Source organism: Serratia sp. TSA_198.1, from assembly GCF_052686505.1.
The window spans coordinates 1,657,386-1,886,071 of record NZ_JBQZFP010000001.1 but is presented as its reverse complement, the minus strand read 5'-3'; the positions used below and the strand labels follow the sequence as shown (position 1 = coordinate 1,886,071).

Here is a 228,686-nt window from a genome sequence, read left to right as displayed (position 1 = left end):
TTGTCCCTGGTGCTGGCTGGGGTGATCCTCAGCGGTTTTTTCTCCGCCTGCGTCAGCCTGCTGCAATATTTGGCCGATACCGAAGAGAAACTGCCGAGCATCGTGTTCTGGCTGCTGGGCAGCTTCGCCACCGCCGACGCTCAGAAACTGCGGATGTTGTTCCTGCCGCTGCTGCTGGCCGGTGGTTTGTTGTTGGCATTGCGCTGGCGTATCAATCTGTTATCGCTGGGAGATGAAGACGCCGCCGCGCTGGGCATCAACGTCGAGCGCACCCGCTGGCTGATTCTGACCTTATGCGCCGCGATTGTCGCCGCGCAGGTCGCCGTCAGCGGCAGCATCGGTTGGGTGGGATTGGTGATCCCGCATGTTGCCCGGCTGCTGGTCGGCCCGGATCATCGTCGCTTACTGCCCGCCTCAATGTGCCTGGGCGCTCTGTATATGGTGTTGATCGACGATCTGGCACGCACCCTGAGCAGCAGCGAAATTCCGTTGGGCATACTGACCGCGCTGATCGGCGCGCCGCTGTTTGCTTTGATGCTGCGTCGTTCGCAATTGAGGGGCTGGCATGGCTGAGTCCTTACTGAGGGTTAATGACCTGAGCTTTGGCTGGCCCGGCCAAGCGCCTTTGTTTGACCAACTGAATTTACGGTTGCAGCGCGGCGAAGTGCTGGCGGTATTGGGCCCTAACGGATGCGGAAAAAGTACCTTGATGCAATTGCTGCTCGGTAGCTTGCCGTTGCAGCAGGGCACCGTTGAATGCCGTGGCGGCATCGGTTTTGTGCCGCAGCATTTCACGGCTCCCTTTGCTTACCGGGTACTGGATATCGTGTTGATGGGGCGAGCACACTACGTGGGCCTGTTCCGCTCACCTTCGGCGCAGGATCACCGGCTGGCAAAAGAGGCATTGCAGTCGCTGGATATGCTGAGCTTTGCCGATCGTGAATTCGGCAGCTTGTCCGGTGGTCAGCGGCAATTGGTGCTGATTGCCCGCGCATTGGCGATGTGCTGCGAGGTGCTGATGCTGGATGAACCGACGTCCGCGTTGGATCTCCACCATCAGGATCGGGTGCTGAGCCTGATCTCGCACCTGGCGCGCGAGAGACAGATGGCGGTGATGTTTTCTACCCATCAACCCAACCATGCTCATGCGGTGGCCGATCGCGCCTTGCTGTTGGGGATTGCGGGGCAGCAGCGAATCGGCACCTGTGCCGGGGTATTGACGGCAGAGAGCCTGTCGCCCCTGTTTGATGTCGCCATTGAGCGGGTGGCGTTGCAGGTCAACGGCCGACGGTTTGAAACGCTGGTACCGCTCTTTCGCAGCCAAGGGGAACATCGAAATGAATAACATTTTGCTGTTTGCCGCCGGCAGTCTGAAGGGGGCATTTGGCCCTTTGCTGACGGCGTTTCAGGCGCAGAGCGATTGCAGGGTGGAAACGGTATTCGGCCCGGCGGGGCTGCTACGCCAGCGTATCGAGAAGGGAGAATCGCCGCATATTTTTGCCTCCGCCAATCTGGCGCATCCGCAGCGCCTGGTGGACTTGCGGCTGGCGCAACGGGTAGAGCCTTTCGCCGGTAATCGGTTGTGTGCCACGGTGCGCAACGTAGCCGGGCTAACCGAACCGCCGTTACTCGAGGTACTGCTGGACTCGCGTTGGCGAGTCGCCACTTCGACGCCGGGGGCCGATCCTTCCGGCGACTATGCGCAGCAGCTGTTTGATCGCCTTGAAGGGGCAATGCCGGGACAAGGAGAAGCCCTGCGAAGCAGAGCGTTGGCGCTGGTGGGCGGTGCAGATTCGGTGCCTATTCCACAGGATCGGTTAGCGGCGGAGTATCTGATTAACAGCGGGCAGGCGGATATCTTTCTCGGTTACGCCAGCTATGGCACCGCATTGGCGCGCTATCCCGAGTTAGCGGTGCGGCAGTTGCCGCCGCCTCTGGTAATTGAAGCCGATTACGGCCTGTGCCTGTTGGCTCCGCAGGCGCAACCCTTGGCCGAGTTTATTCTGGCGGAGCAGGGGCAGGCGATACTGCGGGAGCAGGGGTTTCTTTCCGTGCGACAAGGTTGAGGCGCAGCAGGAGTTTGCATCAGTGTGCGGTTGCCGGTAATGGGTTGTAACTCCCCATTGTTAGCCTGCCAGCTTATTAAGCTGGCAGGCTATGAGGCTAATTACAGCTTTTTCAGCAACTGCAGCAGATGTTCTTCGCTCTTTTCGGCCAGCCCGTCAATGGCCAGCTTGATGATGTCGGAACGGGTAATGCGTACCACGCCATTACGTGCCGCCTGCACAATGATTTCATCGATGGCGTCGACGTGGTTGTCGGTCAGACTGACCGAAATCGCCTTGTAGGTGCGTTTACGGCCCTGGGGTTTGGCTTCGGCAACGGGGGCAATCAGGGTGTGGGAGGTGGCGCTATTGATAAACTCGTCTTCCGACATGCGGTGGGTAGGGGTGCGCTTTTTCACAGGATCACCTCTTTCACCAGGTTTTCGATTTCCGCCTGCGCCTTGGCGTTGTGCGCCTCGTGCACGGTGATCGCCTCACCCCAGGCATCGCGATAAATCTTGCGATCGCACAGGCGGTTGCTGACCAGCGTAAATTCCGGGTATTCGCTCAGCACCTGCGCTGCTTCGTTGGCTTCGTTAATAAAGATATTGGTCGGGCACATGTTCAGCACGATGTAGCCTTTCACCTTCTCGTTATATTCCTGCGCGGTAGAAAACATTTCCGACAGATAACCTATGGTGTCGAGATCCATTTGCGACGGGCGCAGCGGAGAGAGGAACAGATCGGCCGCCAGCAGGCCGGAGCGCAGTTCGGCGCTGTCGCGGCCGGCGGTATCGACAATCACGTAATCGTAATGACGATCCAATTCCAGCAGGGTCTCTTTGATTTTACCCGAGGCGGCGACCACCGGGATATGCGGCAGGCCCTCCACATTCTGGCGATCGTTATACCAGGTCATGATTGATTTCTGATCGTCAGCATCGACGATGATGGCAGTTTTCCCCTGTTTGAGGATCAGATATCCGGCGATATTGACCGCCTTGGTCGATTTTCCTACGCCACCTTTTTGCGAGCCAATCAAAACAATCATGCTGCCATCTCTCAAGTTATCAAGCTACTAACTTATTAAGCTAATTGCTTATTAGGTTAGTAGCTTATTAGGTTGATAATTAAACAGGTTAACAAGAACGACTTGTGGACAATATGCACCAACGGTGGCCGCTTGCCAAGCCAGTATGCTGTTAACTTTGCAGCTTATTTTGCTGGTAACTTATCAAGTGGGTAAGTAGGAATGCTCTGGGAAATGGAGGAAGGGACGGTTTTTCGTTTTTTTATTAGCTTAATAAGTTGCTAGCTTGATGGCTTTTTGCGGATGCGACAGTGCGCATCCGCAGCGGCGGCATTACTTTTTCAACATCGATTTCAGGTTGGCGAACGGATTATGGGTCGCTACGCCGACGTCTTTTTGCGCGTCTTCACCGGCGATCACCGTTGAGCCATATTGGTCTGCTTCGGTGTACTTGGAGTGTTCGTGGTCGTGGCAGTACAGGCACAACATTTCCCAGTTGCTGCCATCTTCCGGGTTGTTGCTGTGGTCGTGATCGATATGGTGAACCGTCAGCTCGCGCAGGTTGGAGTAAACGAATTCGCGTGAGCAGCGCCCACAGACCCACGGGAAAATTTTCAGCGCTTTTTCGCGGTAGCCGGTCTCCAGCCTTGCGTAGTTTTTGGGAATATATGCCATGGTCAGTGCCTGTAGAATGATAACAATATTACGTTCAATACTATCACAAAGCGCCGGGTTACAGCGTGCGACACATCACCGTCACTTCTTCGCCGGAAACCTGGCGTTGCTCTACCGGTTGCCAGCCCAGCTTTTGATACAGCGGCTGTTGGTCCGGCGTGTAGAGATACAGTTCGGCGATATTTTTCTGTTTGCAGTGGGTAATGCACTGGTCGATCAGGCGGCGTGCGATGCCCAGACCGCGATATTGCGGATGGGTGAAAACTTCGCCCAGCCAGAATTTGCGCTCTGGCTTATCCGCCAGATCGTAAATGACCAGGCTGGCCGTGCCGAGGATGTGTTGTTGCGGTGACAACGCCAGCAGCGTCATGCCGGAATGCTGCGGTTCACAGCGTTGTTCAAAGCGTTGGCTGATTTTCTCGTGGCTGCTCCAGGGTGAGAAATCACACCACTCCTGATGCAGCAAAGCAGCCAGTTCGCCAATGCGCTGGCGGTGTGCGGAAAGTCGTTCGATACGCATGATTTAAGTTCTTGTCGCCCAGAGAATGCACAACTATAGCCGCAGTTGTCGGCTATTTAAAGGCCTCCACCGCCCAGTCGATGAACACCCGCAGCTTGGCGCTGAGATGGCGGTTAGAGGGATACACCACGTACATTTGCTCCGATGGCGGTTGCCAGTCGTGCAGCAGGCTGACCAGTTCGCCGTTGTCCAGATGCGGTTGCGCCATAAAGCGGAAGGTCTGGATGATGCCCAGGCCGGCCAGTGCGGCGGCCAGCAGCGCATTGCCTTCGTTGACGCTGACATGATAGCGGTGCTGGATGTCGATCTCTTTGCCCCGATCAACGAAGTGCAGCGGCTGGATGCGATCGTTCAGCGCATGGCGGTAGTGCGCCAACGGGTAGCCCAGCTCCAGATCGCAGGGGTGTTTCGGCGTGCCGTAGCGCGCCAGATAGGCTGGCGTGGCGCAGGTGACCCATTCCAGCTCGAACAGGCGGCGGGCAATCAGGCTGGAATCGGCCAGCGGGCCGCTGCGGATCACGCAGTCGGCGCTGTCGTTGATCAGATCGATCAAGCGGTCGCCGACGCCCAAATCAATCTGAATCTGCGGATAACGCTCGATAAAGTCCGGCAGCGCCGGTACCAGCAGCTGGCGCGCTGTCGAACCACCGGCATCAATGCGCAGCACGCCCTGCGGCGCGCTCTGGGATTCGGTCATGCAGCCTTCCATCTGCTCCAGTTCCGCCAGCCACTTAACCGTGCGCTGGTAATAACACTCGCCCTCAGGGGTAACAGACACGCTACGGGTGGTGCGCTGGAACAGCTTGGTCTGCAGGTGATCTTCCAGATTCTGGATCAGCTTGGTGACGGTGGCCTTGGGCATCCGCAGCGAGTCTGCCGCGCGGGTGAATCCGCCGGTTTCCACCACGCGGTTAAACACCCGGATGGCGAGTAAATGATGATCCATAACGCTCTCAGTGCAAAACCCCGGTCGGAGGACCGGGGTGTTTCTGTGGATAGACAATGATTATGACTGTTTAGCGCCAATCATGCCGGAACGCAAGGTCAAGCCGAACACCAGCGCAGCGGAAAGGGTGAGGGCGCCGCCGAACAGCATGGCGCTGCTGACGCCCTGCCAGTCGACCACTTCCCCGCCCAGCAGCGCGCCTGAGGCCAGCGCAATCTGGATCACGCAGACCAGCAGCGCCTGGCCGGCCTCCGGCGCCTGTGGCACCGCGGCAAACATCCAGTTGGTGGCGCAAACCGGCACGGCGCCGAACGCCAACCCCCAAACCATCACCATCAGCGTGGCACCGGCAATGCCGCTGAGGAACGGCGAAACGATCAGGATGGCGGCCAGCATGGCGGCGATCAGAATAAAGGTGGCGCGCAGACTGCGCTCCGCCAGCCGTTCACCAAGGAAGGTGCCGAGCAGGCCGATGGCGCCGTAGGCCAGAAGTTGCAATGAAATCGCCGATGGGCTGAGGACAAACACCTGTTGCAGCAGCGGTTTCAGGTAGGTGTAGGCGGCAAAATGGCCGATAAACAGCAAAACGATGGCAATCAACCCGGTACGCGCCATCGGTAAACGCAGCGGCAGCAGCAGATCGCGCGGTGTAACCGGCCGGGTGGGCGGCACCGACGTCAGCAAGCGCAGCTGCGCCAACAGCACACCCACCGCCAGCACTGCGCTGCCAAAGAAAGCGGCGCGCCAGCCGAACAGGTCGCCAATCAGCGCGCCCGCGGGCACACCACATACCGCACCGACCGAAATGCCGCTCAGGATCAGCGCGGTGGCGCGGCCCTGACTGGCTTCCGGCACCAGATGGCGGCCGTAGTTGGCGGCGAAGGCCCAGAAACCGCCGACGCAGACACCCAGCAGCACGCGGCCCAGCAGCATCATCGGGAAGTTAACCGCCAGCGCCGAAACCAGATTGGACACCACCAGCAACAAACTCAACGCCAGCATCAGCAGGCGACGATCGAGCCGGCCGGCCGCCAGGCTCAGCGCGGGTGCGGCTATCGCTGCCACGATGCCGGGCACGGTAACCATCAGGCCGGCCTTGCCGGTGCTGACGTCCAGCGACGGCGCGATATTGGTCAGCAGGCCGATCGGCAGAAACTCGGTGGTGACCATCACAAAGCAGGCAACCGTCAGCGAGAAGATCGCCAGCCAGGGTGATGATGCAGGTTTATCTTTATTATTCAGCATAGTACCGCTCGTCTCAGGTGAGTGCGTACGCCGCGCGGTAAGGCGCGGAGTGACAGAGATCACAATTTACGCAGGCCTTGGCGACGGATAAATCCGTTTACCGTAGTTACACTGTTTCTGAGGGGGAATAATCACGCGGAGCAAGCAAAGCGGCGGGTTGCGGCAGAACGGCAGGTTAAAGGCTCAATGGGCATAAGCTTATGCGGCGGGCGCAGCAGACTGCGCCCAGAGGCATCACAACCCCGGCGCTTTCCACATTGAGGTGGTCAGGCCGTGGTCCACCAGCGTGAGCTGATCGGCATAGATCTGCTGCCAGGTGTGTTTTTGCTGTCGATAGAGTTCATGATTGGCGCTATCCGGCTGATATTCACGCTCCCAGCGCACCAGTTTTTCACCGGTGGCCGCCAGCGACTCATACAACCCGGCGCCGACGCCGGCGGCAATCGCGCAGCCCAGCGCGGTGGCTTCTTTCACCACCGGCACGCGAACGGTCAGGCCGGTGACATCGCTCAGGATCTGGCTCCACAATTTGCCCTTAGAACCGCCGCCGGCGAACACCAGCGAGTGCGCCTGCACGCCCGAGAAGCTGGCGATCTGCTCCAGATTGCAGGCGGAGACAATGGCGGCGTTCTCTTCCAGCGCGCGGAACAGGGTTTGCTTATTGCAGCGTTCCGGGTCGAGCGACATATTGATAAACGACGGCGCGGCGTGATACCAGGTTTTGAAGTGCATGGCGTCGGAAAATATCGGCATCACCCCGTAGGCACCCGGCGGCACCCGCGCCGCCATCTCTTCCAACAGGCTGTAAGCATCTACACCCAGCCGTTCCGCCATCAGCTTTTCCTCGGCGCAGAAGGCGTCGCGGAACCAGCGCATGGTCAACCCAGTGAAGAAGCTGATGGATTCCGCCTGTGCCATACCGGGGATCACGTGCGGGTTAATGCGGATGTTCATGTCCGGATCGGTGGCCGGTTCCGGCAGGTTGACGATTTGCTGCCAGAAGGTGCCGCCCAATACCGCCGTTTGCCCGGCATGCACCACCCCCAGCCCCAGGCTACCCAGTTGAACGTCGCCGCCGCCCATCACCACCGGCGTGCCACGCAGCAGGCCGCTTTGCTCTGCCGCCGCTGCGGTAACCTGCCCCAGCAGGCTGCCGGTCTCTTTCACCGGCGACAGAATATCGGCGCGTAGCCCGGCCATATCGAGCAGCGCCGGTCGCCAGTCGCGGCTGACCAAATCCAGCATGCCGGTAGTGCCTGCATTGGAAGGATCCACCGCCAGTTCGCCGCTCAGCATATTCGCCAGCCAGTCGCTGATCATGGTCAGCGTCGCCGCCTGCCGATAGATGTCCGGCCGGTGGTGGGCCAGCCACAGCAGGCGCGGCATGGCGCTCAACGCCAGCGTTTGGCCGGAATATTGGTACACCTCGCTTTCGAAATGATGGTTATGCAGCTCTTTGAGCTCGCTGACTTCATGGCTGGCACGCGCATCCACATTGGCGCAGGCCCAAATCGGTACGCCGTTACGATCGTACAGCACTATGCCTTCGCGCATTGAGCAGCAGGCTACCGAGCGGATAGCCTGGCCAGTCAGTCCTGCGTTTTGCAACGCCTGCCGGATGCACTGGCAGGTCAATTGCCAGTTGTGGGTTAAATCAAATTCCATTGAGCCGGGCACCCCAGACACCGCCAGATGCCGCCACTCAGCCTGGCCCTGCGCGATCTGATTGCCCGCCAGATCGAAGATTACCGCGCGAACGCTGCCGGTGCCTGCATCCAGCGCCATCAAATAGTTATCCATAGCTCACACTCTCTGGGGTTGGGATCTTAACTATAGATGCCGGGTTCGTGCCTTCGCGTGAGCAAAACCTGGGGGCGGTGGGATTTGTGAGCTGTGCTGCAAAATTGCCGCCGCGCAGGGTAAATCAGAGGGAATAAACCTATGGTTTGAAAGAACAGTGATTTCAAGGTTAAACAAGGAGCCGCCATGCACGTCACTTTGGTCGAAATTAACGTTAAGCAGGACAAAATCGACGAGTTTATTGAGGTGTTCCGCGCCAACCATCTGGGGGCGATCGAAGAGCCGGGTAACCTGCGCTTTGACGTGCTGCAGGATGAAAACATCCCGACGCGGTTTTATATCTATGAAGCCTATAAGGATGAGCAGGCGGTTGCCGCCCATAAAAAGACCCCGCACTATCTGCAATGCGTGGAAAAACTGGAGGCGCTGATGACCGGCCCGCGCAAGAAAACCACCTTTATCGGCCTGATGCCGGCTTAGTGAGCGGCATCAGGGTAATTTTGTTCAATACTTTGCCGCCCCTGGGCGGCAATCTGGCATCTGTGAAATTTTTCTCAGGTGCTAGTAATCATGAATATTTACTTTTCCATGGCCGCGTTTGCATTGGCCGCTTCCATCACCCCTGGCCCGGTCAATATCCTTGCCCTGAGCGCCGGGGCGCAATTCGGTTTTAACGCTACCCTGCGGCATGTGCTTGGCGCCACGTTGGGGTTTACCCTGTTACTGATCCTGATTGGTCTGGGATTGCACCAACTGCTGACCCAGTGGCCGGTGCTGACGAAGATCATCCAGTGGGGGGGCGTCGCATTCTTGCTGTTTATGGCTTATCAACTGGCCTTTGATGACGGGCGGCTGGGCAACGACCAGCAGCGTCAGGCGCCGTCATTCTGGTACGGCGCGCTAATGCAGTGGTTGAATCCCAAAGCCTGGCTGGCGTCGGTGGCTAGCCTGGGGGCGTTTGTCGCCGACGGTGATCGGCTGCTGCTATGGCAGTTCGCGGTGATTTATGGCGTTATCTGTTACGCCTCGGTGGCCTGCTGGGCCTACGCCGGCGCGATGCTGACCGGTTTGTTGCAGCGAGCCCGCAACGTGCAGCGTTTTAATCGGCTGATGGCGCTGCTGCTGGCGGCCAGTGCCTGTTATCTGTTGGCCGACGGTGCTTAACGCGGGTTTTGATACTGGCCGGGGGTAGCGGCCAGCAACTGTTTGAACGTGCGCTGGAAGTGCGCCTGATCGGCAAAGCCACTTTCGCTGGCGACTGCGGCGATAGGGTAGCCGCGTTTTAGCAATCGGTGGCCGAACTGGATACGGCGATTCACCAGATAGGCGTGCGGCGTCATGCCGTAATGCTGCTTGAAGGCGCGGATCAGGTAGGAGGGCGACAGCGCCGCCGCCTGGCAGATCGCCTCCAGCGTCAGCGGTTGTGTACAATGTTGGCTGATAAAGGCGGCCGCGGCTTCCAGTCTGGGGTGGGCGACAATGGCGGAGGGGTGCGCTTCGCCCAACCGGATTTGCAGATCGGTAAAATATTCCACCAGGGCAATGTGTTTTTCCAGATTGCCGCATTGCGGGTCAGTCAAGAGTCCATAAAGCCGGTTCAGGCCGCTGAACAGCTGCGGATCGCGGCTGAGCACTTCTTTGAATGGGATAAAATCGCCGTCGCCGCCGGCTATCTCCCGTTGCAGCTCACCCAGCCAGGCGGTATCGATATAAAACATGATGTATGACCAACTCTGGTCGCCGATCGGGTTGCAGGCGTGGGCCTGCTGCGGGTTGATAATCACCACGTCGCCGGCGCTGACCTGCCACTGCCGGCGGCCGTTAATATAAATGCTGGTGCCGTCGGTGATGGCGCCGATGGAAAAGATTTCATGGCTGTGCAGGGCATAACAGACCTTGCGGCCATCCGCGATGGCGCGGGCCTCCACAAAGGGTAACTGCGGGTCGCGCCAGAACTGCGGTGCATTAGCGGTCATTGGTTTTCCTTTTGGGTGCGAGGAGGCTAGCTTGTTATAGCGTAAAACGCGTGAAGGAGGGAATGCGGATGATGATTTTTAATGTGTTCGGCCGCCTGATGGGCGTTAAAAGGGTGGGGGAAGAGTGGCTACTGTTCCGCGTGACGCTGCCGGAGCGCAAATATGTGCGCAGTTACGATATCGTGCTGCCGGAGGAGTTGACCGAGGCCGATATTGCCGGCTATCTGGGGGATATTTATCATGAAGCGGCGACCGAAAGGGACCCCGACGTTTTCAAAATAGAATAAGGCCCCGGCAGAATGACCGGGGCGCAGATTAATCTTCTTCGTTGCGGGCCATCAGCTGGCGCTGGTGTTCTTCGCTGGCCGCCTGGATTTCTTCCAGTACTGAACCGACATCGGCGCGCTTGCTGCTTTCCACGAACTTCCCGGTCAGCACGCTTTCCGGCGTCAGATTGCCTTCCTGATACAGCGCCCAGATCTCTTTGGCATATTTACTGTTGAGCAGTTCCGGCGCGTATTGACCGTAAAAATTCGACATATTGTTGATATCGCGCTCGAACATGCTTTTGGCGTGATTATTGGCGGCGGCGTCCACCACCTGCGGCAGATCGATAATCACCGGCCCATTTTTGTCCATCAGCACGTTGAACTCCGACAGATCGCCATGCACCAGCCCGGCGCACAGCATACGCACCGCGTAGTTCATCATCACCGCGTGATCGGCCAACGCCTGTTCCTGCGTCAGGCTCACATCGCTCAGGCGCGGCGCAACCAGGCCTTCTTCGTCGGTAATCAGCTCCATCAACAGCACGCCATCCAGGCAAATATCCGGCTGAGGCACGCGCACGCCCGCTTTGGCGAGCAGGTACAGCGCATCGACCTCGGTGTTTTGCCAGGCTTCTTCCTGTTGCTGGCGACCGAATTTGGAGCCTTTGCTCATGGCGCGGGCGTCGCGGCTGTTGCGCACTTTACGGCCTTCCTGATAATTGACGGCCTGCTTGAAGTTACGTTTGTCTGCTTCTTTGTAGACTTTGGCGCAGCGGATCTCTTCGCCGCAACGCACGATAAAGACGTCGGCTTCTTTGCCACTCTTTAAACGGCGGATGACGTCGTCGATTAAACCATCATCTACCAATGGCTGGAGTCGTTTTGGAATTTTCATGCAGCCTTGTACCCTATTTAGGCTCCTGTGTGAATGGTTTGCTTAGGTGATACCGCAATTTAGACCTGAAAGGCAAAAATTAGTTTTGCCGCCGGGGTGACTCATCGCCGCGACGGCGGTCTTGCTACAGGTTTTCGGCCAGCACCCAGACGCTGACGCTGCCGCCGTTTACCGGGAAAGTGGCGTTCCCCTGATCGTCGGTGGTGACTTCATCCTGACGGTTGCCGAGCAGGTCGCGCCAGGTTTTATGCGCCAACTCCGCGCCCAGAGAAACCGCTTTGCCGTTTTCGGCGCCATTGGTGAGCACCACTACGCAGCCGGGGGTATCAGCGGTGCCGCTGCGGCTGAAGGCCACACAGTTTCTATCGTTAAAATAATCGGTTTGCACGCCGTTGGCAAAGCGTTGACGCGCCTGGATCAATTTTTCCAGCTCGGGGATCACCGGCATATCGATCTGGTATTCATTGCCGTCGCCGCCTTTGTCTTTATAACTGGCACCGTACAGGTCAGGATAAAACACGCAGGGCACACCCTGTTCGCGCAGCAGGATCAGGGCGTAAGCCAGAGGTTTAAACCAAGGCTCGACCGGGGCTTCCAGCGACTGCAGCGGCTGCGTATCGTGGTTGGCGACCAGCGTGACCGAGTGTGCCGGATCGGCGGCAGTCAGGGTATCGGTAAAAATCTGCGCCATGTCGAATCCGTCGCCCTGCTTCGAGGCCTGATGAAACTTCAGGTGCAACGCCACGTCGAACAGCATCACTTTGCCGTCCACCAGGTCAATATACTGCCGTAACGCCGCCAGATCGTGTGACCAGTATTCCGCGACGATAAACAGATCGCGCTGTGCGGCGTCGCGCACATGGTCCGCCCATTCCTTAAAGAACCAGGCTGGAATGTGTTTGGCGGCATCGAGCCGGAACCCGTCGCACGGCAGGGTGTCCATCAGCCAGCGCGCCCAGAACTTCAGCTCTTCCGCCACCGCCGTGTTGCGAAACTCCACGTCGGCGCCCATCAGGTAATCGTAATTGCCTTTCTCGCCGCCGACCTGATCGTTCCAGCCGTCGTCGCCGTAGTCATTGTCGATTTTGAACACGCCTTTTTCATCCGGCTGTTCAATGTAATCGACCCCGCCAAAACATTTATAATCCCAAATAAATTGGGAGTGGGTACCCTGGCGGCCGGGGAAAGTAAAACGCGTATAAGCCAGCGCGTCGAAACCCTGATCGTTGATATTGTTGCGGTTGTTGACGTCCGCTCGGTACACGTGGACCTGTTCTTTCTCGTCGGCGCCGAGCTTATGGTTGAACACCACGTCGTAAATCACCCGCACGCCGTTGTCGCGCAGCGTGGCGGAGGCATGGGTCAGCGCCTCTTTATCACCGTATTTGGTGGCGCGGCTGCCTTTTTGATCGAACTCGCCCAGATCGAACAGATCATAACTGTCGTAACCCACCGAATAACCGCCGGAAGCGCCCTTATAGGCGGGAGGCAGCCACAGATCGGTGATGCCCAGTCCGGCAATGTGCGGTGCGCGTTCCGCGGCTTCCTGCCATAGCTTACCCCCATCGGGGTAATACCAATGGAAAAATTGCAGCAACGTGGTTTTTTTCGTCATGAACCAGCATCCCGGTTAGCCAGAAAGAGGTGAGGGATTGGCCTTGTTCCCGCCATATCCTCTTTTAGCATGGGCTATTTTTGGCAAAAGGGAAAATTCAATGCAGGCAGCCGCGTGGCGGTGGCAAGCAGGGTATTCCTGGCCTTGACATACTGTTAAAGATTCACCGGCGGCAGCACCGGCAAGGATTCATTATTTTTATTCGCTGGCCGCCCTATTTGAATATCAGTGTTTTCCACCCTGACGCAGGGCTTCTTCACCGCCAATAAAGCAGTCTTCGTCCAGCGTCAGGCTGGCGATTTTATGCACCGGTCCGCGCATGCGGACGTGAAAATCCCCGCTGAAGCTAATCTGCAACTGGCCGCCCGGCATCTGAACGCTGACGTTGTCATCGACCCGATTCAGCTTGCGCATGACGCTGGCGGCCGCGCAGCTGCTGCTGCCGGAAGCCAGGGTAAAACCGGCGCCACGTTCCCAAATGCCGATGCGTAGCGTCTGGCGATCTATCACTTCCACCAGCTGCACGTTGGTTCGTTTGGGAAACAGCGGGTGATTTTCTATCTGTGACCCCAACCGGTGGACCTGCGCCAGATCAAGCCGAGTCACCGGCACCACGCAGTGCGGGTTACCCATCGATACCAGCGATACGCTGAGGGTTTCCTCCGCCAGCGCCAGCGGATAGTTGAGCGCCTCGGGCAAGTCGATAAGCGCCGGCAGCGCTGCCGGATTGAAATTGGCACGCCCCATATCCACGCGGACCTGGTGTTTATCTTCATCGACCTGGCACTGCACGTCGTCACCAGCGGTGTGTACCAGAAACGGCAGGTGGCCGACGCGGCCGATATCAAACAGGTAACGGGCATAAATGCGCAGGCCGTTACCGCTTTTCTCGGCCTCCGAACCGTCGGGGTTAATGATGCGCAGCGTGGGATTGATATTGTCGCCGCTGTCGATCAGCAACCCGTCTGAACCTATGCCGTAATGGGGATGACACAGTATGCGGATTTGCTCGTTGCTCAGCCGCGCAGCGACCGAATGGTGGCACACCAGGTAATCATTACCCAGCCCGTGATATTTATGAAACAGCAGAGGTGTCATGGCGTTTGTCAGGTTCGCTGTAAGAGGAAACCACAGCTTACAACAGATTTTTGGCGGGGGAATAAAACAAAAGGCGGCACAAGCCGCCTCTTTGCTCAACTGCCGATTCAGCAATTAATTGTAGATGATCGCAGTACCGTGCAGCTTGTTGTCGCCGGCGGTTGAGATGATCTGGAAGGATTTGGCGCCGGCTTCATCCGCTTTGGCAGCCAGTTTGTTTTCCAGGCTGGTCAGGTCGGAAGCCCCGCTGACGGTGATCACGCCGGTTTTTTGCAGGTCTGCCGGTTGAGTATTAACCAGTTCGGCGGCGAAGCTACCGAAAGAAACAGAAGCCAGTGCGATAGCGGCGAGGGTCATTTTCAGGTTTTTCATGGTCTTATTTCCTATCTCTATTCTGTACGATGTTTGTTTGGTAAGGTCGTTAAATTGATTAACGATCGATAATTTAATGTTAGACGCCGGTTCGGCGTATTGCAACTATTTTTTTAATGTTCGTTAATTAATTTTATTTTCATCGTCGCCTCCGGGGGCGTAAACTGCTGTCATCGGCCCTGTGGATAACGATTAACTTATTGTTACTTATAGATTACTGCGGTGCCGTGCAGTTGATTTTCGCCACCGGCGCCGATGATGCGGAATGATTTCGCACCGGCTGCGTCCGCTTTTTCCGCCAAACTGGCTTCCAGTGAGGTAATATCGGAAGCGCCGCTGACGGTGATCACACCGGATTTTTGCTGGTCTGTCGGCTGGCTGTTAACCAGATCGGCAGCGAAGCTCCCGAAGGAAGCAGAGGCCAGAGTGAGAGCAGCAAGAGTAATTTTTAAGTTTTTCATAATATTAGTTCCTATCCGAGAAGCATGAATTGGGTTTTCAATGTCTGTCGTCAAGATTACTTAACGATCGATAACTAAATGCTAATCCCTTCTCGACGAGAGCGCAATATTTTTTTATAATGATCGTTAATTTAATTGTGAAGCCCTGCTGCGGGGCGGGATAAGAGAGGGTCTATGAGTATCAATGAAGAAGTCTGCGCCAAAAAAACGCGTGGCAGACCGAAGCAGTTTGATCGCGACCGTGCGTTGGAAAGCGCACTCGATCTGTTCTGGCGGCACGGTTATGAGTCAACGTCGCTGGCCGATCTGGTCGAGGTGACCGGTGCCAAGGCGCCAACGCTGTACGCCGAGTTCGGCAACAAGGAAGGGCTGTTCCGCGCTGCGGTGGAACGTTACCTGCAAAAATACACCACCTGCACCAATCAACTGTTGGAGCAGGACCTGCCGATTGCGGAAATCGTAGAAGCTTACGTCCGCTCTTCAGCGCAGGTGTTTACCGATCCGGACACGCCGTCCGGTTGCTTTATGGTGTGTGCGTCCGCCGCGCTGTCATCTTCTTCTGACGAAGTCGCCATGATGCTGCGTAAAAAACACCACTCGCAGGAAACCAGCCTGAAGGCCTGTTTCGACCGTAAAGTGCAGCAGGGCGAGTTGCTGGCAAAAACCGACACCGGGTTACTGGCGAAGTACATTATTTGCACCATTGAAGGCATGTCGGTGCAGGCGCGCGAAGGGGCAAGCCGCGAGGATTTGTTCCGTCTGCTTGATGCGCTGATGCTGGTTTGGCCGCGTCTCAGCCAGGTGGGGAATAAGGTCTAGGGAAGGCGTCAGGATAAGGCCGCATCGTTGCGGCCTTGATCTGAATTACTGGTTAACCGGGATCACCGCGCCTTTGTATTTTTCGCGGATAAAGTCCTGAATTTCCTTGGAGTGCAGCACTTTTACCAAGGCCACAATCTCCGGCTTGTTCACGTCTGCCTTATGCACGGTGATGATGTTGGCATACGGGTTATTTTCACCGCTTTCGATAGCGATCGGATCCTTCGTCGGGTTCAGCCCGGCGTCAATGGCGTAGTTGGCGTTAATCACTACCGCGTCGCCCTCGTCATTGTTGTACATTTGCGGCAGCAGCGCGCCTTCAACGTTAGCCAGGAATTTCAGGTGTTTCGGGTTTTCCACCACGTCGGTGATGCGCGCATCCACCTTGCTCACGCCCGGCTTCAGCTTAATCACGCCTTCTTTCTCAAAGATGGACAGAATGCGGCCTTCTTCCGCCACCGCGTCACGCATGATGATTTTGCCGTTGTCCGGCAGATCTTTCAGGCTTTTATACTTCTTGGAATAAATACCGATCGGTTCGATATGGATGGCGCCGGCGCTGACGAAGTCATAGGTCTTATCGCCGGCATGATCCTTCAATACCGAATTCAGGTAGGGCACGTGCTGGAAATAGTTGGCGTCAATATCGTGGCTGGCCAGCGCAGTGTTCGGCAGAATGTAATCCTGGAAAGGCTTGATCACCAGATCGATGCCTTCCTTTGCCAGAATCGGTTTGGCCTGCTCGAGGATCTCGGCATGGGGTACGTTGGACGCGCCGACCACCAGCTTGGTTTCCGCCGCCGCACCAAAGGACGCCAACGCGGTCAGAGAGGCGAAGGCCAGCATCATTATTTGCTTTTTCATCATCATTATTCCTGAGTTATTTATCGTTTATCGAGCGTTGTTGTAATGGTGTCGCCAATGAACTGGATAACGAAAACGATCAATAAAATCGTCAGCGTCGCTACCAGCGTCACGTCACCGTGGTTGCGTTGAAACCCTTCCAGATAGGCCAGGTTACCCAGCCCGCCAGCACCTATCACCCCGGCCATCGCGGTGTAGCTCACCAGTGCGATCAGGGTGACGGTAATGCCGGAAACCAGCGCCGGAGAAGACTCCGGCAGCAGCACGCGGAAGATGATGGTGCCGGTTTTGGCGCCCATGGAGCGCGCCGCTTCAATCACGCCTTTGTCCACCTCGCGCAAGCCAATCTCCACCAACCGGGCATAGAAAGGCGCAGCGCCGACAATCAGCGCCGGCAGGGCGGCGTCGGCCCCCAAAATAGTGCCGATCAGCGCCTTGGTGAACGGAATCAGCAGCACAATCAGAATGATGAAGGGGATGGAGCGGAACACGTTGACCAGTACCGAAATCAGCGAATAGACCGCGCGGTTCTGCAACAGTTGGCCGCGGGAGGTCAGAAACAGGATCACTCCCAACAACATGCCGAGCACCAGCGTTGCCAGCCCGGCGATGCCGGTCATATACAGGGTTTCCCAGGTGGCGTTCAGCAACTGATCAATACGCAGGTGAGGGAACAGTGACTCAATCATGTTTGATGACCTCAACGGCGATATCTCGTTCTTTCAATAATTTCAGCATGTTGTCGATTTGCAGGTCGTTGCCTTCCGCGTGGATATACAGCTCGCCGAACGACCCGTTAAGGGTGTGGCTGATTTTGCCGTGCAGGATGTTGATGGTCACCCGGTAGCGCTGGATCACATCGGAAATCACCGCCTGATGGGTTTGCATGCCGACAAAGGTCAGCTTGAAAATGGCCCCAGGCAGATGTTGAGCCAGCAACGGATTGAAGTTCTCTTCGGTTTCCTGATACTGCGAAACCTGTTTAACGAACTGCCGGGTAATCGGCTGCTGCGGCTGGGTAAAGACGTCAATCACCGGGCCTTCCTCGACGATACGGCCGTTTTCCATCACCGCCACGCGGTGGCAGATTTTGCGCACCACGTGCATTTCATGGGTGATCAGCACAATCGTCAGGTTCAGCTTACGGTTGATATCCAGCAGCAGCTCGAGAATCGAATCGGTGGTCTGGGGATCGAGCGCCGAGGTGGCTTCATCGCACAACAGCACGCCAGGGTTGTTGGCCAAAGCGCGGGCAATGCCGACGCGTTGTTTCTGCCCGCCGCTGAGCTGCGAAGGATAGGCATCCTCGCGGCCCTGCAGGCCAACCAGCGCGACCAGCTCCGCCACCCGCTGCTTGATTTGCGCTTTGGGCACACCGGCGATTTGCATGGAGAAGGCAATATTTTGGCTGACGGTGCGTGACCACAGCAGGTTGAAGTGTTGAAACACCATACTGATTTTCAACCGCGCCTGGCGCAGTTGCTGGCCTTTGGCGCGGGCGATATCGAAACCATCGACTTCAATACTGCCGCTGGTAGGGGTTTCCAACCCGTTAAGCAGGCGGATCAGGGTGCTTTTACCGGCACCGCTGTAGCCGATGATGCCGTAGATTTGCCCAGCCGCCACGGCCAGGTTGACATCATCAACCGCGACGACGCGGCCCTGCGCGCTGTCAAAAGTTTTGCAAACGTTCGAAAGAACGATCATAGAGCAGCCAATCCTTATTAATACATCACAGTATTCCGCCCGGAGCGAGTCACGCCGGACAGGGGGCGGCTTCTGGGGGCAAAAGGCAGGCGGAACCCCTGTTTCTGGTGAATACGGGCCAATCCTACCGGGGGTTTATAGTGACAGGAAGAATGTAAAATCTATTAGTTATTCTGATTTGGTATATCAAATCATGAGAGGAAGTGATGGCAAAAAATCGACCAAGGTAAACCTTGGCCGATTTGTTTTATTTAACGCTTGTCGAGCTTCATATGAAGCAGCGGGAAGGGATTGCCCTGGCCGTCGAGCGCGGAACGGCCGGTGATCTCAAAACCGTAGTGACGGTAAAATCCGCTGGCCTGCGGGTTTTGCTCATTAACGTCCAGCAACAGCTCATCGTGCAGCGTTTCAGCATGCGCCAGCAGCGCTTTGCCGACCCCTTTGCCGCGCTGTTCCGCATCGATAAACAGCATTTCCACCTTGTTGCCGCTCAGCCCGATAAAACCGCAAGGGTGGCCGGGGCGATCTTCCGCCACCCAAACGTTGACCGCCGGAAGGTAATCGTGCAACACCAGCGGGAACAGTTGGGCAATGTTATCTTCGGTCAGAAAGTGGTGGGTGGCGCGCACCGAACGCTGCCAAATATCTGCCAGTTGCGCGTTGTCTTCCGCCGCGCGTGCTCTGAGGGTAATCATCGAAGTCTCTGCTATCTAAGTTGAAGAAAAACAAAAATTAGATAGAGGTTTTGTGGGGTTAATGCCGAATTAACGTGGGTTAACGCCCTGCAAAAACGCCTCTGCAGTGAGTCGGACAGAAAATGTAATTCAGTGCGGTGTCCGTTTCAACCGCCGCATTGCGCATTTATGCGCGCCCCCACAGTCTGGCGACGGTCAGGGCGATAAAGGCTTCCAGCTTGGGCGATTGCCGCCGTTCGGGCAGATAGACCAGATGCATCGGCCGCGGCAGCGGCGAATAGTCCGGCAGCACGCGCACCAGTCGGCCGGCGGCGATATCTTCATCCAGCAGCATGGCGGCATGCAGCGCGATGCCGAAACCGGCCAGCGCCGCACGGCGTACCCCTTCGCCTGAGTCCATGCGCAGTCTTGGCCTGACCGGCACGCTGATTTCCCCCTGCGCGCCTTGCAGCCGCCAAAAATGATTGCCGTCCCACTGACTAAAGCCAAAGCAACTGTGTTCGCTGAGCTGCTCCGGCCGTGTTGGGACGCCATGCTGCGCCAGATAGCCGGGAGAGGCCGCCAGCGTCATGCGGTAATCGGGCAGGGCGCGTGCTACCAGGCCGTCATCCGCGACTGGCCCGATACGAAACGCGGCTTCGTATCTTTCCTCAATCAAATCCACCTTGCGGTCCGATAGTACCACCTCCGCTTCTACGTCCGGGTGTTGTTGCAGGAACTCGGTGAGGATCGGCGTCAAAACGCGGTTACCGAAGGTGACCGGCGCGCTGATGCGCAACAGCCCGCTGGGCGAGCTTAACAGCGCCCTTGCGCTGGCTTCGGCGGCGTCGGCATCGGCCAGCAGGCGGCGGCAGCGTTCATAGAAGACCCGACCGGCCTCGGTCAACCCTTGCCTGCGGGTGGTGCGGTTCAGCAACGGCGCGTTCAGCCGCTGTTCCAGATAGCGAATATGCTTGCCGACCATCGTGGGGGAAATCGCCATCTCGTCGGCGGCGGCGACAAAGCTGCCTTTTTCCACCACCCGCACAAACACCGCCATGCTGGTTAAACGATCCATTATAAACCTCTGGTGTTTTCTGAATGCCCCGTGGGCCACTTTTCGGCAGTATAGCGCTCTGGGATACTGGAGGGTAACGACCGTCAGTGCGTTATTGACGAAAAATTCCCGGAGTAACACCATGCAGGCATTAACCTTTGAACGATTTGGCGGGCCAGATGTGCTCGAATACCTTGAGCTGCCGACGCCACCGCTACCGGCAGGCGCGGTGCAGGTACGGATGGGGGCCGCCGGGCTTAACTTCGCCGATATCTACCGCCGCAAAGGCAATTATGTGCTGCACGGCAAGCCGCCGCATATCGGCGGTTACGAAGGCGTCGGCACCATTATCGCCGTGGGCGAGGGCGTTGAGGGTTGGCAGGTGGGAGAGCGGGTTGGCTTTGCCGACGTGCCTTTCTGCCATGCCACGCGCATCAACGTGCCGGTGGATCATGCGCTGCGGCTGCCGCAGGCGCTGAGTGACGTCGAGGCCGCCTCGATTTTGTTGCAGGGGTTGACGGCGCAGTACCTGATTAATGACAGCGTGCAGGTGCGGGCGGGCGATCGTGCGCTGGTGCATGCGGCAGCCGGCGGTGTCGGGCAAATATTGACCCGGATGCTGGTGGCGCGCGGCGCGCAGGTTTATGCGCTGGTGTCTTCGGCGCACAAACAGCAGATTGCACTGAAGAATGGCGCGACGGCGGCCTTTACCTACCAGCAGGACTGGGTGGCGCAAATCGCCGCGTTGACCGACGGCGGTGTCGAGTACGGTTTTGATTCGGTCGGCATCACGCTACAGCAAAGCATTGACGCGCTGCGCCCCGGCGGCCGGGTAGTGACTTTCGGCATGGCGGGGGGCGAGGCACCGGCGATCTCGGCTTATCACCTGATGATGGATTCCAAAGGCGTGGTGGGCGGCGATCTCTGGACCTACCTCAATAGCGGCGCCGCGCGCCGCGCGCGGGCAGAACGGCTGTTCGCCAGTTGGCAGAATGGCGAATTTGCTCTGCCGCATATCGAGACTTTCCCGCTGAGCGAAGGCGCGGCTGCCCACCGCCGGCTGGAGGATCGCAGCTTTGCCGGCAAGATTGTTTTGCTCAACGAGCAGGACTAAAACCGCCGCGTGATACACTGGCCACCGGATAATAAAGGGGCCAGGCAGGATGGAAGCACTACGCGCAGCGATAGAAAAACAGGTGATCGGCCTGACCGGGCTGGCGCTCGGCGGTATAGATTTCGAAAACCCGGCGGGTGACCCCGGCCTGTTTGGCCCGCAGTCGGTCATCTGGCGGGTTCACTGCGATTTCACCTCAATGCTGTGCGGCGGCGTCAGTGCCTTGTTGCTGCAAATGCTGCACCCGTTGGCGTTGGCCGGGGTGTGGGATCACTCCAATTTTCGCGAAGACATGCTTGGCCGCCTGCGCCGAACCAGCCAGTTTGTCTCCGTCACCACCTTTGGCCCCACCGCAGAAGCCGAACGGCTGATCGCCAAGGTGCGGGCCATTCATCTGCAAGTGACCGGCGTCAGCAACGACGGCAGGCCCTATGCCGCCAGTGACCCCGATTTGCTGACCTGGGTACACGTGGTGGAAAGCAGCTGCTTCCTGGCGAGCCACCTGCGTTACCGCAACCCGCATCTTTCTCACGAATTGCAAGATCGCTATTACCTGGAGACGGCGCGCGTTGCCGCCGCTCTGGGTGCACGCGATATTCCCACTTCCCGCGCGGCGGTGGCCGACTATCTGCAACGGATGCGGTCGCAACTGGTGTGCGATGAACGCACGCGTGAAGTGGCGCGCATTCTGCTGGCCGCCCCGGCGCCGAGCGCATTGGCACGGCCCTTGGGTTGGCTGGTGATGCAGGCGGGCATCGAACTGCTGCCCGATTGGGCGCAGCAGCAGTTTGATTTTTATCCCGGCACGCTGCGGCGGCGCCTGGTGAGAGTGGGCGTAGGCGGCGTCGGTAAGGTGCTGCGCGCCTCGATGCGCAACGGGTCCTATCAGCGCGCCGTACGGCGCATTAACAAACCGGCGTAAGCCCCGCCGCCATAAGCGCTATACCCAAAATAATTGGAGTTGCATCTCGGCGGCAAGGCCGTTCATCCCCGGGAGCTTAGTAAACTAAGTGACTGGGGGGCGCGGGTGCAGCCAACACAGATGCAGCTTCAAGTATGGCGGGTCTATAGTTATTACCAATAACCCAATGTTTTATCCCCGTTTATGGTCATTTTTGAGACTTTTACGGGTGATTCGGCCACGGATGCGCTTTACACTTGGGAAAAGCCGAATTCCAATTTATTAGTGCGCAGCATTATTCTGCGCCGTGACCCCATTGTTGAGGTGATATGAACGAGTCATACGTACTTGCTGAAGTCAGTAATGAGAATCAGACGCTGGTGGCGGTGGTTCAGCAAGATCACCGGGCAGCCTATTTTTACATTTACCCTGCGGAAGAAAACGGCGAGCGTTTTCAGGTACGCGCCTGCTGGTTGCGTAATCTGGCGGCTGCGCCCTTGCAGGAAGATCGCGCCGCGCTTGAACGGGGCCAACCGCCCATGCTGGCGGCTGAGTTTTGTCGCAATCTGGAAGGGGAAGCGCCGCTGAACCCGGAAGGGCTGACGGTGGTCTGGAGCGAAAGCGACGACGGCGCGGCGCTGTGGTATTACGGCCAACTGCTGGCGGTGATTCCCGGCTGGAGCCTGTATATCGACCATTCGGTGTGTTATTCCGCCAGTTGCATCAAAGAGAGCCCGCTGGTTTATCCGCTCGGTTCGGCCTCCACCAACACCCAGTATGCGCTGGCGGAAAACACCCGCCAGTTCTGGCGCACTTGGCAGCGCGAGGAGGGCAACCCGTGGCCCAAAATGCAGAGCGATTATCAGGCGCGTTATGAGCAGCATTTTGGCCCTTCGGTAAAATACTACGCCATCGATCAAGGCAAATGGCCGCCGATGGCGATTACTCAGCACGAACGCGACGGCATTTATTATTTTCTCACCATGGGCGTCAGCATTCGGCCGATGCCGTGGGTAGACATTCTGTTTAACGACGATGCCAGCCGTTATCGCCGCATGGAAATGGGCATCGCCATCGACGGCCAGTACATGACCGAAGAGAACGCGGTGCAGATGGCCAGCGCGCTGGCCGGGTTCGCGCACGTCCCTTGGGCGAAAATCACCTGGTTTGGCGAAGGTCATACGCTGGAGTCGGAGGTGGCGCCGCTGGGTTATGAGGGCTACGTACTGTCCTCGGCGTTTTATCCCTACAACGACCATCTGAGGCTGCCGGAGCAGTATGGCGATCCGGTGAACATTTTCTGGGCCAGCCCGGTATTTGAAGCCGAGCGTCTGCTGGCGCACGCCACGCCGAACGGCGGCCATGACCTGGTGAACAAGCTGCGCGAGCTGGGCGTTGATCATATCTTCCGCCCACGCCAACCGGTATGCTGAGAGGGAATTTTTCTCAGGGGATCCATCATGAAGTCAGCGTTGTTGATTATCGATGTGCAGAAAGGGTTGTTTACGCCACCGCCGGCGGATGCCGAAGCGACGCTTGGCCGGATTAATGCACTGAGCGATCGCGCCCGCCTGGCCGGCGTGCCGGTGATTTTTATCCAGCATCGCACGGCTGACGAAGAGCTGGCGCACGGCAGCGATGCCTGGCAGATTGACCCCGCATTGCAGGTGAAAGCCGGCGATCACCGGGTAGAAAAAACCACGCCGGATTCGTTCCTGCGCACCGGGCTGGGGCCGCTGCTGATCGCCAACGGCGTAACGCACCTGGTGATTTGCGGCTATTCCACCGAGTTCTGCGTGGACACCACCACCCGTCGCGCCGCCGGGCTTGGCTACCCGGTCACGCTGGCGGCGGATGCCCACACCAGCCACGACAAACCGCACGCGACGGGTCTGCAAATCCGTGCCCACCACAACGCCACGCTGTCGAATATCGAGAGCTTTGGCGTACTTATCGACGCGCTGCCGGCGGAAGAGATCCTCTTCTGATCGCCAGATAAAAACAGGCCCGGAATCTGCGTTCCGGGCCGTACGTTTTTTCCGCTTCAGCGGGTTCGCCGCATAGGATTTAGGCATGCGGCGCTTTATCTTGATCGACCGGTTTGCCTCTCTTCAAGATTTAGCATAACGAACCAAATTCCATGCTCTGTGGTTCAATCATGTCCAAAAAGGCGTCACAGACAGCCTGTCCCTGCCAGGATGCGCAAATCGCTTCTGCATGCTGCCGGTCGTCGGCAAAGGCGAGATCGACAAATACCCCATCGCCCAGACTGACCAGATGCTGGCTTTTCCATCCAGGCTGAAGCGCAAGATGATTTTCTACCATTCGATGATAAACGTTACGCATGTCACTCTCGCGAATACCCGGTTTCAAGCGAAATCTCCCTATTTCGATGCCATGTCCTGTTTTCATCGACGGGGTTTGTTCGGTGTCAGCGGCATAGTGCCCCATGCTGTGCAAATCGCTGACAGAAGATCTGAAACTGGAGAATTCAGGTTGATTGCCAACGGCTTTTGCTGCCGCCAGCGCGTCTTCTGGGCTATCCCAAACGACGAGGTCAACGCGTTCGTCAGCCATATCCCTCCCTGAAAATGCAATCCAGTCGACAAATCCAGGAAAATGTTTCAGCAGGCTCTGTGCAAGCGCTCTGGCCGAATCCGCAGCCTGTGGGTTTTTCACCTTATAGGTGACTATTTCGTAACAAGGGGTCGTCATGATGAACTCCGTTATCAGGGTGATATGAAGTCTTGATCCTATGACACCCCCCTGACAGTTCTTGTCAGGGTGATGTAAGCTCTTGCGATGAAAACTATTCGGCTCTTCACTTTACTTGAGCATCTTCGCTGTCGCGTACACCCGGTATCGGCTGAAGTATTGGCTCAGGCTTTAGATGTGTCTGTAAGAACTGTCTACAGGGACATGGCAACGCTGCAGGCGATCGGGGCTCCCGTGCGTGGCGAATCGGGTTTGGGCTATTTGCTTGAAAAAGATTACTTTCTCCCGCCGCTTAATTTTGATCCCGACGAATTGGACGCGATTATGCTCGGAATGCGGCTGATAGGGGCGAGGGGCGATGACGTACTTTCCGCGGCGGCAGCCCGGGTTTCAGCAAAGATCGGTTCAGTCATCGATGTCAAAAAAATAGACATTTATAAGCGACTCCCTCTCAGAGCCGTCTCTCGGCCTACGGAGGAAAGTGAGAAAGCGATGAAACACCTCGCGTTTCTCCGCCAGGCGATTCGTAAGAAACTTCAACTGAACATCAATTATGTCGATCTGCAAGGAAGAGAGAGTGACCGGATAGTCCGTCCGCTGGGTTTGACGGTATTCGACTCTGTGTGGTTATTGACGGTCTGGTGCGAAAAACGCTCCGATTTTCGTAATCTGCGGGTAGATAACATAACGTCTGTCGTGGGGACGGGCCTAAGTTTCAGGCCCGAGAATGGAAAGCTGTTTGAAGATTATCTCAAAACGCTTTAGGCGGAAGAAAAAACCTGTCCGAAGGCTGCTTGCAATGCCGCCGGTACCGGCGGCATTTTCAGGACGCAGGTCAGGCCGCGTTGTCGACAATCGGGTGTTTGACCACGAAGAGATACGATAGCGCGCCGATGACGGTGAAGCAGGCGCAAAGGATAAGCGCCAGTTTAAAGGAGTGGGTGGTATCCAGAATAAAGCCGGTGATCACCGGGGCGAACGAGGCGAAAATAAAACTGGCGAAGTTCTGAATGCTGCCGACCGAGGCGGTCATGCGCGAGGTCACCGCCACGTGGATCAAGCCCCAGCAGGAGGTGCCGGCAAAGTGGATGCAAAACAGCGCCATGCCGATCAGGACTACGGCGCTGTAGGTGGTGGTGGCCTGCGGCACAATGGCGGTGAAGGACGCGGACAGCAACATGCCGGCCACGATGCAGATTTTGCGGCTTTTCAGCGGCGCCATGCCACGACGAACCAGGAAGTCGGTGACAAAGCCGTTCGACAGCATGCCGGCAGCGCCGAACAGGAACGGAATGGCGCTCATCAGCCCGGTGCTTTTCAGATCCAGATGGTAGGTGGTTTGCAGGTAGCCCGGCAGCCAGGCCAGATACAGCCACGCGGTGTAGTTGATGCCGCTAAAGCCGATCATCATGCCCCACATGGTGCGGTTCCTGAATAACGAGCGCCACTCGCGGAAGTTCATCGGTTCGCGCCGCGCGCTGACGCTGCCGGCATTCAGATAGGCCTGTTCCTGGGCGCTCAGGTCGATGTCCTGGCGGTTGCGATACAGCATATACCACCCGATCGACAGCGCGATCCCCAGCACGCCGATGGTGATGAACATCCCGCGCCAGCCGAAGGCCAGCATCATGGCGGTGAGGATCGGCGGGCTGATCGCCAGGCCAATGGTGGACGCCGAGTTGAAAACCCCCATCGGCATACCGCGATGTTTGATGTTAAACCAGTCGTTGATCACCTTCACGCCGCACGGGTTCATCGGCGCTTCGCCGATCCCCAGCCCGATGCGTACCCAGATAAACTGGGTGAAATTGTGGATCATGCCGGACAGCGTCTGGAACACCGACCAGACAAACATTCCCACCCCCAGCATAATGCGCGGGCCCTTGCGATCCAGCAGCAAGCCGCAGGGCAGTTGGGCGATGCCGTAAGCCAATGAGAACGCCGAAAGCAGCAGGCCGATTTCGGTACCGCTCAGGCCCATTTCCTCCCGGATGGTGGAGTTCGCGACCGACAGCGAACTGCGGTCAAGGAAGTTGATGATGGCGGCGAAAAACAACAGCAACATGGCGGTGGTCTGGATTTTTTTAATTCTCGCCGAACGTACCAGCAGGCCGTTTGGCGGCATCGGAATGATGTGATCTGAATAAGGGTCAATCTGTTCTTTTCCGCTGTCAACGGTGGTGGTTCTTTCCATCTTTGCCTCCAGAATTTCGCATTAATAATATTTATTATTCCGGGTATTCCCCTGGGTGGTGCATGAGCAGGCGATCGGCAGTAAGCCTAGATGGGGGGATATTTTAGCGATGCGTTTTTGTCGCGGTTCCGTGCGGCAGTTACTATTTTGCTGCTCTTTATCGGTTTTAAATGCCGCCTTCGGTGTTTTTTATCGATAAAAAGCGATCAGGCGACGTCCTGATTGATGGAGCGGATCATCGATTGCTTGGCCGTGTCCAAGTGGCGATGCAGCGCGTTGATCGCTTCCTGGTCATTGCGGCAGATCAACGCGCTGAGGATGATCATATGTTCTTCGATGGCAATGATATTGCGCTGTTTCAGGTCGGTTTCATCCCACTGGTAGTGGAAGTGGAAAATCACCGAAATGATCTCCAGCGACTGATTGAAAAACGGGTTGTTGGCGGCGGAGAGGATAAGCCCGTGGAAGTCGCGATCCAACTGGGAGAACAGGCGGTAGCTGTCGCTGATGCTTTCCCGCAGCTGGCGGTGGCGGCTCAACAGCTCCCTGGCCTGCAACCAGCGTTCGTCGTCGGCGGGCAAGTTGATAAAGCGCGACAGGGCGTGAGTTTCCAGCATCTGGCGCAGTTCAAACAGCTGCTCGGCATAGTTTTGATCAAACTTTTTCATGCGCCATTGGCCGCGCTTGACGGTTTCGATCAGGTTATAACGGCTAAAGTGCAACAGGAATTCCCGCACCACCAGCGGGCTGACGTTGGCGATGCGCGACAGTTGCAGCTCGCTGAAGCTATCGCCGGCGCGCAGCTGCTTCTGGTTAATCATCTGATAGAAGCTTTTCTTGAACTGCTTGTCCTGATCTTCCAGCGAAGGGTTCACGCACTCGAAGCCGTCCTCCGCCTGCGGCGGCCGAACAATCACATAGTCGTCGCCGACCTTTTCCAATACCCCGCGCTGGTCGAGGTGGGCCAGCGTGTGGCGCACCGTGGTGCGGCTGATGTTATACATTTCGGCCAGCGCCGCCTGAGACGGCAGCGGCGAACGAAGATGGCCGCCGTGAATACCCTCAATCATCTGGTTAACCACGTTGTGCCGCAGGTTCTGGGTTCTGCTCATGGGCTGTCTCTGGTGTTTTTTATGCATTTAAAACCAATTTAAATCGGTTTATTTAGTGCTGCCTCACAGATCTGCTCAATGGCATAACCGGTCGCCGCGTTTTTATTGAATAACCTTCTCACCTGACTGGAGGAAAGACGATGACGACAATGAAAACATTAGTGTGCGAGCAGCCGACGAAATTGGTTTATCAACAGCGCCCGGTGCCTTTGCCCGCAGACCAGGAGGCGGTGATCAAAATAATCACCGTCGGCATTTGCGGAACGGATATTCACGCCTGGTCCGGTCATCAGCCTTTCTTTAGTTATCCCCGCGTATTGGGCCATGAAATATGCGGCGAGATTGTCAGCATCGGCAATAATGTCAGCGGCTGGCGGGTGGGCCAGCGCGTGACGGTAATGCCGTATCTTTCTTGCCGGCGCTGCGGTGCCTGCCAGAGCGGAAAAACCAACTGCTGCGAGAATATTTCGGTGATTGGCGTTCATCAGGATGGCGGTTTCTGCGAGTTCCTGAGCGTGCCGGCCAGCAACCTGCTGGCGGTGGACGACCTGCCGCCGGAAACGGCGGCGCTGATTGAACCCTTCGCCATCAGCGCCCACGCGGTGCGCCGGGCGGCAATAGCACCGGACGATCACCTGCTGGTAGTGGGGGCCGGGCCGATCGGGCTGGGCGTGGCGGCGATAGCCTGCGCCGACGGCGCGCAGGTGGTGGTCGCCGATACCAGCGCCGAGCGGCGGGCGCATGTTGAAAAAGCCTTGGGGCTGCCGACGCTCAACCCGGCGGATGAGCAATTTGACGCGGCGCTGCGCGATCGGTTCAGCGGCATGCTGGCGGCCAAGGTGATTGACGCCACCGGCAACCCGCACGCGATGAATAATAGTCTGAACCTGATCCGCCATGGCGGCAGCATCGTCTTCGTCGGGTTGTTCAAGGGCGATATTCAGTTCTCCGATCCGGAGTTCCATAAAAAAGAAACCACCCTGATGGGCAGCCGCAATGCGACTCAGGAGGATTTCGCCAAGGTGGGCCGTTTGATGGCGGCAGGGAAAATTACCGCGCAGATGATGCTCTCGCACCATTTTGATTTCGACACCCTGGCAGAACATTACGAACAGCAGGTGATTAACAATAAGCAGCTGATCAAAGGCGTAATCCATTTCAATTAGCCCGACGCCGCTCCTCAATGCGTTATGTTGAGCGGGCGGCATACGTCACTTCCCAGCCATAAAACCATCATCCCGCTGTCATAAATTTATTCGTTAATAGGTGCCCATAATGATTAGCCACTGAAACCAGAGAAATCATATGGCTCAGGCACTGTTAAAACTTGCACCAACCGATTTTCCAGGGCAGCAACCGATCTCCTCACGTAAGGTGCTGTCGGTGAAAGGCTTGGGCAAAGCCTATAAATCCCAGCAGCGCGTGCTGGACGACATCAACTTCGATCTGCACGCAGGCGAGTTCGTGGCGGTGATTGGGCGCTCGGGCGCAGGCAAATCCACCTTGCTGCATACCCTGAACGGCACCATTCCTTCGAGCTGCGGCGAGATGCTGCATTTTGAAGATGACGGCGTGGCGCAGGACATCGCCCAACTTTCCGCCCGTCAGATGCGCCAGTGGCGTTCCCGCTGCGGCATGATCTTCCAGGACTTCTGCCTGGTGCCGCGCCTGGACGTCATGACCAACGTACTGTTGGGCCGCCTGAGCCACACCTCTACCCTGAAGTCCTTCTTCAAACTGTTTGACGACGCCGACCGCGGGCGCGCCATCGAGCTGCTGCAATGGCTCAATATGCTGCCGCACGCCCTGCAGCGCGCCGAAAACCTGTCGGGTGGCCAAATGCAGCGGGTGGCGATCTGCCGTGCGCTGATGCAAAACCCTAAAATTCTGCTGGCCGACGAGCCGGTAGCGTCCCTCGATCCGAAAAACACCCGCCGCATTATGGATGCGCTGCAAAAAGTCAGCGAAAACGACATCGCGGTGATGGTGAACCTGCACTCGGTTGAACTGGTGAAAGAATATTGCACCCGGGTCATCGGCATCGCCCAGGGCAAAATCGTGTTTGACGGGCACCCGTCGCAACTGAACGAACGGATACTGCACCAGCTGTATGGCGAAGAAGCCAATCAAATCCATTGATTCACTTTTACCTTTACACACACAAGGCACCCGTAATGAAAAAAGTATTGAGTCTGACCACCCTGATGGCCGGCGCGATGATGGTATTTAATGCTGCCGCAGCGGACGCACCTAAAGAACTGAACCTGGGCATTCTCGGCGGCCAAAACGCCACCCAGCAGATCGGCGATAACCAGTGCGTGAAGCAGTTCCTGGACAAAGAACTGAACGTGGACACCAAGCTGCGCAACTCTTCCGACTATTCCGGGGTGATCCAGGGCCTGCTGGGCGGCAAAATCGATCTGGTGCTGAGCATGTCGCCATCGTCGTTCGCCTCGGTGTACATCAAGGATCCGAAAGCGGTGGACATCGTCGGTATCGCCGTCGATGACGTTGACCAATCTCGCGGCTACCACTCTGTGGTGGTGGTCAAAGCCGGTAGCCCGTATAAAAAGCTGGAAGATCTTAAGGGCAAAGCTATCGGTTTCGCCGATCCTGATTCCACCTCCGGCTTCCTGATCCCGAATCAGGCGTTCAAGAAACTGTTCGGCGGCACGGTGGACAATAAATACAACAACGCCTTCTCCAGCGTCACCTTCTCCGGTGGCCATGAGCAGGACATTCTCGGCGTGCTGAACGGCCAATTCGAAGGCGCGGTGACCTGGGCTTCGATGATCGGCGACTACAACACCGGCTACACCAGCGGCGCGTTCACCCGCATGATCCGCATGGATCACCCGGACCTGATGAAACAGATCCGCATTATCTGGCAGTCGCCGCTGATCCCGAATGGCCCAATCCTGGTGAGCAACTCGCTGCCGGCCGATTTCAAAGCCAAAGTCGTGACCGCCATCAAAAAGCTGGACAAGGACGATCACCAGTGCTTTATCAAGGCGATGGGCGGCAAACAGCACATCGGCGACACCACTCTGGCGGAATACCAGAACATCATCGATATGAAGCGTGAGCTGACCAAAGGCGACCGTTAATGCTGCCGGGGCTTGGCCAGGCTGAGCCCCGCTGATTTCCTCACGTCGGAAGCCTATACCCAATAGATTTCACATCGCAGGTAGGCGGCAACTGAGTGAGCCCTCAGGAGCTTGGCTTCACCAAGTGACTGGGGTGAGTGAAGGCAGTCAACACCCCTGCGGTTTGAAAGATGAAGGGTATATTTTGAATACAGATTTTGCGCACTACTACCAACAGATCCGCAGCAAACAAAAGCGCGAGACGCTGTTCTGGTCGCTCGGTCTGGTGGCGCTCTACCTGGGCGCCGGCAACATCGCCGAGTTCAACCTGCATACTGTGTGGGTGTCCATTCCCCACTTCTTCGATTACCTGGCGGAAACCGTCCCGACGCTGCACTGGAAGCTGCTGTTCGCCGATGGCCATACCGAAGGCTCATTGGCCTACTGGGGTTATCGGCTCAACATTCAGCTGCCGCTGATCTGGGAAACGCTGCAACTGGCGCTGGCGGCGACCCTTCTTTCGGTGCTGGTGGCGGGGGGGCTGGCGTTTCTGGCGGCTAACAATACCCACAGCCCGGCGTCGCTGCGCCTGGCGATCCGCACGTTAGTGGCATTTTTGCGCACCATGCCCGAGCTGGCGTGGGCGGTGATGTTCGTGATGGCATTCGGCATTGGCGCCATCCCCGGCTTTTTGGCGCTGGCGCTGCACACTATCGGCAGCCTGACAAAACTGTTTTATGAGTCGATCGAAACCGCGTCCAACAAGCCGGTGCGCGGGCTGGCGGCCTGCGGCGCGACGCCGTTGCAACGCATGCGTTTCGGTCTGTGGCCCCAGGTGAAGCCGGTGTTTCTGTCGTACAGCTTTATGCGGCTGGAAATCAACTTCCGTCAGTCGACCATTCTGGGGCTGGTGGGGGCGGGCGGCATCGGCCAGGAGCTGATGACCAATATCAAGCTCGATCGCTACGATCAGGTCAGCATGACGCTGTTACTGATTATCCTGGTGGTCTCGCTGCTGGATTACACCTCCGGCGAGCTGCGCAAACGGGTCGTGGAGGGGAAAAAATGATCACCGCACCAACGCTCTCGGCACAAGAGCTGCAAACGCTCAAACAGCAGCACCCGGAAATATTCTCGCAGCAGCGCCGCTATCTGCGCACCCTCGGTATTATCGCCGTGGCGATCGCGCTGTATTATCTGTTCTTCTTCCAGTTCTTCGGCATCTCCTGGCCGCAGTTCGTTAACGGCTGCCAACAACTGGGCCGTTACTTTGTGCGCATGTTCGTCTGGCACGATTTCGTCAACTGGCCGTTTATGTATTACTTCCAGCAGATCTTCATCACCATCGGCATAGTGTTTGCCGGCACCATCACCGCTTCGCTTATCGCCTTGCCGCTGTCGTTCTTCGCGGCGCGCAACGTGATGTCGACGCCGCTGCTGCGGCCGATCTCGGTGGTGGTGCGGCGGTTGCTGGATATTTTACGCGGCATCGATATGGCGATCTGGGGGCTGATCTTCGTGCGCGCCGTCGGCATGGGGCCGTTGGCCGGGGTACTGGCGATTGTGATGCAAGACGTCGGGCTGCTCGGCAAGCTGTATGCCGAAGGGCACGAAGCGGTGGATAAATCCCCCAGCCGCGGCTTGACGGCGGTGGGTGCCAACGGTTTGCAGAAGCACCGTTACGGTATTTTCACCCAATCGTTTCCCACCTTCCTGGCGCTAAGCCTGTACCAGATTGAATCCAACACCCGCTCTGCGGCGGTGCTGGGCTTCGTCGGCGCCGGCGGTATCGGCCTGGTGTATGCGGAGAACATGCGGTTGTGGAACTGGGACGTGGTGATGTTCATCACCCTGATCCTGGTGGTGGTAGTGATGGCGATGGATAAGGTGTCGTCGCTCCTGCGCAACAAATACATTATTGGCGAAGACATCCCGCTGTATCGGCAAAAAAGCCAAATCGATTGAGAAACCCTTCACCGATCCCTATACTGCCGCACATATTCAAGGTGTGCGGCCATACCCGTCGTCTTTCAAGCCGCAGCGTTGTTACCTGCACTCGCTCACCCCAGTGACTTACCTGAGTAAGCGTCTGGGATGAGCGAGCTGGGCGCCTAGCTGCAACTTGAAAGCCATGGGGGATATATCAAATGCGCACCTCCCCGGTTTACAAGCTAAAGGCAATTTAACTCCATGATCAACAACGATGTGCTGCGCAGCGTGCGCTACATGCTGAGTATTAACGACGCTAAAATGACCGAGATTATCAAGCTGGATAATTTCGACGTTGAGGTCTCTGCGATGCGCGCTTACGTCATCAAAGAAGGCGAGCCGGGTTTCGAAAACTGCCCGGACGAAGTGATGGCGCACTTCCTGAACGGCCTGGTGTTCCTCAAGCGCGGTAAGGACGACAAGTTCCCGGCACCGGAAGTGGAGTTGCCGATCACCAACAATCTGGTGTTGAAAAAGCTGCGCGTGGCGTTCGAACTGAAAGACACCGACATGCACCAGATCTTCACCGCCGTGGAGTTCCGCATCTCCAAGCCGGAGCTGAGCGCGCTGTTCCGCAAAGAAGGCACCAAAAACTTCCGCCCGTGCGGCGATCAGATGCTGCGTTATTTCCTCAAAGGGTTGGCGCAACGCATTCGCGGCGAGTAATTGTGCTGTTCACGTAACTAGAGGCGTAATCGAAAGATTGCGCCTTTTTTCTTTCTGTCCCCGCAGTATTCTGTTGTATGGGCCGCCAGCCATCCGCATCAGATGTAGTTGTGTCAGTACACCCGTTTTAGTTCCACACACACATTTTGAGATTTCAGGGGGATTCAGCCATCAGCCGATTACGGTAGTTTCTCAGGTCGACGAGTCGGTTCTGTAGTATCTGACGAGCATCGTCACCGCTTCGTGAAAACGTAGCATAGTTCTTGAAACACAGACTGAACGATACGGGTCATAAGTAATCCTGGTGATTACCCATGTTTCGCCGTGGTAGTGCGGTAAATTTATCCTTCAGAATGAAATGCCAAGCGATGAAATCGGTGGCGGCAATGATCTGATCATGCGACCAGGCAGGGGGCCAGGATTTCGGATGCCCTTCAGACGCTGCTCCTGTTGCCAGTCCGAGTTCAGCTTGTCAATGTCCTGTGTTATTTTGTTGTGGAAATTTGTGCCTTGTTTACGGTTCCGGCAGTGTAAGACCGGATTGTCCCACCACTTTTGCCCAAACCGGCGCGTGGTTTCCCGGTCTATACTGTTGCATAACGTGATAAAAGCCCAATCAGGCAACAGGATGAAGTGGAGTGAAGCACAGAGAATGTGATGTGCGATAAACGATAATAACCCTCGCACCATGACTGGACACTGATTCACAGATAGCCAATAATGAATTCATAGGAAACAATCAGGGACTTATCATGAGTAACGACTTGTATGCATGGAAGAAATTCATCAAGATTGGCTTAATCGGCATATTACCATTAATACTAATATTTGTTTTTTTCAAGGCTGTGCCAGAGAGTTCTACTTTATATTATTTCCTGGAGCTGACTAAAAATATCAGTACCAATATCTCATCAACCAATCTGGCACTTACAAAACCATTGGGTATGTATTGCAAACTGGCACCCTTGTTCTCGATCTATTTTGCAGTAAAGTACTTAAAATATGTAAAATCAAACCCTAAAACCGAAGACAAGGCATCATTGATATTTTACTTACTCGGGTTTCTGGCGGTTTATGCAGTGATTTTTTATATATTTGTGATAAGTGCATTCGACATAAATAACGGAGGTAGATTGTTGAAGACGACTGCCTCCAATGATTTTTATATCTTATTCTATTATTTTGTAGTGTTCTCTGGATTGTACGCATTGACCTTTTTGCTCGCCATGTTGGTTAAAGTTATCTATTCATTGCTTATTAAAGAAAAATAACATAAACAGAGCCTAAAAAAGAGGCTCTTAAAATCTATCCCATCCTAATACGACCAGGATAAAATGATGGGATTAATTGGCTGGGCGAACAACCTCGTTATTAAACCGTTCGGCAAGAGCCGCATCAATATAAGAGGTCGCATAGGCAATCAAGGCGGCAGCAGCAATCGTTATTGCTGCTGTGAAGAGCGCCGACAATGTAAGCAGAGACAAAATCCCAGTGACCAACCCTAATGCTACAGCGCCTACGATACCGCTAAGTACCATCGCCTCAACCTCATATGCCAAGGGTGCCCAGTTACCTGTATTATACCCCTCAATAGCCTTATCACGGATCTTGTCAGCCTTGATGGCGAGGTCTGCTGCCTTGAAGAATTTTCCAAAGTGACCAAACCGATTTGCCAAATCACTAGCCTTAACGCTTTTCATCGCGCTAATAAGTGCTTGTTTGTCACCTTGCTTTACCTTCATCGAGGGGTTTGACATGATATTATTCAATGAGGCTAAGGCATCTTTATAATTTCTGATCGTCTTCCCCTGGAAATTACGAAGGTTATTCGCAATTTCGCCAGCATAACGCTTATACTGACCACTGATATGATTACTGATTTTCTCACCCGCATCAGCGATAATACCGCTGGCTTCCATGAGCGCATTTTTCTCATCATTCAGATAATTCCTTACCTGCTCCCGAGCCACACTTTTTCGGTATTCCTCACCTTTTGCCCATGATGTGCGGGTATCACTCTCATTCGTCTTTGGTCTTGAGACTTGAAACGTTCCCTTTTCATTACCGTTTCGGTCAATACTCACGGAATAAACAAAATCTTCTGTGCGAGAATAGTACAGGTGTTTATCCCTGTTATCACCCGTGAGTTGTCCGCCATCGACAACGTTAGGGTGTCCAGGTATGGACCTAAGGGCTTTCCTGCCAGAGGCACCACTCTTCGACCCGCCATTGTTGCCCTTGCCTGAGTCACCACCGCCCCATTGAATGCCGCTACCAGAATCAAGAGCATGAACCCCCTCAAAGGTCATCGTCACACCGTTGATTGTGTCTGTTAGCGTACCACCGTGGCCGACATTAGGCCCGCCACCAAGACCAGTTGGTCCCCCATTCACGCCACCGGTTGGGCCACGAGCGTCTTTCCCATCTCCACCACTCATATTCTCTCTCCTTGATAAGAAATATTACAGATGACTGTATTTATATACAGTTCTTTCACTCTATCGAGCAAACATGTTGGCGTCAATAGATGATAATTATTCTCATTTTGTATTGTGTATGGCACAACATCAATTCACTGGGTATTGTGCATTCACGAGGATGAGAATTATTTTTTCGTGTAATGCTCTATTTTATAGGTAGCGTGATCTCAACCAAAGAACAGGAATTGATAGTGATTGGCGCAGCAGAGGCGGGCCGCTGGCGTAAAGCTCTCTGCGCCAGCGGTAAATTTGAGCGAGCATGATGTGACAATATTATTCTGCGTTTACAAGCGGCGATCGCTGCTTTCTCCCGTTTTTTGCACCTTTTTTGTCCGATGATTGCGCGCCACTGGTGCAGGTTTTTTACTCTCCCGTCATAAGTTTTAATTATAATTTATTGAAATCAGTGGATTAAAAATTGGCACGCCGGTTGCTCTATTGAATCCCATCTTGTGTACTAGATGGAATTCAGACGATGACCCAGCCAGTTAAACAACGCGGTTTCACCCTCAGTGAATGGCAGCACCATTATCACACCAGGCCGGCCGGCGAGCGCATGGCCTGCGTGCGCGCCACGCTGGAGGCGCTGACGTCGGACCTGAGCCTGGACGACAACGCCTGGCTTTACCTTGCCACCGCCGCGCAGCGGGAAGCGCAGTACCAGCAGCTGGCGCAGCAACTGGACGCGGTCGCCGGGGATATCAGCCGTCTGCCGCTGTTCGGCGTGCCCTTTGCGGTGAAAGACAATATCGACGTCGGCGGCTGGCCGACCAGCGCCGCCTGCCCGGAATTCACCTACCAGGCCGCAGAGGATGCCAGGGTCGTCGCCAATCTGCGCGCCGCCGGTGCCATCGTTATCGGTAAAACCAACCTCGATCAGTTCGCCACCGGCCTGGTCGGCACCCGCTCACCGCACGGTGCGGTGGTCAACAGCTTTGACAGCCGCTACGTCAGCGGTGGCTCCAGTTCCGGTTCGGCCTCGGTGGTGGCGCGCGGCCTGACGCCGTTCTCGCTGGGGACCGATACCGCAGGTTCAGGGCGCGTTCCGGCGGGGTTCAATAATATCGTCGGTCTGAAACCGACCAAAGGCTGGCTGTCGAACCGTGGCGTGGTGCCCGCGTGTCGCCTGAATGACACTGTCTCGGTATTTGCCCTGACGGTGGCGGATGCCGCTCTGGTGGCCGAGATGGCCGGCGGTTATGACGCAGCCGACGCCTATTCGCGCATTAATCCCCGCACCGCCCCGGCGGATTTGCCCGCCACGCCGCGTTTTGCGGTCCCCGCGCAGCCCGAGTTTTTCGGCGACACGCAGGCCGAGCAGGCGTTTCAACGGGCGCTGGCGCAGTTGCAACGCTGTGGCGTAGCGCTTGAACCCATAGATTTCACCTCCTTTCACCAACTGGCCGAGCAGCTCTATTACGGCCCCTGGGTCGCGGAGCGTACCGTGGCGGTCGAGGCGATGCTGAACAGCAATCCTCAGGCCATCAACCCGGTGGTGCGCGGCATCCTCAATAACGGCCTTAAGTACAGCGCCTGCGACGCCTACAAGGCGGAATACCTGCGTGCCGAGCTGGCGCGGGAAATTGGCCAACAACTGGCGCAGTACGACGCGCTGGTGGTGCCGACTTCACCGACGCTGCGCACCTTGGCGGAAATGGAGCAGGAGCCGGTGTTGTTCAATTCGCAATTCGGTACCTACACCAACTTTACCAACCTGGCCGATCTGAGTGCGCTGGCCTTGCCTGGACCGATGCGCGACGACGGCCTGCCTGCCGGCATCACGCTGATTGCGCCGGCCTGGCACGATCGTGCGTTGGCGGCCTTCGGCCTGCGCTGGCAACAGGCTCAGAACCTGCCGCTCGGCGCCACCGGCCGCGCGCTGCCGCCGCCATTGCCACTGACGCCATCGGTGGAACATGTGCGGGTGGCGGTGGTGGGCGCTCACCTCAGCGGTATGCCGCTGAATACCCAGCTTACCCAGCGCGACGCGGTATGGGTGGAGCAAACCGCCACCGCGCCGTGCTACCGGCTCTACGCCCTGGCCAATACTCAGCCGCCCAAACCGGGGCTGGTCAAAACCGGGCAGGGGGCCGCCATCAGCGTTGAGCTGTGGGACATCCCGTTGGCGCGTTTCGGCGAATTTGTCGCGGAGATCCCGGCGCCGCTGGGCATCGGCACGCTGCTGCTGGCGGATGGCCGCCGGGTAAAAGGTTTTATCTGCGAACCCTGGGCGCTGGAAGGCGCATTGGATATCACTGAATTTGGCGGCTGGCGCAACTATACCCGTCATCTTTCCGACCCTGGCGTTGTTGGCAGCGTTGACTCACCCCAGTCACTGACCTGAGTGATGTGCCTGCTTGCCGCCTGGCCACAGCCTGAAAGCTATTGGGTATCGTTCTATGAGGATTGCATATGTTTACCACTGTATTAATCGCTAACCGCGGCGAAATTGCCTGTCGCGCGATCCGTACCCTGAAACGCCTGGGCGTGACCAGCGTGGCGGTCTATTCCGATGCCGACCGCAATGCGCCACATGTCACCGAGGCCGATCTGGCGGTGGTGCTCGGCGGCGAAAAGGCCGCCGACAGCTACCTGTGCATTGATAAAATCCTCGCCGCCGCAGTGGAAACCGGCGCGCAGGCGATCTATCCCGGCTATGGTTTTCTCTCCGAGAGCGCCGAATTCGCCGATGCCTGCGAAGCGGCGGGCATCGCCTTTATCGGGCCGACGGCGGCGCAGATCCGTGAATTCGGCCTGAAGCACCGGGCGCGTGAGTTGGCGGCGGTGGCGCAGGTGCCGATGACGCCGGGCACCGGCCTGCTGGACAGCATTGAGGAAGCGGTCACTGCCGCCGCGCGGATTGGCTACCCGGTCATGTTGAAAAGCACCGCCGGCGGTGGCGGCATTGGTCTGACGCGCTGCGACGACGAAGCGGCGCTGCGCGAAGCTTACGACAGCGTAAAGCGGCTGGGTGAGCAGTTCTTCCGCGACTCCGGGGCTTTTATCGAGCGCTTTGTCGATCAGGCGCGCCATGTGGAAGTGCAAATCTTTGGCGACGGCCAGGGCCGGGTGGTGGCGCTCGGCGAACGCGATTGCTCGTTGCAGCGCCGTAACCAGAAGGTGGTGGAAGAAACCCCGGCGCCGAACCTGCCGGCGGCGACCCGTCAGGCGCTGCATCAGGCGGCGGTAGCGCTGGGTGAATCGGTGAATTACCGCAGCGCCGGTACCGTGGAATTTATTTACGACGGCGCGCGCGACGAGTTCTATTTCCTCGAGGTAAACACCCGCTTGCAGGTGGAACATCCGGTGACCGAAATGGTGACCGGGCTGGATCTGATCGAATGCATGTTGCAGGTGGCGGCGGGCGATGCGCTGGACTGGGCGGCGCTGCAACGTGCACCGCAAGGGGCCTCGATCGAGGTGCGCATCTATGCCGAAGATCCGCTGAAGAATTTCCAGCCCAGCCCCGGCGTGCTGACCGAGGTGCATTTCCCGGAAAACGTGCGCGTCGACGGCTGGGTGGCGACCGGCAGTGAAGTGTCGGCATTTTACGACCCGATGATCGCCAAACTGATCGTCCACGGCGAAGATCGCCAACAGGCGCTGGAGAAAATGCGCGCGGTGCTCGGTGCTACCCGTTTGCACGGCATCGCCACCAACCTCGATTACCTGCGTCAGGTGATCGCCACGACGCAATTCCAGAGCGGTAAAGTCTGGACCCGCATGCTGGACAGCTTCCGTTTCCAGCCCAGCAGCATTGAAGTGCTGCAACCGGGCACCTACAGCAGCGTGCAGGATTACCCAGGTCGTCTTGGCTATTGGGATATCGGCGTGCCGCCTTCCGGGCCGATGGACGATTTCGCTTTCCGGCTGGCCAACCGCATTGTCGGCAACCACCCGAGCGCCGCCGGGCTGGAGTTTACTTTGCAGGGGCCGACCTTGCGCTTCCACTGCGACGCGATCATCGCCCTGACCGGCGCCGACTGCCCGGCGAACCTGGATGGGGAAGCGGTAGCCTATTGGCAGCCGGTGGCGGTTCGCGCCGGGCAGGTCCTGAGCTTGGGCCGCGCCGCGCACGGTTGCCGCACCTATTTGGCGGTGCGTAATGGGTTCGACGTGCCGGTGTATCTGGGCAGTCGTTCGACCTTCGCCCTCGGGCAGTTTGGCGGCCACGCCGGGCGCACCCTGCGGGTCGCCGATATGCTGGCGGTATCCCAGCCTGCGCTGGCGGCCAGCACCACCCCGGCCCCCATCGCGGCGCCGCAGGCGATGGACGACAGCCTGATCCCGCAATACGGCAGCCTGTGGAACATCGGCGTGCTCTATGGCCCGCACGGCGCGCCGGACTTCTTTACCCCGGAGTCGATCGACACCTTTTTTGCCGCCGAATGGCAGGTGCACTACAACTCCAACCGGCTGGGCGTGCGCTTGTCGGGGCCGAAACCCGGCTGGGCGCGGCAGGACGGTGGGGAGGCCGGGCTGCACCCTTCTAACGTACATGATTGCGAGTACGCCATCGGCTCGATTAATTTCACCGGCGATTTCCCGGTGATCCTCACCCGTGACGGGCCGAGCCTCGGCGGTTTTGTCTGCCCGGTGACCATCGCCAAAGCCGAGCTGTGGAAGGTGGGCCAGGTGAAGCCGGGCGACCGCATCCGCTTCCATCCTATCGGTTTCAAACAGGCTCAATCGCTGGAGCAGGCGCAGCTTGGCAGTATCGAAGCGCTGGCGGCGGTGAAGGCGATAACCCTGCCGACGCCGGATCTGACGCCGGGCGCCACGGCTTCTGCGGCTATCGTCGCCGCGTTGCCGGCCGGGGAGGGCCGCCCCTCGGTCGTCTATCGCCAGGCCGGGGACGGCTACATTTTGATGGAGTACGGCGACAACCTGCTCGATCTGGCGTTGCGGCTGCGTATTCATCTGCTGATGCAATCGCTCAAACAGGACGCGATCCCCGGCGTTGAGGAACTGGCACCTGGTGTGCGTTCGCTGCAGATCCGTTACGACAGCCGCACTATCGGCCAGGCCGATTTGCTCCAGCGCCTGCTGGCGCGTGAACAGGCGCTGGGCGACGTCAGCCGCCTGAAGGTGCCGACGCGCACGGTTTATCTGCCGATGGCGTTTGAAGACTCCGCCACCCTGGGCGCGGTGGAACGCTATAGCCAAACGGTACGCAGCTCTGCGCCCTGGCTGCCGAACAACGTCGATTTTATTCAGCGCATCAATGGCCTCAGCCACCGCGAACAGGTACGCGACATTATCTTCGACGCCAGCTATTTGATCCTCGGGTTGGGCGATGTCTATCTCGGTGCGCCCTGCGCGGTGCCGATTGATCCGCGCCACCGGCTGCTCAGCTCCAAATACAACCCGGCGCGCACCCACACCGCCGAAGGCACGGTCGGTATCGGCGGCATGTACATGTGCATTTATGGCATGGACTCGCCGGGCGGCTATCAGCTGGTCGGGCGTACGCTGCCGATCTGGAACAAATTCCTCAAAAACCCGCAGTTCAACGCCGGTGAGCCCTGGTTGCTGCACTTCTTCGATCAAGTGCGTTTCTACCCGGTCAGCGAGCAGGAGCTGGATGAGCAGCGCGAGGCATTCCGTGAAGGGCGTGCGCAGGTCCGCATCGAAAACAGCGAATTCGACTTTGCCGAGTACACCCGTTTTCTGGCGGACAACGCCGAAGACATCGCCGCATTCCAGCAGCGCCAGCAGCAGGCATTCAGCCATGAAGTGACGCTCTGGCAGGCGCAAGAGAGCGAGGCCGAGGCGCAATTGCTGCCGCCGCAGAGCGATGAGGAAGAGGTCGACGGCTATCTGGTCAGCGCCGATCTGAACGGCAACGTGTGGAAGATCCTGGTGGAGCCGGGGCAGACGGTAGAAGCCGGCCAGCCGCTGATTGTGGTTGAGGCGATGAAAATGGAACTGGCGGTCACCGCGCCGCGCGCCGGGATCATCAAACGCATCAGTTGCCAGCAAGGGCGGCCGGTGGGGCCAGGCGATGCTTTGCTGTGGCTGGAACACGCCAGCTGAGCATCGTGGCTTCAGCCTGTTTCAGGATTTAACGCAGGGGCGCCGCATGCTGCGCCCGGCAAGAGGAAAACTATGCAAATCACCAATAACCGCAGCAAGGCGCGGCCGGAGGGGCTGGCGGAGCGTATCTACCTCCAGCTCAAGGATGACATCTTTGATTTTCATCTGCTGCCGGGCGATCGCTTCAGTGAAAACGAAGTGGCGTTGCGCATGGACGTCAGCCGTACGCCGGTACGTCAGGCGCTGTTCTGGCTCGAGCGCGAGGGCTACGTCGAAGTGCATTTTCGCAGCGGCTGGCAGGTGCGCCCCTTCGATTTCGACTACTTCGAGCAACTCTACGATCTGCGCATCGTGCTGGAGTGCGAAGCGGTTAAACGGCTGTGCGCGCGCCCGGCGGGAGACGTGCCGCTGCCACTGGCGGCGCTCAACGGCTTCTGGATCGACGAGCCGCGGCTGGAGGACGGCAAAACCGTCTCGCTGCACGACGAGCAGTTCCATATGACGCTGGTGGAGGCGGCGGGCAATGGGGAAATGGCGCGCATTCATCGCGACCTGACCGAGAAGATCCGCATCATCCGCCGGCTGGACTTCACCCAGGGAACCCGGGTCGAGGCCACCTACAACGAACACGCCGCCATTCTGCGGGCGATCTTGCAACACCAGACCGAGGAGGCGCAAACGCTGCTCAGCAACCACATTGCCGTCAGTAAGGCGGAAGTACGGAAAATAACCTTGCATATGCTGCACCAGGCAAGGCTTTAGCAATAACCGTCGTCTTTCGAGCTGCAGCGTTGTTGGCTGCGGGCGCTCACCCCGGTCACTTACGTGAGTAAGCTCCCGGGGACTCCCGCCCTTGCCGCCTAGCTGCAACTCGAAATCCATAGGGTTAGTTTTTCTTAAAGAAGGTTGGTTTCCTAACATTCACCGGGAGTTTTAATTATGCAACGTCGTCACTTTATAAAAGCTTTTGCGTTGTCCGCCACCGTGATCGGCATGGGCATGGCCTGGAGCGCACAGGCGGCCGATACCATTAAAGTCGGCATTCTGAGCTCGCTGTCGGGCACCATGGCCATCTCTGAAACGCCGCTGAAAGACGTGGCGCTGATGACCATTGATGACATCAACGCCAAGGGCGGCGTGCTGGGCAAAAAACTCGAGCCGGTGGTGGTGGACCCCGCTTCCAACTGGCCGCTGTTCGCCGAAAAGGCGCGCCAGTTGCTGACCCAGGACAAAGTGGCGGCGGTGTTCGGTTGCTGGACGTCGGTCTCGCGCAAATCGGTGTTGCCGGTGTTTGAAGAACTGAACGGGTTGCTGTTCTACCCGGTGCAATACGAAGGGGAAGAGATGTCGCCAAACGTGTTCTACACCGGCGCCGCCCCTAACCAGCAGGCTATCCCGGCGGTGGAATACCTGTTGAGCGAAGACGGCGGCTCGGCCAAGCGCTTCTTCCTGCTGGGTACCGACTATGTGTATCCGCGCACCACCAACAAGATCCTGCGCGCCTTCCTGCACACCAAAGGGATCCAGGACAAGGACATCGAAGAGGTCTATACGCCGTTCGGCTACAGCGATTATCAGACTATCGTCGCCAACATCAAGAAATTCTCCGCCGGCGGCAAAACCGCAGTGATCTCCACCATCAACGGCGACTCCAACGTGCCGTTCTACAAAGAGCTGGCCAATCAGGGCATCAAGGCGACCGACGTGCCGGTGATCGCCTTCTCGGTGGGTGAAGAAGAACTGCGCGGCATCGACACCAAACCGCTGGTGGGCAACCTGGCGGCCTGGAACTACTTCGAGTCGGTGGATAACCCAACCAACAAGCAGTTCGTCAGCGAATGGAAAGCCTACGCCAAGGCGCACAACCTGCCGAACTACGCCACTGCCGTAACCAACGACCCGATGGAAGCCACCTATGTCGGCATCCACATGTGGGCGCAGGCGGTCGAGAAAGCCGGCACCACCGACGTCGACAAGGTACGCGCGGCGATGGCAGGGCAGACCTTTGCCGCACCGTCGGGCTTCACCCTGACTATGGACGCCACCAACCACCACCTGCACAAACCGGTGATGATCGGTGAGATTGAAGGCAACGGCCAGTTCAACGTGGTGTGGCAGACCGACGCCCCGGTGCGCGCGCAGCCGTGGAGCCCGTTCATCGCCGGCAACGACAAAAAGCCGGATCACCCGGTAAAAGGCGGCAAGTAACCGTCGCATTCCCGTAGGGGCGCCGCAGGCTGCGCCCGTCGTAACGGTAGGGGCCGGGCATACCCGGCCCCTACAGAGGAGGCCGCTGATGCAATCCCCATTCTTGTTCCATTTCCGCTCCTGGTTTTGGTTGCTGTGCTGCCTGCCGATGTTCGCGCAGGCGGGGCCGGCCGATGACTTTGCCGCGGCCAACCGCACGCAGCAGGCCAGGTTGTTGCAGGCGTGGGCGACCGCGCCGGACGCTGCGCGCCTGCCGTTATTGCAGGGGCTGAAGCAGGAAAACGTGGTGATCGACGAGGCCAAACATGCCTTTATCCAGCAGGGCGAAGCTTATCGCCCGCTGGATGGCGTTGCCCCGCCGGTCGGTACACCGAAAAAAGTGTGGTTGAACAACCGGCTGCGCATTCTGATCGCCAACGCACTGTCGGCGCATCGGCTGGTTAGCGACGATCCTGCGGTGCGTTTACAGGCGGCGCAGGCCCTGCAACGCGAGGCGCAAAGCGATCAACTGCCGCTGCTGGCCCAGCGGCTGGCGCAGGAAAAAAACACCCAGGTGCATGATGCGTTGAGCATTGCGCTGGCGAATCTGCAATTGGCCGACGCCAACCCGCAGGTGCGCCTCAACGCCGTGCGGCTGCTGGGCAGCTCGGGCTCGCCAGAGACGCAGCCAAGGTTACAGGCATTGACCGACGCCGCCCACGAACCGGACGCCGCAGTGCGTGCCGAAGCCTTGAAAAGCCTGACCAGCGTGAAACACCGGCTGATGATTGGCGATCTGATTGGCCAGGCGTTTACCGGCCTTTCGCTCGGTTCGATCCTGCTGCTGGCGGCGCTCGGGTTGGCGATTACCTATGGGTTGCTGGGGGTGATTAACATGGCGCACGGCGAAATGCTGATGCTGGGCGCCTACTCGGCCTACCTGGTTCAGGGGCTGTTTCAACAGTTTGCGCCGCAGTGGCTGGCGCTGTATCCGTTGGTGGCGCTGCCGGTGGCGTTCGCCATTACCGCCTGCATCGGCATGGCGCTGGAGCGCATGGTGATCCGTCACCTGTACGGTCGGCCGCTGGAAACCCTGCTGGCGACCTGGGGCATCAGCCTGGTGCTGATCCAGGGGGTGCGGGTGCTGTTCGGCGCGCAAAACCTGGAGGTTGCCAACCCGGCCTGGCTGTCGGGCGGCATTCAACTGCTGCCTAACCTGGTGCTGCCGTGGAACCGCATCGCGGTGATTGTGCTTGTGGTGCTGGTGCTGGCGCTCACCTGGTTGCTGCTGAACAAAACCCGGCTTGGCATGAACGTGCGCGCCGTGACGCAGAACCGTGCGATGGCCGCCTGCTGCGGCGTGCCCACCGGGCGTGTCGACATGCTGGCGTTCGGTCTGGGATCCGGCATCGCCGGGTTGGGCGGGGTGGCGTTGTCGCAACTGGGCAATGTGGGGCCGGAGCTGGGCCAGGGCTATATCATCGACTCGTTCCTGGTGGTGGTGCTCGGCGGCGTGGGGCAACTGGCCGGCACCGTGGTGGCGGCCTTTGGCCTCGGCATCGTCAACAAAATTCTTGAACCGCAGATTGGCGCCGTACTGGGTAAAATCCTGATCCTGGCGCTGATTGTTCTGTTTATTCAAAAACGTCCTCAGGGGCTGTTCGCCTTCAAGGGCAGGGTGATCGACTGATGAGCCAACCATTAACTCTCACCGGCGTGCAGAAGGCACCCCGACTGGCGCTGGGCATCGGCGGGCTGGCGTTGCTGGCGCTGTTAATCATGCCGTTTCTCGCACTGTTGCCGGCGGACCATCCGTTGGCGATCTCTACCTATACCCTGACGCTGGCGGGCAAAATCCTGTGCTACGCCGTGGTGGCGGTGGCGCTCGATTTGGTGTGGGGCTATGCCGGGCTGCTGTCGCTGGGGCACGGGCTGTTTTTCGCTCTCGGCGGCTATGCGATGGGCATGTATCTGATGCGCCAGGCGGCGGGAGACGGCCTGCCGGCGTTCATGTCATTTCTGTCGTGGAGCGAGCTGCCCTGGTTCTGGAGCGGCACCCAGTATTTTGCCTGGGCGCTGTGCCTGATGATATTGGTGCCCGGCGTGTTGGCCTTTGTCTTTGGCTACTTCGCCTTCCGTTCAAAAATCAAGGGCGTCTATTTCTCGATCATGACCCAGGCGCTGACCTACGCCGGCATGCTGCTGTTCTTCCGTAACGAAACCGGCTTTGGCGGCAATAACGGCTTCACCGGTTTCACCACGCTCCTGGGGTTCCCGATTACCGCCACCGGCACGCGGGTGGCGCTGTTTCTGGCGACGGTATTGCTGCTGGCCGCCAGCCTGGCTATCGGCTTCGCCCTGGCGCGCAGCAAGTTCGGCCGGGTGCTGACCGCCGTGCGAGATGCGGAAAACCGCCTGACGTTCTGCGGTTACGATCCCAAAGGCTTCAAGCTGTTTGTCTGGACGCTGTCGGCGGTGCTGTGCGGGCTGGCCGGGGCGCTGTATGTGCCGCAGGTGGGCATTATCAACCCGGGCGAGATGTCGCCGACCAACTCGATCGAGGCCGCTATCTGGGTGGCGCTGGGCGGCCGCGGCACGCTGGTGGGCCCGCTGCTCGGCGCCGGTATCGTTAACGGCGCCAAGAGCTGGTTCACCGTGGCGATCCCGGAATACTGGCAATTCTTCCTTGGCCTGATGTTTATCATCGTCACGCTGTTCCTGCCGAAAGGGGTTATCGGCCTGTTGCGCAAGGGGAAACCGCAATGAATTCGCTGCAAATGACCGACGATCTGTTTACCCAGCCGCTGCCTGCCGACAAGCACCGCCAACAAACCGACCCGGTGCTGGTGCTCGATAACATCAACGTCAGCTTCGACGGCTTTCGCGCGCTGAGCGATCTTTCACTGCAGATCGGCGTGGGTGAGCTGCGCTGCGTGATCGGGCCCAATGGCGCGGGCAAAACCACCTTGATGGATGTGATCACCGGCAAAACCCGGCCGGACAGCGGCAGCGTGTTTTACGATCAAACCGTCGATCTGACCGCGCTGGACCCGATGCAGATAGCCCAGGCCGGCATTGGCCGCAAGTTCCAGAAACCGACGGTGTTCGAAGCGCTGACGGTGTTCGAGAATCTGGAGATCGCGCAGAAAACCCAGAAGTCGGTGTGGGCCTGCCTGCGCGCCAGGCTGAGCAGCGAACAGCGCGATCGTATCGATGAAATGTTGCAAACCCTGCGGCTGAGCCACGAACGGCACCGGCCTGCCGGGCTGCTGTCCCACGGGCAGAAGCAGTTTCTCGAGATCGGCATGCTGCTGGTGCAGGAGCCGCATTTGCTGCTGCTCGACGAGCCGGCGGCGGGCATGACCGATGCGGAAACCGAGTACACCGCCGAGCTGTTTCGCTCGCTGGCGGGCAAGCATTCGCTGATGGTGGTGGAGCACGATATGGGGTTTGTCGAAACCATCGCCGACCACGTCACCGTGCTGCATCAGGGCCAGGTGCTGGCGGAAGGTTCACTGGCGCAGGTGCAGGCCAATGAGCAGGTGATCGACGTGTATCTGGGACGCTGAGGAGTCGCTATGTTGCAAGTAAACGAACTGAATCAATACTACGGTGGCAGCCACATTCTGCGCGGCCTGTCGTTTGAGGCCAATATCGGCGAAGTGACCTGCCTGCTGGGGCGCAACGGCGTGGGCAAGACTACGCTGCTGAAATGCCTGATGGGGCTGATCCCGGCCAAGAGCGGCACCATCCATTGGCAGGGCAGCGTGATCAACGGCAGAAAACCGCATCAGCGGGTGCAGGCGGGCATGGCCTATGTGCCGCAGGGGCGGGAGATCTTTCCACGCCTGACGGTGGAGGAGAATCTGCTGATGGGATTGGCGCGCTTTTCCGGCACCGAAGCACGCAGCGTGCCGGAGAACATCTATGAGCTGTTCCCGGTACTGCGGCAGATGAAGGATCGGCGCGGCGGCGATCTCTCCGGCGGGCAGCAACAGCAATTGGCGATTGGCCGCGCATTGGCCTGCCGGCCGCAGTTGTTGATCCTCGATGAGCCGACGGAGGGGATCCAACCTTCGGTGATCAAAGAGATTGGCTCGGTGATCAAACAGCTGGCGGCGCGTGGCGATATGGCGATCCTGCTGGTGGAGCAATTCTATGACTTCGCCGCCGAGCTGGCGGACAGCTATCTGGTGATGTCGCGCGGCAGCATCGTGCAGCGCGGCGCCGGCAGCGCAATGGAGCAGGACGGGGTGCGCGGGCTGGTGGCGATCTGAGTTTTGTTAACGGGTTGGGGGTTTATTTTGAGGCTGGACGTTGAGAGTAACCTTTCAATTTATCCATGAACACATCACGATCCCATTCTACGGCATCACCGCTATTTTCACCTTCGGCGATCAAGCGGCGTAGCTCTTCCAGCTTCGATGCTGCCGTACGTTCACGCAGGGTACGTACCGATTCGCGGATGACTTCGCTGGGGGTGCGGTAGTCGCCGCTGGCTACCAGGCCTTCGACAAAACTACGCAGCTCTTCACCCAGATCTACCGTTAGTGTTCTGCCCATTGTGAGCCTCCGTCAAAGGTGTCTACTGTTGTAAGATTAATTCTTACAATATGTTCGTTAAGATACTCCAGCAAGTTACCGACTGTAAACCGCAGTCATCTCGGGGAATCGGGTATACACATAAAATAATTAAGGATAATTATGAACGAAGTCACGGTATCACGCCTGTCTTGCATCGTCCTGTCGCTGTTCCCGGCCCTGTGGGGCATCTTCAGCCTGTTGAACAATACGGCGGATTTTGCCGGAACCGCCCGCCATGCCGTAGCGCCGCTGCTCAGTATGCAGGATACCTATCAGGTGCCTGGGTTGATGTGGCGCGCCGTTACCGCGCCCTGGGCCGGGATGGTCGGGTTGGCGCTGATTACCCTGCTGGAATCCCTGGCCGGCATAACGGCAGCTTTTGGCATGGTATTGATGGTGAAACACCTGGGCCACCCTTATGCGGCGTTTGCCAAAGGCAAGGCCTGGGCGATGCTGGGCGCGCTTTGCGCGATCGCGGTGTGGGGCCTCGGTTTTATGGTGGTGGCCGGCGACTGGTTCATGGCCTGGCAGGCCAGGGACAACCCGCTGGCGGTGCAGCTGGGCGCGCTGCTGTATATGCTGCCCAACGCGCTGACGTTGATGTTGTTGATGGTGCAACGGGACGCGCGCTGAGCCGGCAGCCAGGCGGGCGAGTGATTAAACTGCGGCAATCCTCGCGAAAGTGTTGCCAAATGCTAACCTGCCGCCCACTGTCACATTTCGTTCATAACTGTGTCCTAGCATAATGTCTCTTAAATAAATTTATAACAAATCAACAAGTTAAAATTTTATAGGGAAGGCACATGAGCGATAAACCGCATAACGATCTGCCGCCGGCTGCGGGCGACAACGAGCAACAACCTGCTAACCCGGCGCGCCGCCGTTTTCTGGCGGGGGCGACGGCGTTGAGCGTCGGCGCCACCCTTGCGCCGCTGGCCAATGCTGCCGGTGAAGGCAATAAGAAACTGCTGTTGAGCGGCCTGCCGGAAGGTGCGCAAAACCCGCTGCTGCGCCGCCATGTGAAAAACGTGGTGGTGATCTATGCCGAGAATCGCAGCTTCAATAACCTGTTCGCCAATTTCCCCGGCGTGGAAAAACCGCTGTCGGCGCTCAAGCCCGAAGAGTACCAGCAGCGTGACCGCGACGATCGGCTGCTGGATACGCTGCCGCCAATCTGGAAAGGGTTGGTGCCGAAGGCGCAGGAAGTCGGGCACGTTAATTACAGCATTGGCGAGGAGGCGGTATTCACCAATCAGTTGCCGAATCAGCCGTTTGTCTTGACCGGGCCGCAAGGGGAGAACCTGCCGCACGGCGTGGTGACGCGTGACTTGTGGCACGTGTTCTATCAAAACCAGATGCAGATCAACGGCGGTAAAAACGACAAGTTTGTCGCCTGGGCGGATTCCGGCGCGCTGACCATGGGCTACTACGGTGACGGCGCCTATAACCTGCGGCTGTGGACGCTGGCGCAGGAATTTACCCTGTGCGACAACTTTTTCCAGGGCGCCTTTGGTGGCTCCTTTCTCAATCATCAGTATCTGGTCTGCGCCCGCCCGCCGTTTTACCCCGACGTACAAAACTCTATCGCCAAAGAGGGCATTGCCCAGCTTGAAAGCGATGACGCGGCCGACCCGCGCCTGAAGCCGCTGGGCGATTCGCCGGTCAGTGCGTCGTTCGGCATCCCGCTGTTTGGCAAGAGCCTGCTGACGCCGGACGGCTATGCGGTAAACACCATGGCGCCGCCGTATTGGCCGTCGTGGACCCGGGATGAAAAAGACCCTACGCTGGCGGATGCCGCCCAGCCCAATGTGTTGCCGCCGCAAAAGCACCTGCACATCGGCGACTTGCTCAATCAGAAGGGCGTCGACTGGGCGTGGTACGCCGGCGGTTGGCAGTATGCGCTGGACAACCGCAAGGATCAGGGCGATTTCCCCGGCGCGCCGGACTTCCAGTATCACCATCAGCCGTTAAATTACTTCGAAAATCTGGGGCCGGGCAACCCACAGGCACGAGAAGCCCATTTGCGCGACGGCGGCATTGGCGACTCACCTGCCACCAACGCCTTTTTGGCGGCGGTAGAGGCAGGTACGCTGCCGCCGGTGACTTTCTACAAGCCGCAAGGCAACCTCAATATGCATGCCGGCTATTCCGATGTGGAAGCCGGCGATCGTCATATCGCCCACATCATCAACAGCCTGCGTAACGGCCCGCAGTGGAACAACAGCGTGGTGGTGATCACCTTCGACGAAAACGGTGGCTGGTGGGATCACGTTGCGCCGCCGCAGGGCGATCGTTGGGGGCCGGGATCGCGCATTCCGGCGTTGATCATCTCGCCGTTCGCCCGTAAAGGCTATGTCGATCACAAGGTATACGATACCGGCTCGATCCTGCGCTTGATCAGCCGGGTATTCGATCTGCCGACGCTGGAAGGATTGGTTGAACGCGATAAAGCGATGGTGGCACGCGGCCAAAAACCGCTGGGGGATTTGACCGACGCGCTGGAGTTTCCGACCTGATAGGGCGGGGCAAGCGCTGTGTTTACAGCGCTTTGTTCATATACCAGATGCCGATGGAACCTTGCGCGCTGGTGTAGCAGGTCTCGCCGCACAGGCTCAGCCCCTGGCGCTGATAAAAACGCTGGGCGCTGGTATTGCGTTGCAACACCTCCAGCCACAGCATGGGTTGTTGCCGTTCAACAGCCCGTAGCTGTACCTGCTCAAAGAAAAGTTGGCCGTAACCCCGGCCGGCGTATTCCGGCAGAAAATAGATTTTCTGCAGCTCTGCACCGGTGGTTTGCGTCGGCGCCAGCAGGCTGTTGAAATTCAGCCGCGCATAGCCCACCAGATCCTCGCCTTCATAACCCAGCAGCCAGCAAACTTCCGGATCCTGCAGCGTTTTTTCTAACGCCTCGACCGCAAAATCCTGCGCCAAGAAAGCGTCCATTTCTTCTTTATAGTGCCAAAGTTCGCCGAAATGCGCCTGATAGGTACGAATGCCGACATCGCGAACCAGCAACAAATCACCGATCAAAGCCTGGCGGATAGTGAACATAGGGGCCTCATTGTGGGTTATGGCCAGAATACTGGCGATAGGTTGGTGGTGAAAATTTAGACACTCAATTCCATACTCAATATACTCAATATACTCAATATCTGTATATGGAGGCAGTATGACGACTAAAGAACAGACTCATCGCCGTTCAGGCCATGGCATTTCAATGCAAATGCTGACTGCCGATCAGTTACAGCATCTTAAACCGGGTAAGCACACGACTCGGTATTTGGTTATTGAAGTCGATGCCGGGAACAATAAAGCAAAACGCGGTGATAAGGATACTGCCAGGAATGCGGCGTTGCGGGAAAAATTAGTAGCCATTGTAAACGACCCTACCCTGGATCCCCGTGCGGCAATGCAAATGTTGGAGATTGCTAGGGAGGTGGGGATGAAACGGCCAGTAGCAGAAGAGCCTGCTGAGACGTCTCCTATTGGTGGGGGATCAAAAGCCAGTATTTTTGATGGTTTTGAAGCATTCCGTGGCAGAAATGAAGTCAGAAAACAGGATCTTCGTCAGTACATACTGGCAGATTCCACCTGGCTGACCTCATCCGATCTTTCCGATAAGGCTGGGTTCAGCAACCGTAATCGCAGTGCCGGCCCGAACGGGTGGAAGCAGCGCGGAAAAATTTTCGCGATCAACGTTGAGGGCCATGATCGTTATCCTGCTTACGCTCTTGATGAGGCTTATCAGCCACTAAAAGTCCTTAAAGAGATATTGAGCGTTTTTGAGGGAACAAAAAGCCCATGGTCAATGGCAAGTTGGATGGGGACGGCAAACGGCTGGCTTGACGGGAAAAAACCTAGAGAACTCTTGCAGAAAGATCCCGCTGCCGTTTTGCATGCTGCTCGTAAAGAGAAAGAGGGGGCACAGCATGGCTGATGATTTGGTGCCACCGGCTGCAAAGATCAATATCAATAAGCGTATTTTAGAGGCAGGGACGCCGCTTTATCGTATTCATAGGGAAAAATATGCCGGTGACGCCTTTAATGCCAGCAGACAAGGAGACGCGTGATTCAGCCCGATAGTTAATGAGGACAGCCGAGTCATTGCCACGGCTTATGCCGGTGACAGCACCAAGGTAGCCTTTTGTGAAGTCCCGTTACACGATGTTGATTTTTCTCAAGTAAAAGTTGAGTTCGCTACTGCACGGCTTGCAGGGCTGGTTCACACCGAACTGGTGGTCAATAAGGCATTGGAATTGGCCGAACTGGATCAACCCGGTTTAGCCAAGATGCGGGCATCAAAAAAGGTAACCCATTGCGATGCTGCACAGTATGGTGTTACCCGCCAATGGGCTGAGGCTATTCACAAACAGTATAAAGAAGTTCAGGGGCTGGTCTGGCCATCAAAACAGCATCCTGGCAATGCATACGTGTTTTTTGGCGATCGCTTGAGCGAAAATGCATTATCTATTGTGGGGGAAACCCTGCCTGTAACGGATAGAAAAGTGGTAAGACATCTCCTGCAACTGGCGGATCAAATGGGGATTACCCTCCTGGAAGAGGAGTGATTTAACGCAGACTTTGCACAGCCTACCGGATCTGTAGAGTAATGCCTTCTGTCGTCCATTTTCGTCACGTTTTCCAGACCGCAGTAGTGATTCACCCGTCAAGATGCTTCGGTGTTTCCCGACGAAACCCCAGCCCGATAATACGGCCGAACAGGTGCGGCAGCCAGCGGCTGTTGCCGACGCGGGTCATCAGGCTGGAACTGCCGCCGGTGCGGCGTTTTTTCGGCCTGCGTTGGCTCATCTTGATCTGTAGGAATTGGGTGGCTTTGGTGGGGAAATTGCGCCGGCGCTGTACCTGCTGCAGGTGTTTCAGTTGCAGGCTGTGGCTGCGCAGCGGAGGAATGATGCTGTTGGCGGTGGCGACCGCATCCTGAATCGCCAGATTCACCCCGACACCGCCAATCGGCGACATGGCGTGTGCGGCGTCACCGATGCACAGCACGCCGGGTTTGGCCCAGCTGTCGAGCCTGTCGATGCGAATGCTCAACAGCTTCACCTGTTGCCAGCTTTGGATGTCCTGCAGGCGATCGTCCTGAAACGGCGCCACTTCGGCGATGTGCAGCAAAAACCTCTCCAGGCCGTCTTGCTGAATCGCCTCGAAACTGCCTTTATCGATGGAATATCCGCACTGCCAATATTCGCCCCGGTCGATCATGATGAAGTTCTGCTTCGGGCCGGTGTGGCCCATGGACCAGGCTGGATCGCCGGGTTTTTTATCGATCTTCAGCCACAGCACATCGCGCGGCGTGCCAAACGCGCGGCTGTCGAGCGCCGCCTGTTCGCGCACCACCGAGTTGCGCCCGTCGGTACCGACCACCAACTGGCTGCGCACGCGGATCGGGCCTTCGGGCGTATCCGCCAGCACGCCGCATACCTGACCGCGATCGTACAGCAACCGGTGCGCCTGCGCCGATTTGATCAGCGTGAATTCAGGAAAGGCCGCCGCCTTTTCCGCCAGAAAATTGAGAAACTCCCACTGCGGCATGAACGCGATAAATTTGCAGCGCGTCGGCAGCCGGGTGAAGTTTGCCAGCGTGATATCGCGCCCGGCGATCTCGGCCTGCAGCGTCTCCGCGCGTTGGTGCGGCAACGCCAGCAGCTCATCGAGCAGGCCAAGCTGATGCATGATTTCCAGCGTGGAAGGGTGAAGGGTATCGCCGCGAAAATCTCGCAGGAAATCGGCGTGTTTTTCCAGCACCGTTACGTTAATCCCCGCCCGCGCCAGCAGGTAGCCGAGCATCAGCCCGGCGGGGCCACCACCGACAATGCAGCAAGAGGTGGCGTAAGGTGTGATAGGCGACTGTGACATAGCGGTTGGCCCTGGCGATCCGCATCCTGCGGATCCTGATTGAATGACTTTATTTGATAATGATTATCAATATCAAGTCTGGATGTCAACCCGCGGTGCTGTGTGGTCAAAGGGGGCGGAAAGGTGGCCAACCCGGTAGCATTGGGTGCCGGGTTCCTGCGCCGGCGGCAGTTCCCGCCACAGATGCAGCCGCACCAGCTGCCAGGCAGCGGGATCAAACGCCACTATACTGGCCAGGGCGGCGGGATCGGCCTGCTGCTGGCGGCGCAACGCAGCCAGATCGCTGTAAGGCGCAATCGGCAGCGTTTGACGCGTGGCGCAGGTGGCTTCGGCGAGCCTTTGGCGGTCAAAATGTGCCAGCCACGGTAACCAATGGGTCACCTGCGGCCAGCCAAAGGCCTGGCTTACGCCCCTGAAGCCGTCGCCGGTCAGAAAATCGCTCATGCCGGCGCTGCTGTTCCACAGATAAAACGGTGCATAGAGATTTTCGCCGCTGTGCTCACCTTTCTGCGCATAGAGATAGGCTTTAATCAATAACTGCGGGCAGTTATCCAGCAGGTGGCCAAAACGGCCGATGCGCTCGCGGATAATCGCCATATCGTAATCGGCGGGCAGAGCGAAGTTGTATTGCATGGCAAGCATGATGATTCTCCTGAAAGGCATTGACCCGGCGAGCATGACACGCCATCTTTATCAGTAAAATCGGCATTATTTTGATTAATGGTTCTTGAAAACGGGATGGTCAGCATGGGGCGAGTCACCTTCGATCTCGACGATCTGCGCAGTTACGTTACCGGCATTGAGTTGGGCAGCTTCGCCAGGGCGGCGGAACGGTTGGGGCGATCGACCTCGGCGGTTAGCGCACACCTGAAAAAACTGGAGCAGCAGATCGGCGCGCCGATCTTGCGAAAATCCGGGCGGGGTATGGTGATGACCGAGGCCGGTGAAACGCTGCTGGGCTACGCCCGTCGGCTGCTGGAACTGAACGACGAGGCTGCCGCTGCGGTGCGCGGGCTGGATTTGCAAGGAACCGTGCGGCTTGGGTTGCAGGAAGACTTCGGTGAAACCTTTTTGCCCCAGGTGCTGGGCAGTTTTACCCGTGCCCATCCGAAGGTGCGCATAGAGGCGCGTATTGCCCGCAACGCCGAATTGATTGACTGGGTGCTAAAAGGGCAACTGGATTTGTCACTGGCGTGGGACGGCGGCATCAGCACGCCGTTTCAGCAGGATTTAGGCCAGCGCAAGATGCACTGGATCGCCTCGCCGAACTTTGATCTGAGCCAGTGGCAGGGTGGCGATGAACCCTTGCCGCTGGTGATGTTCGACGCCCCCTGCCTGATGCGCAGTGCGGCCACCAACGCGCTGGATCGCGCCGGTATCGCGTGGCGTATCGCCTTCACCAGCCGCAGCCTGAACGGCGTCTGGGCGGCGGTCAGCGCCGGGCTGGGGGTCACGGTGCGTACCGACGCCGGGCTGCCTTCGGGATTACTCTGCCTCGCCCCCGGCGCTTTGCCGGCGCTCAGTCACATCGGCGTGGTATTGCACCGCGCCGAAGAAAACCCCTCTGCGGCTATTGGACGGCTGGCGCAGATCGTGGCCGAACGGATCGACGGCTAGTCCTGTTCGATCGGTTGGTTGCCGCTCAGCGCACCCCATTCGGTCCAGGCGCCGTCATACAGCTTCACCTGCGGGGCATCGAGCGACAGCAGGCCAAACGCCAGCACCGCGGCGGTGACGCCGGAGCCGCAGCTGGTGACGATCGGCCCGTTGATGTCCACCCCTTTATCGCTGAAGGTTTTCTTCAGCGCTTCCAGCGATTTGAAGCGGCCGTTTTCCAGCAGCTCGCCATAAGGAATATTGATGCTGCCGGGGATATGGCCGCGGTGCAGTCCTGGGCGCGGTTCTGGCGCTTGGGCGTAAAAACGCGGCGCGGCGCGGGCGTCCAAAATCTGTACTTCCGTGTTCAGCGCCTGCTCCACCTGTTGCATATTCACGACTGCGTCGGCGTTGAAGCGGGCGTTAAAGGTTTGAGGTTCAGGCTGTGCCGGGCCGGTTTCCAGTGCCTGGCCCAATGCGCTCCAGCCGTTCAGGCCTTCGTCCAGCACGTAAACCCGCTGCGCGCCAAAGTTGCGGAAGGTCCACCAGCCGCGCGGTGCGGAAAACTGATTGCCCTCGTCATAAAACACGATGGTGTGCTTATCGTTGATGCCCAGCTTGCCTGCCGCCGCGCTGAATGCTTCCGCCGTCGGCAACATGTGCGGCAGGGCGGTGTTTTTGTCGGCTACGTCGTCGATATCAAAATACACCGCCCCCGGGATATGGCCGCGTTCGAACTCGGCGATCATATCCTTTTTCGGCACCAGGCCGACCGGGGACATCCTGACATCAACCACCACCAGATCTTCATCGTTGATATGCTGCGCAAGCCATTGTGGAGTAACCAGAAACGGAGAGTTCATCGCTATTGTTCGCCTGTTGTGAAAACGGATTTTCACTATACACCAGCGGGCAGAAGGATGAGGTAAGATGATTGGCAAACGGGGCGGATAATCATGAGGCCTAATGGACAACGACAGCTTCGGCGGCGCCAAAATCGCGCTGCTGTGCGGCGATAGCCTGCTGACCTATCGGCGTGACGACAAAACCGATATCCCCTGGCCCGGCTGCTGGGATCTGCCCGGCGGCGGGCGTGAGGGCGATGAAACGCCGCTGCAATGCGTGCAACGTGAAACCTTCGAGGAATTTGGCCTGCGCATTGACGCCCGGCAGGTGAACTGGCAACAGCGCTATGACGGCATTCTGGCCGGCTATCCGCCCACCTGGTTTATGGTGGGCGAAATCACGCAGGCGCAAATTGCCGCCATCCGCTTTGGCGATGAGGGGCAATGCTGGCAGATGATGGCCATCGACCGCTTTATCGCCCATCCGCAGGGCATTTCGCACCTGCAGCTGCGGTTGGCGGCGTATCTGCGCCGCTAGGTCTGCTCCACCGTCTCAACCCGGGCGATCAGCGCCGCGAGCTGGCGATCGGAAAACACTTCAATGCCATGCCGGCGCAGCAACTCGGCGGTAACGCCGCTGCCGGGTTTGGTCTGGCCGCTGAAAGAACCGTCGTAGATGAACTGGCTGCCGCAGGACGGGCTGCCGTCGGTGAGCAGCGCAAAGCGACAGCCGTGCCGCCGTGCGGTTTCCAGCGCCAGATGGGCGCCAAGCAGATAGCTGTCGGTGACGTCGCCGCCGCCGGCCTCCATCACTCGCGCCTGCTGGGCGAGCACGGTGGCGCCATTGGCGGCCGGGGTAATTTCTGCGTTGGGGCGCGGGGTGGAAAAACCGGCGGCCAACTCCGGGCAGCAAACCACCAGGCGGCCTTCGCGCTGCCAGCGTTGCAGGGTCGCGTTGACCAGCGGTTTGTCGGAGCCGTTATAGCGAACTTTAAAACCGGCCAGGCAGGCGCTGAACAAAATCTTTGACGGCATGATCTCTGTCTTCTGTCACAGGGGCGAAAGCGCGGGCAAACAGCCCGCACGCGCGGCTTTAACATAGCAGAATCATACCGCCGATGGCAGCGCCAACCGGTTAATCTCTGCCGGTTCGATGATTAGCAGCGGCGTCGTATGCCTCGCAACCGCCAGCATCGCCAGCCCGATCCTTTCGGTCGTGGTGACCTGCTTGGGGAACAGCCGCAAGGCACCCAGCCACAGCGGTTTAAATAGCGTATACAGCAAATGATAAGCACGGGTTTTGGAACGGATGCCGTGTAGCGGAATGATAGCGCCAGGGCGGAACATCACCGCATGGAACGGCAGCGCCAGCAGGGCGTTTTCGGTCGCCCCCTTGACCCTGGCCCACATGCTGCGGCCCTGTTCGCTGCTGTCGGTTCCGGCGCCGGAAACGTAGATAAAAGTCATGGCCGGGTTCAGCCGCGCCAGTGGACGGGCGGCGGCCAGCGTCAGATCGTAGGTCACCGCACGATAGTCGGCTTCGCTCATGCCGAAGGACGAAATACCGAGGCAAAACAAACAGGCGTCATAGCCGGCGAACTGCGGTTCCAGCGCCGACAGGTCGTTGAGGGCGGGCGTCGTCAACTGCCTGAGTTTGGCGTGGCTTTGCGCCAGCGGGCTGCGGCCGACGCTGAGCACTTCTGTGACCTGCGGGTCGAGCAGGCATTCGCGCAACGCACCCTGGCCGACCATACCGCTGGCACCGAAAATTATCACTCTCATTATCTGTTCTCCTGACGGGCGGTCACGCGCCGGCTGCGCCAACGGTTAGGCGTTTGCGATTCCCACTGCATAAAGGCGCGGCTGAACGAATTCAACTCTTCAAATCCCAGCACGAAGGCAATCTCGCCCGGCTCCAGATCGGTGTCTGACAGCAGGTGGCAGGCGGTGCGGTGGCGGGTTTTATCCAGCAATTGCTGATAGCTGTAGCCCTGTTGCTGCAGGCGCCGTTGCAGGGTACGCGGGCTGACGTACAGTTCGGCGGCCACGCTGTTCACGCTGGGCCGTTGCCCGCGCATGCTGCGGGCGAGGATCGCCATCACCTGTGCAGGCAGGCTGTCATCCTGCCGCGCCCTGGCAAGCTCGGCTTCCAGACCGGGCAGCAAAACGGCCAGACTGTCCTGGTTATAGGTAATAAACGGCTGCTTCATCAGCGCGCGGTCGAACACCAGCACGTCCAGCGGCGCGTTGAAATGGATCGGGCAGGAAAAATAGCGCAACAGCGGGGAAGCGGGATCCTGGCGGCGCGTCAGCTCGATCGCCCGGGGTTGGATCGCCATGCCGGTACCACGGCGGCACAGGGTAGTGATGTAGGCAAACATGGTGTCAATCAGCAGGTCGGGGGCGTGACCTTCGGCCATAAGCCAGCGGGTATGCAGCCGCACGCCGTGGCCGTGTTCCGTCAGCACCAGCTCCTCCGGGCACACCAGCCGCTTATAGCGGGCCACCTTCTGCAAGGCTTCCCCCAAGGTGGCGGAATGCAGCGCCGCGACCGAGGCGATATCGTAGTGCTCCGGGGCCACGTCGCCGCCGAGGCGTAAACCGAATGCGGCATCATTGGTCAGTCTGGCGAGCGCACGCCAGATTTCAAAATACTGGTGGGTGGAAAGCCTGGCTTTTTCGCGTCCGTCGCTGAGCAACCCGCCGGGAAGGCCGGCCAGTTGGCTAACCTGTTCAATATCCACCCCCAGCGCCGCGAAGCGAACCGCCAGCGCGCCGGAAACCGGAATTTGATCGCTGCTCATGATGATTCCTTTGGCTGCCTGTTGAGAAAGATTCCAGTGTAAAAGGTTAGGGCAGGCACGGATAATCCGATTGCGACAAGCTTTAACCCCGCTGCGCCAGGGCGCTTTCGATGTCGGCTACCGGCGCCAACAGTAGCCTCTGGATGGTCTTGCCGACCCGGCTAACCGCCTGTTCAATCTCTGGCGTCAGTTTCGGGGCGTAGTTGATGCGCAGGCAGTTACGGTATTTACCGGAGGCGGAAAAAATGCTGCCGACGGCGATCTGCACGCCCTGTTGCTCCAGATAGCGGTTCAGCCGCAGGGTATCAAATTCGTCGTCCAGCTCAATCCACAGCATAAAACCGCCGCGCGGCTGGCTGACGCGGGTGCCGGGCGGGAAATATTTCATGATCCAACCGGTCATCCGATCGCGGTTTTGCTGATAGCGGGTACGCATGCGCCGCAGATGCTGCAGGTAATGGCCGTGGCGGATAAAGTCGGCAATCGCCAACTGCGGTTGGGTGGCGGTGGATCCGGTGCCGATATATTTCATGTGCAGCACGCGCTCCAGATAGCGGCCGGGGGCAATCCAGCCGATACGCAGGCCGGGCGCCAGCGTTTTGGAAAAGGAACTGCACAACAGCACGCGGCCATCGTCGTCGAAGGACTTGATGGTGCGCGGCCGAGGATACTGGTAAGCGATGTCACCGTAGACGTCATCTTCGATGATCGCCACATCATGGCGCTGCGCCAGCGTCAGCAACCGCTGCTTGCGCGCCTCGGGCATGATGTAGCCCAGCGGGTTGTTGCAGTTGGGCGTCAGCAGAATTGCCTTGATCGGCCACTGGTCCAGCGCCATTTCCAACGCTTCCAGGCTGATGCCGGTCAGCGGATCGGTAGGGACTTCCAGCGCTTTCATGCCCAGCCCTTTCAGCGTTTGCATGGTGCCGTGAAAACAGGGGGAGTCCACCGCCACAATGTCCCCCGGCTGGCACACGGCGCGCAGCCCGGCGGACAACGCCTCATGGCAACCAGTGGTGATCACCAACTGATCGGCGCTTATCTGGCAGCCGGAATCCAGCAGCAGGCGGGCGATTTGCTCACGCAATCCCATCACGCCCTGAATATTGTCGTAATACAGGCTGCGCAGATCGCCGTGGCGGCCCATATGCCCCAGCGCCTTCACCAGCGGTTTCAGCGTCGGTTCGCTGATATCCGGCATGCCCCGCCCCAGCTGTACCAAGTCTTCACGCGGTTTGGTGCGGATCAGTTCCAGCACCTGTTCCCACTGCGAAATGTCCACCGGCCGCTGCACCGGGCGGGTGACGGCAGGCAGTTCGGCTAAGGTGCGCAAGCCCCGCACGAAGTAGCCCGATTTCGGCCGCGCTTCCACCAGTTGGCTCTCTTCCAACAGGCGATAAGCCTGCTGCACCGTGCTGATGCTGACGCCGTGTTCCTGGCTCAGCATGCGTACCGATGGCAGGCGATCGCCGGCGGGATAAAGTCCCTGTTCGATGCGTTGGCTGAGGATGGCGGCCAGCGTGGCATAGCGTGTCATACAGATACCCAAAATGAGAGTGAATGAGAAAAATACCGGCACAGATGGGATTAAATTAGACCATTCAGATACGCAGAGACAGCTTTTGTATGGAAAAAATACCGCCGTCTTGAATCTGTACCGCTTTACCCCCGCGCCGCATCATGAACGTCGAGGCTAAACCGAAGGAGAACGTAATGATGACCCTGTTTGCAGATGGCACGCCGGCGCGGAGCCGGTTACTCTTTTTCCGTTGGCGTTTGTACCTGCAACGCCACCGTACGCGTAAATCGCTGTTGCTGCTGGACGATGCGCAGTTGGCGGATGTCGGTCTGACGCGCGCCGATGCGCGGCGGGAAGGGCGCAAACCTTTTTGGCTGGAATAATAAGGGAACGGCATGCTGAAGTTATTGGGTAAGGCGTCATCGATTAACGTGCGCAAGGTGCTGTGGACCTGCCATGAACTGGATGTGGCATTGCAGCGGGAGGATTGGGGCAGCGGTTTTCGCTCCACCCAGGAAGCGGCGTTTTTGGCGCTGAATCCCAACGGGCTGGTGCCGGTACTGATCGACGGCGAGCGGGTGCTGTGGGAATCCAATACGATTTGCCGCTACCTGGTGGGCCGCGAAGGGCGCGACGACCTGTTGCCGCTGGAGCCGGGGGCGCGGGCCGGGGTCGAGATGTGGATGGACTGGCAGGCTACCGATCTGAACAACGCCTGGCGTTATGTGTTCATGTCGCGGGTGCGCCAGGATGCCGCTTATCAGGATCAGGCCCGATTGGCGGACGCCGAAAGGGAGTGGAACCGGCTGATGGGCATACTGGAGCAGCACCTGGCGCAGGGCCAGGCTTATATGGCCGGTGCGGCTTTTAGCCTGGCGGATGTGGTGATAGGGCTGTCGTTGAACCGCTGGTTGATGACGCCGTTCTCGCGCCCGGATTACCCGGGGCTGAATGCGTATCTGCAACGGCTTAAGCAACGGCCGGGGTTCTTGCTGTATGGCGCCAACGGTTTGCCGTGATATGAAATAAAATATCCATTTTATTCGTGCGTTCTTCACTGCCGGGTGCAGCGTAACGCGATCATCGCGCCGTTGCATCATGGCCTGCAGGGTTTCATGAACGGCATCACGGATATGAGTTTTATTTTTCTCCTGACTTGTTATTGAAATTTATATTCCATATAACTTTGTATCAGATGGCGCGTTTCATTAAGCGGCGCGCCGGTCATATTATGGATATCGGCAGGGGAGAAGGTGATGAAACAGGTACGCGTTGGGTTAATCGGCACCGGCTACATTGGGCGGTGCCACGCTATTGCTTATGCGCAGGCGGCCACGGTATTTCCACTGAAAGGCGAACTGGTGCTGGAAATGCTGGCGGAAGTGACGCCGGAGTTGGCGCAACAGCGCGCCGCCGAATTTGGTTTCTCACGCTCTACTGGCGACTGGCGGCAGTTGGTGACGGATCCGGCTATTGATGTGGTGGATATCTGCGCGCCAAACTTCCTGCACAAGGAGATGGCGCTGGAGGCGATCCGCCACGGCAAGCATGTTTATTCCGAAAAACCGCTGGCGCTGGACGCCAACGATGCCGCCGAAATGGTGCAGGCCGCCCGCGCCAAAGGGGTTAAAACGCTGGTGGGTTTCAACTACATGAAGAATCCGACCAGCCAACTGGCGCGCGAAATTATCGCCAACGGCGAGATTGGCGAGGTGGTGCATTTCTACGGCACCCACAATGAGGACTATCTCGCCGATCCGCGCACCCCGATAGACTGGCACTGCCGCAAGGCCAGCGCCGGATTGGGCGCGCTGGGGGATCTGGCGGCGCACATCGTCAACATGGCGCATTACCTGGTGGGCGATATCGTGGCGGTCTCCGGCGACATGCAGACCATCATCAAACGGCGGCCGGATGCCAAAGACCCGGCGGTGATGCACGACGTGGAAAACGAAGATCAGGCCAGTGCGCTGGTGCGTTTTGCCGGCGGCGCCATGGGCACTATCGAAACCTCGCGCATTGCCTGCGGGCGCAAGATGGGGCTGACCTATGTGGTGACCGGCACCAAAGGCACGCTCAGCTACACCCAGGAGCGGATGGCGGAACTGAAGCTGTATCGTCATGACGAACCGGCAGAGCGGCAGGGCTTCAAAACGCTGCTGGTGGGGCCGAAGCACCCGGACTACGCGGCATTTTGCATCAGCGCCGGGCACGGCATCGGTTTTAACGATCAGAAAACGGTGGAGATCCGCGATCTGGTCAACGGCATTGCCGCCGGTGACCGCATGTGGCCGGATTTCGAGGAAGGCTGGAAAGTGTCCTGCGTGCTGGATGCGATAGCCGCCTCCGCCGAGCAGCGCCGCTGGCTCGATATCAATCGCGACTAGGCGGCGGGTTATGGCGCACTCAGGCTGAAAGCGCCATAGTTTAGGATGTTAATCAGCTACCAACTTCATAAGCTGCCAGCTTAATAAGCTGTTAAGTTGGTGGCTTGATATGATTAAAACGCCAGGTATGAACAACCGAACGCGCCCCAAGCCGCCGGCGGCGTAATCCCCCCCTCAATGTCAATCCGGGCTAATGCCTATTCGCTGCTCTCTTGCCGGACGGCCTAATGGCGGATGAGCCATTGATGAAAGACGCGGGTCGCGATCGGCATCCAGAGGAAAACCACCAGGGCGACCACGGTAGCGTCATTGAGAAAATGGCCGGGCAACGTTCCCCCCAATTGCGGCAGCAGCTTGCCCCAGAACCAGGGCACCAGATTGGTGGAGGGGAAGATCACCAGCAGGGTGATCAAAAACTGTTTCCACTTGGCGGGTGGCCGTGTCGTGGCGCTCGGCGGTGTGAACCAGAATTCCGCGCCGGGGCGAATATCTACGTGGTCGTCTTCCAGCAACAGCGGCGTCACTTCTTCGATGTATTTCTTGCGCAGCGGCGAGTTGTTCCACTGGTTCAAATTGTCGATGTTGTCGAAACGCACCAATATCGTATAGACCTGCTCGCTGCCGGTCGGGCGGATCACGTTAACGCCCAGGTGGCCGGCGAAGCCGGCGGCTTCCGGCATAATGCGTTTCAGCCAAGCCTCGTAGGCCTGCTCTTGACCCGGTGCCAGACGATGAGTGATCACTAACGTGACGTGCTGCTGATGAACCATTAAGTCGACTCCAAAAAAGACCCCGGCGCGGCCGGGGCGGGCAATTATTTCATCACTCGCAGCGGTGTAAGGGGCGTCAGAGGGGCAGCGTCGTCAACGCCCATGCCGTAAGTGCCGCCGTGCTCACGCACCAGCGTCATCACCGCGTCGTATGTTTCTTTGTGCGCCCAGTTACGTTGATATTCCAACAGTACCTGCTGCCAGGTCACCGGGGTGGCACCGGCCTGGACCATGGGGTCGATAGCGCGATCATGCACATTGACCACACTGCCGCCGGAAGTGTCGGTCACCACATAAACTTCGTAACCGGCTTCCAGTGCCATCAATGCCGGACAGGTCAGAGAGACCTCGTTCCACAGCGCGGAAATCACCAGCTTCTTGCGGCCGATGGCCTCGACGGCCCTGACAAAAGCGGCATCTTCCCAGACATTCATCGTGGTGCGCTTAACGGGGGCGATCTCAGGGCGAACCGCCAGCAGTTCCGGCCAAATAGCGCCGCTGAAACGCTCGGTTTCGACCGCGCTGAACAGCGTCGGAACGTTAAAGATCTTGCCGGCTTTGGCTAAACCGACAACGTTGTTTTTCAGTAGCCGACGATCAATATTAGCCTCGCCAAAGGTCATCTGCGGCTGGTGGTCGATAAAAATCAGCGCGGAGTTATCTTTATCAAGTAATTGAAATTCAGACATGATTTACTTTCCCAATCCTACTGCGAATTAACCGCTGTAATGCAAAGCCGATAAAATGCAGGGTAGACAGGGGCCAATTTCAAAGATAGCGCAGAATTTTTGCCATCTTGTTGAGTTTTTTTATACACGGGGGGAATGCGGTGAGACTAAACCTGGAAGCGTTACTGATTTTGGATGCGTTGGATCGACACGGCTCTTTCGCCGCGGCGGCTTCGGCGCTGTTCAAAACGCCCTCGGCGCTGAGCTATATGGTGCAAAAACTGGAGAGTGACCTCGAGGTTACCCTGCTCGACCGTTCCGGCCACCGGGCGAAATTCACCGATACCGGCAAACTGATGCTGGAAAAGGGCCGGGTGCTGCTGCGGGCGGCGCAGGATCTGGAACAGCAGGCGCGCTATGTGGAAAACGGTTGGGAAAGCGAGATCACGCTGGGCATTGACGCATCCTTCCCGTTCGAACGGCTGTTGCCGCTGATTGAAGAGTTTTATCAGCGCCATCATCATACCCGCCTGACCTTTAGTCATGAGGTGCTGGCCGGTTCCTGGGAATCGCTGGTTTATGGCTGCGCGGACATTATCATCGGCGCTATTTGTGAACCGCCGTCGCGCGTTGGCTATGCTTTCAGTCAATTGGGCCGGCTGGATTACGTGTTTGCCGTGGCACCGCAGCACCCGCTGGCGGCGCTGGCAGAGCCCTTGCAGAAGGCCGATATCCGGCAGCACCGGGCCGTGGTGGTACGGGATACCTCGCGGGTGAACGCACCGCAGAACCTCAATATCCTCGAGGAGCAAGACCAACTGACGGTCTTTGGCTTCGACGCCAAACTGCGGGCGCAGCTTAGCGGCCTTGGCTGCGGTTATCTACCGCGCTACCTGGCCGAGCCTTACCTTAAAAGCGGCGAATTGGTGGCAAAGACCGTCGAAGCGGAACGTTGCAGCGATGTCGCCTATTTTGGCTGGCGTGAAAGCGCCACCGGCCTGGCGGCGAAATGGTGGCGCGAACGGTTGCAGCAGTATGCCGATGCCGGGGATGCGTACCCCGCAGAGTGAAATCGAGTACGCCTTATTGCCCGCAGATACTCGGCTTTGCCGAGGGTGAGGTTTGCACCGGCGTTAGTCAGGCAGGTTGATTTCCGCTTTCATAAAGGTGACGGCCTGGCCCTCGATCGTGACTCTGGGTTCCTTTAATTCGCACACCAAATGGCCTCCCCGTACGGAGGCCTGATAGGCAGAAAGTTGGGTCTTGCCGAGGCGGGCGGCCCAGAAGGGAACCAAGGTGGCATGTATCGACCCCGTGACCGGATCTTCAGGAATACCGGCACCGGGGACAAAATAGCGCGACACGAAATCATAGTCTTTGCCTTCTGCCGTGATCACCACGCCGACCGGCCCGAGTTCCGCCAGCTTATTGAGGTCGGGTTGGTAACCTCTGACCGCCTCTTCGTCTGCCAATACCACGAAAATATTCTCGAAACTGCGGAAGTGGCTGACGGCCAACTCACTGAACAGCGGGGCGATAGCGGCCGGAAGCTGGGAGAGAGGTTCCGGGGGAATACAGGGTAAATCCAGCAGATAGCCGTTTTCCATTACGTTCACTTTCAACTGGCCGACGCGGGCTGAAAACGACAATGTCCCTGCGATACCGTATTCCGTTACCAGTATATGCGCAGCGGCCAGCGTAGCATGGCCGCAGAAATCGACTTCCAGGGTCGGCGTAAACCATCGGAGATCCCAACCTTCCTTGCCGGGTTTAACAAAAGCCGTTTCCGCAAGATTGTTTTCTGCGGCGATGGCCTGCATGAGGCTATCCGACAACCAATCATCAAGAACCAGCACCGCAGCAGGATTGCCGCCGAACACCCGTTCAGAAAAGGCGTCAACCTGGTACATTTTGTGGAGCATCGGTCATCCTCTCATTATGTTTTTTGGGTCATTATATTGTAATTTTACGCTCATCATCAGAGATGATAAGGGATGGTACGTGCATAAAAAATGCGGCGATCGTGAGAAAGCGTCGCTATCGTGCTGCCGGATAAAAACGTCGCTTGCCCCTTGGCCTTTTTCCACCAATAGTTGTCGCGGGTCTTTCTTTGATTAGCGTTTTTTGATGCATGGCAAAAGGAAAATCGGGTAATGAAAGGTGAACATCAGTACGACGTGGAAGTGAACTGGGAAGGCAATCTGGGCGCCGGTACGCCGGATTACAAATCTTACGGCCGCGATCATCGCATCAGCGCCGCGGGCAAGGCGGATATTGCCGGTTCCGCCGACCCGGCCTTTCGCGGCGACGCCGCCCGCTGGAACCCGGAGGATCTGCTGGTGGCGTCAGTCAGCGCCTGCCACAAACTTTGGTATCTGCACCTGTGCGCCACGTCGGGGATTTCGGTGCTGGCCTATCAGGACAACGCCGTCGGCATCATGCGAGAAGACGCCCAGCGCGGCGGGTTTTTTACTTCGGTTACGCTACGCCCGCGGGTAACGGTGCGGGACGGCGACGATCTGCAACTGGCGCAACAACTGCATGAAAAAGCGCACCACCTGTGCTTTATCGCCAACTCGGTCAATTTCCCTATTGAATGTCAGCCGCAGGCCGTTTACGCAAATAGCTGATTTTTAACTTTGCTTTACCGCTTTCGTTATTTTGAGCGCCACAGCGGCTCGCAGATACTGAGGAAAATTTCCTACAGCGAGCCGCAGCATGTCCTCAACCCAACGCCACAGCCACTATCTGCATTCTGCCCAGCGCAACTGGATCCGGCAGCTTAACCGGCGCTGGTACTGGCGGCTGGAGCTGCCGACCTGGGGCATTATGGCTGCGGTCTACGGCGGTTGGTTTGGCGTGGTGCAGTACTGGCAGACGCTGGGGCCGTGGCTTGGCACACCGCTGCTGATCCTGCTGACCACCTGGTATATGTCGCTGCAACATGAACTTATCCACGGCCACCCAACGCGCTGGCCGCGAGTCAATCAGCTGTTTGGCCTGTTGCCGCTGGCGGTCTGGTATCCCTACGGTCTGTATCGCGATTCGCATATTCAGCACCACCGCAACGAACACCTGACCGATCCGCATGAAGATCCCGAAAGCTATTATTTCAGCCAGGCCCAATGGCGGCGTTTCCCACGGCTGTTTCCGCTGTTGGCGAAGGTACGCAATACGCTGGTCGGGCGCATTGCGCTTGGCCCGGCGCTGGATATTGCCGCTACGTTGGTCAACGCACTGAAGGCTATCGTCGCCGGCGAACTGCGCACGCTGGCGATGTGGCTGGTGCACCTGCTGCTGTTGGTGGCGGTGCTGGGTTGGCTGCAACGGCAGGGCATTGGCGCGGCGTTCTACCTGTTGGCCGTCAGTTACCCGGCGCTGGCGCTGACCAAGGTGAGATCGTTTTTTGAGCATCGCGCCGTTGAAGCTCCGCAGGCACGTTCTATTATTAATGAGGCGGCGTGGCCGTGGCGGCTGCTGTTTCTCAATCTGAACTATCATTTAGTTCACCATGATCTGCCCGGCTTGCCGTGGTACGGTTTACGGGAAGTGTATCTGGCGGAGCGCGGCGCGTACCGGCAGCGCAGCCAGGGATTTGTGGTGCAGGGCTATGGCCAATGGATGAGTGACTACGCGTTTACCCCGGTTGCCGTTGAGGTTCACCCTTTCAGCGGCGGTGAAACGCCGGCGGTGCACCAGCGCGAATATGACGCCTGGCCGGCAGAGACATTGATTGCGCGATGGAAGCGCGTTTCTCAGGATTTTCCAATCGATCTGGCCAAATAGCCGGAAAACACATTACAAGAGGAAAAAGTATGGCTATCACTCCATCACGTGGACGTTTCTTTGCTCTGGCGTTGACCTTGCTCGCCGCGAGCGTCGGCGTGGCGCAGGCGGCCGATACGGTGCGCGTCGGGTCTAAAATCGACACCGAAGGTTCGCTGCTCGGCAACATCATCGTGCAGGTGCTGGAATCCAACGGCATCAAAACCACCAACAAATTGCAGCTCGGCACCACCAAGGTGCTGCGCGGGGCGATCACCTCCGGCGAGATTGACGTCTACCCGGAATACACCGGCAACGGCGCATTTTTCTTCTCCGATGAAAAAGATCCGGCGTGGAAAAACGCTCAGGCCGGTTTCGAGAAGGTGAAGAAGCTCGATTATGACAAGAACAAAATCGTCTGGCTGGCGGCATCGCCGGCCAACAACACCTGGACCATCGCCATCCGTCAGGACGTGGCGGACGCCAACCACCTGAAAACCCTGGCCGACCTGAGCAAGTGGATCAACGGCGGCGGCAAGTTCAAGCTGGCGGCTTCGGCGGAGTTTATCGAGCGCCCGGATGCTTTGCCGGCGTTCCAAAATGCCTACGGCTTTAAACTGAATCAGGATCAACTGCTGTCGTTGGCCGGCGGCGATACCGCCGTGACCATCAAGGCGGCGGCGGAGCAAACCTCCGGCGTGAATGCGGCGATGGCCTACGGCACCGACGGCCCGGTGGCGGCGCTGGGGCTGCAAACGCTGGAAGATCCAAAAGGGGTGCAGCCGATTTACGCGCCGGCGCCGATTATTCGCGAGGCGGCGCTGAAACAGCACGCCAATATCGCCGAACTGCTGCAGCCGGTATTTGCCTCTCTGGATGGCCCGACGCTGCAGAAACTCAACGCGCAGATCGCGGTAGAAGGCCAGGATGCCAAACAGGTTGCGGCCGCTTATCTGAAAGAGAAAGGATTTGTTAAGGGATAATGCCGATATTCCCCCTCTCCCCTTGGGAGAGGGGCGGGATACGGCCCACCAGACATGGAGCCGGAGAGTTTCTTTGATTATTGCCGTAAAAAACCGCGTTTTACTGACATTGCTTATCCTGTTGCTGCTGGCCGCATTTGGCCTGCCGTTTCTCAGTTATGCCCCCAATCGCCTGCTGTCGGGCAAGCCCATTTCCCTGATCTCCCTGCTGCATGGCCCGGCGTTGTGGCTGTTGGCACCGATGCTGGTGCTGGCGGCGCTCAGCCTGTTGGCGCCGAGCAGGCGCAACGCATTGCTCACCGCACTGGCCGCTTCGGCGTTGCTGACGCTGGCCTTCTGGCTGAGCGGCCATGCCGCGCAACAACTGGCGCAGGAAGGCTCCAAACTGGCGCGTACCTCCTGGGGCAGCGGTTGCTGGTTGATGTTGGCGCTGAGCCTGCTGATGGCCGCGGACGCCATGACCCGTCTTGCTGCCTCGCACCTGTGGCGTATCCTCGGCAATCTGCTGGTGGTGCTGCCTGCGTTAGCGTTGCTGTTTGGGCATCAGTTGGATCAGCTTTCGTTGCTGAAGGAGTACTACAACCGGCAGGACGTATTCGACGCCGCGCTGTTGCAGCACCTGACCATTCTGCTGGCGACGCTGGTGCCGGCGCTGCTGATTGGCGTGCCGCTCGGGGTGCTGTGTTTTCGTTCCCGTCGCTGGCAAACGCCGATCTTCTCGACCCTGAACATTATCCAGACCGTGCCCTCGATTGCGCTGTTTGGTCTGCTGATAGCGCCATTGGCCGGATTGGCGACGGCGGTACCCTGGCTGGCGGAGCACGGCGTGAGCGGTATCGGCATGGCGCCGGCGATCGTTGCGCTGGTGCTGTACGCCCTGTTGCCGCTGGTGCGCAGCGTGGTAGCCGGGCTGCAAAGCGTGCCGGCCAGCGTGATCGAGTCTGCCCGCGGCATGGGCCTGACGCGCGGGCAGATTTTCTTGCGCGTGCAGTTGCCGCTGGCGTTACCGCTGTTTCTGACCGGCGTGCGCATTCTGGCGGTGCAAACCGTCGGCATGGCGGTGGTGGCGGCGCTGATCGGTGCCGGGGGGTTTGGTGCCATCGTCTTCCAGGGTCTGCTCAGCAGCGCGCTGGATTTGGTGCTGCTGGGGGTGATCCCGGTGATCGTGATGGCGGTAATCGTCGATTCGCTGTTTAAATTTATGGTTTCATTATTGGAAGTGTCACGCCGATGATTCACTTTAACCAGGTCAGCAAGATTTTTCAGGGTAAGCCGGCGGTGGACGACCTTACGCTGCAGATTGCCGAGGGCGAGTTTGCCGTACTGATCGGCACCTCGGGTTCCGGTAAATCCACGACGTTAAAAATGATCAACCGGCTGATCGAGCACGATCAGGGCAAGATTTATTTTGCCGGCGAGGAGATCCAGAAATTCAAACCGCAGGATCTGCGCCGTCGGATGGGCTATGCCATCCAGTCGATTGGCCTGTTCCCGCACTGGACGGTGGAGGAGAACATCGCCACCGTGCCGCAACTGCTGAAATGGCCGCGGGCGCGCATCCGTGACCGGGTGACCGAACTGCTGGAGCTGTTGCACCTGGAGCCGGATCTGTTCCGCCGCCGCTACCCGCACCAGCTTTCCGGCGGGCAGCAGCAGCGGGTTGGAGTAGCGCGGGCGCTGGCCGCCGACCCCGAGGTGCTGCTGATGGATGAGCCTTTCGGTGCGCTGGATCCGGTGACGCGGGCGGCGCTGCAAACGGAGATTGCGCGCATTCATCATCTTTCCGGGCGCACCATAGTGCTGGTGACGCACGACATCGACGAAGCGCTGGCGCTGGCGGACCGCATCGTATTGCTCGATCAGGGGCGTATTGTGCAGCAGGGTACGCCGCTGGAACTGCTGACCGCGCCGGCCAACGATTTTGTCCGCGATTTCTTCGGCCGCAGCGATCGCGGCATCAAGCTGCTGTCGCTGGGAACGGTAGCGGAGCGCGTGCGTCCCGGCAGTGCCGACGGTGAGCCGATCGCTGCCGCCATGAGCCTGCGGGAAGCCCTGTCGGTGTTTGTGGCGCGCGGCAGCGAACGTTTACCGGTGGTGGGTGAACAGGGCGAAGCGCTCGGCGTGCTGCATTTCAACGATCTGATTAGCCAAAAGGCGCTGTCATGAGTGCGCAGCGTTTCACGCGCTGGCTGCGCGATCCGCTGCCCTGGACCTTTGCTTTGCTGCTGGCGCTGGTGTTTGGCATGAATCATTTGCACGGGCTGTTCGCCGCCTGGTTCCCCGATCTGGACCGGCCGGTCTATCAGCAAGACAGCTTTATCTCGCTGGTGTGGGCGCATCTGTTGCTGGTGGCGGTTTCCAGCCTGATCGCCGTGGCGATTGGCGTGGCGGCCGGGATCGGCGTGACCCGCCGGGCCGGCAAGGAGTTCCGCTCGCTGGTGGAAACCCTGGTGGCGGTCGGTCAGACCTTCCCGCCGGTGGCGGTGCTGGCGGTTGCCGTGCCGGTGATGGGCTTTAGCGAGCAGCCGGCGATTATTGCCCTGGTGCTGTACGGCCTGCTGCCCATCTTGCAGGGGACGCTGGCGGGGATCGAATCGGTGCCCAGCGCCACGCGCGAGATTGCGCAGGGGGTGGGGATGAACGCCAGGCAGATCCTGTGGCGCGTCGAGCTGCCGCTGGCGGCGCCGGTGATTGTCGCCGGTATCCGCACGTCGGTCATCATTAACATCGGCACGGCGGCGATCGCCTCCACCGTCGGCACCAAAACGCTGGGTTCGCCGATCATCATCGGCCTGAGCGGTTTCAATACCGCCTATGTGATCCAGGGCGCAGCGGTGGTGGCCTTGCTGGCGATCATCACCGATATGCTGTTTGAGCGCTGGGTGCGCTATCTCACCGCCTGGCGTCAGCAGACGCCGGCGGATCCTTCTGTGGGGTAAGGGACATGAAGCAGGTATCTTTGCCGATGTACGGCGTTACGCATCAACCGGCCGAGGCCTTTTGGCAGGTGCTGCGCGAAAAACTTCAAGATTTGGGGCTGGCGGATCTGCCGCCGCAACTGAGTTGGCCGCAGGATTTGGCGCGGCACTGGCAGCAGGACGATGTCTTGCTCAGCCAGACCTGCGGTTATCCGCTGGTCAGCAGCCTGCCGCAGGTACAACTGGTCGGCACTTATCACTATCGCGTCGAGGGTTGTGAGGGGCCGGAGTACAGTAGCTGGTTGGTGGTCCGCGATGATGAGCCGGGCGAAAGTCTGGCGGATTTTCGCGGCCGGGTAGCGGCCTATAACAGCACCGATTCGCAGTCTGGCCATAACAGCCTGCGCGCCCTGATCGCGCCTTTGGCGCAAGACGGAAAATTCTTCCGCGCCGCCATTGCCTCCGGCGCGCATTATCAATCGCTCAAACTGATCCAAAACCGCGAAGCGGACATTGCGGCCATTGACTGCGTCAGCCTGGAATTGCTCAAACGGGCGCAACCGCAGGCGCTGGCGGGGGTGAAAATTATTGGCCGGACGGCCGTCGTTCCAGGGTTGCCGCTGATTACCTCAGCGCATACGCCGCCGGAACAACTGGAAATATTGCGCGCCGGAGCGAAGGCGATGGTGGGGGAAGCGGTGAGCGACAGCCTGCTGATCGGCGATTTCACGCTGGTCCCCCGTTCGGCGTACCAAAAAATCACCGCACTGGAACGACAGGCCGCCGCGCTGGGGGTGACGGCGTTGTAGGCTTTCCCCCAGGCGGCGCTTGCCAAACTTACAGCAGGCCACCGCCGTCGATATCAATCACGCTGCCGGTGATAAAGCCGTTTTCCATTGCCAGCAGATACCCTGCCGCCACGTCCGCCGCCTGGCCGACGCGCCCGACCGGCAGCCCGGCGCCGATTTTGGCGAACATCGCCTGACGCTGTTCGGCACCTAGGGCATCGTAGGCTTCGGTGACGGTAACGCCGGGGCTGACCACGTTGACCCGTCGCGGCGCCAGCTCTTTCGCCAACTGTTTGCCCATCGCCTCCAGCGCCGCATTGATGCCGGTTTTAATCAACTGCCCGCTGAGGTATTTGCGCGACAGCTGGCCGGAGGTCAGGGTGATAGAGCCTTGCGGTGACAAGGTGGGCAGCGCAGCCTGAATGGCGCGTAATGCACCCCACAGTTTGACGTCAAAATTGGCCTGTGCCTCGTCAAAATCCGTATCCGCCAGCAGTTTGGCCTGGACGACCGGCCCGGCGGTGAACACCAGATGATCGAACTCGCCGACCTCGGCGAACAGCGCACGCAACGAACTTTCGTCGGTGACGTCCGCCAGCATTACCCGCAGGTTGCCGCCGTCGGCGGGCTGGTAGTGTTGCATGCACCCGGAACGGCGTGAGGCCAGCACTACGCTGGCACCGTTTGCCACGGCGGCGTAAGCGACCGCCGCGCCGATACCGCTGTTACCGCCAAGGATCACCAGCTTTTGCCGGTTCAGGGAAGAAGAAGAGATGGTCATGATAGCGCCTCGATTGCCATGAATGTCGATGTTATCTATCATCAGGCATTGAAAATCCGTGAACAATCAGCCTAAATGGCAAACACTTATAAATTATTTTTAATAATAGGCATGACGCCAGGATCTCCATGACATCCTTTATCGATCTCGACGTGTTCGTTCGTACGGTTGACGGCGGCAGTTTTTCAGAGGCGGCACGCGCGCTGGATATCACCCCGGCGGCGGCCAGCATCGCGGTTAAAAGGCTGGAGCAGCGGCTGGGGGTACGGCTGTTGGTGCGTTCCACCCGCAGCCTGCGGTTGACGGAGGAAGGGCGGCGTTATCTTGATAGCGCCCGGCTGGCGTTAGGCGCGTTGGCGGAAGGGGAGCAGGCGATACGCGAGAAACACCAGGGGCTTTCCGGCGTGCTGCAAATTTCTGCGCCGTCGGATTTTGGCCGCAACCTGTTGTTGGGGTGGCTGGACGAATTCAAGCTACAGCACCCGCATATTCAGCTGCAATTGCTGATTAACGATCGCCAGGCCGATCTGTTTCGCGAGCCGGTAGACATTGCGCTGCGCTTTGGCCAACTGGCGGATTCTTCGCTGGTGGCGCTGCCCATTTTGCCGCAGCACCGGCGCTTAATCTGCGCCAGCCCGGCTTATCTGCAACGGTATGGCGCGCCGCAGACGCCGGCAGAACTGGCGCAACACGGTATTCTGATTTATCAGCCCAGCGGGCGCAGGCAGGCCGAATGGCGCTTGTGGCGTGGGGATGAGTGCATTGAAGTGCCGGTGAACGGCCATTATTTTACCGACGACGGCGAGGTGGCGCGGCGTTGGGCGCTGGCCGGGCACGGTATTGTCCGTAAATCGGCTATCGATGTGGTGGCGGATATTCACGCGGGGCGTTTGGTGCAGCTATTGCCGGAATGGCAAAGCGACGCGGTGCCCATCAGCCTGGTGTGTCCGCACCGTTCGCAGGTGTCGGAGCGCGTCAGGCTGTTGCAACGCTTTTTACAGCAACGTTGCCAGGGCTGGATGGAACATCACTTGGCCTGAATGCTGTCCGCCGGAGCCGTGCTGACGGCGGCATCGCTGGTGGTAGTGCTCTCTTCGAGCGGCGTGGTGGAACGGGTGTACATATTCAGCCCCGCCAGGAATACGCCACCCAACGAACCAAAGGCGGCCAGGGCGATAACGATGATAAAGGCTTTTTTCAGCATAGGAATAATTTCGCAGGTTGTTTGGAACAGCGGGAATTATAGACCCTTTGTCGGGTGAAACAAGACGCATTTTTATACCCGTGGGCTTTCCTGCCGCCGCTTTGTTGACGGCGGCATAAGGGCGAATATCTTCGCCCCGAGTCAGGCTATTTTCTGTTTATACGGCTTGCCGGGCGGGTGAACAGGTATTTTCCCAGCGTCACCAGCACCACCGCCGCGACGATAATCACCAGCGCGGCCCATTCACGCGGTGCCAGCGTCTCGCCGGCGAAACCGATGCCGAGCAACACGGCCACCACCGGGTTAACGTAGGCATAGCTGGTCGCCACCGCCGGGCGCACGTTTTTCAGCAAAAACATGTAGGCGCTGATCGCCAGCATGGAACCGAAGACGATCAGGTAACCCAGCGCGAAGAAGCCTTTGGCGCTGGGCATCTGCGTGAGGCGTTCGCCGCTCAATTGGCTGACCGCCAGCAACACCACGCCGGCGACCAGCATTTCCGCCGCGCCGGCCATCGGCCCGGCGGGGAGTGAGATGCGTGACCCCAGCACCGATCCAAACGCCCAACTGGCGGAGGCCAGCAGGATGAGCAGCGCGCCGGTCGGGTTGCCGACCAGGTTATTGCCGGTATTCAGCAGCACGATCCCCACCAGGCCCAGCGCAATGCCCGCCCATTCCAGTTTGGTATTGCGCATGCCCCACAGCAGGCTGAAACACAGGGTAAACAGCGGTACCGTCGCCACCATCACCGCGGCAATGCCGGAAGGCACGTTCTGATGCTCCGCCACGGTTACCAGGCCGTTGCCCACCGCCAACAGCAAAATGCCGATGGTGCCGGCGGCCAGCCACTGCTTTGGCGTTGGCAGGGCATGGCCGCGCAGCGCCAGAAAACTGAACAGCACGATCCCGGCGACCAGAAAGCGGATACCGGCCATCATCAACGGCGGCCAGCTCTCTACGCCCAGACGAATCACGAAGTAGGTCGACCCCCAAACAATATATAACGTGAACAGCGCCCCGATTAACGGCAGGACGTTACGGCTATTTTGGCTAAGCATGGGTTTTTATTCTGCAGGGAAGGTTATTATTAGAGGACTCAGTAAACCCGATCGGGTGGAGGATAAGCAACGCTTTTCAGTAGTTTTTTAATGGAGAAAGGGCCAGTGAAAAAGCGATATTCCACCGAATGGCAGGCAACCCGCGCGGTTACGGGGCTGGCTTGTTCAGACGCGGCCAACTTACGGCGGGCAGAAAGACGGACCAACCGACAGAAAGCAGCAACAGCATGATTTCCGGCGCGGTGCCCGGCTGTATTGCACCCAACTTCCAGCCGATAATGCCTGCCAGCGGCCCGGCGATGGAACCCAGGACCGCCAGCGGCAAAGGGGCGGCTTTGATCAGATCCAGCAACCAAAACCACCAGCAGCCAAAGGCCAGCCACAGGGCAACCATCCATAACGGCAACAGGCTGTGGCCGCTGAAATGCAGCACGCCGGCGTAGTTCCACAGGCTGTCCATCAGGATACCTGTCAGGGCGGTCAACAGCGCCCATCGCCGCCGGTGCGCCGGGGTAAAGATGAGCGCCAGCACCGCGCCGGCCAGCAGTACGGCATTGACCCTATCGCGGCCCAGGACCGCCAGCAGCCAAGCGGCGTTGATCCCCAGCGTCGCCAGCCAGAATCCGGCGTGCGGTTTCATTGCAGGTTTGCCCAGTACATGGGGGAGGGCCAGCTTACAGCAGCGAGATGCGATAAGCGCAACGGCGCGCGCCGGCCAGGATATGCTCGGATCGCTCAACCTGCGCCTGCAACACCTCGGTGAAAATGCTCAGTTCAGCGCGGCAGAATCCCTGACAGACGGTGGCGGCAGCGCAGATCGGGCAGTGATTTTCCACCAACAGAAATGTGCCGTCTTCCTGGGTGCGCCATTCGGCCATGTAGCCTTCGCGGGTACGGATGGCCGTCAGGCGCGCGACGCGCTCTTGCAAATCGGTCGCGCCGATCATCGCCTGTTTGTAGTTAATGCGCGTTTCCTGTTCACGGGTGTCGATCAGCAAGTCAATCGCCTGTTCGCCCAGTTTGTCGCGCACGGTGCGCAGCAGTTGCACCGTCAATTCGGAATGGGTATCCGGAAAACGCGCATTGCCGGCGACGGTCAGGTGCCACAGCTGCACCGGGCGGCCGACGCCGCGCGTTTCCGCCACCGCTTCAACCAAGCCCTCTTTCGCCAGCTTGACGAACTGCTGGCGTGCGGCTTCACCGGTGGTGCCAAGGACTTTCCCTGCATCAGACGCCTGTTGTGGGCCGCGGGTTTTCAATAGCGTCAGCAAACGGTCACTGACCGACTGTGCGGTGTTACCGCTATTTTCCAAGTTTATTCTTGACATATTTCTCCGCCTCGCCCTACCATTATTCCAAGTTAATACTTGTTAAATTTAACGCAATATCATCCGCAACTCAATGCCATTACTCTGAAAACAGGACGACAACCGTGATAACTAACGATGATAGTCGCTGGAGCGATCTTTTCTCCGGTAAAAATGGCGCCAGCGCGATTGCGCTCTCACTCGGCGTAGCGCTGCACGCCATCAATATTCTGGTCGCCACCACCATTTTGCCCTCAGTGGTGCAGGATATCGGCGGCCTGAATCTCTATGCCTGGAACACCACGCTGTTTGTGGTGGCGTCCATTCTCGGTTCTGCGTTATCTGCGCGGTTGCTCAGCGGCTATGGCGCACGCAGCGCCTATCTGGTGGCGTCGCTGTTCTTTATCGCCGGAGCCATGCTGTGCGCGCTGGCGCCGTCGATGCCGGTGATGCTGATCGGCCGAACGGTGCAGGGGTTTGGCGGCGGTCTGATCTTTGCGCTGTCCTACGCCATGATCAATCTGGTATTCGAGCAAAAGCTGTGGCCGCGCGCGATGGCATTGGTGTCGGCGATGTGGGGCATTGCGACGCTGGTGGGGCCGGCGGTGGGCGGGATTTTTGCCGAACTGAACGCCTGGCGCTGGGCATTCGGCATTCTGTTGCCGATCATGGTGCTGTACGCCGGTTTCACTTTCCTGATCCTGCCCAAGGGTAAACCGCAGCAACGGGCGGCGCCGTTGCCGGTGGCTCAGTTGCTGCTGTTGGCGACGGCGGTGCTGGTGGTATCTGCCGGTAGCCTGGCGGACAGCGCGTGGATCAATCTAGGCGGCATTGCTCTGGCGCTGCTGTTGATGGCCTGGCTGATACAGCGCGAAGCGCACTCTCGCGCACGGCTGTTGCCGCATGGCGCTCTGCGTCGCGGCTCCCAACTGGCCTCGCTGTATATCACCGTCTCCCTGCTGGTGGTAGGCATGACCAGCGAAATCTTCGTGCCTTACTTCCTGCAAACCCTGCATGGTCAATCGCCGCTGATCTCCGGCTACATTGCGGCCACCATGGCGGCGGGGTGGACGCTGTCGGAGATCCTCAGTTCCGGCTGGCGCAGTGCGGGCATCCGCCGGGCGATCGTCAGCGGGCCGCTGTTCGTGCTGGTGGGGTTGTTGGCGCTGGGTATTTTGATGCCGACCCCTTCCGGCGGCCACTGGCTGGCGCTGACGCCGATCGTTATCGCGCTGACGCTGGTGGGATTCGGCATCGGTTTCGGCTGGCCGCATCTGTTGACGCGTATCCTGCAGGTCGCCCCTGAAGCGGATAAGGATATCGCCGGCGCATCCATCACCACGGTGCAACTGTTTGCCACCGCCTTTGGCGCGGCGCTGGCCGGGATGATCGCGAATCTGGCCGGGCTCAATGAGCCGGGCGGGGCAGTGGGGGCGGCCAATGCCGCACGCTGGCTGTTCCTGTTGTTTGCCCTGGCGCCATTGCTGGCGATGTTCAGCGCCTGGCGCTGTGCGGCAATCGCGCCGCCGGCCGACGAGACGGGCAATTTTGTACAAAACCATCCGTCCACTGAATGATAGAATAAACTTCATTCAGCGGAGGCGGATATTATGGTGGACAGCGCAGGGCGTAACGCTCGTCGGGAGCAGGCGAGCTTCATGCACGTCGACGAACTCGGCGGGTTGGGGGTGCTGCAGGCTACCTATCGCCGACAGACTTTCTCGCGCCACAGCCACGAAGGCTTCTGCGTAGGGGTGATCGACGACGGCGCCCAGCGTTTTTACCGGACCGGCGGTGAGCACGTGGCGCCGCTGGGCAGCATCATTCTGGTCAACGCCGACGATATCCATACCGGCAGCGCCGCCAGTGAAGACGGCTGGTCCTATCAGGCGATGTATCCCACCCCGGAGTTGCTGGCGTTTCTCTCGCGAGATTTGAAAACCGGCGCCGGGGCAACGCCTTATTTCCCTCGTCCGGTGATTCACGATGTTGGCCTTGCCGGCCAACTGCGGCTGGCGTTCAGCCTGCTGCGCAGCGATGAAAACCGTCTGCTGAAAGAAACCATGGTGTTTTCTGCGCTCACCTGGCTGATGCTGCGGCACGGTAAAAGCCGCATCGAACCCGCGCCGCAGAGTAAAGCGCAGCGCCAGGTCACGCAGGTAAAGGCTTTTCTGGATGATTTCCCCGAGGCGGACATTTCGTTGCTGGAGCTGGCGGAACGGGTGGCGCTCAGCCCTTACTATCTGCTGCGTCAGTTTCAATTGGCCACCGGTTTGCCGCCGCATGCTTACCAAATCCAGGCCCGGCTGCGCAAGGCGCGCCAAATGCTGAAGGCCGGCCATGGCGTGCTGGACAGTGCGCTGAGCAGCGGTTTTCACGATCAAAGCCATTTCCACCGCCATTTCCGCAAATCGATGGGCATCACGCCCGGCGACTATGTTAAATCGCTGAAATAGCCGCGCAATCCTGTGCAATACCCCGGAAGCATCCTGCCGTAGGCTGTGCCTTCAAACGAAGGAGAACAGCATGACGCACTTATCAATCCTCACCGAGCCGCCGGTGTCCCGGCTGCGCCCGGCGCTGCAAGGGGCGGCGGCGATTCTGCCGCTGTGTCTGGCGGTATTGCCCTGGGGCATCCTGGCGGGGTCGATGGCCATCCAGAGTGGCCTGACGGCGGCGCAGGGGCTGGGCATGTCGGCCATTGTCTTTGCCGGCGCCTCGCAACTGGTGGCGATGGGCATGATCAAAGGCGGAGCGGGGTTGCTGGCCATTTTGGTCTCGACCTTTTTTGTCACCGCCCAACATTTTTTGTATGGCCTGCGGCTGCGGGAAAGCGTAGCGCCGCTCCCCTTGCGCTGGCGTTTGCTGTTGGGGTTCCTGTTGACCGATGAGCTGTTTGCCCTCACCGGCAACCAGGCGCCGGCGCGCTTTAACCGCTGGTACGCGCTGGGTGCCGGGCTGACCTTTTACCTGAGCTGGATTTTTTTCACGCTGTTGGGCGTGCTGGCCGCCGGCAGCGCCGAGGATCTGGACCGTTATGGCCTGGATTTCTCCATTGCCGCCACGTTTATCGCCATCGTGGTACCGATGATCCGCAGCCTGCCGGTGCTGGCGTGCGTATTGACTGCGTTGCCGCTGTCGGTAGCGCTGCATTATTTTCAGGTGCCGGGCGCGTTGATTATCACCACCGTCGCGGCGATGGGCGCCGGCATGCTGTGCAGCAAGGGGCGCCCATGATTTGGCTGACGATAGTACTGATGGGCCTGGTGGTGTTTTTCAACCGTTACTGTTTTCTGGCACCGGGCCTGCCGGTGCGGCTGTCGCCACGCTTCAGGCGCCTGCTCAGTTTTTCCGTGCCGGCGGTGCTGACGGCGATCTGCGGGCCGATCCTGGCTTTCAGCGGCGAGACCCTGCGCGCGATGCCGGATAATCCTTACCTGTGGGGCGCGCTGTTTGCGGTGATACTGGCATTTTTCTTGCGCAATATGTTGGCGGTGGTGCTGCTGAGCATGCTGATTTTTATCGCCCTGTGCGGCCTGTTTTAAAATCCGATTGACGAATCCCTTATTTGAGATTATTTCTCTTATATGGGATTTATCATCAGGAGCACGAGAATGGATAACGGAATGGAAAGCGCCGATCTCCGTTTGGCGCAGCGGCTGTCTGACCTGCGTCAGCGGCAGAGTTGGTCGCTGGAGGAGTTGGCGCAGCAAACCGGCATCAGCCGGGCGACGTTGTCGCGGGTGGAACGCGCGGAAACCAGCCCGACCGCTTCGCTGTTGAACAAGCTGTGCTCGGCGTATGGGCTGACCATGTCACGCCTGCTGAGCGAGGTCGAGGATGAACCGCCGGAACTGTTGCGTCGTGAGCAGCAACCGGTGTGGGTCGACCGCGCCAGCGGCTTTCACCGCCGTTCGGTATCGCCGCCCGCCGCGCTGTTCAAGGCGGAGTTTATCGAAGGCCGGCTTGAAGCCGGGGCTGAAATTGCCTATGACGCGCCTTCGGTACATGCGCTCGAGCACCATCTTTGGCTGTTGGAAGGCCGGCTTGAGCTGACGCTTGAGGACCGCACCTTCCAGCTTGAGCCGGGCGACTGCCTGCGTTACCGGCTGTTCGGCGCTTCTAAGTTTGCTGTGCCCGGCACCGTGCCGGCCCATTATACCCTTGTTATCTGCAGGCCCTAATCATGATTGAGATACAGCAACTGAACGCCGACGAGGTACAAAACGCTCTTCCCGAGCTGGCCGAGATGCTGCAAGCCAGCGTATCGCAAGGCGCGAGCATTGGTTTTGTCATGCCTTTCACCCTGGAACAGGCGCAGGCGTTCTGGCACCGTCTGCTGCCGGCGATTGAGCGTGAAGACAGGATCCTGCTGGTCGCCCGGCAAGCGGGGCGAGTGGTCGGCACGGTGCAACTGCTGCTGGACATGCCTGACAACGGCCGCCACCGCGCCGAGGTAGTGAAATTGATGGTGCATCCGCAGGCTCGCCGCCAGGGCATCGCTCGTGAGCTGATGCTGCAAATTCAGCAAAGGGCGATTCAGCATCAGCGGCATTTATTGGTGCTGGATACCCTGACCGGCGACACGGCCGAGGGCATGTATCGTCAACTGGGGTTTCAACTGGCGGGAAGCATTCCGCAGTACGCCCGAGCCAGCAACGGCGGCACGCTGGATGCCACCAGTTATATGTACAAATTATTGTGACGCTCAGAATTGTACCCGCCGAGGCCGACAGCCCGGAGGCGCTGGCGCTGATGGCCGAGTTGTCGGCACGGCTGGCGGAAATTACAGGTGACAGCGGTTCGGCGTCGTTCGACGTGAACGAAATGCGGGCGGCTAACGCCTGTTTTTTACTGGCGCGCAATGCGGCCGGTGTGGCCGTGGGCTGCGGCGCCTTCCGTTGGTTGGCGCCGGGGATTGCCGAGGTGAAGCGCATGTACATGCGTGAGGCCGGTGCTGGCACGGGCGGCCGTTTGCTTCGAGAGCTTGAACGGCAGGCTCGGCAACGGGGTTATCGGCAATTGTGGCTGGAGACTCGTCGGGTTAACCAGCGTGCCGTGAGGTTTTATCTGGCACAGGGTTATCAGCTGCGTGAAAATTATGGCCGTTATCGCGGCAATCCGCTGGCAGTGTGTTTCGAAAAAACATTGTGACTATGCCGCAGGCGCAACATCCCTGCGGCAATGCCACAAACGCGATTACTGCCCGTTCCAGGCCTTGATGGCCCGTTGGCGGATTTGCAACTTCTGCTCCGGCGTCAGCTTGTTGTAATCGCGGGCCATACCACTTTCCCAGTCGCCGTACAGCGGGTTAGGCAGCACGATAAACTCGGTGCCGAACTTGCTTTGATTATCGCTGACGAAGGCCCGACGTTGCGCGTTATCCTTGTGATAGGTCGCCGCGCCGAAGTCGTTCAGGTTGTCGCCGGCGTACACCACGATGTCATAGCCTGCCTGTTTGATGGCGTCAAAGCGCGCCTGCTTGTTGGACGTGTCGCTGCTGAGCAGCACGGTTTTTTCCGACATGCCGGTAAAGCCCAGTTTCTGCATATTGGCGACCGTAGCGGCGTATTCGGACACTTTGCGGTTGGAGACGTAGAACATCGTGCCCTGGTGGCTGTTGACGTAACGGGCAAACTGCACCGCGCCCGGCACGGCCCCCGCCTGTTCGGCCTGTGACCATTTCGCCCAGGTGGCGGCGGCGAACGGCTTGCCTTGCTGCGCCTGCCAGCCGGAATACGGGCTATTGTCCAGCAGGGTTTCGTCCAGATCGACCACCACGGCCTTCTTCTTGCCCGGCGTGGTCTTGGCCTGATCGAAGGCGCGTTTTCCGCTGTTGAACGCCTGGTGCGCCAACGCCTGATATTCACCGGACTGTTGGAACCAGTTCAGCGCCAGCACCGACTGGTCCGCCAGCCGCTGCTGGGCCTGCAGATCGGTTTTCGGTGGCTGCGCGCAGCCGGTCAGCGTCAATAGAGCAATGCCGATCGCCGCGCCAAGGGTCATTTTCTGCATGTTTTCTCCTGCCCTACATAGAGGGATAACTGTCGGGTTGTTATTGTGCGGTATTCAACGTCATCGCCATCTCGAACTGGCGTAACGCGTCTTGTCGCCAGCCGAGCCGGTCAAAGAAGGGCGCTGCTACCTCGGGAACGTAAACGTTGGCCGCCAGCGGCAGCGGCGAAAAGTGTGCCTGCAACGCAGCCAGCAGCGCCCGGGCATGCCCTTTGCCGCGGTGCTGCGGCGGCACGTAGATCATGCGCAGGAAACACTTCTCGGCCCCGGCCTGCACCACCGCATAGGCCTCGCGGTCAAGGGTGAAGGCGTGCGGTTTGCCGGGCAGTTTGTAGAGCGATTCCGGTGCGATCAGCCAGGGTTGGTCGGTGGCGCCTTCGGCCGTCAGGCGGTGCGAGACGGTCAATGGATCAATCTCTTGCAGCATCGCTACGTCGGCGGTTGTCGGCTCATCGGCCTGGTGGCCAGTCAGGGTGCGGACGATACGCAGGCCAGCCTGGTGGTAGAGCGCCAGTGCGGCGTCATTGCCTTCGATCACCTCCAGCGACAGCCGACGATCGCCACGCTTATGCGCGTCGGCGACGATACGCCGCATCAGCGCTTTCCCCAGCCCTTTGCCGCGCATTTCCGGGCGGATGGACAGCGCCGCTACCCGGCTGTGCAGGCCACGGCGGCTTATCAGCGCCAGCGCCACCGGCTGTTGTTGGTGGGTGACGATAAGGCTGTCGTTCAGGCTGAGGTCTTCGGCGCCAAAGCGGCTGGCGAAGGTGGCGCCATCAATGACAAAACGCACAATGTAGTTTTCAAAACAGTGGCAGAGGATCTGCGCCAATTGGTCGCTGCTGTAGCGCAAGGCACTTTGATACTCGAACCGTCCATCGTTGTGCATGGCTTATTCCTGTGGGAAAGAGAGGCGATACCCGTCATCTTTCAGGCTGCAACCTTGTGGTCTGCAACGTGAAAGTCGTAGGGTATTACATCTAGACCCGATTGTTTTACAAGGCAAGTTTATGCGTGCGGTTACGGGATGCAGAGCGGGAATCGGGCAGGGGCCTGGGGGCAGAAAGCGCAAATGAAAAAAACCGGGCGCAGCCGCCCGGCGAAATAAATCTTTTCAAGTAGCCGAAGCTAAAGATTGCAGTGGTGGTTATTCGTCACATCAGAACTGGTAAGTCAGGGCGACGGCGACAACGTCGTCGGTTTTCAGGCCCAGCTTATTGTTGTCGTCGAGTTGGTTGATTTTATAATCGATATAGGTCGACATGTTCTTGTTGAAATAGTAGTAAGCGCCAACGTCAAAATATTTCACCAGGTCGGCATCGCCGACGCCTTCGATATTTTTCCCTTTAGACTGAACATAACCCAGCGATGGGCGCAGGCCGAAGTCGAACAGATATTGCGCAACCAATTCCACGCCTTCCGCCTTGTTGGCGAAGCCGCTAACGGAGGTGGAGTTGTTATTGATGGTTGCGGTGCCGGAAATAGGCACGATGTTATGGCTCTGCGAATAGGTCGCGGCCAGGTAAACACTGTTGTTGTCGTATTTCAGACCGCCGGCCCAGATATCGGCTTTATCGCCTTTACCGAAGGTGCCTGCTTTTTGGTCTGCAGTACGGTTGGAAGAGGCATAGGCACCGCCCAAGCTCAGACCGTCGATGATTTCGTAGCTGGAAGACAGGCCCCAACCGTCGCCGTTCGCCTTGCTGCCGGCGCGGCCATCGTTTTCGTTTTTGCCCTGGTACTGTACCGCGAATTTCAGGCCGTCGACCAGACCGAAGAAATCGTTGTTACGGTAGGTTGCCACGCCGTTGGCGCGGCCGTTCATGAAGTTGTCGGTTTTGACGTAAGCGTCATCGCCGAACTCAGGCAGCATATCGGTCCAGGCGCCCACGTCATAAATAACGCCGTAGTTGCGGCCGTAGTCGAATGAGCCGAGATCTTTGTATTTCAGACCGGCGAAGCCCAGACGGGTCTTGGTGTCTTTCGCACTGTCGGATTCGGCATGGTTAGCCGAAATCTGATATTCCCACTGGCCGTAGCCGGTCAGCATATCGTTAATTTGAGTCGCGCCTTTAAAACCGATACGCACGTAGGTTTTATCGCCATCATTGCCGGTATCGTCAGAGAAATAGTGCAGTGCTTTTACGCGGCCGTAAAAATCGAGCTTGTTGCCGTCTTTATTGTAGATTTCTGCTGCCTGTGCTGTCTGCGCAATTAAAAGTGCCGGAATAATAACGGCCAGAAGATTACGTTTCATGATTTACCCTGCTTTATTCGATTGAAAGACGCTTATCATCAGTTGTACTGCTGTTTCACTGTGCCGCCTCTTTGTTTGCGGCGAGGATTTTTTACCTCAGTTATGTGATCTATTTATGACAAAATATTCATTTCCATATCGAACGATTGAAAAAGTTGCATAAAGAGTGAATTTCTTCAACGGACAGGTGTCTGCGGCCAATTTACCGCTAACAATCTCTCTCCAGGTTTCCGGAAGAATCATGCGCGAGATTTATGCACCGCGCAGTTCCGAGCGCCGTTCCATGATCTAACTGTTCTGATTTTGTGGATTAAGACTGTCAAAAATCCCGATTTTCACCTGCCATGACGGCGAGTAGCTTAAGGCTATCCGTTAAACAGCAGGAGAAAATGATGCAACCTTCCCAACAGGCCGGCCAACAGGCGTTCGGCGATATAGCCCCCAAGCTGGCGCAGCTCAGCGACAGCGTATTATTCGACGACGTGTGGCAGCGGCCGGAGCTTGGCCCGCGTGAACGCAGCCTGATTACCGTCGCCGCGTTGGTGGCGCTGAACCGCGTAGAGCAACTGCCGTTTCACTTGCAACTGGCGCAACGCAACGGCGTGAGCCGCGAGCAACTTGCCGAATTGATCACCCATCTGGCGTTCTATGCCGGCTGGCCGGCGGCGGCTAGCGCCGTGGCGCGCCTGCGTGAATTGGAACAGGAGTAACGTTATGCCTTTCAGCCGTATTGCCTTGCATCAGGGAAAATCAGCGGAATATCTGCAAACCCTGTCCGACAGCCTGCATCAGGCGCTGGTCGACACCTTCAACGTGCCGCCGGCCGACAAATTTCAGGCCATCGATCAATACCGCCCCGGCGAGTTGATATACGACCGCGATTACCTTGGCGGGCCGCGTTCGGCGGATTATGTGCTGTTTTACATCACCATCGGCCGCCCGCGCGATACCGCCACCAAACAGCGTTTTTATCAACGGCTGGCGGCGCTGCTGGAGGAGAACCTGCAACTGCGTCCGGAAGATGTGATGATCGTCATCACCACGACTCAACTGGATGAGTGGTCGTTCAGTGCGGGCCGTGCCTCAATGATTGAAACCCAGCCATAACTCGGGCTGACTCGGCCGGCGGTCTGTGGGACAATAGCGCCATCATTTCGTTTAGATATAGAGTTGAATGGCGCTCTCCCCCGCAGTAAAAGATCAGATTGGCCAGTGGTACAAAGCCCTGCAGCAACAAATACCGGATTTTATTTCCCGTGCGCCGCAACGGCAGATGATCGCCGAAGTCGCCAAGACGCTGGCCGGCGATTACCCGCGCCACCTGGCGATTGAGGCGCCGACCGGCGTCGGTAAAACGCTGTCGTATTTGATCCCGGGGATCGCCGTCGGCCGTGCGGAGAGTAAACCGCTGGTGGTCAGCACCGCCAACGTGGCGTTGCAGGATCAGATCTACAGCAAAGACTTGCCGCTGCTGAAAAAGATCATCCCCGATCTGAAATTCACCGGTGCCTTTGGCCGTGGGCGCTACGTGTGCCCGCGCAATCTGGCGGCGCTGAGCACCGACGTCAGCGAGCAGGGTGACCTTACGCTGTTTCTCGATGACGAACTGGCGCCGTCCAGCGGCGAAGAGCAGGCGCTGTGCCAAAAGTTGACCAAGGCGCTCAACCGCCATGAGTGGGATGGGCTGCGCGACCATTATCAGCTGTCGATCGACGATCCGCTGTGGGGCAAACTGAGCACCGACAAAGCCAACTGCCTGGGGCGCAACTGCCATTACATCCGCGAATGCCCGTTTTATATCGCCCGCAAAGAGATTGAAACCGCCGACGTGGTGGTGGCCAACCATGCGTTGGTGATGGCGGCACTGGAAACCGAATCGGTGCTGCCGAACCCGAAAGAGCTGTTGCTGGTGCTGGACGAAGGCCATCATTTACCGGAGGTGGCGCGCGACGCGCTGGAGATTGACGGCGAAATCACCGCGCTGTCGACCAACCTGCAATTGGATATGATCGTGCGCCACGTCGAACAGTGCATGACGCAATACCGGCCGAAAAACCCGCCGGGGCTGGCAAATGACGAGCGGCTGAAAAATCACTGCGAAGAGTTGCGTGAGCTGATCCAGATCTTCGAACATCAGGTCAGCGCCTATCTGCCTACCGACAGCGTCATCGCCGAACACCGGTTTGAAATGGGCGAGCTGCCGGCGGAGATGGTGGAGACCAGTGCAGGGTTGTTTAAGCTGACCGACGCCTTGCGCGGGGTGGCGGAGTTCATCTTGAACGATCTCACCGAACAGACCGGCAAGCACGATATCGTGCGCCTGCACCGTTCGATCATTCAGATGAGCCGCACGCTCGGCTATCTGGAGGCGATGAGCAAACTGTGGCGGCTGGCGGCGCTGGACAAATCCTCCAACGCGCCGATCTCCAAATGGGTCACGCGCGACCTGCGCGATAACGTGACGCACCTGTATCTGCACTGCGTCGGCATTCGCGTCAGCGATCAGCTGGAAAAGTTGCTGTGGCGCAAAGTGCCGCACGTGGTGATCACCTCGGCGACGCTGCGTTCGCTAAACAGCTTTGCGCGCCTGCAGGAAATGAGCGGGCTGAGCGAAAAGGCCGGTGACCGCTTCGAAACCCTGTCCTCGCCGTTCAATCACGTTGAACAGGGCAAAATTGTCATTCCGAACATGCGCTTTGAACCGGCGATGGCCAACGAAGCGGAGCACCTGGAAGAAATGGCGCGTTTCTTCCGTGCCGAGCAGGCCAGCGGTAAACACAAGGGCATGCTGATCCTGTTCAGCAGCCACCGGGCTATGCAAACCTTCCTCAGCTACGTTACCGATCTGCGCCTGATGCTGCTGGTGCAGGGGGATCAGCCGCGCTACCGGCTGGTTGAAGAACACCGCAAACGAGTTGAAAAGGGCACGGCCAGCGTGTTGATTGGCCTGCAGTCGTTTGCCGAAGGGCTGGATCTGAAAGGTGAAATGCTGACCCAGGTGCATATTCACAAAATCGCGTTCCCGCCGATCGACAGCCCGGTGATCCTCACCGAGGGCGAGTGGCTAAAATCGCTCAAACGTTATCCGTTTGAAGTGCAGAGCCTGCCCAGCGCGTCGTTCAACCTGATCCAACAGGTTGGCCGGTTGATTCGCAGCAATGAGTGCCACGGCGAGATCGTGATTTACGATCGCCGTCTGCTGACCAAAAGCTACGGGTCGCGGCTGCTGGCGGCGTTGCCGGTGTTTCCGATTGAGCAGCGCGAGGTGCCGGAAGCGGACAAGGCCCACAAGGCTGCGCTCAAGTCTGCCGCTGAAGCGGAGAAAAAAGACAAAAAGCGCAAGAACCCCTTTACCCGCCGACGCACGCGTTAGTCACAACAGCGGCGGCAAGCGGCGTTTCACCGGTGTGGTTTTGACGATCGAGGTGTTGCTTTGCGCCCGCTCGGCCAGCCGGTCGAGGATCTGGTCGAGCTGCTCCATCGAATGCGCCACCAGGCGCACGATAAAACAGTCCTCGCCGGTCACCTTGTCGCACTCGATCACTTCGGGGATATCCTGAATCATCTGCTCGACCTTCTTCAGCATGCCCGGCAGCGGCTTGATGCGCACCAGCGACTGAAAAGCGTAACCCAACGCCTGTAGATTGACGTTCAGGGTGTAGCCCTGGATCACTCCGCTTTCCTCCAGCCGCCGCAGCCGCTCTGAGGTGCTGGGCGACGACAGCCCAGCCCTGGCGCTCAGGGTTTTCAGCGACGCTCGCGCGTCCTCCGCCAGAATGGTCAGGATCTGGCGATCGATATCATCCATAAGCTCTCCATTAGGTATTTTGTTTATTATGCCTGCGATAAAAAGGCAGTTAAGCATATTGGCCTTTTTTATGCGATGGAAACCTGTGTGGAAAAACCTCAAGCTAAGGGCATAGGCTTAACCTTGAGGAAATAACCATGAATGCAGAGATAAAGCGCGGTTCGCTGGAGATGATCGCCGCAATGCTGATTTCCGGCACCATTGGCTGGTTCGTACTGATGTCCGGCCAGCCGGTGATCAATGTGGTGTTCTGGCGCTGTGCGGTGGGTGCGCTGGTGTTGCTGGCTATTTGCGGAGTGCTGGGCCAATTGCGGCGCGATTGCCTCACGCGCGTGACTTTGTTGTTGGCGGTAGCCGGCGGCGTGGCGCTGGTGATCAACTGGTTGCTGCTGTTTGCCGCCTACTCTTATGCGTCTATTTCCATTGCCACCGCGGTGTACAACACCCAGCCGTTTATGTTGGTCGCGTTGGGAGCGCTGTTTCTCGGCGAGAAACTCACCGCCCGCAAGCTGCTGTGGCTGGTCTTGGCGTTTGTCGGCATGATGCTGGTGGTGCTGGCTCAGCCCAAACAGGCCGGTGAGCAGAGCAACTACCTGATGGGTATTTTTTTGTCGCTCGGAGCGGCATTTTTCTATGCGCTGATGGCGTTAGCGGCCAAACGGCTGAAAGGCACGCCGCCGCATCTGATTGCACTGATTCAGGTGACGGTCGGCGTGGTGATGCTGTTGCCGCTGGTGGATTTCCACGCGCCGGCGACGGCCGGGCAATGGGGCATGCTGGCTACGCTTGGCGTGCTGCATACCGGGTTGATGTATGTGCTGCTGTACGGCGCGATCCAAAAACTGCCGACCAACCTGATCGGATCGCTGTCGTTTATTTATCCGATCGCCGCCATGCTGGTGGACCGGCTGGCGTTCGGTCATCGGCTGGTCGCGCTGCAGTTTGCCGGTGCCGCCATTATCCTGTTGGCGGCTGCGGGCATGAACCTGCTGGGAGAACGCAAGGTGAAATTAACGGCTACGCCAGGCGGCAAGCAGGCATCCGAACAGTGACAACGTCAGTAGTAACAGCATTACCGCCCGGTAGCCGTAGGCCGGGTAAATCAACGCAGCCAGTGCCAGACCTACCGCGCCGCCCAGGTTGTGCAGCGTCCAGGTGATGCCCAGCGCGCCGCCGCTTTGCGCTTCGTTGACGCTGCCGAGCGTCGCCATCACCAGCGGGCCGAGAATGCAACCCCAACCCAGTCCCATCAGAGCGAAGGCGCTGAGGAGCAGCGGCAACGGGCTGGCGGCGGTAAACAGACTTTGCAGCGCGGCGGAGGCGGCCAGCGCCGTAAAGCCGAGGATCAACGCCGGTCGTGGGCCGGATTTATCCACCCATCGACCTACCCAGGGCGAGATGAACGCCATCACGGCCGTGGTGGGCAACAGCAATAAACCCAGCATTACGCCCCCGTAGTGGCGGGTGCTTTCCAGATAGATCGGCATCAGGAAAAAAGCGGCGCAGTAGAAGAAGGCCAGCAGCGCGCTCAGCAGGCAGACGCGCAGTAAGGCTGGGCTTCGCAGCAATTCCAGCGGCACCAACGGTGAATGCGCCCGGCGCTCGACCGGCAACAACAGGCCCAGCGCGGCCATCGCCAACGCGGTTGTCAGCAGGGTCTTGGCATTCAGCCAACCCCACTGGCCGCCCTGGCTGATGGCCAGCAACAACCCGGCGACGCCGACGATCAACAGCAACAGACCGGGAATATCCAGCCGTGCGCCTTGCTGTGCACGTGACTCCCGCACCGTTCCCAGACAGAACGCGAAACTCAGCGCGATCAACGGCACGTTCAACAGAAACACCCAGCGCCAGCCCAGCGAGCCGACCAACAGGCCACCGGCAACCGGGCCGATCGCCAGGCCCAGTCCGTTCACCGCCAGTAAAATACCGATGGCACGACCGCGCTGCTGCGGCGGCCAGGCATCGGCGACGATCGAGGTGGTAGCGGTGTACAACACGGCGCAGGCCGCACCCTGCACGAAGCGCCAGACATTGAGCAGCTCAATGCTGCCCGCCAGCCCGGCGCCCAGCGATGCGCCGGCGAACACCAACATCCCGCTGTACAGCACCCGACGGCGCCCGTACAAATCTGCCAGCCGCCCTGCGCTGACCATAAAGGCGCACAGCGCCATCACGAACAGCGCCATTACCCACTGCACGCGGCTCAGGCTGGCCGCCAGCTCGCGCTGAATGGCCGGGATTGTGGTATTGACGATAGTGAAATCGATACAGCCCAAAAAGCTGGCGATGCTGATGCCGATCAGCAATCGCCACAGACGGGGTGTGCCGGCTTCGGTCAGGACTTCGCTGCGTTCGCTCATGGGTTTTCCTCGGCTGAAAATAATGTGTTCAGTTTACTCAGCGCAGAGAGTAGCCAGTGGCGGCGTTTCATCGTTTAATAAGCGAATTAATATCGCCAATAGGGCAGCGCTCATGATCTCCAGCGAACGATTACATGCGATCCGCGCTTTTGTGCAGGCGGTGCAGGCCGGCGGTTTTAGCCGCGCGGCGGAACAGCTCGGGCTTTCCCGTTCAACCGTGGGTAAAGCGGTGGCGCGGTTGGAGCAGCGGTTGCAGGTGCGATTGTTTCAACGCACCACGCGCAGTTTGTCGCTGACTGACGAAGGGCAGCTGTTTTATGACGATTGCCTTAAAGCGCTGGCGGCGCTGGAAGCGGCGGAAAGCCAACTGGCAGCCCGAGCCCGCACGCCGGAAGGACGGTTGCGGGTATCGCTGCCGGTGCTGTTTGGCCAAAAATGGGTGTTGCCGCCGCTGTTGGCGCTGACGGACCGCTACCCGCAGTTGCATCTCGAAGCATTGTTTTCCAATCGGGCGTCAGATCTGGCGGAAGAGGGCATCGATCTGGCCGTGCGCATCGGTTCGCCCGGCGATGCGGCGGCCATCACTGCGCGCCAGTTGGGGGAGCAGAAGCAGATACTTTGCGCCGCACCGGCCTATCTGGCGCGGCAGGAGGAGCCTGGCGCGGTGGCTGAGCTGTTGCAGCATCAGGCGATCGGCATGCTGCGTGACGGACGTAGCCAGCCCTGGCAATTGCTGGACCCGCAGGGGAAAACACAGCGGCTGCAACCGCCGGCCCGCCTGCGATTGGGGAATATGGAGGCGGTGCTGAGTGCCGCCTGCGCCGGGCACGGCATTGCCATGTTGCCGCGCTGGCTGGCGCACGACGCGCTGACGGCGGGAACGCTGCGGGAAATCCTGCCAGGCAGCTGTGGGCCGGGGCTGGCGATTAACGTCGTCTGGCTGAAGGGGACCGCGATGCCGCTACGGGTGAGGGTGGCGATCGACGCTCTGTTGGCGGCCTTCCTGCCCAAGGCTCCGTGGCAGTGATTTGGCGCTGGTAAAAGCCGATGGCGTAGCTATGATAAAGCTTCGCTCCCGTCACGTTCCCGCTCAGGTGATTTATGGTTGATGCTTCCACGCTTTTATTGTTTTCCGGCGCCTGTCTGGCGTTAACGCTAACTCCAGGCCCGGATATGCTGCTAATCGCTTCGCGCAGCGTCAGCCAGGGGCGCCGCGCCGGTTTCGCGTCACTGGCGGGGATCCAGCTCGGCACATACTGCCACGCGTTGGCGGCGGCGTTGGGCCTGTCGCAGCTGTTTGTCGCGGTGCCGCTGGCCTATGATGCGGTGAGAATATTGGGTGCGGCTTATTTGCTGTATCTGGCGTGGAAAACGCTGCGATCGGGCAGCAGTTTACAGGCATCTGCCGGATTGGCGGCTGTGCCGACAGCGCGAATTTTCCGCCAGGGGCTGTTCACCAACCTGCTCAATCCGAAAATGGCGCTGTTCGTTCTGGCGCTGTTCCCGCAGTTTCTCGATCCGCATGCCGGTTCAGTGGTGGTGCAGATGCTGCTGTTGGCGACGGTACTGAATCTGGTGGGCCTGCTGATAAACGGCGGAGTGATCCTGGTGGTCAGCAGTATGAAAAGCCGTTTTGTCGGCCGCCGCTTCAGCGCGCGTTGGCCGAACTATCTGCTCAGCGGCGTGTTCGCCGGGTTGGCTTGCAAGCTGATTTTTGACAGCCGCAAATAGCTTCACGCCTGCAACAACGCCTCAAACGCCGCGCTGGCCGGGCATTGCGCCAGCGCGCTGTACATCACCAGCCGCAAATGATTTTCCTCATCGACGATAAACGACGCGTGTTCAAAGGTCACCTGACCGGCCCCCGGCACGTTAAAGGTGCGTTGCCCCTGGCAACGGCCGTGAATGTCATGCTGCTGCCACAGCTGGCGGAACTGCGGCGATACCTGCTCCAGCGCCTGTATCCGTTGCTGCATGGTGGCGTCATCGGGCGCGCGGGCATAGTCGCGGCGAAAGCTGGCGAGGATTTGCGGCGCCTGCGCCTGCCACTCCACCAGCCGTTGGTTGAGCTGCGGATCGGCGAACAGCATCCACAGCATGTTGCGCTGCTCCGCCGGACGCTCGCCGATGGCGAACAGCCTTTCCGCCGCCGGATTCCAGGCGATGATGTCCCAACTCAGGTTCATCACGTAAGCCGGGCGCAACTGCAGGTCGTCCAGTAGGCGGCGCACCAGCGGTGAAACCTGGCACCACTGATGGCCGACCGGTACCGGCGGGCGCTGATGCGCCAGCAAAAACAGATGGTATCGCGCGGTCGCATCCAGCTTTAGCACCCGCGCCAGATTTTCCAGAAAATCCACCGAAGCGTTGATTTCCCGCCCTTGTTCCAGCCAGGTGTACCAGGTGAGGCCCACGCCCGCTAACGCCGCAACCTCTTCGCGCCGCAGCCCCGGCGTACGGCGTCGGTTACCGCTCGGCAAGCCGACAGCCTGCGGCGACAGTTTCTCGCGCTTCTGACGCAGAAAGTCCGCCAGATCCTGACGGGTTCGATTGAGGGTACGTGGCGGCATACGGCTGTCCTGTTGTTTTCAGTAATAGTATAAATGGCTATATAGTAACAGTTTAAGACATGTTCCATACTGCCGCCATCCTAATCTCGGAGGTGTTATGGAACAGTCATTATCTTGCGGCGATCGGGGCTTGCCTGGGTTGCCGGTGTTGTTGTTGGGCGGATTCGTGACGGTGTTTGACCTGTTTGTCGTGAACGTGGCGGCGCCGGTTGTCCAGCAGCAGTTCGCCGCCGATTTTGCCGGCGTGGGGCTGATTATCGCCGGCTATGAGCTGGCTTTCGGCGTGTTGTTGATAGCCGGCGGGCGTTTGGGCGATCGTTTTGGCCGTCGCCGGATGTTCAGCCTGGGCATGCTGGGCTTTACCCTGACTTCGGCGCTGTGCGGCATGGCTACGTCGCTCGGCATGCTGATCGCGGCGCGTTTTCTGCAAGGGGCGGCGGCGGCGCTGCTGTTCCCGCAGATTTATGCGCTGCTGCGCGTGTTGTATGGCCCGCAACAGCGGCGGCGCGCCTTTGCCTGGCTGGGCATGACGCTGGGGCTGGCGGCGATTTTCGGTCAGATCCTCGGTGGGTTCATTATTGAGGCTGATATTTTCGGCAGTGGCTGGCGCATGATTTTCCTGATCAACCTGCCGATTGGCGCGCTGGCTTTGCTGGCGGCGCGGCGCATTCCCGAATCGCGCCTCGAGCAGGCGCAGCGGCTGGATGGCGTCGGCCTGCTGCTGGCCGCAGCGGGCTTGTTGTTGCTGTTAGTGCCCTTGCTGGAAGGGCCGTCGCGCGGCTGGCCCTGGTGGGTGTGGCCCGCGCTGGCAATGGCGGTGCTGGTACTCTGGGTTTTTGTGCGCTGGGAGCGCCGATTGGCGCTGCATACCGGAGATGCGGTACTCGATCCTGCACTGTTCCGGCAGGGAAGCTTTGGCCTTGGGGTCGCGGTGGTATTGGCCATTTACTCTACCGCTTCCTCGTTCTTCCTGTGTTTTGCGCTGTTGCTGCAGGCGGGGATTGGCCTGACGCCGTTTCAGGCGGGCAGCCTGTTCGCGCCCGCCAGCGTGGCCTTTATGCTGGCCTCGTTTCTGGCGCCAACGCTGGTGCAGCGCTGGGGCAACGGCGTTTTGGCCGGTGGTGTGGCAGTCTACGCCGCCGGGATGGCGTGGCTGATGGCACAGGTGCTGTGGGGAACGGCGTTGGCGGCGCCACTCTGGCTGCTGCCGGGGTTGGTGATCCTGGGGTTTGGACAGGCATTGAGCATGACGCCGCTGCTTAATCTGGTGCTTGGGCTGGTAAAGGAACAGCAGGCGGGCATGGCCGCCGGGGTGATTTCCACCGTGCAGCAGGTAGGCGGCGCACTGGGCATCGCCGCCAGCGGCGCGTTTTTTGTCCCGCTGTTGGCTGCGGGCGGCGGAGCGGATCGCTATGGGCAGGCATTTGCCGGCGCCATGATCTACAACCTGTCGGCGATGGGGGTGGCCTTTGTGTTGCTGAGGTGGATCATCCAACAACAGCCTAAACTGGCTCTTTAGCAAACCGCCGGCGGGTGTTATTGCTGGTGGCTTCTACTTGATGTCAAAGGAGCCAAACGCATGTATCAACCTGCCTCATTCCGTGAAGATGACCTGGAAGCCCAAATTGCGCTGGTGCGCGCCAACCCGCTGGGCATGTTGATCAGCCAGGGTGAGCAAGGGCTGGTGGCGGATCCGTTGCCGTTTTTGATTGATGCCGACGAGCAGGGAAACATCTGCTTGCGGGCGCACCTGTCACGCGCCAATCACCACTGGCAAGGGTTACTGGCGGTGCAGGAATGTCTGGTGGTGTTTCAGGGCGTTGATGGCTATATCTCGCCGGGCTGGTACGAAATCAAACGCCAGACCGGCAAGGCGGTACCGACCTGGAATTACAGTCTGGTGCAGCTATACGGCGTACCGACGGTAACCGAAGATGCGGGCTGGTTGCGCCGGCAACTGGCAGGGTTAACGGCGTTGCAGGAAGGGCGGCAGCCTGAACCCTGGGGGATTGACGATGCCCCGGCGAATTATATCGCCGCGCAGATCAAGGGCATTGTCGGTATCGAAATCGCCGTGACCCGGCGCGAGGGCAAATGGAAGATGAGCCAGAACCGTAGCCCTGATGACGTCGACGGCGTGATCGCCGGACTGCGCGCGGGTAATGCCGACCAGCAGCGGTTGGCGGATGAGGTTGAGCGGCGGCGTGGATAGGGTATGCTAATCCCAGACTGAATCAGGGGACGTACAGGCGATGGATTACACCAAAATTATCAAAGAAATAGGCCGTGGGAAGAACCACGCACGCGATCTGGACCGGGAAACCGCCTTCCAGCTTTATCAGAAGATGCTGGCCGACGAGGTGGGTGAACTGGAGTTGGGCGGCATTCTGATCGCCATGCGCATTAAAGGGGAAGCCGAAGAGGAAATGCTGGGCTTTTACCAGGCGATGCAACAGCAGGTGATGCGCCTGCAGGCGCCGCAGGGGCGACCGATGCCGGTGGTGTTGCCCAGTTACAACGGCGCGCGCAAACAGGCTAATCTGACGCCGCTGCTGGCGTTGTTGCTGGCGCGCGTCGGCCTGCCGGTGGTGGTACACGGCGTGCTGGATGACAGCACCCGCGTCACCAGCGCGGAAACCTTCCGTGCGCTGGGCCTGCCCTGGTCGCAAGATGCCGCCCATGCCCAGCAACGTCTGGACAACGGCGAAACGGTATTTATCCCGGTCAATGCTTTATCCGCCCCGCTGGACAGGCAGCTTGGCCTGCGCTGGCGCATGGGGGTGCGTAACAGCGCCCATACGCTGGCCAAACTGGCGACGCCCTTCGCCGAGCAGGATGTGCTGCGCATCGCCAGCGTGTCGCACCCGGAATATGTCGGCCGCGTGGCATCCTTCTTTCGCCAGATTGGCGCCCGCGGGCTGCTGATGCACGGTACCGAAGGGGAAGCCTACGCCAACCCGCAGCGCTGCCCGCAGATCCATTACATCGTCGACGGTGAGCAGCAGGTGCTGTTGGAGCGGCCGGCACAGGACGAGACGCCAGAGCTGCCGGCGGCGAAGGATGCCGAAACCACCGCGCGCTGGACCGAACGTTGCCTGGCGGGGGAGGTGGCTATTCCGCTGGCGATCCAGCGCCAGATTGCCTGCTGTCTGCTGGCTGCCGGTGAAGTTGACAGCCTGGAGCAAGGGTTGGCGCGTTTACGCAGCGCGTAAATCCCTTGGCTATACTGGAACATCACGCATATTGGCCGAAAGGATGGTTATGCAACAGGCTCTCGATTACTTCAATCAATTGAATCAGGACTACCTCGACGTTCACCGCGCCAAAGAAGATCTGTTCTGGCAGAACTATATGGGCACGGGCGGTGATGAGGTTTCGGCGCGCTTCTCGGCGGCGGAAAGCGCCTACAAGCGTTTTATCGGTGAACCGCGTCGGCTGGCTGAAATTCGCCGGCTGCTGGCCGGGCTGGAGATCCTGCCGCAGGATGCGCAGCGTGATGCGCTGCAACACGGGCTGAACGGTTGGCTGCGTTTCTTTGACTGCAACGCGATTGAAGATGCGCAGGCGCAAACGTTGCTGGATCAGATCATCAGCGCCGAAGCGGACCTTTATACCCGGCGCAAGGCCAACCCGGTCAGCCACCTGAATGCCGCAGGGCAACGGGTCAATGCTTCGCTCGGCGAGTTGTTGACCAATCAGGCCACCAATGAAAACGAAGACTGCCGCCGCAGCTCGCAAGACGCGCTGCGCGAGCTGGAACAGTGGCTGTTGCACAACGGCCTGCCGGAGCTGATTAGCCTGCGCAACCGCTTTGCGCGCCAGATGGGGTTTCGCAACTATTTCGACTATAAGGTGAACAAAACCGAGCGCATGACGCCGGAACAGCTGTTCGCCATCCTCGATCGTTTCGAGCAGCAGACCCGGGAGGCCAATGCACGCAGCTTGCAACAACTGGCGGCGGAGAAGGGCGCGCAGGCGCTGGAACCCTGGAACCTGCGTTTTGCCAGCGCCGGTGACGTGACCCGCCAACTGGATCCCTATTTCCCGTTTGCTCAGTCGCTGGAACGTTGGATCAACAGTTTCAAACGGCTGCACATCGGTTTTCGCGGCGCGCAGATGGATCTCGATCTGCTGGTGCGCCCAGGCAAGTATGAAAACGGTTTTATGCACGGGCCGGTGCCGCCGTTTATCCAGCAGGGCAAATGGCTGCCGGCGCGGATTAACTTTACCAGCCTGGCGCAGCCGGATCAGGTAGGCAGCGGCGCTCATGGCCTGAACACCCTGTTCCACGAGGGCGGCCACGCCGCGCACTTCGCCAATATTTGTCAGAATGCACCCTGTTTCTCGCAGGAGTTTCCGCCGACGTCAATGGCCTATGCCGAAACCCAGTCGATGTTTTGCGACAGCCTGCTGGACGATGCCGATTGGCTGAAACGTTATGCGAAGAACGCCGCCGGCGAACCGGTGCCGGATGCGCTGATTGAGGCCAGTATCGCTGCGCGCCAACCGATGCGGGCCTTCAACGAGCGTCATATCTTGCTGGTGCCTTACTTTGAATGGGCGCTGTACCAGTGGGAGGATGAACAACGCACGCCTGAGGCGATTACCGCGTTGGCGCGCGAGGTAGAAAGCAAAATATTGGGTATCAGCGGCAGCCCGCGCCCGACGCTGGCGATCCCGCATCTGTTGTCATTGGAGTCGGCTTGTTCCTATCAGGGCTATCTGCTGGCGTTGATGGCGGTCGAGCAGACGCGACAATTTTTCCTGCAACGCGACGGTTATCTGACAGACAACCCGGCGATTGGCCCGGATCTGGCTCGCCACTACTGGTTACCGGGCAACGGCGTCAGCCACGACGATACGCTGCGCAGCCTGACCGGCGAAGGTTTTAACCCGGATTACCTGGCGCAGGCCTGTAACCAGACGGTAGTGCAGGCATGGCAGGAGGCGCGGCAGACCATTGCCGATGCTGCCGCCCGGCCGCAGCCGGCGGCGGATTTCGACCTGGCGGCGCATATCCGGGTGGTGGATGGCGATAAGGTGCTGGCGGATAACGCCGGGGGCGACGAGCAGATGTGCCGTGATTTCGCTGCGGCGATTAACGCTCGCCTGGGCTGACAACCCATTGAAAAAAGCCCGCCGATAGCGCGTATCGGCGGGCTTTTTTTATCTGAAACAAATGATTAGTTGTAGATGACCGCAGTGGCATGCATCAGGTTATTACCGCTGGTAGAAGTAATGGTAAAGGCTTTGGCGCCGGCCGCATCGGCTTTGGCCGCCAACTGAGCTTTCAGGCTGCTCAGGTCGGTAGCGCCGCTGGCGGTGATCACACCGGCTTTTTCGAACTGGGCGGCGTCTTGTGCGCTGACGTGTTCAGCGGCAAAAGAAGTGAAAGATACGGTAGCCAGAGCGATAGCAGCAGCAAAAGTTTTGATGTTTTTCATGAGAGTCATTCCTGTCAATTTTGTAAGGGAGAAAGGGAGTTGCCTTTCGATGGAGTGATTATTACGCAGTGACAGGCAGGATGAAATCGGAGAGTATTGATAATCTTTTTCAGATTTTTTGATCATTAATTTCCCCCTCGTTCTCCCGAGGGAGAACGAGGGGGCTTGTTCAGCGCTTCAGGGCATCCGGGCGCAGCAGATCGAAACGGTGTTGTTCCGAAATGCCATAGTAGGCGCTCGGCCCGCCGGCGCGCAGGATAGGTTCGGCTGCGGCGGTTTGATAAACGCCATGCTCGTCCAGCAACGCGGGGTCGATATGCACCGCGACCACTTCACCCAGCACCAGCCAGGTTTCCACCTTCTCGCCGGCGGCGCTTTGCAACTGAATGCACTGCGTCAGGCGGCATTCAAAGTTGACCGGGCTTTCCGCTACGCGCTCGGCCTTCACGCGCCGACCAGGCAGCGGCGTTACGCCGGCAAAGGCAAATTCATCTTCGCCACGCGCCAGGCTGGCGGAACTGTTGTTCATGGCCTCGGCGAGCGGGCGTGTCGCCAGGTTCCAGACAAACTCTCCGGTTTCCACGATGTTCGCCACGCTGTCTTTCCAGCCGGTGCTGGCAAAGCCGATGATGGGCGGGCGGTAATTGAAACAGTTAAAGAAACTGTAAGGCGCCAAATTGCGTTGGCCGTTGGCGCCGACCGAGGAGATCCAACCGATGGGGCGTGGACCGACGATGGCGTTCAGCGGATCGTGCGGCAGACCGTGGCCTGCGGCGGGCTCATAGTAATAACGGGACTCACTGCTCATAAACGACCTGGTGTGGATAAACCGAGCTTTTATTTTGACGGGTTTCTCGTCGGCTGCAAGTTTGGCGTCGCTTTATGGTATCTTACGCGCCAGAAATGCCTTTAAAGAGAGCCCGTCACGGTGGAAAAAAAGAAAACCTTCCCGCAGCAGAAAAGCGGCCTGCACCCGCGCAACCGTCATCGCTCACGCTATGATTTTCCGGCGCTGATCGCCAGTTGCCCGGCGTTGGAGCCGTTCGTCAAACCGAATGCCTGGGGCGATATCTCGGTAGATTTCGCCGATCCGGCGGCGGTTAAAATGCTCAACCGTGCCTTGCTGCAACATTTTTATGGTATCGAACACTGGGATATTCCCGCCGACTACCTTTGCCCGCCGATCCCTGGGCGAGCCGATTACCTGCACCATCTGGCGGATCTGCTGGCCACCAGCAACGGTGGCGAGATCCCGCGCGGTAAAGGCGTGGCTATCCTCGATGTGGGTATTGGCGCCAACTGCATTTATCCGATCGTCGGCCTGCGTGAGTACGGTTGGCGGTTTACCGGTTCGGAGATCGACCCGGTATCGCTCAATTCGGCCAAGATGATCGTAGAGATGAACCCGACGCTGAGAAACAGCGTGCGTCTGCGTTTGCAAAAACAGCCGGAGCTTATCCTTAACGGCATTATCGGCGTGGCGGAGAAGTTTGACGCCACGCTGTGCAACCCGCCGTTCCACGGTTCAGAACAGGAAGCGCGCGCCAGTACCCGCCTTAAACTGCACAAGCTGGGCAAAGGCGAAGTGGCCGACAAGCCGATACAGAACTTCGGCGGCAAGAATAACGAACTGTGGTGTGAAGGCGGTGAAGAAGCCTTCGTGCGCAAGATGGTGGAGGAGAGCGTCGGCAAGGCGCAGAACTGCCTGTGGTTTACCTCGCTTATATCCAAAAATACTACTCTGCCAAGTATTTACCATGCGCTGAAGTTGGCGGGGGCGGTGGAAGTACGCACCATCGAGATGGCGCAGGGGCAAAAGATCAGCCGTTTCGTGGCCTGGACCTTCCATGACGCCGAGCAGCAGGCTGCCTGGGCGGCAGAACGCTGGCGTTAATTCCTCAGGCGCTGGCCAGCTAACCGGCGCCAATAAAACTTCGCATTTTCCTTTCAATTCTACTGCCGCAGCTCGTGTGCCCACGAGGGATCAATGACGCCAAGCGGCGAGGCATTGATCACTTTCCAAGAAAGAATCGTTGGAAACGGCGGACGCAGAACGCGCCCGCCGTTGAGCTGGGTAAATCAGGAGACGTGCTGCAAGAACTCTTGCAGACGCGGGCTTGGCGGCGAGTTGATCAGATCGTGCGGGTTGCCGTCTTCGGCTATACGGCCCTTGTCGATGAAGATCAGACGCGACGCCACTTTTTCGGCAAAGCCGACTTCGTGGGTCACGATCACCATGGTCATGCCTTCTTCAGCCAGATCTTGCATAACCTTCAGCACTTCGTGACGAAGTTCCGGGTCAAGCGCCGACGTAGGTTCGTCGAACAGCATCATTTTCGGTTTTACCGCCAGCGCACGGGCGATGGCCACGCGCTGCTGCTGGCCACCGGACAGTTCGGAAGGGTAGTGATGCGCGCGTTCCGCCAGGCCCACTTTGGCCAACAGCTCACGTGCCAGCTTTTCCGCTTCCGACTTTTTCAGACCGCGTACACGGATCGGGCCAAAGGCGACGTTTTCCAGCGCCGTCAGGTGCGGGAACAGGTAAAACTGTTGGAACACCATGCCGGCTTCCTGACGGATCAGGCGATCGTCGACCTTGGGATCGTTGGCTTTCAGACCATCGACGAACAGATCGCCGCTGGTGATCTCTTCCAGTTTGTTGATGCAGCGCAGCAGCGTGGACTTGCCGGAGCCGGAAGGCCCGATAATCACCACCACTTCACCCTGGTTAATTTGCAGGTCGATATTGTGCAGCACTTGGGTTTGGCCAAAATGCTTGGAGACGTTTTTAAATTCAATCACAGGATTTTCATCCTTCTTTCCAGACGACGCAGAACGAAGCTCAGCACTAGGGTGATGATCAGATAGATAACCGCTACGGCGCTCCAGATTTCCAGCGCACGGAAGTTACCGGCAATAATTTCCTGGCCCTGACGGGTCAGTTCCGCCACGCCGATCACGATGAACAGCGAAGTGTCTTTAATGCTGATGATCCACTGGTTACCCAGCGGTGGCAGCATGCGGCGCAGCGCCAGCGGCATAATGACGTAGCGGATGGTTTCACGGCGTGACAGACCCAACGCCAGCCCCGCCTCGCGGAATCCGTTGTGGATCGACAACACCGCACCACGGGTAATTTCCGCAATGTAGGCGCCGGAGTTGATCATGATGGTGACCACCGCCGCGCTGAACGGGTCTATGCGTAAATCGCTGAACGCCATTGGCAGGGCGAAGTAGATAAACATCACCTGGACCACGATCGGCGTACCGCGGATAACTTCAATGAATACCAGAGCGGCATGGTTGGCAAGCCAACCGCCGTAGGTACGGGCAAAGCCGGCGACAAGGCCGATGATCAGGCCGCCAATCAGACCGAGGACCGAAATCCACAGGGTCATTTTGGCGCCCTCTAACAGAATGGGGATGGCGGGCCAGATGGCGCTCCAGTCGAACTGCATGGTATTTTCTCCCGATGATCCCAATGCTGGGAATCAGATACAACAAAGCGCAGGGGCTAAGGCACAACCCCCGTGCTCAAGTTAAACAGTGGCTGACTTCACCCGTTATTTAGGCTCAGTACCGAACCATTTTTTGTAGATTTCGTTGTAGGTGCCGTTGTCGCGCAGCGTTTTCAGCGCGCCGTTCACCTTCACGCGCAGCTCGTCACTGCCTTTCGGGAAGGCGATGCCGTATTGCTGGGCTTCCAGTGATTCACCGACAGTTTTGAACTTGCCTGCGCCTGCAGTTTTAATGAAGTACAGGATATTTGGCGTGTCGTGCAGTACCGCGTCAGCGCGCTTGGTGCCCAGTTCCATATAGGCGTTATCGATGTTCGGGAACTGACGCAGATCTTTGGTTTTGATGTTTTGCTTGGCGTAATCCACCGAGCCGGTGCCGCTCTTCACCGCCACCACTTTACCGTCCAGATCCTTCACGCTTTTTACGCTATCGTCGTTGGCATTCACCATTACCAACAGACCGCTTTTGTAGTAACCGTCGGAAAACTCGATGGCTTTTTTACGTTCTTCGGTGATGGTGATACCCGCCAGCGCCAAATCGATGTTTTTAGTTTGCAACGCCGGGATGATGCCGCTGAAATCCATAGGTTTCAGGGTGTAATCCAGTTTCAGTTCTTTAGCGATCGCGGCCCACAGGTCGATATCGAAGCCAACGTATTTGTCGCCTTGCTTGAATTCAAAGGGAACGAATGCGGTATCGGTTGCGACGACCAGTTTGTCTGCTGCGTGGGAGCTTACGGCAAAAGCCAGCGAAAGTGCGGCCAGGGAGACTTTGAAAATTGACTTCATGTGAGGAATTTCCTGTACAGGTTGCGGATTACCCATTTTTTATATTGCAGTTGGTGCCATGAAAAAATCGTGCCATGTTTGCAACTACTATAAAAACAAAGAGTTGTGATGCAATGTTGTGCTTTGAAGGCGTATTATTATTGTTGTGCACCAAATTGAGGCCCCAAAATGGTGCTTTTGGTCCCGCATTGGTGCACTGGCCTATCATTAACCAAATAATGGGGGTGAAACAACCGATAGTTAACAGTTTCGCTTCAATATTGATAACTAACTCTAACTTTCATGATGCATCGTTGTTGCATATGGTGCAGGAATGTTCGATAAGTACGGGAAATGGTCGCGGAACCTGGCGCCCTTAACCAGTCACCCTCTTAACGCAACTGGCTGTCTTTACTTCCGCGTCGGTTATATAAGCCGCTGTCAGTTTGTTTTTTGTCCAGTTCGGTTTGGCAGACCAGGCAATAACGCACGCCTTTTAACGCTTGCCGACGCGCCAGCGGAATTTCTTCGCCGCACTCCTGGCAATAATGCTCGCTCTCACCTTGACCCAACGCATGCCGTGCACGCTGTACAGCGTCATCAACGGTGGAGTCGATCTGATCCTGTACGGCGCCATCCGCCGCCCAGCCGTTTGCCATGGTGACCTCACTTTGGTGTCTTCGCCGTATTCCTCTGTACGTAACGCGGCCAATCGCTGCCTGATTAAGTCCACTATGGGCGTTTTTTTGAGCAATTCAAGCGGCGTAAAAAGAAAAACAGGCCGGGATAAAGTCCGCAGCCTGTTTAAACCCCGCGATGCGGGGTGGGGGGATAGCCCTTACCCGGGTTTATTCAATATTGGATTCGATAAACCACAGGAATTTGTCCAGATCGCGTGATGCTGCAGTGAACATGTCGGCAGTGTCTTCATCTTCCACTTCGGAGATGGCCTTGCGAATGTCGTTCGCTACTGCGCCATAACGATCCGCCAGCGCTTTCAGATGTTCCTGCACGCTGTGGATGTTGGTTGGATAGCTTTTCAGCGGGGTTTTATCGTTAACCACCTGCACGGTACCCAGCGCCACGCCGCCCAACTGCACTACGCGCTCGGCAAAAGTATCCTGATGATCGGTGATCGCGGTGCGGAACCCGTCCAGCATTTCATGAACGGCAATAAAATTGGCGCCACGCATGTTCCAGTGCGCCTGTTTGGTGATCAACGACAGGTCAATAAACTGCACCACCTGATGGTTCAGGGCTTTGATCGCGGCCAGCTTCGTTTTTTCGTCCATGTCATTACGGGTGTAAAGCAGATCAGAAGATTTCGTTTTCACCAGTTTAGCGGTACTCATATCAGATATCCTCTTTGTGGGTCGTTGTCCTATTTTTGTCACGGGGATAATTATAGCAGCCATATTCATTCCTGCAGCGTGAAAATGGCTATTGGATAAATAGGCAATAACGAATGGGAATTTTCCCTTGAAAATTGCAGTGCGATAACTTTGCTTTATTGTTTTTTAAGGTAATGAATTTTAATGATTTTAAAATCTTCATTCATAAGTTTTTAACGATTAAAGATAATAATAAAAACGCGGAGATACTTCTCGTAATAAATTTATTGTCCAGAGTGATATATTTTTAGGGCGGCCCTTACTGTGTCGTTATGTTAATTGGCTGTTAATTCAGGTTGATAGCCCGATAATGGAGCGTTAGGATATCTACCCCTCATTTTTATCGCCTGCGAACCTATGAAAATTAACGTAGTTGGAACCAGCGGCAGTGGCAAAAGCACGGTGGCGCGCCAGTTGGCGGAAAGATTTTCAGTGCCTTATATCGAGCTGGATAAGCTATTTTGGCGGCAGGATTGGCAAGGCACGCCGGATGATGAGTTTTTGGCCCGTCTCGCACAGGTGCTGGGCGATGCGGACGGCGGCTGGGTGCTGGACGGCAATTACACACGAACCAAATCGATCAAGTGGCGTGAGGTCGATTGGGTCGTGTGGGTGGACTACGGGTTCTGCCGCACGCTGTTTCAGGCTGTGCGCCGTGCGGCTACGCGAGCCTGGGCCCGCACTGAATTGTGGCCCGGCACCGGCAACCGCGAGAGCTTTCGCCGTTCTTTTTTCAGCCGCGATTCGATAATTCTGTGGACCCTCAAAACCTACCGTAAAAACCGGGCCAACTACCTTGATGATATGAATAACGCCCGGTATGCACATATCCGCTTTATTCGGCTGCGTTCACCCGGGCAGACCCTGACGTTTATTCGTTCTTTACCTCAGGAGTAATCGGCGGCAACAGCAGGCTGTAATGCACCTTCACCACGGCTTTCTTGATAACCGTTGGGGCATTCAACTGACATCCGGGTTGATGCGGTTCATAGGGCAAGAAGATAGCGTACATGCCGGGAAACATTTGCAGCGTCTGGCGATGGCGGATGATATCCAACAGTTGCAGATCCCGCGTTTCGTCGTAGGGCTGTTCGCTTTGCCAATCGCCCGGCAACCCGTAATCAATGCGTTCCTCGCCGCTAATTAACAGATGAATAGCGGCATATTCCTGATGCAGTTCGGCGCGATTGGCCTGCGCTGGCCCGGTTGTCAGCGTCATTACCTCCATAAAGAGCTTCTCGCCGTCGATTTCATGCCGCCCCAGCGCCAGCTCGGGCAGATCGTATTGACGCAGAGCAGTAAGGGCCTTAATCAGTACTGACGACATTCCACGGCCGTAGCGTGGGTTAAACAGAGTGTTATAAATCACTTTGGTTCTCCATGTGATCAACCCTGCCGGGTTGGGTTCCATAAAAACGTTGGTTGTTTCGGGAAAAAGTATGCCCGTTTGTCGGTACGAAAACAGTTAACCCGCCAGCATTCCGCTTTAGCCATGCGGGCGTATCAGATTATCAAGACAGTTTTTCGATTTGCGGTTTGGATTTGATGGTCAGAGTCGAGCCCATCGATGCCGCGATAATCGCTGCCAGAGCCAGCCATTGCACCAGGGTCAGGTGCTCATTAAGGAACAGCATGCCCGAAAGCGCCGCCATTGCCGGCTCCAGGCTCATCAGAGTGCCGAAGGTGCGCGCCGGGATTTTCGGCAGCGCGATGATCTCCAGCGAATATGGGAGCGCGGTCGACAGGATCGCTACCGCCAGCGCGGTGGGCAGAATATCGACATTAAGCAATACGCTGCCGGCTTGCCAGGCGCCAATCGGGCAGAACACCAAAGCGGCTATCAGGGAACCGACTGCCACCGTTCCCGGCCCGTGATCGCCGCCGGCCTTCTGGCCAAAAATAATATAGACCGCCCAGCAGGCGCCGGCGCCCAGCGCACAGGCTGCACCGAAAGGATCGATACTGCCCATGTCATGACCCAGTGGCAACAGGAACCACAATCCGACCAGTGCCAGCACCACCCATAAAAAGTCTATCGCACGGCGTGAGGAAAACATGGCGACCGCCAGCGGGCCGGTGAATTCCAGCGCCACGGCGATGCCGAGCGGCAGGGTGCGCAGCGAAAGGTAGAACAGGTAATTCATGGCGCCCAACGCCAGGCCGTAGACCAACAGCGGCAAGCGGCTGCCGGCGGCGAAGCGCATGCGCCACGGGCGGAAGATAATAAACAGAATCAGCGTGCCGATGCTCAGACGCAGCGTGGTGATCCCTTCCGCGCCGACCAGCGGAAACAGGCTTTTGGCCAGCGAGGCGCCGCCCTGGATCGATACCATGGCGATGATTAACAAACAGATGGGCAGCAGCGCGGAAGGCGCTTTAGCGGGTGTAGACGCAGACATCCTTATGAGCCTTTTGTTCGCCTTCCACAGCCTTGGGAAGACAGTCGAAATTTGGATGAGGGCAGTGTAAATGAAATGGGGTAAATGTGTCTGCGAAAAGCGTACGAAACGGTAAAAGCCACCGGCTTCAGACGCAAAACAAGTGCAAATGGTCAAAAAGTGCGCATTTATTTCGGAATTGTCTGGATATTAAATAGGTGATTCTTGTCACACAAACGAGTAGAATGCGGCTCGAAAATAGAGCGAAAAGAAGTAGATATACTGTTCTTGAAATCTTATGTTACACGATATAAAGCGTTAGACACTCATTTTAAGGCAGAGTTTCACGCTAATTTTTGCTATATTTTCAATGCATGAACAAATGGATTTACTTAAAAATATAACGCGTTTGAGGTGGTTATGAAAAAAATTGCATGTCTTTCCGCAGTAGCAGCCTGTGTATTAGCAGTAACCGCAGGTACCGCATTCGCTGGTCAGAGCACCGTATCCGCTGGCTATGCGCAGGGTGACTTCCAAGGCGTTGCCAACAAAGCCGACGGTTTCAACCTGAAGTACCGTTACGAGTTCGACAACAACCCACTGGGCGTGATCGGTTCCTTTACCCATCTGGAAAAGGACGGCTCTCAGGGCGGTTACTACAACAAAGCGCAGTACAACTCTATCACTGCCGGTCCAGCTTACCGCTTCAATGACTGGGCAAGCATCTACGGTGTGATCGGTGTTGGCTACGGCAAAAACATTGATAATGCACAGAACGGCACCGATCGTAACGGCAGCAGCGACTACGGCTTCACTTACGGCGCTGGTCTGCAATTCAACCCAATCCAGGAAGTTGCTCTGGACGTAGGTTACGAGCAGAGCCGCATCCGCAGTGTTGACGTTGGCACCTGGATGGTTGGCGTAGGCTACCGTTTCTAAGATTTCTCCATGCCTGCGGGCGTGAGCGTACGGCGCAGTTGGCCGTACCGGATAAAAATCCGCCTTCGGGCGGATTTTTTTTGCCTGAAATTCAGCGTTATTTACCCAGTTTTTGCGCCGGTTGCGATGAGAAGCGGGCGCTGCGGGCATCGCGCTCGTAACCCTGAGGTTCCGTGAGGATGCCATATAACGCCGGCCGACGACCGTGGATCCAGCGACGCCCGGTGCTGAGCGGGATCAGCGACAGATCGAGGTCGGCGATGACCATTTGATCTTCCGCAGCCCAGGTTTCCGCCAGGATACGACCATAGGGATCGAGGATCATCGCGTTGCCGGTACGCACTTCGTCGTCATCGCGCCCCACGCCGTTGCTGAACAGAATAAACAGGCCATTGTCATGGGCACGTGCCGGTAGCCAGCGCATCAGCCAGCCGCGCCCGTGTTCGCCGCGGAATGCCGCCTCTATCGCCTGCGGATTTTCCGCACGCTGCTGCCACAGCGCCAGCGGGATTGGTTTCATGCCGTGGGGGCTGCGCGAGTGGGTGCCACCTGTCTGGTGCGGTGCCAACAGCACGTCCGCTCCCAGCAGTGTGGTTGCGCGCACGTTTTCCACCAGATTATTGTCCCAGCAAATCAGAACGCCCATCCGCACTCCCCAGGGAGTATCGAACACGGTAAAGCTGTCGCCGCTGGCTATCGCCTCATGTTCAAAGGCGTGCAGTTTACGGTGAACGTGAAGGTTACCGTCGGGCAGGCATACGGCGTAGGCGTTGTAATAGTTGCCATCCTCGCCCAGCTCAATCAACCCGACACCGATTGCCATGTTATAGCGTTCCGCCAGTGGACGAATGCGCGCCAGAGAAGGGCTGTCGGCGATAGGTTCCGCCAGGGCGCCAATCTCGCCGGCGCTGAGGTGCCGCACGTGCCAGTAGCCGGTAATGCACATTTCCGGAAAGGTTAATACCTGGATCTGTTCGGCGGCGGCGCGGGCGATAAAGCCCTCCATTACCGACAGGTTGTAGTTTTTATCATTGGCGCGATGCTGAAATTGCACCGTCGCGGCGCGCAGAGACGTTGTCATAAGGTTACCTTTGGCTGTTATCTGGCGTTGATTACAGCAGGCGTATTGATTACTGTATAATCAATTAAATTCCTATATCGATAACTTGGTGGAATGGATATAAAACAACTGCGCGCTTTCGTGGTGCTGGCCGAGCAGGGCAATTATCGTCTGGCCGCGGAGCGGTTGTGCATTACTCAGCCGGCGTTGAGCAAACAGATACAGGCGCTGGAAACACTGCTGGGGACCCGGCTGTTTAACCGTGGCCGTCAGGGCGCTCAGCTTACCGCCAGCGGGCAGCGGTTGTATCCCGAAGCCCAGACGTTGGTCGACCGACATTTGCAGTTTCAGCAGCATGCTCTGCGGGTGGTGCAAGGGGCTGAGGGGCGGCTGGCGCTCGGGTTTGGCCTGTCCAGTTTCCATTTGGCGCCGCAGTTGGTCGCCGCCTTCCGCCAACGTTTTCCGGCGGTGGCCGTGGGGTTGGAGGATCTGCCTTCGGAGCGGCAATATCAGTTGTTATTGCAGGGAGAATTGCAGGTGGGATTTGTGCGGTTGCCGGTCAGTGCGCCGCTGCGGGCCACAGCGTTGCTGAGCGATCGGCTGGTGTTGGCGGCGCCATCGGCGCTGGCGCTGCGGGCGGAAACCCTGATGGCGCGATTTAACACCTTGCCGCTGTTGCAACTGACGCCCAAACGCGGGCGCGGTCTGAGCGATCAATCGCTGCGCTTTATTGCCGCGCATCAATTGACGCCGAATGTCGTGCAGCAGGCCGGCGACATCCAGACGCTGCTGGCGCTGGTCGCCGCAGGCATTGGCGTGGCTCTGTTGCCGCACAGCGTCACCCATATTGTGCCTACGGGCATCGATATCTTGCCGTTAAGCGGTGACGCGACCGAATGGCAGGTCGGAATTGCCTGGAATCCGCAGCAGCCCGACGCGTTGCGGGATAATTTTATTCAGGTTGCGCTGGCGACGGTGCAGGCGCCTTAAAGCCTGCGTTCATAAGGGGCAGCGCATCACCACAATCGGATTCTGGTGGTATTCGCTTCGGTGGCTTTCGCTAAAGCCGACTTTTTTCGCCAATGCCAGCGAAGGCTGGTTCTCCGGCGAGATAATACACACCGCCTTATCGCTGGGTAAGTGTTCCTTCCCCCAGGCCAGCGCTGCCTGCAAGGCTTCGGTGGCATACCCTTTGCCCTGCGCCGCCGTTATCAATGTCCAGCCCATCTCGGGGGCGTCGAGTGCCGGGATAATAGCGCGCTGGAAATCGGAAAAACCGATGCCGCCGAGGTAAGCGCCGCTGATTTTATCGCGTACCGCCCAGTAGCCGTACCCTAATAGCGTCCAGTGACCAACGTACCGCATCAGTCGGCCCCAGGAATCTTCACGATCCCTCGGAGTACCGCCGATATAGCGGACAATTTCAGGATCGGCCCACATGGCGGCCAGCGATTCAAAATCGTCAAGCCTATGCGCATCCAGGCGTAAACGATCGGTCAGCAACGGCGGTGCGGTGGTGATAAGCGGCATTATTTTTTCCTGCACAGAGCGAAAAACGGTGTAGCGAGTATGCCAGAGAAGTGACGTCGCCAGCCATTAGAGGTAAGGCTTTATCCAGCCAAGCCCGGCTGCGGTTTCGCCGCGAGGTTTGTATTCACAGCCGATCCAACCCTGATAACCTATGTTGTCCAACTGTGCGAACAGCCACGGATAATTAAGTTCGCCGTCGTTCGGCTCATGACGATCTGGCACTGATGCGATCTGAATATGGGCGTAGCGCCCGGCCAGCGAGGTCATCAGGCCGCTGATATTGCCATCAACCAACTGAGCATGGAAAAAATCAAACTGCATGAAAACGTTCGGGCGATCGATAGCCTCGACCAATTGCGCGGCCTGGTGTTGGCTGGAGAACAGATAGTGGGGTTTCACCTGTGGGCTGAGGGCTTCGATCAAAACCTTGATGCCGTGTGCGGCGAAGGTCTCTGCGGCATAGCGGATATTGCCGATAAAGGTCTCGCGATAGCGCTGCCAGTCGGCTCCCGGCGGGACCAATCCGGCCATCACGTGCACGCAGGGGCAATTCAGGGCGATGGCGTAGGCCAACGCGCATTCGATATCGGCGCGCGCATCCTGTTCGCGGCCGGGGACGGCGGCCAAACCCCATTCACCGGCTACAACATTGCCCGGAGGGGTATTGAACAGCACCTGTTGCAGATCATGACGCCGCAGCTGTTCCGCCAGCAGTTCGGCTGGATATTCATAGGGGAACAGAAACTCCACCGCCTTGAACCCTGCGCCTGCGGCGGCTTCGAACCGCTCCAGAAACGGCAGATCGTTAAACATCATCGATAAATTGGCAGCAAATTTAGGCATGTTCCAGCTCCGTAATCCGGCAATTTCTTCATGGTACAGGGCAGCATCGGGGTGCAGAAATGATTTTGCAGGTGGATATCAGAAAATGAGGTTTAAATAGAAAAAAACCTGGCGAGGGTTAACGCTCTTTTCCAGCCGGCAGCGTGGGTTCTGCGCAGTACTGCGCAGAAAACTAGATCCCGCTAAACCAGTTATAGCCTTGATCTTCCCAGTAGCCGCCGGGATTGGTATCGCTGACAAAAATGGCGGCGATATGCTTGGCGTTCTTGAAGCCCAGCTTGGTGGGCACCCGCAACCGCAGCGGATAGCCGTAGTCCACCGGCAACGCCTTACCGCCGAAATCCAGCGCCAGGAGGGTCTGCGGGTGCAGTGCGGTGGCCATATCTATGCTGGAGTAATAACGATCCGCGCATTTAAAACCGACGTAACGGGCATTCAGATCCGCCCCGACATGCTGCAGGAAGCTGCGCAGCGGTACGCCGCCCCATTGCCCGATGGCGCTCCAGCCCTCGATGCAGATCAGCCGGGTTATCTGGCTCTGTTGCGGCAGGCGTTGCAGCTGTTCCAGCGTCCAGGGGGCGGTTTTCTCCACCTTGCCGGAAATTTCCAGCCGATAGCTGGCGAGATCCACCTCCGGTACGTTGTACTCGGGGTAAAACGCGTTGAACGGGAAGGGGTGGGTAATCTGATCCGGCCGATAGGTTTGCGCCAGCCGCTGGCCGCTGAACAGCCAGGCCTGTACCCGATCGTTCCAGCGCGACATGGCCCACAGCACTTTATCCACTTGATCGCCGTCTTGCATGTTGCAGCCGGTCAGCATGGCGATGCCGCCCAGCGTCAGGCCGGAGCGCAGCATCAGGCGACGTTGCAGATTGACCAGCTGTTTTTTCTGGTCCGGTTCCAACGCCGGTGTCGAAGGGCGCCGTTGTTTATCATTCATGTTTGCCACCCGTAATCATTGCCCATAGCGTGCGCGGCACGATAATCACCATTAGCAAGTGAATCACCACAAATAACCCAATGGCGGACATGGCGAAAAAATGCACGTAGCGCGCGGTGTCAAACCCGCCAAACAGGCCTACCAAGCCTTGCAACTGCACGGGTTTCCAGATGGCCAGTCCGGAGAGCACCAGCAGCAGCCCCAGCGCCAGCACGCCCAGGTACATCAGCTTTTGAATGGCGTTATAGCGGCCATGGTGATGCTGCAGCCGCAGCGTTAGCGCCTGCCCGATTTCGCGCCGCAGCACCTTGGCGCTGAGCGGCAGCAGATCGCGCCGGAAATGGCCGCTGAACAGGCTCCACAACAGGTAGCACAGCGCGTTAAACGCCAGCAGCCACATGACCGCCAGATGCCAGCCAATCGCGCCGCCCAGCCAGCCGCCGAGCGTCATCTGTGGCGGAAAGCGGAAGCCGAACAGCGGTGAGGCGTTGTAGATTTCCCAGCCGCTCATGAACATGCAAACCATGGCGAACAGGTTAACCCAATGGGTGATCCGGACCGGCCAGCGATGCACCGGCCGCGGCGCGTTGGTTTTCATCGTTTTTTCCTGGGTCACATTGGCGGAACGGTGCCGTCTTTGCCAGCGGAGATGCGGGTGGCGACGCGTTCGCCTTTCTCGTCAGTGGCGGAGAACAGCACAATGTGCGCGCCCGGTTTCAACAGGCTGCGATCGCCGGGATCCAGGGTGACGATCGGCACGTCTTCCGGCACGGTGACGGTTTTCTGCTGGTTACCGTAGGTCACGGTCAGAGTGCGGCCGTTGGATTTCACCAGCTTGCCGACGGTGCCGTTGGTCATGGTGTCTACCTTACCGTCGGCAGATTCCCAGGCCGAGTGGCCCTCGCCGGTGCCGCGCAGGCTGGCGGCGAACACGTGCACTTCCAGCGCTTTCAAGGTGCCATCCGCTTGCGGTACGGCGGCGGTGCCGATAAAGCTGTCCGGCTTGATATCGTCCAGCGTGCCCTTGGATACGCTCAGTACCTTGGTTTGATCGTTGATTTTTACGCTGACCTTTTCCCCTTTACGGTCGGTGAGCTGCAGGCTGCTGTCGCTGACTTGAGCGATAGTGCCACGCAGTGGAGCAATGACTTTTCCCGGTGCCGGGGCGGCGGCGGCAATGCCGCTGCACAGCATCAGGGTGGACAGCAGTAAACCGGCAAAACGATGACGGGTAATCATAATCTTCTCCTTTGTATGGGTTGCCGGTTAAGCATGGTCGAACAACAGGGACAGCACCATGTCCGTTTGATGACATTAATGTCATCAAGAATGTCAGCCGAAACTGCTAGTATTTCCACAGATGCAACGAGGTGGCGACAATGCGGATATTGGTGATTGAAGACGACATCAGCACGGGTGATTACCTGAAAAAAGGGTTGGGAGAGGCGGGGTACAGCGTCGATCTGACGCGTAACGGCACTGACGGGCTGTTCCGGGCGCTGGAGCACGGTTATGACGCCATCGTGCTCGACGTGATGCTGCCGGGGCTGGACGGCTGGCAGATAGTGGAAGTGCTGCGCAAGAAAAGCGACGTGCCGATCCTGTTTCTGACTGCGCGTGACGGGGTGCAGGATCGCATTCATGGCCTGGAACTGGGGGCCGAGGATTATTTGATCAAACCCTTTTCCTTCACTGAACTGGTGTTGCGTATCCGCACGCTGCTGCGGCGCGGTACGGTGCGTGAAGCCGATCACTACAGCCTTGCCGATCTGCAACTCGACGTATTGCGCCGCAAGGCGGTGCGGCAGGATGTGGTGATCCCGCTGACCAATAAGGAGTTTATGCTGTTGCACCTGTTGGTGCGGCGCGAAGGAGAGGTGCTGTCGCGCACCCTGATCGCCTCGCAGGTTTGGGACATGAATTTTGACAGCGATACCAACGTGGTGGATGTGGCGATCAAACGCCTGCGTGCCAAGATTGACCGACCGTTCGCTATCAAGCTGATTCATACCGTGCGCGGCATCGGTTATGTCTGCGAGCCGCGCTCATGAACGTGCTGGCCCAACGCTGGCACACCCTGTCGCTGACGTTACGCAGCGCCATGCTGTTTGCGCTGGTGGCGGCGCTGGTGGTCAGCGGCGCAGGCTGGTATCTGTATGGCGCGATGCGTCAGGAGATGACCACCCGCAGCGATTTTCAGGTTACCGGCCGGGTGGAGTATTTTCGCCATTTGCTTAGCCAGCGCTTTCCGCTCGACCGGTTGGTGGCCAACACCGGCCTGTTTGAAAACATGCTGGGCAATGAACAGGACGTTTTGATTTTTCAGCAACCGGGTCAAAAACCCTTAATCAACGTTAATCCGGCCAGGTTGACGCTGCCGCCCATAACGCCAACGCCGGTTGACACGCCTCAGCTTCTGAGTGCGGTGAGCAGTGGGGAAACGGCTCAGGGCGTGCCGCTGCGTGTCGCATCGGCGCTGGTGAAACTGGATGACGGCAACCTTCTGCAGATCTCGGCGGCTCACGTGATGGTCAATGAACAGAAGATGCTGGCGCGCTATCTGTGGCGGATCGTCGCTGCGGTGGCTGTGGCGTTTTTACTGATCGCGCTGCTGGGCTATTGGGTGATGCGTCGTGGGTTACAGCCGCTGTGGCGCATGGCGGCGCAGGCGGCGGTGATCACGCCGAATACGCTGTCGACTCGGCTGAGTGAGCAGGGGGCACCGAAGGAGCTGCGACAACTGACCCGTTCGTTTAACGCCATGCTCGATCGGCTGAATGACGGCTATCAACGTCTGACACAGTTCTCCGCCGATCTGGCGCATGAAATCCGCACCCCGGTGGGCGCGTTGATGGGCCATTGCCAGGTGGCGCTGTATCAGCCGCGCAGCGTGGAAGAGTATGAAACCCTGTTGTCGAACAATATGGACGAGCTGGAGCGCATTTCGCGCATGGTGGAAAATATTCTGTTCCTGGCGCGCGCCGGGGAAGCGCAGGCGGTGCTGAACTGTAGCCGAATGGATATAGCGCAGGAGCTTCAGCGGGTGGCGGACTATTTCGAAGGCCTGGCGGAAGAGCGGGGCATCACTTTAGTTTGCCGGGGCGAGGGGCAACTGATGGCGGATGCGATGCTGTTTCAGCGTGCGTTGAGCAATCTGGTCGCCAATGCGGTGCGTTATGCCGACGAAAACAGCCAGATAAGGTTGCAGGCGCTCAGTCAGCCGAAGGGAAGGGTAGTGATCCAGGTGGTCAATCAAGGGCGGCCCATTTCACCGGCGCACCTGGACAAGCTGTTCGACCGTTTTTACCGTGCCGATGCTGCCCGCAGCGCCAGCAGCCATGCCAGCGGTCTGGGGTTATCGATCGTGCGCGCCATCATGACGCTGCACGGCGGCGAGGTTCGTGCCGAGTGCATCGCCGGTGAACCCTCGGCGCGCATCACCTTTAGCCTGATATTTCTCCTTCAAGAGGATTTGCAAAGCTAGCGCAGTGGGGGTGAGGCGCGGAGGCAGGCACCGCTCTACGGTCGATCAAACGACTGAACATTGCCGTTGTGCAGCAGTAAAATACGTTGCAGGACCTTTCCGGTTTTTAAGTTTCTTATTCGTTGGCGGAGCCTTAATTATTACATAATAAATTCCTTAAATAACTCCCCCATAAATACTTCAGGCATATTATAAAATAAATTTATTACTTAGGGCTACATAAAATAGCCCTAAGCAATGTATTGTAATTAATAGAACAGTGTTTCAGCTAACTGTTGGGTATCCGGTTGTCCAGTGACTTTTATCAATGAATCAGTCGTGTCATACACACCATTGTTATTAAGATCGACAACGAAGAAAGTGTTTTTTTCAAGATGGTCGTCAAGGGTTGAAACAACACCAATCTTTTTGGTTAGTGCCAATGGCGTATTAGGGTTGTATAAATTCTCAATGTAACCATAATCGGCCAGTGAGTTTCCACCGCTGATATGTTCTGTGAGCGGAACTTTTTCACCCGCCTTTTTATTAGAGATATAGATATCCATGTTTTTTAAACCTATTACATCTTCATCCTTGTTAAAATCATAAAGCGTATGTTCTCCTTTACCAGGCCGAACAATGTTAAATAAATCAATGCCTCCTCCTCCCGTAGCTGTTATACCAGTATCAATATCTATAAAGTCTGAGCCATTCCCTCCGATAAATTTGATACTTCCATTATTGTTGACAGGTGCGTTGTTGGAGTCGAGTATTTTAAACGAGTTTTCACTATGTCCACCAATAACAGTAATTTTTTTAGTTACCGAATCAGCTAGAAAGAAGTTTATTCCCGCAGCATCTGAAGCATTAACAACGAAGTCGTTATTACTTAAAGATGACGAGAAGTCAACGCTAAGTGCGATGAGATTATCCCCAGAAATATTTATAGTATCAATCTTGGTGCTTTGCAATTTTAACGACACTGCAGTTTTGTCTTCTGAAGAGCCTGTTGTGTCTACATTTATTTCTGTTAGGTTATTTCCCGTAAATAAAAAAGTGCCCGCGTAGTTTGATATTACTTCTCCCTCATGAAGTTCGGCGTATTCTTTTTGTTGGTCATTAGCTACTTTTTGATTGGTGAATAAGTTAAAATGAGTAACATCGTCCTTAACATTAAATCGATATTCTTGGTTGTTATGATTAATTTGACTTCGGTTGTTGATATATATGTTGGCTGCGGCCTGATTGATGTTAATTACATTAATCCAGCCTGCAGTTGCTTTGAAATCATTTGCATTTGTAATGGAGAAACCAGACTTTCCGATGTCGTTGACGTTCCCTCCTGATATTATAGAAGCATTATCCAAGAATAAACCGTAGTCGAAAGTATTATTTTTTACATTGTCAATGGTCCGCGTAATGCTACCATCTGTATTCACCGTATAGGTAATTCCTGAAACTTGCCCAATGTAACCTGCTAAATCAATGAGTGAAAAGTTTTTAAATTGGTCTAAATTACTTGAGTATTTCACTTCTTTAGTATCTGGGTTGCCATTAAGGCCTTTACGAATGGTTGTTTCAGTCCAGAAAGTGATAAAATTAGCTGATAACTTGTTATTACCATCACCACCATCTGCAGTAATGTTTTTACTTATTTTATTTCCTGCTGCTGAAGCGTTATTACCTTCCCATGCGAGGAAGTCATCTCCTCCTCCCAGGGTGTATTTCGATGGGGAAGAAGCAATATCTACGGTTTTGTTGATGTAAATGATTTCTCCTGCACCCCCGGTATGCAGATCAAGTATATGACCATTGATAGTTATTTTTGTGAATTCATTTTGTAGATGGTCAGAAATTTTTATCATGCCTTCACTATTGCCAGTGATAGTGATATCTTTAACATTAGCAGCGTAGGTAAGGTCAATATTATGTGAAGAAATAAGATTGATAGTTATTTTCTCAAGAATAGCCAGTTCAGTGTTACTGAGAATATGATCAACACCGGAGTTAATATTTCCTCTTGGCGTTCCCTCATCCGTGTTGGTGAGGACAGCATTATTTTTAAATCCTAAGCTATATGCAATTTTAAATAAAAACTGAAACTGATCTTGGAATTCATCATTTGAAGTGGGATCTGTTTTTAGCAGGTCATTAATAATGTGTGAGGTAATGCTCTCTTTACTGCCGTAAGCTAAAAGTCGCTGTACCGTATCGTTATCAGCCTCGACACCATAGACTGATTTGTATATTTTTTGCACGAAAGGCTCGCCATTAAGATGGCTTGAGTAGCGAGTAAATTCAGAAGAATTGAGTAATAGTTTTACCATTTCTTCATAACTTTTACCTGCGGCTAACTCACGACTATAGCCGAATAACGCTTGCGCATTTATACCGCGCCCCGCAGCGGCAAGATAAAGTGCGGCGATCTGTTCTTGATAGGCCAGGGCAGGTAACTCGCCAGGGGCATAATCGTGACTGGCGGCCAACAAATGTTGTTGTGCAAGCTGGTCTTGTTCATTGGTACTATCACGCAGTGATTGCAGGATTTTTATTGCAACCTCAGCCCGTGATGAGCCCGAAGAAAGTAAACCCAGGTATTTATTCAATTCATCTTGGGACGGAGCACGTTCAAATCCTTTATCAAACAAGCGATTAATAAAAGTATTATCCATAACGTTACTAAGATAAGCACGATCGGCGATGAATTTCTCCGTCGCTTGCAACAACGTTTTGGTTCCATTATTGAGATGCACCACCCAAAAATCGGTAACATCCTGGGTGAGTCCTGCACCTAATATATGGAATATTCCTTGAATGTCTGTCACGCCACTGCCTGGAGTGCCGCTTGTGGATGACCCTGGGAACAGATTATCATGGCCCTTATCGATTAAATGTTCCCTATCGGTGACGCGTTGTACTGGGTAATTTAGCTCGCCACTCTGCGTCCAGTCATCATTCAGTTGTGGCCAAGGTGCTTTATTGCTGATGAGTTCGTCTATAATTCGGAATAGGTTTACTTCAATCGGCTTAGCCGCTTCGTTAAGCCACAGTTTGAATTCAACCTCGCCAAAATTCCTCCCATGTGCTGTAACGAATACTTCGGACATTATATCGAACTTTTTCTTGTTACCGTATAGAGCTATTGCTTCGTCAGAACGGATCAGTGTCGAGACTAACTCTTTAATCGCTATGATACCGCGGCTTTCAAAAGCATCTGCGTACATCTTTAGTTGTTTTTCGGTTGGACTTTTTCGGATGATGGCGTAAAAGACGGCACCAATTTGTTGTTCAGAGATTAAGGTTGCCATTATTTTGATTTCCTTAGATTTTATTGGTTTAATGAAGTGAAGGTAACTATTTAAATGAATATTATTTTATGTTGAACTAATTGGTAAGGCACCAAATCTGAAATTAATATTAGATGAAGCATCCGTTTTTGAGCATTAAAAAGCATGGTTTTGAGAGAGTTTAGGACTTCTTCCCAGTAAAAGGTTGTAGGTGGACCGTACGAGGGTTACCGCGGACAAGTATCGGATTGGGTTGGCGTGTTGCTGTTGTACGTACAGACATGGCCACCGCAAGGCAAAAAGGGGGGGGGGGTGTTGCAACTAGCTCACTTTGTATCCTTTGTACCCTTGTTTACAATGTGCACTTGTGCTGTCAGGAATCCAGCATCACTATTGCCTTTCCAATTGATTTTAAAAAATGTATTAAGGCAGTGTTTTGATATGAATAAGTAAACTAAAATGCCAGCAGTTTAACTGGCATTTATCCTATTTCTTGCGCTTCAGGACTGAGGTGAGATTGATACAGTTCGGTCAATAGTACAATTGTGATGCAAGTTCGGCAGTATCCGGTTGTCCTGAAATTTTTATGAGTGCGTCATTAGTATCAAATATTTTATTATCGTTGAGATCAACTACGATATAGGTTTCTTTAGTCATAGTGACATCCATAGTAGATACGGCACCTACTTTTCCATGAAAGTTAAGTGGGGTGTTAGGGTTAAATAAGTTTTCTATGTAACCATAATCTTGTACTTTATTCCCACCGCTAACAGTATCTGTAAATGGTATTTTTTCTCCTGATTCTCTTCCGGATATATATATCCCACTTGATTTCAATCCGATAATGTCCTTGTGGGGATTGAAATCATAAAGTGTGCTGGTTTTATTGGATGAGCTCATAATGTTGAAAAAGTCAGTCCCGTCACCACCCATAGCTGTTACGATGTTATTTATGTCAAAATAGTCGTCGCCCGCCCCACCAATAAATATGATTTTATCTTGTGGGTAATATTTTGTTTCTCTAAATAGGTGGAATTCATTTCCCTGATTGCTGCCTAGAACTGTTATTTTCTTGCTCATGCTCGTATATAACTCAGGCGTTATTGTAATATCTATTCCCGCAGATTCTGTTGCATCATAGGTAAATTCTCTAGCACCGAATGAACCATGAGTTGCTACCAAGCCTAGATTATGAACGCCACTAACAATAACTTTATCAATATTTGATGATGTAAAGTCTAATGCTATTAAATTATTATTATTTGACTCGCCGCTAGTGTTTATCTTGACGGTTTTTAGTGTTTCACCAATTAGTGCAAACTCACCAGCATTAACAAATTTTTCAGGGGGTGATGACCTCAATGGTTTCAATATATCCTCACCATTTTTCTGGTTTGTAAAAAACTCTAGCACACTGACATCATTCTTGAATTTGAATAGGTAATTGCCACCATCTCCCGTAACGGGATTGTTGCTGTGATTTCCTACGTAAATTTTTGAGGCTCCTTGAGTAACATTTATGACTGATATTACATCTGAAGTGGTTGACTGTTGTTCGTTAGTAACATTGATAATAGAAAAACCTTTCCTTCCAACATCGTTGGGGTTACCACCTGCACCGTATTTGTTAGAAACAAAATCATAATCAAAAGTAAAGTCTGATACGGTAGATGACCTGACGATGGTTCCGTCAGCTTGTATAATATATGTCTTTGTGGATACTTTACCAGTATATTTATATAAATCAATTAGGTCGAAGTTGCTGAATCTAATAATGTTGCTGATGTGTGTTGTTGTTTCAATGTCAGGGATTCCATGGGTTCCTTTTCTTATGAACACATCTTTGAATAAACTAATGAAATTGGCTGAAATTGAATTTATTCCCAGGCCTCCATCAGCATAGAGTGATGGGCTTATTTTATTTTCGCCATATTCATCAGCTCTCCATCCTAAAAAGTCATTTCCAGAACCAAAATAGAAATAGGTATCGAGAGTGTCATGGCTATCATTAAGCATAACAAGCGTATCAGCATTCCCCGTTTTTAATCCCTGAATATGTCCGTTAATGTTAATTATAGTTGAGTTATAATTTTTATAATTGGCAAGGGTTATTTCAGCCTCTTGTTTCCCGTTAATAACGAGCTCTCTAAGGTTTGCTGCCATAGTGAGATCAACGCTGTTATCTGTGGTCAAGTTTAGTATTACTCGTTCTAACTGTGCTTTTTCTGCTTGGCTGAGTATGTGCGTTATACCGGAGTTAATAGTGCTCTCTGGTGAGTTTCCTGTTTCGTTTGTTAATGTAGCATCTTTTTTATAATTCAAACTTCCTGCTATCCTCAGTGCGAACTGAAATTTTTCATAATACTCACTCTTTGATTTCGTGTTTGAATCTATAAGGCTGCTGATTACGGCTGATATTATTTTGTTTTTATCCCCAAGAGAAATTAGTTTTTCCAATGTACTGTTATCTGCATTATGACCATATGCTGTTAGGTATATTCTTTTGGCATATGAATTGATGTCAAGATGCGTTGAAATGCGATTGAATTCTGAAGTGTTAGTTAGGATGCTCACTATTTTATCATGAGATATTCCTGAGGCTAATTTTTGGCTCCATCCAAATAATGCTTCCGAATTTATATTTCTCTCAGCTCCAATTAAATAAAGAGCGGCGATTTTCTCTTGGTATTCCAGCGGTGGAAGTTCCCCTCGTTCATAGACGTGAGATGCTGCGGCTAAATGTGACTTAGCAGTTGCATCACTTTCGTTGGTGCTTTCTCTCAGTAATTTCATTATATTAATAGAGATTTCAGCTCTGGATGATCCGGTAGCCAATAATTCCAAGTAAATATTTAACTCTGTATTTGTGGCCGGTCTTTCAAAAGTATTTTCAAATATTTTTTTGACAAAGGTTTTATTGGTGACATTGTTTAAGTAGGGTCTGTCTTTTATAAATACTTCTGTGGCCTGGAGCAGTGTTTTATCACCTTTATTAATTAGTGGAACCCAAAATTCAGATACGTCGCGAGTTATACCTGCACCGAGGACATGAAAGATTCCAAGAATATCAGTTGCACCATCACCAGAAGGGACTATATTTGAAGTTCCTGGATAAAGGGTCAAATTACCATTATCAAGAAAATGCTCTTTATCTATAAGTCGCTGCTCTGGATAATTAAATTCATAGTCTGTATTTGACATGTCGTCGTTGAGCTTTGGCCAGGGGGCCGTGTTAGTAACAAGCTCATTGACTATGCGGAAAAGATTATGGTTGAGATCGAGAGTGGAGTCGTTGTACCAAAGTTTAAATTCGGCTTGTCCCATTTCGCGACCATGTACGATTTTAAAAAAAGCCCTCATAATTTCAAAGTTATTTTGGTAGTTACCATAAAGAAATTTTGCTTCAGGGGTTTCCATGAGTTCCGAGATGATATTTTGCAATACTGCAGGCCCTTTCTTTTCTAAACTATCACTGAGGGCTTTGAGTTCTCTTTCGGTTGGGCTTTTGCGAAGTAAAGTGTAGTAGATGCTTGCGATTTGTTTCTCATACATCAATGAGGCCATAAATATTCCCTCCGGTGAACTATATAAATTTCTTTGTTAAAAGGGCGATGTTTTTTGTCGTGCGAAAGCTTCATTGTAGCATTGGCCGCTCAATGCGCTGGGTGTTGGCTGGTAGTTATGGTTTATCTCATGAAAAATAGGAATTTCCTCATGGCATTATTTTGAGCTTGAGAGGGGCGGTGGTTATTATGAGAGGTTTGAAAGAAATATGGGCTCAAATATTGATTTGTAACTTTTTGATTGTTAATGGTTTGTTTTGTATTTTAATGTGGGGTGGCTAACTTGAGTTTGTAAATGCCCCACTGTTTTTAACACAGTGGGGATATTATTATTGTTTTCAATCCGGGAAGGTCAGGGTATTGCCCGGCGCTTCGCGGTGAATGTGCAGGAAGTTCAGATGCTTCTCGTACTGATCGAGGATGTCGCCGATCACCTGCTCCTTGCTGTAATCCATCAGATCATTGCCCTGGGTGCCTTCCATCAGGAAGGTTTCCAGCCGGTAATAGTGCGACTTGCCTGAGCGGGCGCGGTAGGTGAAGCCCGGCACCGAATAACGCTGTGGCCAAATCTGATAGATAAAGTTCTGCTCTTCACCCAAATGCACCAGCAGTTCCAGGTGGTTCAAACGCTCATCTTCTGCCGGTGGCACCTCGGTAAACTCCACTTTGGCGCCGCGCAGTTCCAGCTCGCGCGCCACTTCCTGCATGGCCGGTCTGCAACGGGTATCCAGCATTTTTTGTGTGTACTGGGTGCCAGGGTAGTTCATCACCCGCGACAGGCGCTGCTTCCAGTTCAGCACGTCATTGCTCGAAATCGGCATGGGGGCGTTGGTATTCAGGGCGCTGGCCTTGCGATAGTCCTCCACCCGCAGCGATTTATACAACCCGGCCATTACGAAGAAGATCACGAAGCTGAACGGCAGGCCCATGATCACCGTCGTTTTCTGCAACGCAGGCACGCCGTCGGTCATCAGCATGCCGATGGTCAGCAGGCCGATGGCCACCGACCAGAAAATCCGCAGCCAGTTGGGCGCATCGTTATTGATGTCGGCCAGGCGCGAGGTAAAGTTGCCCAGCACCAGTGAGCCTGAATCCGCCGAGGTCACGTAGAACAGCAGGCCGGTGATGGTGGCCACCGAGGCGCTGAAGGTGAAGCCCGGGTATTGCGCCAGCAGGCTGTAGAAGCCGCGTTCCGGGTATTGCATCACTTCCTGCGCAAAGGCGGCATTGCCGTGGATAATCTGGTATAGCGCGCTATTACCGAAGATCGACAGCCACAGCAGGGTGAACACGAAAGGAATGATCAGCGTGCCGACCACAAACTGACGGATGGTACGCCCGCGCGAAATACGCGCCAGGAACAGGCCGACAAACGGCGACCACGCCACCCACCAGGCCCAGAAGAACAGGGTCCAGTTGTTCATCCATTCCACCGGACGATCGAAGGCGAAGCTGTTGAGCGTCATGCCCATAAAGCGATTGACGTAATCGCCGACGTTGAGCACCAGCGCATTGAGCAGGAACTCGGTATCGCCGCAGAACAGCACGAACAGGATCAGCCCCAGCGCCAGCAACACGTTGAGCTCCGACAAAATACGAATGCCCTTGTTGACGCCGGAGGTCACCGAAATGGTGGCCATAATCACCGAAAGCAGGATCAGTGCGCTTTGAACCGTCAGGTTTTCCGGTACCTGGAACAGCACCTTCAATCCGTAGTTGAGCTGCACCACGCCAATGCCGAGCGTGGTGGCGATGCCGAAAATGGTGCCCAGCACCGCTGCGATATCCACGCTGTGGCCGATCGGGCCGTTGATGCGTTTACCGAAGATCGGGTACAGCGCCGAACGGATGGTCAGCGGCAGGTTATAGCGGTAGCTGAAATAACCGAGAGCAATGCCCATCAGCGCATACATTGACCAGCCGGTTAACCCATAGTGGAACAGCGTCCACACCATGGCCTGACGTGCGGCTTCCAGCGTTTGGGCATCGCCTTCCGGCGGCATCATATATTGCGTCACGGGTTCGGCGACCGAGAAGAACATCAAATCGATACCGATGCCGGCGGCGAACAGCATCGCCGCCCAGCTCATCAGGCTGAACTCGGGTTTCGACTGTTCCGGCCCGAGCTTGATCGAACCGAAGCGCGAGGCAGCGATAAACACCACGAATACGATGTACAGGGTGGCGGCCAGCAGGTAATACCAGCCGAAGGTGGTTGAAACCCAATTCAGGGTGCGGGTGATCCATCGCCCGGAGAAATCGGTAAAAAAAATGGTCATCAGCGAGAAGGCCAGAATCAGCCCTGCCGAGGTAAAGAAAACCACAGGATTAAGGCGATCCTTTTGCGGTTTTGAGGAGGTTTCGCTGGTTGTCATCGTCGTCCTCTGTTTTTAACAACTGAGTAAAATCGTGCCCACATTTCTGCTCTGAACGACGCGCAGGCGTCGTCCGGAAAAGTGCGGATAAAAAGCGGCACTGCTTGCCGTTTAGCCTGTTAACGAAACGGAAAATCGTTTCGTGGTGGGAACCGCTTACAGACACTGATTTTGGTCAGATTCGTTAAATACCTCACAAAAATCAGCCAGTTCCACAACCGAAAAGTACATTTTTGTAACCAAGCGGCAATAAAATATATGCAATTTTTATTGAACGTTCAATCAAAAAAAAGTTTAATAGTCTGCATGAAGACCAAGTTCAGCAGGCGGAAAGTCGATGAAATTCGCCGCTGAGATGAGGCCGAAGTCGGTTTTGTGAGAGTCGAATTATGCCAAAGGTAGGAATGCAGCCAATTAGAAGGCAGCAGTTGATTGATGCCACGCTGGCCGCGGTAAACGAAGTCGGAATGCATGACGCCACCATTGCGCAGATAGCGCGCAGGGCGGGCGTTTCCAACGGCATCATCAGCCACTATTTCAAGGATAAGAACGGGTTGCTGGAAGCCACGATGCGCTATTTGATCAGCCATTTGGGGGAAGCGGTGAAGCTGCGGCTACAGGCGCTGAACGACCAGAGCCCGGCCGCAAGGCTGCAGGCGATCGTTGCCGGCAACTTCGACGACAGCCAGATCAACAGCGCAGCGATGAAAACCTGGTTGGCCTTTTGGGCCAGCAGTCTGCATCAGCCGCAGCTTAACCGGCTGCAACAGGTGAACGGCCGCCGTCTGTATTCCAACCTGTGCGCCGAGTTCAGCCGCGCATTGCCGCAGACGCAGGCGCGTTTGGCGGCCAAAGGGCTGGCGGCGTTGATCGACGGTTTGTGGTTGCGCAGCGCACTGCGCGGCGCGGCGTTTAATCAGGCGCAGGCGATCGCGCTCACTACCGATTACATTACGTTTCAACTCCGGGGGCAAACGCCACCCTGAGGACAATCCAAGGAGAACCTATGTCCCGTTTTGGCTTGCAGAAGCTCTATATTCATGGTGCCTATGTAGACAGTACCGAGGGGAAAACCTTCAACGCAGTGAACCCGGCGAATGGCGAAGTGCTTGCCGAGATCCAGTCCGCCAGCGCTGAAGACGTCAACCGTGCGGTTGCCAGCGCAGCCAGCGGGCAGAAGGTGTGGGCGGCGATGACGGCGATGGCGCGTTCGCGCATTCTGCGCCGTGCGGTGGATATTCTGCGCGAGCGCAATGACGAACTGGCGGCGCTGGAAACGCTGGATACCGGCAAGGCAATGTCGGAAACCACCGCGGTCGATATCGTCACCGGCGCCGACGTACTGGAATACTACGCAGGGCTGATCCCGGCTATCGAAGGCCAGCAGATCCCGCTGCGCGACACCTCTTTCGTTTATACCCGCCGCGAGCCGCTGGGCGTGGTGGCCGGTATCGGCGCCTGGAATTACCCGATTCAGATCGCACTATGGAAATCCGCGCCGGCTCTGGCGGCGGGCAACGCAATGATCTTCAAACCGAGCGAAGTGACCTCCCTGACTGCACTGAAACTGGCCGAGATCTACACCGAAGCCGGCGTGCCGGACGGCGTGTTCAACGTGCTCACCGGCAGCGGCGCAGAAGTCGGCCAGTATCTGACCGATCACCCAGGCATTGCCAAGGTGTCCTTCACCGGCGGGGTAAAAACCGGCAAGAAAGTGATGGCCAATGCCTCGGGTTCAACGCTGAAAGAAGTCACTATGGAACTGGGCGGCAAGTCGCCGCTGATTATCTTTGACGACGCCGATCTGGATCGCGCTGCCGACATCGCCATGATGGCCAATTTCTACAGCTCCGGCCAGGTGTGTACCAACGGTACGCGCGTGTTTGTCCCGGCGGCGTTGCAGGCAGAGTTTGAAGCGAAAATCCTCGAACGCGTGAAGCGTATTCGTCTGGGTGATCCTGCCGATCCGCAAACCAACTTTGGGCCGCTGGTCAGCTTTGCGCATATGGAGTCCGTGCTGCGCTTTATCGAGAGCGGCAAGAACAGCGGCGCACGTTTGCTGTGCGGCGGTGAGCGCGTGACCGAAGGTGAATACGCCAAAGGGGCTTATGTGGCGCCGACGGTGTTTACCGATTGCCGTGACGACATGGAAATTGTGCGTGAAGAAATCTTCGGGCCGGTAATGAGCATTCTCAGTTATCACAGCGAAGAAGAAGTGGTACGCCGTGCCAACGACACCACTTTCGGCCTGGCCGCCGGACTGGTGACCAAGGATTTAACCCGAGCTCACCGTGTGATTCACCAGCTTGAAGCCGGCATTTGCTGGATCAACACCTGGGGCGAGTCGGCGGCGGAAATGCCGGTTGGCGGCTACAAGCAATCCGGCGTCGGCCGCGAGAATGGCCTGAGCACGCTGGAGCACTACACGCAGATCAAATCGGTGCAAGTCGAGCTGGGCGAATACACCTCGGTGTTCTGATATTCCCGTCGCCTTTCGAGCTACAGCATCGTTGGCCGCGAACGCGGACCCCAGTCACTTACTTGAGTAAGCTCCTGGGGCTCCACGCCCTTGCCGCCTGGCTGTAACTCGAAATCCATAGGGAATGCCCCTGATTTTGAATCCAATATTGCCTGCCTATTGCGTATAGAGCCCTTCAGGCCATTCGCCTCATTCAGGCAAACAGATTAAGGAGATAATGAGTGGAATACGATTACATCATTATCGGTGCCGGCTCTGCCGGTAACGTATTAGCCACCCGTTTAACCGAAGACGCCGATGTCAGCGTGTTGCTGCTGGAAGCCGGCGGCCCGGATTACCGGATGGATTTCCGTACGCAGATGCCGGCCGCGCTGGCCTTCCCGTTGCAGGGGCGCCGCTACAACTGGGCCTACGAAACCGATCCTGAGCCGCACATGAACAACCGCCGTATGGAATGCGGCCGTGGCAAAGGTCTGGGCGGTTCTTCGCTGATCAACGGCATGTGCTACATCCGCGGCAACGCGATGGATTTCGACAACTGGGCAAAAGCGCCGGGTCTGGAAAACTGGAGTTATCTGGACTGCCTGCCGTATTTCCGCAAGGCGGAAACCCGCGATATCGGCCCGAACGATTATCACGGCGGCGACGGCCCGGTCAGCGTCACTACCCCGAAAGCCGGCAACAACGAACTGTTCCACGCGATGGTGGAAGCCGGCGTGCAGGCGGGCTATCCGCGTACCGAAGATCTGAACGGCTATCAGCAGGAAGGGTTCGGCCCGATGGATCGTACCGTGACGCCGAAAGGCCGCCGCGCCAGCACCGCTCGCGGTTATCTGGATCAGGCGCGTTCACGCCCTAATCTGAAGATTGTCACTCATGCACTGACCGATCGTATTCGCTTCGATGGCAAACGTGCGGTGGGCGTTGATTACTTGCAGGGCGACGGCAATCAGATCGCCAGCGCAAGCGCGCGGCGCGAAGTGCTGCTGTGCGCCGGGGCGATTGCCTCGCCGCAGATCCTGCAACGCAGCGGCGTCGGCCCTGCGTCGCTGCTGAAAAGTCTGGATATCAAGGTGGTGCACGATCTGCCGGGCGTCGGTGAGAACCTGCAGGATCACCTGGAAATGTATCTGCAGTACGCCTGTAAAAAACCGGTGTCGTTGTATCCGGCATTGCAATGGTTCAACCAGCCGAAGATTGGCGCAGAGTGGCTGTTCAACGGCACCGGCATTGGTGCCAGTAACCAGTTTGAAGCCGGCGGTTTTATCCGTAGCCGCGAGGAGTTCGCCTGGCCGAATATCCAATATCACTTCCTGCCGGTGGCGATTAATTACAACGGCAGCAACGCGGTCAAAGAGCACGGGTTCCAGGCTCATGTCGGGTCGATGCGTTCCCCGAGCCGTGGCCGGGTGCAGGTGAAATCGAAAGATCCGCGTCAGCATCCGAGCATCCTGTTCAACTATATGGCGACAGAGCAAGACTGGCAGGAGTTCCGCGACGCGATCCGTATTACGCGTGAAATCATGGCGCAACCGGCGCTGGACGAGTACCGCGGTCGCGAAATCAGCCCGGGGCCGGAGGTGCAGACCGACGAGCAACTGGACGCCTTTGTGCGTGAACATGCTGAAACCGCCTTTCACCCTTCCTGCTCATGCAAAATGGGCGAAGACGAGATGGCCGTGGTCGACGGCCAGGGGCGGGTGCACGGCATGGAAGGGCTGCGGGTGGTGGATGCATCCATCATGCCGCTGATCATTACCGGTAACCTGAACGCCACCACGATCATGATTGCCGAGAAGATTGCCGACAACATTCGCCAGCGTGCGCCGTTGCCACGCAGTACCGCAGAGTATTACGTGGCCGGCGACGCCCCGGCGCGCAAGCCGTAACCTACATGCTCTCTCGCCGCTGAGGGGGAGGGCTGCTGTAGCAAGCAACCCCCTCTCCAATGCTCTTCCCCGAGGCGAGGGGGCAATTCATACCCGTCATCTTTCAAGCTACAGCGAGATCGCCTGATCGAAACTGTTGGGTGTCGCCATGCGCCACATACGCGCATAAAAATCACTTTGGATCTCTTTTTCCAGCAAAGCGCCTGGCTCCAGGTAGTAATAGATGTCCGCGTAGACCTTGATTTCGGTTGAGGTGATGCGGCGTAGCATATGGTGAGACGTCAGTTGCTCCGGGCGGCTGACGCCGGCCGCTGCCAGCATTTCCGCCAGCGCTTTGACCGTATTTTGGTGGAAGTGGTAAACGCGTTCCGCCTTGTTCGGTACCACTAATGCCTTCTGGCGCAGCGGGTCCTGCGTGGCGACGCCGGTCGGGCAGTGGTTGGTGTGGCAGCTTTGCGACTGGATGCAGCCGACGGCAAACATAAAGCCGCGCGCCGAGTTCACCCAGTCGGCCCCCAGCACCAGCACGCTGGCGATGTCGAAGGCGCTGATGATTTTGCCGCTGGCACCGACTTTGATCTTGTCGCGCAGCCCGCAGCCCACCAGAGTGTTGTGGACGAACAATAGCCCTTCGCGCAACGGCATACCCATATAGTTGGATAACTCAAGCGGTGCGGCGCCAGTGCCGCCTTCCTTACCGTCTACTACGATAAAGTCCGGCAAAATATGGGTATGCAGCATCGCCTTGGCGATAGCGACAAACTCCCACGGGTGGCCGATGCACAGCTTAAAACCCACAGGTTTACCGCCGGACAGTTCGCGCAGTTGCTGGATAAAATGCATCATTTCCACCGGGGTAGTGAAGGCGCTGTGCGAAGCCGGAGAAATGCAGTCTTCCCCCTCGGGCACGCCGCGCGTGGCGGCAATTTCCGCATCCACTTTTTTTGCCGGCAAAATGCCGCCATGGCCCGGTTTGGCGCCCTGGCTGAGTTTGATTTCAATCATTTTTACCTGCGGGCTTTTTGCCTGCTCGGCAAAACGCTGCGGATCGAAATGGCCGTCGGCGGTGCGGCAGCCGAAATAGCCGCTGCCCAGTTCCCACACCAGATCGCCGCCGTGCTCGCGGTGATAGCGGCTGATGCTGCCCTCGCCGGTGTCATGGTAGAAATTGCCTTTCGCTGCGCCAAGATTGAGGGCGCGGATGGCGTTGGCCGACAACGCGCCGAAGCTCATGGCGGAGATATTAAAGATTGAGGCGGAATAGGGTTGGCTACAGTCCGGGCCGCCGATCGCTACGCGAAAACTGGTGGGATCGGATGCCGCTACCGGGCGCATGGAATGGCCGATGCATTCATAACCCGTTTGATAAACGTCCAGTTGGGTACCGAATGGCTTGTCGCCCATCTCATTTTTGGCGCGGCGATAGACCAGCGTGCGTTGAGTACGTGAGAACGGGATCTGGGCGTTATCTTCTTCCAGTAAATATTGGCGTATTTCCGGGCGGATAAATTCGAAGAAAAAGCGCAGGCGGCCGATGATCGGATAGTTGCGGCAGATGGCGTGGCGTTGCTGAGTCAGATCGTAAATGCCCAGTGCGCTCAGACACCCGAAAAGGAGGGTCGGCAGCCAAAACCAGGGCCGCTGCGGCAACAGCGTCAATGACGCCAACGCAAGCAAGATGCTCAAAACAAAGCAGGTATAACGGCTGAATAAGGATGATTTCATAACATCTCCTGATGTTTTTTATTTAATCCAGACGACAGGGCTCGCGGGACTTTCCCGCGGGCAAATCGTAACCAATAGACAGGAGTGTTATGTGACTGTTGCTGCTTTGTCGCTCATTGTTACATTAATTTAACCTGGCGCGACAAAAGCAGGCCGCCGGGTAGCAGCCTGAAGGGTCATTTACTGGCGACGAAGATGGTGCTCATGCTGCGCAAACGCAGCTTTTTCATCGCGCTGTATTTTTGCGAGAAGATGGTTTTGGGGTGCGTGCCGCGCTTCTGGGCAATATGCAGCAGGCTATCGCCACGCAGCAGGTTGAAGATGACATCGCTTTCCGCCGGGCTGAGTTCGCGGGTTTTCTGCATTTTTATCCCGCCTGATTCTTTGCTTTCCAACAGATTTTGTATTTTTTCCTGCAGCGAATAAAGTGGGATGCGGGTAGAGACCAATTCAACGGAAATACCCAGTATCGACAGCAGTTTCACTACGCGTTCGTCATCATAAAACACCAGGATCCGGGTTTTGGTGTTGTATTGCTGATGCATTGACACCAGGCTTTCAATGACGTTGACACTTTGCTCCAGATTTTGCGAGGTAAAGATCAGCGCGATATCGTGCTTAATTATCTTTTCCGCCTTGGAACCCCCCTGCATAAAATCCGAAAACAGTCTGATATCGTACTTGCCGTAATGTTTTTTCACTAATACCGAAAGACCGACATAGCTGTACTTACACTCACTAATAACAAGGACATTGTTTTTAGACATAATGGCAGACACCAATAATGAGTTAAAAGTATTCAGCTGTAAGAAGCGAGTTCAAATCCTTGATGTCGGATTCCTTCCACAGCTTTCCCTGCAGTGCGTAATATGGCATTTCGTCCAGCCATTTTTTATGGTCGGGAGTTTCAACCCCTTCGATAATTACCTTGTAATGGTTAAGGTAAAAAAATCGCAATAAAGCGCGCATTAAGCCGTCACCGCCAGATTTTTCCATAAAATTCCATAACAAAAATCGGTCGAGCTTAACGAAGCGGAACTGGCTGTTGTACAACGCGGAAAAACCGGCGTAGCCAGAACCAAAATCATCGAGCCAAAATGAATAACTTTTCAGTAAGGGATCGCCATGAACGCGATCTTTTACCAGTCGGGTTGAGTTTTCGCTGATTTCAAAGTGAATACAACGAGTGGCGCGAATTCTTTCTGCAAAATGGTCGCTGGCCAGCGATCGTAACGAATGGTCGTCCACATTCAATGTGGCTATAACCTGATTATCACGAAACCAGTGATTATATTTTTCTATCAGGCTGACTTGTTCTAACAGAATCTCAATCCGGGTTGCGCTATCGGCAGAACGAAAAAACTGTTCAGGGGAGAAATGAGCATGTTCGCTATTGAAAGTGAATCGGGACAAGCATTCAACGGCCAGCAATTGTCCGGATTTTCCGAACATAGGCTGGAAAACATAATTAATCCCGTTATTTTTCGCTCTAAAAGAACCGCTCATTTCTCAATCCCTTGACTGATATGTAACTTCTTGTTTTTTAACGGTAATAAAAGTAAATAAATGCTTTTTATTGGTAATTATCTTATTTAATTTAACCAGGACGTGCCATGCCGCCTCCAGACCATTAAACGCGCAATTTGTCGTGAAGTCCAAATGATTTAAAAGGTAACAAAATGTAAAATTACAGGATAATATCCTGATAATTATGACTTAAAGCAATATGTTGCACTGCCTGGCTTTTCAAAACACAGATTATTCCTATTCAGTTGAATCGTCAACATCGATCGATAGGTATTTGTTGATAGTTTTTTCCTATCAAGAGGGGTGATATGAATGTTATAAACGATTTAACAATAAGAATACGCCTAGTCTATATTTCGCCGGGCAATGGATTCATCGGGGCTTCATTCCTGACAAGGAGTAGCATCGCTGAATGTACTTAATAGTTGTATTAATTCATCGAGAGTCTAAATATGAAAATTTCTAAACTGTCTGCCGTATTGGCATTGGCTGTAAGCGCCGCTACTATTTCTTCTTTTTCTGCACAAGCGACTGACGGTACTATTACTTTCAACGGTAAAGTGACTGACCAGACTTGTACTATCAGCACCCCGGGCGGTAAAGATTTCACCGTTACTCTGCCAACTGTTTCTGCTTCAACTCTGGCAACTCAGAGCGCGACTGCCGGCCGTACTCCATTCGCAATCAACCTGACCAAATGTTCTAAAGGCCAGGTAGCCACTTATTTCGAACCAGGCGCAACTGTTGATTTCAATACTGGCCGTCTGAACAACCAGGCACAGACTGATGCAGCGACCAACGTGCAAATTCAGCTGCTGGGCAGCAACAACCAGTTCCTGCCAATTCTGGCCGCCGGCACCAACGGCGCACAGAATAACTCTCAGTGGGTTACCGTTGCTAACGAAGGCGATTCTGCTGACCTGAACTACTACGCTGAATATTACGCGACCAACGCTGCCGGCGCTGGTGATGTGACTTCAAGCGTTCAGTACACCATCATTTATCAATAAGTAATATTCTTATTCGGGCGGGGGAGTTACCCCCGCCGTTTTTCCCTACCGTAGTGATAAAATAATGAAAAATTCATTTAAAAAATACAGTGTATTGCTGATTGCCGCGCTATTCAGCAGCAGCGTTTTTTCCAGTGTCATCATTAACGGTACGCGTATTATTTATCCGGGAAAACAACGGGAAGTTACTGTCCAATTATCAAATAATGGAACTTCACCGGCATTGATCCAATCCTGGATTGACGAAGGCGATGCGAAAACCACGCCTGAAAACAGCAAGGCGCCGTTTATCGTTTCCCCGCCAATCAGCCGTGTTGAACCGGCTACCGGCCAGGCGCTGCGTGTTTCACTGACCACGTCAGCATTGGCACAAGACAAAGAATCCCTGTTCTGGTTGAACGTACTGGAGATCCCTCCTGCGCCGACCGGGGCAAGCAGCAGTACGCCTGAAAACTTTTTACAGGTGGCTTTCCGCACCCGCGTCAAACTGCTGTATCGTCCGGCCGGCCTGACTGGCGAAGCGAACGATGCACCTGAAAAACTGCAGTGGCGCTTTAGCGGCGCCGGCGTCAGCGTGAAAAACCCAACGCCGTATTACGTGTCGTTTACCGAAATCAATGCCGTCGTCAACCAGAAGAAAGTGCCGTTGGCGCCACACGGCGACATGCTGGCTCCAGGCCAGGAAAAAACGCTGTCGTTTTCCGGTGACAGCTCGCGCATCGCCGACGTTGCATTTACCACCATTAACGATTTTGGCGGACGCGTGTCCCGCACTAAGAATAAGCAAAAGTAACTCTTGGAAGAGAGACTCATACCCCAGAGCGCAAGCTGTCGGTGGGGTGAGCTTAATTTGGTAAAGGAATGCTTTTATATGAAAGAGTTGCCTATCTCTGCGGCCATTAAACTGGCGCTATTTAACTATAAATCGATTCTGTTGTTGACCGGCGGTGCGTTTTGCCTGGCGGCGCCTGGATTTGCCCTGGCGGAAATCGTTACCGACAGCAAAAAGCCCACCGCCCCGGTTGAAGCTTCCTTCAACAGCAGTTTCCTGGTTGGAGAGGCGCAAGGCGTCGATCTTTCGCGTTTCCGCGATGGCAACCCTATTCTTGCCGGCAAATACTCACTCGACGTTTATGTTAACGGCGAGTGGAAAGGCAAGAAGAGTATCGATTTCAAAAACGTACCGGGTAAAAACAGTGCCGATACCTGTTTTTCTCTGCTGTCGTTGGATGAATTCGGTGTGGATACTGCGGCATTGAGCAGCGATCCTTCGGTCACTACCGATACCTGTAAAAGCCTGCCGCAGTGGGTGCCGGAAGCCTATTATCGCCTTGATACCAGTTCGCTGCGAATGGATATCAGTATCCCGCAGTCGTCGCTGCGCCGTAGTGCGCGCGGTTATGTCGATCCGAAATTCTGGGATCGCGGCATTACCGCCGGCAGCCTTTCGTATAATTTCAATGCCTTTAATACCCACAGTTCCGCCAACGGCAGCAACGCGGATTCAACCAACGCTTATTTGACCCTGAACGCCGGGTTAAACGTGGCCGGTTGGCAGTTGCGCCATGACTCTAACGTCAACTGGCGCTCCAACGAAAGCACCCATTGGCAAAACACCGCCACTTACGCGCAGCGTGCCATCCCGGCTGTGCGCGGCATGCTGACGTTGGGTGATACCTATACCAGCGGCGACTTCTTTGATTCTATCGGTTTTCGCGGCGTACAGGTCGCGACCGATGACCGCATGTTGCCCGACTCTCTCAACGGTTATGCGCCTGTGGTGCGTGGCGTGGCGCAAAGTAACGCGCTGGTGGAGATTCGTCAGAATAACCAGTTGATCTACCAGACTACCGTTGCTCCCGGCGAATTCGTGATTAACGATCTTTACCCAACCGGTTACGGCGGCGACTTGAACGTCACCATCAACGAGGCCGACGGCAGCAAGCGCCAGTTCAGCGTGCCTTACGCTTCGGTAGCGCAGATGTTGCGTCCGGGGATCCAGCGTTATGCCCTGACCGCAGGCCGAGTGCGCGATGATAATTTGAGCAAGGAACCCGATATGTTCCAGGCGACTTATCAGCGCGGGTTTACCAATATCATCACCGGCTACACCGGCGCTATCGCCAGTGACGGCTATGGTGCCGTGTTGTTGGGCAGTGCGGTGGCGACGCCGATCGGTGCCTTTGCTCTGGACGTGACTCAGGCCAATACCCGCCTGAAGCAGGGCGACCAATCCGGTCAGAGCTATAAGCTCAGCTACAGCAAGTTGATGACTGAAACCAACACCAACTTCACCATCGCCGCTTATCGCTACTCCACCTCCGGTTACCTTTCGTTGCGCGACGCCGTTTACTCGCGAGACAACGAACGCAAGAACCTGAGTGCCGACGCCGTTAACCGCCAGCGCAGCGAATACCAACTGACCCTCAACCAGGGGCTGGGCGATGACTTTGGCGCGTTGTATATCACCGGTTCGGTTCGCGATTACTGGAACCGGGGCGGCAGCACCAAGCAGTATCAGGTGGGTTATAACAACTATTATGGTCGCGTCACCTACGGCCTGTCCGCCATGCGCACCTCGGACATGTATAACCGTGATGAAACCCGTTATTACCTGACGCTGTCGGTTCCGTTCAGCGTCGGTTCGCAGACGCTGAGCCTGAACAGTTCATTGGGCTATACCGATAACGGCTACGACAGCAGCCGCGTGGGCATTAACGGTTCTACCGGTGAAGACAACAACATCAGCTACAGCGCGGCGCTGGCTAACGATCAATCCGGCGGCACCAACAGCAGCGTAAGCGGCGAATACCGTAGCCGGTTCTCGACGCTGAACGGTTCTTACAGCTACGGCAAAGATTATCGTCAGTCGTCGATCGGGGCATCGGGCAGCGTAGTGGCTCACAGCGGTGGGGTGACCATGACGCCGCAGCGCGGCCAGACCATGGTGCTGGTAGAGGCGCCGGACGCCGCCGGGGCTATCGTGACCAACTCGCCGGGCGTGCGTATCGATGATAACGGCTATGCGGTAGTGCCTTATGTGGCACCATACCGCATGACCAACGTAACGCTCGATCCGAGCGGCATGTCGCGCGATGTGGAGCTGGAAAGCAGCAGTCAGCAGATTGCGCCTTACGCCGGTGCCATCGCACGGCTGGAGTTCAAAACCACCAAAGGCCAGGCGTTGATCATTCATGCCCTCGGCCCGGACGGCAACGCATTGCCATTTGGTTCTGAAGTGCTGGATACCCGTAATCAGGTGGTGGGCATCGTCGGCCAGGGCAGCCGTATCTACTTGCGTACGGAAACGCAAAAAGGGCTGTTACAGGTGAAATGGGGCACGCAGCCTACGCAGCAGTGTTCTGTCAGCTATAGCTACAAGGCAAAAGCGCAGGGCAATACTGACTACGAAATTATTGAAGCGAGTTGCAAATGATAAAATTAACGCGTGTTCTGTCACTGAATAAAACGTCAGCGAAATGCTTGATGCTGCTCGGTTTGATGATGGTGGGCGGTCAAAGTGCTTATGCCGCCTGTTCTGTCAGAAGTGGTTACAAGGCGCAGGTGATCAATATGAAGCTTGGGCGTGTGCTGGTGACCCCAGGCAGCCAGGTGGGCGACACTTTGGTTACCGGCCAGTTTCCAATCAATGAAGTCAGTAATATCGGCAGTTGCTCAAGAGGCGGCAGTGCGATTGGTTCGATCATGCAGGGCAGCTCTACCAGCTTCGCCAATGTGTGGAGCACCAATATTCCGGGTATCGGCATTCGTTTGTACCGTGAGGCCGGCTCGGTGAGTAACTTCTACCCTCATACCTTGAGGTTCTCTGGTAATTCCAACGTGACCCTTAACGGCGGTTACTTCAAGATCGACGTCGTTAAAACCGCGGCTCAAACAGGCACCGGCCAGCTGACTACCGGGCTCTATACCAACTATTACATGGACGGTACCGGTCCTGGGTTGCCGCTGCTGCAATCGATTGTCGATGCCAACAGCCTGACGATCGTCACTTCCACCTGCAATGTGGACAGCGGTTCCAAAAACAAGGTGGTTAATCTGGATACCGTCACGGCAGCCTCTTTTGGCGCCGTCGGCTCAACCCAGGGTGAGAAGGCGTTTGATCTCAACATTAACTGCGTTGGCGGCGTCGGTGAAAATCTGCTGCCAGGCAATGCCGGGCAGGGGATTGTGAATGTGCGTTTTGACTACACTCCAGACAGTTCTAATGCGCCTGGCGTGATCAAATCGCAATCTGGCGCCAATACGGCCTCCGGCGTTGCCGTGCAGTTGTTGACGGGCAGCACCACGCAGCCTATCAAGAACGGTGACGCGGTCAATGCAGGCCGCACCGTGCCGAACCAGGCCAACACCCTGACCTTGCCGCTGAAAGCCCGTTACTACCGTACCGGCACTACGATCAAAGGCGGTAATATCCAGTCGACCGCAACCTTTACCATCGAATACAACTGAGTATTGCGGGCATTAAAAAAGCCAATGGGATTGCCCATTGGCTTTTTGCTTTTTATCCGCCTTAGCGCTGGCCCATCCAATGAGTGCAGGCGCCCTCGACGCATTTCCCCGCATACCACAAGTGCGCGCCCGACGGCTCGTGCCGATGCCCGTTCTGCGGCGCGATCGGTTGCGGACGCATCTCTACCACGTCCCAGCGCGTGGTGCGGCGATACACCGCCGGCGTTTTGCCGAACTGTTTTTTAAATGCGCGTGAAAATGACGGCTGGGAATCAAAATGGAACTGCAAGGCGATGTCGAGAATAGGGCGTGGGGTCGAACGCAGCGCCTGCGCGGCCTGTGACAGGCGGCGCTCGCGGATATAGCTGCCCAGCGCATGGCCGGTGGTGCTGCGGAACATCCTTTGCAGGTGCCACTTGGAGTAGCCCGATTTCGCCGCCACGTTATCTAAAAGCAGCGGTTGATCCAGATGAGTTTCAATCCAGTTCAGCAAATCGTGAATGATATTGACGCGATCCATTGTTTAAGTTCTCCCGCGGTACGGCATTCAGGTCATAGTGGGTAAGAGTAATTATCCAAGCTAGTTCTTTGATAATAGGCCGCTGAACCGGGTTACGCAAGTGTTAACTGGAGGGCTAAAGGTGGCTAAACGTGCTCTTCGAGCTGCGGAGAAACAGAAAAGGCCGCACGAGGCGGCCTTGAGGGAAGGGGGAACAAACGTCGAATCAGTGAGTTTCCGGCTTCACTTCGATATAGTCCAACTGCAAGACGCTGCTGGTGTAGCCGCGGATCTTGTTGGTCATTTCAATGTCGCCGTTCAGCTTGTGACCATAGGATGGAATGATCTCTTTCAGCTTGCTCTGCCATTCCGGCCTCGCCACTTTATCTTTGAACACTTTTTCCATCAGGTGCAGCATGATTGGCGCAGCGGTAGAAGCGCCCGGTGATGCGCCTAGCAGGGCGGCGATGCTGCCGTCCTCGGAGCTGACCACTTCGGTGCCGAACTGCAACACGCCGCCTTTCTCATCGTCTTTCTTGATGATCTGCACGCGTTGGCCGGCGGTCCACAGCTTCCAGTCGGCCTGTTTGGCTTCAGGGAAGTACTCTTTCAGCGCAGCGAAACGGTCATCGTCGTTCATCATCAACTGGCCAACCAGGTATTTCACCAGGTCGAAGTTATCCAGCCCGACGTGGGTCATCGGCATCAGGTTAGACGTGCTCAGAGAGTGCAGCAGATCGAACAGCGAACCGTTTTTCAGGAACTTGCTGGAGAAGGTGGCGAATGGCCCGAACAGGACGACGCGCTTGCCATCCAGCATGCGGGTGTCCAGGTGCGGAACCGACATTGGCGGCGAACCTACGCTGGCCAGACCGTAAACCTTGGCCAGATGCTGATTCGCCACTTCCGGATTGGTGGTCACCAGGAACTGGCCACCGACCGGGAAACCGCCGTAGCCGTCAGCTTCAGGAATGCCGGATTTCTGCAACAGTGTCAGAGAGGCGCCGCCTGCCCCGATAAACACGAATTTGGCGTTAACGGTGGTTTCTTTACCGTCACGGTTCAGATCGGCCACGGTGACGCGCCAGGTGTTGTCGGCGTTGCGTTTGATATCGCGCACTTCATGGCTCAGGTTCAGCTTGAAGTTAGGATTTTTGGTCAGCGTATCCACCAGTTGATGGGTGATCACGCCAAAGTTGACGTCGGTACCCAGCGGCATGCGGGTCGCGGCAATTTTCTGCGCCGGATCGCGGCCGTTCATTACCAGCGGCGCCCACTGTTTAATCTGGTTGGCGTCTTCGGAGTATTCCATCCCACGGAACAGGGTGCTGTGCTGCAGCGCCTCATAGCGTTTGCGCAGGAAGTTGACGTTATCGTCACCCCAGACAAAGCTCATGTGCGGTACGCTGTTAATAAAGGATTTTGGATCTTTCAGGACGTTATTTTTTACCTGATAAGACCAGAACTGACGAGAAATTTCAAAAGACTCGTTAACCACCACGGCTTTGCTGATATCAATGGTGCCGTCTTCTTTCTCCGGGGTGTAGTTCATTTCGGCGAAAGCGGAGTGGCCGGTACCGGCATTATTCCAGCCGTTGGAGCTTTCTTCCGCAACGCCGTTCATGCGCTCATACATGTCGATGGACCAGTTCGGCTCCAACTCATGCAGGTAAGTCCCCAGGGTGGCGCTCATGATGCCGCCGCCAATCAGTACCACATCGACGGTCTTGTTCTCTTCTGCTGCAGCCTGTTGCGTGACGCCGAACAGATTCAGACAGAAGATCAGGACGAGTAATTTTCTCATTAAATCAAATCTCTTATGTGTAAATTCTACTCATTGCAGGTGAAAGAATTTATCGGGAGTTACCCTGGAAATAAGCCAAAACAGACCGCCCGGCATGAGCCGAATTGCAGTGATAATGTCTTTTTGTTAATAGTTTTCTTTAACGAAAAGTGGATTATTACAGGTTACCTGGAGGCGGAGTGTTCAACTCAGGTTACTGAGGGGATATTATTGTTTGCAAGAATGTTAAAAACTACTTTTGTAACTAAAAAAAGAGAAATATAGGCAGGAATAATTCATTTATTATTGCGGGCTAAATATAACCGTTAAATTAGCAGGGTTTAATTGCCGTTGATTTAAACGATATTTCATTATCACACAATATTTAGCGATGAATTGCAAAGGCTAGCCGGTAACAAAAAGAAAATGGCCGCCGTAGGGCGGCCGGCATCCGATTAGCGCGGTTGCCAAATACCGCGGGTTGCGGTTTCGGCGGCATAGGTGCTGAAATCACGCGCCGGGCGCCCAAGGCTGCGTTGAACGTCGTTGGTCAGTGACGCGTTGCGTCCATCCAGTACCGTACTGAATAGATACTCCAGCAAGCTGACCATCTCCTCCGGCAACTGCGCTTCGCGCAGATAACCGACATAATCGGCTATCGGCACCTGCCGATAGAGAATCTCACGTCCGCTGGCGGCGGCAATTTCGTTAATGGCTTGTTCAAACGTCATCAGTCGCGGGCCGGTTAGCTCATATACCCTATTGCTGTGGCCGGGCTGAGTGAGAGCGGCGACCGCGGCGTCGGCGATATCATCGGCATCAATAAAAGGTTCTGGAATTTCGCCCGGCGGCAAATAAACCGTGCCGTTCAGCAGCTCATCGAGAATAAAGCTTTCGCTGAAGTTCTGCATAAACCAGCTGGCGCGCAATATCGTCCAGTCCGCGCCGCTGCGCTCTACCATTTCTTCTGCCTGGCGAGCTTCGTCTTCTCCGCGCCCGCTGAGCAACACGATCTTTTGCACACCCCCCGTTACCGCCTGTCGGCAAAAACGTTCAATGGTGTCGATGGCGCCCGGCACCGCCAGATCGGGCTGAAAGCTGAGATACACCTTTTTCACATCTTGTAAGGCCGGTTGCCAACTGTCGCAGTCCTCCCAGTCAAAAGGAATGGCGGCGCCACGGTGGCCGGGGCGTACGGCCACGCCATGTTGTTGCAAACGCGCTGCTACACGGCTGCCGGTTTTACCGGTGGCGCCTAAAACCAGTATCGGTGAGGTCTTATCGCTGTTATCCATCGTTCATCTCCAAAATGTGAGTATTACTCATGTTTTGTAAATATGATAAACCCTCGTATTATTGTCAAGGCAGTTTTTGGTTCAAAGGACGATGCTGATGAATGACAAGCAAAAAAATCCGCCCGCGTTGCGGCGTAAACCCAGCCAGACGCGGAGCCGCGAGAAGGTGGAGCTGATCCTCGATTGCGCCACCGCGCTGATAGCCCAGCAGGGCAGCGATGCGATGCGAATGAGCGAAGTGGCGCTCAATGCCGGTATTTCCATAGGGGCGCTATACCAGTACTTCCCGGATAAGACCGCTATCGTGCGCGTGTTGGCACAGCGTTATAACGAGGAAGCGCGCGAATGCATTGAGCAGTGTTTAACTCAGGTGCAGGATTTTCCGCAATTGATCGAGGCTTTTAGCTGCCTGATTGACGAATATTATGCCTTGTTTATGGCTGAACCCGTCATGCGGGATATCTGGGCGGCGACGCAGGCCAACAAAACGCTGCGCGAAGAAGAGGTGGCGGAAAGCCGATTGAACGGTGCGTTGCTGGCGGCGGCGATACGGCGTTTGCGGCCACAGGCGGATCCCGTTGCAGTTGAAAATGCCGCTTTTCTGCTGATGCATCTGGGAGAGGCGACGATGCGCCTGGCGGTCAGTACCGGCCCCGATGAGGGCCGCGAACTGGTGGAGAGCTATAAGCAAATGGCGGCGAAGGTGCTGGCAGATGCCTAGAACGTGCTACGGCAGCCTGCGCTGCCATTCTTCGTTCAACAAGGCGTAAATAAACTCGTCGCCCCACTCGCCGTTGAAACGATCGTTTTGCTGCAGGTGCGCCTCTTTGCGCATGCCCAGTCGCTCGACCACGCCGACTGAGCCCTGATTGGCGGCATCGAGCCGGGCAAAGATGCGGTGGCAGCCCACCTCGCCGAACCCGCGATCGAGCACCGCACGCACAGCTTCTGCGGCATAGCCTTTACCGGCGTAGACCGGGTTGAAGATATAACCGATCTCTGCTTGCAATGCCGCGCGGTTGGCCAGTTTCAGCAGCACTTCACCGATCAATTCCCCGCTGTCTTGCAGAGTGACCGCACAATAAAAGATATCGCCATCCTCACTGAAACGCGAAGCCACCGCCTGGGAAAGCTGTTCTTCCAACTGCGTGTCGTTCGGCGTGGGGGCGTACAAATAACGATAAACCTCCGGCAGGCGGTGATAAGCGGCGTAGGCGTTGAGATCGGCAGGGGTAAAGCGGCGGAGCCGCAGGCGTTCGGTGGTCAATGGCAGGCTAATCAACTGCAAGGGTTCATCCTTTTCATCTGGGCGCTTTGGCGCGAAGTGAAGACGCAAGGGTGAATATAGCCGTTAATCGATCATTTTTAACCTGTTAAAGCCGCTTCTCCCCCTGATATTCAGGAGGAGAAGGGATAGAGCAAGCTACCCGGCAACCAACTTACTTAATCGCCATGGCGTCACGCATGGTGTAGAACAGGTCGGTCTGATCGGTCAGGCCCACGATGTTAGCGGCACGCGGGCCGTAGGCGGCAACGCGCAACTGGGTGCCGGTGTGTCCCTGAGAGCCTTCCTCCGAGTTACCGTAGCTGATGGTCATTGGCGCGCCATCTTTGGTGGTCAGCGTTTGCGTCAGGCCTGGCGCTTTGGCATCGACGGCAATAATCTGGCTGGAATGGGCGTGGTCGGCGGTGACAATCACCAGCGTGTTGCCGTCGGCGCGGGCGAAGGCCAGCGCTTTCTGTACCGCTTCATCCAGATCGACCGTCTCGCCGAACTGGCCGCAAGGGTTGGCTTCATGGTCCTGCTTGTCGATCGATGCCCCTTCCACCTGCAAGAAGAAACCGTTCTGCTGGTTTTTCAGCAGATCTATCGCTTTTTCGGTCATCGCCGCCAGCGTTGGGATGTCGGCAGTACGTGCCGGGTTGTTCTCGCAGGTGACCGCCGGTTGGTCGATATTACCGTGATGCGAAGCTTTCGGGCCCTGCCAGCGCACCGGCATATTGCCGGCGGCAAACAACCCCAGCAGCGGTTTTTGCTGATTGGCTACGCTGATGGCATTCAGGCCGTCGAGGTTTTCCACCCACTGATAACCCAGCGCGGTTGCCTGGTCTTTCAATGATTTTCCCTGCCATTCGCCGCTTTTCGCCAGCTGATTAAAGGATTTCGCCCCACCGCCCAGCGAGACGTCGGCACGGGTTTTGAGCAATTGCTCGGTGATCGAGCCGCGGCCGCCATTCTCCAGCGCGTTGGTGGCGCATTTTTCGCTGGTTTCTTCCGGGCCGTAACATTTGCGCGAGGTAACATGCGAGACCTGCGCTGCCGGTGTGGCGTCCTGCAGCTCGGCGGTGGAGACGTTACCGGTGGCTTTGCCCGCCGCCTTGGCGATTTCCAGCAGCGTCGGCTGGTCCTTGCCGTTGACGTCAACTCCCAGCGCGCCGTTATAGGTTTTTACGCCGGTTGACCATGCGGTCGCCGAGGCGGCGGAATCCGTCACGTAATCCGGTTTGTGGGTTTTCTTATCCAGCGAGTAATGGGTGTACTGGCCGGTCAGCGGCAGGGCATCAATGCCTTTAAAATAGCCGCCCGCGCCTTCTGCGTAGTTGCGCGCCGAGGTGATTTCAGAATCGCCCATACCGTCGCCGATCAATAAAATCACGTTCTTAACCGTTTTGTCAGACAGCGAGGCTTTCAGCGCGGCGGTTTGATCGCCGCTCAGACGGCGTGCGCCGCCCGGCTCCACGATGTTACCGCGCGCCGCGCGCTCGGAAAGACCCGCGGTATTGGCCGGTGTTTCATCGGCGAAGGCGGTGGAACAAAGCAGGGCGGATAACACGGCGCCGGCGATCAAAGAAACGGGCTGCAGCATGGGAAAACTCCTTGTCGTAATAATAAAACACAAATAGCATCAGTTTGTTACGCAGGGAGAGTAGTGCAGAGGTGTGACACTTTTATGACGATGCGGGGGGCGAAAATGGGATAGCCGGCGGCTATCCCAGGCAATAAATTAGTCGTTGCGGGCGGGAATATTCAGGCCGCGTTGTACTGCCGGGCGCGCCAAACCGCGCTCCAGCCATTGCCCCACCCGTGGGAAACTGTCGAACTCCACCAGTTCGCGCGCTTCGTAGAAACCGATCAGGTTACGCACCCAGCCCAGCAGTGAAATGTCGGCGATGGTGTAATCCTGGCCCATGATCCACTCGCGGCCTTCGAGGCGGCTTTCCAGCACGCCGAGCAGGCGTTTGGATTCATTTTTATAACGCTCCAGCGGGCGTTTATCTTCGTATTCACGCCCGGCGAAGCGGTGGAAGAAGCCGAGTTGGCCGAACATCGGGCCGACCGCCGCCATCTGGAAAAATACCCATTGGATGGTTTCATAGCGCTGCGCGGGATCCTGTGGCAGGAATTGACCGCTTTTCTCTGCCAGATACAGCAGGATGGCACCGGATTCAAACAGCGCCAGCGGCTTACCGCCTGGGCCATCGGGATCGATAATCGAAGGGATTTTACCGTTAGGGTTCAGCGACAAAAACTCCGGTGTCCAGGTTTCATTCTTGCCGATATCGATCAGGTGCGCTTCATAAGGCAGGCCGATCTCTTCGAGCATAATGGACACTTTTACGCCGTTAGGCGTTGGCAGCGAGTAAAGCTGCAGCCGTTCCGGATGTTGCGCCGGCCACAGTTTGGTGATGGGGAATTGGGTTTGATCGAGCATGAGGAGTCCTCGGGTTGACGGTTTGCCTATTGAGTATTGCACCAAAGCTAACGCGTTGCGGGGTTAAACCGTGAGGTCAAAATGTGCTTTCAGAGCATTCTTGCCGGTGGCGGTGAGTTGCAGCTCGCGGCTATCGAGCCGGCGCTTTATCCAGCCGCGCTCGATAAAGGCGTTAAGTAGCGCTGCGCCAAGTGCGCCGCCAAGGTGAGCCTTGCGTTCGCTCCAGTCCAGGCAGCCGCAGGCGAAGCGCCGCCGTGAGGGCGCAGGCGCGCAGTCGACGCCCAATCGCGCCAGGGCGGTCTGCCCCGCATCGCTCAACCGGTAGTCTTCCTCGCCCACCAGCCAGGCTAACTGATGCAGACGGTCATGCAGTTTTACCGCCACTTCACCGGCCATATGATCGTAGCAGGTGCGGGCGAATTGCAGCGAGGTGGGGGTTGTGCTTTTCACCGTCGGCCGTTCGACGCCGGCCAGCGCCATCAGCGTTTCCAGCACATCGGCCACCGGCTGCCCCGCCAGGCGGAAATAGCGATAGCGCCCCTGTTTGACGCAGGCGATCAACCGTTGTTCCTGCAAGCGCGCCAAATGCCCGCTGGCGGTAGAGGCGGCGACGTCCACCGCGGCGCTGAGTTCGGTGGCGGTATAGGCGCGCCCGTCCATCAGCAGGCACAACATGCGCGCACGGGTACGGTCGGCGATAGCGGCAGTCAGTGCCGCCAGGCGATCTTCGATATCGATGTCATTCATACTTCGAGATTAGGCGAAGTATGGCTGTGCGTCCATCGCTATGATCTGTTCTTCCCCCGGTTCAGTTCGACGGAGTTCATCATGACCCTTTGTCCGTATACCCGTGCAGTGACTGCCGTCACTTCTGACAACCCGCGCGCCGACTATCTGCAGATGGAGCCCATGCAGTTTCAAACGCAATTGCAGAGTTGGGTTGCCGCTTCACCTTTGGCTGTGAGAGAAGCCTTGAACAACCCCGATCTGGGTGTACGTCCGACAGGTGAGCCGATCCCCACTTTTTTGTTGAACACGCCCGCAGAATCCATTTTCGGTGCACTGGTGCGAATGCAAGATGGTGAAGCGCATCCTCAACTTAACGCGGCTATACGGCAGGCATTAGCGGACATCGACGAAACCCAGCTCCAACAAACTGCATTGACTGTGGCGCGAGAAATAGCACCTTGTTTGCCGGATGCTAACCAGATCACCCGTTTTAACTATGCCTTGCCGGTGTGTGTTATCGCTTCACTGCTGGGCGTCGGTGCCGATGAGTGGACTGAACTGGTGGATGAAGTATTGGATTTTTCACGTTGCATTGCGCCTGGCGGGAGCGAACGCCAGAGAGCGTTGGGCATACTTGCTGCGGGGCCCCTTTCGGCGCGGCTTGAAAACCGTCGTGGCCCTTTATGGCTTAGCCTGCAGCGGGCATGCGCTATGCGCGGCATGGGGAATCAGACCGCGTTGTCCAATGCCATTGGGCTGATGTTTCAGGCTTGCGAAGGTACTGCCGGCTTGATCGGACAGGCGCTGTTAATGATGCGCAATCACGATGGGGATGCGCGGGCGCTGATTGAAAAAGTCCTTTCTGATACGCCTCCGATTCAAAATACTCGTCGTTTCGCGTTGCGGGATACGCAGGTAGCAGGCTGCACGGTGCTGGCTGGGCAATGCGTCCTGATATTGCTGTGTGCAGGTGACGAAAGCTTTGCTTTTGGTGATGGCGTGCATCGTTGTCCGGGTGCGAACTGGGCGAAAATCATTGCGCGGTACGGCATTCAACATTTATCCGTATTGGGCGTTGATCCGCAGGCGTTGAACAGTTTCCACTGGCGAGTTTCGCAAAACGCGCGCGTACCTGAATTTTACCTCTGACAGGAACTCTCTATGATTGCCGTTATTTTTGAATTGCAGGCCGCCGACGGGCAGCGTGAAACCTACCTTAAACTGGCGGCAGAGCTAAAGCCGCTGCTGGCGGAGATTGACGGATTTATCTCCATCGAGCGCTTTCAAAGCCTGGCCGATCCGCAACGGTTGCTGTCGCTGTCCTTTTGGCGGGACGAAGAGGCGGTAAAACAGTGGCGCAATCTCGAGCAGCACCGGGCTGCGCAGGCGCGTGGCCGCCATGATGTGCTGGCGCACTACCGCCTGCGGGTGGCTGAGGTGGTGCGCGACTATGGTTTGGAGCAGCGGGATCAAGCGCCGCAGGACAGTTGCGGCTATCACGCAGATTAGTGCAAGGCTGGTTTCGCTGTTGACAGCCCTTCCGGTTTTATTCTATTGATAGTGGATGAACAAAAACCGACTTGTATTCGCGCAGATTATTATCACCATTCTCAGAGTGGTGGGATAGCGCGTCTCTTTCAAGCCAAAACCCGCCAGTAAGGCGGGGCATCTCTCCTCCTGCTGGCCATCACCCAGGAGGACGTCATGGAAAATCACCCCCAGGCTGTTTTACATCTGATGTGCGGCAAAGCCGGTTCAGGCAAGTCGACGTTGGCAAACCGCTTGTCGCAGCAGCCGCAAACACTGTTGATTGTTGAGGACAGCTGGCTGGCGACGTTGTATGAACAACAGATGGCCGGATTGCAGGACTACGTCCGTTATTCGGCCCGGCTACGGCAGGCATTGAGCGAACATATTGTACAACTGCTGCGTAATGGGCTGTCGGTGGTGCTCGATTTTCCGATGAACACGCCGGATCGTCGTCTTTGGGCCAGGCAATTGGCAGACGCCGCCGGTGTTGGTCATTGTCTGCATTTTCTGGACGTCAGCGATGTGCAATGCAAGAGCCGGATAAAACTGAGAAATGAGCAGGGCGATCATCCTTTCGTGCTAAGCGAAGAAACCTTCGATCTGCTTACCCACTACTTTGTTTCCCCTTCAGAGGAAGAGCGGCTGACTGTGGTCAGATATGGCGATCAGGCCTGAGTCAGCCCGTTTGAGGGATGTGGTTTCAAACGCGGTATCGACAGCGACCTCGCTCTGCGGTGCAGAGCGGGTGTTATCTCTTGCGTTAACGGAAAGTTATGCCAGCGCGTTCCAACGCTGTATAAGCCCCAGCAGATGAACCAGACCTATGCAGAGACATATCAACGAACTTATGACGATGAATCTGTGGCTGCGGCCGGTATTGCGCAGCGCAACGGGGCCTGCGATACCACGCAACAAATAGATAAACGTGATGAAGCACAGCGCGGGGCGCAGCAATGGCAGCGGCGCAATAATGCCGGCGCCGGCCAAAGCGTACAGCGCCCAGATAAACAGCACCAGGGCGATACCCGCGGTCGCGATGGCCGGAAATTTCTTGCCGGCTTCGGCAGCGCGGATAAAGCGATCGCCGGCGCCGCACAGGCGATATCCGCGCGGCCCCGCCTTGATCACCCAAACATGCACCAGGGCCGCAATGGCGCTCAGTCCTGCGCCCGTCAGTAATGCCAAATTATAAGGGGTATCCATACTTCTCTTCGCTCCTGGGATAGGACTATTGCGTCAGTTTTTGTGACGCTCCTTGAACACCGTAGTGGCAATCAGGCTGATAGTCAGCATGCCGGTGACATACCAGGCCGGCGCCATAGGATTGCCGCTGACACCCAGCAGCCAGGTGACGACGAGCTGCGCCGACCCACCAAACAGCGTAACGCCGAAAGCATAAATCATTGAGGTGCCGGTAGCGCGGACATGGCGCGGTAGCGCAGAGACGATCAGCATGGTGCTCGACAACATATTGATCCCTAAAGCGCCAATCAGCAAGATGCGAAAGAGGATTGCCAGCCACAGATAGTGTGTGGAGCCCAGGAACCAGAATGTGGGATAAATCAGTATCAGAGCGGCAAAGATAGAGAAAAGCAGCGGCCTTTTGTAGTTTTGTACCCGATCGACATAACGGCCGGCGAAATAAACGGCGACGATTTGCACCACGGAGGCAATGCAGCTGAAGAGATAGGCGGTTGGCGCGGCAATATGATAGGTCTGCATCATATAGGTCGGCATATACAGCAGCACAATATAAACCATCACGGTGCCGGACATAATGATCAGCATCCCCAGCAGCAGATCTTTAAAGTGATTGCGCAGCACATCCCAGACCGGGTTAACCGGTGGGCGTTCTTGATCCGCAACCTCGCCGCTATAGGTTTCTTCCAGGTGTTTACGGATATACACGCCGACGGGAATAATCAGCAGGCCGATGATGAAAGGCACGCGCCAGCCCCAGGAATAGAGGGCGTCTTCCGGCAGAAAATAGGTCAACAGCAGCCCGAAAGAGGCGCCGAGCAAGGCGCTGATGCCTTGGCTGATCGCCTGCCAACTGACAAAGAATCCCCGCTGGTTGGCCCCGGCCGACTCCAGCAGCAGGGTGGTCGCAGACCCCACTTCACCGCCGGCGGCAAAGCCCTGAATTAATCGCCCGACCACGATCAGCATCGGTGCGAAGATGCCAATCTGCGCATGAGTGGGGGCGAAGGCGATCAGCGCCGTGCCGACGCCCATCAGAACAATAGTCATTAACATGGCGGCCTTACGCCCGACCCGATCGGCGTAGGCCCCCAACACCATGCTGCCCAGCGGTCGCATAATAAAGCCGACGCCAAAAACGGCCACCGACATTAATAAAGAACCGTAGGCCGTGTCGCTGGGGAAATACAGTTTACCGATAATGGCTGCAAAGAAGCTGTAAACGGTGAAATCGAAGATCTCCAGTCCGTTACCGAGGCTGGCGCCAAAAATGACCTTATGATTTATCTTTTTCTTTTCGATCGTCCGATTCTCGGATAACTCGTTTTCAACAGTGTTTGTCATTATTTCTATCTCTCGCGATGGGTGGCATGTTTTTATTGTTAATGTTTCACCAGTGATACCTGAGGGATGCTGTTTGTTGCGATCACACTATTGCAACCTCTTATTTACATATACTTGTATGTACAACTATATGCAATACAGGTTGTTTTCGGTGTAAAAATGGAGATTAATTGGTTTAACTTATTGTTTATTTGGTAATTTATTCGGGTTGTGATAAGAGTGTCAACCCTGCCGGGCTGACGATTTAGTGACCTGCCACACACAAAGGATCCGATTCCCTATGGGTTTTAAGAGGTGAATCACAATTTTAATCGTAGAGAGGAATCTGTGGTGGTGAGGTTCTGCCGTAGCAATAAAAATTGCTATTCGGCCTGAAGGAGAGGGTAAAGGCAACGCATTTACTTAATCCAGGGGAGTAATGGTTTATTACCCATAGGTTAACGTTATTTTTTTGTTGAGATGTTTAACGTAAATATTGGCTCTATCTATCACTCCGATGATACGCCTGATGGTTTTTTAGGCCTGCCTGTGAGTAATTAATATTTTGCGTGAATTTAATTTATTTAAATAATTGTTGTGGTGAATACAAATATGTTTTCTCGAACGCAGACAGGAATACGAGTAATCCAGGATATTGAGACGTCTCGAACAAGGCTCCCTATGCTCTGATGCGCCAGTAGTGCAAATGCGGGACTATTGAATGTCGTGACCAAGCCCCGCTGATTTTTTCTTAAACTTCTGTTTTTTGCATTTGCAGGCAAGGTTCCTGTTGCCATCTCAGTGTCAGGAAATCGACTAACGCCCGCGCTGCCGGGCCCACCGGCCCCGGCGGGTAAACGGAATAAACCCCGGTTTCTCTCCCTGTCCATTGCGGCAGCAGTTGCACCAATTCCCCCAAACGTATCGATTCGGCCATCGTCACGGCGGAATGAAACGCGATGCCTTGGCCGTCTATACAAAATTGTTTGACCGCATCGCCATTATCCGCTCGCATTCGGCCCTTGGGCTGAAACATTATTTCTCCCTGAGGCCCGAACAGGCGCCAGTTCTCGCCGTCGTGACTCGCCGTCGAAACCAGGCACTGGTGCTGCCGCAGTTCCTCGAGCGTTGTCGGTGTGCCGTGCCGTTGCAGATAATGCGGTGAGGCGACCAGGATCCGCCGGTTGTTGAGCAGTTTGCGCGCCACCAGGCTTGAATCCGGTAGTCGGCCAATGCGGATAGCGACCGCCACGCGCTCCGCGACAATGTCGACATAACGATCGGTCATCAGCAGGTCTACTCGCAGTTGGGGATACTGCGCCATAAACGCCGCCAGATGCGGCGCGACGTGCAGACGGCCAAACGACAGCGAGGTGCTGACACGCAACGTTCCCTGCGGCTGGCTTTGCTCATCGCGCATTCGCTCATAGGCCATTCTCAATTGTTCCAGGCCGGCGCTGCAGTCTGTGAAGTAGCGCTGCCCGGCGTCGGTCAGCGACATCGCCCGGGTGGTGCGGTTGATAAGCAACATATCAACCTGTTGCTCAAGCTTTTTGACCAGGCGACTGACGGCAGAAGGCGTCATATTCAGCGCTTGCGCCGCTCTGGCGAAGCTCTGATGTTCCGCCACGGCGACAAAGGCTTTTACCAGTTGCAGGGAAGGTTCTTCCATTCGTTCTCCCAGGGAATGAATATCTGAAATATGCGGCTATTATCATCCAGATTGATGATGGTTAGAATGCGTTTTTTATCGGGAGAACCTTATGGACACTCACAATAACGCCGCCGTTTTTGCCAATCTGCACCGTCAGCCACACCCATTACGCCTGCCCAATGCCTGGGACGCCGGCAGCGCATTGTTGATTGAAAGCCTCGGCGCCGCAGCGATCGCCACGACCAGCGCCGGTGTCGCATGGTCGCTGGGCTATCGCGATGGCGACAGGTTGCCGTTAGCCCCGCATCTGGCGAGCATTGCGGCGATCGCGCGCGTCATTAAAGTGCCGCTCAGCGTGGATATCGAAAGTGGCTACCCGGATGAGGAAGGCAGCCTGGAAAGCCGGGTGGCGCGCTTTATTGACGCCGGTGCGGTGGGCATCAATATTCAGGATGGGGCGGATTCGCCACAGATCTTGTGCGAGAAAATCACCCAGGTGCGTAATGTCGCGGAGCGCATGGGGGTTAAACTTTATATCAATGTGCGCACGGACGTTTATGCGCGCAGCCTGGTCCCTGCCGCCATGCGAGTCAGTGAAACGCTGAGTCGAGCCAAGAGTTACCATGAGGCGGGGGCTGATGGGTTGTTTGTTTTGGGCGTGACGGACCCGGAAGAGATCCGTGAAATTGCCGGCCAAACCGATCTGCTGCTTAATGTGATCGCCTGGCCTGGTCTTTTGCCGGCGGAGCAACTCGCCGCGCTTGGCGTTCGCCGGGTGAGCGTCGGTTCATGGATCCCGCAAAGCCTGTGGACGCACACCGCCAGATTGGCGGCAGGTTTTCTGGCCGATGGCAGTTCCGAACCGCTGTTCGGTGATGCAGCGCCTTACTCGCACATCAACGGCTGTTTTCCCGATTAACGAGTCAGGATGCCGGATGGGGGATTATCGCATTCGGCATGTTCGGGGAATGGAGCGGTTTCAAAAAATGGTTGAAGAAAAGTAAGGTTACGGTTGATGCCCGTATAATAAGAGTATATGAATCAAGCTATTTTATAGATTTTAATGAGGCATGTTATTAATACGGCTATAAGTTTTATATTTGCAATGGTTTTATTTATGTGGTTAGGTTTGTATAAGGAAAATGATTTTTTAATGTAGGTGAGTTTATGAAAAGGATTTTTATAGTTGCTACTTTGTCTTTTACTTCGTTATGTTCTCTCTATGGCTACGCAAATGAAAATCATTATGAAACCATAGAAAGTAACTTATCCCAGGTTGGTTATTTTTCCTTAGGTATGAATGGCTTTGTTGGCAGGATTAGTGAGGGAGAAGTTGCTGTAATAGATATTCTTAAAAGCAAGAGTGCAACTGATATTTTCCTGAGAATAGCCAATAATCCCAAGGCAACGCCAGAAAGTAAACTTTATGCCGCTTGTGGATTGAAGCAACTAGGTAAGCTAAATAATAACGACGTCAAATCAATTTTTGAAAAAGCGTGGAATGATGATGTTTCGATATTGAAAGCAGACATTTTAAGAAAAGAAAAATTTAAAAATTTATATTTTGGCATTTTAAATCATGGATGCATGTGAGTAAATTTACTGAATTATTTTATTTCTTGGGGAAATGGTTCATGACAACCTTCAAGCGGTAATAGCTTCACCGGTATCCCTCCGTCAACGTGCGGGCTTGCATTACGCCGAGCCACGGGGCCGGCATGCCGGGTTAACCTCATGATCCTCTGCCGCCGCACCTTTGTTCAAATTGTCACCGAAACTTCCCGCGATCTCTTATCCTCGTTATGGCATAATGCGCGCCAAATCACATTCCCAATGATATGAAGAGCGAGCGCTGTGTTAAGCACTAACAACATCACTATGCAGTTTGGCAGTAAGCCGTTGTTTGAAAACATCTCCGTTAAGTTTGGCGGCGGTAACCGCTATGGTTTGATCGGGGCCAACGGCTGCGGCAAATCCACCTTTATGAAAATCCTGGGTGGCGATCTGGTGCCGAGCGGCGGCAACGTGTTCCTCGATCCGAACGAACGCCTGGGCAAACTGCGTCAGGATCAGTTCGCTTTCGAACAATACAGCGTGCTGGACACCGTCATCATGGGCCACCACGAGCTGTGGGCAGTGAAGGAAGAGCGTGACCGCATTTACGGTCTGGCCGAAATGAGCGAAGAAGACGGCTATAAAGTGGCCGATCTGGAAGTGGCTTACGGTGAGATGGACGGTTACACCGCCGAAGCGCGCGCCGGCGAACTGCTGCTTGGCGTAGGCATCCCGGTTGAACAGCATTACGGCCCGATGAGCGAGATCGCGCCGGGCTTCAAACTGCGAGTATTGCTGGCGCAGGCGCTGTTCTCCGATCCGGAAATCCTGCTGCTCGACGAACCGACGAACAACCTGGACATCGATACCATTCGCTGGCTGGAGCAGGTGCTGAACGATCGTAACAGCACCATGGTCATCATTTCGCACGACCGTCACTTCCTGAACATGGTCTGTACTCATATGGCGGATCTGGACTACGGCGAGCTGCGCGTTTATCCGGGTAACTACGACGAATACATGACCGCGGCCACTCAGGCGCGCGAGCGTCTGGTTGCGGACAACGCCAAGAAGAAGGCACAGATTAACGAACTGCAATCGTTCGTGAGCCGCTTCAGCGCCAACGCCTCCAAATCCAAGCAGGCGACCTCTCGCGCCCGCCAGATCGACAAGATCCAGTTGGAAGAAGTGAAGGCCTCAAGCCGTCAGAACCCGTTCATCCGTTTTGATCAGGACAAGAAACTGTTCCGTAACGCGCTGGAAGTGGAAGCGCTGACCAAAGGCTTCGATAACGGCCCGCTGTTCAGCAAGTTCAACCTGATGGTTGAAGTAGGCGAGAAAGTGGCGGTGCTGGGCCCAAACGGTATCGGTAAATCCACCCTGCTGAAAACGCTGGTGGGCGACGCTCTGCCGGACAGCGGCAGCGTGAAGTGGTCCGAAAACGCTAAGATCGGCTACTACGCTCAGGATCACGAATACGAGTTCGATGACACCCTGACGGTATTCGACTGGATGAGCCAGTGGAAGCAGGAAAAAGACGACGAGCAAGCGGTGCGCAGCGTGCTGGGCCGTTTGCTGTTCAGCCAGGATGACATCAAGAAGAAAGTTAAGGTGCTGTCCGGTGGTGAAAAGGGCCGTATGCTGTTCGGCAAGCTGATGATGCAGCGCCCTAATATCCTGGTTATGGATGAACCAACCAACCACCTGGATATGGAATCCATCGAATCGCTGAACATGGCGCTGGAAATGTACGAAGGTACGTTGATCTTCGTTTCCCACGACCGTGAGTTCGTCAGCTCGCTGGCGACGCGTGTGCTGGAAATGACGCCGACCAAGGTTATCGACTTTACCGGCAACTACGAAGACTATCTGCGTAGCCAGGGTATCGTTTAACTCTGCTTAGGCAGTCAAAAGGCGGGAGCATTCCCGCCTTTTTTGTCTCCGTTATAGGGCAGAGTAAAATGCTCTTTTGAAACTCTGACATAAACTCCTCAAATATCGTTAACTATCTGCATTTCCCCCTGTAAGTATAAAATCTGGAATGCATGTCTTTTATTTATCGTAAAGTGAGTATAGAAGCTTGGTTTTATTATTTTAAACTGCCCGTATATTTACCTGATTCGTTAATGCCATTAATTAACCTCGCCATAAAATTCGCTAAAAATCGGTTACGCGAATGAATTATATATTTAAGTAGTTGCTGGTTTTAGTCTGTTTACCTTGTTTTTAATAAGGCTGAAAATATCTTGATATTTCCTCGTGCAAACGTTATTAATAATCGTTATCAAACATGATGAGAGGTTTTTTCAGTATTTTAGGGGTGATTAATGCAGTCTATTAAAACTAGTGGCATATTTTTTCGGAAATGGATGCGCTGCTCTACATACATATTTATGATATTTACTGCTGTGAATTATATTGGTGACAGTATTCATGGTGGGAATTTTTATTTCTTTTTCTTGATTGTTTTTTTATGCCTTGTGGGCGGCTTTGTCTTTGTTTTTTTCAACATTATCAATGTAAAGGATGACGAAGAATGAAAGAGCTTGGTTTGCGTGAAATTGCTCAGATATCGGGTGCTGGTGGTGAACAACTGGCTCAATTGGGCGGTACTTTAGTAGGGACCTGGGCCTCTGGTGGTAATCCTTACGCTGGAGCATTGGGGGGCTATGTCGCTGGCGAGTTATACACTGGGATACAAAATGGTCACCAAATCGCCCCCGGCATTGGACAAGGATTAGGATCATATAACCCTAATTATAATCCTGGCTTGATCGGACCATGGCAACCTTCTGGGAATAGCTTTTCTCTCGCGGAAATTCAGGCAATTGGCTGGGCAAGGTTTCAAAAAGATGTTTGGGGCGGATAGTATCGATCAGATTCAGAAGATGATTGGGTCAGGCATAATATAGGGCGACCCACCAAAGTTATGAGGGTTCACCCTATATGTTATTCATCAGTGACGTGGGGGCTCTGCAGTCCGGCATGGTTACCCATTTGGCCAATGCTTGCTATTCCCCACCGCACACCTCGCATTGCGGGCTCTTCGGCAATTTCATCTCGCGGAACTGCATCGTCATGGCGTCGAACATCAGCAGTTTTCCGGTAAGGGGCTGGCCGTATTGTGCCAATAGCTTAATCGCTTCTATCGCTTGTAGTGTACCGATTGTGCCCACCAGCGGCGCCATAACCCCAGCCTCGACGCAGGTCAGGGCGTTTTCGCCGAATAACCGGCTCAGGCAGCGGTAGCAGGGCTCGTCCGGCTGGTAGGTGAATACGCTGAGCTGCCCCTCCATGCGGATCGCCGCGCCGGAAACCAGCGGTTTGCGTTGCGCATGGCACTGGCGGTTGAGCAGATCGCGTGTCGCTACGTTGTCGGTGCAGTCCAGCACCAGATCGCAGGCGGCAATGTGCGCCGCCATCTGTTCGTCGTTCAACTGCCCGTCCACGGCATCAATACGGATATGCGGATTGATGGCGCTCAACTCGAGGCGAGCCGATTCGACCTTCGTCATGCCAAGGCGTGCATCGCGATGCAGGATCTGGCGTTGCAGGTTGGAGAGGGCGACGGTGTCGAAATCAACCAGCGTCAAGTGGCCGACGCCCGCCGCGGCCAGGTATGGCGCAGCAGCGCAACCTAGCCCGCCCAGGCCGATAATCAGCACTCGAGCGGCCTTCAGTTTTTCCTGGCCGTCGAAGTCAAAGCCGCGCAGGATAATCTGACGGTTATAGCGCAGCGTTTCGGCGTCGGTTAATTCCGGCAGCATGTTCAGCTCCTCAACAAGGTGTTGAATGGCTCGATTTCCACCATTTCGCCAACCGCCACGGAACCGCGTTCGCGCTCCAGCACGATGAAACAGTTACCCTGGCTGAATGAACTGAATACGTGCGAGCCCTGATGGCCGGTGGTGCTCACTTCCAACTCGCCCTGGGCATTGCTGGCAAACACGCCGCGCTGGAAATCAAGACGACCCGGCGCCTTCTTCAGCGGCGTCAATGCGCGTGCGCGCAGGCGCGGTGGCAGATGCCATTCGCTGTGGCCGGCCAGTTTTGCCAGCAACGGCTGCACTAACTGGTAGAAGGTCAGGGCGGCGGAAACCGGGTTGCCCGGCAGGCCGCAGAACCAGGCGTGCTTCAGCTTGCCAAACGCAAAGGGTTTGCCGGGTTTGATCGCCAGTTTCCAAAAACTGACCTTGCCCAACTCGTCGAGCATCTGTTTGGTGTAGTCGGCTTCACCCACCGACACGCCGCCGCTGCTGATCACTACGTCAGCCTGGCTGTCCGCCTGCTCGAAGGCGGCGCGCAGCGCGTTCTGGTCATCACGGATAATGCCCAGATCGAGCGTCTCGCAGCCCAATTGCTCGAGCATCAGGCGTACCGCAAAGCGGTTGGTGTCATAAATCTGCCCGGCCTCTAGCGGCTGGCCTACCGGCTGCAACTCGTCGCCGGTGGAGAATACCGCGACCTTCAACTTGCGGACAACCAGCACCTCGGCGACGCCGAGCGAGGCCAGCAACGGCAACTGCGCAGCGCCCAGTTTGACGCCGGCTGGCAATACGCCGGCGCCCTGTTGGATATCTTCTCCCGCCAAACGGATGTTTTGTCCGGCGCGCACGGCGGCATTGAAGCGAACGCCGGCATCGCTCACCTCGGCCTGCTCTTGCATGATCACCGCTTCGGCGCCGGTTGGGATCGGCGCGCCGGTCATGATGCGCACGCAGGTGCCGGCCGGCCAGTCACCGTCGAACGGCGCACCGGCAAAGGCTTTGCCCGCGACCGGTAGCGGGGCGTTGGCATGCAGGTCCGCGATACGCACCGCATAACCGTCCATGGCCGAATTGGCGAACGGCGGCACGTCGATCGGTGAAATCACCGGCGCGGCGGTAATGCGGCCGGCGGCGGCGTTCAGGGGGATGGATTCGGTCTGCTGCAGGGGAGAGAGTTGGCTGAGCATCTTCTCCAGCGCCTGCTCAAGGGAAATGAGATCGGAAGTATGGCAATGATCCATAAAGGGAACTCCGTAATCAGGGTGCGCGAAAAACAGCGGCAAAGTGGGAGTATTATGGCAGATAACGCCGAAGGGGAGAACGGGTTACACTGAGTAAAACAAGGGAGAAAGGTTATGCATAAACAGGTCATAGACTTCTGGTTCGAGGAGATCGATCCGGTGATGTGGTTCAAGAAAGACGAGGATTTCGACAGCCGGTTGCAGGTGCGTTTTGGCGAGTTGTGGCACGCGGCGGCGGCGGGTGAATTGGCGCACTGGCGCGAAACTATCGAAGGGCGGCTGGCGGAGGTGATCGTGCTCGATCAGTTCAGCCGTAATTTGTTCCGCGGCACGCCCCGTGCATTTTCCAGCGACTGCATGGCGCTGGTGCTGGCGCAAGAGGCGATCCGCTCCGGGCAATGCGAACAGCTCAGCCGCGAACAGCGCGGTTTTCTCTATTTACCCTTTATGCATTCGGAATCGGCGGTGATTCATCAGCAGGCACTGGCGCTGTATACCGAACTGAATAATGGCGATCAGTTGGAATTTGAATTACGGCATAAGGCGATCATTGATCGTTTTGGCCGTTACCCGCACCGTAATGCGATATTAGGCCGGATCAGCACGCCGGAAGAAGAGGCATTTCTGCTGTTGCCAGGGTCGGGTTTCTGAATATTGATTATCTGCTTTCAACCTGCGAAAAAACCGCAGGTTGAACGCTTCATGGCTATTTATCCAGAGCTATCGGTTATTTTTTCGGAAAATGACTGTCCGTCAAGTAGGGCGCTTGCCAAAAATATCAGACATGACTTCTTGCGGGAATGCTTTGATCTAACACTCTGTTTTTATTCCACTAAGTTATTTCAAGGTGCAAAATGGTCTAAGAGGGCTACGCTAAATGCTGAACGGCGACTTTATGCTTTACTTCGATTGCCGGGCTAAATATAGTCGAAAAAAGTCTGAATAATAATTACACCCGTCGTATTTCAAGCATACCTGGCGGCTCCCGAGATGGTCGCCTGGTTGCAACTTGAAATCCATAGGGGATAGGCGTCTTGGAAAAGAGCTGGAATTAACACAGGGTGTCAGGCAAATGAGCAAACCAGTGATTGCCATTCATGGCGGTGCGGGCGCAATTACCCGTGCGGCGTTGAGTGCAGAAAAGGAACAGGAATATATTCAGGTGCTGTCCGGCATTGTCGCCGCAGGCCAGAATATTTTGGCCCAGGGCGGTAGTGCGCTGGATGCGGTCACCGAGGCGGTGAGGTTGCTGGAAGAGTGCCCGCTGTTCAACGCGGGCTTGGGCTCGGTGTTCACTCATCAGGGCACCCACGAACTGGATGCCTGCGTGATGGACGGCCGCACCTGCGATGCCGGCGCCGTGACGGGCGTTAACCGAATACGCAATCCGGTGCTGGCCGCGCGTGCGGTGCTGGAAAACAGCCAACATGTGCTGTTCGCCTGTGAAGGCGCAGAAAAATTCGCCGCGGCCCACGGCCTGGAAATGGTCGCCCCCGATTTCTTCTTTACTCAGGAACGTTTTGATCAACTGCACCGCGCTCAGGCGGAGCAGGGCCGGGTGCTGCTCGATCACGACGGCGCGGCGCAGGCCGGCGATCCGATAGACCCCGATCGCAAATTCGGCACCGTCGGTGCGGTAGCGCTGGACGCATTAGGCAATCTGGCGGCCGCCACCTCAACCGGCGGTATGACCAATAAACAGGCAGGCCGGATTGGCGACACGCCGATCATCGGCGCAGGCTGCTATGCCAACAACGCCACGGTGGCGGTCTCCAGTACCGGCACCGGCGAAATCTTCATGCGCGGCGTCGCGGCTTACGACGTTTCTGCCTTGATCGAGTACGCCGGTCTGAGCCTGCAGCAGGCCAGCGATCGGGTGGTGATGGAAAAACTGCCGGCAATGGGCGGCAGCGGCGGGCTGATCGCCATCGACCGCCACGGCAACGTGGCCCTGCCTTTCAACAGCGAAGGGATGTACCGCGGCTTCGGTTATGTCGGCGATGCGCCGTCCATAGGGATTTATCGCTAACCGATCACCAGGAGGGTGCATGACCGATACTTCAATGCCGCTTGCGGCGGACTCCGGGTTATTTCTGCCGCCGCAGCGCGTACTGTCGGTACGCGATCTTGGCATCCGTTTTAACCAACAGGGCGACACCGTCGAGGCGGTGCGCCACCTGTCATTTGACATCGATCGCGGTGAAACACTGGCGATCGTCGGCGAGTCCGGCTCGGGCAAATCGGTGACCTCTCTGGCGTTGATGCGGTTGGTTGAGCAGGGCGGCGGCGCTATCGTCAGCGGCGCTATGCCGTTTCGCCGGCGCAACGGCGAGGTGCTGGATCTGGCGCGAGCGCGTCAGAGCACCTTGCGAACCCTGCGCGGCGCCGATATGGCGATGATTTTTCAGGAGCCGATGACGTCGCTGAATCCGGTGTTTCCGGTAGGCGAGCAGATCGCCGAGTCTTTGCGGCTGCATCAGGCGATGGGCGGTCGCGCCGCGAAACAAGAAGCCTTGCGCATGCTCGATCGGGTGCGCATTCCCGAAGCCAAAGAGGTGCTTAACCGTTATCCGCACCAGCTTTCCGGCGGCATGCGCCAGCGGGTGATGATCGCCATGGCGTTATCTTGCAAACCCGCGCTGCTGATTGCCGACGAGCCGACCACCGCGCTGGACGTCACCATTCAGGCGCAGATCCTGCAGCTGATTCGCGTGCTGCAGCAGGAAATGCAGATGGGGGTGATTTTCATCACCCACGATATGGGCGTAGTGGCGGAAATTGCCGATCGGGTGCTGGTGATGCATCAGGGCGAACAAGTGGAGCAAGGGCCGGTGCGCGAGTTGTTCGCCGCTCCGCAGCAGCCTTACACCCAGGCATTGCTGGCGGCGGTACCCAGGCTGGGCTCGATGGCAGATAGAGACTTCCCGGCCAAATTCCCGCAGCCCAACGGCGAAGACGATGAATTGCCGCAGAATACCGTGCCGCCTGGCGCAGCACCGATCCTGCGCGTGGAAAACCTGGTCACGCGCTTTGACCTGCGCAGCGGTATTTTCAACCGAGTCACCCGTCGGGTACACGCGGTGGAAAACGTCAGTTTTGATCTCTATCCCGGCGAAACGCTGGGGCTGGTGGGGGAGTCCGGCTGCGGTAAATCCACTACCGGCCGTTCGCTGCTAAAGCTGGTGGACAGCCAACATGGCACCATCACCTTTGACGGCCGTCAGATAAACCAACTGAAAGGCTCGGCGTTGCAGCACCTGCGGCGCGATATCCAGTTTATCTTCCAGGATCCTTACGCTTCTCTGGACCCGCGGCTGACCGTCGGATTTTCGATTATGGAGCCGCTGTTGGTGCATAACGTGGCGCGTGGCAAGGCGGCGGAGGAGCGTGTGGCCTGGTTGCTGGAGCGCGTAGGGCTGAAACCTGAGTATGCGCGGCGTTACCCGCATGAATTTTCCGGTGGTCAGCGGCAGCGTATCTGCATTGCGCGTGCGCTGGCATTGAACCCGAAGGTGGTGATTGCCGACGAGTCGGTGTCGGCGCTTGACGTGTCGATTCAGGCGCAAATCGTCAATCTGCTGCTCGATCTGCAGCGTGAGCTCGGCATCGCATTCTTGTTTATCTCGCACGATATGGCGGTGGTGGAACGCATTAGCCATCGCGTGGCGGTCATGTACCTCGGCCAGATCGTCGAAATTGGCCCGCGTCGGGCGGTGTTCGACAACCCGCAGCACGCTTATACCCGCAAACTGATGGCGGCGGTGCCGGTGGCCGATCCGGCACATGTCCATAAACGCCAACCGTTGTTGGTGGATGAAATTCCCAGCCCGATCCGCGCGTTGGGCGATGAACCCGTTACCGCACCGCTGGTACAGGTTGGGCCGGGGCACTTTGTTGCCCGCCACCCGATCGCCGGTGCTTATTAAAGACCTCAGGAGAGACAAGCGACATGAAGCACACATTCAAACGTAATGCGTTGGTGGCCGCCGTGCTGCTGGCGGCAGTGGGCGCAGGCCCGGCCTGGGCGGCGAAGGATGCGGTGATTGCCGTGGCTTCCAACTTCACCACGTTGGATCCGTACGACGCCAACGACACGCTGTCTCAGGCGGTGGCCAAGTCTTTCTATCAGGGGCTGTTCGGCTTCGATAAGGACATGAAGCTGGTTAACGTGCTGGCGGACGGCTACGAGGTGAGTAAAGACGGCCTGACTTATACCCTCAAGCTGCATCCGGGGGTGAAATTCCACGACGGCACCGAGTTCAACGCCGAAGCGGTGAAGGTGAACCTGGATCGCGCCAGCAACCCGGACAGCCATCTCAAGCGCTACAACCTGTTCAAGATGATCGACAAAACCGAAGTGGTGGACGTCAACACGGTGAAAATCGTGTTGAAGGCACCGTTCTCGGCCTTTATCAACAATTTGGCGCACCCGGCGGCGGCGATCATTTCCCCGGCGGCGCTGAAGCAGTATGGCAAAGACATTGGCTTCCATCCGGTGGGCACCGGGCCGTATCAGTTCGTGACCTGGAACCAGACCGATTTCGTCAAGGTGAAGAAGTTCGACGGCTATTGGAAGCCAGGATTGCCGAAGCTCGACAGCATCACCTGGCGCCCGGTGGTGGACAACAACACCCGTGCGGCGATGCTGCAAACCGGCGAAGCGACCTTTGCCTTCCCGATCCCTTACGAGCAGGCCAAGGTGCTGGAAGGCAATGCCAAGCTCGACGTGGTGGCGGCTCCGTCGATCCTGCAACGTTATATCAGTCTGAACGTCACCCAGAAGCCGTTTGATAATCCGAAAGTGCGCCAGGCGTTGAACTACGCCATCAACAAGGATGCGCTGATCAAAGTGGCGTTCTCCGGCTACGCGGTACCGGCGGAAGGCCCGGTACCGCCGGCGATCGACTTCGCTACCCGCTACAAACCGTGGCCGTACGATCCGGCCAAGGCGCGCGAACTGCTGAAAGAGGCCGGTTACCCGAACGGTTTCACCACCACGTTGTGGTCTTCGCATAACCACAGCACCGCGCAGAAAGTGCTGCAGTTTGCCCAGCAGCAGCTGGCGCAGGTTGGGGTGAAAGTGACGGTGACCGCGATGGACGCCGGCCAGCGTGCCGCGCAGGTGGAAAGCGTCGGGGTGAAAGACACCGGCGTGCGCATGTTCTATACCGGCTGGTCGGCGTCGACCGGCGAGGCGGATTGGGCGCTGTCGCCGCTGTTCTCCACCCAGGCTGCGCCGCCCAAACAGTTCAACACCGCGTTTTACAGCAACCCGCAGGTGGACAAGGATCTGACCGGTGCGCTGGCGACCACCGATCGCGCCGAGAAGCAAAAACTCTACAAGGATGCGCAGGACCGGATCTGGGCCGATGCGCCGTGGATCTTCCTGGCGACCGAGCGCCTGCTGTCGGCCAACAACAAACAGCTGAGCGGTTTCTATGTGATGCCGGATACCTCGTTCAACTTTGATAATGCCGATCTCAAATAAGGCGCCAATCCCCGCCCTCTATTCGGGGGCGGGGTGAGGGGATTAACCCGACATGCTTAATTATTTTCTGAAACGACTGCTGGGTCTGATCCCGACGCTGCTGATTGTCGCGGTGCTGGTGTTTCTGTTCGTTCATCTGCTGCCCGGCGATCCGGCGCGGTTGGCGGCGGGGCCGGATGCCGACGAAGCGGTGGTGCAACTGGTGCGTAAGGATCTGGGGCTGGATAAGCCGTTGCCTCAGCAGTTCGTCCATTTTTTTGTCAATGCGCTACAGGGCGATTTCGGCACCTCGATGGTGTCCAAGCGCCCGGTGAGCGAGGAGATCGGCTCGCGCTTTTTGCCAACGCTGTGGCTGACCCTCACCAGCATGCTGTGGGCAGTGATCTTCGGCATGGCCATTGGCATGGTGTCCGCCGTGTGGCGAAACCGCTGGCCGGATCGCCTGGGCATGACGCTGGCGGTCTCGGGCATTTCATTCCCCGCCTTTGCGCTGGGCATGCTGCTGATGCAGGTATTTTCCGTCAACCTCGGCTGGTTGCCGACGGTGGGCGCCGACAGCTGGCGGCACTATATTTTACCCTCGATTACGTTGGGCGCGGCGGTGGCGGCGGTGATGGCGCGTTTTACCCGCGCTTCATTCGTTGAGGTGATGCAAGAGGACTATATGCGCACCGCGCGCGCCAAGGGCGTGCGCGAAACCCTGGTGGTGGTGAAACACGGGCTGCGTAACGCGATGATCCCGGTGGTGACCATGATGGGATTGCAGTTCGGCTTTCTGCTTGGCGGCTCTATCGTGGTGGAGAAAGTCTTTAACTGGCCGGGGCTGGGCAGGCTGCTGGTCGATTCCGTCGAGATGCGCGATTACCCGGTGATCCAGGCCGAGGTGCTGTTGTTTTCTCTGGAGTTCATTCTGATTAACCTGTTGGTGGACATGCTGTATGCGGCAATTAACCCGGCGATACGCTACAAATGAGGGCGCTGCATGATTAAGCATTGGCGACGTAACGCTGCATTGAAGGCGATGCCGACGATCAACCCTAACGCGGTGCGCACGCCGTGGCATGAGTTTTGGCGGCGTTTCCGCCGGCAGCATGTGGCGTTGGTCGCGGGACTGTTTGTGTTGCTGTTGGTAGCGGCAGCGCTGTTTGCGCCGTACCTGGCCCCGTTTGATGCGGAAAACTATTTTGATTATGACCGCCTGAACGAAGGCCCTTCGCTGGTGCATTGGCTGGGCGTGGATTCGTTGGGGCGGGATATTTTTAGCCGTATTTTGATGGGCACGCGCATTTCGCTGGCCGCCGGGGTGTTCTCGGTACTGGCCGGCGGATTGATTGGCACCTTGCTGGGCCTGTTGGCGGGCTATTATGAGGGCTGGTGGGATCGTATCACCATGCGCATTTGCGACGTGTTGTTCGCGTTTCCCGGCATCCTGCTGGCGATTGGCGTGGTGGCGATCATGGGCAGCGGCATGGCCAATGTGATTATCGCGGTGGCCATTTTCAGTATTCCGGCGTTTGCCCGGTTGGTGCGGGGCAACACCCTGGTGCTGAAGCACCTGACCTATATCGAGTCGGCACGCAGCATTGGCGCTTCGGACTGGACCATCATCATGCGGCATATTTTGCCGGGCACTCTTTCGTCGATTGTGGTGTATTTCACCATGCGTATCGGCACTTCCATCATTACCGCCGCCAGCCTGTCGTTCCTCGGCCTGGGCGCACAGCCGCCGACGCCGGAGTGGGGCGCGATGCTCAACGAGGCGCGTGCCGATATGGTGATTGCGCCGCACGTGGCGATTTTCCCCAGTTTGGCGATTTTCCTCACCGTGCTGGCGTTTAACCTGTTGGGCGATGGGCTGCGCGATGCGCTGGATCCGAAACTGAAGGGGTAACTTTGGGCTTGTTGCCTTTGCGCGTTCGGGCCGGTTTCGCCATGATGCGTGGCGCACATTTGAAAGGTATCCGGCCAGTAGTCGCCCGGAACGCTTGAATCCTTTGGTCAGGCTGGTGGATGACAACGAGTACGCCGTTATGACTCATGAGATGGCAAGTATTCCCGTTCGCGCACTGGGCGCTGAATTTTGCGATGCATCCCAATACCGAACCAAGGTCAAAGCCGCAATAGATTTTCTTTTCGACGGTATCTGATGAAATCCGGGCGGCTAAACCGCCCGGATTTTTTTATCAGCGGAACAGGTGTTCGGCGTGGAAGCGCAGGTGGTCTTCGATAAAGGTGGCGATGGTGAAGTAGCTGTGATCGTAGCCTGGCTGGATCCGCAGCGTCAGCGGCCAGTCGCGCTGGCGTGCCAGCTCGGCCAGTTTCGCCGGTTGCAGCTGATCCGCCAGGAACTGATCGCCGTCGCCCTGATCCACCAGCACCGGCATTTTTTCCGCCCCGTTAGCCAGCAGATGGCAACTGTCGTATTGCAGCCACTGGCTTTCGTCGTTCCCCAGATAGGCGGTGAAGGCTTTTCGCCCCCAGGGCACCTGGCAAGGGTTGACGATCGGCGCGAACGCCGATACCGAACGAAAACGCTGCGGATTACGAAACGCCAGCATCAGCGCGCCATGGCCGCCCATGGAGTGGCCAAAGATCGACTGGCGATCGCTGACGCTGAAATGCTGATTGATCAGCGCCGGCAGCTCATCGCTGAGGTAATCGTACATGCGAAAATGCTTGTCCCACGGCGCCTGCGTGGCGTTCAAATAGAACCCGGCGCCCTGGCCCAGATCGTACCCTTCATCGTTCGGCACATCGTCGCCGCGCGGGCTGGTATCGGCCATCACCAGTACCAGGCCCAGTTCGGCGGCGATGCGTTGCGCACCGGCCTTCAACGTGAAGTTTTCATCATTGCAGGTCAGCCCCGACAGCCAATACAGCACCGGCGGCGGGTTATCATCACGCGGCGGCGGCAGATAGATGCTGAAAGTCATGTTGCAATTCAGGCTCTGCGCTGCATGGCGGTAACGCTGTTGCCAGCCACCGAACATGCGGTGCTCTTCGAGAAGTTCTAATGACGAGTTCATCTCTGCCTCCTGGCTTATTTTTTGTCGAAGTGAATAACCGAGCGGATTGATTTGCCTTCGTGCATCAAATCGAACGCTTCGTTAATCTGATCGAGCCCCATGGTGTGGGTGATAAAGTCATTCAGCGCGAACTCGCCGTCCAGATAACGCTGGACGATGCCCGGCAACTGCGAACGGCCCTTGACGCCACCGAAGGCGGAACCGCGCCAGACGCGGCCGGTGACCAACTGGAACGGGCGGGTAGAGATCTCTTGGCCGGCACCGGCTACGCCGATAATCACCGATTCGCCCCAGCCTTTATGACAACATTCCAGTGCGGAGCGCATCACGTTGACGTTGCCAATGCACTCGAAGGAGAAATCGACGCCGCCGTCGGTCAGCTCAACGATCACGTCCTGAATGGGTTTATCGTAGTCTTTCGGGTTGATCAGATCGGTAGCACCCAGTTTACGCGCCAGATCGAACTTGCTGGTGTTGATATCGATGCCGATGATGCGGCCTGCGCCGGCCATCTGCGCGCCGATAATCGCCGACAGGCCAATGCCGCCGAGGCCGAAGATGGCCACGGTGTCGCCTTTTTGCACTTTGGCGGTGTTGATCACCGCACCCATGCCGGTGGTGACGCCGCAACCCAGCAGGCAGACTTCTTCCAGCGGTGCTTCTTTGCTGATTTTCGCCAGAGAAATTTCCGGTACTACGGTGTATTCGGAGAAAGTCGAGGTGCCCATGTAGTGGAAGATTGGCTGGCCGTCTTTATAGAAGCGGGTCGTGCCGTCCGGCATCAGGCCTTTACCCTGGGTGGCGCGGATCGCCTGACACAGGTTGGTTTTGCCGGATTTACAGAATTTGCACTCGCCGCATTCCGGGGTGTACAGCGGGATCACGTGATCGCCGACCGCCACGCTGGTGACGCCTTCGCCCACAGCTTCTACCACGCCGCCGCCTTCATGGCCGAGGATCGCCGGGAACACGCCTTCCGGATCGGCCCCTGACAGGGTGTAAGCGTCGGTGTGGCACACGCCGGTAGCGACGATCCGCACCAGCACTTCGCCTTTTTGCGGTGGCATCAGGTCGACTTCTTCGATTTTCAGCGGCTGGTTCGGGCCCCAGGCAACGGCGGCACGGGTTTTGATCATTTTCATCATGGTCTCCAGTGGTCTATTTTTTAAATCAGGCTATGTCGATAGCGTCTGATGAAACGAGGTTTGTGTTGTCAACAGCGGCGGTTTCCGCCTGTTCAATAATCAGTTCTTTCAGCGCGCGCACGTTCGGGCCGAACGCATCGCGCCGCCACAGCAACCAGGTGGCGGTTTGGGCGATGTCATCCGGCAGGGCATGCACTTTCACCCGTTCATGGCCTGGCAACAGGCTGAGCACCGAATGCGGGATCATCGCCAGCCCGGCGCCGCTGGCAACGCAGGCCAGCATCGCGTGGTAGGACTGGATTTCCATAATCTGGCCCGGCAAGGCGCCTTCGCGCTTGAACCAGGACTCCAGCCGCAGGCGGTAAGAACAGCTTGCCCGGAAGGCGAACAGCGTTTCGCCTTTGGCGTCTTTAGCGTTATGAATCGGCAGGTGGTCAAGGCAGGAGATCACCACCATGTGTTCGGGGAAGGCGATACAGCCATTGAGTTCGTCATACTGAACCGGCCCATCGACCAGCGCCGCCGCCAACGTACCGGCGCGCACCCGTTCGGTGATTTCGCCCGAGGTGCCGGTGGTCAACGACAGCGAGACCTGCGAAAAGCGCTGGTGGTAGGCCGCCAACAGACTGGGCAGGCGGGTGGCTGCCGTGCTTTCCATCGAGCCGATAGCGAAGTTACCCGCCGGCTCACCGGCATGGGTGATGCTCATGGCCTCTTCGCTGAGCGCCAGAATGCGGTTGGCGTAGCAGAGGAAGTTGTGGCCCATCGGCGAAAGGCGCAGACGCTGCTTTTCGCGGATGAAAAGATCGGTGCCCAGTTCCTGTTCAAGCTGACGCAGGCGCGTAGTCAGGTTCGACGGCACGCGGTGCAGTTGCTCGGCGGCACGGGCGACGGAGCCGGTTTCGGCGACGCTGCAGAACATGCGAAGCTGGGTCAGATCCATTATCTTCTCTTTTCGTGATGAACTTGATGAGTATTATTCAGTTTTTGTGAGTTTAATACTGCGGCATGATGCTGGCAACTTTCTTTTAACAGTCTGGATAACTCTACATGGCTTTAAGAATTGCCCTGAGCGGTTTTATTGCATTGATCGTCGCGATGGGGATTGGGCGCTTCGCCTTTACCCCGCAGGTGCCGCTGATGATTGCCGAGCACCAGTTTACTCTGACCGGGGCCGGGCTGGTGGCGGCGATCAACTATCTGGGGTATCTGTGTGGCGCTTACGACGCCATGCGCGCAAGCCGCCACGTTGAACGCCGGCTGTGGCTGGGCGTGTGGGGCGCGGTGGCCTTGACGCTGCTATCCGCCGTGGTGCAGGGCGAATGGTGGCATGGCGCGGTGCGATTTATCATCGGCTGGGCCAGCGGCTGGTCGATGGTGTTGGTGGCGGCCTGGACCAACGAGCGGTTGGCGCATTATGGCCGGCCAGCGCTGAGCGCTGCGGTGTTCGCCGGCCCGGGTGCCGGCATTTTTATCAGCGGCATGATGGCGGTGGGCATTCATAGTCTGGCGCTGACGGCGTCGCAAGCCTGGATGGTGTACGGCGTATTGGCGCTGGTACTGATTGGCGCCATCAGCATCAACCTGCCGCGTGCCGGCGAGTTGCATCGCCCCAACGTGGCAGCGGAGCCGCTGCAACTGACCCCGGCGTTGAAACGCCTGGTATGGAGCTACAGTCTGGCGGGGTTTGGCTATATTCTGCCGGCGACCTTTCTGTCGCAGATGGCGGCGGCGCGTTTCCCCGACAGCGTGTTCGCTCAGTTCGTTTGGCCGATCTTCGGCGGTGCGGCGGTGTTGGGGATTGTCCTCGGCATTCTGACCCGCCATCGACTGACCACTCAGTCACGTCTGGCTATAACCCTGTGGGTGCAGGCACTGGGGGTATTGTGCGCGGAAGTGGTGCCGGGTGTGGCCGGGTTGGCGCTGGGAGCGCTGCTTACCGGCGGCGGTTTCCTCAGCGTGGTGCAGCTTTCCATCCAGCATGGCCGGGAGTTGGCGCCCAACCATGCACGTTATATGGCGGGATTGTTGACCACCGGTTATGCGCTGGGGCAACTGGTTGGCCCTACGTTGTCGGCGCTGTCGACGGCATTGACCCACAGGCTGGAACCGGCGCTGTATGTGGCGGTTGTGGGTCTTATCGTGGCCGGTCTGCTGGTGGTGAATACGCCGGCGCGCGAATTGGCGCGAAAATCGACGCCGCCGTGATTAAATTCCGTACAAAAAACGCGGGATACCCGCAGCAGGCCTGATTGTGCTAAATGCGAATATTTCACCTGCGGTTGAAGTACAATCACTGGATAATCCCTTCACTCTCCTCTAGAGTGGAGGCAAAATCTTGACCGAGTTCACGTTATCAACTACGGAAACTTCTGCCGTCAGGAGAGTATGCAATTCACCTGTCTGCCCGGTAAAGCCGCCGGATGGGTGAGTTCAAGTCCGTTGGAGAGAATAAATGACATCATTAAGTAAAGAAGCTGCCCTGGTTCACGCAGCGCTCGAAGAGCGTGGTCTGGAAACCCCGTTGCGCGGTGAAGTGCTGGATCGCGAAACGCGCAAACGTCGTATTAAAGAGCACATGACGGAAATCATGCAGCTGCTTAATCTCGACTTGTCCGACGACAGCCTGGCGGAAACCCCGCACCGCATTGCCAAAATGTATGTCGATGAGATTTTCTCCGGTCTGGACTACGCCAACTTCCCAAAAATCACCGTCATCGAAAACAAGATGAAGGTAGATGAAATGGTGACGGTGCGCGATATCACACTGACCAGCACCTGCGAGCATCACTTCGTGACCATCGACGGCAAAGCGACCGTGGCCTACATTCCGAAAGATGCGGTCATTGGTCTGTCGAAAATCAACCGTATCGTGCAGTTCTTCTCCCAGCGCCCCCAGGTGCAGGAGCGTTTGACTCAGCAGATCCTGGTGGCATTGCAAACCTTGCTCGGCACCAATAATGTGGCGGTATCGATTGATGCGGTCCATTATTGTGTTAAGGCACGTGGCATCCGTGACGCGACCAGCGCCACCACCACCACCTCTCTGGGCGGGCTGTTCAAGTCCAGCCAGAACACGCGCCAGGAGTTTTTGCGTGCGGTGCGTCATCACCAAGGGTGATGACGGGCTATTTCTACCCTAGATAATTGGAGTTGCATCAAGGCGGCAAGGGCGCTTATCCCAATGAGCTTACTCAGGTAAGTGATTCGGGTAAGTGCACGCAGTCAACACAGACGCAGCTTCAAGTATGACGGGTATAACAGGCGCCTGCGGGCGCCTTTTTAATGACCGGCATACAGCGGTAAAATAATGAACACTAGCTCCACGGCCCCCTTGCCACGCATCGCCACGCTGGACTGTGTGCGAGGTATCGCCATTCTCGGCATTCTTCTGCTGAATATCAGCGCCTTTGGTCTGCCAAAGGCGGCCTACCTTAACCCTGCCTATTTGGGGCTGCCGACTGCTCGCGATGCCTGGACCTGGGCGCTGCTGGATATTTTCGCGCAGGCCAAGTTCCTGGCGATGTTCGCCCTGTTATTCGGCGCAGGCCTGCAGATGCTGCTACGCCGCGGCAAAGGTTGGATACGCGCCCGGCTGTCGTGGTTGGTGCTGTTTGGTCTGGGGCATGCCATTTTCCTCTGGGACGGTGATATTTTGCTGGCTTACGGCTTAATCGGCCTGGTGTGCTGGCGGATGATCCGCGACGCGAAGGACACTTATCAACTGCTGAAAACCGGCGTGGTGCTGTACCTGATTGGCGTTGGGGTGTTGCTGCTGCTGGGGTTCGTTTCGCACGGTGAGCCGGGCGGTTTCTGGCAACCCGGCGTAGCTGAGCTGCAGTATGAGAAGTTCTGGAAATTGCAGGGGGGCATGGAGGCATGGCGCAGCCGTGTTGACCTGCTGTCTTCCAGCCTGCTGGCGATTGGCGCTCAATACGGCTGGGAACTGGCTGGCCTGATGCTGTTCGGTGCGGGGCTGATGCGCAGCGGTTGGCTACGCGGTACCTATTCGCCGGGCTACTATCGCCGTCAGGCGGCCTGGCTGATACCGCTTTCATTGCTGATCCAAGTGCCGGCGGTGGCGTTGCAATGGCATCTGCACTGGGACTACCGCTGGAGCGGGTTTTTACTGCAGGTGCCGCGTGAGTTGGGCTCACCGCTACAGGCGATGGGCTATCTGGCGCTGTGTTACGGTTTCTGGCCTACGCTGTCGCGCCTGCGCATCGGCCATTGGCTGACGCAGGTCGGGCGTATGGCGCTGAGCAACTATCTGCTGCAAACGCTGATTTGCACCACGTTGTTTTATCGGTTTGGCCTGTATCAGCAGTTTGACCGTCTGCAACTGTTGGCGTTTGTGCCGCTGGTCTGGCTGGCCAACCTGTTGTTTTCCAATCTGTGGCTGAGGTACTTCCCGCAGGGGCCGGTAGAGTGGCTGTGGCGCAAATTGACTCATCTGGCCGCCGGCCAAGCGGAACCCAAGGCGCTGAACTGAGATCTGGCGCAGGCAGGTTAAAAAAATGTATGTAAACGTTTTCTTTCCTGTGACGTAATTCACGCAGAGGAGGATGACAAACGGGGTAGGATAGCGCCACTGTCAACTACCCCGACCTCAGGATCTTTCATGGCCTCTGTTCACCCAATCACCATTCGCGACGTGGCGAAACGCGCGGGCGTGTCCGTGGCGACCGTCTCCCGCGTGCTGAACAACAGCGCCCTGACCAGCAAACAGACGCGTGAAGGGGTGCTGCAGGCGGTAGCGGAGCTGGGCTATCGGCCCAATGCCAATGCGCAGGCGTTGGCCACCCAAAGCAGCGATACCCTCGGCGTGGTGGTGATGGACGTTTCCGATCCCTTCTTTGGCGCTTTGGTGAAAGCGGTAGACACTGTGGCGCAGAAAAACCACAAATACCTGCTGATTGGCAACAGTTACCACCAGGCGGAAAAAGAGCGTCATGCCATCGAAGTATTGATTCGTCAGCGCTGCAATGCCTTGATTGTTCATGCAAAAGCCTTGTGTGATGCCGAATTGATCGCCTTTCTCGAACAGGTGCCGGGCATGGTGCTGATTAACCGAATCATCGCCGGCTACGAACACCGCTGCGTTGGCCTGGATAACGTCAGCGGCGCGGAGATGGCGATGCGCCTGCTGCTGTCGCAGGGCCATCAGCGTATTGGCTATCTGGGCTCCAATCACCCGATCGAAGACGGGCCGCTGCGTCAGCAGGGCTATGAGCAGGCGATGAGCGCGGCGGGGCTGGCGACGCCGGACAGTTGGCGCGCTTACGGTTCGCCGGATCTGCAGGGCGGGGAGGCCGCGATGGTCGAGCTGCTTGGCCGTAATCTGCATCTGAGCGCCGTGTTCGCTTACAACGATGCTATGGCCGCCGGTGCCATGGCGGTGCTGAAAGAAAACGGTATCATTGTGCCGCAAAATTTCTCGATAGTGGGGTTCGATGATATCCCCATTGCACGCTATACCAGCCCTAAACTGACTACAGTACGCTATCCCATTGTTACCATGGCGACTCTTGCCACCGAATTGGCCCTGCGGGGCGCGGCTGGCGGGCTGGAGCCACAGGCGCGCCACCTGTTTATGCCCACTCTGGTACGTCGCCATTCCGATGCCCCCTGGCAAAGTGAGGCGGCGGTCACTCTCTGAAGATTTAATCTTGTGTAACCGTTTTCAATCTGTGAGAAAATTCACAGATTATTAACATCACCCCGTCTATGCTCTAGGCGTTTTCCGGCGCAAAGGCACTTGCCGCTGCCGTTTTTATCTCGCGCTGACACAGCACTTTTCAGGAATAACATGATTCACGGATGACAGGGAACCTGCCAGACCCGGTCGTGCACCCACCGCCGGTTACCTTTGGCTCAATACCGAGTACGACCTACATAAACCGGAGACAGACAATGAATAAGAAGGTTTTCACCCTGGCCGCGACGGCCGCAGCCATGATGTTTGGTGCTGCAGCTCATGCAGATACCCGTATTGGCGTCACCATTTATAAATACGACGACAACTTTATGTCGGTAGTGCGCAAGGCGATCGAGAAAGACGCCAAGGCCTCTCCGGATATCACTCTGCTGATGAATGACTCGCAGAACGATCAGTCCAAGCAAAACGACCAGATCGATGTGCTGATCGCCAAAGGCGTGAAAGCGCTGGCGATTAACCTGGTTGACCCTGCCGCCGCTCCGGTGGTTATCGATAAGGCACGCGCAAACGATATCCCTGTCGTGTTTTACAACAAAGAGCCTTCCCGCAAAGCGCTGGACAGCTACGACAAAGCGTTTTATGTCGGGACCGACTCCAAGGAGTCCGGCGTGATCCAGGGCCAGCTGATCGCCAAGCACTGGAAAGCCAACCCGAACTGGGATCTGAACAAAGACGGTCAGATTCAGTATGTGTTGCTGAAAGGCGAACCGGGCCACCCGGATGCCGAAGCGCGCACCACCTATGTGGTGAAGACGTTGAACGAAGGCGGTCTTAAAACTCAGCAACTGCAGATGGACACCGCCATGTGGGACACCGCTCAGGCGAAAGACAAAATGGACGCCTGGTTGTCCGGCCCGAACGCCAACAAAATTGAAGTGGTTATCGCCAACAACGATGCCATGGCAATGGGCGCGGTAGAAGCGCTGAAGGCGCACAACAAATCCAGCATTCCGGTATTCGGCGTGGATGCGTTGCCGGAAGCTCTGGCGATGGTCAAATCCGGCGCGATGGCGGGGACGGTGCTGAACGATGCCGACAACCAGGCTAAAGCCACCTTCGAATTGGCGAAAAACCTGGCTGCGGGCAAACCGGCCGCCGACGGCACCCAATATAAAATCGAAAATAAAGTGGTGCGCATTCCTTACGTTGGCGTAGATAAAGACAATCTGTCTCAATTTGTTAAGTAAGTTCTGAGATAAGCCGTAATGACCCCGCCTGGGGTGCGCTCAGCGTCAACACCAGGAAAGCCGCAGGCGGGGGAATTTTTTATTAAAATGACAGCCTATACCCGACGGATTTCACGGTGCAGCGGACAACGCTGCGGTTTGAAAGACGGGGGTACAATAATAGCCAGGTGTATTTATGGCCGACAGCCCACGCGAATTCCTCCTGGAAATGACCGATATCAGTAAGTCATTCCCCGGCGTCAAGGCATTGGATAATGTTAACCTGCGCGTTCGTCCGCACTCCATTCATGCGTTAATGGGAGAGAACGGCGCCGGGAAATCGACATTATTAAAATGCCTGTTTGGCATTTATAAAAAAGATGCCGGCAGTATTGTTTTTCAGGGCCGGGAAATTGATTTCAAAAGCTCAAAAGAGGCGCTGGAACACGGCGTTTCAATGGTGCATCAGGAGTTAAACCTGGTCCTGCAGCGCACCGTGATGGACAACATGTGGTTGGGGCGTTACCCGACCAAAGGCATGTTTGTCGATCAGGAAAAGATGTTGAAGGATACCCAGGCGATATTCGACGAGCTGGATATCGATATCAACCCACGGGATAAAGTGGGCACGCTATCGGTATCGCAAATGCAGATGATCGAAATCGCCAAGGCGTTTTCCTATGACGCCAAGATTGTCATTATGGATGAGCCGACCTCGTCGCTGACGGAAAAAGAGGTGAACCATTTGTTCACCATTATTCGTAAGCTGAAAGAGCGCGGCTGCGGCATTGTTTATATCTCGCACAAAATGGAAGAGATCTTCCAACTTTGCGATGAAATCACCATCCTGCGCGACGGCCAGTGGATCGCCACTCAGCCGCTGGAAGGGCTGGACATGGACAAGATCATCTCGATGATGGTGGGCCGTTCGCTCAGTCAGCGTTTCCCCGACAGGCAGAATACGCCGGGAGAGGTGATTCTGGAGGTGAAGAACCTGACGTCATTGCGCCAGCCTTCGATTCGCGATGTTTCTTTCGATCTTCACAAAGGTGAAATTCTTGGCATTGCCGGGTTGGTGGGCGCCAAGCGCACGGACATTGTGGAAACCCTGTTCGGTATCCGTGAAAAAGTGGCCGGCACCATCAAGCTGCACGGCAAGGCCATCAACAATCACAGCGCCAATGAAGCGATTAACCACGGTTTTGCACTGGTAACGGAAGAGCGACGCTCTACCGGGATTTACGCCTATCTGGACGTGGGCTTCAACTCGCTGATATCCAATATCCGCAACTATAAAAATAAAATCGGTCTGCTGGACAACGCCCGGATGAAAAGCGACACCCAATGGGTGATCGACGCCATGCGGGTCAAAACGCCGGGCCACCACACCCATATCGGTTCGCTGTCCGGCGGTAACCAGCAGAAGGTGATTATCGGCCGCTGGCTGTTAACCCAACCGGAAATATTAATGCTGGATGAACCGACGCGCGGCATTGACGTCGGCGCCAAATTCGAAATTTATCAGCTGATGACCGAATTGGCGAAGAAGGGCAAGGGGATCATTATTGTCTCGTCCGAAATGCCGGAGCTTTTGGGAATTACCGACAGAATACTGGTGATGAGTAATGGTCAGGTTGCGGGCATCGTTAACACCAAACAGACCTCGCAAAATGAAATTTTACGTCTCGCATCCCTGCACCTTTAAGGATCAGAATTATGAACGCGCTGAATAAAAAAACTTTGTTCACCTATTTTAAAGAAGGTGGCATTTACGTGGTATTGCTGGTGCTGCTGGCAATTATTATTATCCAGGACCCGACTTTCCTCAGTTTAATGAACCTGAGCAACATCCTGACTCAGTCATCGGTGCGTATCATTATTGCACTGGGCGTGGCCGGGCTGATCGTGACTCAGGGCACAGACCTGTCCGCCGGGCGCCAGGTTGGGCTGGCGGCGGTGGTTGCGGCAACGCTGCTGCAGTCGATGGACAACGTCAATAAAGTGTTTCCGCATATGGAAACCTGGTCTATTCCGCTGGTGATCCTGCTGGTGTGCGCCGTGGGTGCGGTGATCGGCCTGGTGAACGGTCTGATCATCGCTTACCTGAATGTGACGCCGTTTATTACCACCCTGGGTACCATGATCATCGTCTACGGCATCAACTCGCTGTATTACGATTCTGTCGGCGCTTCGCCGGTAGCGGGGTTCGATCCTAAGTTCTCGACCTTTGCCCAGGGATTCCTGCGCTTTGGCGACTTTAAGCTGTCGTACATTACCTTCTACGCCATTATCGCGATTATTTTTGTCTGGATCCTGTGGAATAAAACCCGCTTCGGCAAAAACATCTTCGCCATCGGCGGCAACCCGGAAGCGGCAAAGGTTTCCGGCGTGAATGTGCCGTTGAACCTGATCATGATCTATGCGCTGTCCGGCGTGTTCTACGCCTTCGGTGGCCTGTTGGAAGCCGGCCGTATCGGCAGCGCCACCAACAACCTCGGCTTTATGTATGAGTTGGATGCCATCGCCGCCTGCGTGGTGGGCGGCGTGTCCTTTGCCGGTGGGGTGGGGACGGTGTTGGGCGTAGTGACCGGGGTGATCATCTTTACCGTCATCAACTACGGGTTGACCTATATTGGCGTTAACCCTTATTGGCAGTACATCATCAAGGGCGGCATCATTATCTTCGCGGTGGCGCTGGATTCGCTGAAATACGCCAAGAAGAAATAAGCATTCCGCTGCAATAAAAACGGTCGGCAAATGCCGACCGTTTTTATTTTCACCGTTGCAAGTAAGGCTATTTGGCCTTTTGTTTTTCCGCTGCCAGCTTGTGTTCCAGCTCAACCAATTGCTCCGGCGACACCGCCGGATAACCCTGGGCGTCTTCCGGCACCGCGTGCATGGAGGAGATGGGGATCAGCGGGCCGAGGAAGCGCGGTTCGCGTTTGAGAATGTACAGGTCGGTCAGCGCGCCAAGGCGGGCGAAGATCTCGCGAGCGCGTACCGTCATCATGTCTTTCGGCGACGGCACTGCGTAGCATTGAGCCTGGATCCCCATATGCAGGGCAATAAACAGCGCGCGCTCGCAGTGGAAACGCTGGGTGATAATGATGAAGTCATTGGTGTCGAACACCTTGCGGGTGCGCACTATGGAGTCCAGGGTGCGGAACCCGGCGTAATCCAGCACGATATCGCTGGGCGCGACGCCTGCGGCGATCAGATCGCGGCGCATGGTCATGGGCTCGTTATAGCTTTGCTGGGCATTGTCTCCGCTCAGCAGCAGGTATTTCACCTTACCGCTGTTATAGGCGTTAATCGCGCCCTGAATACGGTAACGGTAATACTGGTTGATGACGCCGGTACGGTAATATTTGGCGGTGCCGAGCACCACGCCAACCTGGCGATGGGGCAGACCCTGGAGTTCGTCGTAGACGTAAGGTGCGGTTTTCCAACTGATCCAGCGATCGAGCGCGAGCGCCGAGAGCATCAACACCGCAATGATGATGAACAGGCTGATTATCAGGCGTTTCCACATGTTATTGCCTTACGCGCACAGGGGCCAAAAAAGATGGCTCAAGGCTACTTTACCTGACTGGCTGACGCAAGCTGTCCACCGCCTGAAGCACGTATTGCGCCGCATTTTTAGGCGGTTTTGACAATAAAAAAGGTCCGGCGTGCCGGACCTTGCGCTTCACCTGCGTAAATCAGAACGAGGTGCGTTTGTAGCTGCGGTACTGCGGTCGCCAGAAGTTGTGTTCAATGGCTTTCGACAGCGCTTCTTCAGAGGTGACCACCGCCATTCCCTGCAACTGCGCCGCTTTACCCACTTCCATCGCGATGCACTTGGAGACGCCCTGAATATCGTCGATATTCGGCAACAGTGCGCCATGCCCGTCGGTCGCCAGCGGCGAACAATCTGCCAGCGCACGGCTGGCCGCCATCAGCATGGCGTCGGTTACGCGAGTGGCGCCGGAAGCCAACACGCCCAAACCAATCCCCGGGAAGATATAGGAGTTGTTGCATTGGGCGATAGGGAACAGCTGGTCTTTATAGCTCACCGGCGCGAACGGGCTGCCGGTCGCGACCAGTGCGGCACCGTCGGTCCAGTTGATGATGTCTTCCGGGCGGGCTTCCACGCGCGAGGTCGGGTTGGACAGCGGCATGACGATCGGACGCGGACAATGCTTGTGCATTTCGCGGATCAGCTCTTCGGTAAACAGGCCCGGCTGGCCGGAAACGCCGATCAAAATGCTCGGTTTGGCGTTACGCACTACGTCCAGCAGCGAGATAGCGTCGCTGGAGGTCTGCCATGAAGCCAGGTTCTCGCTCTTTTGCACCAGTTTGCTCTGGAAATCGAGCAGGTTGGGCAGTTTGTCGGTCAGCAGGCCGAAACGGTCCACCATGAAGACCCGGGCGCGCGCTTCGGCTTCGCTCAATCCTTCAGATTTCATCTGCGCGATAATCTGCTCGGCGATGCCGCAACCGGCTGAACCGGCGCCAAGGAAGGTCACGGTTTGGTCGCGCAACTGGCTGCCGGCGGCGCGGCTGGCGGCGATCAGGCTGCCAAGGGTGACCGCTGCGGTGCCCTGAATATCGTCGTTGAAGCAGCAAATCTCATCGCGATAGCGGTTCAGCAGCGGAGTGGCGTTGTTCTGCGCGAAGTCTTCGAACTGCAGCAGCACATTTGGCCAGCGGCGTTTTACGGCCTGAATGAACTCTTCGACAAAGGCGTGGTATTCATCGCCGGAGATGCGCGGGTGGCGCCAGCCCATGTACAGCGGATCGTTAAGGCGCTGCGGGTTGTTGGTGCCAACGTCCAGCACTACCGGCAGAGTGTAGGCCGGGCTGATGCCGCCACAGGCGGTATACAGCGACAGCTTGCCGATAGGAATGCCCATGCCGCCGATGCCCTGATCGCCCAAGCCGAGAATACGCTCACCGTCGGTGACTACGATCACTTTGACGTTTTGCTTGGTGGCGTTTTGCAGCATATCGTCGATGCGATCGCGGTTTGGGTAGGAGATAAACAACCCGCGCGCGCGGCGGTAGATGTCGGAGAAATGCTCACAGGCTTCACCGACCGTCGGGGTGTAGATGATAGGCATCATCTCGCTCAGATGCGCGTCCAGCAGGCGGTAAAACAGGGTTTCGTTGGTATCCTGGATGTTGCGCAGATAGATGTGTTTGTCGTTATCGTTCTTGAAATCCTGATACTGACGATAGGCGCGCTCAACCTGCTCTTCGATGGTTTCCACCGCTTCAGGCAGTAAACCATGCAGGTTGAAATGGCTGCGTTCATCTTCAGTGAAGGCGCTGCCTTTGTTCAGCAGCGGAAATTCCAGCAGAATCGGGCCGGCGTAAGGGATGTAGAGGGGGCGTTTGCTTTCGTATTCAAGTTCCATTGTTTTGCTCTTCAACGTATCGGATAGCTTTTATGATGCCGATCCTAAAAGATCGGGAAAATATGTACAGCAATTGTTATCGGATCATGAGGTAAATTGGCGTAATTATCGACGATCACGTCCTAATTTAACTAAAGAAAGTGTTTTAAGACGTGAATGCCATTGTAATCGGCTTACGGGGCTGTTAACAGCGGCGCCGGGCGGCACCGCCGTGATCGGGATTAGAAAGTGATGCGACTGACGTCTTGGCAACCCAGCGCTTCCAGCGTGGCGCGGGTTGCATCCCACTGGGTGAGGATAGCGGTTTGCGGCTCGGCCAGTACCGCGCGGCGGATTTTCTGGCAGTCGCTTCCGGAGACGTTCAGCAGAATCAACGCGGCCTGCAGCGGCGGCAGGCTCGGGTTAAAGGCGGCGTTCTCCGCATAGCGCCCGGCGTAAATCGTGCCGTCTTCGGCCTCCAGTGCGACACCGCTGTGGGCGTTGCTGTAGGGGGCATGGCTTTGGTTAGCGGCGGCCAGCGCGGCTTTCTCCAGTTCGTCAGACAGCGTCAACTGGTAGCCCTGATCGACCCGGTCCATCAGCAGCGTGGCGATATCCAGATCTTTCGGGCCGAATGAATCCGGCAGATAGTCGCCAAGCGTGGCAGGCTCACGGCCGGGCAGGCGAATTTGCAGGCCGCTGCCGCTGTTCAGTTCGTTCATAAACTGGCGGCAGTGGCCGCAAGGCGTGTAGTTAACGGTGATGGAGACCAGGCCAGATTCACCGCGCAGCCAGGCGTGGGTCACGGCACACTGTTCTGCATGAATGGTTTGTTGCATCGGCGCACCGCTGAATTCCATATTGGCGCCAAAATAGAGATTGCCGCTCTGGCCGCGGGCAATGGCACCGACGTGGAAATGGGAGATCGGCGTTAACGAGCAGGCCGCCGCCAAAGGCAGCAGGGCAAATGCCAGAGCATCATCATCCAGCCCGCAGCGCTGCTTGATCGCGTCTACCTGCTCCGCGCTGAACATGGCCGGGAAATCAGGCGCATCAAAATAAGGCAGCAGGACGGATTGCAATGTCGCGGACAGTTCGCCGAAAGCGGTGTGAAAACGCGGGTGCATAGAAAATCTCTCTACAGGTTAACGGGATAACATTTTAGGCAGCCTTGAAGTAATAAAGTGTGACTTATATCTCTTTATTGATGAAATCACTGCAATGAAAACGATAAATGCGAGATGTATCGCAAGTTTCCAACCCTTTAACCGAACAGATGCAGCAGCACCGGGAAGACAAAGGGCGCCAGCAGAGAAGTAATAATCCCGCAGATCACCAGCGCCAGCGAGCTGAAAGCGCCTTCCTGATAGTCCATTTCCGCACAACGTGCCGTGCCTATGGCATGCGAAGCGGTGCCCATCGCCAGGCCGCGTGCCGAACGGGTGGTGATTTTCAGCATTCTGAACAGCGAATGGCCAAATACCGAACCGAAGATGCCGGCGAAAATAACGCAGACGGCGCTGATTGCGGGGATGCCGCCAAGGGATCCCGCTACCGCCATGGCGATCGGCGTAGTGACGGATTTCGGCATGATTGATGCGGCAATTTCCGGCGTTGCGCCCATCCACAACGCGATGGCGCCGCCGCTGATCATCGCCGTCATGCTGCCGATAAAGCACACTGCGATAATCGACTTCCAGCGAGCGCGGATCTGATGCAACTGCTCATACAGCGGGAAGGCCAGCGCCACCACCGCCGGTTGCAGCAAGTCGTTGAGAATTTTGCTGCCCTGAAAATAGCGTTCATAGGGAACGCCGGTCAGCAGTAGCAGGGGAATGATCACCGCCATGGAAACCAGCAGCGGGTTCAGCAGCGGCATCTTCAGCCGCTGAGCCAGCCAGCGAGCCGCGAAGTAGACCAACAGTGTCAACGGCAATGACCACCAGATTTCATGGATCATTTTTTACCCTCCGCAGGATCGTCACTGCCGATGATTTTACGTTCACGGTGAAAATAATGAGAGGTGCAGGCGACGACGATCAGCACCATCAGGGTGCTGATAACGCAGGAAACCACCAGCGGGCTGAGATGTTCGATGATTTGGTCGTAATAGTTCATCACGCCGACGCCAATCGGCACGAACAGCAGCACCATATAACGGATCAGCAGATGACAGCCGGGCTTGACCCACTTCGCCGGCAAAATTTGGCTGGAGAGCAGGGCAAACAGGATTAGCATGCCGATAATGCTACCGGGAATGGCGATCGGCAGTAGCGCCGCGATGGCATTGCCGGCAAACAAGCAGAGGTAGATAAGGACGATTGCCCTCAGGTATTTCCAGCACAGTGTAAGCACGTTGGCCATCACCTTTTCCCGTTTAACTGATGTATTCATCATACAATTAAACTGTGATCTGCGCCACAAATCACACCATGAATTCTCTCTATGACATTCATGCCCGTTGGGCAGGTTGGCAGCACCGGCTAAAGGTCGCGCGCAGTCTTATTCCACGTAGGTGGCAATAGAGTTCGGTTGCTGTTTCTGCGCCAGCCGGTGGCCGAGGAAAAAGAATAGCAGGCTCAATAACGCGGCGGCAATCAACATCAGGAACATCAATGGCGGTGCGGCGTAGCTGAGGATAAAACCGCAAAGCACCGGGTTGATGGCGCCCCCCAACGCACTGAGATTTTGCACGCCGTAGTAGCTGCCCTTCAGATGCGCAGGTGCGATAAAGTCGATAAACATATATTCCACCGGGATAACGATAATCTCCCCCAGCGTGAATATCGCCATGGCCACGGCCCACAGCCAGACGGATTGCCCTGCCAGCATGAAACCGATCAGCCCGACAATGAAAAAGAGTGTGCCCAGCGCCAGCCAGCGCAGCATGTTTTCCTGACGCATGCCCCGGCTCAGCAAATACTGCAACGCGATGACGATACAGGCATTGACGATCATCACCATGCCAATGATTTTGTACGCGAATTCGGCGTTCGATACGATAATCAGGTATTGCGACAGATAGCCGGTGAACTGGCCGAAAACGACAGCCCCCAGCGTACTGCCGAGCGTAAAGTAAATCAGCCGACGATCGCTGCGCAGGATGGACAGCGTCTGACGAAAATCAGGCAATGTGGTCGGCGCGGATTCGGCGGACGCAGGTTGCCTTGGGTGCAACTGCCCACGCAGACGAACACTCAGTGTCGCCACCGTCAATAAGGCCAGCCCACCGGAGAGGTAGAACGGCAGCAGCGGGTTCAGCCCGGCCACCATAACGCCCAGCGATGACCCCACAGCCCAGCCGACATTCACCAGCGTGTAATTGAGCGAAAAGGCTTTTATACGCTGCGTGACCGGCAGCCAGTCGGCAAAGCACGCTTTAATGGTGATGCCCAGCACCGAATAGGCCGTATGCAGGATCGCCAGTACCAGAACGATGCCTCCCGGGCGCGGGATCCACGGGATGGCGAAAAAGCTCAGGGCGAACAGTAAAATGGAAAGCAGGATCAATGTGTTTTTGTTGAACTTGTCCACCAGATAGCCGCCATACAGGCTGGCGAAAATGCCGATCGCCAGGCTGATGCCCAGAATAATGCCGACGCTTTTCGGCAACAGGTGGAAATGCCCGGTGAGGTAAATAGTAATGAACGGCAGCGTGACGCCGCGGCCAATGGTCAACACCAGCGAACTGGCCAGCAGTGCGATGATCAGCGGTGGGAATCCCTTCATGTCGGACCTGTTTATGCATACAGCCATTGAGCGATGTTGATAACATAGCTCATTTTGGCCGACTGGGAAGATGCTGTGTGAAAAAAAGAGGTTACGCCGACGCTTTTCACGCTGCTGTTGCCCCGAACAATAGGGGGCGCCGCATGCAGCGCCCCTACTTTATCTGGGGATAAGCGGAAGAGATTATTTGCCCGATTTGGACTGCAACGTGGCGAACCAGGGCTGGATAAAGTCGTTGCTGCTGCCCCAGCCCGGGATGATTTTTGCCAGCCCGGCCACGTTGACCGGCCCCGGCTGGCTGGCCAGCAACGCCTGCGGAATAGACGCAGCCTTGAACTCATAGGTTGCAGGCGTAGGTTCACCGGCAATTTTGTTCGCCACCAGACGCAGGTTTACCGCACCAATCAGCTTGGTATCCACCGCTACGCTGACTTTCCACGGGCTATTGGCTTCGCGCATCAGTTGCAGATCCTGATTGGAGATATCGATGCTGTACAGTTTGATTTCGGTACGGCCATTTTCTTTCAGTGCCTTGTAGGCACCCTGGCTAAAGGCGTCCCAGGTGCCCCAGATCGCGTCAATCTTGCCTTTCGGATATTTGGCCAGCACCGCGCCAACCTTGTTGGCGGTATCGCCCTGCACGTCCGATGACACTGCGCCGATCGATTCCAACTCATGAATGCCCGGATTTTGCTTCAGCAACTGCTGGTAGGCAGCCTGACGGCGCTCCATCGGCGGGAAACCGGCGACCCAAAGCTTGATGATATTGGCTTTCCCGTTAAAGTCTTTAATCAGTTGGCCGAACGACTCATTTGCCAGCGACGCGTCATCCTGTTGCGAAACCGTTACGCCGGGAATGCTGCCGCTGACGTCGGTATCAAATACGGAGACGGCAATGCCCGCCGCCGCAATGCGTTTGACCAAATCGGTGGAATAGGGCGCACGGCCCTGCGAGAGAATAATGCCGTCATATTTTTGGCTGACAGCCTGGTTCACGAAATCTTGAAAACGCGCGTCGTCACCGTTGCTGAGGAAGGTATCCACTTTGAAACCCAGCTTACGCCCTTCCTGAATGGCGCCGGCCAGAAACTGAGTGGTGTTGTCGTCGGAACCCAGATTGCGGATCACTGCAATGCGGATCGGCCCCTGATGCTGGGCGATGGCGGTTGGCACCGGAGCCGGCGTGGACGATTCTGCGGCGAACAGTGGCAGGGCGGCCAGCAGGCCAATGGCCAGTAGCGGTGTTTTTATCGTTTTCATTATTATTGGCTCCAAAAGCAGGTGATAGCTATCCCGGTAAGGGATTATTTATAGCAATCTTTACATCTGGACGTCTATATATAATGCTGAAATATATCGCTTGTGGGCGGCATATAAAATTTGCCTGCGATGGCGTCTTTTGAGCGGGGCACAAATAAAAAGGGCCGAGCGGCAGCTCGACCCTTAAGGCAACGGAAACGACGGTTACTTCACCTGCATTCCTGGCTGAGCACCGCTGTCCGGGCTGAGCAGGAAGATCTCTTTGCCGCCTGGGCCGGCAGCCATCACCATGCCTTCAGAGATGCCGAAACGCATTTTGCGCGGCGCAAGGTTGGCGACCATGATGGTCAGGCGGCCTTCGAGCGCTTTCGGATCAGGGTAGGCGGAACGGATGCCGGAGAAGATCTGACGAGACTCGCCGCCCAGATCCAACTGCAGTTTCAGCAGTTTGTCAGAGCCTTCGACAAAGTCGGCGCTCTTGATCAAGGCGATGCGCATATCAACTTTGGCGAAATCGTCAAAGGTGATGGTTTCCTGAATCGGATCTTCAGCCAGCGGGCCGCTGACCACTTTAGCCGCTGCCATGTCTTCTTTTGAAGCGCTGACCATTTCATTCACCTTGTCCAGGTCGATACGGTTGAACAGGGCTTTGAACGCATTGACCTGGTGGCCCAGCAGCGGCTGCTGGATCGCATCCCAGGTCAGTTCGCAGTTGAGGAAGGCTTCGGTACGTTCCGTCAGCGATGGCAGCACCGGCTTGAGGTAGGTCATCAGTACGCGGAACAGGTTGATGCCCATCGAGCAGATGGCTTGCAAATCGGCATCGCGGCCTTCTTGCTTCGCGACGACCCAAGGTGCCTGCTCATCCACATAACGGTTGGCCAGATCGGCCAGCGCCATGATTTCGCGGATTGCTCGGCCGGACTCACGGCTGGCGTAGGCCTCGGCGATGCTTCCTGCCGCGTCAACGAAGGTTTGGTACAGCGCAGGATCGGCCAGGTTATCGGCCAGTTGGCCGCCAAAACGCTTGCTGATAAAGCCGGCGTTGCGCGAAGCCAGGTTAACTACCTTGTTCACGATATCGGCGTTCACACGTTGCACGAAATCTTCCAGATTCAGGTCGATGTCGTCGATACGCGAGGACAGCTTGGCGGCGTAGTAGTAACGCAGGCAGTCGGCATCCAGATGTTGCAGGTAGGTGCCGGCCTTGATAAAGGTGCCGCGGGATTTGGACATCTTGGCGCCGTTAACCGTCACATAGCCGTGTACGAACAGGTTGGTCGGTTTGCGGAAGTTACTGCCTTCCAGCATCGCCGGCCAGAACAGGCTGTGGAAATAAACGATGTCTTTGCCGATGAAGTGATACAGCTCGGTGCTGGAGTCTTTGCGCCAGAACTCGTCGAAGTCCAGATCGCCGCGTTTGTCGCACAGGTTCTTGAATGAGCCCATATAGCCGATTGGCGCATCCAGCCAGACGTAGAAGTATTTGCCTGGTGCGTCCGGGATCTCAAAGCCGAAATAGGGCGCGTCGCGGGAAATATCCCACTGTTGCAGACCCGACTCAAACCACTCTTGCATCTTGTTCGCTACCTGCTCTTGCAGCGCGCCGGAACGGGTCCAGGCCTGCAGCATTTCGCTGAACGAAGGCAGATCAAAGAAGAAGTGCTCCGAATCACGCAAGATCGGCGTGGCGCCGGAAACAACGGATTTCGGATCGATAAGCTCGGTCGGGCTGTAGGTCGCGCCGCACACTTCGCAGTTGTCGCCGTATTGGTCCGGCGATTTGCATTTCGGACAGGTGCCTTTTACGAATCGGTCAGGCAGGAACATGCCTTTTTCCGGATCGTACAACTGGGAAATAGTCCGGTTCTTGATAAAACCGTTCTCTTTCAGACGGCCGTATATCAGGCTCGAGAGTTCACGGTTTTCATCGCTATGGGTGGAGTGATAGTTATCATAGCTGATGCCAAAACCGGCGAAATCCTGTTGGTGCTCCTGGCTCATTTCCGCAATCATTTCTTCCGGCTTGATGCCCAACTGCTGAGCTTTCAGCATGATCGGCGTGCCGTGCGCGTCGTCCGCACAGATGAAATGAACCTCGTGGCCGCGCATTCGTTGGTAACGAACCCAGATATCCGCCTGGATGTGCTCGAGCATGTGGCCGAGATGGATGGAACCATTTGCGTACGGTAGCGCGCACGTCACCAATAATTTTTTCGCGACTTGAGCCATAGTGAGAACTTGCTTTCTGTAATGAATAAAAAGGGTCTTCGATGTTACCCGATCGCGCCCTCTACGGCTAGGGCGGTTTCTTTCTACAGACACACGCCAGCGGACCTGCAGTTCTGATATGCTTAGCGGGAAGCTATCCATTCAAAATCAAGGAGCCGGGATGAGCGCAAAATCCCCCGAGCAGACCAACCCCGAAGTTCTGCGTGCCCTGGTGACCGGTGTACTGGCCGCCTTTGAACACCCGACGTTAAAAAACAACCTGACCGCGTTGAAGGCTATTCACCACTGCACGCTGTTGGATCACGTACTGCATATTGAATTGATCATGCCGTTCGCCTGGCAGAGTGCCTTTGAAACGCTGAAAGACGGCGTGAGTGCAGAACTGCTGCGCGTCACCGGCGCAGAGGCGATCGACTGGAAGTTGAAGCATGACATCGCCACGCTGAAACGCGCCAACGATCAGGCCGGCATCAAGGGCGTGCGCAATATCATCGCCATCAGTTCCGGCAAGGGCGGGGTGGGGAAATCCACTACCGCCGTCAACCTGGCACTGGCGCTGGCTGCCGAAGGCGCGAAGGTCGGCATTCTGGACGCCGACATCTATGGCCCGTCGATCCCCAATATGTTGGGCACCGAGCATGAACGGCCAACCTCGCCGGACGGCCAGCATATGGCGCCGATCCTGGCGCACGGTCTGGCGACCAATTCCATTGGTTACCTGGTGACCGAGGACAACGCCATGGTGTGGCGCGGCCCGATGGCCAGCAAGGCGCTGATGCAACTGCTGCAGGACACGCTGTGGCCGGATCTGGATTATCTGGTGCTGGATATGCCGCCGGGCACCGGGGATATCCAACTGACGCTGTCGCAGAACATTCCGGTTACCGGCGCGCTGGTGGTGACCACACCGCAGGATATCGCCCTGCTGGACGCGGCCAAAGGCATTGTGATGTTCGAAAAAGTCCATGTGCCTGTGCTCGGTATTGTGGAAAACATGAGCGTGCATATCTGCAGCAACTGCGGTCATCATGAGCCGATTTTCGGCACTGGCGGGGCAGAAAAGTTGGTGAAAAAGTACAACAGCCGCTTGCTGGGGCAACTGCCGTTGCACATCTCGCTGCGCGAGGATTTGGATCGCGGCGCGCCGACGGTAATAAGCCGTCCGGACAGCGAATTTGCGGAACTGTATCGCCAGCTTGCCGGCCGTGTCGCGGCGCAGATGTATTGGCAGGGCGAGGCCATTCCGACGGAAATCTCTTTCCGCGCGTTGTAATCCTCGCAGATTAAAAAGCAAAACCCCGGCGCAGGTCCGGGGTTTTTGTTTATGGCGTGACTCGCAGCCGGTGTAAATCGGCGCGGGTATAAGGGTGATCGATATGCGCCAAGGCAGTGGCTATGTGTTCCAGCAGACCCTGGGTGGGCGCCGGTTGTCGATGTCCCATCAGAACGATCGGTAAAGCCAGCGCGCCGGCGATTTGCCACCAGGAAAGCTGCGGGCGTGCCTTGCGGCTCTGTAACCACAGAAACAGGCTGCTGGCCAGATAGCCTAACGCCAGGCCGCTGATGACTTCCGAAGGCGAATGTACCTGAATGGCTAACCGCGACAAGCCAATCGTCAGAGGCAATACGTAGCCAACGACCAATGCCAGACTGCGCACCGCATGCGAGAAACGACCGCTCAGCGTCCAGAGAAATACCGGCCAGATACTGGCTGCCAGCGCCGAGTGGCCGCTAAATCCTGTAAAATCATAACGTTCTATACCGATACCCCAGCCCATAAAGGCCAGTTTGGATGCGCATACCAAGCCGCCGGCACAGCCGAAGATCAGTGCCCATTGCCAGCCTGCTGTTCGGGTGGCTCGCGGCGTAATCAGAATGATAAAAAGAATCACCGAGCAGGGCAGCAGCAGCATGCTGTCGCCAAAAAAGGTCAGAAAATACCAGTCCAGCACGTCAGTCTCCGGTGAAATACATCATCCCATCAGCAGGATAATGAACAAGCTACGGAGTTTACCCTGCCACATCGGATTACCCTAGACGCAATAATCTTAAAACCTTAAGGCCGATTTTGGCGAAATAACCCGAGATAGCGGCCCTGCCGCGACAATATAGGGTGGCGCAATGCCGGCTAACTCCCTATAATTGTCGCGTTTTAGTTCCCTCCCTCACACTTCGAAATCAGGTCTTTAAATTTTATGACTGACAAGCCGCATCAGTGCGTCATTATTGGTATAGCTGGCGCATCTGCCTCCGGAAAAAGCCTTATTGCCAGCACGTTATATCGTGAACTTCGCGATCAGGTTGGCGATGAACATATCGGCGTTATTCCTGAAGACAGTTACTACAAAGACCAGACGCACCTGACCATGGAAGAACGGGTCAAGACTAACTACGATCACCCGAGCGCCATGGATCACAACCTGCTGTTCCAGCATCTGCAAATGCTGAAATCAGGCAAGGCGATAGAGTTGCCGCTGTACAGTTACACCGAACATACGCGCAAGAAAGAGACTATCCACCTCGAGCCGAAAAAGGTGATTATTCTGGAGGGGATCCTGTTGCTGACGGATATCCGCCTGCGCCAGGAAATGAACTTTTCGATCTTTGTCGATACGCCGCTGGATATTTGCCTGATGCGCCGCATGAAGCGTGACGTCAATGAGCGTGGACGTTCTATGGATTCGGTCATGGCGCAATATCAGAAAACCGTTCGTCCGATGTTCCTGCAGTTTATTGAACCTTCCAAGCAATATGCCGACATTATCGTTCCGCGTGGCGGCAAAAACCGCATTGCGATCGACATTCTAAAAGCTAAAATCAGCCAATTCTTTGAATAATGCCGTTCAATGGCCGGGAAACCTGTGTTTCCGGCCGTCGGGCAAGTATTTACGCCGTGGCGTAGACCTTTTGTCCGTTGTGTGGCAATTTTTGTTTTAGTGACATGCCTTGATGGAGATAAAGAAATGAGACTGTGCGACCGTGATATAGAAGCCTGGCTGGATAGTGAAAAACTGGTGATTTCACCGCGTCCGCCGATTGAGCGTATTAACGGGGCTACAGTGGATGTCCGTTTAGGCAATCAGTTTCGCGTGTTTCGCGGCCATACTGCCGCGTTTATCGATCTCAGCGGACCAAAAGACGAAGTCAGCGCGGCGCTGGACCGCGTGATGAGTGACGAGATAGTGCTGCCGGAAGGCGAAGCCTTCTTCCTGCACCCGGGCGAACTGGCGCTGGCGGTCACGCTTGAGTCGGTCACGTTGCCCAGCGATCTTGTAGGCTGGCTTGATGGCCGTTCCTCATTGGCGCGTCTGGGGCTGATGGTTCACGTGACCGCGCACCGTATCGATCCCGGCTGGCAGGGGCGGATTGTTCTGGAGTTCTATAATTCAGGTAAGTTGCCGCTGGCGTTGCGCCCGGGCATGTTGATTGGCGCTCTAAGCTTTGAACCGCTTTCCGGGCCGGCGGCGCGTCCTTACAACAGCCGGCAGGATGCAAAATACCGCGATCAGCAGGGTGCAGTGGCCAGTCGAATCGACAAGGACTAACAGCGCTTGAAGCACTGTCGGTGTGGCGTTGACAAGAGGATGGCATGAGAAGATTACTGACGACTTTGGTGATTTTACTGGTTGTGCTGGTGGCGGGAATGTCCGCGCTGGTGCTGTTGGTTAATCCGAATGATTTTCGCGCCTATATGGTCACGAAGGTCGAACAAAAGAGCGGTTATCATCTGACGCTGGACGGCGAGCTGCGCTGGCATATCTGGCCGCAGCTCAGCATTCTGGCCGGGCGCATGACCTTGACTGCACCCGGAGCCAAAGCGCCGGTGGTGAGCGCGGATAACATGCGCCTTGATGTCAAACTCTTGCCGTTGTTGTCGCATCAGCTGTTTGTGAAACAGGTGATGCTGAAAAATGCCGTCATTCGCCTGACACCCGAGAGTGAAGAGCAAAATCAACCGAACGCACCTATCGCACCTGCGGGCGAGACCGAAGAGACCCTGGATACCCCGTGGAAATTTGATATCGATAATCTGCGGATTGTGGACAGCCTGCTGATTTGGCAGCGCGCCAATAACGAGCAGATTAACGTTCGCGATATTAACCTCGTCTTGCAGCAAAATGCCAATCGTCATGCGCAAATGGAGCTTTCCAGCCGGGTTAACCGCGACCAGCGCGATCTGACTTTCAGCATGGCGGCAGATATCGATCTGCAGCAATACCCGCGGCGCATCGCGGCCACGGTCACTCAGTTCAATTATCAACTGGAAGGTGCTGATATTCTGGGTGGCGGCATTAAAGGTGATGGCAGCGCCCAGGTGGCGTATCAACAAACACCGCAGCAAATTGCCCTAAGCCAATTGATTCTGAGCGCCAATGACAGTCAGTTCTCTGGCAGTGGCAGCGTGAGATTCGGCGAGGTGCCGGTTTATGCAATGAATCTGACATCGACAGCACTGAATTTGGATGCGCTTTCCGGCTGGCAATCCAGCTCGGGCACGCAACAAGCCGTGAGTGTGACTGCGGCGCCGGTGATAGCTAACCAAGCGGAAGATCCGCAACAAAATCTGGAAGTGTTGCGAGACTTTACTGCGCAGCTTAATTTGAACGTTGATCAACTGACCTATCGTGGCATGAACATTGCCCATTTGGCGCTGCAAGCGGATAACCAACAGGGCTTGCTGACGGTGCATACGCTCTCCGGCCAATTGGCTGGGGGGGACTTTGCGTTACCGGGTTCGTTGGATGCGCGTGGCGGCAGACCGGTGATCGCCGTGCAACCGGTGTTGAAGCAGGTTGAGCTGGGTGCCGTTCTGAAGGCGTTCGAAATGCCGCAGGTGTTGACCGGCAAATTCAGCATGCAAGGGGATTTAACGGGTGATCGCCTGACTTCGCAGTCGTTTGAACACCGGTGGAAGGGAACCGCGCAGTTAGCGATGCAGGACGCGCAACTGCATGGACTGAATATTCAGCAGTTGATCCAGCAGGCGGTGGCGCGTAACGACAGCAGCGTGCGCGGGCAGGATAATTACCAGCGCTTTACCGAAGTGAAACAGCTTTCGGCGAAAGCCAACCTGAGCGGCGGTACGGTAAACATCAGTGAACTGAGTGCGGACTCCCCGCTGTTGAATCTGAGCGGTGGCGGTACGGTGAATATGCCGGGTAAACAGTGCGATATGGTGCTTAACGTGCGGGTGACTGGCGGCTGGCAAGGGCGTGGCGAACTGATCGAGCAACTGCAGAAAACGCCAATTCCACTGCGGGTTTATGGCCCTTGGCAACAGCTTAACTACCAATTGCAGGTTGATCAGGTATTACGTAAAACGCTGCAAAACCGGGCCAAGGACGCGCTGAACAAATGGGCCGATAAAAACAAAGATTCGCGCGAAGGTCAGGATCTTAAAAAGCTGCTCGATAAGCTTTAGCCCCAGGTAAGAGGCGGGTCGGTCAGCGGCCCGCGCCTTCTTTGATCCCCGCAGAGCATTTGCCGTTCCCAATCATTTCCTCCCGTAACTTTGATAGAAATCATGACAACTTCTGCTGTGTTTGTGCAGAGTATTGGGCAGTTATGCGACTTCTGGGCTTCAGCACGGTTAAAAACAACAAGTTGAGGGAATATGATAGAACTTCTTATTGGTGCAGCCGTTGCGGCTGCCGTTGGTCGCTATATTATCAAGGGCTACTCCGCCACCGGGGTGTTGATGGTTGGTGGCCTGCTGTTGCTGGCTATAAGCGCCGTAATGGGGAAAAACCTGCTGCCTGCCGGCGCTGCGTCTACGGGATGGCGCACCACCGACATCATCGAATACGTTAAAATTCTGCTGATGAGCCGCGGTGGCGATCTTGGCATGATGATCATGATGTTGTGCGGATTTGCGGCTTATATGACGCACATTGGCGCCAACGATGTGGTGGTAAAGCTGGCTTCCCGTCCGCTGCAGATGATCAATTCCCCGTATCTTTTGATGGTCGCGGCCTATTTCGTCGCTTGCCTGATGTCTCTGGCGGTCTCTTCCGCCACCGGCCTGGGCGTATTGCTGATGGCTACGCTGTTCCCATTGATGGTTAACGTCGGCATTAGTCGTGGTGCTGCGGCAGCGATTTGCGCGTCGCCCGCGGCGATTATTCTGGCGCCGACGTCCGGTGACGTGGTGCTGGCCGCCAAGGCGGCGGAAATGCCTTTGGTGGACTTCGCTTTTAAAACCACCTTACCTATTTCGATTGCGGCAATTGTTTGTATGGCGATTGCGCATTTCTTTTGGCAACGCTATCTCGACAAGAAAAATAACGAACAGCACCACATTATGGATGTGAGTGAAATTACCACGCATGCTCCGGGTTTCTACGCGGTTTTGCCGTTCACGCCGATCCTGGGCGTGCTGGTTTTTGACGGTAAATGGGGGCCGGAGTTGCATATCATCACGGTGCTGGTTGGCTGCATGTTGCTGGCGGCGGTGATTGAATTCCTGCGTAGTTTCAGCGCCAAACAGGTGTTTACCGGTCTGGAAGTCGCGTATCGCGGTATGGCAGACGCTTTTGCCAGCGTGGTGATGCTGTTGGTGGCCGCCGGCGTATTCGCTCAGGGATTGAGCACCCTCGGCTTTATCAGTGGGTTAATCAGTCTGGCGCAGTCTTTCGGTACCGGCGGCATTATCATGATGTTGGTACTGGTGGTGATTACCATGCTGGCGGCAATGACCACCGGCTCGGGGAATGCGCCGTTCTATGCTTTTGTGGAGCTGATCCCCAAATTGGCTGCACAGATGGGCGTCAATCCGGCCTATCTGGTGATCCCGATGTTGCAGGCTTCAAACCTGGGGCGCACTTTGTCGCCGGTTTCCGGTGTGGTGGTGGCGGTATCAGGCATGGCGAAAATCTCGCCGTTCGACGTGGTGAAACGGACTTCGGTGCCGGTGATTGTCGGGTTGATCGTGGTGATTGTGGCAACCGAACTGCTGGTGCCTCAGCATCTATAAAGGTAGCCGGGCATCGCCCGGCACCGATTTATACCTCGTAGTCTGGCTCCGGTACCGACAGCGGGGTGATCCTCACTTTCAAAATACGGTGGCTACTGACTTCCAGCGGTTCAAACAGGTAGTCACCGATCTGCAATTGCTCACCTTCCTGGGGAATGCGCTGGCTGTGTTCCATCAGCAAGCCGGCTATCGTGTGGTATTCGCGCTTATCCTCCAGCTGCAAAGGCAGATAAAGCACCAGGTCTTCCAGTGGCATATGGCCGTTGGCGGTCCAACTGCCATCTTCGTTTTGCTGAATGTCGTGCCGCGCATCAACGTCCTCGCCAGCCTCCGGCAGGTTGCCGGCGATGGTTTCCATCACGTCTGTCAGGGTAACGACCCCCTCGACCGAACCGAATTCATCGACGACAAAAGCGAAATGCGTCTGCGCCTGTCTGAACTGTTCCAGTGCGCTGAGCAGCGTTAATTGCTCCGGGAAAATCAACGGTTGACGCACCAACGCACGTAAATCGAGCGGCACCTGAGTCAACTGCTGTTTCAGGACATCAATGGTATGGATGACGCCAAGCGGTTCATCGCTGGCGCTGTTTTCGACCACCACAATGCGCGTATGCTGGTTTTTTTCCAGCAACTGGGTCAGCTTTTCCTGCGGATCATTCAGCTCGAGGTATTCCACGTCATGGCGAGAGGTCATGATGCTGCTTACGGTACGCTGCGCCATGCCCAACACGCGTTCTATCATGTGCCGTTCCTGCTGGTTGAATATCTCTCCGCTTTCGCTCGCACTGTCGGCCAGCAGGTTGGCGGAGTGGCTGTCCACCTCCGCTTCTTCATGTTTGCCGTTCAGCATACGGAGCACCGCTTCTGCGGTTCGTTCACGCAGTGGCCGTACCTTTGACAGAAAACGGCGACGGTTAAACTGAGACAGCTGGTTTAAGGCTTCAATCATTACGGAGAAGCCTATCGCTGCGTACAGATAGCCCTTGGGAATATGGTAGCCGAACCCTTCCGCAACCAGGCTGAAGCCGATCATCAGCAGGAAACTCAGACACAGAATGACGATAGTCGGGTGGGCGTTGACGAATCGCGTCAGCGGCTTGCTGGCCAGCAGCATCAGCCCGATAGCGATACAGACCGCAATCATCATTACTGCCAGATGATCAACCATGCCGACGGCGGTGATCACCGAATCGAGAGAGAAGACGGCGTCCAATACCACGATTTGCGCCACCACGGGCCAGAAGCGGGCGCCTTTGCGCGGCCCTTGCTGCTCATCATCCTTGCCTTCCAGCCGCTCGTTCAACTCCATGGTGGCTTTGAACAGCAAGAATATACCACCGACCAGCATAATGAGATCGCGGCCGCTGAAGGGGTGCTCCGCGACCACAAACAGCGGTTTGGTCAGCGTCGCCAGCCAGGAAATAGAGGCGAGCAGTGCCAGACGCATCAGCAAGGCCAGCAACAGACCCACGACGCGAGCTTTATCTCTTTGTTGTTTTGGTAGTTTTTCCGCCAGAATGGCGATAAAGATAAGGTTGTCTATACCCAGAACGATTTCCAGCACGACCAAAGTGGCCAGGCCGGCCCAAATTGTTGGATCTGCGATCCATTCCATACGCCCAATTTCACCTGTAAGTTCGACGGCTTATGCCGTAAGGGAATGATGGGTGTTGGGCGGGGAAAATTCAACTTTAAAACTGTGCTGGTTCTGCGATGGAATTGTTGCATGCCGAGTTTAAGCCGGAACAATGCATAAAAAATCATCGGTCGGATAGCCAGGGAGGAGGTGGATAGTGGTGATTAGGAAGAAGGGGGCCAAAACGTTGGAGAGATTCTTGTGACTAAGTTGTAGACATAAAAACATCATAATTATAATTTTTTTAAAATCAAATCGTTGCATTAGTTTTTGGCTGCTACACTCAGTTCAATTATGTGCCCTTAGTAGTCTTATTCTGAAAAGGATAGCCAACAGGCATCTTAGGCTTGTATCAACAAAGTAATAGTATAAGAATCTTAGGCGCATAAACGTTTACAAGTATCATTGTTTAGTTATAAGGGTGTAATTTTTTTGTTCTTATGTGACCTGATTATCACTTAATGATGGGTACAGATGTTGGTCTTGCTGCAAACAGTGACTGGCAGACAGGAAAATTAATAACAGTGTATTGGTAGCTGAAAGCCAAGGGCGGTAGCGTGTCTAAACCATCTCCGCTCCGTGCTTCGTAACTCTCTTAGGCAAGGTGGTTCGGCTACGTTTACGTTATAGTTATTTGATTGTGGATAAAAAACATGCAAAAGAGATTGAAGGCTGTGATTCCCGTGGCAGGCCTGGGAACCCGTATGTTGCCGGCAACAAAAGCAATTCCTAAAGAAATGCTGCCTGTGGTCGATAAACCACTGATTCAGTACATTGTGAATGAATGCGTAGCTGCCGGGATCAAAGATATCGTGCTGGTCACTCATTCGTCCAAAAATGCAATTGAAAACCACTTCGACACCTCTTTTGAACTTGAGGCTGTATTGGAATCGCGTGTCAAACGCCAACTGCTGGAAGAAATACAGACTATCTGCCCGGCAGATGTGACAGTAATGCAAGTCCGTCAGGGCCAGGCGAAAGGGCTGGGGCATGCGGTACTTTGCGCCAAGCCAATGGTTGGCGATGAGCCTTTTATCGTGTTATTGCCGGACGTATTGCTGGATGACTCTACCGCCGATCTGCGTAAAGAGAACCTGGCCAAAATGATTCAGCGTTTTGCTGATACCGGCTTCAGCCAGATCATGGTGGAACCGGTACCGGAACAAGACGTGTCGAAATACGGTGTTGTAGATTGCGGCGGTGCTGCGCTGGCTGCAGGTGAAAGTACACCAATGACTGCTGTGGTCGAAAAGCCGACAAGAGAGGAAGCCCCTTCCAATCTGGCGGTAGTTGGTCGTTATGTGTTGTCTGCGGATATCTGGCCTTTGCTGGAGAAAACCTTACCGGGTGCCGGTGATGAAATTCAGCTTACTGATGCGATTGCCGCCCTGATGGAGCAGGAAACCGTAGAAGCTTTCCATATGAGCGGCAAATCGCACGACTGCGGCGATAAGTTGGGCTATATGAAAGCGTTCGTACAATATGGCCTGCGTCATGCTTCGGAAGGTGAAGATTTTACCCAATGGCTGAAGCAGACATTGAACAGTAAATAAGTTTTGCGGCTTAAACGCGATCACAAGAAAGAGGATTACCATGACCAAGTTGAAAGCTGTCATTCCTGTTGCCGGCCTGGGTATGCGCATGTTGCCTGCAACCAAGGCTATTCCCAAAGAGATGTTGCCGATCGTTGATAAGCCGTTGATTCAATACATTGTCAATGAGTGCGTGGCTGCCGGGATTAAAGAAATCATTCTGGTGACTCATTCCTCCAAGAATGCGATCGAAAACCATTTTGATACCTCTTTTGAGTTGGAAGCGATGCTTGAGGCTCGTGTAAAACGCCAACTGCTGGATGAGGTACAGTCGATTACGCCTAAAGGCGTGACGTTGATGCACATCCGTCAGGGCCAACCTAAGGGCCTGGGCCATGCGGTGCTGTGCGCCAAACCTTTGGTTGGTGACTCACCGTTTGTCGTGCTGTTGCCGGATGTGCTGCTTGACGACGCAAAGGCCGATCTTAAGAAAGATAACCTGCCGCACATGATTGCTCGCTTCGAACAGTCTGGGCTGAGCCAGGTGTTGGTGCAGGCGGCTGATGAGCATGTGCTGCACGATTACTCGGTCGTTGAATGCGAGACCAACAGTTTGCAACCCGGTGAAAGTTCCCGCATGACCTCGATTATAGAAAAACCGGGTCGTGACGTTCAGTTTAAATCCAATTATTCGGCGGTAGGGCGCTATGTCTTGTCTGCCGATATCTGGCCGTTGTTGGAAAAGACCGAACCCGGTGCCTGGGGCCGCATTCAATTGACAGATGCCATTGCAGAGTTACTGAAAAGCAAACCTGTAGAAGCGATGGAACTGGTAGGCGAATCCTTCAACTGCGGAGAAAAAATGGGTTATCTGCGGGCATTTGTGACCTACGGCCTGCGTCACCCAACTCAAGGCAAGGCTTTCCGCGAATGGGCAGAAAAGCTGGCGTTTTGAACGATCTCAATTCTCTTGGGCTGCAGGCGTAAAAAGGCTATATTTCATTACGCTGGCAGCCTCCATTCTGGAAAAATGTTTTTATATTAGTATCGGGTGGCTTGTGGAATAATGCGGCAATCAGGTTACTGGTTGTAGTAACTGCACAAGAGGGCAACATTTCTGTGAACATCCACCACTGTGACTCAATTGATTATAATAGTCATTTATAATGTGGCTTTATCGACAACAGAGTCATACTTTTACAATAAGCCATACTAACTCTTTTAACTTCAACAGTGGCTTAACAGTTCGACATTTCAGCTATCTGTGAAGGGTGCCCGTCTTGGTGAAGATACCTAACTCCAGGTAAGTAACAATGCAGTTTGGTAAGGTTACAAATACGCAGCCAAGGTGGGCTGGCTTGGTAGCTTTGCGGATACATTTACTTTGAAAGTGATGATAACTCGATGGCAAAACGACAATTGAAAATGATATCGGTATTGGTATCAATCAGTATAATCAGTGGCTGTACGGTTCTCCCAGGTCAACATTTAAGTACCTCGGGAAAAAATACAGTAAAACAGGAAGATAGCAATTTCGACATTGACGATCTTGTTAACGTCTATCCTGTTACCCCAAAATTAATCCAAAAACTGCGCCCTGCCAAGGTAGTTGCACAGCCCAATACTCTGTTGGAAGCTTCTCTGCGTAGTTATGAGTATCGGATTGGCGTAGGTGATGTCTTAAACGTTACTGTCTGGGATCACCCTGAGTTGACCACACCTGCCGGGCAATACCGTAGCGCCAGCGACACGGGCAACTGGGTGCAATCGGATGGCACGATTTTCTATCCTTACATTGGCAAGGTAAAGGTTACCGGGAAGACGGCAAGTCAGGTTCGTACCGAAATATCGAATCGATTGGCACAGTATATTGAAAGCCCACAAGTTGACGTCAATATTGCCGCTTTCCGCTCTCAAAAAACATACATTACCGGCGAAGTTAAAACGTCAGGTCAGCAAGCTATCACTAACGTTCCTCTCACAGTGCTTGACGCGATCAACGCAGCTGGTGGTCTGAGTGATAATGCAGACTGGCGAAATATCGTCTTAACGCATAATGGCAAAGAGCAGCGTTTATCGTTGCAAAAGCTGATGCAAAATGGCGATCTTACACAAAACCAGCTGTTATATCCTGGTGACATTCTTTATGTACCGCGTAACGACGATCTGAAAGTTTTCGTTATGGGTGAAGTAAAAGCGCCGGCCACGCTGAAGATGGACAGAAGCGGCATGACGCTGACCGAAGCGCTGGGAAATACTGAAGGGATTAGCCAAACTGCGGCAGATGCTACAGGGGTATTCGTTATTCGCCCTCTCCACGGCACGCAGGGGAATAAGTTAGCTGACATATACCAACTTAATATGGCAGATGCTACTGCGATGGTTATGGGAGCAGAATTCCAACTGCAACCCTATGACGTTGTTTACGTAACAGCGGCGCCTATCGTGCGTTGGAACCGTTTGATCAGCCAGTTGGCGCCGACAATTTCCAGCTTCAATGACCTTACCGAAGGCACACTGCGTATTCGTAACTGGCCATAGGAATGAACGATGTTTGATTCAATATTGGTTGTTTGCGTAGGGAATATTTGCCGCTCTCCTACAGGAGAGCGGCTATTACAGCGACTGGTTCCCGGAAAGAAAATAACTTCTGCAGGAGTTGGTGCAGTTGTGGGTAAGCCTGCGGATACAGCGGCATTAGAGGTAGCAAAGGAACATCAATTATCTCTTGATGGCCACATTGCGAAGCAATTGACCAGAGAGATGTGCAGAGAGTATTCGCTCATCTTGGTCATGGAAAAAAGCCATATCGATGCTGTATGCCGTCTAGCCCCTGAAGTCAGAGGTAAAACGATGCTTTTTGCCCATTGGCTTGGGCAGCGGGAAATTCCAGATCCCTATGGTAAAAGTCATGAGGCTTTTGAATTCGTATACCGCTTACTTGCTGATGGCGCCGAAAAGTGGGCGCAGGCGTTAAATCGTTAACCAGAGATTACAATGACTGAAACTACAAAGATGAATACTGCCTCAGGCAGTAGTAATGACGAGATCGATTTAGGGCGGTTGTTGGGAACGCTGCTTGACCATCGCTGGCTAATTATTGGCGTAACGGCACTGTTTGCCGTGGTGGGAATTGTATACTCTCTTTTTGCCACCCCGGTATATCAATCAGACGCATTGGTTCAGGTAGAGCAGAATGTTGGCAATTCTCTACTGAACAACCTGTCAGATATGATGCCTTCCAGTCAACCTGGTTCTTCGACAGAGATTGAGCTGATTCAGTCAAGAATGGTTACGGGTAAAACGATTGATGATCTAAATTTAGATGTGGTCGTTGAGCAAAAGTATTTTCCCGTATTCGGTCGCGGCTGGGCTCGCTTGAAGGGCGAGGTACCTGGTGAAATTGCTTTATCTCGCCTCAATATGCCAGAGTCATGGCAGAACATTCCCTTAGATCTTACCGTTATCGACGATAAGACTTATCGTTTGAGCAACGATGGCACCGACATTCTGAAAGGGAAAGTTGGGGAGTTGGCAAGTGGTAATGGGATTTCACTGTTGATAAGTGATCTTGTTGCCAAGCCTGGAACAGAATTTTTAATCGTAAAACAGCCAAAGTTAATAACAATTAATAATCTGTTAGAAGCTTTGTCGGTTCAAGACAAAGGTAAAGATACCGGTGTCTTGGCCTTGAGCCTTATTGGTGAAAATCCAACAATGGTGCGTAAGACGCTGGACAGCATCACTCGTAACTATTTGTTGCAAAACGTCGAGCGTAAATCTGAAGAAGCAGCCAAGAGCCTGAGTTTTTTAAAAGAACAACTCCCAGAGGTTCGAGGGGCACTTGACGTCGCTGAAGATAAGCTCAATCGTTTTAGGCAACAAAACGATTCAGTAGATTTATCGCTTGAAGCTAAATCTGTGCTGGATACTATCGTTTCCGTCGAATCGCAGTTGAACGAATTGACTTTCCGCGAAGCTGAAATTTCAAAACTCTATACTCGTGAACACCCGGCTTATCGTGCCTTAATGGAAAAACGAGCTACTCTTGAGCAAGAAAAAGGCAAGCTGAATAAACGCGTTAGTGGGATGCCAAAAACACAGCAAGAAATTATTCGTCTGACTCGTGATGTAGATGCTGGTAAAGAAATTTACATGCAACTGTTGAATAAACAACAGGAGTTGAGCATTACCAAGGCCAGTACCGTAGGTAATGTGCGAATTATTGATCCGGCAGTTACTCAGCCAAACCCAGTTAAGCCTAGAAAAACACTCATCGTTTTATTAGCAACCTTCTTGGGAGGAATGCTTTCGGTAGCAATCGTGTTACTGAAAACGATGTTGCATAAGGGAATTGAAACCCCTGAGCAGTTGGAACAGGATGGCATTAACGTATACGCCAGTATTCCGCTTTCCGAATGGCAGCAGAAAAAAGACAGAGAGACGCTCCTAACTACTAAACGTAAGTCAAATACTCGCTCCAATAGCCTTTTGGCCGTTGGTAACCCTGCTGACTTGGCAATCGAGGCCATTCGTAGCTTACGAACCAGTTTGCACTTTGCCATGCTTGAATCGAAAAACAACGTGCTGATGATCTCTGGGGCCAGCCCAAATATCGGTAAGACTTTTGTCAGTATAAACTTGGCAGCAGTGATAGCCCAGGCTGGCCAACGCGTCCTGGTGATTGATGCAGATATGCGTAAAGGCTATTCGCATACGTTGCTGGGTTTAGGGTGGCAAAATGGGTTGTCCGATATTTTGTCGCAACAAACTACGTTTGAAGGCTCGATAAGAAAAACAGAAATTGAAGGTATGGATTTTATACCTCGTGGGCAGGTTCCACCTAATCCATCTGAATTATTGATGAGAACACGCCTTAAGGAATTGATTGATTGGGCAAGTAAAAACTACGATCTTGTATTGGTCGATACGCCGCCTATCCTTGCGGTAACTGATGCGGCAATTATTGGTCATCATGTTGGCACTGCACTTATGATTGCTCGTTTCAGTATGAATACTGTAAAAGAAATCGAAGTCAGCATACGTCGCTTTGAGCAGAATGGCGTCGATATCAAGGGTGTCATATTGAACGCCGTTGAGAAAAGGGCTAGCAGTTATTATGGTGGCTATGGCTACTATCAATATGAGTACCGCTCATCCGACAAAGCCTAATCAGATTACGATTCATATTTTCCAGTCAGCATTAATGTGTTGGCTGGAATTCTTTTTTAATTTCCTTTAAAGATTCTTAGTCAGGAACCACTCATGAAGCTACTTCTTGTGGGTAACCACACGTGCGGTAATCGCGGCGACGGCGCTATTTTAAGAGGCCTGGTTCAAGCTATTGAACATAATACGCCTGGGGCAAATATTGATATTATTAGCCGCTACCCGGTGAGTTCAAGCTATTTACTCGGTCGCGATGTCAAAGATGACGTTCTGTATCGTTATCACTTCAAGAGTAAGGGAGGATTGATTGGTAAGATTAGAAAAGCGTTAATTCATAGAACGCTGCCACGGGTTTTAGCAGCCAAAGTCAAAGGACAAGGAATACTGAAATATCTTCCAATTCCTGCAGAATTTCAAGAACATATCAGTAAAATTGCAGAGTACGACGCGATTATTCAGGTAGGGGGATCATTCTTTGTTGATTTGTATGGCATAAATCAATTTGAACATGCACTGTGCGCACTCTTGGCAAAAAAACCGATTTATATGATTGGTCACAGTGTGGGGCCCTTTGAACAAGAAGTATTTAACGATATAGCAAGAATGGTATTCTCGCAGGTGGAGATGTTGGTGCTCCGGGAAGCTATTAGCTACGATTTGATGAAAAAAGGCAATATCCCCGTTGAAAAAGTCATTGAGGGGGTTGATACGGCATGGTTGGTTGACAGTAATTCGCCGATCGACGAGAGCAATTATAGTATCAAGCATTGGCGAGAAACTATTTCGCAGCGTCCAACTGTGGCGATTACAATGCGTGAGCTGGCACCGTTTGATAAACGGCTAGGTGTAACCCAGGAACAGTATGAAGTTGCGTTTGCAGATTTGATAAATCAACTAATTTCAAATGGCTACCAGGTCTTGGGTTTATCTACATGTACAGGCATTGATAGCTATCACAAAGATGATCGTATGGTAGCCCAGCAAGTTGCCAATAAGGTTAACAATCCTGAATATTTTCATGTGGTTATGGATGAGTTTAATGATGTTGAATTGGGCCAGGTACTTTCATATTGCCAGTTGACTATAGGTACTCGTCTTCACTCTGCTATTATTTCTATGAACTTTGGCACACCTGCAGTTGCTATTAATTATGAACACAAATCTGCGGGTATTATGCAACAATTAAAGTTACCAGAGTTATCTGCAAATGTTGAGTCTTTGATCGATGGTAGTTTAGCCAAGAATGTCATTTCGATGCTGCAAAACATCGACGTTTTAAAAGGGAATGTATCAGCAGCGATTGAGAATGAACGAGAGAAAGGGATTGAAATCACGAAGGAATTGATAAAAAGAATAGGTGGGTAAAGTGACCGTAACATTTTTCTTGGACCGTTTTCCTAATTATTCAGAGACGTTTGTTATTCATCAAATTGTAGGGTTTATAGATAGAGGAATAGAGGTAGAAATAGTTTCAGTTTGGCCAGGTGATTTCAGTAAAAAACATGCTGTCGTTGAAGAGTATAATTTGCTTCAAAGGACTAGGTATTTATTGGAGCCTGAGGGTAATAGCGGTTCTAAAAAAATAAAAAATCGTTTCTTGAGTATTTTATCTGGCCCAAAGAGTATGTCGGTTATAAAAGGTTTGAATTATTTCAAATTTGGCCGTCATTCTTTAAATTTGATATTGCCTTATATTCTCTCAAAAAATACCGATAAAATAGAATCCGACGTGTTTATTGCTCATTTCGGAACTGTTGGTGTGCTTGCAAGTAAATTGAGAGATCTTGGTTTGTTGAAAGGTAAACTGGCTACTATCTTTCATGGGTCAGACGTTTCTCATACTAAAACGATATCTGATTACAAAAACGACTATATAGAGCTTTTTGCAAAGGGCGATTTTATATTACCTATTAGTGATCTATGGGGTAAGAAATTAGCCGAGATGGGATGTGATAACAAAAAGATTCACGTCAGTCGCATGGGGATTAATGTTAGTCAATTTACCTTTAAGTTGCGAGATAAAGTTGGATCCCCTCTTAAAATAACTAGTGTATGCCGATTTATCGAGAAAAAAGGTTTGGAATATGCTTTACAGGCATGCGCTGAGCTTAAGTTGCGCGGTATTAATTACCATTATTCGATAGTTGGCACCGGGCCATTAGAGGATAAACTAACTTTACTGGTTGAACAGTTAGAGTTGAATGATTATGTCACGTTGGAAGGATTTCAACCGCAAGAGAAAGTAAAGGAAATACTCGAGCGGTCAGATGTTTTTTTACTACCTTCAGTTACTGCTGCTAATGGAGATATGGAAGGTATCCCTGTGGCCTTGATGGAGGCAATGTCAAATGGATTGCCTGTTGTATCGACAAAGCATAGTGGGATTCCAGAGTTAATTGAAGACAAAATATCTGGGTGGTTAGCAGAAGAAAGGAATTACACTCAGTTAGCTGATATTTTGCAAGATATTTCACAAGAGAATTACTCAATTGAACAAGTAACGAGGCAGGCAAGAGAGGTAATTGAGGTTAAGTTTAATCAAGATGTGTTGAATGATAAATTAGTTGAGTTAATTAAGCATGGGTAACAGCAATGTAATTAAAAAACAGGCGGTTTGGCTGTTGGCTGGCACCGTATTGGCTGCTGTTTTACAACTGGCTCAATTGGGTATCGTAGCTCGTGCTTTTGACGCTAAACAACTTGGGGTATTGGCTATTGTCAATGCCGTACTGATGGTGGCAATGGTGCTGCAGGATATGGGAATGAGCAGCTACCTTATCCATCGACAAGTACTAGATAAAAGGGAACAAAGCACAATATTTTGGGTCAATGTATTTTTTGGCCTTGCTACGGGTGGGTTAATTATTATCCTGGCCTATCCATTATCATTGTTCTACAAGATTCATGAGTTAGGATACTTGCTGTGTCTGGTGAGTGTTAATTTTTTTATATTAGGAGCGATGTCGCAATATCAAGCACATTTTGTAAAAACTAAAAAATTAGTTTTATTAGCTCAAGTGGAAATGTTGGCTAAAGTCCTTTCATTCCTTGCTACGATTTTCCTTATAATAGTCATGCACTTCTCCATCGCAGCAGTAATTATTGGCCAGTTTCTGAACGCATCGTTCCGCTTGATTTTTATGTTGTTATTTAGTGAAAAGAGTTGGCATCCGACATTACAGTTCTGCAAGAAAACATTTAAGGCTGCTGTAGGTTATGGTAGTTACCAACTGGGTTCACAAACAATTAATCAATTACGAACTCAAGCTGATGCTTTTATCATCGGGAAATATTTAGGGCCAGAATTTTTAGGAATTTATTCTTTGGCAAAAGAGTTAATTCTACAACCTCTGAAGCTACTGACTCCGGTGATAAACCGATTAACGCTACCACGATTTGCTGAGAAACAACATTCTACCGGAGAGTTAAGAGCGCTGTTCCTTCGCTCTGTCTCTTTGATCGTAAATGTAAGTGCTGCTGTTTATTTATCTATAGGTTTAGGCGCTTACCTCGGTGTTCGACTACTGTATGGGCCAGGACATGAGGAAGTAGCAACCCTAATCCCCTATATGCTGCTTCTTGGTGTGTTGAGACCTATGGGCGGTCTCACTGGCGCGATATCTCAGGCGAATGGGAGTACGAAGAAAGAGTTCGTGTGGAATATTTGGGCAAGTATAATTGTAGTTATTGTTGTTACTCTCTTCCTTGTGGGGGGGAATATTGCACTTGTTGCGATGTCACTGTCTGTTGCTCAAGTTATCATGAGTATTGCTGTTTACCCGCTCTTTATAAAACCTGTGGTTGGTATTAGCTTCAAGGAGTATTTCTGTTCTTGGATATACACCGCTGTGTTTTGTTTGGTAGTTATTGTTGCAATAGATTATTTTGAGTTGGGACGGGTCATTTACAATGGCATGATTTCACTGCTTGGTTAAAGTAAAAAATATGAAAATATTGATAGTCAATACGATATACTCACCATTTAAAGTTGGCGGTGCAGAAGTTTCAGTTCAGCTTTTGGCGGAAGAGTTGGTAAAAATAGGTCATTCAGTTCGGGTGGTGACCCTGCATGATGAAAAAAACAGAAAAAGTGCAACTATCAATGGGGTGGATGTTTGCTATTTGCCACTAAAAAATCTGTATTGGCCTTTTGATTCTAATGCAAACAGACAAAGTTCGCTGAAAAAATTACTTTGGCATATAATTGATAACTATAACCCAGTGATGGCCAAATTATTTGCTAAAGAGCTCGATGATTTTAAGCCGGATGTGGTACACACTAATAATGTTTGTGGGTTTTCTGTCGCAATATGGAAGGAAGTAAGCAAAAGAAGTATTAAGCTTATTCACACTTCCCGAGATTATTATTTGCTGCATCCAAGTTCTACACTATATGCCAAAAATGAAAATATAAACACAAATGCGCTATCGGTTAGAATTTGGTCATTCCTGAAACGTCATGCAAGTAAACATGTTGATGTCTACGTTGGGATCAGTGATTTTATTAAAACGTTTCACGTTGACAATGGTTTCTTTTCAAAAAGTCAGTCGCGTTATATTTATAACGCTGTAAATAAACCTATATATGAAGCTAATAAATTCAATGCTACTCATTTTGGCTTTATTGGGCGATTAACAAAAGATAAAGGGTTTGATGACTATTGCGCTTTCGCGAGAAAAAATCCTGATGCACTTTATTATGCGGCCGGACGCTTTGCAAATGACCATGAGGGTGTTGAGTTAAAAGAGTTAGCTGAAAAGAGTAGTGTAAAATTGTTAGGGTTTGTGAGCGTCGAAAGTTTTCTTTCTCAGATTGATGTGGCATTTTTACCGGTGAAGTGGCGAGAACCGTTTGGACGGGTGATTGTGGAGTGTGTTCTCGCAAAGAAAATTGTCATGACCAATGCTGTTGGTGGGATTACTGAATTGGGAAAGCTTCTTCCTAATGTCTATTTTATAGAAGAAACAACGGAAGATGTGATGACTGATATTCCGAATGAAATTACCGATGAGCATATCGCTATGTTTAGTCAACGTAGAATAACAACGGAATATCTTTCCGCGTATCTCAGTTCTACTGTGACTGATAATTAATTTGTGAGTAATGGAAAACTCCCTATGAAATCTGTAACCAATCTTATCCATATGAGTTGGGGTATTAAATGGGTGTTCTAATATTAGAAGATTCAATAGTCTTCTTTGCTTTTTTAATTGCCGCTTTTATTTATATTTTGAGAGTGGCAAAGAAAAATAAATTCAATATATATACTATATTGATTTTTTCTATTTATATAATTTGCTCGTATTCATCTTATAATATCATGGTAAAACCAATCCATGATTTCAATATTGCCATTCCAAGGACCGCAATCTACCACTTTAAAGTGGCGGGGCCATTTGCTCCCATAGATGTCATTTTTCTTTTTATTTTTGCGTTCGTCTGCCTTAAAAAAGTCATGACCAAAAGTTTGTTTAATTACCAAGTCATGAAGAGCACGTCGGTAATAACTAAATATATAACACTCCAAGGCGTGCTATTAGGTTTTATCTCTACAATGGGATTTATCTCCTATATTCAGAGTGGAGGGCAAGGAGAGGTAAACGATCAAGTTATTTATTGTCGAGGTGTTATTTATTTTTTTGTATCGATGTTCCTTTTTCAGAAAGCATGTGAAAACCTAAAGGATTTCGATTTTTATAAGTTGTTTACGATATTTTGCGTAATCGACGTTCTTAATCTTTTCTCCGGATTTATATCCAGCCTTATCTTCCATGATTATGTATGGGAGCGATATGGCATGAAAATAACAATTATTGATCAAGATAAAGCAACAACCTATTTCATTATTTATACCTTGTTACTTACATCTTTATTGTTTACAAAGCCTTTAAAACATAAAATGATATATTTTTGCTCCGGCCTGATTGGGTTGGTCATGTTTTCAAATATGTATAAATTTATATTTTTGTTGGCTTTTATATATGTAATATATGAGTTTTTCATCAATGCGTTTCGCGGAAAAATTGCAGTGGTGAAAATGTCATTGCTAACGCTTGGTTTAGTGGCAGCAGTATCTGCAGTTATGATGCTCTCGAACAGCAAAGCTATGAACACCCGTTCAAGTCAGTTTGGTGATTACTGGGAATACACCGGCAGCAAATTCCCGGCAATAGTCTTGGGGATTGGTTATGGTGGTAAATATTACTCTCCTTCTGATACTGATGATCAAGGGGAAATAAAAGAAATTGATGTTGAAAATGGTACTGCAAATTATCGTAAAAGCGTGCAAACACCTTTCTTGACACAAATAAAAAACAGTGGGTTAGTTGGGTTTGGTATAACGTTGATATTCGCCGTTTTTGCAGGGTTGTATATGGCGCGGATTAATATCTCGTTGCCCGTAAATATCCTCTATAATGCCATATGTTTTAATATTATGTGGATTATGAGCAGCACCAGTGTGGTTCTGCAACCAACACCAATGATAATAGTCACATTTATTAAACTGCTGCTGCTTTTCTATTTAATGCGAGAGAAGCTTAAAAGGGATTCTTTAGCTAACGCTTAGTTTTTTGATTTTTGTTGACTTTATAAGTGGGGAACTATGCTGTACATAAATGGCCGATTTTTAACTCAGGAAATGACAGGTGTACAACGATTTGCTGAAGAAATATCACGGCAGTTAAATAAAATAAGAAATGATGTGGTTATCTTGGCTCCTGAAGGAATACTAAATAAGGCTATTTTAAAAGAGTTTAATGTTGAGGTTGTTGGCCGTAAAAGCGGACATTACTGGGAGCAGGTTGAATTACCGTACGCCTTAAAGAAAAAAGGCTCACCTTTATTATTAAATTTATGTAGTACGGCGCCTGCATTTTATCAAAATCAAATCGTTACTCACCATGATGTGACATACAAACGTTACCCTAGTAGTTTCTCCAGGAAGTTTAGGTTTGTTTACGGGGTACTGATACCACGGATGCTAAAAAGTAGCCGGCATTTACTCACTGTAAGTGAATTTTCAAAAGAGGAGATCCATAATGTATTTGGGTACCCTAAGGAAAAGATATCTATTATATATAACGCTGTAAATGATGCTTTTGCCAAAGCAGAACACAAATCTACGGATCGCCAAAATGCTTACTTGCTAGCAGTTTCGTCACCGAATTATCATAAAAACTTCCATGGTATGTTATCTGCGTTCGAAACGGTCTCCAAAGAATTTGATGTTTCATTAAAAATCATTGGAAAGACTGCGGTCAGTTTTTCTCAACAAGATTTTTCAGCGCTGCTTTCGCACTCCGATAAAGTAGAGTTTATGGGGCGAGTTGATGATCAGGAACTTATAAACCTCTATCAAAATGCATTAGCATTCGTTTTCCCATCATTTTATGAAGGATTTGGTATCCCACCTCTTGAAGCGCAGTCGTGTGGTTGCCCTGTTATTTCATCGAATGCGGCTTCTATGCCTGAAGTGCTACAGGATAGTGTCATTTATTTTGATCCAAATAATATTGCTATGATTTCAGATGCGATGAAGGAAATTATTTCTGATTCAGAGTTAAGAACTGAATTGACCCGTAAGGGAAATTTAAACTTGAAGCGTTTTTCTTGGCATGCATCTGCTCAGAAAGTCAGTGATATAGTCGATTCATTTTCAAATGATCAGGTAGTAGATTAAATGAAAATTTTACATGCGGCAGAAACAATTAAAGGTGGCGTAGCAACAGTAATACGTCAGATTATAGAAGGGCAGATTGCTGAGGATGTGAACAAAGTTAAATGTATAATTCCCTCTGACCAATCAGCTGAGTTATCAACTGTCAATGATAAATGTATCGTTACGTTTTTGCGTTCTGGGCGAAATATTATTTCATTTTTTAATTTCTTTGTTACTTTTATAAAGACTGTTATTTTATTCAAGCCTGATCTTGTTCACCTTCATAGTACTTTTTCTGGTGTCTTGGGGCGATTGGCATTAGTCATTTTATGGCCATTCTATCGGCCTAAAGTTGTTTATTGTCCGCATGCATTTTCTTTTATGATGCAGGGGAGCAATAATAAAATTAGACTATACGCATTGTTAGAGCGACTATTTACCCCTATCACAGATGCAATCATCTGCGTTAGTCAACATGAGAAAGATAGCGCTGTATCGCATGGTTTGCCTGCAAAGAAACTTCGGGTGGTTCATAATGGCGTTCCTGACAGATCATTTTTACCTGGTTTGCCAAATCCATTTCAGACAAATGTAATAAACATACTTTTTGTTGGTCGATTTGACTATCAAAAAGGGTTCGATATTTTGCTGGATGCAATGACGAAGTTTGAAGGTAAGCCTATTGTTTTGACTGCAATTGGCGGCGCTGTTCATGGCGAATCTCCCCCGAAGGAAATTCCTCAAACAATTTATACCGGTTGGCTTCGTAGTGATGAATTGGCACCGTATTTTACTTATGCGGACGTTCTGGTAATGCCAAGTCGATGGGAGGGGTTTGCCATGGTAGCCTTAGAGGCTATGAGTTATGGTTTGCCTGTATTGGCGAGTAATTGCAGCTCGTTTCCTGAAATGATTGAGCACGGTTATACAGGATTACTTTTTGAACCTGAAAATTCAAAAGATTTGGCAAGTTACCTCGAGCATACTTCGAAAGAAAAGTGGCAAGAGTTGGGTAAAAATGCCAGAGAAGTCTTTTTGGAAAAGTATACAGCAAAGCAAATGATCGATAAGACGCAAAGAATATATACATCCTTGTTAAGCGGTAGTAATTAATGAGATGTAAAATAAAAATTCCGCCAAAATATAATTGTAAAAATGGGTGTTACGTACATTTTTTGTGCTTGTAATTTTTTAATAATGCACTGAAATGTAACTTGCTAATTAGTAGGTTGTTGCTATTAAGCTTGCATTTCAGTGATTTTAATCGCAATCGAAAAATAAATGTATATTTCCGTATTTCATTTGTCACTGGTGTCTGACTTGGGCGAATATCATGAATAAAGTAAATGGGTTTATGGCAAATTATGTCACTAAATTCTCTCTGGCTCTTTCCGATGTTTTTTTCTTTAACATCTCTATCTATCTCTCTTACCTTATTATCTATAAAGTTTTTGGTGGGTTAGAAGATTTTGTGCCTAAAGATGAGTTTGCAGTAAGAGCATTAGCACAGTTTATTCTTTCTCTACTTTGTGTTTTCTGGTTTTGGACGAGATTACGTCACTATACATATAGAAAGCCATTTTGGTTCGAGTTGAAGGAGATTATCAGAACGCTTATTATTTTTGCCATTCTCGATTTGGCATTGGTCGCGTTCTCAAAATGGAATTTTTCGCGTTATGTCTGGATGTTCTCCTGGGTGCTGATTATCGCTTTGGTCCCTATTGGTCGAACATTAACTAAGAAATTACTTAATAAACTGAATCTTTGGAAAAAACATACAATAATTATTGGATCCGGAAAGAACGCTTTTGAGGCTTATGCCGCTCTTCAAAGTGAAGAAGTGCTCGGGTTCGAAGTTGCAGCATTTGTATGCACCGATGCTCCTTGTGATGAAAATAGCTTCAATATTCCTGTCATTAATAATGAAAAGGAATTATGGCAATGTGCTGATATTGAAAACACACAGTTCATTATTGCTCTTGAGTTTGAACAACACGCGTTGCGTGATTGGTGGCTAAAAAATCTGGCAAAACATAATTGCCGGTCTGTCTCTGTCATTCCAACACTGCGTGGGGTGCCGCTTTATGGCACAGATATGTCATTTATTTTTAGCCATGAAGTAATGATATTGCGTGTTAGCAATAATCTTGCTAAACGCTCATCTCGTATACTCAAGAGAGCGTTTGATATTGTCGGCTCATTCTTGATAATGCTTGCGTTAATGCCTGTTTTGTTGTTTCTCGCGTACAAAGTTTCAAGAGATGGTGGGAAGTCTATCTATGGTCATGAGCGAATTGGTCATAACGGGAAAAAATTCAAGTGTCTTAAGTTTCGTTCAATGGTGACGAACTCCCAGGAAGTTCTTAGAGAGCTACTTGAGCGAGATCCTGAAGCAAGAAAAGAGTGGGACAAAGACTTCAAGCTTAAAAATGATCCTCGTATTACTAAAATTGGTGCTTTCATCCGTAAAACCAGTCTCGACGAATTACCACAGCTATGGAACGTATTTATTGGTGAAATGAGTTTGGTTGGTCCCCGGCCGGTGGTTGAAGCTGAACTTGAACGTTATGCTGGAGATGTAGATTATTATCTGATGGCAAAACCTGGCATGACGGGTCTATGGCAAGTTAGTGGTCGTAATGATATTGATTATGACACACGTGTTTACTTTGATGCATGGTATGTAAAAAACTGGGCGCTCTGGAATGACATTGCCATTCTATTTAAAACTATCGCTGTTGTTCTAAAACGCGATGGCGCTTATTGATTTTTCGTTACTGAAATTATTCCTGATCGCTATACAATAGGTGGTAGAACGATGGAAAGAAGAAAACTTGTCAAAAGCATGTTGATTGCGGCAGCAGGTGCCGCTGCAGTCAGAACCTCTTCAGCTGCTGATGTAAGTGGCGCAATTGCTTCTAACCCTATTAGTTTCAATAAAAAAAGCCCAGGTATGCCCCAAAGGAACGGGGCTAAAACGGTAAAGTTAAATCCTGAAATGTTCGTTAATAAAGGTGAAAGTAGCGATGGGGGTCAGGCTAGAAGTGCCGCTAAAAACTTGGACCAAGAGGATAGCTATCCTGCTTTTAACCAGATGTTTCAGCAGGCCAAGTCACTTTCATCAAATAATATTATAGAAATTAATCTAGGTGGTTATTATAAAGTTAGTCAAGGGAATTTTGAGTTGCCTTCCAACTGTCACATAGTCGGTGGAGGCACAATTTTTCTTGATAATAACAATGATGAACAAGTTATTTTTAAAATTGAGAACCAGCAAGACTTTAGTCTCACAAATGTAACACTGACCTCATCTAAAACGACAGGGCTTTGGGGGAAGTCTTGCAGTGGTGTAGTGATTAAAGGTTGTTCTAACTTTGTGCTTTCAGATTTAAATATTAGTTATCGTACAGATGCAATATCAATATCAGACTCATCACATTTTAGGATAGAAAATTGCCTGGTACATAAACTTGGGGAAGAGGGCATTGCCGTCCGAGCCAGTTTTTCGTGGATTATCTTCAATAATGATATTTATGAACACAACGGCGATGGGATTTTATTGAAAACCAGCGGTTCTCCATCGTACGACGGGAAGATAATTTGCAACCGAATTTTTTCAGCAACCGACATTTTTGGTTTGAAAGGAACTTTAGGAGGAGGGATTACACTGAATGATGAGAAAACGGGTTCAAGTACAACCTTCAGCAATCTTTTAGTCAGTGGGAACTCTATCAGTGATACATCATATGGCATTGCCTTCACAAATATTCAAAACCTGAAGGTTTTCGCTAATGATGTTGATACAGTAAGGCGATTTGGCATTATTGTTGATAATGCGGTTTATAATAACCCTCAAAAATATCCGATCAAAAAAACCATCGTTTCTGGCAACACGGTAAAAAATACCGGGCAAGCCGGGATCGCTTTCTATAGTGCTAATGGTATAAGCGTAGAGAATACTATTATTACTGAAAACATTGTTGAAAAGTGCGGGTTGCAAAAAAACGCAGATTACCCGGCTATTTCAGCTACTAATGCAACTATTTCATCTAATCGTATTAGTGATAGTAGTACTTTACTTAGTGCGACGGACAGTATTGTAAATGCTAACTATTTCGGAAGTAGTCTAAAGAAGTCGGCTGGTGAAGGTTCTGCTGATTTTAAGCTCAGTGGGGCCGTAAGTTTTGTTGGAAACATAATTGCCAATACGGGTATGGGGCATATCCGCCTTAATAATATATCCAATCTTATTTTTATTGGAAATCAAGTTAGCTTAGGTTCTACGTTTTCCGTTTTTCACTTGGGCTCTAATCCATCAGGTAACGTGCTCATTAAAGATAACCAAATTCAGTCTCCAGCAGCTAACGTTTTCACCGGTATGATGACTGCGAGCCATCTGATTGATACTGACTCTTCAACGTTTGGCAATAAAGTATGTTTCTTTGGTTTGCCAACTCAAGGCGAATTTAAGGCCGGAGACAGAGCTATAGAACGTAGTCCTGCTGCTGGCATGCCTTCTGAATGGGTATGTGTTGAAAGTGGTTCACCAGGTACCTGGAGTATTGAAAAATTTGCCAATATCAGCAAACGCAGTAATGCGCAAAAGATAAGCTTGGCAGCGGGAGCAAGCACTGATGTTAAATGTTCGGTTCCTGGCGTTAAAGCTGGATGGGTCGTAATCTCAATTGCATCTTCTCGCCCTCTTGGACAATCTGCTCTCAGCGCTTTTGCCCTGGAAGATGATGTTGTTAATATTACGATTAAGAATCAAGGAGATAAACCATTAGCTGCAGAGGGTGTCATCTTCTCAATTTTGGTTAATCGGGGATATTGAGCCTCACACAACAATATTCTATTGTGGAAAAAACAGATGTTATTGAATTAGCATCTGTTTTATTCTTTTTTTTTAAATACTGAACTTCAATCTTGGCCTCTCCCTCCATTCTTATACCTCCCTCTGTTAATCATAAGCAATGAATGCTTTAGCCTCTTAATATTCCCCTCATGGATAATCACTACCACTGCAAATTTCAATATCCCTATACTTTGTGCTTAATCTTTGTTTCATCCCAGAGGAACAATAAACCACTTTTTTTATGTGGTTTATTGTTCCTAAGGAAGGCTGTTTTGGTTACATTCTTCATGTGATCTAGTGTGTTAACTGGCTATAAAAATATTCTCATATAAAGCAAAAATAAATTTTCAGCATAGGTATGCTATATAAATTCTATTAAGAAAATCCTCAGGTCGATCTGATTGGTTTTTTTCATAACTATATGTTTTATATGTGTTTAAATTTTTAGAGAGTTCTAGTTAAAAGAAGATCACTCTTCGAGGGTCTACAACGGAATGTCATTTATTTTTGAGATGTAAGTCACGAGTTGAAAATAAAGTCATATAAATCAATGTGGTGTGCAATCTTATTTCTTGATCGAACGTTGCTTACGATACCTTGACAATAATTCGTTTATAGCCTTTCTTTGATCTAAGAAAGTTATAAGTCGTTATAGTTAGGGGGTAGAGCGCTCATTAAATTTGTTTTCCTGTTATGTAAGATACAAGTTTTTTTATAACTTCCTGATTCTCTTGTTTTGTTATTCTTTTTTGCAAAGAGACAGGTTTTAGCTTAATCGGAAATCCACCTCGAAGGGGGTTGTTATGGCTTCTCTGGCGTTTCAAAAAGAAGCGGCTGCAATTTTGTATGCCGTTTTAGGTAAAAGTGCGTCAAGTACTGAGTATGACAGTGTTGGTGCGCAGTTAGAAACAGGAGCTTTGTCGGATAGCAGTTATGTGACAAGCCTTCTTTCTTCGGCGGACGGCAGCACATTATATGCCGGTAAAAGTGATTTAGATATTCTCCAGGCTGTTTATACAAAGGCATATGGCAGCGCGGCGCTGAATACCACTCTTCAGGACCTGCTGGCATCCTCTTCGTTGGCGGTATCAATTTCTAAGGTGCTTTCAGATCTTATTAATTATCATGGATTTGATTCCGCAACCACGGCATCGCAAAGCAGTTTCGATACCCAGATTAATAAGGTGTTATTCCCGGCTACCAGCCCAGCTGCTGCTGGTCAAGGTGCGTCGGATGTTCAGGCTATATACCATGTCCTGGGATTAGTTTCTCAATCAACTAACGTAAATTTATTTGGTTCGATTCTAAATGCCGGCACTAAATCGGTTGCTCAGATTGCAGACAAGTTTGTTGCAGATCGCTCGTATCTGAAGGCTTTGAGTAATAATGATTTCATTTCACGCGTTTTCACTGCCAGCTTCGAACGAGCCCCATCCTCCACTGAGCTTTCGCATTTCCTTAGCGAGCTGACAGGAGGAAGTACCCGTGGACAGATCGTTGCGGAAATCATTACTTCTCTGCGTGGGACAGTTGCTCCTACCGATACTGCAGCGCAGCAGCATTTTAACGATGCAACGGTGACTTACGCCCAAGGGCAAATTGCTGGCTTGGCTGCTCAAGAACAAGCTGCGGCCGTGTACCTGGCGGTTCCGGAACGTGGTATTGATGCTGGTGCACTAGATAACTGGAGCAAATACCTATCGTTAAGTACTACCACATATAAAAACTTTATCAGTTCTGTCCTGGGTTCTGCGGAATTCCAACGCAAAGGCGCGCAGCTGACAGGCGATGATTTTATTCAACATGTTTATACTGCGGTGCATGGCGTTGCTGCCAATGCAGGTCAATTAGCAGTCTACAGCGCGTTAGGTTCTGATAAATCGGCCATTACTCAGGCGATTATCAACGATTTGCGCACTTCGACGGCGACCGATGCGACTACGGTAACCCAGCAACACGGGTTTGAATTTGATATCGGCACCAGCTTGTTGTACAAAACTGCAGCCTCCCTGAGCACAACAGCGGCTGGTGGCAACGCTACCGGCACGGTTAACACCGGGGCTTCACATCAGATCAGTAATGCAGAAACTGCGGTATTGACCGATGTCCTGCTTGCCGCCAATGCCGCCAGCGTCGTTAATCTGAAGTTCGCCGATCATCTGGCGAATCTCACCATTAACGGCACCAGCGCAGCAACGGTTAACCTGTCAGACAACGGGGTTAACCCGGGTGTTGATATCACCGTGAATAACGGCAACGTAATCCTTAACGCCAGCTCCGGCGCGGATGATGTGCTGGTTACCGCTACGGCGGCTGTCGCTACCGCTACCGGTGATTTTAATCTGGGCGCAGGGAATGACTCGCTGAAATGGTTGGGCAATGCTGCGGTTGGCGGTGCTAATACCGTAGGTGCTGGCGTTTCCGGCAATGGCGGCGATGGTGTTGATACTATCTCCGCCAACTTCATTACCAAAAACGTCGTGATGTCAGGCAATGCTCTTGCTCGTACTGCGACTATTAGCAGTAACTCTGCGCAGTTCAGCAACTTTGAGAAGCTGGATTTGGCCGGTTACATTGGTAAAGCAACGGTAAGCAGCGGTTCTACTGCAGCAAACCATACCTTTGATTTCGGCGTATTAACCGGTAATGCCATCTCAGAATCAAGCCTGACAGGGACTCTTAGCACCACGATCAATCAGGCTGCTACCTCTAATATCGGTTCGCAAGGCTTTGTGCTCTCTGGCCTGGCGGAAGCGGTGAAAGTGATTAATGCCGCCGGCGGTAGCTCGGCACAGTTGGAAGTTACGGGTAATGCGACTGCGGCAAGCAGCGTGGAAATTACTTTCCTGCAGAATGCCACGGACCACTTTAACGTGACTTTCGACGCGGTTAGTTCAGTGGACGTCAATGCCGGCTCTCTGGCGCTGAACAGCAGCAGTAGCCTGTTGTTCCCAACGGCATTGACCGACGTGAACATCGCTTCCGGTGGTACTGGTAACTTTGACAATATTTTGTCGCTGACCGGGACCAATGCTCAGGTACAAAACATCACAGTTACCGGCGATCACTTGCTTGACCTGACGCTGGGTAGCGGGTACAGCAACGTGCGTGATATCGATGCATCGGCCAACACTGGCGGCCTGAATCTTGATTCAAGCCACGGTGGTACCGGCGACGGTATTATCGTTCAGCTGCTGAACATTCTGCCGCTGAGTGGTGTCACTACCGCACTGCTGGCGCCGGTTCTGACGGCTCTGGGTCTGAATGGTTACCAACTGACTGTGGAAGGCTCTACAGCTGCCGACAACCTGGCGGCGATCGGCAATACCACGTTGACCGGTGGGAGTGGTGCAAATACCTTCGAAGCGAAGGCCAGTAATACTCAGGCTGGTATCACAATCACCGATTTTGACAGCACCAAAGACAAAATTGTCGACGTTGCTTCTGCCTTGACCATTTCCGGCGATACCAGCGGCACTGCGGTGGCGGATTACGGCACTCGTGCTTCCGATACTCTGGATGCTCTGCTGGGTACTCTGGTTGGCGGTCTCACCAACGGTGTTATCGGGCTGTTGGGCGGTATCCTCGGTCTGGACAGCAGTAACTCGCTGACCGCTAAAGTCGGCGTGGCATCGGTGGTGTTCGGCGGAACAGGCGATAACGCCAGCTCCTATGTGATTATCGATAATAACGATAACCACACTCTGGATACCAACGACAGCGTTGTTTACCTGACGGGTCAAAACCACCAACAACTGATTGATACTCTGCATTACGCGTGAGTGTAAATTCCGCAGAGTAATAGTTGCTATGGAAACTGTTAGTTATTAAATAATACGGGGAGGGTAAATCTCCCCGTTTTTTAATTTGTGAGCTGCGTCATCACCTCCGTCTTATTTCTCTTCTAAATAATCCCACTTTATTCATCATGCCTTTCATCTTCTTGTTTTCACTGGTTTTAGCGCGGCCGGTTGCGAGAGGTTTTTTTCGTGCTCCACCTTGCCGATATCCACTTTCTCTACCTATAGTTAAAAAAAAGTATCTGCAGTCTCGAGCATGTTTGGGGTGAGCCTTCTTTAGGATTTTTTTTATTTTTTCCTTTTTAGGAATTTCCTTAGAAGAAATCAATGCGGATTGGACTGACAGTGCACATGATGTAAGGGCAGAAAGTGAACCAATTTATACCGCGTAATGAAATTGCGGATGTTATACGGACTCGCAGCAAAATTTTCTGGACCGTTGGCATATTTACCGCATTTATTAATTTGTTAATGCTCGTTCCCTCGATCTATATGCTCCAGGTGTACGATCGTGTGCTTCCGTCGGGCAACGAGATCACGTTGCTGATGTTAACGCTGATTATGCTGGGCATGTTCGGCATGATGGCGTTATTAGAGTATGTCCGCAGCATGGTGGTTATCCGTATCGGTAGCCAGTTGGATATGCGCTTGAATACCCGCATTTATACTGCGGCGTATGAGGCAAATCTTAAAAATGGCTCTTCCGATGCAGGGCAGATGCTGGGTGATTTAACTACCGTTCGCCAATTCCTTACCGGCAGCGCTTTATTCGCTTTCTTCGATGCGCCCTGGTTCCCGATCTATCTGTTGGTGATTTTCCTGTTCAATCCTTGGCTTGGTTTGTTTGCGCTGGTGGGATCGTTGTTGCTGATCGCCCTGGCGGTTATCAATGAAATGGTTTCCAAGAAACCTTTGGGCGAGGCGAGCAAGCTGTCGATCATGTCCAGCAGCTTGGCGAGCACCAATTTGCGCAATGCCGAGGTGATCGAGGCATTGGGCATGTTGCCTAATCTGAAACAACGCTGGTTTACATTGCACCAGCGCTTCCTCAATAGCCAACGAGTGGCCAGCGAACGCGCCACCACCGTTACCTCAATCACCAAGTTTGTTCGTCTCTCGCTGCAATCATTGGTGCTGGGATTGGGCGGCTGGCTGGCGATTGACGGCCATATCACGCCTGGGATGATGATTGCCGGTTCGATTCTCATGGGGCGCACGCTGGCACCTATCGAACAGGTGATCAACGTCTGGAAAAGCTGGAGTTCAGCCAAGCTCTCCTATCAACGCCTGGTAAAATTGCTTGATAAGCACCCGCCGCGCGGGTTGGGCATGTCGTTGCCTCGACCTGTAGGTGTCATCTCGGTAGAAGGCGTAACCGCCACGCCACCGGGTTCCAAAGCCGACGCGGTATTGCATAACGTCAGCTTTGCCATTCAACCGGGCGACGTGCTGGGGATTATTGGGCCAAGCGCTTCCGGTAAATCCACGTTGGCGCGCTTGCTGGTCGGTATTTGGCCGGTAAGTGAAGGCATTGTACGGCTTGATAACGCCGATATTTATCAATGGAACAAAGACGAGTTGGGGCCTTATATCGGTTACCTGCCGCAGGACATTGAACTGTTCGCCGGCACCATTGCCGAGAATATCGCGCGTTTTAACGCTATCGATTCAGAGAAAGTGATTGAGGCCGCCAAACTGGCTGGTGTGCATGAACTGATTCTTCGTTTCCCTAATGGTTATGATTCTGTCATAGGCAACGGTGGCGCAGGGCTCTCTGGTGGGCAGAAGCAGCGTATTGGGCTGGCGCGTGCGTTGTATGGCGATCCTTCCCTGATCGTGTTGGATGAACCTAACTCCAACCTGGATGATGCCGGTGAAAAGGCGCTGAATCAGGCGATTCTGTTCCTTAAGCAACGCAATAAAACGGTGATTCTGATTACCCATCGAACCAATCTGCTGTCGATGACCAGCAAATTGTTGTTGCTGGTGAACGGTACCGTCAATGCATTTGGCCCAACTCAGCAGGTGTTGCAGGCGCTGGCGAATGCTCAGAAAGCGCAGACTCCACAGCAGGCGGTTCGCGCAGTCAATTCCGAGCCGGACGAAGGCAATATCCCAAAAACTCAAATTAATTAAGCTGTGAACTTGCCGGGCGGCGCTGAAATGCGTCGTCTGCAGTCAAAGGAGTTGGTATGTCTACGCACATTGGTGAGCCACAAGACTCGTATTCAGAGCAGATCCCCCAGGATGAGCGGCGTTTCACCCGCATGGGATGGTTAGTGGTTGGGGTTGGCCTGTTTGGCTTTCTCGCCTGGGCAGCATTTGCGCCTTTGGACAAAGGGGTTGCGACGCCGGGGTCCGTTACCGTCTCCGGCAACCGTAAAACGGTGCAGGCGCCAGCCAGTGGCATCATCACAAATATCGCCGTTAAAGAAGGTGACAAGGTGAAAGCTGGCGAGGTGCTGGTGCAATTGAGCCAGGTGCAGGCACTGGCTCAGGTCGCTTCGCTGCGGGACCAGTACTACACCACGCTGGCTTCGGAAGGGCGGTTGCTCGCCGAGCGAGATGGGTTAACCAAAGTCACTTTCTCCCCCGTTTTTGAGCAAATCAAAGATCAGCCACGTGTGGCCGAAATTATTGCATTGCAAACACAGTTGTTTTCTTCCCGGCGCCTGGGGCTGCAAAGCGAAATCGATGGCTATAAGCAGTCAATGGATGGCATGCGTTTCCAATTGAAAGGCCTGCAGGACTCACGGGTTAACAAGCAGATTCAGCTTTCCAGTCTGCGCGAGCAAATGAACAGCATGAAACAGCTGGCTGCGGATGGCTATTTGCCGCGTAACCGCTATCTGGAAGTTCAGCGCCAGTTTGCCGAGGTGAACAGCAGTATCGATGAAACCGTTGGGCGGATTGGCCAAGTGCAAAAGCAATTGCAGGAGTCTCAGCAGCGGATCGACCAACGTTTTGCCGATTATCAGCGTGAGGTCAGAACCCAGTTGGCGCAGACCCAAATGGATGCCAGCGAATTCAGAAATAAACTTGAAATGGCGAATTTTGAGCTCGGCAACACGGCCATCACTTCGTCGGTGGATGGCACCGTGGTCGGATTAAGTATCTTTACTCAGGGGGGCGTCGTGGGAGCGGGTGACCACCTGATGGACGTTGTACCCAGTCAGGCTACGCTGGTGGTGGACTCTCGCCTCAAGGTAGAACTGGTCGATAAAGTGTACAACGGGTTGCCGGTGGATTTGATGTTTACCGCCTTCAACCAAAACAAGACCCCGAAAATTCCGGGTACGGTGACGTTGGTTTCCGCCGATCGGCTGGTGGACAAGGCCAACGGTGAACCCTACTACCAGATGCAGGTTACGGTAACGCCAGAAGGCATGAAGATGCTGAGTGGGGAAGATATCAAACCGGGTATGCCTGTTGAGGTGTTCGTGAAGACGGGGTCGCGTTCGCTGTTGAGTTATCTGTTTAAACCCATTTTGGATCGCGCTCATACTTCTTTAACCGAGGAATAATTTTGATTCAATTTAAACGACAGGTTGCTGGCCTTGCTATCAGTACCCTCTTGTTTGCGATATCTGCGCCGGTTCATTCGATAGGGATTCTAGACGCATATTCGCTGGCACTTGAAAAAGATCCGACCTTCCGGGCGGCAATAAAAGAGAAAGAAGCAGGAGACGAAAACGAAAATATCGGCAGGGCGGGGCTGCTGCCGAAGGTATCGGGCAATTACCAGAACTCGCCGAGAAACTGGCAGACGCAAAAATATCCATCGAGTGACATTTTTGGCGACGTTACCGAAGTAACCCGACGCCAGCAGTATCGCAGTTATTCCAGCTCGATTACGCTGACGCAGCCGTTGTTCGACTATGAGGCTTATGCGCGTTACAAGGCCGGTGTTGCTCAGACATTGATGTCCGACGAACGTTATCGCAGCAAGTTTCTGGATTTGGCGGTGCGGGTGATTTCCGCTTACGTGGAGGTGGCTTACTCGAAAGACCAGATCGCGTTGGCCTCTGCGCAAAAGGCGGCTTATAAAGAGCAGTTGGCGCTGAACGATCGCTTAATGGGGGCCGGTGAAGGCACCATTACCGACGTTTCGGAGACCCAGGCCCGATACAGCCTGGCCGAGGCGCAGGAGATTGAAGCGCGTGATGCGTTGGACGCCGCTCAGCGCGAGCTGGAGGTGATTATTGGCGTCCCGCTCAACCAACTGGATGAGCTGCAAACGTTGCGCCCAGGGAAATTCCAGGTGGCACCGTTAATCCCTTCCCGGTTTGAAGAGTGGCAAAAAATTGCACTGGAGAATAACCCTATGCTGGCGGCGTCACGCCACGGTGTTGATGCTGCTAAATATGAAGTGGAGAGAAATCGCGCAGGTTTTATGCCTCAGGTGCAGCTTTACGCCTCACATTCAGAAAATGACTCCAGCAGCGATAATACGGTTAATCAAAAGTATCGCACCGACAGCATTGGCGTACAGGTCAGCGTGCCGATCTACGCCGGTGGCGGCGTTTCGGCGTCGACCCGTCAGGCTGCCGCACGCTACGGGCAGGCGATGTTTGAAATGGATGCCCAGACGGGCACCACGCTGAATGATTTACGCAAGCAATTTAACCTGTGTATCAGCAGCAGGGCCAAGCTGGCTGCCTACGAGTTGGCGGTCAAGTCGGCGACCACTCAGGTTACGGCTACCCGGCAAAGCGTGTTGGCGGGGCAACGCGTCAACGTGGATGTGCTTAACGCGGAGCAACAGTTATACAGTGCGCAAAAGGATTTGGCGTCGGCGAAATATACCTATATCAAGGCTTGGATCACCTTGCTAAGTGATTCAGGTACCTTGGATGAGCATGATGTCAAGCGTGTGGCGCAGTACTTTGCTCTAAGCCGTTGAGATAGAGCTTAACTTTGGTTATGAGTATTAGTCTGAAAGAGCAGCCTTGAGCTGCTCTTTTTTGTCACAATACGTTATGTTAGCTGCAAGTGGTGCTCCTGCCCTTACCCAAAAGTAATTCATCTTTCCCGTATGTTATTTCATAAGCGGTGATTGGCTTTGGAGTGACTGTTTTTTTAACATATATACAACTGTTTATGTGTAATTGTATGACTTTAGAATGGTGGGTAGGTTGGTTTTAAGCCGCATTCTCGTTTATAAGCCAGACGATTGAGTAAAGGATTAATAATGTCAAAAATAATTCCTGTGGTTATGGCTGGCGGTACTGGCAGCCGGCTGTGGCCTCTGTCGCGCGAATCGTTCCCCAAGCAATTTTTATCTATTGATGACAGTGGATTTAGCCTGTTACAGCAGACCCTGCAGCGTTTATCTGGGCTTGATGGCGTGGAAATCGCCGCGCCTTTAGTGATTTGCAATGAAAGTCATCGGTTTTTGGTTGCAGAACAACTGCGTGAAATCGATCAACTTGCGACCAATATTATTCTAGAGCCTGTTGGGCGTAACACGGCACCGGCAGTGGCGTTGGCTGCGCACTTGGCCGCAGAAGAAGATGAAGACAGCATGCTCTTGGTGCTGGCTGCCGATCATTTGATTAAAAAGGTAGAAAATTTTCACTCGGCGATAAAAACGGCAGTTCAATATGCCGCCGAAGATAATTTAGTGACGTTCGGTATTATTCCTGGACATCCCGAAACCGGTTACGGCTATATCAAACGCGGTAAAGCACTTTCCAACAAATGCTTTAAAGTTGACTCTTTTGTCGAGAAGCCTTGTCTGGATAAAGCCGTAGAATACCTCGCCAGCGGTGAGTACAGCTGGAATAGTGGCATGTTTATGTTTAAAACAGCCAAGTTCTTGCAGGAGTTGCAGCAACATAGCCCGGAAATTTTCAACACAACCCGGCAGTCTGTGGCTGATAGCCAACGTGATATGAATTTTATCCGTGTTGATCAGGAAATATTCAAGCACTGCCCAAGTGACTCCATTGACTACGCAGTCATGGAGAAAACGCATGATGCGGTAGTCATTCCTATTGATGCCGGCTGGAGCGACGTGGGCTCTTGGTCGTCCTTATGGGAGGTTTCCGAAAAAGATGGCTTAGGAAATGTCAACGTTGGTGAGGTTATCTCTATCGACTCCAACAATAACTACATCTCTTCGGACTCTGCTCTGGTGGCGACCATCGGTTTGGATGATTTGATCGTAATCAATACCAATGATGCGTTGTTGATCTCGACTAAAGATCGCGTTCAGGATGTCAAAAAGGTGGTTGATGAATTGAAGAAACGCAATCTTCATCACTTCCGCCAACACTCCTCTTCTTATCGTCCATGGGGCAAGATCTGCGATATCGACAGCGGCGAACATTTCCAGGTCAAAAAAATCATTGTCCGTCCTGGCGAAGGGTTGTCAGTACAGCGTCATCTTCACCGTGCAGAACACTGGGTGGTCGTCAGTGGTACGGCCAAAGTGAATGTTGAAGACAAAGAATTCTTCTTATCGGAAAACCAATCCACATTCATACCTGCCGGCAGTGTTCACACGCTGGAGAATCCTGGGAAAATCGATCTTGAAATTATTGAGGTTCGATCAGGATTTTACCTTGAAGAAGATGATATTGAACGGTTACACGATCGGTATGGCAGAGTTTAATTAAAGGGTTTGGCGATGGAAAAGTTAACGTGTTTTAAAGCTTATGATGTGCGCGGTAAATTAGGTGAAGAACTGAATGATGATATTGCCTACCGCATAGGGCGCGCTTATGGCGAGTTTTTGAAGCCGAAGACCATTGTTTTGGGCAGTGATGTGCGTCTGACCAGCGAAAGTTTGAAGCTGTCTCTGGCAAAAGGTTTACAGGATGCCGGCACCGACGTTATCGACATCGGCATGACCGGGACTGAAGAGGTTTATTTTGCCACCTCTCATCTGAAAGCTGACGGCGGCGTGGAAGTGACGGCCAGTCATAATCCGATCGACTATAACGGAATGAAGTTGGTTCGCGAAGGTTCACGTCCGATCAGCGGGGATACCGGATTACGGGCAATCCAGGAGCTGGCGGAAACCAATCAGTTCCCTGCTCCGGCCTCCACACGCGGCAGCTATGTTCGTCAGGATGTGCTGGCCGATTATGTTCAGCATGTGTTGTCTTATGTGAATACCGAAAACTTTAAACCCTTGAAGCTGGTTATCAACTCAGGTAACGGTGCGGCTGGGCATGCAATCGATGCGATTGAGGCATCTCTTAAGGCCCTGAACGTCCCATTGGAGTTTATTAAGGTCCATCATCAGCCCGACGGCACATTCCCAAATGGTATTCCTAACCCGTTATTGCCCGAGTGTCGTGCAGATACTGCTAATGCCGTGCGTGAACAGGGGGCAGATATGGGGATCGCGTTTGATGGCGACTTCGATCGTTGCTTCCTGTTTGATGAAAAAGGCGATTTCATTGAGGGTTACTATATAGTTGGCCTGCTGGCGGAAGCTTTCCTGCAAAAACAACCAGGGGCAAAAATCATTCATGATCCGCGCCTGAGCTGGAACACTATCGATGTTGTGAACAAAGCTGGCGGCGTGCCGGTGATGTCAAAAACGGGCCATGCTTTCATTAAAGAACGTATGCGTTCAGAAGATGCCATTTATGGTGGTGAAATG

Annotated in this window: 213 protein-coding genes and 1 pseudogene (2 of these 214 cut by a window edge); 123 read left to right on the top strand and 91 right to left on the bottom strand. The window is 54.9% G+C overall.

What is annotated here, in order from left to right; genetic code table 11:
* The 3 genes in view from ACUTSW_RS09010 to ACUTSW_RS09000 are tightly spaced (each overlapping or abutting the next) and all read left to right on the top strand, a layout consistent with a single transcriptional unit that may run on beyond the window.
* A protein-coding gene (locus tag ACUTSW_RS09010) for a FecCD family ABC transporter permease (RefSeq protein WP_445584212.1) crosses the window boundary here: on the top strand, positions 1-573 show its 3' portion. It extends 426 nt beyond the left edge of the window; only the last 573 of its 999 coding nucleotides appear in the window; the start codon falls outside the window, past its left edge; the stop codon is at positions 571-573.
* Positions 566-1,345: an ABC transporter ATP-binding protein gene (locus ACUTSW_RS09005; protein ID WP_445584211.1), complete on the top strand. Its 780-nt coding sequence runs from the start codon at positions 566-568 to the stop codon at positions 1,343-1,345. The genes ACUTSW_RS09010 and ACUTSW_RS09005 overlap by 8 nt, the downstream gene beginning before the upstream one ends.
* On the top strand, positions 1,338-2,066 hold the full coding sequence (locus tag ACUTSW_RS09000) for a substrate-binding domain-containing protein (protein WP_445584210.1): 729 nt from the start codon (positions 1,338-1,340) through the stop codon (positions 2,064-2,066). The genes ACUTSW_RS09005 and ACUTSW_RS09000 overlap by 8 nt, the downstream gene beginning before the upstream one ends.
* Before the next feature lie 101 nt (positions 2,067-2,167).
* Here the strand turns inward: ACUTSW_RS09000 and ACUTSW_RS08995 are convergent, their stop codons facing one another.
* The 7 genes from ACUTSW_RS08995 to lsrK form a co-directional block, all read right to left on the bottom strand.
* Complete coding sequence (locus ACUTSW_RS08995; RefSeq protein ID WP_004942032.1) at positions 2,168-2,464, bottom strand: hypothetical protein; 297 nt, start codon at positions 2,462-2,464, stop codon at positions 2,168-2,170.
* Entirely contained in the window at positions 2,461-3,096 is a 636-nt protein-coding gene (locus ACUTSW_RS08990) for a division plane positioning ATPase MipZ (RefSeq protein WP_004942035.1), read from the bottom strand. The genes ACUTSW_RS08995 and ACUTSW_RS08990 overlap by 4 nt, the downstream gene beginning before the upstream one ends.
* Positions 3,097-3,408: 312 nt before the next feature.
* Positions 3,409-3,750, bottom strand: a complete 342-nt coding sequence (gene yajD / locus ACUTSW_RS08985; RefSeq protein ID WP_004942039.1) for an HNH nuclease YajD — start codon at positions 3,748-3,750, stop codon at positions 3,409-3,411.
* Positions 3,751-3,808: 58 nt separating this feature from the next.
* On the bottom strand, positions 3,809-4,270 hold the full coding sequence (locus ACUTSW_RS08980; protein ID WP_445584209.1) for a GNAT family N-acetyltransferase: 462 nt from the start codon (positions 4,268-4,270) through the stop codon (positions 3,809-3,811).
* 52 nt (positions 4,271-4,322) lie between these two features.
* A complete protein-coding gene (locus ACUTSW_RS08975) occupies positions 4,323-5,216 on the bottom strand; it encodes a LysR family transcriptional regulator (RefSeq protein WP_062870027.1) in 894 nt (297 codons plus the stop codon).
* Positions 5,217-5,276: 60 nt separating this feature from the next.
* On the bottom strand, positions 5,277-6,461 hold the full coding sequence (locus tag ACUTSW_RS08970; RefSeq protein WP_013812024.1) for an MFS transporter: 1,185 nt from the start codon (positions 6,459-6,461) through the stop codon (positions 5,277-5,279).
* Between the two features lie 234 nt (positions 6,462-6,695).
* Complete coding sequence (gene lsrK, locus ACUTSW_RS08965) at positions 6,696-8,261, bottom strand: autoinducer-2 kinase (protein ID WP_445584208.1); 1,566 nt, start codon at positions 8,259-8,261, stop codon at positions 6,696-6,698.
* A gap of 186 nt (positions 8,262-8,447) precedes the next feature.
* Here lsrK and lsrG point away from each other — a divergent pair, with 186 nt between their 5' ends.
* Positions 8,448-8,741, top strand: a complete 294-nt coding sequence (gene lsrG / locus ACUTSW_RS08960; protein ID WP_062870029.1) for a (4S)-4-hydroxy-5-phosphonooxypentane-2,3-dione isomerase — start codon at positions 8,448-8,450, stop codon at positions 8,739-8,741.
* A gap of 90 nt (positions 8,742-8,831) precedes the next feature.
* Positions 8,832-9,425, top strand: a complete 594-nt coding sequence (locus ACUTSW_RS08955) for a LysE family translocator (protein ID WP_062870030.1) — start codon at positions 8,832-8,834, stop codon at positions 9,423-9,425.
* Here the strand turns inward: ACUTSW_RS08955 and ACUTSW_RS08950 are convergent.
* Complete coding sequence (locus tag ACUTSW_RS08950) at positions 9,422-10,237, bottom strand: AraC family transcriptional regulator (RefSeq protein WP_445584207.1); 816 nt, start codon at positions 10,235-10,237, stop codon at positions 9,422-9,424. The genes ACUTSW_RS08955 and ACUTSW_RS08950 overlap by 4 nt on opposite strands.
* A 68-nt stretch (positions 10,238-10,305) precedes the next feature.
* On the opposite strand from ACUTSW_RS08950, the gene ACUTSW_RS08945 reads away from it, so the two are divergent.
* A complete protein-coding gene (locus tag ACUTSW_RS08945) occupies positions 10,306-10,524 on the top strand; it encodes a DUF7661 family protein (RefSeq protein WP_445584206.1) in 219 nt (72 codons plus the stop codon).
* A 28-nt stretch (positions 10,525-10,552) separates the two neighbouring features.
* Here ACUTSW_RS08945 and ACUTSW_RS08940 read toward each other — a convergent pair whose 3' ends face one another.
* The 5 genes from ACUTSW_RS08940 to bhsA (ACUTSW_RS08920) form a co-directional block, all read right to left on the bottom strand.
* A complete protein-coding gene (locus tag ACUTSW_RS08940; RefSeq protein ID WP_004942055.1) occupies positions 10,553-11,401 on the bottom strand; it encodes a PA4780 family RIO1-like protein kinase in 849 nt (282 codons plus the stop codon).
* A gap of 124 nt (positions 11,402-11,525) precedes the next feature.
* Complete coding sequence (gene amyA / locus ACUTSW_RS08935; protein ID WP_445584205.1) at positions 11,526-13,016, bottom strand: alpha-amylase; 1,491 nt, start codon at positions 13,014-13,016, stop codon at positions 11,526-11,528.
* Positions 13,017-13,241: 225 nt separating this feature from the next.
* Positions 13,242-14,114, bottom strand: a complete 873-nt coding sequence (dapF, locus tag ACUTSW_RS08930) for a diaminopimelate epimerase (protein WP_445584204.1) — start codon at positions 14,112-14,114, stop codon at positions 13,242-13,244.
* Between the two features lie 114 nt (positions 14,115-14,228).
* Positions 14,229-14,486: a multiple stress resistance protein BhsA gene (gene bhsA / locus ACUTSW_RS08925; protein WP_004942060.1), complete on the bottom strand. Its 258-nt coding sequence runs from the start codon at positions 14,484-14,486 to the stop codon at positions 14,229-14,231.
* Positions 14,487-14,689: 203 nt separating this feature from the next.
* Positions 14,690-14,947 carry a multiple stress resistance protein BhsA gene (gene bhsA / locus ACUTSW_RS08920; RefSeq protein WP_445584203.1) on the bottom strand — a complete coding sequence of 86 codons (258 nt, stop codon included), beginning with the start codon at positions 14,945-14,947 and terminating at the stop codon, positions 14,690-14,692.
* Between the two features lie 174 nt (positions 14,948-15,121).
* Between bhsA (ACUTSW_RS08920) and ACUTSW_RS08915 the strand changes: the two genes are divergently transcribed.
* The gene (locus tag ACUTSW_RS08915; RefSeq protein ID WP_004942064.1) at positions 15,122-15,766 is read left to right on the top strand and encodes a TetR/AcrR family transcriptional regulator; all 645 of its coding nucleotides are present in this window, start codon (positions 15,122-15,124) and stop codon (positions 15,764-15,766) included.
* 45 nt (positions 15,767-15,811) lie between these two features.
* Here ACUTSW_RS08915 and ACUTSW_RS08910 read toward each other — a convergent pair whose 3' ends face one another.
* From ACUTSW_RS08910 to ACUTSW_RS08890, 5 genes are all read right to left on the bottom strand, one after another.
* Positions 15,812-16,633, bottom strand: coding sequence for a MetQ/NlpA family ABC transporter substrate-binding protein (locus tag ACUTSW_RS08910; RefSeq protein WP_004942067.1), 822 nt, complete (start codon positions 16,631-16,633; stop codon positions 15,812-15,814).
* A 17-nt stretch (positions 16,634-16,650) separates the two neighbouring features.
* A complete protein-coding gene (locus ACUTSW_RS08905) occupies positions 16,651-17,319 on the bottom strand; it encodes a methionine ABC transporter permease (protein WP_004942070.1) in 669 nt (222 codons plus the stop codon).
* A complete protein-coding gene (locus ACUTSW_RS08900) occupies positions 17,312-18,337 on the bottom strand; it encodes a methionine ABC transporter ATP-binding protein (protein ID WP_445584202.1) in 1,026 nt (341 codons plus the stop codon). Before ACUTSW_RS08900 ends, ACUTSW_RS08905 begins: the two co-directional genes overlap by 8 nt.
* 251 nt (positions 18,338-18,588) lie before the next feature.
* Positions 18,589-19,032: an acetyltransferase gene (locus tag ACUTSW_RS08895; protein WP_445584201.1), complete on the bottom strand. Its 444-nt coding sequence runs from the start codon at positions 19,030-19,032 to the stop codon at positions 18,589-18,591.
* A gap of 166 nt (positions 19,033-19,198) precedes the next feature.
* Positions 19,199-20,089: a LysR family transcriptional regulator gene (locus ACUTSW_RS08890; RefSeq protein WP_445584200.1), complete on the bottom strand. Its 891-nt coding sequence runs from the start codon at positions 20,087-20,089 to the stop codon at positions 19,199-19,201.
* 121 nt (positions 20,090-20,210) lie between these two features.
* On the opposite strand from ACUTSW_RS08890, the gene ACUTSW_RS08885 reads away from it, so the two are divergent.
* The 4 genes from ACUTSW_RS08885 to ACUTSW_RS08870 all read left to right on the top strand — a co-directional run bounded on the left by ACUTSW_RS08885 (position 20,211) and on the right by ACUTSW_RS08870 (position 24,071).
* Positions 20,211-21,182 (top strand): quinone oxidoreductase family protein, encoded by a 972-nt coding sequence (locus tag ACUTSW_RS08885; protein ID WP_445584199.1) that lies wholly within the window; start codon positions 20,211-20,213, stop codon positions 21,180-21,182.
* A gap of 49 nt (positions 21,183-21,231) precedes the next feature.
* Positions 21,232-22,104, top strand: coding sequence for an oxygenase MpaB family protein (locus tag ACUTSW_RS08880; RefSeq protein ID WP_445584198.1), 873 nt, complete (start codon positions 21,232-21,234; stop codon positions 22,102-22,104).
* A gap of 308 nt (positions 22,105-22,412) precedes the next feature.
* Entirely contained in the window at positions 22,413-23,516 is a 1,104-nt protein-coding gene (locus ACUTSW_RS08875; RefSeq protein WP_445584197.1) for a suppressor of fused domain protein, read from the top strand.
* Between the two features lie 27 nt (positions 23,517-23,543).
* Positions 23,544-24,071 (top strand): cysteine hydrolase family protein, encoded by a 528-nt coding sequence (locus ACUTSW_RS08870; protein WP_062870047.1) that lies wholly within the window; start codon positions 23,544-23,546, stop codon positions 24,069-24,071.
* Positions 24,072-24,201: 130 nt separating this feature from the next.
* Here the strand turns inward: ACUTSW_RS08870 and ACUTSW_RS08865 are convergent, their stop codons facing one another.
* On the bottom strand, positions 24,202-24,798 hold the full coding sequence (locus ACUTSW_RS08865; protein WP_445584196.1) for a hypothetical protein: 597 nt from the start codon (positions 24,796-24,798) through the stop codon (positions 24,202-24,204).
* An 87-nt stretch (positions 24,799-24,885) separates the two neighbouring features.
* Here ACUTSW_RS08865 and ACUTSW_RS08860 point away from each other — a divergent pair, with 87 nt between their 5' ends.
* Positions 24,886-25,563 (top strand): helix-turn-helix transcriptional regulator, encoded by a 678-nt coding sequence (locus ACUTSW_RS08860; protein ID WP_445584195.1) that lies wholly within the window; start codon positions 24,886-24,888, stop codon positions 25,561-25,563.
* A gap of 70 nt (positions 25,564-25,633) precedes the next feature.
* Here ACUTSW_RS08860 and ACUTSW_RS08855 read toward each other — a convergent pair whose 3' ends face one another.
* Both ACUTSW_RS08855 and ACUTSW_RS08850 read right to left on the bottom strand, forming a co-directional pair.
* Entirely contained in the window at positions 25,634-26,992 is a 1,359-nt protein-coding gene (locus ACUTSW_RS08855; RefSeq protein ID WP_445584194.1) for an MFS transporter, read from the bottom strand.
* A 206-nt stretch (positions 26,993-27,198) separates the two neighbouring features.
* The gene (locus ACUTSW_RS08850; protein ID WP_062791701.1) at positions 27,199-28,104 is read right to left on the bottom strand and encodes a GntR family transcriptional regulator; all 906 of its coding nucleotides are present in this window, start codon (positions 28,102-28,104) and stop codon (positions 27,199-27,201) included.
* Between the two features lie 140 nt (positions 28,105-28,244).
* On the opposite strand from ACUTSW_RS08850, the gene ACUTSW_RS08845 reads away from it, so the two are divergent.
* The 7 genes from ACUTSW_RS08845 (at position 28,245) to cui (ending at position 35,116) form a co-directional block, all read left to right on the top strand.
* Positions 28,245-29,270 (top strand): zinc-binding alcohol dehydrogenase family protein, encoded by a 1,026-nt coding sequence (locus ACUTSW_RS08845; RefSeq protein ID WP_197927994.1) that lies wholly within the window; start codon positions 28,245-28,247, stop codon positions 29,268-29,270.
* Between the two features lie 139 nt (positions 29,271-29,409).
* Positions 29,410-30,243 carry a phosphonate ABC transporter ATP-binding protein gene (gene phnC, locus ACUTSW_RS08840; protein WP_004942097.1) on the top strand — a complete coding sequence of 278 codons (834 nt, stop codon included), beginning with the start codon at positions 29,410-29,412 and terminating at the stop codon, positions 30,241-30,243.
* 35 nt (positions 30,244-30,278) lie between these two features.
* Entirely contained in the window at positions 30,279-31,211 is a 933-nt protein-coding gene (gene phnD, locus ACUTSW_RS08835) for a phosphonate ABC transporter substrate-binding protein (protein WP_434462644.1), read from the top strand.
* A gap of 184 nt (positions 31,212-31,395) precedes the next feature.
* Positions 31,396-32,259 carry a phosphonate ABC transporter, permease protein PhnE gene (gene phnE / locus ACUTSW_RS08830; protein ID WP_004942102.1) on the top strand — a complete coding sequence of 288 codons (864 nt, stop codon included), beginning with the start codon at positions 31,396-31,398 and terminating at the stop codon, positions 32,257-32,259.
* Complete coding sequence (gene phnE, locus ACUTSW_RS08825; RefSeq protein ID WP_062870061.1) at positions 32,256-33,155, top strand: phosphonate ABC transporter, permease protein PhnE; 900 nt, start codon at positions 32,256-32,258, stop codon at positions 33,153-33,155. Before phnE (ACUTSW_RS08830) ends, phnE (ACUTSW_RS08825) begins: the two co-directional genes overlap by 4 nt.
* Before the next feature lie 225 nt (positions 33,156-33,380).
* Complete coding sequence (locus tag ACUTSW_RS08820; RefSeq protein ID WP_004942106.1) at positions 33,381-33,845, top strand: YehS family protein; 465 nt, start codon at positions 33,381-33,383, stop codon at positions 33,843-33,845.
* Positions 33,846-34,597: 752 nt separating this feature from the next.
* Positions 34,598-35,116 carry a colicin immunity protein Cui gene (cui, locus tag ACUTSW_RS08815; protein WP_445584193.1) on the top strand — a complete coding sequence of 173 codons (519 nt, stop codon included), beginning with the start codon at positions 34,598-34,600 and terminating at the stop codon, positions 35,114-35,116.
* A gap of 72 nt (positions 35,117-35,188) precedes the next feature.
* Here the strand turns inward: cui and ACUTSW_RS08810 are convergent, their stop codons facing one another.
* On the bottom strand, positions 35,189-36,283 hold the full coding sequence (locus ACUTSW_RS08810; RefSeq protein ID WP_445584192.1) for a colicin-like pore-forming protein: 1,095 nt from the start codon (positions 36,281-36,283) through the stop codon (positions 35,189-35,191).
* Positions 36,284-36,800: 517 nt separating this feature from the next.
* Here ACUTSW_RS08810 and atzF point away from each other — a divergent pair.
* The 8 genes from atzF (at position 36,801) to urtE (ending at position 48,825) form a co-directional block, all read left to right on the top strand.
* Positions 36,801-38,669, top strand: coding sequence for an allophanate hydrolase (gene atzF / locus ACUTSW_RS08805; RefSeq protein WP_445584191.1), 1,869 nt, complete (start codon positions 36,801-36,803; stop codon positions 38,667-38,669).
* Positions 38,670-38,737: 68 nt separating this feature from the next.
* Positions 38,738-42,361 carry an urea carboxylase gene (uca, locus tag ACUTSW_RS08800; RefSeq protein WP_445584190.1) on the top strand — a complete coding sequence of 1,208 codons (3,624 nt, stop codon included), beginning with the start codon at positions 38,738-38,740 and terminating at the stop codon, positions 42,359-42,361.
* Between the two features lie 72 nt (positions 42,362-42,433).
* Complete coding sequence (locus ACUTSW_RS08795) at positions 42,434-43,123, top strand: GntR family transcriptional regulator (protein WP_445584189.1); 690 nt, start codon at positions 42,434-42,436, stop codon at positions 43,121-43,123.
* A 177-nt stretch (positions 43,124-43,300) separates the two neighbouring features.
* Positions 43,301-44,569, top strand: a complete 1,269-nt coding sequence (gene urtA / locus ACUTSW_RS08790; RefSeq protein WP_004942111.1) for an urea ABC transporter substrate-binding protein — start codon at positions 43,301-43,303, stop codon at positions 44,567-44,569.
* An 88-nt stretch (positions 44,570-44,657) separates the two neighbouring features.
* A complete protein-coding gene (gene urtB / locus ACUTSW_RS08785; protein WP_445584188.1) occupies positions 44,658-46,238 on the top strand; it encodes an urea ABC transporter permease subunit UrtB in 1,581 nt (526 codons plus the stop codon).
* Positions 46,238-47,314 (top strand): urea ABC transporter permease subunit UrtC, encoded by a 1,077-nt coding sequence (gene urtC / locus ACUTSW_RS08780; protein ID WP_004942113.1) that lies wholly within the window; start codon positions 46,238-46,240, stop codon positions 47,312-47,314. Before urtB ends, urtC begins: the two co-directional genes overlap by 1 nt.
* Entirely contained in the window at positions 47,311-48,117 is an 807-nt protein-coding gene (urtD, locus tag ACUTSW_RS08775; RefSeq protein ID WP_004942114.1) for an urea ABC transporter ATP-binding protein UrtD, read from the top strand. The genes urtC and urtD overlap by 4 nt, the downstream gene beginning before the upstream one ends.
* A gap of 9 nt (positions 48,118-48,126) precedes the next feature.
* Positions 48,127-48,825 (top strand): urea ABC transporter ATP-binding subunit UrtE, encoded by a 699-nt coding sequence (gene urtE / locus ACUTSW_RS08770; RefSeq protein ID WP_445584187.1) that lies wholly within the window; start codon positions 48,127-48,129, stop codon positions 48,823-48,825.
* A 22-nt stretch (positions 48,826-48,847) separates the two neighbouring features.
* Here urtE and ACUTSW_RS08765 read toward each other — a convergent pair whose 3' ends face one another.
* A complete protein-coding gene (locus tag ACUTSW_RS08765; protein WP_063201615.1) occupies positions 48,848-49,111 on the bottom strand; it encodes a type II toxin-antitoxin system ParD family antitoxin in 264 nt (87 codons plus the stop codon).
* Positions 49,112-49,252: 141 nt separating this feature from the next.
* Here ACUTSW_RS08765 and ACUTSW_RS08760 point away from each other — a divergent pair, with 141 nt between their 5' ends.
* Positions 49,253-49,765 carry a DUF2165 family protein gene (locus ACUTSW_RS08760; protein WP_445584186.1) on the top strand — a complete coding sequence of 171 codons (513 nt, stop codon included), beginning with the start codon at positions 49,253-49,255 and terminating at the stop codon, positions 49,763-49,765.
* 170 nt (positions 49,766-49,935) lie between these two features.
* Entirely contained in the window at positions 49,936-51,648 is a 1,713-nt protein-coding gene (gene acpA / locus ACUTSW_RS08755) for an acid phosphatase (protein WP_445584185.1), read from the top strand.
* A gap of 22 nt (positions 51,649-51,670) precedes the next feature.
* Here acpA and ACUTSW_RS08750 read toward each other — a convergent pair whose 3' ends face one another.
* Positions 51,671-52,183, bottom strand: coding sequence for a GNAT family N-acetyltransferase (locus tag ACUTSW_RS08750; RefSeq protein WP_445584184.1), 513 nt, complete (start codon positions 52,181-52,183; stop codon positions 51,671-51,673).
* Between the two features lie 118 nt (positions 52,184-52,301).
* On the opposite strand from ACUTSW_RS08750, the gene ACUTSW_RS08745 reads away from it, so the two are divergent.
* The 3 genes from ACUTSW_RS08745 to ACUTSW_RS08735 are packed head-to-tail and all read left to right on the top strand — an operon-like array spanning position 52,302 to position 53,700.
* Entirely contained in the window at positions 52,302-53,069 is a 768-nt protein-coding gene (locus tag ACUTSW_RS08745) for a hypothetical protein (protein WP_445584183.1), read from the top strand.
* A complete protein-coding gene (locus ACUTSW_RS08740; RefSeq protein ID WP_232241096.1) occupies positions 53,062-53,202 on the top strand; it encodes a hypothetical protein in 141 nt (46 codons plus the stop codon). The genes ACUTSW_RS08745 and ACUTSW_RS08740 overlap by 8 nt, the downstream gene beginning before the upstream one ends.
* Positions 53,203-53,211: 9 nt before the next feature.
* Positions 53,212-53,700, top strand: a complete 489-nt coding sequence (locus tag ACUTSW_RS08735) for an RES family NAD+ phosphorylase (RefSeq protein ID WP_445584460.1) — start codon at positions 53,212-53,214, stop codon at positions 53,698-53,700.
* A gap of 91 nt (positions 53,701-53,791) precedes the next feature.
* Here the strand turns inward: ACUTSW_RS08735 and ACUTSW_RS08730 are convergent, their stop codons facing one another.
* Positions 53,792-55,009, bottom strand: a complete 1,218-nt coding sequence (locus ACUTSW_RS08730) for an FAD-dependent oxidoreductase (protein WP_445584182.1) — start codon at positions 55,007-55,009, stop codon at positions 53,792-53,794.
* A 72-nt stretch (positions 55,010-55,081) separates the two neighbouring features.
* Positions 55,082-55,651: a DUF4865 family protein gene (locus tag ACUTSW_RS08725; protein ID WP_445584181.1), complete on the bottom strand. Its 570-nt coding sequence runs from the start codon at positions 55,649-55,651 to the stop codon at positions 55,082-55,084.
* Positions 55,652-55,756: 105 nt separating this feature from the next.
* On the opposite strand from ACUTSW_RS08725, the gene ACUTSW_RS08720 reads away from it, so the two are divergent.
* Complete coding sequence (locus ACUTSW_RS08720) at positions 55,757-56,626, top strand: LysR substrate-binding domain-containing protein (protein ID WP_445584180.1); 870 nt, start codon at positions 55,757-55,759, stop codon at positions 56,624-56,626.
* On the opposite strand, the gene sseA is transcribed toward ACUTSW_RS08720, so the two are convergent.
* Positions 56,623-57,468 carry a 3-mercaptopyruvate sulfurtransferase gene (gene sseA, locus ACUTSW_RS08715; RefSeq protein ID WP_445584179.1) on the bottom strand — a complete coding sequence of 282 codons (846 nt, stop codon included), beginning with the start codon at positions 57,466-57,468 and terminating at the stop codon, positions 56,623-56,625. The genes ACUTSW_RS08720 and sseA overlap by 4 nt on opposite strands.
* 103 nt (positions 57,469-57,571) lie before the next feature.
* On the opposite strand from sseA, the gene ACUTSW_RS08710 reads away from it, so the two are divergent.
* Positions 57,572-57,988: an NUDIX hydrolase gene (locus ACUTSW_RS08710; RefSeq protein ID WP_445584178.1), complete on the top strand. Its 417-nt coding sequence runs from the start codon at positions 57,572-57,574 to the stop codon at positions 57,986-57,988.
* Here the strand turns inward: ACUTSW_RS08710 and ACUTSW_RS08705 are convergent.
* From ACUTSW_RS08705 to ACUTSW_RS08690, 4 genes are all read right to left on the bottom strand, one after another.
* On the bottom strand, positions 57,985-58,485 hold the full coding sequence (locus ACUTSW_RS08705) for a DUF523 domain-containing protein (protein ID WP_445584177.1): 501 nt from the start codon (positions 58,483-58,485) through the stop codon (positions 57,985-57,987). The two genes, ACUTSW_RS08710 and ACUTSW_RS08705, sit on opposite strands and share 4 nt — an antisense overlap.
* A 72-nt stretch (positions 58,486-58,557) precedes the next feature.
* Positions 58,558-59,232, bottom strand: a complete 675-nt coding sequence (locus ACUTSW_RS08700) for an epimerase (RefSeq protein ID WP_445584176.1) — start codon at positions 59,230-59,232, stop codon at positions 58,558-58,560.
* Entirely contained in the window at positions 59,232-60,254 is a 1,023-nt protein-coding gene (locus ACUTSW_RS08695; protein ID WP_445584175.1) for an AraC family transcriptional regulator, read from the bottom strand. Before ACUTSW_RS08695 ends, ACUTSW_RS08700 begins: the two co-directional genes overlap by 1 nt.
* Before the next feature lie 82 nt (positions 60,255-60,336).
* Positions 60,337-61,791: a PLP-dependent aminotransferase family protein gene (locus ACUTSW_RS08690; protein WP_434462657.1), complete on the bottom strand. Its 1,455-nt coding sequence runs from the start codon at positions 61,789-61,791 to the stop codon at positions 60,337-60,339.
* Positions 61,792-61,967: 176 nt separating this feature from the next.
* Here ACUTSW_RS08690 and ACUTSW_RS08685 point away from each other — a divergent pair, with 176 nt between their 5' ends.
* The 3 genes from ACUTSW_RS08685 to ACUTSW_RS08675 all read left to right on the top strand — a co-directional run bounded on the left by ACUTSW_RS08685 (position 61,968) and on the right by ACUTSW_RS08675 (position 64,160).
* Positions 61,968-62,156: a DUF1127 domain-containing protein gene (locus tag ACUTSW_RS08685; protein ID WP_445584174.1), complete on the top strand. Its 189-nt coding sequence runs from the start codon at positions 61,968-61,970 to the stop codon at positions 62,154-62,156.
* A 12-nt stretch (positions 62,157-62,168) separates the two neighbouring features.
* Positions 62,169-62,792: a glutathione S-transferase family protein gene (locus ACUTSW_RS08680; protein ID WP_445584173.1), complete on the top strand. Its 624-nt coding sequence runs from the start codon at positions 62,169-62,171 to the stop codon at positions 62,790-62,792.
* A 237-nt stretch (positions 62,793-63,029) separates the two neighbouring features.
* Positions 63,030-64,160, top strand: coding sequence for a Gfo/Idh/MocA family protein (locus tag ACUTSW_RS08675; protein ID WP_445584172.1), 1,131 nt, complete (start codon positions 63,030-63,032; stop codon positions 64,158-64,160).
* 224 nt (positions 64,161-64,384) lie between these two features.
* Here ACUTSW_RS08675 and ACUTSW_RS08670 read toward each other — a convergent pair whose 3' ends face one another.
* Both ACUTSW_RS08670 and ACUTSW_RS08665 read right to left on the bottom strand, forming a co-directional pair.
* Entirely contained in the window at positions 64,385-64,930 is a 546-nt protein-coding gene (locus ACUTSW_RS08670; RefSeq protein WP_445584171.1) for an antibiotic biosynthesis monooxygenase, read from the bottom strand.
* A 44-nt stretch (positions 64,931-64,974) separates the two neighbouring features.
* On the bottom strand, positions 64,975-65,619 hold the full coding sequence (locus ACUTSW_RS08665) for an isochorismatase family protein (protein ID WP_445584170.1): 645 nt from the start codon (positions 65,617-65,619) through the stop codon (positions 64,975-64,977).
* 140 nt (positions 65,620-65,759) lie between these two features.
* Here ACUTSW_RS08665 and ACUTSW_RS08660 point away from each other — a divergent pair, with 140 nt between their 5' ends.
* Positions 65,760-66,668, top strand: a complete 909-nt coding sequence (locus tag ACUTSW_RS08660; protein ID WP_445584169.1) for a LysR family transcriptional regulator — start codon at positions 65,760-65,762, stop codon at positions 66,666-66,668.
* A 63-nt stretch (positions 66,669-66,731) separates the two neighbouring features.
* On the opposite strand, the gene ACUTSW_RS08655 is transcribed toward ACUTSW_RS08660, so the two are convergent.
* Positions 66,732-67,520 (bottom strand): PhzF family phenazine biosynthesis protein, encoded by a 789-nt coding sequence (locus tag ACUTSW_RS08655; protein ID WP_445584168.1) that lies wholly within the window; start codon positions 67,518-67,520, stop codon positions 66,732-66,734.
* Between the two features lie 231 nt (positions 67,521-67,751).
* Between ACUTSW_RS08655 and ACUTSW_RS08650 the strand changes: the two genes are divergently transcribed.
* The 7 genes from ACUTSW_RS08650 to ACUTSW_RS08620 all read left to right on the top strand — a co-directional run bounded on the left by ACUTSW_RS08650 (position 67,752) and on the right by ACUTSW_RS08620 (position 74,073).
* Positions 67,752-68,228 (top strand): OsmC family protein, encoded by a 477-nt coding sequence (locus ACUTSW_RS08650; protein WP_004942150.1) that lies wholly within the window; start codon positions 67,752-67,754, stop codon positions 68,226-68,228.
* Between the two features lie 88 nt (positions 68,229-68,316).
* Entirely contained in the window at positions 68,317-69,384 is a 1,068-nt protein-coding gene (locus ACUTSW_RS08645; RefSeq protein WP_445584167.1) for a fatty acid desaturase, read from the top strand.
* Positions 69,385-69,413: 29 nt separating this feature from the next.
* Complete coding sequence (osmF, locus tag ACUTSW_RS08640; protein WP_004942154.1) at positions 69,414-70,346, top strand: glycine betaine ABC transporter substrate-binding protein OsmF; 933 nt, start codon at positions 69,414-69,416, stop codon at positions 70,344-70,346.
* A gap of 73 nt (positions 70,347-70,419) precedes the next feature.
* Positions 70,420-71,580 (top strand): ABC transporter permease, encoded by a 1,161-nt coding sequence (locus ACUTSW_RS08635; RefSeq protein ID WP_445584166.1) that lies wholly within the window; start codon positions 70,420-70,422, stop codon positions 71,578-71,580.
* On the top strand, positions 71,577-72,512 hold the full coding sequence (locus tag ACUTSW_RS08630) for an ABC transporter ATP-binding protein (protein ID WP_063201557.1): 936 nt from the start codon (positions 71,577-71,579) through the stop codon (positions 72,510-72,512). The genes ACUTSW_RS08635 and ACUTSW_RS08630 overlap by 4 nt, the downstream gene beginning before the upstream one ends.
* On the top strand, positions 72,509-73,285 hold the full coding sequence (locus ACUTSW_RS08625) for an ABC transporter permease (RefSeq protein WP_062870118.1): 777 nt from the start codon (positions 72,509-72,511) through the stop codon (positions 73,283-73,285). Before ACUTSW_RS08630 ends, ACUTSW_RS08625 begins: the two co-directional genes overlap by 4 nt.
* Positions 73,286-73,290: 5 nt before the next feature.
* Complete coding sequence (locus tag ACUTSW_RS08620; RefSeq protein WP_445584165.1) at positions 73,291-74,073, top strand: phosphate/phosphite/phosphonate ABC transporter substrate-binding protein; 783 nt, start codon at positions 73,291-73,293, stop codon at positions 74,071-74,073.
* A gap of 28 nt (positions 74,074-74,101) precedes the next feature.
* Here the strand turns inward: ACUTSW_RS08620 and ACUTSW_RS08615 are convergent, their stop codons facing one another.
* The gene (locus ACUTSW_RS08615; protein WP_445584164.1) at positions 74,102-74,833 is read right to left on the bottom strand and encodes an SDR family oxidoreductase; all 732 of its coding nucleotides are present in this window, start codon (positions 74,831-74,833) and stop codon (positions 74,102-74,104) included.
* A 128-nt stretch (positions 74,834-74,961) separates the two neighbouring features.
* On the opposite strand from ACUTSW_RS08615, the gene ACUTSW_RS08610 reads away from it, so the two are divergent.
* On the top strand, positions 74,962-75,873 hold the full coding sequence (locus tag ACUTSW_RS08610; protein ID WP_445584163.1) for a LysR family transcriptional regulator: 912 nt from the start codon (positions 74,962-74,964) through the stop codon (positions 75,871-75,873).
* Here the strand turns inward: ACUTSW_RS08610 and ACUTSW_RS08605 are convergent.
* From ACUTSW_RS08605 to ACUTSW_RS08590, 4 genes are all read right to left on the bottom strand, one after another.
* Positions 75,861-76,037 (bottom strand): hypothetical protein, encoded by a 177-nt coding sequence (locus ACUTSW_RS08605; RefSeq protein WP_006324305.1) that lies wholly within the window; start codon positions 76,035-76,037, stop codon positions 75,861-75,863. The genes ACUTSW_RS08610 and ACUTSW_RS08605 overlap by 13 nt on opposite strands.
* Positions 76,038-76,183: 146 nt before the next feature.
* The gene (gene yedA, locus ACUTSW_RS08600; RefSeq protein WP_063201544.1) at positions 76,184-77,095 is read right to left on the bottom strand and encodes a drug/metabolite exporter YedA; all 912 of its coding nucleotides are present in this window, start codon (positions 77,093-77,095) and stop codon (positions 76,184-76,186) included.
* 148 nt (positions 77,096-77,243) lie between these two features.
* Positions 77,244-77,735 carry a DUF2878 domain-containing protein gene (locus ACUTSW_RS08595; RefSeq protein WP_062870130.1) on the bottom strand — a complete coding sequence of 164 codons (492 nt, stop codon included), beginning with the start codon at positions 77,733-77,735 and terminating at the stop codon, positions 77,244-77,246.
* 34 nt (positions 77,736-77,769) lie between these two features.
* Positions 77,770-78,423 carry a helix-turn-helix transcriptional regulator gene (locus ACUTSW_RS08590; RefSeq protein ID WP_062870132.1) on the bottom strand — a complete coding sequence of 218 codons (654 nt, stop codon included), beginning with the start codon at positions 78,421-78,423 and terminating at the stop codon, positions 77,770-77,772.
* A gap of 104 nt (positions 78,424-78,527) precedes the next feature.
* On the opposite strand from ACUTSW_RS08590, the gene ACUTSW_RS08585 reads away from it, so the two are divergent.
* From ACUTSW_RS08585 to ACUTSW_RS08555, 7 genes are all read left to right on the top strand, one after another.
* Positions 78,528-79,979, top strand: a complete 1,452-nt coding sequence (locus ACUTSW_RS08585; RefSeq protein ID WP_445584162.1) for an MFS transporter — start codon at positions 78,528-78,530, stop codon at positions 79,977-79,979.
* Between the two features lie 33 nt (positions 79,980-80,012).
* Positions 80,013-80,858 (top strand): AraC family transcriptional regulator, encoded by an 846-nt coding sequence (locus tag ACUTSW_RS08580; RefSeq protein ID WP_445584161.1) that lies wholly within the window; start codon positions 80,013-80,015, stop codon positions 80,856-80,858.
* A gap of 70 nt (positions 80,859-80,928) precedes the next feature.
* On the top strand, positions 80,929-81,639 hold the full coding sequence (locus ACUTSW_RS08575; protein ID WP_013812097.1) for an AzlC family ABC transporter permease: 711 nt from the start codon (positions 80,929-80,931) through the stop codon (positions 81,637-81,639).
* Complete coding sequence (locus ACUTSW_RS08570; protein ID WP_445584160.1) at positions 81,636-81,947, top strand: AzlD domain-containing protein; 312 nt, start codon at positions 81,636-81,638, stop codon at positions 81,945-81,947. The genes ACUTSW_RS08575 and ACUTSW_RS08570 overlap by 4 nt, the downstream gene beginning before the upstream one ends.
* A gap of 69 nt (positions 81,948-82,016) precedes the next feature.
* Entirely contained in the window at positions 82,017-82,586 is a 570-nt protein-coding gene (locus tag ACUTSW_RS08565) for a helix-turn-helix domain-containing protein (protein ID WP_062870141.1), read from the top strand.
* Positions 82,587-82,588: 2 nt separating this feature from the next.
* Positions 82,589-83,107 carry a GNAT family N-acetyltransferase gene (locus ACUTSW_RS08560; protein ID WP_445584159.1) on the top strand — a complete coding sequence of 173 codons (519 nt, stop codon included), beginning with the start codon at positions 82,589-82,591 and terminating at the stop codon, positions 83,105-83,107.
* A 50-nt stretch (positions 83,108-83,157) separates the two neighbouring features.
* Positions 83,158-83,556, top strand: coding sequence for a GNAT family N-acetyltransferase (locus ACUTSW_RS08555; protein ID WP_445584459.1), 399 nt, complete (start codon positions 83,158-83,160; stop codon positions 83,554-83,556).
* Positions 83,557-83,601: 45 nt separating this feature from the next.
* Here ACUTSW_RS08555 and ACUTSW_RS08550 read toward each other — a convergent pair whose 3' ends face one another.
* The 3 genes from ACUTSW_RS08550 to ompC form a co-directional block, all read right to left on the bottom strand.
* A complete protein-coding gene (locus ACUTSW_RS08550; protein WP_445584158.1) occupies positions 83,602-84,417 on the bottom strand; it encodes a 5'-nucleotidase, lipoprotein e(P4) family in 816 nt (271 codons plus the stop codon).
* A gap of 40 nt (positions 84,418-84,457) precedes the next feature.
* Positions 84,458-85,306, bottom strand: coding sequence for a GNAT family N-acetyltransferase (locus ACUTSW_RS08545; protein ID WP_445584157.1), 849 nt, complete (start codon positions 85,304-85,306; stop codon positions 84,458-84,460).
* Positions 85,307-85,576: 270 nt separating this feature from the next.
* On the bottom strand, positions 85,577-86,674 hold the full coding sequence (ompC, locus tag ACUTSW_RS08540; RefSeq protein ID WP_063201525.1) for a porin OmpC: 1,098 nt from the start codon (positions 86,672-86,674) through the stop codon (positions 85,577-85,579).
* Positions 86,675-87,066: 392 nt separating this feature from the next.
* On the opposite strand from ompC, the gene ACUTSW_RS08535 reads away from it, so the two are divergent.
* The 3 genes from ACUTSW_RS08535 (at position 87,067) to dinG (ending at position 90,047) form a co-directional block, all read left to right on the top strand.
* Positions 87,067-87,384 carry a carboxymuconolactone decarboxylase family protein gene (locus ACUTSW_RS08535; RefSeq protein WP_004942194.1) on the top strand — a complete coding sequence of 106 codons (318 nt, stop codon included), beginning with the start codon at positions 87,067-87,069 and terminating at the stop codon, positions 87,382-87,384.
* A gap of 4 nt (positions 87,385-87,388) precedes the next feature.
* Positions 87,389-87,781, top strand: coding sequence for a tautomerase family protein (locus ACUTSW_RS08530; protein ID WP_004942196.1), 393 nt, complete (start codon positions 87,389-87,391; stop codon positions 87,779-87,781).
* 67 nt (positions 87,782-87,848) lie between these two features.
* On the top strand, positions 87,849-90,047 hold the full coding sequence (gene dinG, locus ACUTSW_RS08525; protein ID WP_445584156.1) for an ATP-dependent DNA helicase DinG: 2,199 nt from the start codon (positions 87,849-87,851) through the stop codon (positions 90,045-90,047).
* On the opposite strand, the gene ACUTSW_RS08520 is transcribed toward dinG, so the two are convergent.
* Positions 90,048-90,482, bottom strand: a complete 435-nt coding sequence (locus ACUTSW_RS08520) for an Lrp/AsnC family transcriptional regulator (RefSeq protein WP_445584155.1) — start codon at positions 90,480-90,482, stop codon at positions 90,048-90,050.
* A 137-nt stretch (positions 90,483-90,619) separates the two neighbouring features.
* Here ACUTSW_RS08520 and ACUTSW_RS08515 point away from each other — a divergent pair, with 137 nt between their 5' ends.
* The gene (locus tag ACUTSW_RS08515) at positions 90,620-91,534 is read left to right on the top strand and encodes a DMT family transporter (protein ID WP_445584154.1); all 915 of its coding nucleotides are present in this window, start codon (positions 90,620-90,622) and stop codon (positions 91,532-91,534) included.
* Here ACUTSW_RS08515 and ACUTSW_RS08510 read toward each other — a convergent pair.
* A complete protein-coding gene (locus ACUTSW_RS08510; protein ID WP_445584153.1) occupies positions 91,493-92,845 on the bottom strand; it encodes a DHA2 family efflux MFS transporter permease subunit in 1,353 nt (450 codons plus the stop codon). The two genes, ACUTSW_RS08515 and ACUTSW_RS08510, sit on opposite strands and share 42 nt — an antisense overlap.
* Before the next feature lie 112 nt (positions 92,846-92,957).
* Here ACUTSW_RS08510 and ACUTSW_RS08505 point away from each other — a divergent pair, with 112 nt between their 5' ends.
* Positions 92,958-93,872, top strand: coding sequence for a LysR family transcriptional regulator (locus tag ACUTSW_RS08505; RefSeq protein WP_445584152.1), 915 nt, complete (start codon positions 92,958-92,960; stop codon positions 93,870-93,872).
* Between the two features lie 74 nt (positions 93,873-93,946).
* The gene (locus ACUTSW_RS08500) at positions 93,947-94,576 is read left to right on the top strand and encodes a LysE family translocator (RefSeq protein WP_445584151.1); all 630 of its coding nucleotides are present in this window, start codon (positions 93,947-93,949) and stop codon (positions 94,574-94,576) included.
* 2 nt (positions 94,577-94,578) lie between these two features.
* Here ACUTSW_RS08500 and ACUTSW_RS08495 read toward each other — a convergent pair whose 3' ends face one another.
* On the bottom strand, positions 94,579-95,415 hold the full coding sequence (locus ACUTSW_RS08495) for a helix-turn-helix transcriptional regulator (protein ID WP_063201512.1): 837 nt from the start codon (positions 95,413-95,415) through the stop codon (positions 94,579-94,581).
* Between the two features lie 97 nt (positions 95,416-95,512).
* Between ACUTSW_RS08495 and ACUTSW_RS08490 the strand changes: the two genes are divergently transcribed.
* The 4 genes from ACUTSW_RS08490 to ACUTSW_RS08475 are packed head-to-tail and all read left to right on the top strand — an operon-like array spanning position 95,513 to position 100,533.
* Positions 95,513-96,934: an MFS transporter gene (locus ACUTSW_RS08490; RefSeq protein WP_445584150.1), complete on the top strand. Its 1,422-nt coding sequence runs from the start codon at positions 95,513-95,515 to the stop codon at positions 96,932-96,934.
* A 60-nt stretch (positions 96,935-96,994) separates the two neighbouring features.
* The gene (locus ACUTSW_RS08485; RefSeq protein ID WP_445584149.1) at positions 96,995-97,627 is read left to right on the top strand and encodes an FMN-binding negative transcriptional regulator; all 633 of its coding nucleotides are present in this window, start codon (positions 96,995-96,997) and stop codon (positions 97,625-97,627) included.
* Between the two features lie 40 nt (positions 97,628-97,667).
* On the top strand, positions 97,668-98,627 hold the full coding sequence (ybiB, locus tag ACUTSW_RS08480) for a DNA-binding protein YbiB (RefSeq protein ID WP_445584148.1): 960 nt from the start codon (positions 97,668-97,670) through the stop codon (positions 98,625-98,627).
* Between the two features lie 49 nt (positions 98,628-98,676).
* Positions 98,677-100,533 carry a M3 family metallopeptidase gene (locus ACUTSW_RS08475; RefSeq protein WP_445584147.1) on the top strand — a complete coding sequence of 619 codons (1,857 nt, stop codon included), beginning with the start codon at positions 98,677-98,679 and terminating at the stop codon, positions 100,531-100,533.
* A 65-nt stretch (positions 100,534-100,598) separates the two neighbouring features.
* On the opposite strand, the gene bhsA (ACUTSW_RS08470) is transcribed toward ACUTSW_RS08475, so the two are convergent.
* Together bhsA (ACUTSW_RS08470) and ACUTSW_RS08465 are read right to left on the bottom strand one after the other, a co-directional pair.
* Positions 100,599-100,859 (bottom strand): multiple stress resistance protein BhsA, encoded by a 261-nt coding sequence (gene bhsA / locus ACUTSW_RS08470; RefSeq protein ID WP_004942221.1) that lies wholly within the window; start codon positions 100,857-100,859, stop codon positions 100,599-100,601.
* A gap of 169 nt (positions 100,860-101,028) precedes the next feature.
* Positions 101,029-101,667, bottom strand: coding sequence for a flavin reductase family protein (locus ACUTSW_RS08465; RefSeq protein WP_004942223.1), 639 nt, complete (start codon positions 101,665-101,667; stop codon positions 101,029-101,031).
* A 120-nt stretch (positions 101,668-101,787) separates the two neighbouring features.
* Here ACUTSW_RS08465 and rlmF point away from each other — a divergent pair, with 120 nt between their 5' ends.
* Positions 101,788-102,753: a 23S rRNA (adenine(1618)-N(6))-methyltransferase RlmF gene (rlmF, locus tag ACUTSW_RS08460; protein ID WP_062870171.1), complete on the top strand. Its 966-nt coding sequence runs from the start codon at positions 101,788-101,790 to the stop codon at positions 102,751-102,753.
* 185 nt (positions 102,754-102,938) lie between these two features.
* Here the strand turns inward: rlmF and glnQ are convergent, their stop codons facing one another.
* From glnQ to dps, 5 genes are all read right to left on the bottom strand, one after another.
* Positions 102,939-103,661: a glutamine ABC transporter ATP-binding protein GlnQ gene (gene glnQ / locus ACUTSW_RS08455; RefSeq protein WP_004942230.1), complete on the bottom strand. Its 723-nt coding sequence runs from the start codon at positions 103,659-103,661 to the stop codon at positions 102,939-102,941.
* Positions 103,658-104,317, bottom strand: coding sequence for a glutamine ABC transporter permease GlnP (glnP, locus tag ACUTSW_RS08450; protein WP_004942232.1), 660 nt, complete (start codon positions 104,315-104,317; stop codon positions 103,658-103,660). Before glnP ends, glnQ begins: the two co-directional genes overlap by 4 nt.
* A gap of 105 nt (positions 104,318-104,422) precedes the next feature.
* Positions 104,423-105,166 (bottom strand): glutamine ABC transporter substrate-binding protein GlnH, encoded by a 744-nt coding sequence (gene glnH / locus ACUTSW_RS08445; protein WP_006324335.1) that lies wholly within the window; start codon positions 105,164-105,166, stop codon positions 104,423-104,425.
* Between the two features lie 371 nt (positions 105,167-105,537).
* Positions 105,538-105,804 carry a DksA/TraR family C4-type zinc finger protein gene (locus tag ACUTSW_RS08440; RefSeq protein WP_073440563.1) on the bottom strand — a complete coding sequence of 89 codons (267 nt, stop codon included), beginning with the start codon at positions 105,802-105,804 and terminating at the stop codon, positions 105,538-105,540.
* Positions 105,805-105,993: 189 nt separating this feature from the next.
* Positions 105,994-106,497, bottom strand: a complete 504-nt coding sequence (dps, locus tag ACUTSW_RS08435) for a DNA starvation/stationary phase protection protein Dps (protein WP_006324338.1) — start codon at positions 106,495-106,497, stop codon at positions 105,994-105,996.
* Between the two features lie 396 nt (positions 106,498-106,893).
* Between dps and ACUTSW_RS08430 the strand changes: the two genes are divergently transcribed.
* A complete protein-coding gene (locus ACUTSW_RS08430; protein WP_445584146.1) occupies positions 106,894-107,433 on the top strand; it encodes a shikimate kinase in 540 nt (179 codons plus the stop codon).
* Here ACUTSW_RS08430 and nanQ read toward each other — a convergent pair.
* Entirely contained in the window at positions 107,408-107,905 is a 498-nt protein-coding gene (gene nanQ / locus ACUTSW_RS08425) for an N-acetylneuraminate anomerase (RefSeq protein ID WP_445584145.1), read from the bottom strand. The genes ACUTSW_RS08430 and nanQ overlap by 26 nt on opposite strands.
* A 142-nt stretch (positions 107,906-108,047) precedes the next feature.
* Complete coding sequence (gene rhtA, locus ACUTSW_RS08420) at positions 108,048-108,935, bottom strand: threonine/homoserine exporter RhtA (protein WP_004942245.1); 888 nt, start codon at positions 108,933-108,935, stop codon at positions 108,048-108,050.
* Between the two features lie 399 nt (positions 108,936-109,334).
* Here rhtA and ompX point away from each other — a divergent pair, with 399 nt between their 5' ends.
* Entirely contained in the window at positions 109,335-109,853 is a 519-nt protein-coding gene (gene ompX, locus ACUTSW_RS08415; protein WP_013812125.1) for an outer membrane protein OmpX, read from the top strand.
* A 97-nt stretch (positions 109,854-109,950) separates the two neighbouring features.
* On the opposite strand, the gene ACUTSW_RS08410 is transcribed toward ompX, so the two are convergent.
* Positions 109,951-110,934: a nitrilase family protein gene (locus ACUTSW_RS08410; RefSeq protein ID WP_020438724.1), complete on the bottom strand. Its 984-nt coding sequence runs from the start codon at positions 110,932-110,934 to the stop codon at positions 109,951-109,953.
* Between the two features lie 93 nt (positions 110,935-111,027).
* Between ACUTSW_RS08410 and ACUTSW_RS08405 the strand changes: the two genes are divergently transcribed.
* A complete protein-coding gene (locus ACUTSW_RS08405) occupies positions 111,028-111,903 on the top strand; it encodes a LysR family transcriptional regulator (protein WP_445584144.1) in 876 nt (291 codons plus the stop codon).
* A 9-nt stretch (positions 111,904-111,912) separates the two neighbouring features.
* Here the strand turns inward: ACUTSW_RS08405 and ACUTSW_RS08400 are convergent, their stop codons facing one another.
* The 5 genes from ACUTSW_RS08400 to ACUTSW_RS08380 form a co-directional block, all read right to left on the bottom strand.
* The gene (locus ACUTSW_RS08400; RefSeq protein ID WP_445584143.1) at positions 111,913-112,443 is read right to left on the bottom strand and encodes a GNAT family N-acetyltransferase; all 531 of its coding nucleotides are present in this window, start codon (positions 112,441-112,443) and stop codon (positions 111,913-111,915) included.
* A 66-nt stretch (positions 112,444-112,509) separates the two neighbouring features.
* Positions 112,510-113,286 carry an HPr family phosphocarrier protein gene (locus ACUTSW_RS08395; RefSeq protein ID WP_445584142.1) on the bottom strand — a complete coding sequence of 259 codons (777 nt, stop codon included), beginning with the start codon at positions 113,284-113,286 and terminating at the stop codon, positions 112,510-112,512.
* A 172-nt stretch (positions 113,287-113,458) separates the two neighbouring features.
* Positions 113,459-114,226: a molybdopterin-dependent oxidoreductase gene (locus tag ACUTSW_RS08390; protein WP_445584141.1), complete on the bottom strand. Its 768-nt coding sequence runs from the start codon at positions 114,224-114,226 to the stop codon at positions 113,459-113,461.
* On the bottom strand, positions 114,219-114,824 hold the full coding sequence (locus ACUTSW_RS08385) for a cytochrome b/b6 domain-containing protein (protein WP_445584140.1): 606 nt from the start codon (positions 114,822-114,824) through the stop codon (positions 114,219-114,221). The genes ACUTSW_RS08390 and ACUTSW_RS08385 overlap by 8 nt, the downstream gene beginning before the upstream one ends.
* A 14-nt stretch (positions 114,825-114,838) precedes the next feature.
* The gene (locus ACUTSW_RS08380) at positions 114,839-115,465 is read right to left on the bottom strand and encodes a hypothetical protein (protein WP_445584139.1); all 627 of its coding nucleotides are present in this window, start codon (positions 115,463-115,465) and stop codon (positions 114,839-114,841) included.
* Between the two features lie 140 nt (positions 115,466-115,605).
* Here ACUTSW_RS08380 and ACUTSW_RS08375 point away from each other — a divergent pair, with 140 nt between their 5' ends.
* On the top strand, positions 115,606-116,277 hold the full coding sequence (locus tag ACUTSW_RS08375; protein ID WP_445584138.1) for a heavy metal response regulator transcription factor: 672 nt from the start codon (positions 115,606-115,608) through the stop codon (positions 116,275-116,277).
* Complete coding sequence (locus ACUTSW_RS08370; protein WP_445584137.1) at positions 116,274-117,710, top strand: heavy metal sensor histidine kinase; 1,437 nt, start codon at positions 116,274-116,276, stop codon at positions 117,708-117,710. Before ACUTSW_RS08375 ends, ACUTSW_RS08370 begins: the two co-directional genes overlap by 4 nt.
* Positions 117,711-117,958: 248 nt before the next feature.
* Here the strand turns inward: ACUTSW_RS08370 and ACUTSW_RS08365 are convergent, their stop codons facing one another.
* The 3 genes from ACUTSW_RS08365 to ACUTSW_RS08355 all read right to left on the bottom strand — a co-directional run bounded on the left by ACUTSW_RS08365 (position 117,959) and on the right by ACUTSW_RS08355 (position 126,914).
* Complete coding sequence (locus ACUTSW_RS08365; protein WP_445584136.1) at positions 117,959-120,997, bottom strand: DUF4214 domain-containing protein; 3,039 nt, start codon at positions 120,995-120,997, stop codon at positions 117,959-117,961.
* 510 nt (positions 120,998-121,507) lie between these two features.
* Complete coding sequence (locus ACUTSW_RS08360) at positions 121,508-124,540, bottom strand: DUF4214 domain-containing protein (protein ID WP_445584135.1); 3,033 nt, start codon at positions 124,538-124,540, stop codon at positions 121,508-121,510.
* A 337-nt stretch (positions 124,541-124,877) separates the two neighbouring features.
* Positions 124,878-126,914, bottom strand: coding sequence for a choline transporter (locus tag ACUTSW_RS08355; RefSeq protein ID WP_062870190.1), 2,037 nt, complete (start codon positions 126,912-126,914; stop codon positions 124,878-124,880).
* Positions 126,915-127,303: 389 nt separating this feature from the next.
* Between ACUTSW_RS08355 and betI the strand changes: the two genes are divergently transcribed.
* The 3 genes from betI to betA all read left to right on the top strand — a co-directional run bounded on the left by betI (position 127,304) and on the right by betA (position 131,282).
* Positions 127,304-127,900 (top strand): transcriptional regulator BetI, encoded by a 597-nt coding sequence (betI, locus tag ACUTSW_RS08350; RefSeq protein WP_062870192.1) that lies wholly within the window; start codon positions 127,304-127,306, stop codon positions 127,898-127,900.
* Between the two features lie 20 nt (positions 127,901-127,920).
* Entirely contained in the window at positions 127,921-129,393 is a 1,473-nt protein-coding gene (gene betB / locus ACUTSW_RS08345) for a betaine-aldehyde dehydrogenase (protein WP_445584134.1), read from the top strand.
* A 221-nt stretch (positions 129,394-129,614) separates the two neighbouring features.
* The gene (gene betA / locus ACUTSW_RS08340) at positions 129,615-131,282 is read left to right on the top strand and encodes a choline dehydrogenase (protein WP_004942278.1); all 1,668 of its coding nucleotides are present in this window, start codon (positions 129,615-129,617) and stop codon (positions 131,280-131,282) included.
* A gap of 108 nt (positions 131,283-131,390) precedes the next feature.
* Here the strand turns inward: betA and ACUTSW_RS08335 are convergent, their stop codons facing one another.
* The 3 genes from ACUTSW_RS08335 to ACUTSW_RS08325 all read right to left on the bottom strand — a co-directional run bounded on the left by ACUTSW_RS08335 (position 131,391) and on the right by ACUTSW_RS08325 (position 134,513).
* Positions 131,391-133,007, bottom strand: a complete 1,617-nt coding sequence (locus tag ACUTSW_RS08335; protein ID WP_445584133.1) for an FMN-binding glutamate synthase family protein — start codon at positions 133,005-133,007, stop codon at positions 131,391-131,393.
* 176 nt (positions 133,008-133,183) lie between these two features.
* Complete coding sequence (locus ACUTSW_RS08330; protein ID WP_004942281.1) at positions 133,184-133,774, bottom strand: hypothetical protein; 591 nt, start codon at positions 133,772-133,774, stop codon at positions 133,184-133,186.
* Between the two features lie 22 nt (positions 133,775-133,796).
* Positions 133,797-134,513 (bottom strand): EAL domain-containing protein, encoded by a 717-nt coding sequence (locus tag ACUTSW_RS08325; protein WP_063200023.1) that lies wholly within the window; start codon positions 134,511-134,513, stop codon positions 133,797-133,799.
* A gap of 473 nt (positions 134,514-134,986) precedes the next feature.
* Between ACUTSW_RS08325 and ACUTSW_RS08320 the strand changes: the two genes are divergently transcribed.
* The 4 genes from ACUTSW_RS08320 to ACUTSW_RS08305 all read left to right on the top strand — a co-directional run bounded on the left by ACUTSW_RS08320 (position 134,987) and on the right by ACUTSW_RS08305 (position 140,014).
* Positions 134,987-135,544 (top strand): fimbrial protein, encoded by a 558-nt coding sequence (locus tag ACUTSW_RS08320; protein WP_004942285.1) that lies wholly within the window; start codon positions 134,987-134,989, stop codon positions 135,542-135,544.
* 64 nt (positions 135,545-135,608) lie between these two features.
* Positions 135,609-136,337: a fimbrial biogenesis chaperone gene (locus tag ACUTSW_RS08315; RefSeq protein WP_004942286.1), complete on the top strand. Its 729-nt coding sequence runs from the start codon at positions 135,609-135,611 to the stop codon at positions 136,335-136,337.
* Between the two features lie 78 nt (positions 136,338-136,415).
* Positions 136,416-138,980 (top strand): fimbria/pilus outer membrane usher protein, encoded by a 2,565-nt coding sequence (locus tag ACUTSW_RS08310; RefSeq protein WP_445584132.1) that lies wholly within the window; start codon positions 136,416-136,418, stop codon positions 138,978-138,980.
* Between the two features lie 137 nt (positions 138,981-139,117).
* Entirely contained in the window at positions 139,118-140,014 is an 897-nt protein-coding gene (locus ACUTSW_RS08305) for a fimbrial protein (RefSeq protein WP_235601812.1), read from the top strand.
* Positions 140,015-140,075: 61 nt separating this feature from the next.
* Here the strand turns inward: ACUTSW_RS08305 and ACUTSW_RS08300 are convergent, their stop codons facing one another.
* From ACUTSW_RS08300 to ACUTSW_RS08290, 3 genes are all read right to left on the bottom strand, one after another.
* Positions 140,076-140,534: a helix-turn-helix domain-containing protein gene (locus tag ACUTSW_RS08300; protein WP_445584131.1), complete on the bottom strand. Its 459-nt coding sequence runs from the start codon at positions 140,532-140,534 to the stop codon at positions 140,076-140,078.
* A gap of 205 nt (positions 140,535-140,739) precedes the next feature.
* Positions 140,740-142,317, bottom strand: coding sequence for a malate:quinone oxidoreductase (locus tag ACUTSW_RS08295; RefSeq protein ID WP_445584130.1), 1,578 nt, complete (start codon positions 142,315-142,317; stop codon positions 140,740-140,742).
* Between the two features lie 434 nt (positions 142,318-142,751).
* The gene (locus ACUTSW_RS08290; RefSeq protein WP_445584129.1) at positions 142,752-143,591 is read right to left on the bottom strand and encodes an NmrA family NAD(P)-binding protein; all 840 of its coding nucleotides are present in this window, start codon (positions 143,589-143,591) and stop codon (positions 142,752-142,754) included.
* Between the two features lie 97 nt (positions 143,592-143,688).
* Here ACUTSW_RS08290 and ACUTSW_RS08285 point away from each other — a divergent pair, with 97 nt between their 5' ends.
* Positions 143,689-144,312 carry a TetR/AcrR family transcriptional regulator gene (locus ACUTSW_RS08285; protein ID WP_445584128.1) on the top strand — a complete coding sequence of 208 codons (624 nt, stop codon included), beginning with the start codon at positions 143,689-143,691 and terminating at the stop codon, positions 144,310-144,312.
* A gap of 6 nt (positions 144,313-144,318) precedes the next feature.
* On the opposite strand, the gene ACUTSW_RS08280 is transcribed toward ACUTSW_RS08285, so the two are convergent.
* The 4 genes from ACUTSW_RS08280 to ACUTSW_RS08265 form a co-directional block, all read right to left on the bottom strand.
* A complete protein-coding gene (locus ACUTSW_RS08280; protein WP_445584127.1) occupies positions 144,319-144,879 on the bottom strand; it encodes a GNAT family N-acetyltransferase in 561 nt (186 codons plus the stop codon).
* A 151-nt stretch (positions 144,880-145,030) separates the two neighbouring features.
* Complete coding sequence (gene phoA / locus ACUTSW_RS08275) at positions 145,031-146,458, bottom strand: alkaline phosphatase (protein ID WP_063200000.1); 1,428 nt, start codon at positions 146,456-146,458, stop codon at positions 145,031-145,033.
* Between the two features lie 138 nt (positions 146,459-146,596).
* Positions 146,597-147,304: a glutathione S-transferase N-terminal domain-containing protein gene (locus ACUTSW_RS08270; RefSeq protein ID WP_197927895.1), complete on the bottom strand. Its 708-nt coding sequence runs from the start codon at positions 147,302-147,304 to the stop codon at positions 146,597-146,599.
* 63 nt (positions 147,305-147,367) lie between these two features.
* Entirely contained in the window at positions 147,368-148,051 is a 684-nt protein-coding gene (locus tag ACUTSW_RS08265; RefSeq protein WP_166728431.1) for an ArsR/SmtB family transcription factor, read from the bottom strand.
* Between the two features lie 81 nt (positions 148,052-148,132).
* Here ACUTSW_RS08265 and ACUTSW_RS08260 point away from each other — a divergent pair, with 81 nt between their 5' ends.
* The 3 genes from ACUTSW_RS08260 (at position 148,133) to ACUTSW_RS08250 (ending at position 150,238) form a co-directional block, all read left to right on the top strand.
* Positions 148,133-149,182, top strand: a complete 1,050-nt coding sequence (locus ACUTSW_RS08260; protein WP_445584126.1) for a cytochrome P450 — start codon at positions 148,133-148,135, stop codon at positions 149,180-149,182.
* A gap of 12 nt (positions 149,183-149,194) precedes the next feature.
* Positions 149,195-149,542, top strand: coding sequence for an antibiotic biosynthesis monooxygenase family protein (locus ACUTSW_RS08255; RefSeq protein ID WP_445584125.1), 348 nt, complete (start codon positions 149,195-149,197; stop codon positions 149,540-149,542).
* Positions 149,543-149,737: 195 nt separating this feature from the next.
* Positions 149,738-150,238 (top strand): AAA family ATPase, encoded by a 501-nt coding sequence (locus ACUTSW_RS08250; RefSeq protein ID WP_445584124.1) that lies wholly within the window; start codon positions 149,738-149,740, stop codon positions 150,236-150,238.
* Positions 150,239-150,334: 96 nt separating this feature from the next.
* Here ACUTSW_RS08250 and ACUTSW_RS08245 read toward each other — a convergent pair whose 3' ends face one another.
* The 3 genes from ACUTSW_RS08245 to ACUTSW_RS08235 form a co-directional block, all read right to left on the bottom strand.
* The gene (locus ACUTSW_RS08245; protein ID WP_166728434.1) at positions 150,335-150,766 is read right to left on the bottom strand and encodes a hypothetical protein; all 432 of its coding nucleotides are present in this window, start codon (positions 150,764-150,766) and stop codon (positions 150,335-150,337) included.
* Positions 150,767-150,799: 33 nt separating this feature from the next.
* Positions 150,800-152,107, bottom strand: coding sequence for an MFS transporter (locus ACUTSW_RS08240; RefSeq protein ID WP_445584123.1), 1,308 nt, complete (start codon positions 152,105-152,107; stop codon positions 150,800-150,802).
* Positions 152,108-152,837: 730 nt separating this feature from the next.
* Complete coding sequence (locus ACUTSW_RS08235) at positions 152,838-153,758, bottom strand: LysR family transcriptional regulator (RefSeq protein ID WP_445584122.1); 921 nt, start codon at positions 153,756-153,758, stop codon at positions 152,838-152,840.
* 91 nt (positions 153,759-153,849) lie between these two features.
* On the opposite strand from ACUTSW_RS08235, the gene ACUTSW_RS08230 reads away from it, so the two are divergent.
* The 4 genes from ACUTSW_RS08230 to ACUTSW_RS08215 all read left to right on the top strand — a co-directional run bounded on the left by ACUTSW_RS08230 (position 153,850) and on the right by ACUTSW_RS08215 (position 158,163).
* Positions 153,850-154,659, top strand: coding sequence for an isocitrate lyase/PEP mutase family protein (locus ACUTSW_RS08230; protein ID WP_445584121.1), 810 nt, complete (start codon positions 153,850-153,852; stop codon positions 154,657-154,659).
* 248 nt (positions 154,660-154,907) lie between these two features.
* Positions 154,908-155,333, top strand: coding sequence for an MchS3 family protein (gene mchS3 / locus ACUTSW_RS08225; protein WP_445584120.1), 426 nt, complete (start codon positions 154,908-154,910; stop codon positions 155,331-155,333).
* Positions 155,334-155,594: 261 nt separating this feature from the next.
* Complete coding sequence (locus ACUTSW_RS08220; RefSeq protein WP_004942319.1) at positions 155,595-157,187, top strand: ABC-F family ATPase; 1,593 nt, start codon at positions 155,595-155,597, stop codon at positions 157,185-157,187.
* Between the two features lie 643 nt (positions 157,188-157,830).
* Complete coding sequence (locus ACUTSW_RS08215) at positions 157,831-158,163, top strand: hypothetical protein (RefSeq protein WP_445584119.1); 333 nt, start codon at positions 157,831-157,833, stop codon at positions 158,161-158,163.
* A gap of 142 nt (positions 158,164-158,305) precedes the next feature.
* On the opposite strand, the gene moeB is transcribed toward ACUTSW_RS08215, so the two are convergent.
* Together moeB and moeA are read right to left on the bottom strand one after the other, a co-directional pair.
* Complete coding sequence (gene moeB / locus ACUTSW_RS08210; protein ID WP_445584118.1) at positions 158,306-159,061, bottom strand: molybdopterin-synthase adenylyltransferase MoeB; 756 nt, start codon at positions 159,059-159,061, stop codon at positions 158,306-158,308.
* A gap of 2 nt (positions 159,062-159,063) precedes the next feature.
* Entirely contained in the window at positions 159,064-160,302 is a 1,239-nt protein-coding gene (moeA, locus tag ACUTSW_RS08205) for a molybdopterin molybdotransferase MoeA (protein ID WP_445584117.1), read from the bottom strand.
* A 114-nt stretch (positions 160,303-160,416) separates the two neighbouring features.
* Between moeA and ACUTSW_RS08200 the strand changes: the two genes are divergently transcribed.
* The 7 genes and pseudogenes from ACUTSW_RS08200 to ACUTSW_RS08170 all read left to right on the top strand — a co-directional run.
* Positions 160,417-160,953 carry a DUF924 family protein gene (locus ACUTSW_RS08200; protein ID WP_006324382.1) on the top strand — a complete coding sequence of 179 codons (537 nt, stop codon included), beginning with the start codon at positions 160,417-160,419 and terminating at the stop codon, positions 160,951-160,953.
* Between the two features lie 421 nt (positions 160,954-161,374).
* A complete protein-coding gene (locus ACUTSW_RS08195; protein WP_445584116.1) occupies positions 161,375-162,331 on the top strand; it encodes an isoaspartyl peptidase/L-asparaginase family protein in 957 nt (318 codons plus the stop codon).
* Between the two features lie 19 nt (positions 162,332-162,350).
* Positions 162,351-164,228, top strand: coding sequence for a dipeptide ABC transporter ATP-binding protein (locus ACUTSW_RS08190; RefSeq protein ID WP_445584115.1), 1,878 nt, complete (start codon positions 162,351-162,353; stop codon positions 164,226-164,228).
* Positions 164,229-164,251: 23 nt separating this feature from the next.
* Entirely contained in the window at positions 164,252-165,790 is a 1,539-nt protein-coding gene (gsiB, locus tag ACUTSW_RS08185; protein WP_445584114.1) for a glutathione ABC transporter substrate-binding protein GsiB, read from the top strand.
* A gap of 52 nt (positions 165,791-165,842) precedes the next feature.
* Entirely contained in the window at positions 165,843-166,763 is a 921-nt protein-coding gene (gene gsiC / locus ACUTSW_RS08180; RefSeq protein ID WP_062870247.1) for a glutathione ABC transporter permease GsiC, read from the top strand.
* 9 nt (positions 166,764-166,772) lie between these two features.
* A complete protein-coding gene (gene gsiD, locus ACUTSW_RS08175) occupies positions 166,773-167,681 on the top strand; it encodes a glutathione ABC transporter permease GsiD (protein ID WP_201087296.1) in 909 nt (302 codons plus the stop codon).
* Positions 167,682-167,742: 61 nt separating this feature from the next.
* Positions 167,743-167,937: pseudogene (locus ACUTSW_RS08170) on the top strand (CcdB family protein); the annotation flags it as partial.
* Positions 167,938-167,973: 36 nt separating this feature from the next.
* On the opposite strand, the gene fghA reads toward ACUTSW_RS08170, so the two are convergent.
* Genes fghA through ptrR form a run of 3 tightly spaced genes read right to left on the bottom strand, consistent with a single transcriptional unit; the run spans position 167,974 to position 170,904 of the window.
* On the bottom strand, positions 167,974-168,816 hold the full coding sequence (gene fghA / locus ACUTSW_RS08165) for an S-formylglutathione hydrolase (protein ID WP_004942338.1): 843 nt from the start codon (positions 168,814-168,816) through the stop codon (positions 167,974-167,976).
* A gap of 14 nt (positions 168,817-168,830) precedes the next feature.
* Positions 168,831-169,958, bottom strand: a complete 1,128-nt coding sequence (locus ACUTSW_RS08160) for an S-(hydroxymethyl)glutathione dehydrogenase/class III alcohol dehydrogenase (protein WP_062870249.1) — start codon at positions 169,956-169,958, stop codon at positions 168,831-168,833.
* Between the two features lie 28 nt (positions 169,959-169,986).
* Entirely contained in the window at positions 169,987-170,904 is a 918-nt protein-coding gene (gene ptrR, locus ACUTSW_RS08155; RefSeq protein WP_062870251.1) for a putrescine utilization regulator PtrR, read from the bottom strand.
* A 107-nt stretch (positions 170,905-171,011) separates the two neighbouring features.
* Here ptrR and ACUTSW_RS08150 point away from each other — a divergent pair, with 107 nt between their 5' ends.
* From ACUTSW_RS08150 to mglC, 7 genes are all read left to right on the top strand, one after another.
* Positions 171,012-172,169 carry a YbfB/YjiJ family MFS transporter gene (locus ACUTSW_RS08150; protein WP_445584113.1) on the top strand — a complete coding sequence of 386 codons (1,158 nt, stop codon included), beginning with the start codon at positions 171,012-171,014 and terminating at the stop codon, positions 172,167-172,169.
* 247 nt (positions 172,170-172,416) lie between these two features.
* Positions 172,417-173,082 (top strand): GTP cyclohydrolase I FolE, encoded by a 666-nt coding sequence (folE, locus tag ACUTSW_RS08145; protein WP_004942347.1) that lies wholly within the window; start codon positions 172,417-172,419, stop codon positions 173,080-173,082.
* 189 nt (positions 173,083-173,271) lie between these two features.
* Positions 173,272-174,453 carry a DUF418 domain-containing protein YeiB gene (gene yeiB / locus ACUTSW_RS08140; protein WP_445584112.1) on the top strand — a complete coding sequence of 394 codons (1,182 nt, stop codon included), beginning with the start codon at positions 173,272-173,274 and terminating at the stop codon, positions 174,451-174,453.
* A 129-nt stretch (positions 174,454-174,582) separates the two neighbouring features.
* On the top strand, positions 174,583-175,620 hold the full coding sequence (gene galS, locus ACUTSW_RS08135) for an HTH-type transcriptional regulator GalS (protein ID WP_434462706.1): 1,038 nt from the start codon (positions 174,583-174,585) through the stop codon (positions 175,618-175,620).
* A 254-nt stretch (positions 175,621-175,874) separates the two neighbouring features.
* On the top strand, positions 175,875-176,867 hold the full coding sequence (mglB, locus tag ACUTSW_RS08130) for a galactose/glucose ABC transporter substrate-binding protein MglB (protein ID WP_004942352.1): 993 nt from the start codon (positions 175,875-175,877) through the stop codon (positions 176,865-176,867).
* A gap of 175 nt (positions 176,868-177,042) precedes the next feature.
* On the top strand, positions 177,043-178,551 hold the full coding sequence (gene mglA, locus ACUTSW_RS08125; RefSeq protein WP_013812179.1) for a galactose/methyl galactoside ABC transporter ATP-binding protein MglA: 1,509 nt from the start codon (positions 177,043-177,045) through the stop codon (positions 178,549-178,551).
* A gap of 11 nt (positions 178,552-178,562) precedes the next feature.
* Positions 178,563-179,573, top strand: a complete 1,011-nt coding sequence (gene mglC, locus ACUTSW_RS08120; protein WP_006322189.1) for a galactose/methyl galactoside ABC transporter permease MglC — start codon at positions 178,563-178,565, stop codon at positions 179,571-179,573.
* A 67-nt stretch (positions 179,574-179,640) separates the two neighbouring features.
* Here the strand turns inward: mglC and sanA are convergent, their stop codons facing one another.
* From sanA to metG, 8 genes are all read right to left on the bottom strand, one after another.
* Complete coding sequence (gene sanA, locus ACUTSW_RS08115; protein WP_063199949.1) at positions 179,641-180,378, bottom strand: outer membrane permeability protein SanA; 738 nt, start codon at positions 180,376-180,378, stop codon at positions 179,641-179,643.
* Between the two features lie 169 nt (positions 180,379-180,547).
* Positions 180,548-182,245 (bottom strand): NAD-dependent malic enzyme, encoded by a 1,698-nt coding sequence (locus ACUTSW_RS08110; protein WP_004942358.1) that lies wholly within the window; start codon positions 182,243-182,245, stop codon positions 180,548-180,550.
* A gap of 221 nt (positions 182,246-182,466) precedes the next feature.
* Positions 182,467-183,351 carry a cytidine deaminase gene (cdd, locus tag ACUTSW_RS08105; RefSeq protein ID WP_445584111.1) on the bottom strand — a complete coding sequence of 295 codons (885 nt, stop codon included), beginning with the start codon at positions 183,349-183,351 and terminating at the stop codon, positions 182,467-182,469.
* 137 nt (positions 183,352-183,488) lie between these two features.
* A complete protein-coding gene (locus tag ACUTSW_RS08100; protein WP_004942363.1) occupies positions 183,489-184,184 on the bottom strand; it encodes a CidB/LrgB family autolysis modulator in 696 nt (231 codons plus the stop codon).
* Positions 184,181-184,588: a CidA/LrgA family protein gene (locus ACUTSW_RS08095; RefSeq protein ID WP_006324397.1), complete on the bottom strand. Its 408-nt coding sequence runs from the start codon at positions 184,586-184,588 to the stop codon at positions 184,181-184,183. The genes ACUTSW_RS08100 and ACUTSW_RS08095 overlap by 4 nt, the downstream gene beginning before the upstream one ends.
* A gap of 138 nt (positions 184,589-184,726) precedes the next feature.
* Positions 184,727-185,953: an MFS transporter gene (locus ACUTSW_RS08090; RefSeq protein WP_445584110.1), complete on the bottom strand. Its 1,227-nt coding sequence runs from the start codon at positions 185,951-185,953 to the stop codon at positions 184,727-184,729.
* A gap of 183 nt (positions 185,954-186,136) precedes the next feature.
* Complete coding sequence (locus ACUTSW_RS08085; protein ID WP_445584109.1) at positions 186,137-187,213, bottom strand: sugar ABC transporter substrate-binding protein; 1,077 nt, start codon at positions 187,211-187,213, stop codon at positions 186,137-186,139.
* Between the two features lie 204 nt (positions 187,214-187,417).
* Positions 187,418-189,445, bottom strand: a complete 2,028-nt coding sequence (gene metG, locus ACUTSW_RS08080) for a methionine--tRNA ligase (protein ID WP_041416842.1) — start codon at positions 189,443-189,445, stop codon at positions 187,418-187,420.
* A 160-nt stretch (positions 189,446-189,605) separates the two neighbouring features.
* Here metG and apbC point away from each other — a divergent pair, with 160 nt between their 5' ends.
* Complete coding sequence (gene apbC, locus ACUTSW_RS08075) at positions 189,606-190,718, top strand: iron-sulfur cluster carrier protein ApbC (protein ID WP_445584108.1); 1,113 nt, start codon at positions 189,606-189,608, stop codon at positions 190,716-190,718.
* 49 nt (positions 190,719-190,767) lie between these two features.
* On the opposite strand, the gene ACUTSW_RS08070 is transcribed toward apbC, so the two are convergent.
* Positions 190,768-191,397, bottom strand: coding sequence for a phosphatase PAP2 family protein (locus ACUTSW_RS08070; protein WP_445584107.1), 630 nt, complete (start codon positions 191,395-191,397; stop codon positions 190,768-190,770).
* Between the two features lie 243 nt (positions 191,398-191,640).
* On the opposite strand from ACUTSW_RS08070, the gene udk reads away from it, so the two are divergent.
* From udk to dcuC, 4 genes are all read left to right on the top strand, one after another.
* Positions 191,641-192,282: a uridine kinase gene (udk, locus tag ACUTSW_RS08065; protein WP_004942376.1), complete on the top strand. Its 642-nt coding sequence runs from the start codon at positions 191,641-191,643 to the stop codon at positions 192,280-192,282.
* A 126-nt stretch (positions 192,283-192,408) separates the two neighbouring features.
* A complete protein-coding gene (dcd, locus tag ACUTSW_RS08060) occupies positions 192,409-192,990 on the top strand; it encodes a dCTP deaminase (protein WP_004942378.1) in 582 nt (193 codons plus the stop codon).
* A 44-nt stretch (positions 192,991-193,034) separates the two neighbouring features.
* Positions 193,035-194,867 carry an outer membrane assembly protein AsmA gene (asmA, locus tag ACUTSW_RS08055; RefSeq protein ID WP_445584106.1) on the top strand — a complete coding sequence of 611 codons (1,833 nt, stop codon included), beginning with the start codon at positions 193,035-193,037 and terminating at the stop codon, positions 194,865-194,867.
* 192 nt (positions 194,868-195,059) lie between these two features.
* A complete protein-coding gene (gene dcuC, locus ACUTSW_RS08050; RefSeq protein ID WP_004942381.1) occupies positions 195,060-196,418 on the top strand; it encodes an anaerobic C4-dicarboxylate transporter DcuC in 1,359 nt (452 codons plus the stop codon).
* A gap of 28 nt (positions 196,419-196,446) precedes the next feature.
* Here dcuC and ACUTSW_RS08045 read toward each other — a convergent pair whose 3' ends face one another.
* Positions 196,447-198,033, bottom strand: a complete 1,587-nt coding sequence (locus ACUTSW_RS08045; protein WP_445584105.1) for a TerC family protein — start codon at positions 198,031-198,033, stop codon at positions 196,447-196,449.
* Between the two features lie 674 nt (positions 198,034-198,707).
* Between ACUTSW_RS08045 and galU the strand changes: the two genes are divergently transcribed.
* From galU to cpsG, 20 genes are all read left to right on the top strand, one after another.
* Positions 198,708-199,607: a UTP--glucose-1-phosphate uridylyltransferase GalU gene (galU, locus tag ACUTSW_RS08040; protein WP_062870272.1), complete on the top strand. Its 900-nt coding sequence runs from the start codon at positions 198,708-198,710 to the stop codon at positions 199,605-199,607.
* A 40-nt stretch (positions 199,608-199,647) separates the two neighbouring features.
* Positions 199,648-200,541, top strand: a complete 894-nt coding sequence (locus ACUTSW_RS08035) for a UTP--glucose-1-phosphate uridylyltransferase (protein ID WP_006324405.1) — start codon at positions 199,648-199,650, stop codon at positions 200,539-200,541.
* A gap of 449 nt (positions 200,542-200,990) precedes the next feature.
* The gene (locus ACUTSW_RS08030) at positions 200,991-202,127 is read left to right on the top strand and encodes a polysaccharide export protein (RefSeq protein WP_062870274.1); all 1,137 of its coding nucleotides are present in this window, start codon (positions 200,991-200,993) and stop codon (positions 202,125-202,127) included.
* A 9-nt stretch (positions 202,128-202,136) separates the two neighbouring features.
* Positions 202,137-202,571 (top strand): arsenate reductase/protein-tyrosine-phosphatase family protein, encoded by a 435-nt coding sequence (locus ACUTSW_RS08025; protein WP_062870276.1) that lies wholly within the window; start codon positions 202,137-202,139, stop codon positions 202,569-202,571.
* Positions 202,572-202,583: 12 nt separating this feature from the next.
* Positions 202,584-204,758, top strand: coding sequence for a tyrosine-protein kinase Wzc (wzc, locus tag ACUTSW_RS08020; protein ID WP_062870278.1), 2,175 nt, complete (start codon positions 202,584-202,586; stop codon positions 204,756-204,758).
* A 93-nt stretch (positions 204,759-204,851) separates the two neighbouring features.
* The gene (gene wcaK, locus ACUTSW_RS08015) at positions 204,852-206,120 is read left to right on the top strand and encodes a colanic acid biosynthesis pyruvyl transferase WcaK (protein WP_445584104.1); all 1,269 of its coding nucleotides are present in this window, start codon (positions 204,852-204,854) and stop codon (positions 206,118-206,120) included.
* A gap of 1 nt (position 206,121) precedes the next feature.
* Positions 206,122-207,342: a glycosyltransferase gene (locus tag ACUTSW_RS08010; protein ID WP_445584103.1), complete on the top strand. Its 1,221-nt coding sequence runs from the start codon at positions 206,122-206,124 to the stop codon at positions 207,340-207,342.
* Positions 207,335-208,690 carry an oligosaccharide flippase family protein gene (locus tag ACUTSW_RS08005; RefSeq protein ID WP_062870285.1) on the top strand — a complete coding sequence of 452 codons (1,356 nt, stop codon included), beginning with the start codon at positions 207,335-207,337 and terminating at the stop codon, positions 208,688-208,690. Before ACUTSW_RS08010 ends, ACUTSW_RS08005 begins: the two co-directional genes overlap by 8 nt.
* A gap of 10 nt (positions 208,691-208,700) precedes the next feature.
* Positions 208,701-209,849, top strand: a complete 1,149-nt coding sequence (locus ACUTSW_RS08000) for a glycosyltransferase family 4 protein (RefSeq protein WP_062870286.1) — start codon at positions 208,701-208,703, stop codon at positions 209,847-209,849.
* 704 nt (positions 209,850-210,553) lie between these two features.
* Complete coding sequence (locus tag ACUTSW_RS07995) at positions 210,554-211,324, top strand: hypothetical protein (RefSeq protein ID WP_445584102.1); 771 nt, start codon at positions 210,554-210,556, stop codon at positions 211,322-211,324.
* 36 nt (positions 211,325-211,360) lie between these two features.
* Positions 211,361-212,437 (top strand): glycosyltransferase family 4 protein, encoded by a 1,077-nt coding sequence (locus ACUTSW_RS07990; protein WP_445584101.1) that lies wholly within the window; start codon positions 211,361-211,363, stop codon positions 212,435-212,437.
* Positions 212,438-213,529, top strand: coding sequence for a glycosyltransferase (locus tag ACUTSW_RS07985; protein ID WP_445584100.1), 1,092 nt, complete (start codon positions 212,438-212,440; stop codon positions 213,527-213,529).
* 220 nt (positions 213,530-213,749) lie between these two features.
* Positions 213,750-215,183 carry an undecaprenyl-phosphate galactose phosphotransferase WbaP gene (gene wbaP, locus ACUTSW_RS07980; RefSeq protein ID WP_062870294.1) on the top strand — a complete coding sequence of 478 codons (1,434 nt, stop codon included), beginning with the start codon at positions 213,750-213,752 and terminating at the stop codon, positions 215,181-215,183.
* A 51-nt stretch (positions 215,184-215,234) separates the two neighbouring features.
* Entirely contained in the window at positions 215,235-217,250 is a 2,016-nt protein-coding gene (locus ACUTSW_RS07975) for a right-handed parallel beta-helix repeat-containing protein (RefSeq protein ID WP_445584099.1), read from the top strand.
* Positions 217,251-218,074: 824 nt separating this feature from the next.
* Positions 218,075-221,053 carry a beta strand repeat-containing protein gene (locus ACUTSW_RS07970; protein ID WP_445584098.1) on the top strand — a complete coding sequence of 993 codons (2,979 nt, stop codon included), beginning with the start codon at positions 218,075-218,077 and terminating at the stop codon, positions 221,051-221,053.
* Positions 221,054-221,440: 387 nt separating this feature from the next.
* A complete protein-coding gene (locus ACUTSW_RS07965; RefSeq protein WP_445584097.1) occupies positions 221,441-223,207 on the top strand; it encodes a type I secretion system permease/ATPase in 1,767 nt (588 codons plus the stop codon).
* A 56-nt stretch (positions 223,208-223,263) separates the two neighbouring features.
* The gene (locus tag ACUTSW_RS07960) at positions 223,264-224,595 is read left to right on the top strand and encodes an HlyD family type I secretion periplasmic adaptor subunit (RefSeq protein WP_445584096.1); all 1,332 of its coding nucleotides are present in this window, start codon (positions 223,264-223,266) and stop codon (positions 224,593-224,595) included.
* 2 nt (positions 224,596-224,597) lie between these two features.
* Positions 224,598-225,974 carry a TolC family outer membrane protein gene (locus tag ACUTSW_RS07955; RefSeq protein ID WP_445584095.1) on the top strand — a complete coding sequence of 459 codons (1,377 nt, stop codon included), beginning with the start codon at positions 224,598-224,600 and terminating at the stop codon, positions 225,972-225,974.
* Between the two features lie 288 nt (positions 225,975-226,262).
* Positions 226,263-227,687 carry a mannose-1-phosphate guanylyltransferase/mannose-6-phosphate isomerase gene (locus tag ACUTSW_RS07950; RefSeq protein WP_445584094.1) on the top strand — a complete coding sequence of 475 codons (1,425 nt, stop codon included), beginning with the start codon at positions 226,263-226,265 and terminating at the stop codon, positions 227,685-227,687.
* A gap of 15 nt (positions 227,688-227,702) precedes the next feature.
* Positions 227,703-228,686: the 5' portion of a phosphomannomutase CpsG gene (gene cpsG, locus ACUTSW_RS07945; RefSeq protein WP_062870306.1), read on the top strand. Its footprint extends 384 nt past the window's final position; the window shows 984 of its 1,368 coding nt (coding positions 1-984); it begins with the start codon at positions 227,703-227,705; its stop codon lies off the right edge, out of view.

Bases quoted from the DNA above. Each gene is read 5' to 3' on its own strand.
- ACUTSW_RS08895 (WP_445584201.1), bottom strand. From the start codon at position 19,032: ATGATTACCCTCAGAGCACGCGCGGCGGAAGACAACGCGCAACTGGCA.
- ACUTSW_RS08045 (WP_445584105.1), bottom strand. From the start codon at position 198,033: ATGGAATGGATCGCAGATCCAACAATTTGGGCCGGCCTGGCCACTTTG.
- ACUTSW_RS09005 (WP_445584211.1), top strand. From the start codon at position 566: ATGGCTGAGTCCTTACTGAGGGTTAATGACCTGAGCTTTGGCTGGCCC.
- ACUTSW_RS08880 (WP_445584198.1), top strand. From the start codon at position 21,232: ATGGAAGCACTACGCGCAGCGATAGAAAAACAGGTGATCGGCCTGACC.
- ACUTSW_RS08150 (WP_445584113.1), top strand. From the start codon at position 171,012: ATGGCTTTAAGAATTGCCCTGAGCGGTTTTATTGCATTGATCGTCGCG.
- mglB (WP_004942352.1), top strand. From the start codon at position 175,875: ATGAATAAGAAGGTTTTCACCCTGGCCGCGACGGCCGCAGCCATGATG.
- atzF (WP_445584191.1), top strand. From the start codon at position 36,801: ATGACCCAGCCAGTTAAACAACGCGGTTTCACCCTCAGTGAATGGCAG.
- mglC (WP_006322189.1), top strand. From the start codon at position 178,563: ATGAACGCGCTGAATAAAAAAACTTTGTTCACCTATTTTAAAGAAGGT.
- ACUTSW_RS08900 (WP_445584202.1), bottom strand. From the start codon at position 18,337: ATGATCGTTCTTTCGAACGTTTGCAAAACTTTTGACAGCGCGCAGGGC.
- ACUTSW_RS08355 (WP_062870190.1), bottom strand. From the start codon at position 126,914: ATGACAACCAGCGAAACCTCCTCAAAACCGCAAAAGGATCGCCTTAAT.
- ACUTSW_RS08160 (WP_062870249.1), bottom strand. From the start codon at position 169,958: ATGAAAATGATCAAAACCCGTGCCGCCGTTGCCTGGGGCCCGAACCAG.
- ACUTSW_RS08850 (WP_062791701.1), bottom strand. From the start codon at position 28,104: ATGAGCAGAACCCAGAACCTGCGGCACAACGTGGTTAACCAGATGATT.
- ACUTSW_RS08320 (WP_004942285.1), top strand. From the start codon at position 134,987: ATGAAAATTTCTAAACTGTCTGCCGTATTGGCATTGGCTGTAAGCGCC.
- sseA (WP_445584179.1), bottom strand. From the start codon at position 57,468: ATGAACTCTCCGTTTCTGGTTACTCCACAATGGCTTGCGCAGCATATC.
- ACUTSW_RS08870 (WP_062870047.1), top strand. From the start codon at position 23,544: ATGAAGTCAGCGTTGTTGATTATCGATGTGCAGAAAGGGTTGTTTACG.
- ACUTSW_RS08910 (WP_004942067.1), bottom strand. From the start codon at position 16,633: ATGATGAAAAAGCAAATAATGATGCTGGCCTTCGCCTCTCTGACCGCG.
- ACUTSW_RS08465 (WP_004942223.1), bottom strand. From the start codon at position 101,667: ATGAGCAGTGAGTCCCGTTATTACTATGAGCCCGCCGCAGGCCACGGT.
- phnE (WP_062870061.1), top strand. From the start codon at position 32,256: ATGATCACCGCACCAACGCTCTCGGCACAAGAGCTGCAAACGCTCAAA.
- yajD (WP_004942039.1), bottom strand. From the start codon at position 3,750: ATGGCATATATTCCCAAAAACTACGCAAGGCTGGAGACCGGCTACCGC.
- ACUTSW_RS08085 (WP_445584109.1), bottom strand. From the start codon at position 187,213: ATGAAAACGATAAAAACACCGCTACTGGCCATTGGCCTGCTGGCCGCC.
- ACUTSW_RS08200 (WP_006324382.1), top strand. From the start codon at position 160,417: ATGCATAAACAGGTCATAGACTTCTGGTTCGAGGAGATCGATCCGGTG.
- ACUTSW_RS08610 (WP_445584163.1), top strand. From the start codon at position 74,962: ATGACATCCTTTATCGATCTCGACGTGTTCGTTCGTACGGTTGACGGC.
- apbC (WP_445584108.1), top strand. From the start codon at position 189,606: ATGAGCGCAAAATCCCCCGAGCAGACCAACCCCGAAGTTCTGCGTGCC.
- mchS3 (WP_445584120.1), top strand. From the start codon at position 154,908: ATGAAAAGGATTTTTATAGTTGCTACTTTGTCTTTTACTTCGTTATGT.
- moeA (WP_445584117.1), bottom strand. From the start codon at position 160,302: ATGGATCATTGCCATACTTCCGATCTCATTTCCCTTGAGCAGGCGCTG.
- sanA (WP_063199949.1), bottom strand. From the start codon at position 180,378: ATGTGGAAACGCCTGATAATCAGCCTGTTCATCATCATTGCGGTGTTG.
- ptrR (WP_062870251.1), bottom strand. From the start codon at position 170,904: ATGGATCTGACCCAGCTTCGCATGTTCTGCAGCGTCGCCGAAACCGGC.
- betB (WP_445584134.1), top strand. From the start codon at position 127,921: ATGTCCCGTTTTGGCTTGCAGAAGCTCTATATTCATGGTGCCTATGTA.
- ACUTSW_RS08305 (WP_235601812.1), top strand. From the start codon at position 139,118: ATGAAGCTTGGGCGTGTGCTGGTGACCCCAGGCAGCCAGGTGGGCGAC.
- ACUTSW_RS08545 (WP_445584157.1), bottom strand. From the start codon at position 85,306: ATGCACAACGATGGACGGTTCGAGTATCAAAGTGCCTTGCGCTACAGC.
- gsiB (WP_445584114.1), top strand. From the start codon at position 164,252: ATGAAGCACACATTCAAACGTAATGCGTTGGTGGCCGCCGTGCTGCTG.
- ACUTSW_RS08655 (WP_445584168.1), bottom strand. From the start codon at position 67,520: ATGCTCCACAAAATGTACCAGGTTGACGCCTTTTCTGAACGGGTGTTC.
- ACUTSW_RS08195 (WP_445584116.1), top strand. From the start codon at position 161,375: ATGAGCAAACCAGTGATTGCCATTCATGGCGGTGCGGGCGCAATTACC.
- ACUTSW_RS08680 (WP_445584173.1), top strand. From the start codon at position 62,169: ATGCTGAAGTTATTGGGTAAGGCGTCATCGATTAACGTGCGCAAGGTG.
- betI (WP_062870192.1), top strand. From the start codon at position 127,304: ATGCCAAAGGTAGGAATGCAGCCAATTAGAAGGCAGCAGTTGATTGAT.
- cui (WP_445584193.1), top strand. From the start codon at position 34,598: ATGAGTAACGACTTGTATGCATGGAAGAAATTCATCAAGATTGGCTTA.
- metG (WP_041416842.1), bottom strand. From the start codon at position 189,445: ATGGCTCAAGTCGCGAAAAAATTATTGGTGACGTGCGCGCTACCGTAC.
- ACUTSW_RS08325 (WP_063200023.1), bottom strand. From the start codon at position 134,513: ATGAGCGGTTCTTTTAGAGCGAAAAATAACGGGATTAATTATGTTTTC.
- ACUTSW_RS08530 (WP_004942196.1), top strand. From the start codon at position 87,389: ATGCCTTTCAGCCGTATTGCCTTGCATCAGGGAAAATCAGCGGAATAT.
- ACUTSW_RS07950 (WP_445584094.1), top strand. From the start codon at position 226,263: ATGTCAAAAATAATTCCTGTGGTTATGGCTGGCGGTACTGGCAGCCGG.
- ACUTSW_RS08405 (WP_445584144.1), top strand. From the start codon at position 111,028: ATGGATATAAAACAACTGCGCGCTTTCGTGGTGCTGGCCGAGCAGGGC.
- ACUTSW_RS08190 (WP_445584115.1), top strand. From the start codon at position 162,351: ATGACCGATACTTCAATGCCGCTTGCGGCGGACTCCGGGTTATTTCTG.
- ACUTSW_RS08990 (WP_004942035.1), bottom strand. From the start codon at position 3,096: ATGATTGTTTTGATTGGCTCGCAAAAAGGTGGCGTAGGAAAATCGACC.
- ACUTSW_RS07975 (WP_445584099.1), top strand. From the start codon at position 215,235: ATGGAAAGAAGAAAACTTGTCAAAAGCATGTTGATTGCGGCAGCAGGT.
- fghA (WP_004942338.1), bottom strand. From the start codon at position 168,816: ATGAACTCGTCATTAGAACTTCTCGAAGAGCACCGCATGTTCGGTGGC.
- ACUTSW_RS08865 (WP_445584196.1), bottom strand. From the start codon at position 24,798: ATGACGACCCCTTGTTACGAAATAGTCACCTATAAGGTGAAAAACCCA.
- cdd (WP_445584111.1), bottom strand. From the start codon at position 183,351: ATGCACCCGCGTTTTCACACCGCTTTCGGCGAACTGTCCGCGACATTG.
- urtB (WP_445584188.1), top strand. From the start codon at position 44,658: ATGCAATCCCCATTCTTGTTCCATTTCCGCTCCTGGTTTTGGTTGCTG.
- ACUTSW_RS08690 (WP_434462657.1), bottom strand. From the start codon at position 61,791: ATGACACGCTATGCCACGCTGGCCGCCATCCTCAGCCAACGCATCGAA.
- ACUTSW_RS08980 (WP_445584209.1), bottom strand. From the start codon at position 4,270: ATGCGTATCGAACGACTTTCCGCACACCGCCAGCGCATTGGCGAACTG.
- yeiB (WP_445584112.1), top strand. From the start codon at position 173,272: ATGAACACTAGCTCCACGGCCCCCTTGCCACGCATCGCCACGCTGGAC.
- ACUTSW_RS08495 (WP_063201512.1), bottom strand. From the start codon at position 95,415: ATGCCGCCACGTACCCTCAATCGAACCCGTCAGGATCTGGCGGACTTT.
- ACUTSW_RS08555 (WP_445584459.1), top strand. From the start codon at position 83,158: ATGGCCGAGTTGTCGGCACGGCTGGCGGAAATTACAGGTGACAGCGGT.
- ACUTSW_RS08595 (WP_062870130.1), bottom strand. From the start codon at position 77,735: ATGAAACCGCACGCCGGATTCTGGCTGGCGACGCTGGGGATCAACGCC.
- ACUTSW_RS09000 (WP_445584210.1), top strand. From the start codon at position 1,338: ATGAATAACATTTTGCTGTTTGCCGCCGGCAGTCTGAAGGGGGCATTT.
- ACUTSW_RS08675 (WP_445584172.1), top strand. From the start codon at position 63,030: ATGAAACAGGTACGCGTTGGGTTAATCGGCACCGGCTACATTGGGCGG.
- ACUTSW_RS08570 (WP_445584160.1), top strand. From the start codon at position 81,636: ATGATTTGGCTGACGATAGTACTGATGGGCCTGGTGGTGTTTTTCAAC.
- ACUTSW_RS07990 (WP_445584101.1), top strand. From the start codon at position 211,361: ATGCTGTACATAAATGGCCGATTTTTAACTCAGGAAATGACAGGTGTA.
- moeB (WP_445584118.1), bottom strand. From the start codon at position 159,061: ATGCTGCCGGAATTAACCGACGCCGAAACGCTGCGCTATAACCGTCAG.
- ACUTSW_RS08030 (WP_062870274.1), top strand. From the start codon at position 200,991: ATGGCAAAACGACAATTGAAAATGATATCGGTATTGGTATCAATCAGT.
- galS (WP_434462706.1), top strand. From the start codon at position 174,583: ATGGCCTCTGTTCACCCAATCACCATTCGCGACGTGGCGAAACGCGCG.
- lsrK (WP_445584208.1), bottom strand. From the start codon at position 8,261: ATGGATAACTATTTGATGGCGCTGGATGCAGGCACCGGCAGCGTTCGC.
- ACUTSW_RS07970 (WP_445584098.1), top strand. From the start codon at position 218,075: ATGGCTTCTCTGGCGTTTCAAAAAGAAGCGGCTGCAATTTTGTATGCC.
- ACUTSW_RS08505 (WP_445584152.1), top strand. From the start codon at position 92,958: ATGATCTCCAGCGAACGATTACATGCGATCCGCGCTTTTGTGCAGGCG.
- glnP (WP_004942232.1), bottom strand. From the start codon at position 104,317: ATGCAGTTCGACTGGAGCGCCATCTGGCCCGCCATCCCCATTCTGTTA.
- yedA (WP_063201544.1), bottom strand. From the start codon at position 77,095: ATGCTTAGCCAAAATAGCCGTAACGTCCTGCCGTTAATCGGGGCGCTG.
- ACUTSW_RS08730 (WP_445584182.1), bottom strand. From the start codon at position 55,009: ATGTCACAGTCGCCTATCACACCTTACGCCACCTCTTGCTGCATTGTC.
- ACUTSW_RS08890 (WP_445584200.1), bottom strand. From the start codon at position 20,089: ATGGATCGTTTAACCAGCATGGCGGTGTTTGTGCGGGTGGTGGAAAAA.
- dinG (WP_445584156.1), top strand. From the start codon at position 87,849: ATGGCGCTCTCCCCCGCAGTAAAAGATCAGATTGGCCAGTGGTACAAA.
- ACUTSW_RS08885 (WP_445584199.1), top strand. From the start codon at position 20,211: ATGCAGGCATTAACCTTTGAACGATTTGGCGGGCCAGATGTGCTCGAA.
- ACUTSW_RS08005 (WP_062870285.1), top strand. From the start codon at position 207,335: ATGGGTAACAGCAATGTAATTAAAAAACAGGCGGTTTGGCTGTTGGCT.
- ACUTSW_RS08645 (WP_445584167.1), top strand. From the start codon at position 68,317: ATGTCCTCAACCCAACGCCACAGCCACTATCTGCATTCTGCCCAGCGC.
- ACUTSW_RS08300 (WP_445584131.1), bottom strand. From the start codon at position 140,534: ATGGATCGCGTCAATATCATTCACGATTTGCTGAACTGGATTGAAACT.
- ACUTSW_RS08485 (WP_445584149.1), top strand. From the start codon at position 96,995: ATGTATCAACCTGCCTCATTCCGTGAAGATGACCTGGAAGCCCAAATT.
- ACUTSW_RS08705 (WP_445584177.1), bottom strand. From the start codon at position 58,485: ATGCCGTCAAAGATTTTGTTCAGCGCCTGCCTGGCCGGTTTTAAAGTT.
- ACUTSW_RS08240 (WP_445584123.1), bottom strand. From the start codon at position 152,107: ATGACAAACACTGTTGAAAACGAGTTATCCGAGAATCGGACGATCGAA.
- ACUTSW_RS08620 (WP_445584165.1), top strand. From the start codon at position 73,291: ATGAAGCAGGTATCTTTGCCGATGTACGGCGTTACGCATCAACCGGCC.
- ACUTSW_RS08550 (WP_445584158.1), bottom strand. From the start codon at position 84,417: ATGCAGAAAATGACCCTTGGCGCGGCGATCGGCATTGCTCTATTGACG.
- phoA (WP_063200000.1), bottom strand. From the start codon at position 146,458: ATGCTGCAGCCCGTTTCTTTGATCGCCGGCGCCGTGTTATCCGCCCTG.
- ACUTSW_RS08855 (WP_445584194.1), bottom strand. From the start codon at position 26,992: ATGGAAAGAACCACCACCGTTGACAGCGGAAAAGAACAGATTGACCCT.
- ACUTSW_RS08390 (WP_445584141.1), bottom strand. From the start codon at position 114,226: ATGAATGATAAACAACGGCGCCCTTCGACACCGGCGTTGGAACCGGAC.
- ACUTSW_RS08605 (WP_006324305.1), bottom strand. From the start codon at position 76,037: ATGCTGAAAAAAGCCTTTATCATCGTTATCGCCCTGGCCGCCTTTGGT.
- ACUTSW_RS08575 (WP_013812097.1), top strand. From the start codon at position 80,929: ATGACGCACTTATCAATCCTCACCGAGCCGCCGGTGTCCCGGCTGCGC.
- ACUTSW_RS08720 (WP_445584180.1), top strand. From the start codon at position 55,757: ATGGGGCGAGTCACCTTCGATCTCGACGATCTGCGCAGTTACGTTACC.
- urtC (WP_004942113.1), top strand. From the start codon at position 46,238: ATGAGCCAACCATTAACTCTCACCGGCGTGCAGAAGGCACCCCGACTG.
- ACUTSW_RS08380 (WP_445584139.1), bottom strand. From the start codon at position 115,465: ATGATTACCCGTCATCGTTTTGCCGGTTTACTGCTGTCCACCCTGATG.
- ACUTSW_RS08035 (WP_006324405.1), top strand. From the start codon at position 199,648: ATGACCAAGTTGAAAGCTGTCATTCCTGTTGCCGGCCTGGGTATGCGC.
- dps (WP_006324338.1), bottom strand. From the start codon at position 106,497: ATGAGTACCGCTAAACTGGTGAAAACGAAATCTTCTGATCTGCTTTAC.
- ACUTSW_RS08860 (WP_445584195.1), top strand. From the start codon at position 24,886: ATGAAAACTATTCGGCTCTTCACTTTACTTGAGCATCTTCGCTGTCGC.
- ACUTSW_RS08400 (WP_445584143.1), bottom strand. From the start codon at position 112,443: ATGCCGCTTATCACCACCGCACCGCCGTTGCTGACCGATCGTTTACGC.
- ACUTSW_RS08810 (WP_445584192.1), bottom strand. From the start codon at position 36,283: ATGAGTGGTGGAGATGGGAAAGACGCTCGTGGCCCAACCGGTGGCGTG.
- ACUTSW_RS08285 (WP_445584128.1), top strand. From the start codon at position 143,689: ATGAATGACAAGCAAAAAAATCCGCCCGCGTTGCGGCGTAAACCCAGC.
- bhsA (WP_445584203.1), bottom strand. From the start codon at position 14,947: ATGAAAAACTTAAAAATTACTCTTGCTGCTCTCACTCTGGCCTCTGCT.
- asmA (WP_445584106.1), top strand. From the start codon at position 193,035: ATGAGAAGATTACTGACGACTTTGGTGATTTTACTGGTTGTGCTGGTG.
- ACUTSW_RS08385 (WP_445584140.1), bottom strand. From the start codon at position 114,824: ATGAAAACCAACGCGCCGCGGCCGGTGCATCGCTGGCCGGTCCGGATC.
- ACUTSW_RS08090 (WP_445584110.1), bottom strand. From the start codon at position 185,953: ATGAAGGGATTCCCACCGCTGATCATCGCACTGCTGGCCAGTTCGCTG.
- mglA (WP_013812179.1), top strand. From the start codon at position 177,043: ATGGCCGACAGCCCACGCGAATTCCTCCTGGAAATGACCGATATCAGT.
- ACUTSW_RS08670 (WP_445584171.1), bottom strand. From the start codon at position 64,930: ATGGTTCATCAGCAGCACGTCACGTTAGTGATCACTCATCGTCTGGCA.
- ACUTSW_RS08510 (WP_445584153.1), bottom strand. From the start codon at position 92,845: ATGAGCGAACGCAGCGAAGTCCTGACCGAAGCCGGCACACCCCGTCTG.
- dcd (WP_004942378.1), top strand. From the start codon at position 192,409: ATGAGACTGTGCGACCGTGATATAGAAGCCTGGCTGGATAGTGAAAAA.
- wcaK (WP_445584104.1), top strand. From the start codon at position 204,852: ATGAAGCTACTTCTTGTGGGTAACCACACGTGCGGTAATCGCGGCGAC.
- osmF (WP_004942154.1), top strand. From the start codon at position 69,414: ATGGCTATCACTCCATCACGTGGACGTTTCTTTGCTCTGGCGTTGACC.
- rhtA (WP_004942245.1), bottom strand. From the start codon at position 108,935: ATGTCTGCGTCTACACCCGCTAAAGCGCCTTCCGCGCTGCTGCCCATC.
- ACUTSW_RS08000 (WP_062870286.1), top strand. From the start codon at position 208,701: ATGAAAATATTGATAGTCAATACGATATACTCACCATTTAAAGTTGGC.
- ACUTSW_RS08740 (WP_232241096.1), top strand. From the start codon at position 53,062: ATGGCTGATGATTTGGTGCCACCGGCTGCAAAGATCAATATCAATAAG.
- ACUTSW_RS08110 (WP_004942358.1), bottom strand. From the start codon at position 182,245: ATGGAACTTGAATACGAAAGCAAACGCCCCCTCTACATCCCTTACGCC.
- wzc (WP_062870278.1), top strand. From the start codon at position 202,584: ATGACTGAAACTACAAAGATGAATACTGCCTCAGGCAGTAGTAATGAC.
- ACUTSW_RS08650 (WP_004942150.1), top strand. From the start codon at position 67,752: ATGAAAGGTGAACATCAGTACGACGTGGAAGTGAACTGGGAAGGCAAT.
- gsiD (WP_201087296.1), top strand. From the start codon at position 166,773: ATGATTAAGCATTGGCGACGTAACGCTGCATTGAAGGCGATGCCGACG.
- ACUTSW_RS08335 (WP_445584133.1), bottom strand. From the start codon at position 133,007: ATGAAATCATCCTTATTCAGCCGTTATACCTGCTTTGTTTTGAGCATC.
- ACUTSW_RS08245 (WP_166728434.1), bottom strand. From the start codon at position 150,766: ATGGATACCCCTTATAATTTGGCATTACTGACGGGCGCAGGACTGAGC.
- ACUTSW_RS08745 (WP_445584183.1), top strand. From the start codon at position 52,302: ATGACGACTAAAGAACAGACTCATCGCCGTTCAGGCCATGGCATTTCA.
- ACUTSW_RS08975 (WP_062870027.1), bottom strand. From the start codon at position 5,216: ATGGATCATCATTTACTCGCCATCCGGGTGTTTAACCGCGTGGTGGAA.
- phnC (WP_004942097.1), top strand. From the start codon at position 29,410: ATGGCTCAGGCACTGTTAAAACTTGCACCAACCGATTTTCCAGGGCAG.
- ACUTSW_RS08750 (WP_445584184.1), bottom strand. From the start codon at position 52,183: ATGTTCACTATCCGCCAGGCTTTGATCGGTGATTTGTTGCTGGTTCGC.
- ACUTSW_RS08915 (WP_004942064.1), top strand. From the start codon at position 15,122: ATGAGTATCAATGAAGAAGTCTGCGCCAAAAAAACGCGTGGCAGACCG.
- ACUTSW_RS08025 (WP_062870276.1), top strand. From the start codon at position 202,137: ATGTTTGATTCAATATTGGTTGTTTGCGTAGGGAATATTTGCCGCTCT.
- ACUTSW_RS08950 (WP_445584207.1), bottom strand. From the start codon at position 10,237: ATGACCGCTAATGCACCGCAGTTCTGGCGCGACCCGCAGTTACCCTTT.
- ACUTSW_RS08590 (WP_062870132.1), bottom strand. From the start codon at position 78,423: ATGTCAAGAATAAACTTGGAAAATAGCGGTAACACCGCACAGTCGGTC.
- ACUTSW_RS08765 (WP_063201615.1), bottom strand. From the start codon at position 49,111: ATGGGCAGAACACTAACGGTAGATCTGGGTGAAGAGCTGCGTAGTTTT.
- ACUTSW_RS08665 (WP_445584170.1), bottom strand. From the start codon at position 65,619: ATGTCTGAATTTCAATTACTTGATAAAGATAACTCCGCGCTGATTTTT.
- ACUTSW_RS08970 (WP_013812024.1), bottom strand. From the start codon at position 6,461: ATGCTGAATAATAAAGATAAACCTGCATCATCACCCTGGCTGGCGATC.
- ACUTSW_RS08215 (WP_445584119.1), top strand. From the start codon at position 157,831: ATGAAAGAGCTTGGTTTGCGTGAAATTGCTCAGATATCGGGTGCTGGT.
- ACUTSW_RS08360 (WP_445584135.1), bottom strand. From the start codon at position 124,540: ATGGCCTCATTGATGTATGAGAAACAAATCGCAAGCATCTACTACACT.
- ACUTSW_RS08725 (WP_445584181.1), bottom strand. From the start codon at position 55,651: ATGCTTGCCATGCAATACAACTTCGCTCTGCCCGCCGATTACGATATG.
- phnD (WP_434462644.1), top strand. From the start codon at position 30,279: ATGAAAAAAGTATTGAGTCTGACCACCCTGATGGCCGGCGCGATGATG.
- ACUTSW_RS08795 (WP_445584189.1), top strand. From the start codon at position 42,434: ATGCAAATCACCAATAACCGCAGCAAGGCGCGGCCGGAGGGGCTGGCG.
- bhsA (WP_004942221.1), bottom strand. From the start codon at position 100,859: ATGAAAAACATCAAAACTTTTGCTGCTGCTATCGCTCTGGCTACCGTA.
- ACUTSW_RS08580 (WP_445584161.1), top strand. From the start codon at position 80,013: ATGGTGGACAGCGCAGGGCGTAACGCTCGTCGGGAGCAGGCGAGCTTC.
- ACUTSW_RS08710 (WP_445584178.1), top strand. From the start codon at position 57,572: ATGGACAACGACAGCTTCGGCGGCGCCAAAATCGCGCTGCTGTGCGGC.
- urtE (WP_445584187.1), top strand. From the start codon at position 48,127: ATGTTGCAAGTAAACGAACTGAATCAATACTACGGTGGCAGCCACATT.
- ACUTSW_RS08515 (WP_445584154.1), top strand. From the start codon at position 90,620: ATGAATGCAGAGATAAAGCGCGGTTCGCTGGAGATGATCGCCGCAATG.
- ACUTSW_RS08700 (WP_445584176.1), bottom strand. From the start codon at position 59,232: ATGAGAGTGATAATTTTCGGTGCCAGCGGTATGGTCGGCCAGGGTGCG.
- ACUTSW_RS08095 (WP_006324397.1), bottom strand. From the start codon at position 184,588: ATGGCCAACGTGCTTACACTGTGCTGGAAATACCTGAGGGCAATCGTC.
- ACUTSW_RS08270 (WP_197927895.1), bottom strand. From the start codon at position 147,304: ATGCTCGATCAAACCCAATTCCCCATCACCAAACTGTGGCCGGCGCAA.
- ACUTSW_RS08630 (WP_063201557.1), top strand. From the start codon at position 71,577: ATGATTCACTTTAACCAGGTCAGCAAGATTTTTCAGGGTAAGCCGGCG.
- ACUTSW_RS08290 (WP_445584129.1), bottom strand. From the start codon at position 143,591: ATGGATAACAGCGATAAGACCTCACCGATACTGGTTTTAGGCGCCACC.
- ACUTSW_RS08940 (WP_004942055.1), bottom strand. From the start codon at position 11,401: ATGAAAATTCCAAAACGACTCCAGCCATTGGTAGATGATGGTTTAATC.
- wbaP (WP_062870294.1), top strand. From the start codon at position 213,750: ATGAATAAAGTAAATGGGTTTATGGCAAATTATGTCACTAAATTCTCT.
- ACUTSW_RS07960 (WP_445584096.1), top strand. From the start codon at position 223,264: ATGTCTACGCACATTGGTGAGCCACAAGACTCGTATTCAGAGCAGATC.
- galU (WP_062870272.1), top strand. From the start codon at position 198,708: ATGCAAAAGAGATTGAAGGCTGTGATTCCCGTGGCAGGCCTGGGAACC.
- ACUTSW_RS08955 (WP_062870030.1), top strand. From the start codon at position 8,832: ATGAATATTTACTTTTCCATGGCCGCGTTTGCATTGGCCGCTTCCATC.
- folE (WP_004942347.1), top strand. From the start codon at position 172,417: ATGACATCATTAAGTAAAGAAGCTGCCCTGGTTCACGCAGCGCTCGAA.
- uca (WP_445584190.1), top strand. From the start codon at position 38,738: ATGTTTACCACTGTATTAATCGCTAACCGCGGCGAAATTGCCTGTCGC.
- ACUTSW_RS08430 (WP_445584146.1), top strand. From the start codon at position 106,894: ATGAAAATTAACGTAGTTGGAACCAGCGGCAGTGGCAAAAGCACGGTG.
- ACUTSW_RS08945 (WP_445584206.1), top strand. From the start codon at position 10,306: ATGATGATTTTTAATGTGTTCGGCCGCCTGATGGGCGTTAAAAGGGTG.
- ACUTSW_RS08490 (WP_445584150.1), top strand. From the start codon at position 95,513: ATGGAACAGTCATTATCTTGCGGCGATCGGGGCTTGCCTGGGTTGCCG.
- ACUTSW_RS07985 (WP_445584100.1), top strand. From the start codon at position 212,438: ATGAAAATTTTACATGCGGCAGAAACAATTAAAGGTGGCGTAGCAACA.
- ACUTSW_RS08695 (WP_445584175.1), bottom strand. From the start codon at position 60,254: ATGAGCAGCGATCAAATTCCGGTTTCCGGCGCGCTGGCGGTTCGCTTC.
- dcuC (WP_004942381.1), top strand. From the start codon at position 195,060: ATGATAGAACTTCTTATTGGTGCAGCCGTTGCGGCTGCCGTTGGTCGC.
- bhsA (WP_004942060.1), bottom strand. From the start codon at position 14,486: ATGAAAAACCTGAAAATGACCCTCGCCGCTATCGCACTGGCTTCTGTT.
- ACUTSW_RS08260 (WP_445584126.1), top strand. From the start codon at position 148,133: ATGACCCTTTGTCCGTATACCCGTGCAGTGACTGCCGTCACTTCTGAC.
- ACUTSW_RS08375 (WP_445584138.1), top strand. From the start codon at position 115,606: ATGCGGATATTGGTGATTGAAGACGACATCAGCACGGGTGATTACCTG.
- lsrG (WP_062870029.1), top strand. From the start codon at position 8,448: ATGCACGTCACTTTGGTCGAAATTAACGTTAAGCAGGACAAAATCGAC.
- ACUTSW_RS08685 (WP_445584174.1), top strand. From the start codon at position 61,968: ATGATGACCCTGTTTGCAGATGGCACGCCGGCGCGGAGCCGGTTACTC.
- ACUTSW_RS08565 (WP_062870141.1), top strand. From the start codon at position 82,017: ATGGATAACGGAATGGAAAGCGCCGATCTCCGTTTGGCGCAGCGGCTG.
- ACUTSW_RS08625 (WP_062870118.1), top strand. From the start codon at position 72,509: ATGAGTGCGCAGCGTTTCACGCGCTGGCTGCGCGATCCGCTGCCCTGG.
- acpA (WP_445584185.1), top strand. From the start codon at position 49,936: ATGAGCGATAAACCGCATAACGATCTGCCGCCGGCTGCGGGCGACAAC.
- ACUTSW_RS08475 (WP_445584147.1), top strand. From the start codon at position 98,677: ATGCAACAGGCTCTCGATTACTTCAATCAATTGAATCAGGACTACCTC.
- ompC (WP_063201525.1), bottom strand. From the start codon at position 86,674: ATGAAACGTAATCTTCTGGCCGTTATTATTCCGGCACTTTTAATTGCG.
- ACUTSW_RS08500 (WP_445584151.1), top strand. From the start codon at position 93,947: ATGGTTGATGCTTCCACGCTTTTATTGTTTTCCGGCGCCTGTCTGGCG.
- ACUTSW_RS08535 (WP_004942194.1), top strand. From the start codon at position 87,067: ATGCAACCTTCCCAACAGGCCGGCCAACAGGCGTTCGGCGATATAGCC.
- ACUTSW_RS08875 (WP_445584197.1), top strand. From the start codon at position 22,413: ATGAACGAGTCATACGTACTTGCTGAAGTCAGTAATGAGAATCAGACG.
- ompX (WP_013812125.1), top strand. From the start codon at position 109,335: ATGAAAAAAATTGCATGTCTTTCCGCAGTAGCAGCCTGTGTATTAGCA.
- glnH (WP_006324335.1), bottom strand. From the start codon at position 105,166: ATGAAGTCAATTTTCAAAGTCTCCCTGGCCGCACTTTCGCTGGCTTTT.
- udk (WP_004942376.1), top strand. From the start codon at position 191,641: ATGACTGACAAGCCGCATCAGTGCGTCATTATTGGTATAGCTGGCGCA.
- dapF (WP_445584204.1), bottom strand. From the start codon at position 14,114: ATGACACCTCTGCTGTTTCATAAATATCACGGGCTGGGTAATGATTAC.
- ACUTSW_RS08250 (WP_445584124.1), top strand. From the start codon at position 149,738: ATGGAAAATCACCCCCAGGCTGTTTTACATCTGATGTGCGGCAAAGCC.
- ACUTSW_RS08615 (WP_445584164.1), bottom strand. From the start codon at position 74,833: ATGACCATCTCTTCTTCTTCCCTGAACCGGCAAAAGCTGGTGATCCTT.
- ACUTSW_RS08820 (WP_004942106.1), top strand. From the start codon at position 33,381: ATGATCAACAACGATGTGCTGCGCAGCGTGCGCTACATGCTGAGTATT.
- ACUTSW_RS08230 (WP_445584121.1), top strand. From the start codon at position 153,850: ATGGACACTCACAATAACGCCGCCGTTTTTGCCAATCTGCACCGTCAG.
- ACUTSW_RS08760 (WP_445584186.1), top strand. From the start codon at position 49,253: ATGAACGAAGTCACGGTATCACGCCTGTCTTGCATCGTCCTGTCGCTG.
- ACUTSW_RS08265 (WP_166728431.1), bottom strand. From the start codon at position 148,051: ATGAATGACATCGATATCGAAGATCGCCTGGCGGCACTGACTGCCGCT.
- ACUTSW_RS08235 (WP_445584122.1), bottom strand. From the start codon at position 153,758: ATGGAAGAACCTTCCCTGCAACTGGTAAAAGCCTTTGTCGCCGTGGCG.
- ybiB (WP_445584148.1), top strand. From the start codon at position 97,668: ATGGATTACACCAAAATTATCAAAGAAATAGGCCGTGGGAAGAACCAC.
- gsiC (WP_062870247.1), top strand. From the start codon at position 165,843: ATGCTTAATTATTTTCTGAAACGACTGCTGGGTCTGATCCCGACGCTG.
- ACUTSW_RS08295 (WP_445584130.1), bottom strand. From the start codon at position 142,317: ATGAGAAAATTACTCGTCCTGATCTTCTGTCTGAATCTGTTCGGCGTC.
- ACUTSW_RS08315 (WP_004942286.1), top strand. From the start codon at position 135,609: ATGAAAAATTCATTTAAAAAATACAGTGTATTGCTGATTGCCGCGCTA.
- ACUTSW_RS08520 (WP_445584155.1), bottom strand. From the start codon at position 90,482: ATGGATGATATCGATCGCCAGATCCTGACCATTCTGGCGGAGGACGCG.
- ACUTSW_RS08440 (WP_073440563.1), bottom strand. From the start codon at position 105,804: ATGGCAAACGGCTGGGCGGCGGATGGCGCCGTACAGGATCAGATCGAC.
- ACUTSW_RS08370 (WP_445584137.1), top strand. From the start codon at position 116,274: ATGAACGTGCTGGCCCAACGCTGGCACACCCTGTCGCTGACGTTACGC.
- amyA (WP_445584205.1), bottom strand. From the start codon at position 13,016: ATGACGAAAAAAACCACGTTGCTGCAATTTTTCCATTGGTATTACCCC.
- ACUTSW_RS08905 (WP_004942070.1), bottom strand. From the start codon at position 17,319: ATGATTGAGTCACTGTTCCCTCACCTGCGTATTGATCAGTTGCTGAAC.
- ACUTSW_RS08560 (WP_445584159.1), top strand. From the start codon at position 82,589: ATGATTGAGATACAGCAACTGAACGCCGACGAGGTACAAAACGCTCTT.
- ACUTSW_RS08410 (WP_020438724.1), bottom strand. From the start codon at position 110,934: ATGACAACGTCTCTGCGCGCCGCGACGGTGCAATTTCAGCATCGCGCC.
- ACUTSW_RS08330 (WP_004942281.1), bottom strand. From the start codon at position 133,774: ATGTCTAAAAACAATGTCCTTGTTATTAGTGAGTGTAAGTACAGCTAT.
- ACUTSW_RS08255 (WP_445584125.1), top strand. From the start codon at position 149,195: ATGATTGCCGTTATTTTTGAATTGCAGGCCGCCGACGGGCAGCGTGAA.
- ACUTSW_RS07995 (WP_445584102.1), top strand. From the start codon at position 210,554: ATGAAAATAACAATTATTGATCAAGATAAAGCAACAACCTATTTCATT.
- ACUTSW_RS08365 (WP_445584136.1), bottom strand. From the start codon at position 120,997: ATGGCAACCTTAATCTCTGAACAACAAATTGGTGCCGTCTTTTACGCC.
- ACUTSW_RS08310 (WP_445584132.1), top strand. From the start codon at position 136,416: ATGAAAGAGTTGCCTATCTCTGCGGCCATTAAACTGGCGCTATTTAAC.
- ACUTSW_RS08845 (WP_197927994.1), top strand. From the start codon at position 28,245: ATGACGACAATGAAAACATTAGTGTGCGAGCAGCCGACGAAATTGGTT.
- ACUTSW_RS08100 (WP_004942363.1), bottom strand. From the start codon at position 184,184: ATGATCCATGAAATCTGGTGGTCATTGCCGTTGACACTGTTGGTCTAC.
- urtA (WP_004942111.1), top strand. From the start codon at position 43,301: ATGCAACGTCGTCACTTTATAAAAGCTTTTGCGTTGTCCGCCACCGTG.
- ACUTSW_RS08395 (WP_445584142.1), bottom strand. From the start codon at position 113,286: ATGCCTAAATTTGCTGCCAATTTATCGATGATGTTTAACGATCTGCCG.
- urtD (WP_004942114.1), top strand. From the start codon at position 47,311: ATGAATTCGCTGCAAATGACCGACGATCTGTTTACCCAGCCGCTGCCT.